Annotated in this window: 220 protein-coding genes, 1 tRNA gene, 2 pseudogenes and 1 riboswitch (1 of these 224 cut by a window edge); of the genes and pseudogenes, 95 read left to right on the top strand and 128 right to left on the bottom strand. The window is 63.0% G+C overall.

The features are described 5' to 3' along the window. The first annotated feature begins 65 nt into the window (after window positions 1-65). The 8 genes from T8S45_RS11020 to T8S45_RS10985 all read left to right on the top strand — a co-directional run bounded on the left by T8S45_RS11020 (window position 66) and on the right by T8S45_RS10985 (window position 7,317). Window positions 66-695, top strand: a complete 630-nt coding sequence (locus T8S45_RS11020; protein WP_322293774.1) for an outer membrane protein — start codon at window positions 66-68, stop codon at window positions 693-695. Window positions 696-785: 90 nt separating this feature from the next. After that, on the top strand, window positions 786-1,550 hold the full coding sequence (locus T8S45_RS11015; RefSeq protein WP_322293773.1) for an SDR family NAD(P)-dependent oxidoreductase: 765 nt from the start codon (window positions 786-788) through the stop codon (window positions 1,548-1,550). 1 nt (window position 1,551) lies between these two features. Beyond that, on the top strand, window positions 1,552-2,292 hold the full coding sequence (locus T8S45_RS11010; RefSeq protein WP_322293772.1) for an SDR family oxidoreductase: 741 nt from the start codon (window positions 1,552-1,554) through the stop codon (window positions 2,290-2,292). Window positions 2,293-2,411: 119 nt separating this feature from the next. Beyond that, the gene (gene rpmI / locus T8S45_RS11005; RefSeq protein WP_188642771.1) at window positions 2,412-2,615 is read left to right on the top strand and encodes a 50S ribosomal protein L35; all 204 of its coding nucleotides are present in this window, start codon (window positions 2,412-2,414) and stop codon (window positions 2,613-2,615) included. A 26-nt stretch (window positions 2,616-2,641) separates the two neighbouring features. After that, complete coding sequence (gene rplT, locus T8S45_RS11000) at window positions 2,642-3,001, top strand: 50S ribosomal protein L20 (RefSeq protein WP_322293771.1); 360 nt, start codon at window positions 2,642-2,644, stop codon at window positions 2,999-3,001. A gap of 82 nt (window positions 3,002-3,083) precedes the next feature. Further along, window positions 3,084-4,181 (top strand): phenylalanine--tRNA ligase subunit alpha, encoded by a 1,098-nt coding sequence (pheS, locus tag T8S45_RS10995; protein ID WP_322293770.1) that lies wholly within the window; start codon window positions 3,084-3,086, stop codon window positions 4,179-4,181. Further along, window positions 4,178-6,568 carry a phenylalanine--tRNA ligase subunit beta gene (gene pheT, locus T8S45_RS10990; protein WP_322293769.1) on the top strand — a complete coding sequence of 797 codons (2,391 nt, stop codon included), beginning with the start codon at window positions 4,178-4,180 and terminating at the stop codon, window positions 6,566-6,568. Before pheS ends, pheT begins: the two co-directional genes overlap by 4 nt. Continuing rightward, on the top strand, window positions 6,565-7,317 hold the full coding sequence (locus tag T8S45_RS10985; protein WP_322293768.1) for an SDR family NAD(P)-dependent oxidoreductase: 753 nt from the start codon (window positions 6,565-6,567) through the stop codon (window positions 7,315-7,317). The genes pheT and T8S45_RS10985 overlap by 4 nt, the downstream gene beginning before the upstream one ends. Before the next feature lie 70 nt (window positions 7,318-7,387). Here the strand turns inward: T8S45_RS10985 and T8S45_RS10980 are convergent, their stop codons facing one another. Continuing rightward, window positions 7,388-9,769 carry a TonB-dependent receptor gene (locus tag T8S45_RS10980; protein ID WP_322293767.1) on the bottom strand — a complete coding sequence of 794 codons (2,382 nt, stop codon included), beginning with the start codon at window positions 9,767-9,769 and terminating at the stop codon, window positions 7,388-7,390. A gap of 112 nt (window positions 9,770-9,881) precedes the next feature. On the opposite strand from T8S45_RS10980, the gene T8S45_RS10975 reads away from it, so the two are divergent. From T8S45_RS10975 to T8S45_RS10965, 3 genes are all read left to right on the top strand, one after another. After that, window positions 9,882-10,493 carry a TetR/AcrR family transcriptional regulator gene (locus tag T8S45_RS10975; protein ID WP_188642765.1) on the top strand — a complete coding sequence of 204 codons (612 nt, stop codon included), beginning with the start codon at window positions 9,882-9,884 and terminating at the stop codon, window positions 10,491-10,493. Window positions 10,494-10,561: 68 nt separating this feature from the next. After that, window positions 10,562-12,094 (top strand): peptide chain release factor 3, encoded by a 1,533-nt coding sequence (locus T8S45_RS10970; protein WP_322293766.1) that lies wholly within the window; start codon window positions 10,562-10,564, stop codon window positions 12,092-12,094. Window positions 12,095-12,129: 35 nt separating this feature from the next. Further along, complete coding sequence (locus tag T8S45_RS10965) at window positions 12,130-12,825, top strand: endonuclease/exonuclease/phosphatase family protein (protein ID WP_322293765.1); 696 nt, start codon at window positions 12,130-12,132, stop codon at window positions 12,823-12,825. A gap of 63 nt (window positions 12,826-12,888) precedes the next feature. On the opposite strand, the gene T8S45_RS10960 is transcribed toward T8S45_RS10965, so the two are convergent. The 3 genes from T8S45_RS10960 to T8S45_RS10950 are packed head-to-tail and all read right to left on the bottom strand — an operon-like array spanning window position 12,889 to window position 15,842. Further along, on the bottom strand, window positions 12,889-14,475 hold the full coding sequence (locus T8S45_RS10960; RefSeq protein ID WP_322293764.1) for a GMC family oxidoreductase: 1,587 nt from the start codon (window positions 14,473-14,475) through the stop codon (window positions 12,889-12,891). 35 nt (window positions 14,476-14,510) lie between these two features. Further along, the gene (locus T8S45_RS10955) at window positions 14,511-15,428 is read right to left on the bottom strand and encodes a sterol desaturase family protein (protein ID WP_188642761.1); all 918 of its coding nucleotides are present in this window, start codon (window positions 15,426-15,428) and stop codon (window positions 14,511-14,513) included. 12 nt (window positions 15,429-15,440) lie between these two features. Next, the gene (locus T8S45_RS10950; protein ID WP_188642760.1) at window positions 15,441-15,842 is read right to left on the bottom strand and encodes a hypothetical protein; all 402 of its coding nucleotides are present in this window, start codon (window positions 15,840-15,842) and stop codon (window positions 15,441-15,443) included. An 81-nt stretch (window positions 15,843-15,923) separates the two neighbouring features. On the opposite strand from T8S45_RS10950, the gene T8S45_RS10945 reads away from it, so the two are divergent. After that, window positions 15,924-17,363, top strand: a complete 1,440-nt coding sequence (locus T8S45_RS10945) for an amidohydrolase (protein ID WP_322293763.1) — start codon at window positions 15,924-15,926, stop codon at window positions 17,361-17,363. 10 nt (window positions 17,364-17,373) lie between these two features. Here T8S45_RS10945 and T8S45_RS10940 read toward each other — a convergent pair whose 3' ends face one another. Next, window positions 17,374-17,793, bottom strand: a complete 420-nt coding sequence (locus T8S45_RS10940; protein WP_322293762.1) for a protein tyrosine phosphatase family protein — start codon at window positions 17,791-17,793, stop codon at window positions 17,374-17,376. A gap of 266 nt (window positions 17,794-18,059) precedes the next feature. Between T8S45_RS10940 and T8S45_RS10935 the strand changes: the two genes are divergently transcribed. The 6 genes from T8S45_RS10935 (at window position 18,060) to T8S45_RS10910 (ending at window position 24,402) form a co-directional block, all read left to right on the top strand. Beyond that, window positions 18,060-18,860 carry a cold-shock protein gene (locus T8S45_RS10935; RefSeq protein WP_322293761.1) on the top strand — a complete coding sequence of 267 codons (801 nt, stop codon included), beginning with the start codon at window positions 18,060-18,062 and terminating at the stop codon, window positions 18,858-18,860. A 119-nt stretch (window positions 18,861-18,979) separates the two neighbouring features. Continuing rightward, window positions 18,980-20,167, top strand: coding sequence for an aspartate aminotransferase family protein (locus tag T8S45_RS10930; RefSeq protein WP_322293760.1), 1,188 nt, complete (start codon window positions 18,980-18,982; stop codon window positions 20,165-20,167). Further along, window positions 20,167-21,096: an ornithine carbamoyltransferase gene (argF, locus tag T8S45_RS10925; protein WP_322293759.1), complete on the top strand. Its 930-nt coding sequence runs from the start codon at window positions 20,167-20,169 to the stop codon at window positions 21,094-21,096. The genes T8S45_RS10930 and argF overlap by 1 nt, the downstream gene beginning before the upstream one ends. A gap of 17 nt (window positions 21,097-21,113) precedes the next feature. Then, entirely contained in the window at window positions 21,114-22,022 is a 909-nt protein-coding gene (gene hslO / locus T8S45_RS10920) for an Hsp33 family molecular chaperone HslO (RefSeq protein ID WP_322293758.1), read from the top strand. 35 nt (window positions 22,023-22,057) lie between these two features. Continuing rightward, on the top strand, window positions 22,058-22,741 hold the full coding sequence (queC, locus tag T8S45_RS10915) for a 7-cyano-7-deazaguanine synthase QueC (RefSeq protein WP_322293757.1): 684 nt from the start codon (window positions 22,058-22,060) through the stop codon (window positions 22,739-22,741). A gap of 14 nt (window positions 22,742-22,755) precedes the next feature. Further along, complete coding sequence (locus T8S45_RS10910) at window positions 22,756-24,402, top strand: MFS transporter (RefSeq protein WP_188642753.1); 1,647 nt, start codon at window positions 22,756-22,758, stop codon at window positions 24,400-24,402. Between the two features lie 18 nt (window positions 24,403-24,420). Here T8S45_RS10910 and T8S45_RS10905 read toward each other — a convergent pair whose 3' ends face one another. The 22 genes from T8S45_RS10905 to T8S45_RS10800 form a co-directional block, all read right to left on the bottom strand. After that, window positions 24,421-24,948 carry a superoxide dismutase family protein gene (locus T8S45_RS10905; RefSeq protein ID WP_322293756.1) on the bottom strand — a complete coding sequence of 176 codons (528 nt, stop codon included), beginning with the start codon at window positions 24,946-24,948 and terminating at the stop codon, window positions 24,421-24,423. A gap of 130 nt (window positions 24,949-25,078) precedes the next feature. Beyond that, window positions 25,079-26,188, bottom strand: a complete 1,110-nt coding sequence (locus tag T8S45_RS10900) for an OmpA family protein (RefSeq protein ID WP_322293755.1) — start codon at window positions 26,186-26,188, stop codon at window positions 25,079-25,081. Window positions 26,189-26,375: 187 nt separating this feature from the next. Beyond that, entirely contained in the window at window positions 26,376-26,834 is a 459-nt protein-coding gene (locus T8S45_RS10895; protein ID WP_322293754.1) for a DUF2793 domain-containing protein, read from the bottom strand. A gap of 27 nt (window positions 26,835-26,861) precedes the next feature. After that, window positions 26,862-29,027 carry a GTA baseplate fiber-binding domain-containing protein gene (locus T8S45_RS10890; RefSeq protein WP_322293753.1) on the bottom strand — a complete coding sequence of 722 codons (2,166 nt, stop codon included), beginning with the start codon at window positions 29,025-29,027 and terminating at the stop codon, window positions 26,862-26,864. Between the two features lie 13 nt (window positions 29,028-29,040). Then, window positions 29,041-29,457, bottom strand: coding sequence for an NlpC/P60 family protein (locus T8S45_RS10885; RefSeq protein WP_322293752.1), 417 nt, complete (start codon window positions 29,455-29,457; stop codon window positions 29,041-29,043). Then, window positions 29,454-30,272 carry a phage/gene transfer agent baseplate hub protein gene (locus T8S45_RS10880; RefSeq protein ID WP_322293751.1) on the bottom strand — a complete coding sequence of 273 codons (819 nt, stop codon included), beginning with the start codon at window positions 30,270-30,272 and terminating at the stop codon, window positions 29,454-29,456. The genes T8S45_RS10885 and T8S45_RS10880 overlap by 4 nt, the downstream gene beginning before the upstream one ends. Next, on the bottom strand, window positions 30,269-32,599 hold the full coding sequence (locus T8S45_RS10875) for a DUF2460 domain-containing protein (protein ID WP_322293750.1): 2,331 nt from the start codon (window positions 32,597-32,599) through the stop codon (window positions 30,269-30,271). The genes T8S45_RS10880 and T8S45_RS10875 overlap by 4 nt, the downstream gene beginning before the upstream one ends. Further along, window positions 32,599-33,177 carry a tail tape measure protein gene (locus T8S45_RS10870; RefSeq protein ID WP_322293749.1) on the bottom strand — a complete coding sequence of 193 codons (579 nt, stop codon included), beginning with the start codon at window positions 33,175-33,177 and terminating at the stop codon, window positions 32,599-32,601. The genes T8S45_RS10875 and T8S45_RS10870 overlap by 1 nt, the downstream gene beginning before the upstream one ends. After that, the gene (locus T8S45_RS10865; RefSeq protein WP_229658180.1) at window positions 33,167-33,361 is read right to left on the bottom strand and encodes a phage tail assembly chaperone; all 195 of its coding nucleotides are present in this window, start codon (window positions 33,359-33,361) and stop codon (window positions 33,167-33,169) included. Before T8S45_RS10865 ends, T8S45_RS10870 begins: the two co-directional genes overlap by 11 nt. Beyond that, on the bottom strand, window positions 33,358-33,663 hold the full coding sequence (locus T8S45_RS10860; protein ID WP_188642744.1) for a gene transfer agent family protein: 306 nt from the start codon (window positions 33,661-33,663) through the stop codon (window positions 33,358-33,360). Before T8S45_RS10860 ends, T8S45_RS10865 begins: the two co-directional genes overlap by 4 nt. Further along, entirely contained in the window at window positions 33,663-34,070 is a 408-nt protein-coding gene (locus tag T8S45_RS10855; RefSeq protein ID WP_322293748.1) for a phage major tail protein, TP901-1 family, read from the bottom strand. Before T8S45_RS10855 ends, T8S45_RS10860 begins: the two co-directional genes overlap by 1 nt. Further along, window positions 34,067-34,474, bottom strand: coding sequence for a tail completion protein gp17 (gp17, locus tag T8S45_RS10850; RefSeq protein WP_188642742.1), 408 nt, complete (start codon window positions 34,472-34,474; stop codon window positions 34,067-34,069). Before gp17 ends, T8S45_RS10855 begins: the two co-directional genes overlap by 4 nt. Window positions 34,475-34,610: 136 nt before the next feature. Beyond that, window positions 34,611-35,168, bottom strand: coding sequence for a head-tail connector protein (locus T8S45_RS10845; protein ID WP_322293747.1), 558 nt, complete (start codon window positions 35,166-35,168; stop codon window positions 34,611-34,613). Between the two features lie 184 nt (window positions 35,169-35,352). After that, the gene (locus tag T8S45_RS10840) at window positions 35,353-36,501 is read right to left on the bottom strand and encodes a phage major capsid protein (RefSeq protein ID WP_322293746.1); all 1,149 of its coding nucleotides are present in this window, start codon (window positions 36,499-36,501) and stop codon (window positions 35,353-35,355) included. A 73-nt stretch (window positions 36,502-36,574) separates the two neighbouring features. After that, the gene (locus T8S45_RS10835) at window positions 36,575-36,967 is read right to left on the bottom strand and encodes an HK97 family phage prohead protease (RefSeq protein WP_322293745.1); all 393 of its coding nucleotides are present in this window, start codon (window positions 36,965-36,967) and stop codon (window positions 36,575-36,577) included. After that, entirely contained in the window at window positions 36,964-37,272 is a 309-nt protein-coding gene (locus T8S45_RS10830) for a DUF6127 family protein (RefSeq protein ID WP_322293744.1), read from the bottom strand. Before T8S45_RS10830 ends, T8S45_RS10835 begins: the two co-directional genes overlap by 4 nt. Continuing rightward, entirely contained in the window at window positions 37,262-38,413 is a 1,152-nt protein-coding gene (locus tag T8S45_RS10825) for a phage portal protein (protein ID WP_322293743.1), read from the bottom strand. The genes T8S45_RS10830 and T8S45_RS10825 overlap by 11 nt, the downstream gene beginning before the upstream one ends. Window positions 38,414-38,478: 65 nt before the next feature. Further along, window positions 38,479-38,622, bottom strand: coding sequence for a hypothetical protein (locus tag T8S45_RS10820; RefSeq protein ID WP_322293742.1), 144 nt, complete (start codon window positions 38,620-38,622; stop codon window positions 38,479-38,481). 7 nt (window positions 38,623-38,629) lie between these two features. Further along, window positions 38,630-39,160, bottom strand: coding sequence for a hypothetical protein (locus tag T8S45_RS10815; protein WP_322293741.1), 531 nt, complete (start codon window positions 39,158-39,160; stop codon window positions 38,630-38,632). 39 nt (window positions 39,161-39,199) lie between these two features. Continuing rightward, the gene (locus T8S45_RS10810; protein WP_407654900.1) at window positions 39,200-40,543 is read right to left on the bottom strand and encodes a DNA-packaging protein; all 1,344 of its coding nucleotides are present in this window, start codon (window positions 40,541-40,543) and stop codon (window positions 39,200-39,202) included. Beyond that, a complete protein-coding gene (locus tag T8S45_RS10805; protein WP_322293740.1) occupies window positions 40,540-41,157 on the bottom strand; it encodes a hypothetical protein in 618 nt (205 codons plus the stop codon). Before T8S45_RS10805 ends, T8S45_RS10810 begins: the two co-directional genes overlap by 4 nt. A gap of 153 nt (window positions 41,158-41,310) precedes the next feature. Further along, window positions 41,311-41,910: an SOS response-associated peptidase gene (locus T8S45_RS10800; RefSeq protein ID WP_322293739.1), complete on the bottom strand. Its 600-nt coding sequence runs from the start codon at window positions 41,908-41,910 to the stop codon at window positions 41,311-41,313. A gap of 99 nt (window positions 41,911-42,009) precedes the next feature. Here T8S45_RS10800 and T8S45_RS10795 point away from each other — a divergent pair, with 99 nt between their 5' ends. Genes T8S45_RS10795 through T8S45_RS10780 form a run of 4 tightly spaced genes read left to right on the top strand, consistent with a single transcriptional unit; the run spans window position 42,010 to window position 44,175 of the window. Beyond that, complete coding sequence (locus T8S45_RS10795; protein WP_229658178.1) at window positions 42,010-42,654, top strand: YqaA family protein; 645 nt, start codon at window positions 42,010-42,012, stop codon at window positions 42,652-42,654. A 49-nt stretch (window positions 42,655-42,703) separates the two neighbouring features. Further along, on the top strand, window positions 42,704-43,045 hold the full coding sequence (locus tag T8S45_RS10790) for an ArsR/SmtB family transcription factor (protein WP_407654899.1): 342 nt from the start codon (window positions 42,704-42,706) through the stop codon (window positions 43,043-43,045). Continuing rightward, on the top strand, window positions 43,042-43,467 hold the full coding sequence (locus tag T8S45_RS10785) for an ArsI/CadI family heavy metal resistance metalloenzyme (protein WP_322293738.1): 426 nt from the start codon (window positions 43,042-43,044) through the stop codon (window positions 43,465-43,467). The genes T8S45_RS10790 and T8S45_RS10785 overlap by 4 nt, the downstream gene beginning before the upstream one ends. 30 nt (window positions 43,468-43,497) lie before the next feature. Then, window positions 43,498-44,175 (top strand): aquaporin, encoded by a 678-nt coding sequence (locus tag T8S45_RS10780; protein ID WP_322293737.1) that lies wholly within the window; start codon window positions 43,498-43,500, stop codon window positions 44,173-44,175. A gap of 62 nt (window positions 44,176-44,237) precedes the next feature. Here T8S45_RS10780 and T8S45_RS10775 read toward each other — a convergent pair whose 3' ends face one another. The 5 genes from T8S45_RS10775 to T8S45_RS10755 form a co-directional block, all read right to left on the bottom strand. Further along, the gene (locus T8S45_RS10775; RefSeq protein WP_322293736.1) at window positions 44,238-44,669 is read right to left on the bottom strand and encodes an OsmC family protein; all 432 of its coding nucleotides are present in this window, start codon (window positions 44,667-44,669) and stop codon (window positions 44,238-44,240) included. A 70-nt stretch (window positions 44,670-44,739) separates the two neighbouring features. Further along, window positions 44,740-45,993, bottom strand: a complete 1,254-nt coding sequence (spt, locus tag T8S45_RS10770) for a serine palmitoyltransferase (RefSeq protein ID WP_322293735.1) — start codon at window positions 45,991-45,993, stop codon at window positions 44,740-44,742. A 16-nt stretch (window positions 45,994-46,009) separates the two neighbouring features. Beyond that, a complete protein-coding gene (locus T8S45_RS10765; RefSeq protein ID WP_188642726.1) occupies window positions 46,010-46,252 on the bottom strand; it encodes an acyl carrier protein in 243 nt (80 codons plus the stop codon). A gap of 84 nt (window positions 46,253-46,336) precedes the next feature. Next, window positions 46,337-46,705, bottom strand: coding sequence for a hypothetical protein (locus T8S45_RS10760; protein WP_322293734.1), 369 nt, complete (start codon window positions 46,703-46,705; stop codon window positions 46,337-46,339). A gap of 33 nt (window positions 46,706-46,738) precedes the next feature. Further along, window positions 46,739-47,104: a response regulator gene (locus T8S45_RS10755; RefSeq protein ID WP_188642724.1), complete on the bottom strand. Its 366-nt coding sequence runs from the start codon at window positions 47,102-47,104 to the stop codon at window positions 46,739-46,741. Window positions 47,105-47,177: 73 nt separating this feature from the next. On the opposite strand from T8S45_RS10755, the gene T8S45_RS10750 reads away from it, so the two are divergent. From T8S45_RS10750 to T8S45_RS10730, 5 genes are read left to right on the top strand one after another with little or no spacing between them, the layout of a single operon-like run. After that, window positions 47,178-47,462 (top strand): DUF3572 family protein, encoded by a 285-nt coding sequence (locus T8S45_RS10750; protein ID WP_188642723.1) that lies wholly within the window; start codon window positions 47,178-47,180, stop codon window positions 47,460-47,462. Next, window positions 47,459-48,094, top strand: a complete 636-nt coding sequence (locus T8S45_RS10745) for an HAD family hydrolase (RefSeq protein WP_322293733.1) — start codon at window positions 47,459-47,461, stop codon at window positions 48,092-48,094. The genes T8S45_RS10750 and T8S45_RS10745 overlap by 4 nt, the downstream gene beginning before the upstream one ends. A 10-nt stretch (window positions 48,095-48,104) precedes the next feature. Beyond that, on the top strand, window positions 48,105-48,566 hold the full coding sequence (locus T8S45_RS10740) for a RidA family protein (protein WP_188642721.1): 462 nt from the start codon (window positions 48,105-48,107) through the stop codon (window positions 48,564-48,566). 4 nt (window positions 48,567-48,570) lie between these two features. Next, complete coding sequence (locus T8S45_RS10735) at window positions 48,571-49,314, top strand: glycerophosphodiester phosphodiesterase family protein (RefSeq protein ID WP_322295228.1); 744 nt, start codon at window positions 48,571-48,573, stop codon at window positions 49,312-49,314. Beyond that, window positions 49,301-50,437, top strand: coding sequence for a GNAT family N-acetyltransferase (locus tag T8S45_RS10730; protein WP_322293732.1), 1,137 nt, complete (start codon window positions 49,301-49,303; stop codon window positions 50,435-50,437). Before T8S45_RS10735 ends, T8S45_RS10730 begins: the two co-directional genes overlap by 14 nt. A 3-nt stretch (window positions 50,438-50,440) precedes the next feature. On the opposite strand, the gene T8S45_RS10725 is transcribed toward T8S45_RS10730, so the two are convergent. After that, window positions 50,441-50,779, bottom strand: coding sequence for an SEL1-like repeat protein (locus T8S45_RS10725; protein ID WP_229658176.1), 339 nt, complete (start codon window positions 50,777-50,779; stop codon window positions 50,441-50,443). Between the two features lie 300 nt (window positions 50,780-51,079). Here T8S45_RS10725 and dksA point away from each other — a divergent pair, with 300 nt between their 5' ends. The 5 genes from dksA to T8S45_RS10700 all read left to right on the top strand — a co-directional run bounded on the left by dksA (window position 51,080) and on the right by T8S45_RS10700 (window position 54,821). Then, the gene (dksA, locus tag T8S45_RS10720; RefSeq protein ID WP_188642719.1) at window positions 51,080-51,538 is read left to right on the top strand and encodes an RNA polymerase-binding protein DksA; all 459 of its coding nucleotides are present in this window, start codon (window positions 51,080-51,082) and stop codon (window positions 51,536-51,538) included. A gap of 139 nt (window positions 51,539-51,677) precedes the next feature. Further along, the gene (locus T8S45_RS10715; protein ID WP_322295227.1) at window positions 51,678-52,070 is read left to right on the top strand and encodes a PilZ domain-containing protein; all 393 of its coding nucleotides are present in this window, start codon (window positions 51,678-51,680) and stop codon (window positions 52,068-52,070) included. Window positions 52,071-52,117: 47 nt separating this feature from the next. Next, window positions 52,118-53,581 (top strand): ABC transporter substrate-binding protein, encoded by a 1,464-nt coding sequence (locus tag T8S45_RS10710; protein WP_322293731.1) that lies wholly within the window; start codon window positions 52,118-52,120, stop codon window positions 53,579-53,581. A gap of 5 nt (window positions 53,582-53,586) precedes the next feature. After that, window positions 53,587-54,000 (top strand): DUF4112 domain-containing protein, encoded by a 414-nt coding sequence (locus T8S45_RS10705; protein ID WP_229658175.1) that lies wholly within the window; start codon window positions 53,587-53,589, stop codon window positions 53,998-54,000. Window positions 54,001-54,032: 32 nt separating this feature from the next. Next, window positions 54,033-54,821: a tryptophan 2,3-dioxygenase gene (locus T8S45_RS10700; RefSeq protein WP_322293730.1), complete on the top strand. Its 789-nt coding sequence runs from the start codon at window positions 54,033-54,035 to the stop codon at window positions 54,819-54,821. On the opposite strand, the gene T8S45_RS10695 is transcribed toward T8S45_RS10700, so the two are convergent. Together T8S45_RS10695 and T8S45_RS10690 are read right to left on the bottom strand one after the other, a co-directional pair. After that, window positions 54,818-55,363: a prephenate dehydratase domain-containing protein gene (locus T8S45_RS10695; RefSeq protein ID WP_322293729.1), complete on the bottom strand. Its 546-nt coding sequence runs from the start codon at window positions 55,361-55,363 to the stop codon at window positions 54,818-54,820. The two genes, T8S45_RS10700 and T8S45_RS10695, sit on opposite strands and share 4 nt — an antisense overlap. A 4-nt stretch (window positions 55,364-55,367) precedes the next feature. Continuing rightward, window positions 55,368-56,075 (bottom strand): chorismate mutase, encoded by a 708-nt coding sequence (locus T8S45_RS10690; RefSeq protein WP_322293728.1) that lies wholly within the window; start codon window positions 56,073-56,075, stop codon window positions 55,368-55,370. A 505-nt stretch (window positions 56,076-56,580) separates the two neighbouring features. On the opposite strand from T8S45_RS10690, the gene ctrA reads away from it, so the two are divergent. From ctrA to T8S45_RS10675, 3 genes are all read left to right on the top strand, one after another. Continuing rightward, entirely contained in the window at window positions 56,581-57,276 is a 696-nt protein-coding gene (ctrA, locus tag T8S45_RS10685) for a response regulator transcription factor CtrA (RefSeq protein ID WP_188642713.1), read from the top strand. Between the two features lie 144 nt (window positions 57,277-57,420). Next, window positions 57,421-58,128: a tRNA (guanine(46)-N(7))-methyltransferase TrmB gene (gene trmB / locus T8S45_RS10680; RefSeq protein WP_322293727.1), complete on the top strand. Its 708-nt coding sequence runs from the start codon at window positions 57,421-57,423 to the stop codon at window positions 58,126-58,128. Between the two features lie 127 nt (window positions 58,129-58,255). Continuing rightward, on the top strand, window positions 58,256-59,500 hold the full coding sequence (locus tag T8S45_RS10675; RefSeq protein ID WP_322293726.1) for a tyrosine-type recombinase/integrase: 1,245 nt from the start codon (window positions 58,256-58,258) through the stop codon (window positions 59,498-59,500). Here the strand turns inward: T8S45_RS10675 and T8S45_RS10670 are convergent. The 6 genes from T8S45_RS10670 to T8S45_RS10645 all read right to left on the bottom strand — a co-directional run bounded on the left by T8S45_RS10670 (window position 59,487) and on the right by T8S45_RS10645 (window position 65,503). Then, window positions 59,487-60,074: a GntR family transcriptional regulator gene (locus T8S45_RS10670; protein ID WP_322293725.1), complete on the bottom strand. Its 588-nt coding sequence runs from the start codon at window positions 60,072-60,074 to the stop codon at window positions 59,487-59,489. The genes T8S45_RS10675 and T8S45_RS10670 overlap by 14 nt on opposite strands. Further along, entirely contained in the window at window positions 60,071-60,937 is an 867-nt protein-coding gene (locus tag T8S45_RS10665; protein WP_322293724.1) for a phytanoyl-CoA dioxygenase family protein, read from the bottom strand. Before T8S45_RS10665 ends, T8S45_RS10670 begins: the two co-directional genes overlap by 4 nt. Then, window positions 60,934-61,560 (bottom strand): acyl-homoserine-lactone synthase, encoded by a 627-nt coding sequence (locus T8S45_RS10660; RefSeq protein WP_322293723.1) that lies wholly within the window; start codon window positions 61,558-61,560, stop codon window positions 60,934-60,936. The genes T8S45_RS10665 and T8S45_RS10660 overlap by 4 nt, the downstream gene beginning before the upstream one ends. Window positions 61,561-61,705: 145 nt before the next feature. After that, complete coding sequence (locus T8S45_RS10655; protein ID WP_322293722.1) at window positions 61,706-62,770, bottom strand: PepSY-associated TM helix domain-containing protein; 1,065 nt, start codon at window positions 62,768-62,770, stop codon at window positions 61,706-61,708. Then, the gene (locus T8S45_RS10650) at window positions 62,770-64,899 is read right to left on the bottom strand and encodes a TonB-dependent receptor (protein ID WP_322293721.1); all 2,130 of its coding nucleotides are present in this window, start codon (window positions 64,897-64,899) and stop codon (window positions 62,770-62,772) included. Before T8S45_RS10650 ends, T8S45_RS10655 begins: the two co-directional genes overlap by 1 nt. A gap of 193 nt (window positions 64,900-65,092) precedes the next feature. Next, on the bottom strand, window positions 65,093-65,503 hold the full coding sequence (locus tag T8S45_RS10645) for a MerR family transcriptional regulator (protein ID WP_322293720.1): 411 nt from the start codon (window positions 65,501-65,503) through the stop codon (window positions 65,093-65,095). A 74-nt stretch (window positions 65,504-65,577) separates the two neighbouring features. Between T8S45_RS10645 and T8S45_RS10640 the strand changes: the two genes are divergently transcribed. Genes T8S45_RS10640 through T8S45_RS10625 form a run of 4 tightly spaced genes read left to right on the top strand, consistent with a single transcriptional unit; the run spans window position 65,578 to window position 67,880 of the window. Next, window positions 65,578-65,940, top strand: a complete 363-nt coding sequence (locus T8S45_RS10640; protein ID WP_322293719.1) for a mercuric transporter MerT family protein — start codon at window positions 65,578-65,580, stop codon at window positions 65,938-65,940. A gap of 11 nt (window positions 65,941-65,951) precedes the next feature. Then, window positions 65,952-66,293: a heavy-metal-associated domain-containing protein gene (locus tag T8S45_RS10635; RefSeq protein WP_322293718.1), complete on the top strand. Its 342-nt coding sequence runs from the start codon at window positions 65,952-65,954 to the stop codon at window positions 66,291-66,293. Beyond that, window positions 66,290-66,520 (top strand): GDCCVxC domain-containing (seleno)protein, encoded by a 231-nt coding sequence (locus T8S45_RS10630; protein WP_322293717.1) that lies wholly within the window; start codon window positions 66,290-66,292, stop codon window positions 66,518-66,520. The genes T8S45_RS10635 and T8S45_RS10630 overlap by 4 nt, the downstream gene beginning before the upstream one ends. 1 nt (window position 66,521) lies before the next feature. Beyond that, on the top strand, window positions 66,522-67,880 hold the full coding sequence (locus T8S45_RS10625; protein ID WP_322293716.1) for a dihydrolipoyl dehydrogenase family protein: 1,359 nt from the start codon (window positions 66,522-66,524) through the stop codon (window positions 67,878-67,880). A 104-nt stretch (window positions 67,881-67,984) separates the two neighbouring features. Here the strand turns inward: T8S45_RS10625 and T8S45_RS10620 are convergent, their stop codons facing one another. The 3 genes from T8S45_RS10620 to T8S45_RS10610 form a co-directional block, all read right to left on the bottom strand. Further along, on the bottom strand, window positions 67,985-68,737 hold the full coding sequence (locus tag T8S45_RS10620; RefSeq protein ID WP_322293715.1) for a LuxR family transcriptional regulator: 753 nt from the start codon (window positions 68,735-68,737) through the stop codon (window positions 67,985-67,987). Window positions 68,738-68,921: 184 nt separating this feature from the next. Beyond that, window positions 68,922-69,326, bottom strand: coding sequence for a DUF2285 domain-containing protein (locus T8S45_RS10615; RefSeq protein WP_322295226.1), 405 nt, complete (start codon window positions 69,324-69,326; stop codon window positions 68,922-68,924). 187 nt (window positions 69,327-69,513) lie between these two features. Further along, the gene (locus T8S45_RS10610) at window positions 69,514-69,705 is read right to left on the bottom strand and encodes a transcriptional regulator domain-containing protein (RefSeq protein ID WP_322293714.1); all 192 of its coding nucleotides are present in this window, start codon (window positions 69,703-69,705) and stop codon (window positions 69,514-69,516) included. Window positions 69,706-70,113: 408 nt separating this feature from the next. On the opposite strand from T8S45_RS10610, the gene T8S45_RS10605 reads away from it, so the two are divergent. From T8S45_RS10605 to T8S45_RS10595, 3 genes are all read left to right on the top strand, one after another. Then, entirely contained in the window at window positions 70,114-70,734 is a 621-nt protein-coding gene (locus T8S45_RS10605) for an RNA polymerase sigma factor (RefSeq protein WP_322293713.1), read from the top strand. A gap of 81 nt (window positions 70,735-70,815) precedes the next feature. After that, window positions 70,816-73,170 (top strand): TonB-dependent receptor plug domain-containing protein, encoded by a 2,355-nt coding sequence (locus T8S45_RS10600; RefSeq protein WP_322293712.1) that lies wholly within the window; start codon window positions 70,816-70,818, stop codon window positions 73,168-73,170. Then, window positions 73,170-75,317, top strand: coding sequence for an Atxe2 family lasso peptide isopeptidase (locus tag T8S45_RS10595; RefSeq protein ID WP_322293711.1), 2,148 nt, complete (start codon window positions 73,170-73,172; stop codon window positions 75,315-75,317). The genes T8S45_RS10600 and T8S45_RS10595 overlap by 1 nt, the downstream gene beginning before the upstream one ends. Here T8S45_RS10595 and T8S45_RS10590 read toward each other — a convergent pair. From T8S45_RS10590 to trbB, 14 genes are all read right to left on the bottom strand, one after another. Continuing rightward, window positions 75,303-77,030 carry an asparagine synthase-related protein gene (locus T8S45_RS10590; RefSeq protein WP_322293710.1) on the bottom strand — a complete coding sequence of 576 codons (1,728 nt, stop codon included), beginning with the start codon at window positions 77,028-77,030 and terminating at the stop codon, window positions 75,303-75,305. The two genes, T8S45_RS10595 and T8S45_RS10590, sit on opposite strands and share 15 nt — an antisense overlap. Then, the gene (locus tag T8S45_RS14200; protein ID WP_407654897.1) at window positions 77,027-77,641 is read right to left on the bottom strand and encodes a lasso peptide biosynthesis B2 protein; all 615 of its coding nucleotides are present in this window, start codon (window positions 77,639-77,641) and stop codon (window positions 77,027-77,029) included. The genes T8S45_RS10590 and T8S45_RS14200 overlap by 4 nt, the downstream gene beginning before the upstream one ends. Before the next feature lie 62 nt (window positions 77,642-77,703). Then, entirely contained in the window at window positions 77,704-77,841 is a 138-nt protein-coding gene (locus T8S45_RS10580) for a benenodin family lasso peptide (protein WP_010240188.1), read from the bottom strand. Between the two features lie 329 nt (window positions 77,842-78,170). Then, a complete protein-coding gene (locus tag T8S45_RS10575) occupies window positions 78,171-78,407 on the bottom strand; it encodes a DUF2274 domain-containing protein (RefSeq protein ID WP_322293708.1) in 237 nt (78 codons plus the stop codon). Then, window positions 78,404-79,582, bottom strand: a complete 1,179-nt coding sequence (locus tag T8S45_RS10570; RefSeq protein ID WP_322293707.1) for a TraB/TrbI/VirB10 family type IV secretion system protein — start codon at window positions 79,580-79,582, stop codon at window positions 78,404-78,406. The genes T8S45_RS10575 and T8S45_RS10570 overlap by 4 nt, the downstream gene beginning before the upstream one ends. Next, a complete protein-coding gene (gene trbG, locus T8S45_RS10565; protein WP_322293706.1) occupies window positions 79,579-80,580 on the bottom strand; it encodes a P-type conjugative transfer protein TrbG in 1,002 nt (333 codons plus the stop codon). Before trbG ends, T8S45_RS10570 begins: the two co-directional genes overlap by 4 nt. Beyond that, the gene (trbF, locus tag T8S45_RS10560; protein WP_322293705.1) at window positions 80,580-81,260 is read right to left on the bottom strand and encodes a conjugal transfer protein TrbF; all 681 of its coding nucleotides are present in this window, start codon (window positions 81,258-81,260) and stop codon (window positions 80,580-80,582) included. The genes trbG and trbF overlap by 1 nt, the downstream gene beginning before the upstream one ends. Before the next feature lie 7 nt (window positions 81,261-81,267). Further along, on the bottom strand, window positions 81,268-82,581 hold the full coding sequence (trbL, locus tag T8S45_RS10555; RefSeq protein ID WP_322293704.1) for a P-type conjugative transfer protein TrbL: 1,314 nt from the start codon (window positions 82,579-82,581) through the stop codon (window positions 81,268-81,270). Between the two features lies 1 nt (window position 82,582). Beyond that, window positions 82,583-82,909, bottom strand: a complete 327-nt coding sequence (trbK-alt, locus tag T8S45_RS10550) for a putative entry exclusion protein TrbK-alt (protein ID WP_322293703.1) — start codon at window positions 82,907-82,909, stop codon at window positions 82,583-82,585. 6 nt (window positions 82,910-82,915) lie between these two features. Beyond that, complete coding sequence (gene trbJ, locus T8S45_RS10545) at window positions 82,916-83,662, bottom strand: P-type conjugative transfer protein TrbJ (RefSeq protein ID WP_407654896.1); 747 nt, start codon at window positions 83,660-83,662, stop codon at window positions 82,916-82,918. Next, complete coding sequence (gene trbE / locus T8S45_RS10540; RefSeq protein WP_322293702.1) at window positions 83,659-86,121, bottom strand: conjugal transfer protein TrbE; 2,463 nt, start codon at window positions 86,119-86,121, stop codon at window positions 83,659-83,661. Before trbE ends, trbJ begins: the two co-directional genes overlap by 4 nt. Window positions 86,122-86,124: 3 nt before the next feature. Continuing rightward, window positions 86,125-86,400 carry a VirB3 family type IV secretion system protein gene (locus T8S45_RS10535; protein ID WP_322293701.1) on the bottom strand — a complete coding sequence of 92 codons (276 nt, stop codon included), beginning with the start codon at window positions 86,398-86,400 and terminating at the stop codon, window positions 86,125-86,127. After that, window positions 86,400-86,717, bottom strand: coding sequence for a TrbC/VirB2 family type IV secretion system protein (locus T8S45_RS10530; protein WP_322295224.1), 318 nt, complete (start codon window positions 86,715-86,717; stop codon window positions 86,400-86,402). The genes T8S45_RS10535 and T8S45_RS10530 overlap by 1 nt, the downstream gene beginning before the upstream one ends. Before the next feature lie 11 nt (window positions 86,718-86,728). Then, window positions 86,729-87,709, bottom strand: a complete 981-nt coding sequence (trbB, locus tag T8S45_RS10525) for a P-type conjugative transfer ATPase TrbB (protein WP_322295223.1) — start codon at window positions 87,707-87,709, stop codon at window positions 86,729-86,731. A gap of 92 nt (window positions 87,710-87,801) precedes the next feature. On the opposite strand from trbB, the gene T8S45_RS10520 reads away from it, so the two are divergent. The 8 genes from T8S45_RS10520 to T8S45_RS10485 all read left to right on the top strand — a co-directional run bounded on the left by T8S45_RS10520 (window position 87,802) and on the right by T8S45_RS10485 (window position 104,351). Continuing rightward, window positions 87,802-89,109, top strand: coding sequence for a cysteine desulfurase family protein (locus T8S45_RS10520; protein ID WP_322293700.1), 1,308 nt, complete (start codon window positions 87,802-87,804; stop codon window positions 89,107-89,109). A gap of 69 nt (window positions 89,110-89,178) precedes the next feature. Next, the gene (locus tag T8S45_RS10515) at window positions 89,179-90,135 is read left to right on the top strand and encodes a DUF4007 family protein (protein ID WP_322293699.1); all 957 of its coding nucleotides are present in this window, start codon (window positions 89,179-89,181) and stop codon (window positions 90,133-90,135) included. Beyond that, entirely contained in the window at window positions 90,132-93,500 is a 3,369-nt protein-coding gene (locus T8S45_RS10510; protein WP_322293698.1) for a hypothetical protein, read from the top strand. Before T8S45_RS10515 ends, T8S45_RS10510 begins: the two co-directional genes overlap by 4 nt. Continuing rightward, a complete protein-coding gene (locus T8S45_RS10505) occupies window positions 93,497-94,336 on the top strand; it encodes a phosphoadenosine phosphosulfate reductase domain-containing protein (RefSeq protein ID WP_322293697.1) in 840 nt (279 codons plus the stop codon). Before T8S45_RS10510 ends, T8S45_RS10505 begins: the two co-directional genes overlap by 4 nt. Before the next feature lie 186 nt (window positions 94,337-94,522). Continuing rightward, window positions 94,523-96,850, top strand: a complete 2,328-nt coding sequence (locus T8S45_RS10500) for a GmrSD restriction endonuclease domain-containing protein (RefSeq protein ID WP_322293696.1) — start codon at window positions 94,523-94,525, stop codon at window positions 96,848-96,850. Window positions 96,851-96,906: 56 nt separating this feature from the next. Next, window positions 96,907-99,267 (top strand): sensor histidine kinase, encoded by a 2,361-nt coding sequence (locus tag T8S45_RS10495; RefSeq protein WP_322293695.1) that lies wholly within the window; start codon window positions 96,907-96,909, stop codon window positions 99,265-99,267. Then, the gene (locus tag T8S45_RS10490; RefSeq protein WP_322293694.1) at window positions 99,264-101,264 is read left to right on the top strand and encodes a hypothetical protein; all 2,001 of its coding nucleotides are present in this window, start codon (window positions 99,264-99,266) and stop codon (window positions 101,262-101,264) included. Before T8S45_RS10495 ends, T8S45_RS10490 begins: the two co-directional genes overlap by 4 nt. Before the next feature lie 132 nt (window positions 101,265-101,396). Next, window positions 101,397-104,351: a tetratricopeptide repeat protein gene (locus T8S45_RS10485; RefSeq protein WP_322293693.1), complete on the top strand. Its 2,955-nt coding sequence runs from the start codon at window positions 101,397-101,399 to the stop codon at window positions 104,349-104,351. Between the two features lie 23 nt (window positions 104,352-104,374). On the opposite strand, the gene T8S45_RS10480 is transcribed toward T8S45_RS10485, so the two are convergent. The 6 genes from T8S45_RS10480 to T8S45_RS10455 all read right to left on the bottom strand — a co-directional run bounded on the left by T8S45_RS10480 (window position 104,375) and on the right by T8S45_RS10455 (window position 113,923). Beyond that, on the bottom strand, window positions 104,375-105,298 hold the full coding sequence (locus T8S45_RS10480) for a HEPN domain-containing protein (RefSeq protein WP_322293692.1): 924 nt from the start codon (window positions 105,296-105,298) through the stop codon (window positions 104,375-104,377). A gap of 134 nt (window positions 105,299-105,432) precedes the next feature. Then, entirely contained in the window at window positions 105,433-105,903 is a 471-nt protein-coding gene (locus tag T8S45_RS10475) for a CopG family transcriptional regulator (protein WP_322293691.1), read from the bottom strand. Next, window positions 105,900-107,894 carry a conjugal transfer protein TraG gene (locus tag T8S45_RS10470; RefSeq protein ID WP_322295222.1) on the bottom strand — a complete coding sequence of 665 codons (1,995 nt, stop codon included), beginning with the start codon at window positions 107,892-107,894 and terminating at the stop codon, window positions 105,900-105,902. Before T8S45_RS10470 ends, T8S45_RS10475 begins: the two co-directional genes overlap by 4 nt. A 512-nt stretch (window positions 107,895-108,406) precedes the next feature. Further along, window positions 108,407-111,472, bottom strand: a complete 3,066-nt coding sequence (locus T8S45_RS10465) for an efflux RND transporter permease subunit (protein ID WP_322293690.1) — start codon at window positions 111,470-111,472, stop codon at window positions 108,407-108,409. A 4-nt stretch (window positions 111,473-111,476) separates the two neighbouring features. After that, window positions 111,477-112,550: an efflux RND transporter periplasmic adaptor subunit gene (locus T8S45_RS10460; RefSeq protein ID WP_322293689.1), complete on the bottom strand. Its 1,074-nt coding sequence runs from the start codon at window positions 112,548-112,550 to the stop codon at window positions 111,477-111,479. Next, window positions 112,547-113,923, bottom strand: coding sequence for a TolC family protein (locus T8S45_RS10455; protein ID WP_322293688.1), 1,377 nt, complete (start codon window positions 113,921-113,923; stop codon window positions 112,547-112,549). Before T8S45_RS10455 ends, T8S45_RS10460 begins: the two co-directional genes overlap by 4 nt. Window positions 113,924-114,131: 208 nt before the next feature. Between T8S45_RS10455 and T8S45_RS10450 the strand changes: the two genes are divergently transcribed. From T8S45_RS10450 to T8S45_RS10440, 3 genes are read left to right on the top strand one after another with little or no spacing between them, the layout of a single operon-like run. Further along, on the top strand, window positions 114,132-114,530 hold the full coding sequence (locus T8S45_RS10450) for a PepSY domain-containing protein (protein WP_322293687.1): 399 nt from the start codon (window positions 114,132-114,134) through the stop codon (window positions 114,528-114,530). 60 nt (window positions 114,531-114,590) lie between these two features. Beyond that, on the top strand, window positions 114,591-115,265 hold the full coding sequence (locus T8S45_RS10445) for a response regulator transcription factor (protein WP_322293686.1): 675 nt from the start codon (window positions 114,591-114,593) through the stop codon (window positions 115,263-115,265). Then, window positions 115,258-116,610 carry a sensor histidine kinase gene (locus T8S45_RS10440; protein WP_322293685.1) on the top strand — a complete coding sequence of 451 codons (1,353 nt, stop codon included), beginning with the start codon at window positions 115,258-115,260 and terminating at the stop codon, window positions 116,608-116,610. Before T8S45_RS10445 ends, T8S45_RS10440 begins: the two co-directional genes overlap by 8 nt. A gap of 272 nt (window positions 116,611-116,882) precedes the next feature. On the opposite strand, the gene T8S45_RS10435 is transcribed toward T8S45_RS10440, so the two are convergent. The 22 genes from T8S45_RS10435 to T8S45_RS10330 form a co-directional block, all read right to left on the bottom strand. Continuing rightward, entirely contained in the window at window positions 116,883-117,584 is a 702-nt protein-coding gene (locus T8S45_RS10435; RefSeq protein ID WP_322293684.1) for an RES family NAD+ phosphorylase, read from the bottom strand. Continuing rightward, complete coding sequence (locus T8S45_RS10430) at window positions 117,571-118,131, bottom strand: antitoxin Xre-like helix-turn-helix domain-containing protein (protein ID WP_322293683.1); 561 nt, start codon at window positions 118,129-118,131, stop codon at window positions 117,571-117,573. The genes T8S45_RS10435 and T8S45_RS10430 overlap by 14 nt, the downstream gene beginning before the upstream one ends. Further along, the gene (locus tag T8S45_RS10425) at window positions 118,076-119,824 is read right to left on the bottom strand and encodes a relaxase/mobilization nuclease domain-containing protein (protein ID WP_322295221.1); all 1,749 of its coding nucleotides are present in this window, start codon (window positions 119,822-119,824) and stop codon (window positions 118,076-118,078) included. Before T8S45_RS10425 ends, T8S45_RS10430 begins: the two co-directional genes overlap by 56 nt. A 234-nt stretch (window positions 119,825-120,058) precedes the next feature. Further along, window positions 120,059-120,709 (bottom strand): lytic transglycosylase domain-containing protein, encoded by a 651-nt coding sequence (locus T8S45_RS10420; protein WP_322293682.1) that lies wholly within the window; start codon window positions 120,707-120,709, stop codon window positions 120,059-120,061. Window positions 120,710-120,743: 34 nt separating this feature from the next. Next, on the bottom strand, window positions 120,744-121,076 hold the full coding sequence (locus tag T8S45_RS10415) for a DUF736 domain-containing protein (protein ID WP_322293681.1): 333 nt from the start codon (window positions 121,074-121,076) through the stop codon (window positions 120,744-120,746). Beyond that, entirely contained in the window at window positions 121,073-121,654 is a 582-nt protein-coding gene (locus tag T8S45_RS10410; RefSeq protein WP_322293680.1) for a S26 family signal peptidase, read from the bottom strand. Before T8S45_RS10410 ends, T8S45_RS10415 begins: the two co-directional genes overlap by 4 nt. After that, window positions 121,651-122,178, bottom strand: coding sequence for a DUF2840 domain-containing protein (locus tag T8S45_RS10405; protein WP_407654936.1), 528 nt, complete (start codon window positions 122,176-122,178; stop codon window positions 121,651-121,653). The genes T8S45_RS10410 and T8S45_RS10405 overlap by 4 nt, the downstream gene beginning before the upstream one ends. A 161-nt stretch (window positions 122,179-122,339) precedes the next feature. Further along, window positions 122,340-123,224, bottom strand: coding sequence for a replication initiator protein A (locus tag T8S45_RS10400; protein WP_407654895.1), 885 nt, complete (start codon window positions 123,222-123,224; stop codon window positions 122,340-122,342). A 6-nt stretch (window positions 123,225-123,230) separates the two neighbouring features. Beyond that, window positions 123,231-123,503, bottom strand: a complete 273-nt coding sequence (locus T8S45_RS10395) for a helix-turn-helix transcriptional regulator (protein ID WP_322293678.1) — start codon at window positions 123,501-123,503, stop codon at window positions 123,231-123,233. Window positions 123,504-124,075: 572 nt separating this feature from the next. After that, window positions 124,076-124,297, bottom strand: a complete 222-nt coding sequence (locus T8S45_RS10390; protein WP_322295219.1) for a hypothetical protein — start codon at window positions 124,295-124,297, stop codon at window positions 124,076-124,078. A 402-nt stretch (window positions 124,298-124,699) separates the two neighbouring features. Next, window positions 124,700-125,104 carry a single-stranded DNA-binding protein gene (locus T8S45_RS10385; protein ID WP_322293677.1) on the bottom strand — a complete coding sequence of 135 codons (405 nt, stop codon included), beginning with the start codon at window positions 125,102-125,104 and terminating at the stop codon, window positions 124,700-124,702. A 268-nt stretch (window positions 125,105-125,372) separates the two neighbouring features. Beyond that, window positions 125,373-125,642, bottom strand: coding sequence for a hypothetical protein (locus tag T8S45_RS10380; RefSeq protein WP_322293676.1), 270 nt, complete (start codon window positions 125,640-125,642; stop codon window positions 125,373-125,375). Window positions 125,643-125,713: 71 nt separating this feature from the next. Then, window positions 125,714-126,067, bottom strand: a complete 354-nt coding sequence (locus tag T8S45_RS10375) for a hypothetical protein (protein WP_322293675.1) — start codon at window positions 126,065-126,067, stop codon at window positions 125,714-125,716. Window positions 126,068-126,352: 285 nt separating this feature from the next. After that, complete coding sequence (locus T8S45_RS10370) at window positions 126,353-126,709, bottom strand: hypothetical protein (RefSeq protein ID WP_322293674.1); 357 nt, start codon at window positions 126,707-126,709, stop codon at window positions 126,353-126,355. Window positions 126,710-126,774: 65 nt separating this feature from the next. Beyond that, a complete protein-coding gene (locus T8S45_RS10365; protein WP_322293673.1) occupies window positions 126,775-127,446 on the bottom strand; it encodes a DUF2231 domain-containing protein in 672 nt (223 codons plus the stop codon). Window positions 127,447-127,677: 231 nt separating this feature from the next. After that, the gene (locus tag T8S45_RS10360; RefSeq protein WP_322293672.1) at window positions 127,678-128,409 is read right to left on the bottom strand and encodes a PepSY domain-containing protein; all 732 of its coding nucleotides are present in this window, start codon (window positions 128,407-128,409) and stop codon (window positions 127,678-127,680) included. Between the two features lie 27 nt (window positions 128,410-128,436). Next, entirely contained in the window at window positions 128,437-128,955 is a 519-nt protein-coding gene (locus tag T8S45_RS10355; protein WP_322293671.1) for a YybH family protein, read from the bottom strand. Between the two features lie 24 nt (window positions 128,956-128,979). Then, window positions 128,980-130,293 (bottom strand): copper resistance protein B, encoded by a 1,314-nt coding sequence (locus T8S45_RS10350; RefSeq protein WP_322293670.1) that lies wholly within the window; start codon window positions 130,291-130,293, stop codon window positions 128,980-128,982. Beyond that, entirely contained in the window at window positions 130,290-132,098 is a 1,809-nt protein-coding gene (locus T8S45_RS10345; protein WP_322293669.1) for a copper resistance system multicopper oxidase, read from the bottom strand. Before T8S45_RS10345 ends, T8S45_RS10350 begins: the two co-directional genes overlap by 4 nt. A gap of 55 nt (window positions 132,099-132,153) precedes the next feature. Continuing rightward, window positions 132,154-132,714, bottom strand: a complete 561-nt coding sequence (locus T8S45_RS10340) for an RNA polymerase sigma factor (RefSeq protein WP_322293668.1) — start codon at window positions 132,712-132,714, stop codon at window positions 132,154-132,156. Between the two features lie 6 nt (window positions 132,715-132,720). After that, the gene (locus T8S45_RS10335) at window positions 132,721-133,155 is read right to left on the bottom strand and encodes a Spy/CpxP family protein refolding chaperone (RefSeq protein WP_322293667.1); all 435 of its coding nucleotides are present in this window, start codon (window positions 133,153-133,155) and stop codon (window positions 132,721-132,723) included. Window positions 133,156-133,158: 3 nt separating this feature from the next. Next, entirely contained in the window at window positions 133,159-133,455 is a 297-nt protein-coding gene (locus tag T8S45_RS10330) for a hypothetical protein (RefSeq protein WP_230782958.1), read from the bottom strand. 133 nt (window positions 133,456-133,588) lie between these two features. Here T8S45_RS10330 and T8S45_RS10325 point away from each other — a divergent pair, with 133 nt between their 5' ends. The 17 genes from T8S45_RS10325 (at window position 133,589) to T8S45_RS10245 (ending at window position 151,721) form a co-directional block, all read left to right on the top strand. Continuing rightward, window positions 133,589-134,293 carry a class I SAM-dependent methyltransferase gene (locus T8S45_RS10325; protein WP_322293666.1) on the top strand — a complete coding sequence of 235 codons (705 nt, stop codon included), beginning with the start codon at window positions 133,589-133,591 and terminating at the stop codon, window positions 134,291-134,293. Continuing rightward, window positions 134,290-134,754 carry a DUF411 domain-containing protein gene (locus tag T8S45_RS10320; RefSeq protein ID WP_322293665.1) on the top strand — a complete coding sequence of 155 codons (465 nt, stop codon included), beginning with the start codon at window positions 134,290-134,292 and terminating at the stop codon, window positions 134,752-134,754. Before T8S45_RS10325 ends, T8S45_RS10320 begins: the two co-directional genes overlap by 4 nt. A 204-nt stretch (window positions 134,755-134,958) precedes the next feature. After that, window positions 134,959-135,231, top strand: a complete 273-nt coding sequence (locus T8S45_RS10315) for a DUF5676 family membrane protein (protein ID WP_322293664.1) — start codon at window positions 134,959-134,961, stop codon at window positions 135,229-135,231. Window positions 135,232-135,513: 282 nt separating this feature from the next. Next, window positions 135,514-136,818: an APC family permease gene (locus tag T8S45_RS10310; protein WP_322295218.1), complete on the top strand. Its 1,305-nt coding sequence runs from the start codon at window positions 135,514-135,516 to the stop codon at window positions 136,816-136,818. Further along, a complete protein-coding gene (locus tag T8S45_RS10305) occupies window positions 136,815-137,228 on the top strand; it encodes an ion channel (RefSeq protein WP_322293663.1) in 414 nt (137 codons plus the stop codon). The genes T8S45_RS10310 and T8S45_RS10305 overlap by 4 nt, the downstream gene beginning before the upstream one ends. After that, window positions 137,225-137,752, top strand: a complete 528-nt coding sequence (locus T8S45_RS10300; RefSeq protein ID WP_322293662.1) for a DUF305 domain-containing protein — start codon at window positions 137,225-137,227, stop codon at window positions 137,750-137,752. Before T8S45_RS10305 ends, T8S45_RS10300 begins: the two co-directional genes overlap by 4 nt. Then, window positions 137,749-138,237: a DUF6692 family protein gene (locus tag T8S45_RS10295; RefSeq protein ID WP_221543382.1), complete on the top strand. Its 489-nt coding sequence runs from the start codon at window positions 137,749-137,751 to the stop codon at window positions 138,235-138,237. Before T8S45_RS10300 ends, T8S45_RS10295 begins: the two co-directional genes overlap by 4 nt. 108 nt (window positions 138,238-138,345) lie before the next feature. Further along, window positions 138,346-139,050: an NAD(P)-dependent oxidoreductase gene (locus T8S45_RS10290; RefSeq protein WP_322293661.1), complete on the top strand. Its 705-nt coding sequence runs from the start codon at window positions 138,346-138,348 to the stop codon at window positions 139,048-139,050. Between the two features lie 43 nt (window positions 139,051-139,093). Further along, window positions 139,094-140,443: an MBL fold metallo-hydrolase gene (locus tag T8S45_RS10285; RefSeq protein ID WP_322293660.1), complete on the top strand. Its 1,350-nt coding sequence runs from the start codon at window positions 139,094-139,096 to the stop codon at window positions 140,441-140,443. Continuing rightward, a complete protein-coding gene (locus tag T8S45_RS10280; RefSeq protein ID WP_322293659.1) occupies window positions 140,443-140,862 on the top strand; it encodes a hypothetical protein in 420 nt (139 codons plus the stop codon). The genes T8S45_RS10285 and T8S45_RS10280 overlap by 1 nt, the downstream gene beginning before the upstream one ends. Before the next feature lie 109 nt (window positions 140,863-140,971). Continuing rightward, complete coding sequence (locus T8S45_RS10275; protein WP_322293658.1) at window positions 140,972-142,213, top strand: TolC family protein; 1,242 nt, start codon at window positions 140,972-140,974, stop codon at window positions 142,211-142,213. An 8-nt stretch (window positions 142,214-142,221) separates the two neighbouring features. Beyond that, the gene (locus tag T8S45_RS10270) at window positions 142,222-143,718 is read left to right on the top strand and encodes an efflux RND transporter periplasmic adaptor subunit (RefSeq protein ID WP_322295217.1); all 1,497 of its coding nucleotides are present in this window, start codon (window positions 142,222-142,224) and stop codon (window positions 143,716-143,718) included. After that, window positions 143,715-146,882 carry an efflux RND transporter permease subunit gene (locus T8S45_RS10265; RefSeq protein WP_322295216.1) on the top strand — a complete coding sequence of 1,056 codons (3,168 nt, stop codon included), beginning with the start codon at window positions 143,715-143,717 and terminating at the stop codon, window positions 146,880-146,882. Before T8S45_RS10270 ends, T8S45_RS10265 begins: the two co-directional genes overlap by 4 nt. Then, window positions 146,861-147,247 carry a copper-binding protein gene (locus tag T8S45_RS10260; RefSeq protein ID WP_322293657.1) on the top strand — a complete coding sequence of 129 codons (387 nt, stop codon included), beginning with the start codon at window positions 146,861-146,863 and terminating at the stop codon, window positions 147,245-147,247. The genes T8S45_RS10265 and T8S45_RS10260 overlap by 22 nt, the downstream gene beginning before the upstream one ends. Window positions 147,248-147,305: 58 nt before the next feature. Next, on the top strand, window positions 147,306-148,847 hold the full coding sequence (locus T8S45_RS10255; protein ID WP_322293656.1) for a multicopper oxidase family protein: 1,542 nt from the start codon (window positions 147,306-147,308) through the stop codon (window positions 148,845-148,847). Window positions 148,848-148,860: 13 nt separating this feature from the next. Continuing rightward, a complete protein-coding gene (locus T8S45_RS10250) occupies window positions 148,861-151,200 on the top strand; it encodes a heavy metal translocating P-type ATPase (protein ID WP_322293655.1) in 2,340 nt (779 codons plus the stop codon). A 29-nt stretch (window positions 151,201-151,229) separates the two neighbouring features. Next, a complete protein-coding gene (locus T8S45_RS10245) occupies window positions 151,230-151,721 on the top strand; it encodes a hypothetical protein (protein WP_322293654.1) in 492 nt (163 codons plus the stop codon). 17 nt (window positions 151,722-151,738) lie between these two features. Here T8S45_RS10245 and T8S45_RS10240 read toward each other — a convergent pair whose 3' ends face one another. Beyond that, window positions 151,739-153,691 carry an FTR1 family protein gene (locus tag T8S45_RS10240; protein ID WP_322293653.1) on the bottom strand — a complete coding sequence of 651 codons (1,953 nt, stop codon included), beginning with the start codon at window positions 153,689-153,691 and terminating at the stop codon, window positions 151,739-151,741. 96 nt (window positions 153,692-153,787) lie between these two features. Continuing rightward, window positions 153,788-154,405 (bottom strand): cation efflux transmembrane domain-containing protein, encoded by a 618-nt coding sequence (locus T8S45_RS10235; protein ID WP_054523302.1) that lies wholly within the window; start codon window positions 154,403-154,405, stop codon window positions 153,788-153,790. A 75-nt stretch (window positions 154,406-154,480) separates the two neighbouring features. Between T8S45_RS10235 and T8S45_RS10230 the strand changes: the two genes are divergently transcribed. Beyond that, entirely contained in the window at window positions 154,481-154,879 is a 399-nt protein-coding gene (locus tag T8S45_RS10230; RefSeq protein ID WP_322293652.1) for a MerR family transcriptional regulator, read from the top strand. 137 nt (window positions 154,880-155,016) lie between these two features. Here the strand turns inward: T8S45_RS10230 and T8S45_RS10225 are convergent, their stop codons facing one another. From T8S45_RS10225 to T8S45_RS10165, 13 genes are all read right to left on the bottom strand, one after another. Further along, a complete protein-coding gene (locus T8S45_RS10225; protein ID WP_322293651.1) occupies window positions 155,017-156,411 on the bottom strand; it encodes an aldehyde dehydrogenase family protein in 1,395 nt (464 codons plus the stop codon). Further along, window positions 156,408-158,048: an acetolactate synthase large subunit gene (locus tag T8S45_RS10220; RefSeq protein ID WP_322293650.1), complete on the bottom strand. Its 1,641-nt coding sequence runs from the start codon at window positions 158,046-158,048 to the stop codon at window positions 156,408-156,410. Before T8S45_RS10220 ends, T8S45_RS10225 begins: the two co-directional genes overlap by 4 nt. 92 nt (window positions 158,049-158,140) lie before the next feature. Continuing rightward, window positions 158,141-159,100 carry a cation diffusion facilitator family transporter gene (locus T8S45_RS10215; RefSeq protein ID WP_322293649.1) on the bottom strand — a complete coding sequence of 320 codons (960 nt, stop codon included), beginning with the start codon at window positions 159,098-159,100 and terminating at the stop codon, window positions 158,141-158,143. Then, the gene (locus T8S45_RS10210) at window positions 159,100-159,969 is read right to left on the bottom strand and encodes a hypothetical protein (RefSeq protein WP_322293648.1); all 870 of its coding nucleotides are present in this window, start codon (window positions 159,967-159,969) and stop codon (window positions 159,100-159,102) included. Before T8S45_RS10210 ends, T8S45_RS10215 begins: the two co-directional genes overlap by 1 nt. Further along, window positions 159,966-160,595, bottom strand: coding sequence for a cation diffusion facilitator family transporter (locus tag T8S45_RS10205; protein ID WP_202086656.1), 630 nt, complete (start codon window positions 160,593-160,595; stop codon window positions 159,966-159,968). The genes T8S45_RS10210 and T8S45_RS10205 overlap by 4 nt, the downstream gene beginning before the upstream one ends. Further along, a complete protein-coding gene (locus T8S45_RS10200; RefSeq protein ID WP_054522855.1) occupies window positions 160,592-160,963 on the bottom strand; it encodes a SpoIIAA family protein in 372 nt (123 codons plus the stop codon). The genes T8S45_RS10205 and T8S45_RS10200 overlap by 4 nt, the downstream gene beginning before the upstream one ends. A 22-nt stretch (window positions 160,964-160,985) precedes the next feature. Beyond that, window positions 160,986-164,249 carry an efflux RND transporter permease subunit gene (locus T8S45_RS10195; protein ID WP_322295215.1) on the bottom strand — a complete coding sequence of 1,088 codons (3,264 nt, stop codon included), beginning with the start codon at window positions 164,247-164,249 and terminating at the stop codon, window positions 160,986-160,988. A 43-nt stretch (window positions 164,250-164,292) separates the two neighbouring features. After that, window positions 164,293-165,441, bottom strand: coding sequence for an efflux RND transporter periplasmic adaptor subunit (locus T8S45_RS10190; RefSeq protein WP_322293647.1), 1,149 nt, complete (start codon window positions 165,439-165,441; stop codon window positions 164,293-164,295). Between the two features lie 11 nt (window positions 165,442-165,452). Next, window positions 165,453-166,706, bottom strand: a complete 1,254-nt coding sequence (locus T8S45_RS10185) for a TolC family protein (protein ID WP_322293646.1) — start codon at window positions 166,704-166,706, stop codon at window positions 165,453-165,455. 64 nt (window positions 166,707-166,770) lie between these two features. After that, the gene (locus tag T8S45_RS10180) at window positions 166,771-167,142 is read right to left on the bottom strand and encodes a hypothetical protein (RefSeq protein WP_322293645.1); all 372 of its coding nucleotides are present in this window, start codon (window positions 167,140-167,142) and stop codon (window positions 166,771-166,773) included. A gap of 248 nt (window positions 167,143-167,390) precedes the next feature. Next, window positions 167,391-168,332, bottom strand: a complete 942-nt coding sequence (locus T8S45_RS10175; RefSeq protein WP_322293644.1) for a DUF2493 domain-containing protein — start codon at window positions 168,330-168,332, stop codon at window positions 167,391-167,393. 218 nt (window positions 168,333-168,550) lie between these two features. Continuing rightward, window positions 168,551-168,991 (bottom strand): hypothetical protein, encoded by a 441-nt coding sequence (locus T8S45_RS10170; RefSeq protein WP_322293643.1) that lies wholly within the window; start codon window positions 168,989-168,991, stop codon window positions 168,551-168,553. Window positions 168,992-169,002: 11 nt separating this feature from the next. After that, window positions 169,003-169,932, bottom strand: a complete 930-nt coding sequence (locus T8S45_RS10165; protein WP_322293642.1) for an ArdC family protein — start codon at window positions 169,930-169,932, stop codon at window positions 169,003-169,005. A gap of 195 nt (window positions 169,933-170,127) precedes the next feature. Between T8S45_RS10165 and T8S45_RS10160 the strand changes: the two genes are divergently transcribed. The 7 genes from T8S45_RS10160 to T8S45_RS10130 all read left to right on the top strand — a co-directional run bounded on the left by T8S45_RS10160 (window position 170,128) and on the right by T8S45_RS10130 (window position 178,956). After that, window positions 170,128-170,481 carry a hypothetical protein gene (locus T8S45_RS10160; RefSeq protein ID WP_322293641.1) on the top strand — a complete coding sequence of 118 codons (354 nt, stop codon included), beginning with the start codon at window positions 170,128-170,130 and terminating at the stop codon, window positions 170,479-170,481. Window positions 170,482-170,543: 62 nt separating this feature from the next. Beyond that, a complete protein-coding gene (locus tag T8S45_RS10155; protein ID WP_322293640.1) occupies window positions 170,544-171,767 on the top strand; it encodes a TolC family protein in 1,224 nt (407 codons plus the stop codon). A gap of 2 nt (window positions 171,768-171,769) precedes the next feature. Then, a complete protein-coding gene (locus T8S45_RS10150) occupies window positions 171,770-173,011 on the top strand; it encodes an efflux RND transporter periplasmic adaptor subunit (protein WP_322293639.1) in 1,242 nt (413 codons plus the stop codon). Window positions 173,012-173,022: 11 nt separating this feature from the next. Further along, window positions 173,023-176,184, top strand: coding sequence for an efflux RND transporter permease subunit (locus T8S45_RS10145; protein ID WP_322293638.1), 3,162 nt, complete (start codon window positions 173,023-173,025; stop codon window positions 176,182-176,184). 104 nt (window positions 176,185-176,288) lie between these two features. Further along, window positions 176,289-176,972, top strand: coding sequence for a HupE/UreJ family protein (locus T8S45_RS10140; RefSeq protein WP_456107288.1), 684 nt, complete (start codon window positions 176,289-176,291; stop codon window positions 176,970-176,972). A 25-nt stretch (window positions 176,973-176,997) separates the two neighbouring features. Then, window positions 176,998-177,591 carry a transmembrane anchor protein gene (locus T8S45_RS10135; protein WP_322293637.1) on the top strand — a complete coding sequence of 198 codons (594 nt, stop codon included), beginning with the start codon at window positions 176,998-177,000 and terminating at the stop codon, window positions 177,589-177,591. 30 nt (window positions 177,592-177,621) lie between these two features. Beyond that, window positions 177,622-178,956, top strand: a complete 1,335-nt coding sequence (locus T8S45_RS10130) for an MFS transporter (RefSeq protein ID WP_322293636.1) — start codon at window positions 177,622-177,624, stop codon at window positions 178,954-178,956. A gap of 69 nt (window positions 178,957-179,025) precedes the next feature. On the opposite strand, the gene T8S45_RS10125 is transcribed toward T8S45_RS10130, so the two are convergent. The 4 genes from T8S45_RS10125 to T8S45_RS10110 form a co-directional block, all read right to left on the bottom strand. Continuing rightward, on the bottom strand, window positions 179,026-181,017 hold the full coding sequence (locus T8S45_RS10125) for a ParB/RepB/Spo0J family partition protein (protein WP_322293635.1): 1,992 nt from the start codon (window positions 181,015-181,017) through the stop codon (window positions 179,026-179,028). Window positions 181,018-181,121: 104 nt separating this feature from the next. After that, window positions 181,122-185,357: a strawberry notch-like NTP hydrolase domain-containing protein gene (locus T8S45_RS10120; protein ID WP_322293634.1), complete on the bottom strand. Its 4,236-nt coding sequence runs from the start codon at window positions 185,355-185,357 to the stop codon at window positions 181,122-181,124. A 78-nt stretch (window positions 185,358-185,435) separates the two neighbouring features. Beyond that, the gene (locus T8S45_RS10115; RefSeq protein ID WP_322293633.1) at window positions 185,436-186,314 is read right to left on the bottom strand and encodes a DUF7146 domain-containing protein; all 879 of its coding nucleotides are present in this window, start codon (window positions 186,312-186,314) and stop codon (window positions 185,436-185,438) included. A gap of 314 nt (window positions 186,315-186,628) precedes the next feature. Continuing rightward, the gene (locus tag T8S45_RS10110; protein WP_322293632.1) at window positions 186,629-186,832 is read right to left on the bottom strand and encodes a hypothetical protein; all 204 of its coding nucleotides are present in this window, start codon (window positions 186,830-186,832) and stop codon (window positions 186,629-186,631) included. Between the two features lie 203 nt (window positions 186,833-187,035). Between T8S45_RS10110 and T8S45_RS10105 the strand changes: the two genes are divergently transcribed. Continuing rightward, entirely contained in the window at window positions 187,036-187,662 is a 627-nt protein-coding gene (locus T8S45_RS10105; protein ID WP_322293631.1) for a hypothetical protein, read from the top strand. Between the two features lie 125 nt (window positions 187,663-187,787). Here the strand turns inward: T8S45_RS10105 and T8S45_RS10100 are convergent, their stop codons facing one another. Further along, window positions 187,788-188,591 carry a hypothetical protein gene (locus tag T8S45_RS10100; RefSeq protein ID WP_322293630.1) on the bottom strand — a complete coding sequence of 268 codons (804 nt, stop codon included), beginning with the start codon at window positions 188,589-188,591 and terminating at the stop codon, window positions 187,788-187,790. A gap of 472 nt (window positions 188,592-189,063) precedes the next feature. Here T8S45_RS10100 and T8S45_RS10095 point away from each other — a divergent pair, with 472 nt between their 5' ends. Continuing rightward, complete coding sequence (locus T8S45_RS10095; RefSeq protein ID WP_156493942.1) at window positions 189,064-189,405, top strand: helix-turn-helix domain-containing protein; 342 nt, start codon at window positions 189,064-189,066, stop codon at window positions 189,403-189,405. A 6-nt stretch (window positions 189,406-189,411) separates the two neighbouring features. Continuing rightward, entirely contained in the window at window positions 189,412-190,662 is a 1,251-nt protein-coding gene (locus T8S45_RS10090; RefSeq protein ID WP_322293629.1) for a type II toxin-antitoxin system HipA family toxin, read from the top strand. 51 nt (window positions 190,663-190,713) lie between these two features. Here T8S45_RS10090 and T8S45_RS10085 read toward each other — a convergent pair. From T8S45_RS10085 to T8S45_RS10045, 9 genes and pseudogenes are all read right to left on the bottom strand, one after another. Then, window positions 190,714-190,953, bottom strand: a pseudogene (locus T8S45_RS10085) (TMEM165/GDT1 family protein); the annotation flags it as partial. A gap of 15 nt (window positions 190,954-190,968) precedes the next feature. Further along, window positions 190,969-192,492 (bottom strand): IS66 family transposase, encoded by a 1,524-nt coding sequence (gene tnpC, locus T8S45_RS10080; protein ID WP_322293628.1) that lies wholly within the window; start codon window positions 192,490-192,492, stop codon window positions 190,969-190,971. Between the two features lie 31 nt (window positions 192,493-192,523). Continuing rightward, window positions 192,524-192,880: an IS66 family insertion sequence element accessory protein TnpB gene (tnpB, locus tag T8S45_RS10075; protein ID WP_066850628.1), complete on the bottom strand. Its 357-nt coding sequence runs from the start codon at window positions 192,878-192,880 to the stop codon at window positions 192,524-192,526. Then, entirely contained in the window at window positions 192,877-193,332 is a 456-nt protein-coding gene (gene tnpA, locus T8S45_RS10070; protein WP_066850627.1) for an IS66-like element accessory protein TnpA, read from the bottom strand. Before tnpA ends, tnpB begins: the two co-directional genes overlap by 4 nt. Window positions 193,333-193,415: 83 nt before the next feature. Beyond that, window positions 193,416-193,754 (bottom strand): annotated as a pseudogene (locus T8S45_RS10065) (TMEM165/GDT1 family protein); the annotation flags it as partial. A gap of 13 nt (window positions 193,755-193,767) precedes the next feature. Continuing rightward, window positions 193,768-193,945, bottom strand: a riboswitch (yybP-ykoY riboswitch). Between the two features lie 65 nt (window positions 193,946-194,010). Next, window positions 194,011-194,988: a CDF family Co(II)/Ni(II) efflux transporter DmeF gene (gene dmeF / locus T8S45_RS10060; RefSeq protein ID WP_322293627.1), complete on the bottom strand. Its 978-nt coding sequence runs from the start codon at window positions 194,986-194,988 to the stop codon at window positions 194,011-194,013. Beyond that, entirely contained in the window at window positions 194,985-195,260 is a 276-nt protein-coding gene (locus T8S45_RS10055) for a metal/formaldehyde-sensitive transcriptional repressor (RefSeq protein WP_322293626.1), read from the bottom strand. Before T8S45_RS10055 ends, dmeF begins: the two co-directional genes overlap by 4 nt. Window positions 195,261-195,782: 522 nt before the next feature. Next, complete coding sequence (locus T8S45_RS10050; RefSeq protein ID WP_188642711.1) at window positions 195,783-196,061, bottom strand: hypothetical protein; 279 nt, start codon at window positions 196,059-196,061, stop codon at window positions 195,783-195,785. 100 nt (window positions 196,062-196,161) lie between these two features. Further along, a complete protein-coding gene (locus tag T8S45_RS10045; protein ID WP_322293625.1) occupies window positions 196,162-196,761 on the bottom strand; it encodes an outer membrane protein in 600 nt (199 codons plus the stop codon). Between the two features lie 133 nt (window positions 196,762-196,894). On the opposite strand from T8S45_RS10045, the gene T8S45_RS10040 reads away from it, so the two are divergent. Together T8S45_RS10040 and T8S45_RS10035 are read left to right on the top strand one after the other, a co-directional pair. Beyond that, window positions 196,895-198,292, top strand: coding sequence for an NAD-dependent succinate-semialdehyde dehydrogenase (locus tag T8S45_RS10040; protein ID WP_322293624.1), 1,398 nt, complete (start codon window positions 196,895-196,897; stop codon window positions 198,290-198,292). A 2-nt stretch (window positions 198,293-198,294) separates the two neighbouring features. Further along, the gene (locus T8S45_RS10035) at window positions 198,295-198,978 is read left to right on the top strand and encodes an SDR family NAD(P)-dependent oxidoreductase (RefSeq protein WP_322293623.1); all 684 of its coding nucleotides are present in this window, start codon (window positions 198,295-198,297) and stop codon (window positions 198,976-198,978) included. Between the two features lie 12 nt (window positions 198,979-198,990). Here T8S45_RS10035 and T8S45_RS10030 read toward each other — a convergent pair whose 3' ends face one another. Further along, window positions 198,991-200,133, bottom strand: a complete 1,143-nt coding sequence (locus T8S45_RS10030) for an aminotransferase class V-fold PLP-dependent enzyme (protein WP_322293622.1) — start codon at window positions 200,131-200,133, stop codon at window positions 198,991-198,993. 11 nt (window positions 200,134-200,144) lie between these two features. Continuing rightward, window positions 200,145-202,406, bottom strand: a complete 2,262-nt coding sequence (locus T8S45_RS10025; protein ID WP_322293621.1) for an NADP-dependent malic enzyme — start codon at window positions 202,404-202,406, stop codon at window positions 200,145-200,147. Between the two features lie 126 nt (window positions 202,407-202,532). On the opposite strand from T8S45_RS10025, the gene T8S45_RS10020 reads away from it, so the two are divergent. The 3 genes from T8S45_RS10020 (at window position 202,533) to T8S45_RS10010 (ending at window position 206,371) form a co-directional block, all read left to right on the top strand. After that, the gene (locus T8S45_RS10020; RefSeq protein ID WP_322293620.1) at window positions 202,533-203,240 is read left to right on the top strand and encodes a hypothetical protein; all 708 of its coding nucleotides are present in this window, start codon (window positions 202,533-202,535) and stop codon (window positions 203,238-203,240) included. An 88-nt stretch (window positions 203,241-203,328) separates the two neighbouring features. Continuing rightward, window positions 203,329-205,947: a DNA mismatch repair protein MutS gene (gene mutS / locus T8S45_RS10015; RefSeq protein WP_322293619.1), complete on the top strand. Its 2,619-nt coding sequence runs from the start codon at window positions 203,329-203,331 to the stop codon at window positions 205,945-205,947. A gap of 37 nt (window positions 205,948-205,984) precedes the next feature. Next, on the top strand, window positions 205,985-206,371 hold the full coding sequence (locus T8S45_RS10010) for a YidH family protein (protein ID WP_322293618.1): 387 nt from the start codon (window positions 205,985-205,987) through the stop codon (window positions 206,369-206,371). 30 nt (window positions 206,372-206,401) lie between these two features. On the opposite strand, the gene T8S45_RS10005 is transcribed toward T8S45_RS10010, so the two are convergent. Beyond that, complete coding sequence (locus T8S45_RS10005) at window positions 206,402-206,743, bottom strand: hypothetical protein (protein WP_322293617.1); 342 nt, start codon at window positions 206,741-206,743, stop codon at window positions 206,402-206,404. Window positions 206,744-206,792: 49 nt separating this feature from the next. Next, the gene (locus T8S45_RS10000) at window positions 206,793-207,680 is read right to left on the bottom strand and encodes a DMT family transporter (protein WP_322293616.1); all 888 of its coding nucleotides are present in this window, start codon (window positions 207,678-207,680) and stop codon (window positions 206,793-206,795) included. A gap of 122 nt (window positions 207,681-207,802) precedes the next feature. Between T8S45_RS10000 and T8S45_RS09995 the strand changes: the two genes are divergently transcribed. Next, window positions 207,803-209,155, top strand: a complete 1,353-nt coding sequence (locus tag T8S45_RS09995; protein WP_322293615.1) for a L,D-transpeptidase family protein — start codon at window positions 207,803-207,805, stop codon at window positions 209,153-209,155. Here the strand turns inward: T8S45_RS09995 and T8S45_RS09990 are convergent. The 4 genes from T8S45_RS09990 to T8S45_RS09975 all read right to left on the bottom strand — a co-directional run bounded on the left by T8S45_RS09990 (window position 209,152) and on the right by T8S45_RS09975 (window position 213,024). Continuing rightward, window positions 209,152-209,859 carry a murein L,D-transpeptidase catalytic domain-containing protein gene (locus T8S45_RS09990; protein WP_322293614.1) on the bottom strand — a complete coding sequence of 236 codons (708 nt, stop codon included), beginning with the start codon at window positions 209,857-209,859 and terminating at the stop codon, window positions 209,152-209,154. The genes T8S45_RS09995 and T8S45_RS09990 overlap by 4 nt on opposite strands. A 116-nt stretch (window positions 209,860-209,975) precedes the next feature. Beyond that, window positions 209,976-210,326 (bottom strand): hypothetical protein, encoded by a 351-nt coding sequence (locus tag T8S45_RS09985; protein WP_188642698.1) that lies wholly within the window; start codon window positions 210,324-210,326, stop codon window positions 209,976-209,978. A gap of 87 nt (window positions 210,327-210,413) precedes the next feature. After that, window positions 210,414-211,559 (bottom strand): flavodoxin-dependent (E)-4-hydroxy-3-methylbut-2-enyl-diphosphate synthase, encoded by a 1,146-nt coding sequence (ispG, locus tag T8S45_RS09980; RefSeq protein ID WP_322293613.1) that lies wholly within the window; start codon window positions 211,557-211,559, stop codon window positions 210,414-210,416. 166 nt (window positions 211,560-211,725) lie between these two features. Beyond that, window positions 211,726-213,024: an OmpP1/FadL family transporter gene (locus T8S45_RS09975; RefSeq protein WP_322293612.1), complete on the bottom strand. Its 1,299-nt coding sequence runs from the start codon at window positions 213,022-213,024 to the stop codon at window positions 211,726-211,728. Between the two features lie 129 nt (window positions 213,025-213,153). On the opposite strand from T8S45_RS09975, the gene T8S45_RS09970 reads away from it, so the two are divergent. Then, window positions 213,154-214,161 carry a zinc transporter ZntB gene (locus tag T8S45_RS09970; RefSeq protein WP_322293611.1) on the top strand — a complete coding sequence of 336 codons (1,008 nt, stop codon included), beginning with the start codon at window positions 213,154-213,156 and terminating at the stop codon, window positions 214,159-214,161. 30 nt (window positions 214,162-214,191) lie between these two features. Here T8S45_RS09970 and T8S45_RS09965 read toward each other — a convergent pair whose 3' ends face one another. Together T8S45_RS09965 and T8S45_RS09960 are read right to left on the bottom strand one after the other, a co-directional pair. Next, window positions 214,192-214,407 (bottom strand): hypothetical protein, encoded by a 216-nt coding sequence (locus T8S45_RS09965; protein ID WP_322293610.1) that lies wholly within the window; start codon window positions 214,405-214,407, stop codon window positions 214,192-214,194. Window positions 214,408-214,528: 121 nt separating this feature from the next. Further along, window positions 214,529-215,773 (bottom strand): mechanosensitive ion channel, encoded by a 1,245-nt coding sequence (locus T8S45_RS09960; protein ID WP_322293609.1) that lies wholly within the window; start codon window positions 215,771-215,773, stop codon window positions 214,529-214,531. A gap of 122 nt (window positions 215,774-215,895) precedes the next feature. On the opposite strand from T8S45_RS09960, the gene T8S45_RS09955 reads away from it, so the two are divergent. Together T8S45_RS09955 and T8S45_RS09950 are read left to right on the top strand one after the other, a co-directional pair. Beyond that, on the top strand, window positions 215,896-216,936 hold the full coding sequence (locus T8S45_RS09955) for an isoaspartyl peptidase/L-asparaginase family protein (protein ID WP_322293608.1): 1,041 nt from the start codon (window positions 215,896-215,898) through the stop codon (window positions 216,934-216,936). Between the two features lie 88 nt (window positions 216,937-217,024). After that, window positions 217,025-217,705: a c-type cytochrome gene (locus T8S45_RS09950; protein ID WP_322293607.1), complete on the top strand. Its 681-nt coding sequence runs from the start codon at window positions 217,025-217,027 to the stop codon at window positions 217,703-217,705. Between the two features lie 118 nt (window positions 217,706-217,823). Here T8S45_RS09950 and T8S45_RS09945 read toward each other — a convergent pair whose 3' ends face one another. Together T8S45_RS09945 and T8S45_RS09940 are read right to left on the bottom strand one after the other, a co-directional pair. Then, complete coding sequence (locus T8S45_RS09945) at window positions 217,824-218,489, bottom strand: RlmE family RNA methyltransferase (RefSeq protein ID WP_322293606.1); 666 nt, start codon at window positions 218,487-218,489, stop codon at window positions 217,824-217,826. Beyond that, window positions 218,486-219,766, bottom strand: a complete 1,281-nt coding sequence (locus tag T8S45_RS09940; protein ID WP_188642688.1) for a Ppx/GppA phosphatase family protein — start codon at window positions 219,764-219,766, stop codon at window positions 218,486-218,488. The genes T8S45_RS09945 and T8S45_RS09940 overlap by 4 nt, the downstream gene beginning before the upstream one ends. 184 nt (window positions 219,767-219,950) lie before the next feature. Between T8S45_RS09940 and T8S45_RS09935 the strand changes: the two genes are divergently transcribed. Beyond that, window positions 219,951-220,024 (top strand) — tRNA-Gln (locus T8S45_RS09935). Window positions 220,025-220,127: 103 nt separating this feature from the next. Here T8S45_RS09935 and T8S45_RS09930 read toward each other — a convergent pair. Further along, the gene (locus T8S45_RS09930; protein WP_322293605.1) at window positions 220,128-221,252 is read right to left on the bottom strand and encodes a glycosyltransferase family 2 protein; all 1,125 of its coding nucleotides are present in this window, start codon (window positions 221,250-221,252) and stop codon (window positions 220,128-220,130) included. On the opposite strand from T8S45_RS09930, the gene T8S45_RS09925 reads away from it, so the two are divergent. The 4 genes from T8S45_RS09925 to T8S45_RS09910 form a co-directional block, all read left to right on the top strand. Then, window positions 221,200-222,543, top strand: coding sequence for a TonB-dependent receptor (locus T8S45_RS09925; RefSeq protein WP_322293604.1), 1,344 nt, complete (start codon window positions 221,200-221,202; stop codon window positions 222,541-222,543). The genes T8S45_RS09930 and T8S45_RS09925 overlap by 53 nt on opposite strands. Window positions 222,544-222,557: 14 nt before the next feature. After that, entirely contained in the window at window positions 222,558-223,748 is a 1,191-nt protein-coding gene (locus tag T8S45_RS09920) for a M14 family metallopeptidase (protein ID WP_322293603.1), read from the top strand. A gap of 83 nt (window positions 223,749-223,831) precedes the next feature. Then, window positions 223,832-226,183 (top strand): bifunctional salicylyl-CoA 5-hydroxylase/oxidoreductase, encoded by a 2,352-nt coding sequence (locus T8S45_RS09915; protein ID WP_322293602.1) that lies wholly within the window; start codon window positions 223,832-223,834, stop codon window positions 226,181-226,183. Next, window positions 226,180-226,277: the beginning of an SDR family NAD(P)-dependent oxidoreductase gene (locus T8S45_RS09910; protein ID WP_322293601.1), read on the top strand. Its footprint extends 643 nt past the window's final position; only the first 98 of its 741 coding nucleotides appear in the window; the start codon lies at window positions 226,180-226,182; the stop codon falls past the right edge of the window. The genes T8S45_RS09915 and T8S45_RS09910 overlap by 4 nt, the downstream gene beginning before the upstream one ends.

The raw sequence follows: 226,277 nt of genomic DNA, 5'->3' as shown, positions 1-226,277 counted from the left end.
TCAGGATCAGCCCGCTATCCGAATCCCCGCCCGCCAATCGGGGGGCTTGAAGAGGGTTTCATTCGATGAAGAAATTGCTTGTTGCGGCGGCCTGCGTCGCCCTGCTGCCCGTGCCTGCCTTCGCGCAGGAAACGGGTGAATATTACGATGACGAGCCGGTTCCGTTTGCACGTGACGGTCTGCGGCTCGAAGGCCGCATCCTGTGGGAGCGGATCAACGATCCCGACGAAGCGGCCGGCATCAATTACGAGCTCGGCTCGGGCGTCGCCTTCGGCGGCGAGATCGGCTACGACATCGCGGTCAGCGACACCGTCGCGATCGGTCCCTTCGTGAGCTACGAGGCCTCGAGCGTCGAGGAATGCGACGGCGGGTTGTGCGTGTCGAGCGACGGCTATTTCGTCGCCGGCCTGCATGCCGGCTTCGCCTCGGGCACCAACAGCCAGTTCTACGCCAAGGCGGGTTACTCGCAGCAGACCATCGCGGTCGAAGGCACGTTCAACGATCCGGTGCTCGGCCAAGTCACGCTCGACGAGAGCGAAACCGGCGGTGGCTACCAGTTCGCCTTCGGTTACGAGCAGGGCTTCGGCAGCAACGCCTATGGCCGCGTCGAGCTCGGCATCGGCGAGAACTACGATCTCTACAGCTTCGATTTCCAGCGCGTGAGCGGCGGGGTCGCCTTCGGCGTCCGCTTCTAAGCCGACCGATCGACACTTACCCGAGGGGCGCCGGTTTCGGCGCCCCTTTCTTTTGCGAAACCTTGTTTCGGCCCGGGGCGTTGCAGGCCCATGGCAGACAAACAGACGATACTCGTGACCGGCGCGGGCAACGGCATCGGCCGGGCCGTGCTGACTCACTTCCACGGCCTCGGCTGGCGCGTGATCGGGCTCGATACCGACGAGGAGGCGCTGGCCGAACTGCGCGCCGCCCTCCCGCAGGACAGCGCATTGCTGATCGCGTGCGACGTGGGTGTCGAGGATGCGGTCGCGAAAGCGTTTGCGCAGATCGGCGACTGGCTCGGCGACGACCCGCTCGCCTGCCTCGTCAACAATGCCGCGATCGCCGATCCCTATTGCGGCCCGCTCGAAGACCTTGCGCTGGCCGATTGGCAGGGCTGGATCGATGCCAGCCTTACCGCTGCTTTCCTCGTCAGTCGTTCGGCGGTTCCGCTGCTGCGGCGGGGTGAGGGTGCGAGCATCGCCAACATCTCCTCCACCCGCGCGGTGATGAGCGAACCCGACACCTTCGCCTATGCCGCATCGAAGGGTGGAATCGATGCGCTGACGCATTCCATGGCGGTGTCGCTCGGGCCGGATATTCGGGTGAACGCGATTCGCCCTGGCTGGATCGAGACCGGCCCTTGGCAGAAGGAATCGCAACGCAGCGATCCCGATCATCGCAAGAAGGATCGCGACCAGCATCCCGTGGGGCGCGTCGGCAGGCCTGAAGACATCGCCGAGGCGGTCGCCTATTTCCACGCCGCGGAATTCGTCACCGGGCAGCATCTCAACGTCGATGGTGGCATGACGGCCAAGATGATCTACGAAGACTGACATGACAGGCGAACTGGACGGCAGGATCGCGCTCGTGACGGGCGCCGCACGCGGGCTCGGCTTCGAGATCGCGGCGCGGTTGCACGAATGTGGGGCGACGGTCTGGCTCAACGGGCGCGACGATGCCGCCCTGGGCGCCGCGGCAGATCGGATCGGCCCGCGCGCCCGCCCGCTTGCCTTCGACATCGCCGACGATGCCGCGACTGCGGCGAGTTTCGCCGGCCTTGCTGCCGATGGTCTCGACATCCTCGTCAACAATGTCGGCCACCGCGACCGCCGCCCGCTCGACCGGTTGGCGCGACGCGACATGGCGGCAATGCTCGACGTCAATCTGGTCGCGCCGTTCGACCTTGCGCGGCGCGCGGTGCCGCTGATGCGCGCGCGGGGCTATGGGCGGATCGTCAATATCACCTCGATCGCCGCCGATATCGCGCGCGGAGACGTGCTCTACACCGCAAGCAAGGGCGGGCTGGCCGCGCTCACAAGGGCGCTAGCCGCGGAATTGGGTGAGCACGCAATCACGGTCAACGCGGTTGCTCCGGGCTATTTCGCGACCGAGGCCAATGCCGAAATGGTCGAGGATGCGGAGATCGCCGCGCATCTCTCGCGCCGCACTTCGCTCGGCCGCTGGGGCGAGCCGGACGAAATCGCCGGCGCGGTCGCCTTCCTCGCCTCGCCGCAGGCTAGCTACATCACCGGGCAGACGCTGGCGGTCGATGGCGGGTACCTGACCCACTTCTGACTTGCATTTGCCGCGCAAAACGCTATCTGCGCGGCCTTCACCGACACATGAATCGGAGATCGGCCTGGCCGTAAGGGCTGCCAGGGCTGGTCGAATGTGTCTCTGACTAGGAGATGAAAATGCCCAAGCTGAAGACCAAGAGCGGCGTCAAGAAGCGCTTCAAGCTCACTGCCACCGGCAAGGTCAAGCATGGTGTCGCCGGCAAGCGCCACCGCCTGATCAGCCACAACGCCAAGTACATCCGCCAGCAGCGCGGGACCAAGGTTCTCGCCAAGGCCGACCAGGCCGCGGTGAAGAAATGGGCCCCCTACGGCCTGTCTTGAGCCGGTAACAGCAGGAGTAAGAACACATGCCCCGCATCAAACGCGGCGTCACCACGCGCCAGAAGCACAAGCGGCTGCTCGACCAGGCCAAGGGCTATCGCGGTCGTCGCAAGAACACCATTCGCGTCGCGCGCCAGGCCGTCGAAAAGGCCGGCCAGTACGCCTATCGCGACCGCAAGGTCAAAAAGCGGAACTTCCGCGCGCTCTGGATCCAGCGCATCAACGCTGCGGTCCGCGCCGAAGGAATCACCTATTCGCAGTTCATGCATGGCGTTAAGCTCGCCGGCATCGAACTCGACCGCAAGGTGATGGCCGATCTCGCCATGAACGAGAGCGCCGCCTTTACGCACATCATCAAGCAGGCGAAGGAAGCGCTTCCCGCCTGACGCGCGATGATGTCTTGAATTCGAAGGAAGCGCCGCCCCTATCGGGGTGGCGCTTTTTTCTTGTCCCGCTAAGAGGCCCGCCATGGCTGACGACACGCAATTGAACGAAACACTGGCGGCGATCAATGCCGCCACCGATGCCGATGCGCTGGAAGCGATCCGTGTATCGGCGCTGGGGAAGAAAGGCTGGGTCTCGGCCCTGCTCAAGACGCTCGGCGGAATGAGTCCCGAGGAACGCCAGGTCGAGGGCCCTAAGATCCAGGGCACGCGCGCGGCGGTCGCCGATGCGATCGCGGCGAAGAAGCAGGCGCTCGACGATGCCGCGCTGGAAGCCCGGCTCGCCTCCGAACGGCTCGACCTGACGCTGCCCGCGCCCGCGACGCCCAAGGGCTCGATCCACCCGGTCAGCCGGGTGATGGAAGAGCTTGCGGAAATCTTCGCCGATCTCGGTTTCACCGTCGCTACGGGTCCCGAGATCGAGGATGACTGGCACAATTTCACCGCGCTCAACATGGCCGAGACGCATCCGGCGCGCGCGATGCACGACACGTTCTATTTCCCCGATCGCGATGCCGAGGATCGCGCGATGCTGCTGCGCACCCATACCTCGCCGGTTCAGATCCGTTCGATGGTCGAGGGCGGTGCCCCCGTCCGCCTGATCGCGCCGGGCCGCGTCTACCGCTCGGACAGCGACGCGACGCACACGCCGATGTTCCACCAGGTCGAAGGGCTGGTGATCGATCGCGACATCCATCTCGGCCACCTCAAATGGACGCTCGAGACCTTCCTCAAGGCGTTCTTCGAGACCGAGGACATCGTCCTGCGCCTGCGTCCGTCCTACTTTCCCTTCACCGAACCCTCGGTCGAGGTCGATGTCGGCTATCGCAACGAGAAGGGGCGCCGGGTCGTCGGCGGGAACGGCGATGACGAAGGACACGACTGGATGGAGCTGCTCGGCAGCGGCATGGTCAATGCCCGCGTGCTCGAATTCGCCGGGCTCGAGCCCGGCGAATGGCAGGGCTTCGCCTTCGGCGTGGGCGTCGATCGCCTCGCCATGCTCAAATACGGGATGGACGATCTGCGCGCCTTCTTCGACGGCGACGTGCGCTGGCTCGACCATTACGGCTTCGATCCGCTGGCCGTACCGACCCTTTCCTCCGGCGTGGGAGAACGCGCATGAAGTTCTCGCTCGAATGGCTGAAGCACTTCCTCGACACCGAGGCCGATGCCGCGCAGATCGCCGAGACGCTCAATGCGATCGGGCTCGAGGTCGAAGGCGTCGAAGACCCGGCCGAACGGCTCGCCGGTTTCCGGGTCGCCGAGGTCCTCACCGCCGAGAAGCACCCCGATGCCGACAAGCTCCAGGTGCTTACGGTCGATACCGGTGAAGGCGACCCGCTGCAGGTTGTCTGCGGCGCGCCCAATGCGCGCGCAGGGATGAAGGGCGTGCTCGGCCTGCCCGGCGCGGTGGTGCCGACCAACGGTATGGAATTGCGCAAGAGCGCGATCCGCGGGGTCGAATCGAACGGCATGATGTGTTCGGTGCGCGAGCTCGAATTGGGCGACGAGCACGACGGGATCATCGAACTGCCCGGGGATGCCCCGGTCGGGCAAGCCTTTGCCGATTACGCCGCTTCCTCGCCGATCTTCGATGTCGCAATCACCCCCAACCGCCCCGATTGCATGGGCGTGATGGGGATCGCGCGCGATCTCGCGGCGGCGGGGCTCGGCACGTTCAAGCCGGTCGAGGTGCCCGCGATCGACGGCGCGGGCGCGTGCCCGGTCGAGGTGCGGACCGACGATGCGCAAGGCTGCCCGGCCTTCCACGCGCGCGTCATTCGCGGCGTCAAGAACGGCGCTTCGCCCGAGTGGTTGCAGAAGCGGCTGATCGATGCGGGCCAGCGACCGATTTCGGCATTGGTCGATTGCACCAATTACCTGATGCTCGCCTGCGGCCGCCCGGCCCATGTCTACGACCTCGCCAAGCTGTCGGGCGCGGTGGTCGCGCGGCGCGCGAAAGATGGCGAAACAGTCGAGGCATTGAACGGCAAGACCTACACGCTCGACGACAGAATGACCGTGATCGCCGACGACGAAGGCGTGCACGATATCGGCGGGATCATGGGCGGCGAGCACAGTTCGGTGACCGGCGAGACCACCGACGTCCTGCTCGAGATCGCCTATTTCGAGCCCGAGGCGATCGGGGTGACCGGGCGCAAGCTCGGCCTTGCCACCGACGCGCGCACGCGGTTCGAGCGCGGAGTCGATCCCGCCTTCCTCGATGACGGGCTGGCGCTGCTCACCGACCTGATCGTGCAGACCTGCGGCGGCGAGCCGACCGAGGTCACGGTGGCGGGCAAGGCTCCGGCTGATGCCAGGACCCTCCAGTTCGATCCGGCGCTCACCGCCAATCTCGGCGGCGTCGAGATCGCCGAGGACGAACAGCGGTGCATCCTCGAATCGCTCGATTTCTCGGTCGATGCCGACTGGCAGGTCACCTGCCCGCCGCGCCGCCATGATATCGAAGGCGCCGCCGACTTGGTCGAGGAAATCGTGCGTATTCACGGCCTCGACAAGGTCGAGAGCGTCGCGTTGCCGCGGGCAGAAGGCGTTGCACGACCCACTGCGACCGCCGAGCAGAAGCTCGAGCGCCGGGTGCGCCGTGCGGCTGCGGCCCGCGGGCTGCACGAGGCGGTGACCTGGTCGTTCCTGCCGACCGACGTGGCCGAGCGCTTCGCCGAAGAGGGCGCGCAGCTCTGGTCGCTGGCAAATCCGATCAGTGAAGACCTCAAGACGATGCGGCCCTCGCTGCTGCCCGGGCTCCTCATGGCGGTGCAGCGGAACCTCGATCGCGGCGCTACGTCGTTGCGGCTGTTCGAGGTCGGGCGCCGCTACGGTCGCGGCAAGAATGGCGCGAGCGACGAACAGCTGACGCTCGGCGCGGTGTTCGCGGGGGACAAGACCCCGCGCGGCTGGGCGACCGGCAAGGCGCAGGGATTCGACGCCTACGATGCCAAGGGCGAGGCGCTGGCCTTGCTCGCGGCGGCGGGCGCCCCGGTCGACAACCTGATGGTATTCGGCGAGGCAGGGCCGCAATTCCACCCCGGCCAGTCGGGCACGCTTCGCTTGGGGCCGAAGAATGTGCTCGCGCGCTTCGGCATGCTTCATCCGCGCACCATCGAGAGCTTCGATGTGGATGCACCGGTCGCGGCGGTCGAAATCTACCTCGACGCACTGCCCAAGGGCCGCAAGTCGGACTTTGCCCGCCCGGCCTATGCGCCCCCGGCGCTGCAGGCAGTCACGCGCGACTTCGCCTTCCTGTTCGATGCCGAAAAGCCCGCCAGCGACCTGCTTCGCGCGGTCAAGGGCGCGGACAAGACGCATATCGTCGATGCGCGTATCTTCGACGATTTCCGAGGGTCAGGCGTGCGCGAAGGCAAGCGTTCGCTGGCGATCGAGGTCACGCTCCAGCCGGGTGAGAAGAGCTTCACCGAGCAGGAGCTCAAGGCGATCTCCGACGCCATTACCGCCGCGGCGTCCAAGCAGGGTGGGGAGTTGAGAGGATGACCAAGACCGCATTCGTTTCGGGCGCGACCGCAGGCATTGGGAAGGCCACCGTCGAAGCACTGGTCAAGGCCGGCTGGCGCTGCGTCGCCACCGGGCGGCGCAAGGAGCGGCTCGATGCTCTGGTCGCCGAACTCGGTGCCGACAAGGTGCATCCCTGCGTGTTCGACGTGCGCGACGGTGAAGCTATGGATGCCGCGATCGCCGCGCTTCCGGCGGAGTTCGCCGGGATCGACCTGCTGGTGAACAATGCCGGTCTCGCGCAGGGGCTCGCGCCCGCGCAGGAGGCCGATCTCGACGATTGGCAGACCATGATCGACACCAATGTCTCGGCGATGGTGCGGTTGACGCGCAAGCTGCTGCCGGGGCTAATCGAGCGCAAGGGAGCCATCGTCACCATCGGCTCGGTCGCGGGCAGCTACATCTACCCCGGCGGCAACGTCTATGCCGGGTCGAAGGCCTTCGCCAATCATTTCACGTTAGCCCTCAGGGCCGATCTCCACGGCACCGGGGTGCGCGTGACCTGCATCGAGCCGGGGATGGTCGAGACCGAGTTCACCATGGTGCGTACCGGGAGCCAGCAGGCCTCGGACGATCTCTACCGCGGGGCCGATCCGATGACGGCGGAGGATATTGGGGATACCGTGCTGTGGATCGCCGAGCTGCCGCCGCATCTCAACATCAACCGGATCGAGCTGATGCCCGTCACGCAGGACTTCGCGGGCTTCCGCGTCGCGCGCGACAAGGACTGACTCGACGAGATATCAAAAGAAAGGGGCGGCGCCTCGCGGCACCGCCCCTCCCTGCGATCCTAGATCGAGATCAGTAGTCGAAGGTCAGCGTCACGAAGACCTGTCGCGGCGCGCCGTAGAACGCAGTCAGCGTGCCTTCGGGGCCGAGCGTCGGGATCGGAAAACCGTTGGTACCCAGCGGGATTGCGCCGGTCACCGGGTCGGTCCGCACGAAGGTGTAGCCGGAGGTCTTGTAGCGCTCGTCGGTCAAATTCTTGCCGTAGAGCCCGATCGACCAGCGATTGCCTTCGCTGCGATAGACGATGCTCGCATCCATCAGCGTGTAGCCGTCCTGGTCGAGATATTCGTTCGGGATCTCGAACTGGTAGGTCTTGCTGCGATAGCTCAGCGTGAAACCGGCATAGAGCTCGCCCGAGCCGAGCGGGGCCTCGGCGGCGAGCGTGCCGCTGGCGGTCCATTCGGGGGTGTTCTGCACTTCGCGGAATTCGGCCAGGTCGGTCGGCGTGCCGCCGATATCGGTGATGTATTCGAGATATTCGGCGTCGATATAGCCGACCGAGCCGGACGCGATCATGCGGCTGCCGTCATTGTACCAGTCCTGCCCGAAACTCGCGTTGAATTCACCTTCGAAGCCTTGGAAGCGGGCCTTGCCGGCGTTCGACACGATCCCGCAGAAGCTGGGCAGGCCGCCGACGGTGCAGGCCACCGAACCGGGGATCTGGACATCGGTATAATCGGCTCGGAATGCGGCGACGGCAAGGTTGAGATTGCCGTCCATCAGCGCGGCCTTGTAGCCGAGTTCGTAGCTGTCGACGCTTTCGGGCGCGAAGCTGAGGAAGGCGGCGATCTCGTCGTCCGAACGCACGCCGTCATTGTCGAGGTCGGGGGCGTTGGAGCCCGCGCCGCGCGGGTCGAAGCCGCCGCCCTTGAAGCCCTGCGAATAGGACGCGTAGAGCGTCATGTCAGGGGTCGGCTGGTAGGCGAGGTTGGCACGCGGGGTGAACTTCTCGAAGCTCGCCGAGCCGATGAAGTCGGTGCCCGGTGCGCCGAACGGGATGCCCGCGCCGCCGAAGGTGGGCGAGCCGCCTCCGAGATAGTTCTGGCGCAGGATCGTCGCCTTGCGCTCGTCCCAAGTGTAGCGCCCGCCGACCGACAGGCTTAGCTGGTCGGTGAGGTCGTAAGTCAGGTCCCCGAACACCGCGAAGGTCTCGGTCTCGACATTGGCCGAAGTGAAGGCGGTGAGGCCCGGGAAGGTCGTGAAGATGCGGACGTCGAACTCGGTCAGCGCATTGGCATCGAGGAAGTAGAACCCGCCCAGCACGTTGAGCCGGTCGGTTTCGTAGAGAACCTGGAATTCCTGGCTGATCTGGTCGTTGACGTAGATGGCCGGCACGTCGAGATCTACCGCCGGCAGGGCGTCGAAATCGATCGGCGAATTGCTGTCGTCGTCGCGATAGGCGCTGATCGATCGCAGGGTCACGGAATCGCCGAGATAGGCTTCCATCGACAGCGCGACGCCGAAGGAATTCACTTCCTGCGTCGGGTCGTCCAGCCCGCCGCGGGTGTCGTAGACATTGTCGAGGATTGGCGCGCCGCTGAGCAGGCCGGGGATCAGCCGGGTACCGCCGCGGGCGTTCGAATCGTCGTCGGTCGTATCGACCGCGAGGCGTGCGAAGAACCCGTCGGTGTGAACTTCGCCCGAGACGCGCAGCGCCCAGATGTCCTTGTCGTAATTGTCCTCACCGGTGGTGAGGTTGGTTCCGAACCCGTCGCGCGTAAGGCGTGCGGCGGCGGCACCGAGGCGCAGCGTACCGTCTCCGCTCACCGGACCGCTGATCGAAACGACGCCGTCGAGCTGGTTGTACTCGCCATAGGTCGCGCGGCCGCGGATCGAGAGCTCGTCGTCGATCTTGCGGCTCACATACTTGACCGCGCCGCCGACGGTGTTGCGACCGTAGAGCGTGCCCTGCGGGCCGCGCAGCACCTCGATCCGCTCGATATCGTAGATGTCGAGCACCGCGGCCTGTGGACGGTTGAGGTAAACGTCGTCGAGATAGATGCCGACGCCCTGTTCGAAGCCCGACACCGGATCCTGCTGCCCCACGCCGCGGATGAAGGCCGACAGCGTCGAATTGGTCCCGCGCGACGGCTCGAGCGTGACGTTGGGGGTGGTCTGGCCGATTTCGGTGATGTCCTGCGCGCCCGAGAGCTGGAGCTGGTCGGCCGAATAGGCGGTGATCGCAATCGGCACGTCGACGAGTTGTTCCTCGCGGCGGCGTGCGGTTACGATCACGCGATTGCCTTCGGGCACCACTTCGCCCTGGGCCTCAGTGGCGCTGTCGTCCTCGCCTTGCGCATCCTGCGCGACGGTGGGGCTTGCGAAAGCCATGAAAGGCGCGGCGGCGATCCCGGTCAGCAGCGCGCGGCGCAGCGATTTGCTCGCGAAATTCATTGATCCTCTCCCTCAATCGTGGCGGCTTGACCGCCGCTCGTTCGTCCTTATGCTGAAAGTTGAACCGGGTTTCAACTTGTAATTGCAGGGGCCGGTTTCCTGGAGAGTGACGATGGCCGACGCGGCAGCCGAGAAGAGCGCAGACAAGACCCCGCGGACCGCGCGCGGGCGCAAGACCCAGCGCGCCCTGCTCGATGCGGCGGAGGCCGAATTCGGCGAGCGGGGCTTTCACGAAAGCTCGATCGTCTCGATCACCAAGCGCGCGGGCGTGGCGTTGGGCACGTTCTACACCTATTTCGACAGCAAGGACGCGCTGTTCCGCGCGTTGGTGCGCGACATGTCGGGCCGGGTGAAGGACGCGGTCGCGCCCGCGATCGCCGGGATCGAGGATCCGGTCGGGCGCGAAGGCGCCGCGCTCGAGGCCTTCCTCGGCTTCGCCCGCGACCATAAGGAAATCTATCGCATCATCGACGAGGCCGAATTCGTCGCGCCCGACAGCTGGCGCGAGCATTACGAGCGCACCGCCGCGCGTATCCTCGAACGGTTGCAGGAAGCCGCAGCCGAGGGCGCGATCTCCGGCCCCATCGACGAAGTCCACGCCTGGGCGCTGATGGGGATGAACGTGTTCCTCGGCCTCAAATTCGGGGTGATGGACGAGGACCGCCCGGTGGGCGAGGTGGCGCGGATCGCCAATGCGCTGATTGCAAAGGGGCTGGCCCGCTAGGCGTTTCGCGCTGGCCCTTTTCACGCTGGCCTTGCGGCGCTGCGCCCGCTAGGCGGCGCGGCGCAATCATGACCGACGCCATTTCAAACCGCCGCACCTTCGCGATCATCTCGCATCCCGACGCGGGCAAGACGACGCTGACCGAGAAACTCCTGCTGCAGGGCGGCGCGATCCATCTCGCCGGCGAAGTCAAGGCGCGCGGCCAGGCGCGACGCGCGCGTTCGGACTGGATGAAGATCGAGCAGCAGCGCGGGATCTCGGTGACGAGCTCGGTGATGACCTTCGAGCGTGATGGAATCACCTTCAACCTGCTCGACACGCCGGGGCACGAAGACTTCTCCGAAGATACCTATCGCACGCTGACCGCGGTCGATTCCGCCGTGATGGTGATCGACGCCGCGAAGGGCATCGAGCCGCAGACGCGCAAGCTGTTCGAGGTTTGTCGCCTGCGCAGCGTGCCGATCATCACCTTCGTCAACAAGGTCGACCGCGAAGGCCGGCCGGTGTTCGAACTGCTCGACGAGATCGCCGACATGCTCGCGCTCGACGTCAGTCCGCAGGCCTACCCGGTCGGCATGGGCGGCGAGTTCGAAGGCGTGCTCGATTTTGCCACCGGTTGCGTCGCGCGGCCCGAAGGCCCGTCGAAGGAATTCGCAGGCAAGCGCGATTGCGAACCCGAAATCCCCGATCGCTTTGCCGAGGAGATCGAGCTCGCCAAGATCGGCTATCCCGAATTCGACATCGACGCCTATCGCAGCGGCGACCTGACGCCGGTCTATTTCGGTTCGGCGCTGAAGAGCTTCGGCGTGACCGAGCTGATCGAGGCGCTGGCGCAATACGCGCCGCCGCCGCGCCCGCAACCTTCGGACGAGGGTTTCGTCGAACCGACCCGCGACGAGGTCACCGGGTTCATCTTCAAGGTCCAGGCCAACATGGACCCCAACCACCGCGACCGGATCGCGTTCATGCGGATGGCGAGCGGGACCTTCAGGCGCGGCATGAAGCTCACGCCTTCGGGGCTGGGCAAGCCAATCGCGGTGCACTCGCCAATCATGTTCTTCGCGCAGGATCGCGAGATTGCCGACACCGCCCTTCCGGGCGACATCATCGGTATTCCCAATCACGGTACCTTGCGTGTCGGCGACACGCTGAGCGAGAAGGACACGGTGCGCTTCACCGGCCTACCCAACTTCGCGCCCGAGATCCTGCGCCGCGTCCAGCTCAAGGACCCGACCAAGACCAAGCAATTGCGCAAGGCGCTCGACGACCTTTCCGAGGAAGGCGTGATCCAGGTCTTCTACCCCGAGCTCGGCGCACAGCACATCGTCGGCGTGGTCGGCCAGCTGCAATTGGAAGTGCTCGTCTCGCGGCTGGCGGCCGAATACAAGGTCGACGCCGCGCTCGAGGCCGCGCCGTTCGATACGGCGCGCTGGGTAACCGGCCCTGACGACGGCGTCCGCCAGTTCGAGGATTTCAACCGCGCCAACCTGGCGCGCGACCGCGACGGCGACCTCGTGTTCATGGCGAAGAGCGCCTGGGACGTGAATTACCAGCAGGAAAAGCACCCCGACCTGACCTTCAGCGCCACCAAGGAACGTTGAGGAACCGCGCACCGGTGGTTACCGTTCGACCGGATATGCAGATCCGCGTCGCGAGCTGGAATATTCACAAGGGAGTGGGGCTCGACCGGCGCCGCGATCCCGAGCGCATCCTGGCGGTGCTCAAGGAAATCGACGCCGATATCGTCGCACTGCAGGAAGCCGACAAGCGCTTCGGCACGCGCGACGCGATCCTCTCCGAGATGGCGCTGTTCGAAGCCGGCTGGCAGGCGGTCGATTGCAACCCGGCGACGCCGAGCCTCGGCTGGCACGGCAACGCGATCATCGCGCGTCCGGAATACGGCGTGCCGGCGGTCAAGAACGTCGAGTTACCCACGCTCGAGCCGCGCGGCGCGGTGCGCGCCGATTTCCACGTCGGCGAGGCCACCGTGCGCGTGATCGGCATGCATCTCGACCTATCGGGCCTGCGCCGTCGCCAGCAGATCCGTACCGTGCTCAACCATCTTGCCGACAGCGACGGCGATCCGCCCGCGGTGCTGATGGGCGATTTCAACCAGTGGGGCGACCGCAGCGGGGCGATGCAGGAATTCGAGGGGCCCTGGCACGTCTGCCAGACCGGCCCGACCTTCCCCACCCGCCGTCCGATCGCCTGCCTCGACCGGATAGTAATTTCGCCCGAATGGCACTGCCGCTCGACCCATGTGCACCTGAGCGAATTGTCGCTTCAGGCCTCGGACCACCTGCCGATCGTCGCGGAGATCGAGCTGGTTTGAGTGTGATGGGGAACCGGGGCGGCATGGAGACGCCACCGCGCCGGCGTCACCCGGTCGAGAAATTCAACCCAAGGCTTCCCGCACGAAATCCGCGCACCTCTCGCCGATCATGATGCTCGGCGCATTGGTGTTGCCCGAGATCAGCCGCGGCATGATCGAGGCATCGGCGATCCACAGCCCGTCGACCCCGCGCGCCTTGAGCTTCGGATCGACCACGCTGTCCTCGTCGCTTCCCATCCGGCAGGTGCCGACCGGGTGGTAGACGGTGTCGGCGCGGTTGCGGATCATTTCGTCGAGCGCCTCGTCGTCTCCGAGATCGACCGGATGGCGATCGCGTGGCTTGTAGCGTTGCAGCGCCGCACCCTCGACGATCCGATGCGACAGGCGCACGCCTGCGCGCAAGGTTGCGATGTCGCGCTCGTCGTCGAGGAAATTGGGATCGATCGCGGGGGCGTCCTTCGCCCGGTCGCTCGCCAGCCGCACCATGCCGCGGCTTTCGGGGCGCAGCACGCAGGCGTGAAGCGAGAAACCATGCCCCTTCACCTTTTCGCGTCCGTGATCCTCGAGCATGGCGGGGACGAAATGCCACTGGATATCGGGGGCCGGCGCGCCGTCGGTGACGGTCCAGAACCCGCCGCTTTCGGCATAGGGCGTGGTCATCATGCCGGTCTTGTGGCGGCGGTGTTCGAGCATCGCCTTCAGCGTGCGCACCGTGCCTTCGCGCGAATCGCCGATCGGTACGTGGCTGTCGGTCTCCCAGCTCGAGACGTAATCGATATGGTCCTGCAGGTCCGAACCGACGGCGGGCCTGTCGTCGACCACCGCGATCCCGTGTTCGCGCAGGTGATCGGCGGGGCCGATCCCTGATAGCATCAGGATCTGCGGAGAGTTGAACGCGCCGGCCGACAGCACTACGCCGCCGCGCGCCCTCACCACTTCGCGCCGGAAGCCGCGCTTGATCGCGACCCCGGTGACCCGACCGTCCTCGATCACCAGTTTCTCGACCAGCACGCCGGTGCGGATATCGAGATTGTCCTGCTCGCGGCGAGGCTCGATATAGGCCCGCGCAGCCGAGCAGCGCTCGCCGTTTTTCTGCGTGACCTGGTAGAGCCCGAAGCCTTCCTGTCGCTCGCCGTTGAAATCGCGCGTCTCGGGCATCTGGAGCGCGGCGGCGGCCTCGACGAAATGGCGGCTCGCCGGGTTGGGCCAGAGCTGGTCCGACACGTAGAGCGGCCCGCTGCCGCCGTGATATTCGCTTTCTCCGCGGACATTGTGCTCGCTGCGCCTGAAATAGGGCAGCACATCTTCATAGGCCCAGCCGTCGCACCCGAGCTGCGCCCAATTGTCGTAATCCCACTTGTTGCCGCGGATGTAGATCATCGCATTGATCGCCGACGACCCGCCGAGCCCGCGTCCGCGCGGCTGGTAGCCGACGCGACCGTTCAACCCTTTCTGCGGGACCGTGTCGTAACGGTAGTTCTGCGATCCGCGCAGGAACGGCATCATGCCCGGCGTGCGCACGCGCCAGTCGTTGTTGCGCGGGCCCGCCTCGAGCAGGCACACGCTGCGGTCGCGATCCTCGGCCAGCCGCGCGGCAACCGCGCTTCCCGCGCTGCCGCCACCCACGACGATGATATCGAATGTGTCCAAAACCCTCTCCTCTAGAAGAAGGTTTAAGCGCGCGATTAAGTCTCGGCAACGCCCGACTTGTCATGTCCTTCGGGATGCCGGGCCTGCCAGCGCGCGCGAATCTGGTCAGAGGTCTCGCGACTGCCGTCATGCGTCCAGCCGGGCGGGCGCAGCAGGTAGGACAGTTTGTGCTTCCACGGCGCGCGCCACATATCCTGCACGATCCCGATCCATTCGTGGAACACCGCCCATAGCAGGTTGAAGCTGCCGAGCTGTTTGACGATGCCGTAACGGATGTCCTCCTCTTCGGGGCGTTCCTCCTCGAAGGTGCCGAACATCCTGTCCCAGACGATGAAGACGCCCGCGTAATTGCGGTCGAGATAGCGCGGATTGGTCGCGTGGTGGACGCGATGATGGCTCGGCGTGTTCATCACCGCCTCGAACCAGCGCGGCATCTTGCCTATCGCCTCGGTATGGATCCAGAACTGGTAGATCAGGTTGAAGCCGCCGCAGATCACGATCATCACCGGGTGGAAGCCGAGCAGGACGAGCGGCAGCTTGAAGGCAAATCCGAGCGTCAGAAACCCGGTCCAGGTCTGTCGCAGCGCGGTGCTGAGATTGTAGTGCTGGGAGGAATGGTGGTTCACATGGCTGGCCCAGAACCAGCGCACGCGGTGGCCGAAGCGATGAATCCAGTAATAGGCGAGGTCGTCGAGCACGAAACAGGCGATCCACGCCCACCACACCCAGCCGATGTCGAACAGGCGATATTCCCACGCGGCGAGGAACAGCGCGAGGAAGAACCCGCCCGTCAACAGCCCCGCCACCGTGCTACCGAGCCCGAAGGACAGGCTGGTGAGCGTATCGCGCGGTTCGTAGCTGGTCGGGCGCTTCTTCCACGCCCAGACCATCTCGATCAGTACGAGCAGGACGAAGCCGGGTACGGCGAGTTCGGTCGGATTGAGATCGGGCATGCTCGGCGACCCTTATAACCGGCGAAGGCTCGCCGCCCAATGGCCGGCGCGGTCGCCGAGATCGAGCGTGACCGTGCCGAAGCGCTTGTCGTCGGTCCCGATCGTCAACTGGCGCTGGTCGAGCCGGCAGGTCGCGTGGCCGGTCAGGAGGCGACCGGCAAAATGCGCGCCATGGCGCCGCAGCACCATCACCCGGCCCGTGGCATCGCGCATGATCGCGCCATAGCCCGACCGGTCGATCGCGATTTCCGTGGGTTCGTAGCCGTGCAACTGCTCATCGGCGAGGCGGCGGGCGTGCTCCTCGTCGCGGATGCGCTCATCGCCGCCCAGGTCGAGCTTCCACACCAGCCAGCTGAGCGCGAGAATCGCGGCGAGCGAACCGGCGAACTGCAGCAGGGTGGGCGGGATATCCATCTGCCTTCTCTGCCCAATCTCCGGGGGCTTTCCAAGTGGCGCGTGGTGGGGCAGGTAATGGGCCAAAGGGAGAAGCAGCCGATGAAACCATTCACCGTCGCCGCGGCGATATTACTCGCCACGCCCGCGATCGCGCCTATCGCAGATGCCCAGGCGCAGGAGGCCGCCCCCGATCCGGCCGCGCTGGTCGAGGCTGAATTCGCGCGCACGCAGGAAACCGCGTTGCAGATCTGGCAATGGGCCGAACTGGGTTACCAGGAAGAGCGCTCCGCCGATCTGCTCAAATCGCAATTGCGCGAGGCGGGCTTCCGGATCGAGGAAGGGGTGGCCGACATCCCGACCGCGTTCACCGCCGAATTCGGATCGGGCGGGCCGGTGATCGCGATCCTCGCCGAATACGACGCGCTGCCGGGGATCAGCCAGACGGCCTCGCCGACGCGTGAGCCATCTGAACTCGGCGCTGGCCATGCCTGCGGGCACAACCTCTTCGCCGCCGGCTCGCTCACCGCGGCCATCGCCACCGCGCAATGGCTCGAGGCGACCGGCACGCCGGGCCGCGTCCGGCTCTACGGGACCCCGGCCGAGGAGGGCGGTTCGGGCAAGGTCTACATGACCCGCGCGGGCCTGTTCGACGATGTCGACATCGCCTTGCACTGGCATGCCGGCGACGAGAACAGCGCGGCGGCGCGCACCAGCCTCGCCAACCGTTCGGCCAAGTTCCGCTTTCGCGGTGTGTCGGCCCACGCCGCCGGCGCGCCCGAGCGCGGGCGCAGCGCGCTCGACGGGGTCGAGGCGATGAACATGATGGTCAACATGATGCGCGAGCACACCAGCATGGACACGCGCATCCATTACGTGATCACCGAGGGCGGCGCGGCCCCCAACGTGATCCCCGATTTCGCCGAAGTGTTCTATTATGTGCGACATTCAGACGCCGACGAGGTCCGCGCGCTGTGGGCCCGGCTCGAGGATACGGCGAAGGGCGCCGCGATGGGCACCGGGACCACGGTCGACTGGGAGATCATCCACGGCAACAACCCGCTGCTGGTCAACGAAACGTTGGCTAAGGTGATGGATGCCAAGCTGCGCGAGGTCGGCGGAGTCGACTACACCGAACAAGAGCGCGCCTACGCCGCGCAGCTCCGCGAGACGCTGGGCGCGGGTGCACCGCCGCTCGCCGAAGCAGGCGAGATCCAGCCCTACGACGTCACGCTCGGCTACGGCTCGACCGATGTCGGCGACGTGTCCTGGGCCACCCCGACCGTCGGCGTGCGCACCGCGACCTGGGTTCCGGGCACTTCGGCACATAGCTGGCAGGCGGTTGCCGCGAGCGGTTCCTCGATCGGGATCAAGGGCACGCAGGTCGCGGCCAAGGCGCTGGCGCTGATGGCGGCCGAATTGTTCACCGACCCTGCGCTGCGCGCCGCGGCGCGGGCCGAATTCGATGCCGCGCGGGGCGAGGATTACGAATACGTCTCGCTGCTCGGCGATCGCGATCCGCCGCTCGACTACCGCAAATAGGGCCTCGCGATCAGAGCTGCGCGAGGAGGGCGTCGAGGCGGGAGAGATCGTATCCGGCGTCCGCGCCGGCTTGCTTGATTGCGTCGAGCGGGGAGCCATCGCGGGCCTCGGCGAGGCCCCACAGATGCGCCGAGCGCGTGCCCGTACGGCAGAAGGCGAGCGTCTTGCCGTCGTTCTTGGCTAGCGCGTCGCGCATCGCGTCGACCTTCGCGGCCTCGAAAGTGCCCGAAATGGGTATCGCGACGTAATCGAGCCCCAGCGTCCTGGCCGCAGCCTCGATCTCGGCACCTGCCGGCTGCCCGGCCTCTTCGTCGTCCGGACGGTTGTTTACCACGAGCGTGATGCCCTGCGCCTTAGCTTCGGCGAGGTCGGACGGATCGATCTGGGGGCTGGTGAAGACCGTATCGGACAAGGGCTTGAACGTGCTCATGGAATTTCCTCGCTAGCGATTCCCCGCATAGATGGTGTGTGACCGGATCTCGATCAAGCGTGTGGACGCGCGGCACAAATGCCACGATTGACGTTGTCCAAAGGCAAAATTCGAATATCAGTGGGATTCTGTGCAAGGTTAAGTTATGCACAGGGTTTGTTGGGGGGAAGGTTACGCCTGATTGTGACTTTACCCAATGCGATTCGTGCCCAGCCCGGGGCCGGATTTGCGCGAGTTTATGGGCAGGACGAAGGCGTTGAGATTTAATGGGTTACGATAAAGGCCGTCGGGGACGAGGTCGCGACAAACGAGACAATATCGGCGAAGAAGGTTTCGATCCCTTCGGCGGCGGTGGTGATTTTGGCGGCGGCGGTGGCGGCGGCTACGGCAACCGTGGTGGCGGCGATCGCGGCGGATACGGCGGCGGTGGCGGCTGGCAGGACCGTGGTGGCGGCGGCGGTTTCAACGACCGCGGCGGCGATCGTGGCGGCTTCGGCGGCGGAGGCGGTGGCTTCCGTGGCGGCGGTGGCAGTGGCGGTGGCCCGCGCGGCGGCGGCATGCCCGCCCAGGTCGTCGGCACCGGCAAGGGCACGGTCAAGTTCTTCAATTCGCAGAAGGGCTTCGGCTTCATCCAGCAGGAAACCGGCGGCGACGACGTGTTCGTGCACATCAGCGCGGTCGAACGCGCGGGTCTCGAAGGGCTGGCCGAGGGCCAGGAACTCGAATTCAACCTCGTCGATCGCGGTGGCAAGGTTTCGGCGGCCGATCTCCAGGTCGTCGGCGACGTGATTCCGGTCGAGTCGCGCCCGGCGCGCGACCGCGACGAGGCTCCGCGGCGCCAGCTGACCGGCGAGAAGGCGACCGGCACGGTCAAGTTCTTCAATTCGATGAAGGGCTTCGGCTTCCTGACGCGCGACGACGGGAAGGACGATGCCTTCGTTCACATCAGCGCGATTGAACGCTCCGGCCTGTCGGGGATCGACGAGGGCGAACGCTACGAATTCGATATCGAAGTCGATCGCCGCGGCAAGTTCTCGGCCGTCAACCTGGTGCCCGTCAACGACTGATCGCATCGCGCTGCACGGCGGGTTTGACCCCGTAGCGGCGCAGGCCTAGAGGCATGAATGGCGGTCCCACAGGGGGCCGCCATTTGCTTTTGCGCAATCGTGAGAGGAGCCTGCCACCCATGTCGATCACCCCGCTGATGCCCGTCTATCCTCGCTGCGACGTGCGGCCGGTGAGCGGCGACCACTGCCATTTGATCGACGAAGACGGTACGCGCTATCTCGATTTTGCCAGCGGGATCGCGGTCAACCTGCTCGGCCACAGCCACGAAGGCCTGATCGGCGCGATCCAGCGCCAAGCCGCGACGCTGATGCACGTCTCCAACCTCTATGGCAGCCCGCAGGGCGAGGCGCTGGCGCAGAAGCTGGTCGATCACACTTTTGCCCACACCGCCTTCTTTACCAATTCCGGAGCGGAGGCGGTCGAGACCGCGATCAAGACCGCGCGCGCCTATCACCAGCACGCCGGGAACGAGGAACGCTACGAGCTGATCACCTTCAAGAACGCCTTCCACGGTCGCACGATGGCGACGATCAGCGCCTCGAACCAGGAGAAGATGCACAAGGGGTTCTACCCGATGCTCGCCGGGTTCAAATATGCCGAGTTTGACGACCTCGAGAGCGCCAAGGCGCAGATGGGGCCGCACACCGCTGGCTTCCTCGTCGAACCGATCCAGGGCGAGGGCGGCATCCGCCCCGCGTCCGAAGAATTCCTGCAGGGCCTGCGGGCGCTGTGCGACGAACACGATCTCATGCTCGTGCTCGACGAAGTCCAGTGCGGCGTCGCGCGCACCGGCACGCTCTACGCTTACGAGCAATACGGCATCGAGCCCGACATCCTCGCCACCGCCAAGGGGATTGGCGGCGGCTTCCCGCTCGGCGCCTGCCTCGCGACCGAAAAGGCCGCGCGGGGCATGACCTTCGGAACCCACGGCTCGACCTATGGCGGCAACCCGCTCGCGATGGCGGCGGGCATGGCGGTGATGGAAGCGGTCGCGAACGACGAATTCCTCGCCGAAGTGCGCGAGAAGGGCGAGCGGATCCGCAGCCGGCTCGAACAGTTCATCGGAAATTATCCCGAATTGTTCGACTTCGTCCGCGGGCGCGGGCTGATGCTCGGCATCCGCATGAAGGTCGAGAGCCGGCCGTTCTTCCAGCACCTGCGAGACAACCACCAGCTGCTGACCGTGGCCGCGGGCGACCAGACGCTGCGGGTGCTGCCCCCGCTGGTTATCGGCGACGCCGAGATCGACGAATTCTTCGACAAGCTCTCCGCCGGCGCGGCGAGTTACGAGATCCCGGAAGACTGATGGGGGCTCGCCATTTCCTCGATCTCGGGGACGCGGGCGGAGACGCGATCGCGGCGATGATCGGCGACGCGATCGATCGCAAGGAAGCACGGGCGGGCTGGCCCAGGGGGCGCGTCGACAGCGACGCGCCGCTCGACGGGCATGTGCTCGCCATGGTGTTCGAGAAGAACTCGACCCGCACCCGCGTGAGTTTCGACATCGGCATGCGCCAACTCGGCGGCAGCGCCTTCGTGCTCGACAGCGCCTCGAGCCAGCTCGGTCGCGGCGAAAGCATCGCCGATACTGCGCGGGTGCTGAGCCGGATGGCGGACGCGATCATGCTTCGCACCGACGATCACGCCAAGGTGGAGGAGATGGCCCGTTTCGCGAGCGTCCCCGTGATCAACGGCCTGACCGATCGCTCGCACCCCTGCCAGATCGTCGCCGACCTGCTGACGCTGGTCGAGCACGGGAAGCAACTGCCGGGACTCGAGGTCGCATGGTTCGGCGACGGTAACAATGTTCTCAACTCGATCATCGAGGCGGCGGGGCTGATGAAGTTCAACCTGCGAATCGCCACGCCGGAGGGCTATGAGGCTGACGAAGGCTTCGTCGCCGCCGCCCGCGAGAAGGGCGTGACGATCACGCTTACCGGCGATGCCGGAGCTGCCGCTGATGGCGCTGACGTCCTCGTCACCGATACCTGGGTGTCGATGGGGCAGGAGCATGCGGAGGCCAAGCTCGCGGCGATGGAGCCCTACCGGGTGGACGCGGCGCTGATGGCGCGTGCGAACGACAACGCGGTGTTCCTGCATTGCCTGCCCGCGCATGTCGGCGACGAGGTCAGCGAAGATGTGTTCGAGGGCCCGCAATCGATCGTCTTCGACGAAGCGGAAAACCGTATCCACGCGCAGAAATCGATCCTCCGCTGGTGCTTCGACCAGCTATGAGCGAGAGCCCTGAAAACATGTTGATCGAAAACGGCGAGACGGGGTTCGATCGCGTCCTGACCTTCACCATTCCCGAACGCCACGCGCGCGGCCGTATGGTGCGGCTCGGCCCGGTGCTCGACACGGTGCTTTCCGCACATGCATATCCTGCCCCGATCACCCACCTGCTTGCCGAAGCGCTGACGCTCGTCGCGCTGATAGGCTCGCTGCTCAAGGGCGAAAGCGATCAGCTGACGATGCAGGCGCAGACCAAGGATGGCGCGGTCGCGTTGCTGGTGTGCGACTACCGGGGCGGCGAGGTGCGCGGCTATGTCGATCACGACCCGGCAGCGGTCGCCGCGCTGGGCAGCAACCCCTCGCTAGCGGCATTGTTCGGCGAGGGCTTCCTGGCGATAACCTTCGAGGTCGGAAAGCAACGCCAGCGCTACCAAGGGATCGTCCCGCTCGAAGGGGATTCCCTCGCCGAGGCCTGTGAATCCTATTTCCGACAGTCCGAACAGCTGCCGACCCTGATCCGGGTCGCGACGCGTTCGGGTGACCAGGGCTGCGTTGCCGGCGGGTTCCTCGTCCAGCATCTGCCCGAAGGCGAGGAAGGGCGCGAGCGGTTGCATGTCCGGCTCGACCATCCCGAATGGGAGCATGTCGCCGTGATGGCGGGCAGCCTGACCCACGCCGAACTGCTCGATCCGCAGATCTCGCAGGAAGCCCTGCTGTGGCGGTTGTTCCACGAGGAGGACGAGGTGCGGGTCGAGAAGGGACCGGCGCTCGCGCGCGGCTGCCGCTGCACGATCGAGCATTACCGTACCGTGCTGTCGCGCTTCCCGGCAGACGAGCGCGCGGAAATGGTCGGCGATGACGGCGCAATCGGTGTAGATTGCGCGTTCTGCTCGAAGCGCTTCGCGATCGACCCGGCCGAACTCGGCTGATTGCCAAGCGACGCTCGCCCCATTAGCCGGGTGTCATGACCGGTCCTGCCAAACACGCTGTCGTCCTGCTTTCGGGAGGACTCGATTCGATGGTCTGCGCCGCGATCGCGCAGGAAGCGGGGTACGTAGTGCACGCGTTGACGGTCGATTACGGGCAGCGGCACCGGGTCGAGATCGAGGCATCGAAGGCGATTGCGCGGCACCTCGACATCAACGACCATCAAGTCGTCCCTCTCGACATGCGACTGTTCGGCGGGTCGGCGCTGACCGCCGATATCGAGGTGCCGAAGGAAGGCGTCGGCGAGGAGATTCCCGTCACCTACGTGCCCGCGCGCAACCTGCTGTTCTTATCGCTCGCGCTGAGCTGGGCCGAGGCGCTCGGCGGGCGCGACATCTATATCGGCGTCAACGCGCTCGATTATTCGGGCTACCCCGATTGCCGTCCCGAATTCATCGACGGATTCGAACGGCTCGCGCAGATCGCAACCAAGGCGGGCGACCAGGGCGAGCACTTCACGCTCCATGCACCATTGCAGCATCTTACCAAGGCGCAGATCGCCGCCGAAGCCGCGCGGCTCGGGCTCGACCCGGCGATAAGCTGGTCGTGCTACGATCCGCAGCCCGACGGCGCGGCTTGCGGCGAATGCGATTCCTGCCGATTGCGCAAGGCGGGGATGGACGAAGCCGGGATTGAGGATACAACGCATTACGCGGTTTGATCGGGAGGGAAATAATGGCCGAAGACACACGTGATCCGGCGATGGCGCCGGCAACCGCGCCTGCGCCGAAGGGTGCCCAGGACAAGGTGCCGGCCTATAGCTGGTACGCGCTCGGCGTCCTCGTGCTGGTCTACGTCCTCAATTTCGTCGACCGGCAGATCCTCTCGATCCTCGCCAACGACATCAAGGCCGACCTCAATGTCGAAGACGATTACCTAGGCTTTCTCTACGGCACCGCCTTCGCGGTGTTTTACGCCCTGTTCGGCATCCCGCTCGGGCGCCTCGCCGACAGCTGGAAACGCACGAGGCTGATGGCGCTGGGCCTCGCGCTATGGTCGACGATGACGGCACTGTCGGGCTTCGCCAAGAACGCCGCCACGCTCACCGTAGCGCGGATCGGCGTGGGCGTGGGCGAGGCGACCGCGAGCCCCTCGGCCTATTCACTGATCTCGGATTGGTTTCCGGCGCGGCTGCGCGCCACGGCGCTGTCGATCTATTCCTCGGGCCTTTACATCGGCGGCGGCATCTCGCTGCTGATCGGCGGGCTTATCGTCGAGAACTGGAACGCCGCCTATCCCGATGGCGGGCCGCTGGGCCTCGCGGGTTGGCAAGCGGCCTTCGTTGCGGTCGGCCTGCCGGGCCTGCTGCTGGCAATCTGGGTGCTGACGCTGAAAGAACCGGTACGCGGGGCCATCGACGGCCTGCCGACGCCCGAGGATCCGCAGCCGTTCCGCGGTTTCTTCCGCGAACTGTTTCAGGTCATCCCGCCCTTCACCATCTTCGGCGCCGCCTCGCGCGGAACTTCGGCACTGGTCATAAACCTCGCCGGGCTTGTCGGCTTCGGCGTGCTCGCGTGGGCGCTTTCGCAAGCCGTGCCATCGGGCTCGGCGCTCATGTCGGCCTTCGGCATGCCCGGCTTCATTTCGGACCAGTGGCTGTTCCTCGGGGTCGGCTACTACGCCGTATTCAGCTGGGCGATGGGTTTGAAGGCGCGCGACCTGCCTACCTTCCGCCTGACCTGGGGATCGCCGGCCTTCCTGTGCGTCGTACTCGGCTACGGCACGGTCGCCTTCATGGCCTATTCGGCGAGCTATTGGGGCGCACCCTATGCCGAACGTGCACTGGGTGCGGACAAGTCCGATCTCGGCTGGTTCCTCGGCGCGCCGTCGGCGGTCGCCGGTTTCCTCGGCGTGATCCTCGGCGGGCGGATCGCGGACTTCCTGCTCGAGCGGCGCGAGAACGGGCGTGTCTGGGTGATCCTGTTCGGCCTCGTCGTGCCCATCCCGGCGATCTGGATCGCCTACACCACAGCGAGCCTGCCGGTGTTCTACGTCGCGAGCTTCTTCGCGCAGATGCTCAGCGCCTCGGCGCTGGGTGCGGCGGCCGCTTCGAGCCAGGCGCTGGTGCTGCCGCGCATGCGGGGGCTAGCGACCGCGACCTTCTTTCTCTCGACCACGCTGATCGGCCTCGGGCTCGGCCCGTTCATGGCCGGCTACGTTTCGGCCACCAACGGAGACGATCTCTCGCTGGGCGTGCTGTCGACGCTGATCGCAGTACCGTTCGGGCTGGTGCTGCTGTTCGCGGCGCTCAAGCTCGTTCCCGCCGCGGGCGCGACCCTGATCGAGCGCGCGCGCGAGGCGGGCGAGCAGGTCGGGAACTAGACGCCGCACCCCGGCCGATCAGGTCGGGGAGACGACCCCGCAGGCGATCCGCGAGCCAGCGTCGCCGCTCGGGTCGGTCTTGTAATCGTCGGCCCCGGCGTGGAGCACCACGGCGGTGCCATCGGCATCGAAGATCGCAGCGATCGCGTCGGCGCGGTCACCGCTCAGCATTGCGTCGATCGTCCCGGTTCCATCCGCGGCCACTATCAAGTTGGGTAGGTCGCCGAGATGCGCGCCGTCGGGATCGAGCGTGCCGTGGTTCTTGCCTTCGGGATTGAGATGTCCGCCTGCGCTCGTGAAATCGGGGCGGGTGCAAGTTCCGGTCTGGTGCAGGTGGAAGCCGTGCACGCCCTCCGGCGCGCCCACGACTGCCGCAGTGACGCGCAGTCGATTGCCGCTTTCCAGCAATTGGACCGTGCCGGCGGGCGCCCCATTGGCGTAGCTCAGCGTGGCCTGCCCGACCCGGGCGGTAGGAACGTCGCCGAAGCTCATGCAGCCCGTGAGTGCGGTGGCGGCTGCGACGGTGGCGAGAATGCGTGCGGTCATGATTGGTCCTCTCTCGTGATGGGCTCTGAGATAGCAGGCAGCGCGCCGATTGTGCGCGGGTTTCGAGAGGACAACGAAAAAGGGGCCGGATTGCTCCGGCCCCTCGATCTTTGGATCAAATCCGTGCCGCTTACGGCGCGTACTTGATTTCCACGCGGCGGTTCTGAAGCTCGCGGACACCGTCCGCGGTCGGAACGCGCAGCTGCGTTTCGCCGAAGGCTTCGCTGGTGATCCGGCCACCCGGGATGCCATTGGCACTGAGGTAAGCACGAACCGAGTCGTTACGACGCTCGGCGAGACCCATGTTGTAGGCCTGCGTACCCGAGGTGTCGGTGTGACCCGCCAGCATGACAGTCGCGGTACCGCAGTTGCGATAGGCGCTGACAGCCTGGTTGAGCACGCCCTGTGCATCGGCGGTAAGATCGGACTGATCCCACTCGAAGAACACGATGTACGGACCCGTGTTGCACACTGCCGGCGGCGGAGGCGGCGGCGGAGGCGGGGGCGGCGGCGGCGGAGGCGGAGGCGGCGGGGGCGGCGGGGGCGGCGGGGGCGGAGGCGGAGCTTCCGCGCCACCGAAGTTGAAGATGAAGCTGCCCATCAAGCTGTGCGTGCGCAGCTCGGTCGCCAGGGCGTCGCCGTTGGTCGCCACGAGGTCAACGTTGTCGTGGTTGAAGAAGCGATAGCGCAGGCCGACGTCGATGCTGTCGGTCAGCGGAGCGCGGACGCCGGCAAGGATCTGCCAGGCGAAGCCCGAATCGCTGTCATCGACGAGCTGGCCGGTGAGGACCGTAGCGACGTCGACACTGGTACGGGCGATACCGACACCACCACCGACATAGCCCTGGAGGCCGTCATCGGGGCCGAAGTCGAGCAGGCCGTTGAGCATGAAGCTGAGCGATTCGGTGTCGCCAGCCGGTTCCGTGCCAACAACGGTACCGTCGTAGGTCACGCCGGCGACGCGGATCGTGTCCGGATCGGCGCCACGATAGCTGGCTTCCGCTTCGAGACGGAACGCACCGAAATCGTAGCCGACACGGCCGCCGAAATCGTAGCCATATTCATGGTCGGCATCGGCAGTGTAGCCGGCACCAGCTGCTGCGGGCGTTGCGGCGATGTCGAGATCTTCGAACAGCGAAACGCCGCCGTCGATGCCGACATACCACGCACCGTCGCGCGCCATCGAAGGCGTCGCGAGGGCAGTGGAAGCCATCGCCATCCCTATTACAAGTTTACGCATTTAATATTCCCCTTTAGCGATTATTGCCACCGAGCAGCCGTCTTACTATCGACATAAAATTGCCGACGCAAGCAGACAAACGGACCGGGTGTTGCACAAACAACGCGGTTTCCCGCCGATTCCGTCCATCGTGTCTCCGGTTGCCCGGGCGGACTGGGGAATAACCGCACGAAGGGGATCGCGTTCCTCAACTTTCCGAGATCAATCCATAGTGTGACAATGCTGCAACAATGGCCCCGATCGCCGCGCGGGCTTCGGTGTCGATTGTCGTGCCGCCGGTGGCCGCCGGAACAGTGGGTGCGGCGCTCCAGCCTCCGCTAAAAAGGCGGCGTTGTCCGGCCCCGCGATCGAAGGCGAGCATCCCTTCGGTTGGCGCGAGGAACAGCCATTGTCCGCTCTGGCGGCAGGCGAGCGTGCCATCCTGCCCTAGCCATGCTCCCGAGGCGCCCGACCCGACGATCCAGGCCTCGCCTTCCACCGGCGAAGCGGGCGGGGTGGCGGCCTCACCCTCGACCACCGCATGAAGCAGCGCGTCGAGTCGGGCGAGCGCTTCGTTGACGAAGATCTCTTTCTGGGCCTGCCCGGCGAACAGCAGCGGGAGCGACCAGCGCGGACTGGAATCGGCAAAGGTGAGTGGATCGGTCATCGGGGGCCTCCAGAGGTCGGTTTCGGATCAGGGACGGGGCAGGAGCAGCGGCAGTGACATTGCATGGTCGCCACTCTGCCGGACGAAGAAGCGCCCCGCGGGCGCGACCTCGTCCAGCACGACCAGCTCCGAGGCAGAGAGGGTGAAGACCGGCGCGGCGACATCCCACCGCGCCACCGGCATGTCGGGATCGCCAAAGCCAACCTGGTAGGCCTCGACCTGTTCGTTGAGCGGTACGTCGACCTCGTCGCGCCACGCCCGCGCGCCGCGCGCGCGCCGAGTCCAGCGCCATTCGAGTGATCCGTCGGCGGCAATCCGAATGCGAGGGTGGACCGGGCAAAGCGGACGGGTCGAAATTCCCGCATTGGCGATCGATCCCGTTACCGGGTCCGGATCGGCGAGCCCGATCGCGGCGAGTTCGCCTTCGCCGCCGAGCCGCACGGGATCGATTGCAAGCCCGGCACCGTCGAGCAGGACGAAGCGTTCGCCGGCGGCGTGATCGAGCGTCAGGTGCTCGGTTCCTCCGCGGCCGCGCAGCAGGACCGAGAGTTCGACGACGCCCCCGCCGAGCGGTTCGGCGCAGGCGAACTGCACGATTTCCCTGCCGATCAGGGCACGATTGTCCCCAAAGGCCAGCAGCTCGGGGGTCGCCGAGGCGAGAGCGAAATCGGGATCGAGCAATTGCACCCGCACACGCGCTGCCCGGTCGAACAGTATGGAGGATCCGGGGGGCAGGGGATCGAGCGTCGTTCCCGCGATCGCGCGGCGTCGCCCGCTTGCTCCGAGCGAACGCAATGCGCCGCCGGGTTCGACCGCGAAGAGTGCGGCTCCCGACCACAGGGCATGGTCGGCCGAGAGCGCCGCATGAACGCGCGGGGCCGCACCATCGCCGTAACCGTCCCACGGAAGCTCGAACGCCGACATCCAGGTCGGTGGCATCGGGTGGTCGGGCAGCGTCGGACCTTGGCCGGGGCTGGCGGCGATCGCCGCGACATCACCGGGCACCATGCGCACCAGCTCGAATTCGACACCCTCGGCGCGCCATTCCCAGCCCGCGACCCGCCACAGGCCGGGCTCGTCGGGCAGCGTCACGACGCTCCCGGGTCCGAGGCCCGGATCGAGCGTCGCGTCGCGCCATAAGCGCATTTCGCGCCCGTTGGTCTGACGGCGTGCGGCGGCGGCGATCAGCGCGCGAGCATCGGCGGCATGGAGCGCCGCGGGCACTTCGAGGACCTGCGGCTCGCCATCGGGCACCGGCCCGGGCGCGCGTTGCTGGCCCGGCTGGTAGTCGCGCGCGGGATCGTAATAGCGCAAGGCACCGAGCGAACGCGGGTCCGGCGGCAGGCGTCGCCGTGACTGCCCGGTCGCGGGAGCGAAGCGGTCCTCGCCCCGGGCGAGGGCCGGGGGCGAGAGCGAGACCGGGATGGCGGTTCCCGACGCCCGAACGGCCAGCCGGTCCCCCGCGCCGTCGCAATCCATCGGCACAAGTTGCGCTAGGGTTTCGAGCGCGGCGACGGGCGCTCCCTCGAGCGCGAAACCGCCGAACGCGTCGAGCGCGACCGCATTCCCGTCGACCGCGCCGCCCGCGAGTCCGGCCAGCGAGATCGCGCCGTCGTCTGCGACAATCTCGAACGAAAGCGCGGGAATCCGGTTGCCGTAATCGGCCAGCTGGAGGTCCTCGAACACGGCATAGGCGATCCCCCGAAAGGCGGGGCAGCTCGCGCCCTTGTCAGCCGCGATCAACGGATCGGGTACCTGGTCGGCCCCACCGGAGTGAACCCTGATCGTTCCGCCGACCTTGAGGTCGCCGGCCGCGCCGCGCAGTAGGTTGCCGTCCGCCCAGACCCGCCCGAGCCGAACGATCGGTCGGCTCGACAGCGCCACCGCGAAACTCGCCGAATAGGAATAGGTGGTGGTGCTCGGTCGCCCCTTGCCGCCTCCCGCGACCGTGCTGTCCTCGCGCAGGTCGGTCGCCCAGATGATCGACCCGCCGGCGCGCATCGTGCCGTGCACCTGCGCGATCGGCTGGCCGTAGCTCGAGGTGGACAGCGCCAGTTCGGCGAGACGCGGGCCTTCGCGCGATGTCGAGCCGATGATCGCGCCGTCGATCGCGCGCCCGGCCAGCGCGCCGATGGCAGCGCCGAGCGGGCCGCCGACGAGCGTGCCGACGGCGGTAAGGGCGAGTGTCGCCATGTTCGGGTACCTTTCAATCGGTGCCCCGACGGGTGTCGAGACGCGCGTGGGAGAGCAGGGGATACGGGGGCATGCCGGGAGTTTCGACGACCCGACGCAGGCCGGCATGGGCATGGACGAAGCCGGCCAGGGTAAGGATTGCGCAATGCGGCTGGGCGGGACCGCAGCGCAGCAGCATCACATCGCCTGCGATCGCAGGCGCCTGCGCGATGACGAGACGATTGGCGACAAGCCACGGGTCGAGATCGGGCAAGGCAAGCTTGCGCTGCCGGTGGGTCGCGGGCAGCGACGGCTGGATGCCGATCGCGACCAGTGCGGCATGGAGCAATCCGAAGCAGTCGAGTCCAGTCGCAGGGTCCCGTCCACCCGGGCGGAACGGCGTTCCGACGAGCGCGCGGGCGGCTGCGGCCAGCGCGTCGGGCGGGGTCATGCCGCGCGCGGGCCGCGGGCGAGGAGGTCGTTGCCCGGGAGGTAGGGTTCGCCGCGGAAATTGACCGCGTTGGCGAACCGCGTCGCGCACGTCTGCAGCAACCGGTCGCAGCCCTCGCGCAGCATCACGCGTGCACCGCTCGCGAGGTCGCTCGGCAGGAGGTCGCCGAGCACGACCGCATCGCCGTCGGTGGCGACGATCTCGCTCCGCAGCCCGGCTGCGCTGCCGTCGCGCCAGCGCAGCCATCCGCCGACCAGCATTGACGGGGCGGGGCCGCCCGCGACGGTGACGCTGTTGGCGTCGCGATCGACCGCGTTCAGCACCGCCCGGTGCGTGTAATGCGCCGAGCCGAGCCCGCATTCCGCACCGCAGAACTCGGCTCGGCACGAAGGGCCGGTGCGCGGCACCGGATCGCGCGACAGCTCGGCCTTGCGCGAACGCAACTCGGCCGCGAACCGTCCGCCTTCGGCGCTGACGGTGCCGATCGTGCCGGTATGGAGCCGGTGCCGTTCGAGGCTTTCCCAGTCCACCAGGCCGATCGCGATCCGGGCATTGTCGTAGCGCCCCGCGGACAGGTCCTCGGCTGCGATAGCATCGTGCGACAGGATTCCCTCGATCTCGGCGCTGTCGGCCGCGAACCCGGGATTGAGGCGGATCGCGGCGGGGGTCATGCCCGGCGCGGCGCGATGGACCAGCCCGTCGAAGGCGAGGTCGCGATCGTGGGTGGTGAAGCCGAGCGTCACCCCGTCGCGCCGGGCGACCCGCCAGTAGGTCGCCACCGTCTCGAGCGGTTGCGCGAACCACAGCCTGCTCATGCCGCCTCGCGGATTTCGACCACGCCGACGCTCGGGGCCTCGCCCGCCGCAAACGCCGCCCCCGCAATGTCGAGGCGATCGTCGGCGAAGCGAACGGGAACATCGAACACGAAGCCAGCGCGGATTTCGGCCCCATCGGCAGGGACTTCGTCGAATACCACCGTGCCGCCATCGAGCGTCCAGCCATCGCTCGTCTCGACCCCGTCCACGCTCACGCGCAGGCTGGCGGGATCGGGGCGGGTGATGCGGCGCAACTGCGGTTCGTTCGCAGGATCGCCGTACTGCTTGATCAGCGCGAACCCGGTCACGCTGCCATCGCCGGTGCCGAGCAACTGGTCGACCGCGGTGGGCGTGTCGGTCATGCCGTTCGAGCTGAAATCGAGCGGATCGCGCAGGCGGAAACCGCGGGCCGGGCCGTGCCTTGCGCGAAAGAACGCGAGCAACGTCCCCAGCTCGTCCTCCGAGCGGATACCCGGCCCGACATCGAAATGCAGCAAGGCATCGGACCACAGCGCATTGCGCCGCTCGTGGCCCGATGCGGTGATTGCAATGGTAGTCGAGAATTCGGGGCTCACCGTCGCGTCGCGACCGAGCGCCAGCGGATAGGAAACGTTGTCGAAATCGCGCATTTCGGGCTCCATCGGTTGTGGCAGGCGGACGTAACCGTCGCGGACGATCTGCGGCAGCGCCCAGACGAAGCGACTGGGCACGCCGCGTTTCAGCGCCTCGTCGAGCGCGGCGTCGATCCGGGGCCAGAAGGCATCGGCATCGTCTGGATCGAGCACGAAGCCCGCGAGGTAATCCTGCCGTGCGAGCGGATAGCCGAGACGTGCATCGACCTCGGCATAGGCCGCGCGGCGTGACCCGTCGGCGCCCGCGGTCAGCCAGTCGTAATCCTCGACCTGCAGCCGGTCGAAGGCCGGGTGTGCCCAGCCAGTCGGCAGGTTGAGCCGCTTCTGCTCGGGCATCGAGGCGTCGAGCACGCTCGGCGTGAACACCAGCAGGAGCAGCTCCGCCGGCCCGTTCGCAACATGGCGCACGGCTTGCCCGAGCGCGGCGGTGCTTTGCGCGAGCAACTCGCCCGCGCGGTCGAGCAGGGCGAGATGGGGGGCATAGAGCGTCGCCTGGAGCGAAGGCAGCGACACCATGATTCCTTCGGCGGAATAGAGATCGAGCGCGGCTTGGTCGTAGACGCAGGCATGCCCGTCGGCACGTACCCACCACCATGGTTCGCCGATCTGGAACGCGACGGGGAGGGCGGCCTCCTCGACGAGAGTCACGAAGCGCGCCGCGACGGCTTGCAGCCAGCCCATCGCCTGCTGGTTGGCAGGCGAAATCAGCGCCGACGGCGGCACCCAGCCGGTACGGGCAGGCGTGCCGTCCAGCGCAAATTGCTGCCATCCGGCCGGGCAGTAATCGGCCAGCAATTCGTAGGACAACGAGACGATCGGGGGCAGCCCCGCCTCACCGAGCGCGGCGAAATATTCGCGGTGCCAGCTTTCTGCCGGACCCGCGATCGGCGCCGTCAAATCGCCCGCGACGTATGCGCCGCCGCTTTCCGCAAGTCGCGGATAATGGCTCATCCCGACATAGTGGATCACCTTGCCGCGATAGCCGAGCGCCTCGATTTGGCGCACCACCCGCGCGGGCGCCTGTCCGGCCGCATCGTCGTAGCCGGTCGCGCAACCGGTATCGTGCGGCGGCAAGTGGACGTCTCCGATGGGCAGGCAGGCATGCGCCCCGTCGGCGGCAATGCCGCTCATCTCGGCCCAGCCCTCGATCGGCGCGGCGAGCGGCGCCTCGCTGTCCTCGACATAGCCGGGCGGCACCAGCGAGACGAACATCCGGTCGATCTCGGCCGGGTGGACCGGATCGTCGCCCGCCCAGCCGCCGGCGAGCGCAGAGAAGGGCAGCGTCACCACCGCATCTTCGGGCGAGCCGGCGGCGTAGTTCCACAACCGTACGAACCAGTTGCGCGGGTTGCCGGTCGCGTCGCGACCCTCGATCGTGAGCGTCGGGCCGTCGACCGCGTCTAGCGCGACAATCCCGCCGGAACGCCAGCGGAAGCTGAGTGTCGAACGCGCATAGTCGCGCACCGTGTCGTAGGCGAGCAGCGGGTGATCGAGCGTGTCCTCGCTCGCCCAGATAATGCCCGCCAGGTCGCCCTCGCGGCGGAAGGTCGCCTCGACCCGCAGCGTGCCGGGCGCGGGGGTGGTGATGCAGGCGAGCATCGGGCGCGGGAAATTGACCGTCCAGAAACGCGGATCGAAGCGCGCGATCGAGTCGGTCTCCTGCCCGTCGCGTGCGCGGGCGAGCCAATATGCCATCAGTGGTTCTCCAGTGCCTTGCGCACGGCCGCCGCAACCTGGCGGCCCGATCGCTGCAGGGCCTGAGGGCGCTCGACACCGCGCGGAACATCGAGCCGGATCGCGACATTGACCTGGCGCGGCGCGGCGATCGCGGAGCCGGATTCGACCCGTCCCGCGGCGGTCGGCACGAACAGTTCGGGGCCGCGCTCGCCGACGAGATAACCGCGCCCCGGCGAGACATTGCCGCCGGTCGCACGGCCCGGCAGGCCGAAGATCGCGCCGAGCATTCCGGCAAGGTCGAACGGGATTCCGGCCTTGCTCCCGCCGAACAAGCCGCCAAACGCGCTGCCCAGCGCATCGAGCGCCTGTGCGGCGATGTCGTCGAGCACCCGGGTGGCGATGCGCCGCAGATCCTCGAAGCCGAGCGAACCCTTCTTCAGCGCATCGAGCAATCCGCGCTCGAGCGTGTCGCCGGCTCTTGCAAATCCGTTGACCAGTGTCGCGTCGAGCGACTGCTTCATTGCCGCGATATCCTGCGCGAAGCCCTGCGTGTTGGCGCGCACGTCCACCGCCAGCGTTTCCACCTCATCGTCCATCGTCGGCCTCCATCAATGCGGTCATCTCGTTGCGATCCAGCGGCGCGCCTTGCGCTCCCGGATCGGCCAGCGCGCCGAGCAGTTCGGCGGGCGTTGCGCCCCAGAATTGCGCAGGCGCCCAGTGCAGCACGCGCGCCGCAACGGGCCAGGCGATCCGGGTCACCTCGGCCCAGCTTTCGTTCACCCTCCGCCTTTCAGGATCTGCCCGAGCAGCACGCGCAGCGGCTTCGTGGCTTCGGCCAGCCCCATCGCGGCGATCGCCTCGCCAAGCCGCTCGCGCGGGATGTCGTCTCGCTTGGCGAGGCAGTGCCAGAACAGCGCGTTCATCTCGGCCAGTTTCAGGCCACCCTGGGAGGCGCGTTCGACCAGCGCGAATAGCGGCCCGAGCTCGTCCTCCGCCGCGAGCAGGGCGGCGTAGCTCGGGCGCAGCAGGCAATCGCGCGCGCCGATGCGGATCGACGCTTCGCCGCGTTCGCTGTTCGCCATCAGGCCGCGACCACGGCGCCGGAGCTTTCGAGCTGCATCGTGTAATTGCGCTCGCCGTTGAAATCGCCCGCGTAATCGAGCCGCTGGATCAGGAACCTGCCCCGCAGCTTCTCGCCGTCCTCGAACGAGAGCTCGTAATCGTCCAGCGTTCCGGCAAAGGCATTGGCGCGCACCTGCGCCTCGGCCGCGCTGCCAAGGAAGATTCCCGCCGCGCTCACCGAGACCTGCCGAACCCCGGCACCCGAAAGGAGCTCGCGCCACCCGCCGCTGGCCTTGTTGGTGACCACCACCGTATCGCCGGTGATGGACATCTGCGTGGTCCGCAGCCCCGCGACGGTCTGGTAGGCGGGTGTCGCCGCGCCGTCGGAAATCTTGAGCAGGAAGGCGCTGCCTTTCTGGGCGGTCATGCGGGTTCTCCTTGAGGTGTGGTGAGCAGCAGGAAGCGAAATTCGAGCAAGCTGCTTCGAAGGTTGTGGCTGCGCTTCTCGTTGCGGGCGCGCAGGAACTGGCTCGCGACGAGCGTGAACCCGGTCTGGTCGCGTGGCAGGGCGAGCACGCGCGCCTCGATCGTCGAAAGCATCTCGATCGCGGTGTCGGCCGCGTCGCCACGCGAGCGGTGCTCGATCACGATACGGACCTCGCGCCCGGACTCGGTCTTGGTCGACCAGTCGCGACTGGCGCTGGCGGCGATCGAAAGCATCGGCGTGGTGATCGGCCCCGTCGCTTCCTCGCGAATGGCACCGAGATCGGTGAGGGTGGGATCGGCGCGCAGCCAGTCGATCAACGCGGCGCGCAAGAGCGCTTCGAGCATCACAAATCTCCGGTGAAGAGCGGCCACAACATGCGCGGCGCGTGCGAGCCACGCGCTTCGGCAAGGGCGCGCGCCTTGGCAGTGAGGCGTCGGACTAGCGAATTGTCGGGCAATCGCGTGGCTATCATCGGCCCGCTCACTGGAGGCGCATCCGGCGATAGGGCCGCCACAGCGCGGCGACGGCCGCGGGCGGGATCGTCCAGGCGTCTTCCTCATCGTCCACCCGCGTGCGCCATGAATGCGACGCCAGCCGTTCGATCCCGTGACGGATCGAGGCGGGGAGTCCTGCCCAGTCCGGCGCCAGCCCGGCGGTGAACTGAACCGCGATGCGACCGGCATTGCCGGGCCGGATCGTGCGCAGCCGCGCCGATCCGTCGGCGTCGAGCTCGAAAGCGTAATCCTCGCTTGCGAGCGGGGTGCGGGTGCCGTCGGCGGCGATCCCCTCGACGCCGAGCAGCGTGTTCACCGGCCGGGTCGCGAGTGCGCGGAAACTGCCCGCAACGGGCAGCACTTCCTCGCAGGCATGGATGAGCGGCATCTGCCCGGTGAAGGCCTCGCACGCCTCGATCGCACTGGTGAGCAGCCTTTCGAGCTGGTCGTCCTCGGCCTGGGTGGCGATGCCGAGCCACGCCTTGAGTTCGGTCACGGCCAAGGCCCCCGGCGCGGCGGGGGTGAGGATTTTGCGGTTGGTCATGAGAAACATCTCCACACCGAACGGCGGAAAAGCCCCCTCTCCTTAAGGGGAGGGGGAGGGGGAGGGGGGGGGGGCCGGACAGGCGATGCTGTGCCGCCCGCGCCCCACCCCACTGCGACTAGGCTCACCTTCGGCTCGCCAAGTCTCGCTGCCCCTCCCCTGAAGGCGGAGGGGCCCGTCGCACCTACACCTCCACCTTCAGCAGCTTGATCGCTTCGCTATCCAGCACCTGCCCGCCGACGCGCTTGGTGGCGTAGAAGTGGACGAAGGGCTTGTTGGTGAACGGATCGCGCAGGATCCGCGTCGCGCTGCGCTCGGCGATCAAATAGCCGTTGCGGAAATTGCCGAAGGCGATCGGGGTCGCGTCGGCGGCGATGTCTGGCATGTCCCCGGCCTCGACCACCGGGTAGCCGAGCAGGCGATCGGGCTGGCCCTCGACCAGGCCCGGCTGCCACAGGAACGCGCCGTCGGCGGTCTTCAGCTTGCGGATCACCGCCAGCGTGGCCGAGTTCATCACGAAGCTCGCGCCCTGGCGATGGCCGGCCTTGAGCGAGTGGACGAGGTCGAGCAGCAGGTCTTCGGGGTTGGCGCCGAGCGTCGCCGCATCGCCCGTGCCGAGATACTGCAGCGTGCCGAAGGCGCGCACGCCGTCGGCTGCGGTGCTGGTCGCGGCGGCGAGAAAGCCCTCGGGCTGGTCGCTGCCAGAGCCGTTGACGAAGGCCACCCCCTCGGCGCGAGCGAATTCCATCGCGATCTCGCTCGCGAGCCAGCTTTCGAGGTCGAACCCGGCATCGTCGAGCATCGCCTGGCTGGCGGCGGGATTGGCGTAGAGTTCGCCGGTCGGGGGCGCGATCTCGGCGAAATCGGGGGTGTCGGTCTCGGGCCGGACGGCGGTCTCGGAGACCCAGCCCGAGGCGGTGCCGCCGGTGGTGACGAGCTTGCGGTAGCCCGCGCTGCCGGTCTGGACGACCTGCGCGATGGCGCGGATCGGCGAGAGCTCGGTGAGGGTGCGGGCGATCGCTGCGTCGATCTGCTGCGGTACGGCGTAGCCACCGTCCGCAGCGACTGCGCCGGAGATCGATTTGAGCTCGGCCTCGCTGCCGCGGCGCAAATAGTGGTCGACGAAGCCCTTCACTTCGGGCGCTGCGGGGTCGCTACCGATTGCGGGGCGCTGCGCGGCCTTTCCGATCTTGTCGACGCGCGCCTTCACCTCGTCGACGTCGGTACGCAGCATGGCGATGTCGCTCTCCGCCTTGTCGGCGCGGGCGACGAGATCGAAGCTCTGCTCGAGCTCGGTATCGGGGGCGGTCTGGTTGGTGGTGGGGGAATCCATGGGCAGTCACCTTTCTTGCGGGCATGAAAAAGGCCGCTCGAAACGGCGGCCGTGGGGTGAAGGAGGGATGGGACTAGGGTTGGACCAGGTGCACCCGCGCGCCGTGTTGCATGGGGCGGGTCACGAGGCTGACCTCGAAGATGTCGACCGCGCGCAAGGCCCGCCCGGCGGTCGAATGTTCGGCAATGCGGGTGCGGAAGCCGAAGCTGAGGCCGGTCGCCGTTCGGTTGGCGAGCGCAAGGCCGGCACCGCCTGCGGGGTTGTCGATCGATCCGATCACACGCAGGCCGCGGGCATCCTCGCCGACCTGTTCGATCCAGCCGACGCGCTGCTCAGGGCGATGTTGCCAGTAGAGCGGCAGCGGGTCGCGGCGCGAAGCCAGCGAGGCGGCGAACGCGCCGTGCCGGATCGTATCGCGCCCGGCATCGCGCCGATCGAACAGCGCGGCGTAGCCGGCGAATCTCACTTGAGCATCTCCCACGCCCCGAACCTCACGGCCAATCCGATCAGCAGCAGCGCCAGCGCAGCGCGGACGATCCAGTCGACCGCCGCCTTCCACGCCGAGCGCTTGGCATCGCGCCAGGCGCCGAGCAGTTCGCGCAGTTCGGAAAGGTCCTCGCGCGCCCCGGGATCGTCGAGACCCATCCGCACCAGCACGCGGTTGGCGCCGAGCTCGCTCGCTTCCTCGACCACGGCGCGCAGCGTGACGAGGTCCGAGCCCTCGGTGGCGGCCTGCGACAGCAGGCGGGCGAGCATGTCTTCACGCATCATGGTTGACCTCCAGGCCGAGCAGGCGGCGCTTTTCATCGTCGGAGAGGAAATCGGCGGCGGTGACGCGCGCCCACAGTTTCTCGCGGTCCTCGGCCAGCTCGGGCACGCGGTCGATATCGATCGCGAGCCTTTCGCGCGGCCACCACAACGCCAGCCCTTCGGCCAGCGCACCGAGGATCTTCGCGCCGAGCGGCAGCAGTGTGAGCCGCCACAGCGCGCGATTGGCCTCGCGGTAATTGGCGTAGGTGTTGTCGCCCGGCAGGCCGAGCAGCATCGGCGGCACCCCGAAGGCGAGCGCGATGTCGCGCGCGGCCCCGGCCTTCAGCTCGGCGAAATCCATCTCGGCGGGCGAGAGCGCCAGCCCCTGCCAGCGCAACCCGCCTTCGAGCAGCATCGGCCGCCCGGCATTGCCCATGCCCTGGTAGGCCTGCGCGAGTTCGGCCTTCAGCCGCTCGAACTGTTCGGCGGTGAGGGTATCGCCGTCCTTGGCGTCGTAGACCAGCGCGCCGCTGGGCCGCGCCGCGTTGTCGAGCAGCGCGCGGTTCCAGCGGGTCGCCGCATCGTGCAGTGCCACCGCCGGATCGGCGGCGGAGAGGCAGCCGGTGCCGTGATGGTCGTCGACCGGCGAGAAGCCGCGGATATGGACGATATTGGGCGCAGCCGACTCGTCCTCGAGCGGGATGTGCACCGCCTTTTCGCCCACGCGATAGGTATAGCCGGTCGGCCAGCCATCCTCGCCCGCGACCGGGGTGACCCGCTCGGGTCGCAGCGCGAACAGCTCGCAGGGGCGACCGTCGGCACCTTTCAGCACCTGCGCATAGGCATTGCCGTGGAGCAGCAATTGCGCGGCCAGCGTTTCGAGCAGCGATTGCCCCGCACTGGTCGCGGTGACGAGACCGGAAAGCTCGTCCGCACATGGCGCAAGCGGCGCTCCGCCGATCCCTTCCGAGACCAGCCGCACCGCGCGCTGCGCTACCGGATTGTCGCACCAGGCGCGGCGCACCGAGCGGTTGTATTCGTAGGCGGGCGGTGCATCGCCCCCATCGGCGAAGAACCACGGCGAGGTGAAATGGCGCGCAATCGGCAAGCGCGAGCCGCCCCCGCCCTTGAAGGCGGCGGCGACGCTGGAAAGGAAGGACATTTGGTTTCCCCAAACAAAAAAACCCCGCCAACTTGGCGGGGTCTCAGATCATTGAAGGGCGTAGATTAAGCGGCTTTTTTCAGCCCAGCTTTATCCGCCGAAGGGAAGCAAGAAAGCGTGCGCACGAAAGCCACGCCAAAGTGCGCGACGGTTTCCTCCATCGCTTCTCTAATCGCAATTTGGGCTTTCGCTTCGTCAAATTTGATCATGTTAAATTCACTTCGCTAATTGAAGCGGAGCGACTTTGCTGATTGTCAGCCAAGCGCCATGCGCCTCGGTTGCTGCAAAAACCCCCTTGCTGTCAAGTGTGTTCCCGAAAGCTCGGAAAAACACGGCGTCTGCAGGGCTACGTAAATGCAGCTTGATATGGTCTGCCTTAAGATGGCTTTCAGAAAGCTTAAGAGCGCCGTTTAAAATTGCTATCAGGGTGTCAACATAGGAGTTTTCGTCGAGATTTCCATAGTCGAGCAATGGGCAAACTGTAACTTCTCGAACTCGCAGCACCCATCCAGCAAAACCTTTTTGCATGGTGCGGATCGCACACGCTACGGCCATAAACTGGTCGCCGTCTGCGACACCAATGGCCCATTCCTTTTCGGTGGCCTTCTTGGCGAACGTGCGAATCGGTTCCATCGCGGATGGTGCGAAGCCTTCAAAATCCTCTCCTACCGCTTCGCATTGCGACGCCCAATTGTCTTCGAGCTGCTGAAGCGTGCCATCAGCCTCTAGGAGATGAATTGTTTGCATTTTTTGCCCCTCAGATTTGAGCGTTAGCTAGGGCGGAGTTCATAGGATTGCAATCCGCGCTGTAGCTCGTTTTCGCAGCATCAGTTCGGTCAGCGCCCAGACCAGCGCATCGGCGCGGTCCGGCGACCTTCCCGGGCCTTCGTAGCCGCCGCCCGCCATCAACCCGCAGAGCTGGTCCTCGAGCCTTGCGAACAGGCCCGCATGGCTCACGCGGCCCGCCTCGTAGAGCGCGGCGACAGGTTCCGCTCGCGCCGACTTGCCGCGGGTCGCGTGGACCAGCTTGAGCGGCAACGATAGCTCCGCTGCGCGCAGCACGCTGGCGACCATCGCGCCGCCCTGGTTGGCTTCGGCGACCACGCGCTCTGCCTCCCATTCGCGTGCCGCTGTCGCCACCGCGCGCGCCCAGCTCTCGGGCGATGCCCTTTCGACCGAGCAATCGGCGAGCACGCGCGCGGTGCCGTCCGCCAACAGCCCGGCGACCACGATCCCGCAGGCGTCGCCGGTGGCGGAGGCGGGCGGATCGACCGCGACCACGATGCGTAGTGGCGCGGCATCGTCCGCCGCGACGCGACACCGCTCCAGCAGCGCGCGGCTCCACAGCGCGCCTTCGACCTCGTCGAGCAATTCGCCCTCGAGCTCCTGCCGCCCCAGCGCGGTATCGCCGTATTCGCGGTCCATCGCCGCCATGAAGGCGAGCGGGAGGTTGCGCCAATTGTCGGCGGTCGCGCCGCGCGTCACCACCGTGCCCTCGCTCGCCAGCAGGCGTTGCAGCAGCGGGACGGGACGCGGCGTGGTGGTGGCGAGCACCTGCTGTTTCTCGCCCAGCCTCAGCCCGAGCTGGAGGTTGTCCCATGTCCGCTCGGCGCGCCGGTGGCTGTTGTTCCATTTTGCCAGCTCGTCACACCACGCATGGCTATGTTGCGGACCCCGGAGACTCTCGGGCTCGGCGGCCGAATAGAGCGTCGCCTCGGCGCCGTTGCGGAAGCTTATCCGCCGCAGCGAGGCTTCGTAGACCGGCGTGCTTTCGGGCGGAAAGACCGACATGATGCCGCTCTCGCCCTCGACCATCACCGAACGCGCTTCGCCGAGGCTCGCCGCGATCAGCGCGATCTTTGCGTTCTGGTTCGTGTCGGCGATCAAGCGAACCCATTCGGCACCCGCACGGGTCTTGCCAAACCCTCGCCCGGCCATGATCACCCAGTTGCGCCAGTCGCCTCCGGGCGCCTCCTGCCCCGGATGGGCGTCATTCTTGAAGTCGACGTCGAAGCCATTCCTGGCGTCCTGCTTCAAATCCTCGGCGAATTCGGCCCGCATCTTCGGGGTCGCTTCGTCGAAGATCTCGGTCCGGGTCATGTCCGTCACCGGCTTGCGATCATCGGTCATCCGGCCTCGCGCTCCCGTCGCGCGGCGATCTGCTCGCGCAATTTCTGCACCCGGCGCTCGATCGAGGCACGCACTTCGGCGGCGCTGACATTGGCGCGCTGCGCGCCTTCCTTCGCGATCGATTCCTTGTGCGCGGCGAGCAGGCGGAGCGCGTTGGCGACATTCATCTTCCGCTTCGGCGCCGGATCGCGCAGATAGCCGAGCACCTCCATCTCGAGGTTGCAGTAGCCTTCGTAGAGCGCCGCGCGCCACTTGGCGGCGAAGGCGCTGTTCCTGCGGCGCTCGTCGTAGACTTCGCGGGTCGATACCATGGCGCGCGCTGCGGCGGCGGAGACGTTGGAGGTTTCGGCCAGCGCCTGCATGAAATCGCGTTCCCAGTGATAGGCCATCGGCAGGACTTCGCCCTGTTTCGCGGCACGGCATTTCGCCGCTCCCGCGTCCCGCAGCGCGGCGTCCCAGCGCCGCGCGAATTCGGGATCGCGCTTGCGGATGCGATAGGCGGGGCTCTTGGTGATCCCGGCAGCCTTGGCCGCGCGGCCGATATTGCCCCAGCGTGCGAGCGCGGCCAGGAACGGTTCTTCCCATAGGAGGATGTTTCGCTGTTTTTCGGTCATCGTCCCCACCCGCCGTCCGATCGATCAGCGCGATACGAAAAAGGCCGCAGCGGCAGGATGCCGGCGGCCCGAATCGGTTTATCGCGATGTTCTTTATATGTACCTAAACAGCGTGACGATGTCAATTAGAAAAACCAAATAGGTTTGCGCCGGTCAGCTGCGCGTCCATTTCTGCTCGGTCCGTTCGATCGCGAGGTCGCCCGCCCACGGCACGCACAGGGCCCGCGCGTCGTCGGCCGGCGCGGACAGCCAGGTGGCCCAGTTCTCGCGGGCCACGATCACCGGCATCCGATCGTGCACTTCGGCCGACGCCTCGCTGGCATCGGTCATCACCATGCTGAACGCCCGGCCCCATTCGGCGGTGTCGCGCCAGATCCCGGCGCAGGCGAACAGCTCGGTGTCGGGCAGCGACAGCCAGGTGCGGGTCTTGGCGCCCTTTGCACCCTCGGCCTCGGCCCAGGCGGAGACCGGGATCAGGCAGCGCCGTTCGCGGAAGCTCGCGCTCCAGAACGGGCTCGACAGCTTGTCGGTGCGGGTATTGTTGACCGGCCGCGGCTTCAGCGGTTCGCCCGTGCGCTTGCTCTTCTGCACCAGCGGGAAGCCCCAGTGCATCCCCTCGACCGCGTCGGTCACCACCATCGCCGGGTAGCCGGGATAGACCTCGCCCCCCGCATTGCCGACCTGGCCGATCTCGCTGTCGAACAGGCGCGCGACCTCGCTGGCGGCCTTGGTCATGCGATAGAGATTGCACATCTTCGAAGGACCCTCCCTTGGCTTTCGCCCGACAAAGCCCTTTCGCGCCGGATGCGCAACGCATAAAGCCGCGCCGACCTAACCGACGGGATCGACAATATGAAATGGCTGCGCGCCCTCTACGAATGGACGATGGACAAGGCCGCGCACCCGGCTGCGGTGTGGTGGCTCGCGTTCTTCTGCTTCATCGAGGCGAGCTTCTTCCCGATCCCGCCGCACCCGCTGCTCGGGCTGATGTGCCTCGCCGAGCCGAAGAAGGCGATCCGCTTCGCGCTGGTCGCCACGCTCGCCTCGGTCGCCGGCGCGCTGCTCGGCTACGCGATCGGGTGGGGGCTCTACGACAGCGTCGGGGCGTGGCTGATCGGCGTACTCGGGCTGACCGAGAGCTTCCCCGTCGCGGCCTGCTACCTGCGTGAATACGACTGGCAGGCGATCGTGATCGCGGGGGCGACCCCGGTGCCGTTCAAGCTGCTGACGATCACCGCGGGCTTCGTCGGCATGAACCTCGTCACCTTCGTGCTCTCCAGCCTCGCCGCGCGGGCGCTGATCTTCATGACCGTGGGCGTGCTGTTCCGCGTCTTCGGCGCGCCGATCAAGCGCGTGATCGACAAGTATCTCGGCACGATGACCACGTTGTTCGTCGTGCTCGTGGTGGGCGGCTTCATCGCGCTGACCCAGTTCAGCAGCAGCGACGAGGATGTCGCCGACAAGTGCGAGGCCGCGACCGAGGTGCGCGTGGCATAAATTTCGACAATACTCGAAATAATGCTTGCATCGCGCGAGCGATAGTTCGATGAATGTCGAAATGAAGTCCGATGACGCCATTGCAGCCCTGTCCGCGCTTGCCCACGATCACCGCCTCGCGGTGTTCCGCCTGCTGGTGCGCTGCGGGCAGGACGGCATGGCGGCCGGGGCGATCGCGCGGACGCTCGACCTGCCCAATTCCTCGCTCTCCTTCCATCTCGCCCAGTTGCAACAGGCCGGTCTGGTCAGCCAGCGGCGCGACGGCCGCTCGCTGATCTACGCCGCCGACTACGCGGCGATGGACGGCTTGATGGGCTTCCTCACCGAGAATTGCTGCGAGGGCGCTCCATGCGACCCGGCCCAGCGCAACGACCAGGAGCACTGCCGATGACACGTATGCATATCCATGTCGGGGTCGCCGATCTCGACGCGTCGATCGCATTCTACAACGCTCTGTTCGCTGCCGAGCCGACCGTCCGCAAGCCCGATTACGCCAAGTGGATGCTCGACGATCCGCGGGTCAATTTCGCGATCTCGCACGAGCATGCCGCACTCGGGATCGAACATCTCGGGATCGAGGCGGAAAGTCCCGAAGAACTGCAAGAGGTCTATGCCCGGCTCGAACGGGCCCAGCGCCCGGTGCTCGAGGAAGGGTGCACGACCTGCTGCTATGCCCGCAGCGAAAAGAGCTGGATTGCCGATCCCGACGGGATCCAGTGGGAAGCCTTCCACACCAGCGGCGCGGAGACCACCTACGGCAATCCGGCCATGGCAGCGCCCCTCAACCCGGAACCGATCCGGGCGGCGCCGTAACCGATCGCCATCCCGAGCGAACCTACCGACATGCCTGGACACGATCTCGCGCGTCGCCTGACGGCAGAAGCGATCGGCAGCTTCTTCCTCTTCGCAGGGGTGATCGGCTCGGGCATCATGGCCGAGCAGCTGGCGGGCGGGAACGTCGCGCTGGCGCTGCTCGCCAACACGATCGCCACCGGCGCGATCCTCTACGTCATCATCGCGATGCTGGGGCCGGTCTCGGGCGCGCATTTCAACCCGGCGGTGACGCTCGCCTTCGCGCTGCGCCGCGCACTCCCGTGGCGCGAGGTCGCGTCTTACATCCTCGCCCAGCTTGCCGCGGGCGCGATCGCCGTCGCCGCGGTCCACCTGATGTTCGACCAGCCGGTCCTGCAATTCTCGACCAAGGCGCGCGCCGGCATCGGGCAATGGACGGGCGAAGGGATAGCCACCTTCGGCCTGGTGCTGACGATCCTGCTGTGCCTTCGTTACCGACCGGAATCGATCCCCGCATCGGTGGCGCTCTACATAACGGCCGCGTATTGGTTCACGTCCTCGACCAGCTTCGCCAACCCCGCGATCACGGTGATCCGCTCGCTCAGCGACAGCTTCGCCGGCATCGCGCCGGCGAACGTTCCTCTATTCGTCGCCGCCCAGTTGCTCGGTACGCTGGTGGCAGTCGCGCTGGCGGGATGGATGCTGGCGCGCGATCCAGCCGAGGCCTGATCGACGCGGAAAAGCTCGCAATCTCGGTCGAGGACGAGGAGCGTACCGTCCCAGCCGACCGCTCAGCCCTCGAACTTGGTCTCGAGGGTGATCTCCGCGTCGAGCAGTTTGGAGATCGGGCAATTGGCCTTGGCGTCGGCGGCCAGCTCCTCGAACTTCGCGCGTTGGAGGCCCGGGACCTTGCCCTTGGTCGAGAGTGCCGACTTGGTGACGGTGAAGCCCCCATCCTGCTTTTCGAGCGTCACTTCGGCGCTGGTCGTCACCGTGCCGTCCGCGTGTCCGGCCTCTGCGAGCTTGAACGACAGCGCCATGGTGAAGCAGCTGGCATGCGCGGCGGCAATCAGCTCTTCGGGATTGGTCCCGGGGGCGTCCTCGAACCGGGTCTGGAAGCCGTAGGGCTGCGCGGCGAGCGCGCCCGACGCGGTCGACACGTGGCCCTTTCCTTCCTTGCCGAGACCTTCGTATTTGGCGGTGGCGGAATTGGTGGTCTGCATGGATTCGTTCTCCGGTTGGTTGTACCGGAGAGACGCGCGGACCGTGCGGCGCGTTCCGCCCAGCTTCGCTTCAGCCGATGATCCCGGTCGCCTTGCCGGCGCGTTCGAACATGTCGAGGATCGTCTCGACCTGTTCGCTCGAATGCTCGGCACAGAGCGAGCAGCGCAGCAGCGTCATGTTCGCTGGCGTCGCCGGCGGGCGGGCGAGATTGACATAGAGTCCTTCCTTCAGCAGCGCTTCCCACATCGCCGCACCGCGCTCCAGATCGGGCATGATCACCGCGATGATCGCGCTTTCGGGCGTATCGGTGCCCAGCTGGAAACCCAGTTCCTTGAGGCCGGCATGGAGCGTGCGCGAGTTCTCCCACAGGTGCGCGCGCTTGTTCGAGCCGTGCATCAGCTTGCGGATCGAGGTCGCGGCGGTGGCGACCACGCTCGGCGGCAGGCTGGCGGTGAAGACGTAAGGGCGGCAGACCAGCCGCATGATCTCGAACTTCGGGTGGTTCGAGACGCAGAATCCGCCGACCGTGCCGACGCTCTTCGAGAACGTACCGATGATGAAGTCGACGTCGTCGATCACGCCTGCAGTCTCGACCACGCCGCGTCCGTTCTCGCCGATGAAGCCCATCGAATGCGCCTCGTCGACCAGCACCATCGCGCCGTATTTCTTCGCCACCGCGACCATTTCCTTCAACGGTGCGATATCGCCGAGCATCGAGTAGACGCCTTCGAGCACGACCAGTTTGCCGGCCTCTTCGGGAATGCGACGGAGGCGCTTTTCCATCGCCTCGATATCGTTGTGCTTGAACGGCACGATCTCGGCATTGCCCAGCGCGCAGCCATCCCAGATCGAAGCGTGGCTATCGATGTCGAGCACGACGTAATCGCCCTTGCCGGCGATCGTCGAGATTATCCCGAGATTGGCTTGGTAGCCGGTCGAGAAGACCATCGCGTGGTCCATGCCGTAGAATTCGCGCAGCGCGTCCTCGCACTCGCGATGGCCCTGATAGGTGCCGTTGAGCACGCGGCTGCCCGTGGTACCCGAACCGAAATCGGCGAGCGCCTTCTGCCCCGCCGCGACAACTTCCGGATCGAAGGTCATGCCCATGTAATTGTACGTGCCGAGCAGGATCGTCTCGCGTCCGTTGCAGATCGCCCGGGTCGGCGAGAGCACCTTTTCCATCACCAGGTTGAACGGATCCTCGAGCCCCGAATCGAGCAGCGCCTGACGCTGGCCGATCAGGCTGTCGAACTTAGAGAACAGGTCCTTGCCTTCACCCGGATGCGGCTCGGGCTGGTCCGGCTGGCTGATGCCTTCGCTCATGATATCGTCCTGGGGCTCAATCGTCGGCGAGCTTGCACACGGCGTCGACCAACTGGCCGTATTTCTCGATCTCGGCCTGCTGGTTCATCGAGATGATGATGTCGAATTCGTCCTCGATCGCGGCGACAAAATCCATCACCGTCAGGCTGTCGAATTCGAGATCGCCGGCGAAGGTGGTGTCGTCGGTGATCGTCACGCCCTTCTTGTTGAACGGCTCGATCAGCGAGCGGATTCGGCTATCGACTTCGGCGCGGTCCATGCGTGGCCCTCGTTGTGGAATGACAAGCGCCCGCAAGACGGGTTTCGCGTCGCGCTGTCAAGTTTGTGGAGGTGCCGGTCGGGCTCAATCGACCGCGCTTGCTTCGTCGCAAGGCGCGGGCTTGAGGTACAGTTTCATCCCGACCTTCTCGGCGCGAATACGATCCCCGACTTCGCAGCCCTCCACTCTTTTCGGTAGAACAATGGTCGAACCGCGGATTCCGTCCGCGGTTCTTGCCGAAACGCGATAGCCCGGCGTCCGGCCCTGAAATCGATTGCTTCCTACGCCCATGGACGTGATTGTGGCATCCAAGGGTTCGCCAGGTTCGTAGTAGGTCAGGAACGGGTCCCGCGAAAAAAATACGAGCACCGGAAATATGAGCAAAGCCGGAAGGAAATAATGAACCTTCCAATCATGCCGCAAAAGCCAATAGAGATCGCGTATGGTTCTCATCGATCAGCGATCGCGCGAAAATTCCCGTTTCGATCAATCGACCAGCTTGCTGACCGCTTCCATGAAGGGCCGGATCGAGACCGGCTTGGCGAGGTAGCCCTTGGCGCCGGCCTGGCGGATGCGGTCCTCGTCTCCCGAACCGGCATAGGCGGTAACGGCGAGGACCGGGATATCGCGCAGGCCTTCTTCGTGCGAGGCTTCCTCGATCAGGTCGAGGCCCGAGACGTTGGGGAGCTGGATATCCATGATAATGAGGTCGGGCCGGAACTCGCGGGCCCGCATGAGCGCTTGTTCACCGTCCGCGCAGGGCTCGACCTCGTAGGAACGCGATTTGAGCACGTCGCAGAACAGTCGGCGGTTGAGATCGTTGTCCTCGACAACGAGGATGCGCTTTGACACGGATAGGCCCCTTCGCCCGGTTTGGGCTGGGATTCCGTAGACCGAAATTTAACCCAATTTGCAATGAGGACCGATGAGCCTGTCCAGACGAGAGACACTATTCGAGCCCGGTGAAGCGAGCGACCTGGCACTGCGCGCGCTGGTCTGGATCCTGTCCGAAGATCGCCGCGCCGAGCGCCTGCTCTCGCTGACCGGGCTGACCCCCGATGCGCTTCGTTCGGGGCTCGACGATGCCGCTACCCAGCTCGCGGTGCTCGATTTCCTCGCCGCGCACGAGGCCGATTTGATCGGCGCAGCCGACGCGGCGGGGGTAAGTCCCGAACGGCTCGCCGCGGCGCGCGCGGAGCTGGCACGATGACCGCCAGCGTAAATGGGGGCGAAGCGCGTCCGCTCGTGATCTGCGATTGCGACGAGGTGCTGCTGCACATGATCGCGCCGTTCCGGCAATGGCTCGATGCGGAGCACGATATCGATTTCGTGATGCAGAACGATTTCACCGATGCGCTGCGCCACCAGGCGAGTGGCGAGGTCGTCGATCGGGAGGATATCTGGCGGCTGCTGGGCGCGTTCTTCGACACCGAGATGGAGCGCCAGGAGCCGATTTCGGGTGCGATCGAGGCGATGCACGCGCTGGCCGAGCGAGCCGACGTAGTGATCCTCACCAATTTGCTCGATCACCGCGCCGAGGCGCGCAGGGCGCAGCTCGCAGGCCATGGCCTCCATGTCGAGGTCTATACCAACCAAGGCCCTAAGGGCGCGGCGATCCGGCGGATCGTGGAGGAGCATGCACCCGGTCGCGTCGCTTTCATCGACGACCTGCCGCAGCACCATGCCTCGGCGGCGGAGGAATATCCCGACAGCATCCGCCTGCACCTGTGCGGCGAACCCGAGCTCGCGCCGCATATCGATTGCGCGTTCGAGGCCGGCCACGCCCATGCGCGGATCGATCGCTGGGACGAGGCCCTTCCATGGCTGCTCGAGCGGTTGTAGGACGCGGCCCATGAGCATTTCCGAACGATTGAAAGCCCGGGGGATCGAACTCCCCCGTCCTGCGGCCCCGGTCGCATCCTACCAGCCGGTCGTGATCCATGGCGGCATGGCCTATGTTTCGGGCCAGCTGCCGTTTCTCAATGGCGAGTTGGTGACAGGGAGATTGGGCGACGATGTCGGCCTCGATCGCGGGGTCGAGGCGGCACGCGCCTGCGGGCTGATGATCCTCGCCCAGCTCGAAGCCGCGCTCGGCTCGCTCGACCGGGTGGAACGGGTGATCAAGCTAGGCGGTTTCGTCAATTCGACCGCCGATTTCACCGACCAGCCCAAGGTCGTGAACGGCGCCTCGGACCTGATGTTCGACGTGTTCGACGAGATCGGCCGGCATTCGCGCAGCGCGGTCGGCGTTCCGGTGCTGCCATTGGGGGCGGCGGTCGAGGTCGACGCGATCGTCGCCGTTTCGGAAGGCTGAGCCGCTGTTCGGATCGCGCGACATCCCGCAACGGGTCGCGTGGATCGCGAACACGCGTTTCGCGCATCGCGGGCTGCATGGGCGCGGGGTGCCGGAGAACTCGCTGGCCGCTTTCTCTGCCGCGATCGAAGCCGGCCACGGGATCGAATGCGACGTGCAGCGTGCGCGCGACGGCACGCCGATGGTGTTCCACGACTGGGAGCTCGACCGGCTGACCGATGAAGAAGGGCCGGTGGCAAAGCGCGATGCGCGCAGCCTGGCGGGGATCGCGCTGAAGGGTGGCGAGCAGCAGCGTATCCCGACACTCGCCGACTTGCTCGAGCTTGTCGCGGGCCGGGTGCCGCTGCTGATCGAAGTCAAGTCGCGCAAGGAGGCGCGAGTATCGGCGCATTGCCTTGCGATCCGCCGCGCACTCGAAGGCTATCGCGGTGCGCACGGGGTGATGAGCTTCGACCCGCGCGTTGCACATTGGTTTGCCGCGCATTCTCCCACCACACTGCGTGGGCTGGTCGTCAGCGAACAGGACGACAAGGCACTGCCGGGCCGGATCCGGCGTTCGCTCGCGATCCGCCACGCGCAGCCCGATTTCCTCGCCTGGGACGTACGCGACCTGCCGAGCCGGCTCGCTGCCGCCCAGCGCCGCAAGGGCCGACCGGTTGCGACCTGGACCGTCCGGACCGAAGAGCAACGGGCCCGCGCGGAACGATATGCCGATGCGCCGATTGCCGAAGGGCATGGATTCGGCTGACCAGATAACTTTCCGCACCGCGCCCGGCGTCGCCGAATTCGTGGCCCCCGAATGGGATTCGCTCGCCGGCGACAATCCGTTCGTCGGCTACGACTTCCTCGCCGCGCTCGAGCAATCGGGCAGCGTGGGAAAGGGGACCGGCTGGGATCCGTTGCCGATCGCTGCCCAGTCCGCCGACGGGACGCTGCTGGGCGCCTTGCCGTCCTATCTGAAGAGCCACAGCCAGGGCGAATACGTGTTCGATCATCATTGGGCCGACGCCTATGGGCGCGCCGGCGGGCGCTACTATCCCAAGCTTCAGATCGCCGCGCCCTTCACTCCGGTGAACGGGCCGCGCGTGTTGGCGGGTGATCCGGCAATCGGCCGCGCGCTGTTGCAGGCGGCGGAGACTTTGTGTCGGCAGAACGGGATCTCGTCGGCGCATGCGACCTTCGTCGCGCCCGAGCAACGCGACCTGTTCCGTGAGGCGGGATGGATGCTGCGGCACGACATCCAGTATCACTGGTTCGACCGCGACTACGGCGATTTCGAAGGATTTCTCGCCGCACTGTCCTCGCGCAAGCGCAAGAACATTCGCAAGGAACGGCGTCAGGCGGCGCAGAGCGTCACGATCCGGCGATTGAGCGGAGGCGAGATCACCGAGGCGCACTGGGATGCGTTCTGGATGTTCTACCAGGATACCGGTGCGCGCAAATGGGGCACGCCCTATTTGACCCGCGAGGCCTTCTCGCTGATCGGGGAGACGTTGGCGGATCGGATCGTACTTGTGCTGGCGGAAGAAGACGGCAAGGCCGTCGCCGGGGCGCTCAACCTGATGGACGGCGAGGCGCTCTACGGTCGTTACTGGGGAACGCTGGTCGACCGCCCGTTCCTCCATTTCGAGGTTTGCTACTACCAGGCGATGGAGGAGGCGCTCGCACGCGGGTTGAAGCGGGTCGAGGCGGGGGCGCAGGGCCAGCATAAATTGCTGCGCGGTTATGAACCGGTGGAAACGGTCTCGGCACACTGGATCGCCGATCCGGGATTTCGCGCGGCGGTCGAGCAATTCCTCGAAGCCGAGCGAGAGGCGGTGAGCGCGGACCGGGTGGCCCTCGCGCGGCACACGCCGTTCAGGAAGAGCTAGCCTTCAGGCGACTCGGCGCGCGGTGACCGACAGCCAGTCGCGCGCGTCGCGCTGGGCATCGGCAATTTCGCGTGCGGTCATCTCGTCGGAGATATCGGCGCGGCAGGCCTTCGCCTCGTCGTTTCCGCCGAGTGCGGCGAGATTGAACCACTTGTGGGCTTCGACGAGATCGACACGCACCCCGTTCGAGCCGGTCGAGTAGATCACGCCGAGTTCGAACAAGGCGTCGCAATCGCCGTCCGAGGCGCGTTCGATGAAGCGGGCAACCGCGAGGTCGAGCGGCTGGTCGGGTGTTTCTTCGATCTTGTCGGGTTCGATCACCCGTAATGCGGCAACAGCCATTGAACTTCCCCCTTGCAGAATTCCCCAATTCCAATCGTGGCGGGACGAATTTCGCGCCATGAACGTTTACGGTCGCCGAACATGGTTCTTAAATGGTTAACGCCACGCAATTGGTGTTTTGGGCATCAGGCGGTGTGGCCGAAACCCCACGTTCGGGAAGCCAGAGGACAATCGCCTTGTGTGGTCCAGATGCGCTCTTTATAGGCCCGCCCAAGACCGGCTCCGTCCGGAAGAGTCGATCCGAAGAGCGGGATCGCTGGGGGGACGGGGACCGGGCGCGACGACGATTTGGAGAATGGGATGTCGACGGCCCTTGGAGACGATCTTGACGTTCTGGCGCGAGCCAAGCGTGCGCTCCCCGCCGATTATACGCCGTCTGAAAACGAAGATTACATGTCGGCGCGCCAGCAGGATTACTTCCGCGTGCTGCTGATCGAATGGAAGCGTTCGATCCTCGAAGCCGCCGAAGGGACGCTCCAGCAATTGCAGGATGGTCCGATCCGCGAAGCCGATCTCAACGATCGCGCCTCGTCGGAAACCGATTGGGGAATCGAACTCCGGACCCGCGATCGCCAACGCAAGCTGATCGGCAAAATCAATGCCGCGCTGCGCCGGATCGACGACGGCGAATATGGCTGGTGCGAGGTGACGGGCGAACCGATCGGCCTCGGACGCCTGACCGCGCGTCCGATCGCGACCATGTCGCTTGAAGCGCAGGAGGCGCACGAGCGGCGCGAAAAGGTCTCGCGCGACAAGTGACGAAATTTGTGAGCCTGTCCCGTTCCGGAACGGTTTCGAGGGGTTCGCTTAAAGCCTCGTTTACGGTGCGTGCGCTAGGTATACCGGCAAGGTTCCGGGAGCTTCGCAGCGGATCGGAACACCGACTTGGCCATCCTTGATGCGCTGGATCGGCGAAACGGAGACTGGGCAGATGCAGGACATCGATAACCGAGACCGGGAAAGGGACAGCCTGTTCCTGATGGCCGATCTTCGTCTGCGCGGTGAGAGCGATGTCCAGCGGGTGAAGGTCCGCAACCTGTCGAAGGGCGGAATGATGGCCGAGGGTGCCCCAGTTCCCGAGCGCGGGCAATCGATCTCGGTCAACTTGCGCAATATCGGCTGGGTGGACGGCAGCGTCGCCTGGGTCCAGGACAATCGTTTCGGCATTGCCTTCGCCAACGAGATCGAACCGAAGGCCGCGCGCGCCCCGATCGTGGTGGGCGAGGGAGCGCCCCGTTACACGCGCCCGGTGGGCGAAGCGAAAGACCGGGGATCGGTGCGCAAGATTTAGTCGCACGCGGCATTTCGCCACACCGGTTTTCACGATAGACGCGTGCCATGCACGCGCGACTGCTCCTGTTTTTTCTTCCGTTGGCAGCTTTGCTGTCCGGCTGCGGCGCGCGCGACGACGGCAGCATCCCGATCGCAATCATCGACAATGCGGACGAACCCTTTGCCCGCAGTGGTTCGGGGCGCGCGGCTGCCGCCTGGGACGATGCGACGGATGAAGGGCTGGTTGCCTTCGATGCCTATGGGAGGGTGATCCCCGCCCTGGCGGACCGTTGGATCGTGACCGATGACGGAACCAGCTACATCTTCCGCCTGCGTGACGGGAACTGGCCCGATGGAACCGCGATCGACGCCGAAAGTGCACGGCGCGCGCTGAGCGACGCGATTCGCCGCCAGCGAGGGTCGCCGCTCGGTGCAGATCTCGGCCGGATTTCGGAGGTGCGGGCGATGGCCGGGCGCGTGCTCGAGGTGCGGCTCAACCAGCCCGTGCCCGACCTGCTGGTGACCCTCGCGCGCCCCGAACTCGGCTTGTTGCACCAAGGGCGAGGAGCCGGGCCCATGCGCGGCTCGATCGCCGGGCGTACCGGTACTCTCAGCCCGCTCAACCCCGAGGCGCGGGGGCTGCCCGCCGAGATCGGCTGGGAGGCACGCGCGCGGGATATCGAATTGACCGCGATGTCGGCGACCGAGGCGGTGCAGGCATTTGCCGATGGCGAGGTCCGCGTCGTGCTCGGTGGAACGATCGCCGATTTCCTCCTGACCGACCGGACCGGCCTGTCGCGCGGCGCCTTGCGGGTCGACGATGTCGACGGGCTCTTCGGCCTCGCTTTCGTTCATCGCGGCGGATTTCTCGCTTCGGCGGAAAATCGGGCTGCGCTGGCGATGGCGGTCGACCGCCAGGCGCTGATGGAACCTTTCGGTATCGGTAACTGGGAGGCGCGGCTGGGCATGCTGCCGCGCGAAGGGCCGACCGGCCGGTTGCTGCCGCTGGCACAATGGCGCGACATGTCGTTGGTACAACGCCGCAGCACGGCTAGCGCGCGCGTTGCGCAGTGGCGCAGCGCCCATGGCGATATCGCACCGATCCGCATTGCCTTGCCGAGTGGCCCGGGCGGCGCGCGCCTGTTCGAATCGCTGGCGCGCGATTTTGCCGCTATCGGGCTCCAAACCGAACGGGTCGGCTTTGGCGCCCCCGCCGACCTCGTCCTGCTCGACCAGGTCGCTCCGTCCTCGGATGTCGAATGGTATCTCAATCGTTTCCGCTGCGGTCTCGCCCGGCGCATCTGCATCGAGGAGGTCGACGGGTTGCTGCGCGAGGCGCGACGCGAGAATCCGCGTGCCGCGCGAGCCGTGCTGATCGACGAGGCTGCCGCGCTGGTCGAGGCGCAGCAGATCTTCATCAGCTTCGGCCAGCCGGTGCGTTGGTCGCTGGTCGGTGGCGGAATCGACGGCTTCCAGACCAATGCGCTGGGCGTCCATCCCTTGATGGAAATCGCAATGCAGCCCAGATAGGCGTGATGGAAAGCGAACGCCCCACCCGCATGATGCCGGCCGTGCCGCTCGGCCGCGAGCCCCATCACATCCGCCAGCGGATCGAGGCGCTGGAGTTCATCCTCGAACGCAGCTTCACCGTTCCTGGCTGGGGCCGCAAGTTCGGGATCGACGCCCTGGCCGGGCTGATCCCCGTTGCCGGCGACCTGATCACCGCCGCGATGAGCGCCTATCTCGTGTGGGAGGCCCGCAATCTTGGCCTGCCCAAGTGGAAACTGGCGCGCATGGCATTGAATGTCGGCATCGATACGACGCTCGGCGCGGTCCCGCTGGTCGGCGATGCGTTCGACTTCTTCTATCGCTCGAACAGCCGCAACCTGGCGATCGTCAAGAAGCACCTCGACAAGCATCATCCGGAAAGCCGCATCATCGAGGGCTGATTTGTGCCGCGGACCGCGCTAGTGCCATCGCCATGAGCGACGTTACCTATTCGTCCTATTTGGACCTCGAGAAGATTCTCAATGCGCAGCACCCGGCATCGGACGCGCATGACGAGCTTCTGTTCATCGTCATCCACCAGGCGAGCGAGCTGTGGCTCAAGCTATGCCTGCACGAGCTCGATGCCGCGCGCGACCTGATCGCCGAGGATCACCTACGCCCCGCCTTCAAGATGCTCAGCCGGGTGGCAATGGCGCAGCGCCAGCTGATTTCGAGCTGGGACGTGCTGGCGACGATGACCCCCTCGGACTATTCGCAGATCCGTCCCCATCTGGGTAATTCGAGCGGTTTCCAGTCGGCCCAGTACCGGCTGATGGAATTCATCATGGGCGGGCGCGACCCCGACATGGTGACGATGCACGAGGCTACGCCGGACGTGGCCGCGATGCTGCGCGCCGAACTCGACAAGCCGTCGCTCTACGATGTCGCGCTCGCCCTGCTGAAGGCACGCGGGTTCGAAATTCCGTCCGCGGTGATCGAGCGTGATCGCCACGCGCCGCACGAGAATTCCAAGGCGGTCGAGAGCGCGTGGGCGGCGATCTATGCCGAGCCAGAGAAATACTGGGAGCTATACGAGCTGGCCGAGAAGCTCGTCGATCTCGAGTATCACTTTCAGCGCTGGCGCTTCGGCCACTTGAAAACGGTGGAACGGATCATCGGCTTCAAGCGCGGGACCGGCGGCACCGCCGGTGTCGCCTATCTGGAGAGCGTGCTGCAGAAGGGGTTCTTCCCCGAGCTGCTGTCGGTGCGCACCGTGCTCTAGGCGCGGACGACGAAGGCGAAGCTGGTGCGGTTTTCGCGCCTGTCCTGAACGTCGCGTACGAGGATTTCGAGGCCGTAGAGCTGCGCCGTGCGCTCGGAGGCGAGGACCGCGCAATGGCGTTCGTCGCAATTGTGCACCGTCATTGCAGCGACGGCGGTGTTGACGTCCTCGATTTCGCGCCAGTCGTGCCTGGCGAGGAATTCGCCGCATTGACGCAGGGCGACGGGGTGGCTGCGGACCGTGTCGATCGCGTCGAGCGAGACACCGGTCAGTCCGAGGCAATGCACGGCAATGTCGAGATCGTTCTCGCCGACCACTTGCAGGGCCGGGTTGTCCAGCAAGTCGGCGACGCCCGGGACCGGGCCTGCGACGGTATTGCGGGTCGGGATTGCGGCCATCTCCACCTGCCCGGCCTCGACGGCCGCGATGGCCTCCGCGAAACCTGGTCGTCCGACCGGATCGTGATCGGGGCGGAAGGTATGGCAGGCGATCTCGGCATAGGCACCCGGGACACCCGCATATGCGATTCGTGGCCGTACCATGGCGTTACGCCGCTCCTTTCAGCTGCACCGCGACATCTTCGACGATACACAGCACCTTTGCGTGCGAACATGCCAGTGGGAAGAGCGTTTCGCCATACCGAAGCCGCGTTTCGAACTCGCTATCGGCCAGCACTTCCCAGCGCCGGGCGCGGGCCAAGGATGCGTCGGAGACCCGTGCCAGCGCGAGCGCCGAGGGCTTGTCGCCCGGGCCCCTGAGCTGCTCGATAACGGCAAGTCCGTCGTCGCGGTCGAGTGCCAGCCACCACGGATCGGACCGCGAGAGTTCGATCACCGCGACGGCCGACCCGGTGCGGGCGCGGGCCAGCGCGGCTTCGACGCTATCGACCGCGACGATCGGTGCCGCCGCCCCGAATCGCGCGGCGCTGCGGGCGGTGGTGCCGGACGGATCGGTCGGGGCATGGATGACGATGTCGGTGCGGCGCTGCGCCTGCAGGCTCAACGCCATCAATTCGCGCCACACGGTCGCGAGGCTGCCTCTCGGCATCGTGCTCAAAGCCGAGAGGCGGTCGATCACCTGTTCCTCGCGGTCCGGCCGGACCAGGGCAACCGACTGTGCGGGATCTTTGGCGTGCGCAACCTTGCGTGCGACCGCGACGCGGCGTTCGATCAGCGCGAGGATCTGGTCGTCGAGCGCGTCGATCTCGCTGCGCAAGGCCTCGAGCGCGGGCGGATTCTGGGTATGACGGGACATGGGATTGGTCTTTCGGATGCGGCGCGAGCGATCGTCGCGCGGGATTTACCTGCAATGTCGAAAATTACGGGCGCCCTTGGGCTGCTCCGTCGATCACCGGCACGCCCGGTCGGCGTACCGGCAGGTAAACGATCCGAAATAATAGAAGCCCCGCACGTCCGAAGCGGTCAGGTGAAAATCCCGATCATTCGTCATGGCGTTGCTCCTTCGCGCTCCTCGTGGCGCAGGCAGGAACTTCGCAGCGAAGCCCCGGTCGGTCAATCTGGTCGATGCGAAGGCGAAGGAACGTGGCGTATGCGCAACACAGGCAATTAAGGTCACCAGAAATTTACCGTTAAACCCTTGAGCTCGCGGAGCGAAATTAAGCCGCGTTAAGAATTTAGGACATATTAACCTTTTCTGTTCAGAACTGGCCATGTTAACTTCTACGCGAAATGCGAGGGCGGGGGTGCCGTCGCGATCGCGGCCCGGAGGGTTGGAATACCGGGGAGCTAGGGGATACGAGATGCGCGTACTGCTTATCGAAGACGAGCCGACAACCGCCAAGGCGATCGAGCTGATGCTCAGCACCGAAGGCTTCAACGTCTATTCGACCGACCTCGGCGAAGAGGGCTTGGACCTCGGCAAGCTGTACGATTACGACATCATCCTGCTCGACCTGAACCTGCCCGACATGCACGGCTACGACGTGCTCAAGAAACTGCGCGTCGCCAAGGTGCAGACGCCGGTCCTGATCCTGTCGGGCATCGCCGAAATGGATTCGAAGGTCCGCAGCTTCGGCTTCGGCGCTGACGATTACGTCACCAAGCCGTTCCACAAGGACGAGCTGGTCGCCCGCATCCATGCCGTGGTGCGCCGTTCGAAGGGCCACAGCCAGTCGATCATCCGCACGGGCAAGCTCGCGGTGAACCTCGATGCCAAGACGGTCGAAGTCGACGGCGCGCGGGTCCATCTGACGGGCAAGGAATACGCGATGCTCGAGCTGCTTTCGCTGCGCAAGGGCACCACTCTGACCAAGGAAATGTTCCTCAACCATCTCTATGGCGGGATGGACGAGCCCGAACTCAAGATCATCGACGTCTTCATCTGCAAGCTGCGCAAGAAGCTCTCGAGCGCCTGCGGCGGTGAGAACTACATCGAAACCGTCTGGGGCCGTGGCTACGTGCTGCGCGATCCGCAGGACGAAGTCGAAGCCGCCTGATCCGATCTCTCCCCTCGTCACTGGTGTGGCGACTCCTTTCACGCCCTTCCGGCTCCGCGCCTGAAGGGCGTTTTCTTTTGCGGGAATGGCGGTCACGGTCCGTCGCAGTTGAGCACTGGCGCCAAGCTATCTAAAGCGCCCGCCATGACAGCGAACAAGCCCGGCGATCCGACCACGCTCAACCGACTCTACGGACGTTCGGTCGGCAAGCCTCTGCGCGCGGGCAAGCAGGAATTGGTGGACAACCTCCTGCCGCAAATCGCGGTGCCCGAAGAGGGCGAGGTCACCGCCGAGGGCTTGTTCGGCTTCGATCGCCCGCTGCATTTCGAGATCGGCTTCGGCGGCGGCGAACATCTCGCCCACCGCGCCGACCTTCTGCCCGACCACGGCTTTATCGGTGCCGAGCCGTTCCTCAACGGGGTCGCCAGCGCGCTGACGCATATCAAGGAGGGCGGGCTGGCGAATGTCCGTCTCCACCACGGCAATGCGCTCGACGTGCTCGCGCGCGTGCCCGCCGGCGCGCTAACGATGGTCTACCTGCTGCACCCAGACCCCTGGCCCAAGGCGCGCCATGCCAAGCGGCGGATGATGAATCCCGGCCCCCTCGACATGATCGCGGCCAAGCTGAAGCCCGGCGGCGAATTCCGCTTCGGGACCGACCACCCGGTCTATCTGCGCCACGCGCTGATGGTGATGCGCGGCTATTGCGGCGAGGGCGGTCCGTTCGACTGGCTGTGCGACGGCCCGGCCGACTTCCTCACCCGCCCCGGCGGCTGGCCCGAAACCCGCTACGAGGCGAAGGCTCGCAAGAAGGGTCACGAGGTCTGGTACTTTCGATTCAGACGACGCTAAAGTACGAAATCGTTGTAAAACAATGTACTTAGCAGATTCACCCTACGCCAGAATTGCCTCCATTTCGCCCCTTTTTCCGCTTGCGTGATTGCCCGGTGATTGCCAGAAAAGGGACACGAGGTTTCGGATGGCAACAGGAAAAATCACGAAAAAATCGATAGATGCGCTTGAGCCGAGCAGCGCGAGCCAGCTCCTTTGGGATACAGACCTCAAAGGATTCGGTGCGAAAATCACTCCAGCTGGCTCGATATCCTATGTGCTGCAGTTCCGAATGGGCGGCCGTGAAGCTCGAACAAGACGCTACACAATCGGGCCGCACGGATCGCCTTGGACACCGACGACAGCGAGAGCGGAAGCAGAGCGCCTTCAGTTGCTAATTGCGCAAGGTATCGATCCTGTAGACGACGACAAGCGGAGGCGCCGCGAATCCATCGATCTCGCATTCGACAACTATGCGTCGCATTTCGCTCGGTCCTGCAAGGGCGTTGGCTGGGCGAGGCTCGTTGAACGCGTGATCCGGCTTTACCTTGAACCGGTTATCGGAAAAAAGCCGCTTCCCCGAATTTCGAGGTCGGACATCGTAGCCGTTCTGGACAACATGCCCGAAGAACAGGTGGCCAATCGCCGGAATGTCTTCGCTGTCATGCGGCGGCTCTTTCGCTGGGCGGTCAGTCGCGGCGATATCGAGCGCAGCCCGATGGAGGGGATGGAAACGCCGCCCCCGGTCAAGCCGCGAGATCGTTGGCTTAAGGATAATGAGCTGCGGCTCGTCTGGAATGCGGCTCCTCAATGCCATCCCTGCTTCGGGCCGATCGTTCACTTGCTCATTGCCACCGGACAGCGCCGCGAAGAGGTCTCGGGAATGCATTGGCAGGAACTTGATCGGAGCGAGCGGTTATGGACGCTTCCAGGCTCGCGAACCAAAAACGGTGAACCCAACTCGATCCCGTTAAACGATCTTGCAATCGCAGAACTGGACCGGCAAGCGCGCGGCGACATCTGGCCGCGCAAAGGTAGGATATTTGCAACATCGACCGGAGCGGGTTTCACGGGCTACGCCAAGGGCAAGAAGACGCTTGATAGCGCAATCGAGGCGGAACAGGGGGATCCGTTACCTGCTTGGCGGTTGCACGATCTGAGACGAACGCTTGCCACCAACTTCCAGCGTCTGGGTGTGCGGTTTGAGGTCACCGAGGCTGTGCTCAACCACGTCGGTGGCTCGCGTGCAGGTGTCGCTGGAGTCTATCAGCGGCATGACTGGAAGGACGAGAAGCGCGAAGCCTTGGATGACTGGAACAGACATTTAGAGCAAATCCTCTCCGCACCAGACTCATTGGAGAGCGAGAGCGGTTCGAACTCTACAGGAGGCTGATGATTTGCGACACCGCCGAGCGGCACTGCTCGTGGTAATTGCGTATCGCTTCGATTTGCTCACCTCGAGTTGCTGTTACGCTGGCCTCGATCCGATTGAGCATATCAATCGCTTTCGGCAAAACCTGCGGTTCGAGCTTCCTGACAGGATGAAGGCGCTCGTTTATCCTCTCGACCAGATGGACGAAATACCCGTTGTCTGATCCGCGCGCGAGACCCAGAAAAGCTGCGGCGAGGCGGTCGGGATAGGTATCAGAGGAGGGTTGATCGTCACTTTGGCCCGCCTTCGGCGTATTTTCCGACAATGAAGTTTCGAGGAGCAGCGCATTCACATCGAGGATATCCCGCAAAGTTTGCTCGGTCAGTACGGGAACCCGGAACCCTTCTCCAGGAGTCAGGTCGACTAGGCCTTCCCCGACGAGCTGGTTCAGGCTGTCCCTTACCGGTGTCATGCTCACTCCGAAGTCGTCGGCAAGCCGCATTGCCTCCAGCTTCGTTCCGCCTCGCCATTCTCCCTCCATCAGCGCCCGCTTGAGGCGGCGATAGGTGGGTTCGAGAACGTGCGCGGGGCTCACGGCCGATAACGCTGCGCTTCGGCAAATTCGCGAACAGCTTCCTCCTGGTCCGGACGCAGGCCATCGGTAGCCTGCGGATAATCGGGCACATCGCGGCGAAGAAGGATCGAAGGACATTGCCCCTCATAGTTTCCGAGATTGGGGCGATGCTGGATGTATCCTGCCAGCTCAGCAAGTTCAGGCGAGAAGGTTTTGGCAATCTGTGGCGGATAAGCGAGCCAGAGGTTTTCATATGGCTTAAGCCAACCGAGGCTGTACCCAATCACCACGCCGCGTCGGACTCTGTTGGTATGATTTGGCCCGGCACCGTGCACGGTCGATCCAAGGAAGCAGATCGCATCACCCGGCCGGCATTCGGCCACTATCGGATCATCGAGCTGATCGAGGCTCTCAACCGCTTGCATGTGCGTACGGGGATATATCCGCGTTGCGCCGTTTTCGGCGGTGAACTCGGTGAGCGGCCAGATGACGTTGAGGAGATATTCGTGATCGCCTTTGCGGCCCGCCCACATGTCGTGATCGCAATGCGGGAATTGTTCGATCTCTCCGGGATGGATGGCGATGGCCTGTGCGACATTAAGCTGGATCTTGTCGCAAGCGTCGCCGAGTATCTCCCGAGCGATTGCCAGGACCAGAGGCTGGAGCACGAGATCACCCGCCAGTCGTGAACGGCGTAGCAGTCCGCCGAAACGCTGGGTCCGGTGACCATAGAAGTTGCCTTTGCCCATTGGCGTTTTCTCGAACGCCTCTTCAAGGTCCGCATTGAGCTCGGCGATAGTGGCATCGGGCATCAGGCGAGGGATGATGCAGTAGCCATCGGACCGTAGTTGCTCCAGCCATGGGGTGTGCGCTTTGTCGGTCATGCGGCCAGCTCCATGCTGGCATTGGCGATCCGGTATGCCTCGCCGCAGTAGATGTCGGTCCTTTCGAGATCCTCGCGCGTATTTCGATCGATATCAATCTGCAGTGCGACCAATTCCTGACCATCGATCATTTCGCCCGGTCCGAGCGGATGGCATTGCCAGCCGAAGTCTGCGATCTGGCGGAACCAGGGCATCGGAGCCACAGCCGTGTAGCCTGCAATCCCGTTCGCCAAGGCATGGTCGGCCAGCGCAGAGACAAGTTCATTGCGGGCCTTGCGCCGATCGCCGCGCGGTAGCGTTGGCTCGATGCAGAAGCGGGTGATCTCGCGGAAATTGCCATGTAATGGCACAGGTCCGGCACACAGATTCGGGAACAGATCTTTGAGAATATGAGGGCCGTCAGACCTCAGCAACCGCGCCGAAGCCCGGTGTCCGAAATCGCTTTCGGTAAGAACCAGATAGCTGGCCGAAGGCGTGTCGAACTGATCGATTTCGTAGGCGTCCTCCAGAACGGGCACATCCCATTTGAGGAGGTCAACGAAGACCCGCTTGCGCGCCTCGAACATTACGCGAAGTGCCGGATCGGCGAGACTGGCGCGAATTGCGCCCATTGATTGCTGCATTGGGTCCACCTGCAAGATTGATGACAGGCGGCACCTCAACAAATTCGCTCAATTGCAGACATACCAAGAACTGGGGATGGTGACCTTTTCGTCCTACTCCCCCGACAATTGATGGCGTGGTTGCCCAGATTTTCTGTAGCGTTAGTCAGGGGCCCCGTTTTCGCATTTTGTTGGGCGTAACCATTGGCTTCATCCAAAAGCTCCAGGTGGCCAAAATGCCCAGCATCGCCAGCGAAATCCCTGCGAACGTCATGGCGAGGCGCCAGAGGATTCCGCCCACTTTGGCAGCATGGACAGGATAGTATTTCTCGGTCACTGCGGAAGCCGCATCTCCCGAGGCCGGATCTTCGACGCTCACGATGGTTGCGGTGGCAGGATCGACCCAGACATAGCTTCGCCCGTTCGGGGTCCATTCGAAGTGCTGCCGGTAGCGTATAGCGATGGGCTCCCCTGAATCGACAGGGAGCATTATGCGCCGCGGTGCCGCCTGAGGAAAGGCCGCTTGCGCACGTGTCATGACCAAGGACCAGTCTGTTTGAAGATCAGGTGCAGAGAGATCCACGGGCAAGACCCGCGCTTCGGTTTCGGCAGCCCACGGAGATAACACCCAAGCCGATAGTGCGGGAAAGACCATGAGTGCACCGGTAGAAGCTGCAAAGATCAGAAGCGGCGAGGCAACCGCGCCCAGGTCCCGGTGATGTCGGACGATGGCACTGGTCGTGAAACGCGCGGGCCAGAGCCGCAGCCGGAAGGTCTTGCGGGTACGCCACCACAATATCAGCCCGCTGATGCTGAAACCCAGCAACAAAATGCCGAGGATGCCGGTGACCGTCTTTCCAGCTTCTCCGATGAAAAGGTAGTGATGGAGATCGAACAGCCAGAGTTCGGGCCTTTCCCACATGCTGTCCCAGCGATCGATCAGGGTGCCATCCTGAGCAAGGTAGGCACCGCTGCCATCGCCATAGATCGCCTGATGCAATCCGATTTCCTCACCCGCGAAAGTGATGCGCGAGAGCCCCGGGTCTAGTTCCAAGGCTGCCGCAATCGAGCGCCCGAGCGCTGCAGGATCGTTTGTCGCCTGATCGTCCGCACCAGGCAGCATGATCCAGCTTCCCTCCCACAACAGCACGGTGCCGGACAGCCCGATTACCGCGAGCAGGATGCCCACGATGCCACCTGTCCAGCGATGCAGCCATGAGAGAAGCTTCATCAGAAGGCGCCGCGCCAGCTTAGCGTGAAGTTGCGTCCGCGACCGGCAAAGAATCGGCTGTTGTCCGTTACACGCACAGTGTCGCTGTCGTAGGTCACGTAGAATTCATCGGTAAGGTTCGATGCGGCGAGCGCAAACTCGCCGATATCGGTACGATAGGCGATGAAGGCATCGAGCAATGTGTAGCCTTCAAAATCCGTAGCACTGGCAACGTCATTGAATTCTCTCGGAAGATAGAAGCGGGCCTGAGCGCGCAGGCTAAGCGGACCGGCGGAATAATCCGCAGCGAGATTGACCCGGTCCGGGGAGATGTTCGCTCCATCGAGATCCTCATCCACGATCCCGTCGCTATCACTGTCGGTTCTACCCGAAAGATTGGCATAGCCGCCGCTGAGAGAGAGGCCCGGAAGAGGTGTTCGCCACGCGAGGCTCGCTTCGAACCCTTCGATCTCTATGGGTTGACGTTCGACCTCGAAGACGTCGTTGCGAAGCACGAGCAGCGATCCGAAGTCGCTCGACGACCAGAAATAGCTCGCTGAAGCTTGGAGCGCTCCGCGATCCCATTCGAGGCCAAGCTCGCGATTGTTCGAGACCACGGGTTCCAGTGAAAGGAAGTCGTCGACATCGACTCCGGTTTGGGTGATGCCGCGCAAGATGCGGCCGACATCGGCAATAGTGAAGCCCTCGCCATAGCTACCGTAAGCGCGGAGCCCATCGACAGGTTCGACTATTACCCCAGCGTTCCACAAAAGGTCTTTGAACGACGGAGATCCGCCCTCCACCTGCACCGAACCATAGCTGGCGAGCGTCTGGAAATCATCAACGGATAGCTGGACATTCTCATAGCGCAGACCACCCGCTACGCGAACAACTCCATCGGCGAGCGCCAGATTGCTCTGCAGAAACGGCGCGAGGCTGCGGAAATCGCTTGGTGGCACCCACACCCTGCCGGTCTGAACCAGCGATTGTTCCGTCCGATCAAAGAGCGCATCGAAGCCTGCCGTCAGAACGAGATCTTCCAGGCCGGGAATAGCGCGTTCGTAGCTAACCTTGCCGCCTAGTTTACGCGACTGGTTGGCAGACTGATCGAAGAGAGTCCTCGACGGATCGATTGCCGGATCCTGGAATGTCCCAAAAACTCCGCCGCCGAACACATCGTTCGTGCGGCTGTAGAAGCCCTGCAGGATGAGTGTGCCTCCACCCAAATCGGGGTCCACGAACGAAGCCGATAGGAGTTCTGCGGTATTGGAGGGAGGGTCGCCCGGTGTGACGCCGCGCACGCTGGTGGACGGGACACCTGTAGCGCGATCGCCGGGAACGATGACGTAATTGGCATTTCCCTCGAGTTCAAAACGGTTGGCCACCACTTCAAACCGTGCACCGCTCGCAAGGTCATACCCCAGGCGCGCAAAGACAGACCAGCTGTCGCTGTCCTGGATTTCCCCTTGTGTTCCATCGACCCCGATCCTGTTGCCAGCACCATCGAAGAAGGCTCCACGCCGTTCGAGCGTTGCGCCGAAGCTCGCATCGAGCGGGCCGTCCCGATAACCCAGCAGGGCACCTGATTTTGCTCCGATGCCTTCGCCGTCGAAACCGTCAGGCAGTGTGAGCTGGGCGAGTGCACGCACTGCAATGCCGTCCTCGCTCGGCGCACCGACCGTGACCTGGTTCACAACACCGCCAGTAGCGCCAATGCCCTGCAAGGCGTTCGAACCATAAATCACTTCCACCCGGTCGATGAAAAACGGGTCAATCGTATATCCATCACGCGAACCGTCTCGCACCGGTGTCGATTGGGGGATGCCGTTGATGGCGTAAAGCGGCGAACGGCCACGCAGGCTTTCGCCCGCCCCACTCAGTTTTTCGCGGGTAGGCGAGAAGGAGGGCAAGAGCGCGGAGACTGCATCCACGGTCGAGCCGGAAATCTGCACCTGGCGCTGGAGAGATTCACTGTCGATCACGTCCACAGTAAGCGGAAGGGCGCTTGACGGTAGCTGGGTACGCGCCGCGGTAACGACGATTACCTCGCTGGACCCTTCCATTTCGTCGGCCTCTGTTTGAGCAACGGTCTGGGCCATGGCGGGCGAAACGAAAATGACTGCAAACGCGCTAGCGAGATATCGATACATGGACGGCTCCTTCAGAATCTGAAGGCGCCAATATTGAAATTGCGATTAATTCGCAATAGCAACATTGCGTTTTGCGGTGGTTGAACTGACTAGCGGCTCCTTGTCACAGCGTCGCACTTCGCTGAGCCAAAGGTTGGTCTCATGAAAGAATCAAAATAGATTCAAGCCGCGTACCCCCTCCGATGGCATTGCTTCACGGTCGAGCGGCAGGACCACGACCAAAGAGCGTATCGATGATGGGGCATTCTGGAACATTTCCGCCCTCGCAGCGGGCCGATACTTCGGCAAGGGTCTGCTCCAACCCTCTCAAGTCGGCAATCTTGGATCGCACGCTGGCCAGATGGTTACTGGTCAAATCCTGAACCTCGCCGCAGCTGTAGTCGTGCGAATCGACAAGGCTAAGCAGGCTTTTTAGCTCCTCGATCGAAAAACCCAGATCGCGGCCTCGCAGGATAAAGCCGAGCCGCGCCTGGTCGCCGGGTGAGTAGAGCCTGTGCCCGCTTGCCGTGCGCTCGGGCGTCTTAAGCAGACCGATCTTCTCGTAGTAGCGGATCGTCTCAAGGTTGCAGCCCGACTGTTTGGCCAGTTCGCCGCGCTTGATCATTTGTGATGCTGTCATGAGCCAAATGCCAATTAGTGCTTGAACCTGTAGTTACTACAGAGACTATATCGGTTTCCATGACCGATCAAACGCAAAAGAATGCGCAGCAAATATGGGCAAGTGGAGGCGCGCTCGGCGCGATACTCGCCTCGTCCTGCTGTATTGCTCCGCTGTTGTTGCTGAGCCTGGGCATCGGCGGCGCATGGATCGGCAATCTTACCGCGCTCGAACCTTATAAATGGGTGTTTATCGCCATCGCGCTCCTCTTTCTGGGCCTTGGATTCCGGCACACCTATTTTCGGCAAGCCGAACCTTGCGAAGACGGAACCTATTGCGCCCGGCCCGAAGCAAACCTGATCGTCAAGAGCGCCCTATGGCTGGCAACCGCTTCGATCGGTGCATCGGCCACCGTCGATTGGTGGGCGCCGCTATTCTATTAGGAGTTCGAAAGATGAAGAAGACGATGATCGCCGCAGTTGCGGTATTGGGGCTGGCCGGAGCGGGAATCGGGGCAGCGACCCTGTTGCCGCAAAACTCCGACGAACGGGTTCAACAAAATCCGGCAATTCTGCAAACGGCGAGCTTTGCGGTCGAGAACATGACCTGTGCTACCTGCCCGATCACGGTGCGGCGCGCGATGGAGGGCGTTGCGGGTGTCCATGACGTGACGATCAATTACGAGGCGAAAACCGCCATCGCTAGGTTCGATCCTGCACAAACGACCACCACTGCCATCGCAGCGGCGTCGACCGACGCCGGTTATCCGGCGACCCTTGCCGCGAGCGCGCTATGATCGCACTGAAGTCCGAGATCACATGCCCTACTTGCGGGCATAAAAGGATCGAAACGATGCCGACGGATGCCTGCTGGTTTTTCTACGATTGCAAAGGTTGCGAGGTGAAACTCCGCCCCAATGCGGGCGATTGCTGCGTCTTCTGCTCATTCGGCACCATCCCCTGCCCGCCAATCCAGGAAGCGCGTGCCGATGGCACGGGCGCCACATGTTGCGGAGGACGATGAGATGAATACGCGAAACTTCGATCTTATAGTGCTGGGTGTTGGCATGGCAGCCGTAAATGCCGCCAACAAATGCGCCTCTGCGGGCTGGTCGGTCGCTGTCGTCGACGAACTGCCTTATGGCGGCACCTGCGCCCTGCGCGGCTGCGATCCGAAGAAAATGCTTCGCCGCGGGGCGGAAATCATCAACGCAGCGCGGCTCATGCAAGGCAAGGGCATCGAGCCGAACGACATCGCGATCAACTGGCCCGATCTGGTCGACTTCACACAGACCTTTACCGACAAGATGCCCGGCCGGATCGAAAACGGTCTGGAGAGCAACGGCGTGACTACGCTTCACGGCAAGGCGCGCTTCGTCGGAGAAGATACTGTCGAAATCGACGACAAGGGGCAGTTTCAGGCAAACCACTTTCTGATCGCAACGGGCGCCAAGCCACGGTCGATAGAGGTGCCCGGTGCCGAACATCTCACCGACAGCACCGAGTTCATGCGGCTCGATACGCTGCCCAAACGCATTCTGTTCATCGGCGGCGGTTTCATCTCGTTCGAGTTTGGCCATATCGCAGCACTCGCCGGCAGCGAGGTGTGCATGATCGATCGCGGCAAGAGACCGCTTAAAGGTTTCGATGCCGATCTTGTTGAAAGACTCGTCGCGCGAGGCGAGGAAGTCGGCGTCCAACTGCGACGGCGCACGTCACTCAAATCCATCAAGAAGGACGGGACGGACTTTCTTGTCACGGTAGAAACGGACAGCGAAACGAAAGATTTGCGCGCCGATCTCGTCATCCACGGCGCGGGCCGCGTCGCGGCAATTGATCAGCTCGATCTGGCCGCAGCCAATGTCGAGGCAGGTGACAAGGGCGTTGCGGTCAACGCCTACCTGCAAAGCACGTCCAACCCGAAAATCTACGCTGCCGGGGATGCCGCCGATACGCAGGGTGCCCCGCTTACGCCTGTCGCGGTTTTCGAGGGCAAGGTAGCTGCGTCCAATATGCTCAAGGGCAACCGGACCAAGCCGGATTATTCGGGAGTTCCGAGCGCTGTATTTACCGTACCAGAGCTAGCCCGTGTTGGCATGCTCGAAGAGGAAGCACGAGAGGCCGGGCACGATATCCGCGTCGTCGAGAATGACACCGGCGACTGGTATTCCAACCTTCGCGTTGGCGAAAGCTGCGCTGCAACCAAGGTCATAATCGATAACGACAGCGACACTATCATGGGCGCTCATTTGCTCGGCCCCGAATATGGCGAAATTATCAACTTCTTCGGTCTCGCGATCCGCCTTGGGCTGACGACTAGCGATCTCAAGAAAATGGTTTCAGTCTACCCTAGCGTGGGATCGGACCTTGGCTCAATGGTGTGATTGTGTTGAAGAAGCGGTTGAATAAGGGCTTCGGCATTTTCTGATTTGCCGACACAGAGAGATGCCTGCATTGTGAACGAAACTCTTGAGCTCGTGTGACACGTCTATCCGACATCGCGCCAACGGATGATGTCGGCAAACCCGATCAACCCGTCGAACAGCGCCGCGACGACGAGGGACTGTTTACAATGGACCTGGTAGCGTTCGCGGGCCATCTTGAGATGCTGAATGACGGTTTCGGTACTGATTTCGAGTATCATGGCCGTTTCAGCTGCAGTCTTCCCTCTTGCAACCCAAAGCAAACACTCGCGCTGCCGATCGGTCAGGGAAGGGACCTTCTCATCGAACTTTTCTGAGCTCAGTCCCAGTGCACAGCTCAAAGCCAGCGTCCCGACCATTTCCGCGACAGCGAAGCACCGTCGGGGCAGTTCTCGCTCGGGCCGAACAGCAAAGGTGCAGGTACCGCGCCCTATGCCGGGCAAATGCCGCGGAACAGTATAGCCGTTGCCGATACCGCATTCCCGGCCGACATTGAGCATTTGACGGTCGCCGCGCGTGAGAGGGACGAGTTCGTCAATCCAGTCCCAGGCGAAACCGATGATGGTCTTGTCACAGGCTCTTCGCACCGGATCCTGCCCTGCGAGGTCGAAGGCAATATAGACTTTCGCCCATTCGTCGGGATAGTCGTGCAATAGCAGGCCCGGTGCCTCGCACGATGTCGAACGCATCTCCAGGCTAAGCGCCAAGTGGTCGAAGCCAAGGCGCCGGGAAACCTGTTTAAGGGCACCGTCGAGTTCAGTGTCCGAACGGACATTGACAAGTTCAGTTGCGAATTCCTCCGCGAGATATGCGTACATAGACCTGCCGTTCGATCGGCAGCACGCAATCCAACACGCCGCCACCTGACCGCCTGCTCGGTGCCTGATCAGACGGTTCCATTCCACCTGTTCCAGCAGTTGCAGTTGCGACCCTCAAGGTCCGGTTCCAATCCGGGCGCGCCGCAAAATTCAGCAGCATGCCCCACGAAAGACCATAGTGTATTCAGTGCGTTTGAAAAGGTCGGAGCCGACTTTGGCGAAGCAGGCCGAGATAGCCGTGCGACGCCATTCGCCGTGCCTCAGCCACGAGACGCTGGGTCTGGCGGCGCTGCGATGATGATTTCCAGTCAATGGCGCGCTGCGCGGACAATCCCCGATAAACGATGGTTCCAGCGATATCTTTTAGCATAATACCCTCAGGCGCCCGGCTCAAAGCATCAAGTATGGCGAGCAGCAAGTGGAGGCGGTGGGACTGATAGGCGGTGGGCTGCAACTGGTTTCGCACGGTAGGAGCAGAGGAACCATCGACACAGCAGTGAAATGCATCGAGCGCCGCCAGCCTGATCGGAAACGATTGGTCTCGAGGGATCAGATAAGTGTCTACCTCCGGTCGGGCGGAGGCCGTCATGAGCAGGCGGTGCCGAGCGCCCCTGCTGGCGAGGACCAGATGATCTCCCGCATTGCTCGCTCGCTTGACGATCACGTCACATAACGCGAGTGCCGCTTTGACTGCGTCGCCACCGCTAAGAATTACCACATGAGCGTTTTCCTCGGCTTGCCAGATTGCCGGATGGGTGCGAGCCGAAAGGTCGGGATCAATCGGGAAATTCAAGGCCCCATGAACGCGCCATTTGGCGGCAAGCTGGGGATTGCGGGTCGAAACCGCTTTCGCTGGCGATCCGTGAGTATTGTTGCCGGTACGCGGCATTGCGGCGCAGGAATTCCTGCGCGAAATCCGAATAGTCCAATGCGCCTGTCCGGTCGTTGCTGTCAAATGGTCGAGCCATGAAGCACCTCCTTTCTCGCCGATTTCGCTAGAGGCGCCAGCACCGCGCCGACATTCCATGACCTAGGGGGCCGCCTCCCCAATATTGGGCATATTTGATCAGGCGCTCGCCGAGACCGTTGCTTTCTTAGGGAAGGCGACGACCGCCGCCACAAGCGGGTCCAAAACGGCTCTACTTACCTCTTGCAAGCCATTCCTATGTTGGGCAGATTGACAGCGCGCGGATTGATATTCTGGCACCGTCCGCGTGGATCTTTCCGCCGGACATCATGCACGCCGGTCCATCGCAGGCCCGGCGGCCGGACCGATCAAGGGGCACAAACCAGGCCCCGGACGGCGGCACAGACCTGGAACCCGCACGCAGTTCGCCACGGCGAACTCAGGTTGCGGTCGCCTCCAAGTTCGAAGCATGACTCAAATTGCCGCCGAAATTCGGCACCAATCTCCCCAGTGCGTGGGTCCCGCATATTGCGCTGCAAAGGTAAGCCGAACGGTCGGTCGCCGCCGCACACTCGATGCCCTCTACCGCGAGGAACGGGCTGGACTGATCGCCTATCTTGCGCGCCGCGTGGGCTCCGAACGCGCCCGCGACCTGGCACAGGACGTGTTCCTGCGTGCGGCGACCAGCAAGCAGCTGACGGAACTCGTCAATCCGGCGGGCTTTCTGAGGCGGATTGCATTCAACTTGCTGGTGGACGAGGCGCGGCGGCAAAAGTGCCGGGTCAGGACCCAGCCACTTCTGGAGAACGCAGACGCGCCAAGCCGTGCTGCGCAAGAAGATGCCGTGCATGTCCGTGAAACCCGGCACGTGCTGGAAATCGCGCTCGCAGAGCTCCCGCAAAAGACCGCACGTATCTTCGCTATGAATCGCATCGAGAAGAAATCCTACCGTCAGATACATCTCGAGCTGGGCATCGCGCTGCCGACCGTCGACTATCACATGATGAAAGCTCTTGCGCATTTGCGTCAAACGCTGGGTCACAGCTGGTGTCTGCAGACAACCGGCCAAAAGGGACCAATCAAAATTTAATTTCAATTGAAACTAAGGTGCTCGCAAAAGTGAGCGTCATCTTCTGTAGCGGCCGGTCCGCGCCAAAACAGGGAGATATCAATGTCGTCGACAATTCGCACACTTTCCGTCCTTCTAACCGGGGCAGCATTTGCAGGTGCCGCTCCTCCTCTTTTCGCCCAAGACAGTCCAGGCGACCAGGCACAAGATGACGCTGCCGAGGTTGGCGATACGGCTTTGGACGAAGAGAGTTCTGCGATCGTTGTCACGGGAACGCGAATCCGAGGTGCACGGGTCGTAGGTGAAGTCATCGAGCTTGATCGCGAGACGATCGTCGAGACGGGCCAGGTGGACCTCGGCGAAGCGATCCGCAGCCTACCCCAGAATTTCTCTGGCGGTCAGAACCCTGGGGTTGGTTCGGGCGGCGGCATCGGCAACGAAAATGTAAATTCAGCATCGACTCCCAATCTGCGCGGGCTCGGGCCCGATGCGACGCTGACATTGCTCAACGGTCATCGCCTTCCATACAACTCGGCGTCCCAGGGCGTCGACATCTCCGCCATTCCGCTCGCCATTGTCGACCGGCTCGAGGTCGTCCCAGATGGAGCTTCGGCGCTCTATGGCTCGGACGCGGTTGGCGGCGTTGTGAACGTCATCCTGCGCCGCGACTTTGAGGGCGTGACAACCTCGGCCCAGATTGGAGCGAGCACCGATGGAGGCAACTTTCGCCAACAGGCCGACATAGTCGCAGGGACAATCTGGAACAGTGGCGGCTTCGTCTTCGCCTACGACTTCGCGAACAATTCCGGGATTGAGGCGAGGGAGCGCGCCTATGCAGGATCACTGCTACCGGAAACCCTGCTTTATCCCTCAAACCGGCGCCACGCCGTAACATTTTCGGCGCACCAGAGCTTGTTAGAAGGCGTGGAGGCCAATCTCGACGCGCTGTATTCGTATCGCGAATCAACCACCATTGATGGCACGCCGGCCCAGCGCATTCGGCGTGAGCCCGACCTCGAGACCTTTTCCGTAGCGCCGTCGCTGCAGTTCGACCTTGGGCCGAGTTGGAAGGCCAATCTCGTGGGTGTCTTCGGGCGCGATCGAACCCGCTTCCAGACCAGTTTCATTCCAGAGACAGGTCCGGCGCGCGTCTCTACGGGAAGCTACCTGCATCAGATCACCTCGCTGGAAATGGGTGCGGAAGGCCCGGTCGTCACTCTTCCCGGCGGCGAGACGCGCTTAGCTGTCGGCATCGGATTTCGTAACAATCGACTCGAGTACTCTCTGGAAAGCGCGATCCTCAATGCGCAATTCGATGCAACGCAACGGGCACGCTTCGCCTATGCGGAACTGTATGTTCCATTCGTGTCGGGTCGGAACGCCGTCGATGGAATCGAGCAGCTAACGCTATCCGCTGCAGTTCGCTACGAAGACTATCCCGGACTCGACCAGCTCGCCACCCCGCGCCTTGGGATTACCTATTCGCCAGGTGGTGATCTGATGTTCAGAGCGAGTTGGGCACGCTCGTTCAAGGCTCCCACGCTTTACCAGCAAAACATCTTTTCTCAGGCCATTCTGGTGCCTGCTGCGGCGTTCGGAGCGGGCACCGGCTCCGACACTGTGTTTCTGAGCGGGGGCGGCAATCCCAACCTCCGTCCCGAGCGCGCCCGAAGCTGGACGGCGGGAGTCGAGTTCCAGCCTGCAGCGGTCCGAGGATTGACCGCCTCCGCGACTTGGTATGATATCCGCTATGACAACCGCGTCGTTGCGCCGATCGCTGGATCGATCGCAGCTGCTATCAACAATCCGGGATATGCCAGCCTCATCGATTTTTCACCTGATCCGGCCGATTTGGCCGAACTCATCACGGGTGCCCAGTTCGGATTGGAGAACTTCACAGGCCGCCCGTTCGATCCTGCAGACGTTGTCGTTCTGTTCGACAACAGGAACATTAATGTCGCGGCGTGGAGCGTCGAAGGGCTGGATGCCAGGATTGCTTGGAACCGCGATCTCGGGAATGACCGCTCGATAGGATTGGATCTCAACGGCAGCTGGTTGCGCAGCAGGCAAACCATCACATCCGAACTACCTGAAGTCCAGCTTGCCGGTACGACTTTCAACCCGCCCCGCTACCGCGCGCGTGGAGCAGCAAGATATCGGGCAGGCCGCCTTACCGCCAATGCGGCAGTCAGTTATATCGGTGCGCTCGTCGACAGACGGCTTGCAACCGTGCAGCGGCTGTCACCAAGCGCAACTGTCGATCTTGGCATGCACTATGCGGTCATTCGGGGAGACGGCCGTGATCCCGGTCTCGAGTTCTCGTTGACCATTCAAAACCTGTTTAACGATAAGCCGGACGTGATCGGCCAAACCGGTCCCAACACAACACCCTACGATTCAACCAACTATTCTCCCATCGGGCGCTTCATCGCGTTTGGCGTGAGGAGGCATTGGTAATGACTGCGCTCTTTGCCCTAGCGCTCAGCCTGACGATCGTGCCTACAGCTGACGATCCGCCATCGGCCGAAGATCCGTGTGATGCACTGCACGTCGCCCCGGAAGCGGCAAATGCGGAGTTAGGTGAGTGGACAGTGGACGGACAAGTCCGGATTGCGGATATTGGCGCACCGGTCGGAACTCCCAATCGAAGTGTATTTGGTATCTCGCCTGACGACAGCCAAATCGCCTTCACCGTCCGTCGCGCAATTCCCGAGACGAATACCTATTGCCAAAGACTGCTGGTCGCGCCGTTGAGCGGCGAAGGTTCTCCAATCGAGGTGGCGCGCGGCGGGGAATTCATTCGCGACGATTTCCGGCTTCGCGACTTCACCGCGATACTGGCCGGTTGGCCTAGGACGAGCGCGCCGCGATGGTCGCCGGATGGCATGCGGATTGCGTATCTGAGGAGAGAAGCCGGTTCGACACAGGTTTGGTTGGCCAGCCCAACCGGGCAAACGGGTGCGGTCCGAGCAACCAATCTGGCCGACGATGTCGACGATTTCGCCTGGGCTCAGGACGGAATGGGTCTCATTGTCAGCACAAGACCTGCAATTCGCCTCGCCGCCGCGGCAATCGCCAGCGAAGGCACACGCGGATTTCTCTTCGACGCGCGGTTTGCGCCGCAGGCAGCCGACCGACCGATACCGACCGGTCATGCCGATCCGGTCTATACATGGGTTTCGCTTCGGGACGGGTCATCGCGACCTGCAACCGAAATGGAGCAGGTGCTTATTGCCCCGCCGCGACCGGCAGCGATACCGGACAACGCACGAAATGTTCGATCAGGAGAGGGCGGGTTTTCGGCCTGGCTCGAAGCAGAGTTCCCCGAGCGTCTCCTCAGCCCGACGCGGCTGGTTCTGGCCGCTCCGGACGGCAGCCGAAAAGTCTGCCCTGTCACGCAATGCGACGGCATGCGAAAACTGTTCTGGTCGGCCTCGGAGCGCGCCCTTTTCCTCGTCCAGCGTACTGGATGGGCGGACAGCCAGACGGCGTTGTTGCGCTGGGATCCCCGCGATGCTGCGCCTCGCCAAGTCCTGATTTCCGATGATGTGTTCATGGGGTGCGCCCCTCATGCCAACGAACTTATTTGCGGGCGTGAGGGCAGCACACAGCCCCGCCGATTAGTGGCGCTCGACATGCGAACGGGATCGGAACGACTGATCCACGATCCAAACCCGCAGCTCGAGAACATGGAGTATGGCTCCGTCCAGCGTTTCCGCTTCCGCCTGGCAAGCGGTGTCGAGAGTTTCGCCGACCTTGTCCTGCCGCCCACTCATCAACCTGGCGAACTACATCCCCTGATCGTGGTGCAGTACCGGAGCCGGGGTTTCCTTCGCGGAGGAACCGGGGACGAAGTTCCAATCCAGCCTCTCGCCGCACGCGGATTCGCCGTCCTCAGTTTCGACCGGCCCGATTTCCCGCCAGAGGCGTATCTGGCGACAACCGAAGCAGAAATACGGACATTGAGCGAAGATGACTGGGCGGACCGGCGCCAGGTGCAGGAAGCACTAGAGCTCGCTGTACGACGCGCCATCGAGACTGGTGCGGTCGATCCATCGCGCATGGGGATCAGCGGATTCAGTGATGGCGGATCGACCGTCCAGTGGGCGCTGATCAATTCGGACCTTTTCCAGGTCGCTTCGATGGGATCGTGCTGCGAGGATCTCTACTCCTTCGCCCTCGCTGCAGGGCCACGGTTTACCGAGTATTTGCGGGACATGGGTTATCGCTATTTCGAGCCCGGCGCCGAAACATTCTGGGAGCCCATGTCGCTCATACTCAATGTGGACCGGATCGATGTCCCGATTTTAATCCAGGCAGGAGACAGTGAGTACGAAGGCAGCCTCGATGTCGTTGAAACCTTCTCGCATAACAATAAGCCGATCGAACTCTACGTGTTCCCCGATGAGTCTCATGTCAAATGGCAATCGTCGCATCGTCTGGCGATGTACGAGCGCGTCGCCGAATGGTTCGAGTTCTGGCTAATGGGCAGGCTGAACTGCGATCCTTCAAGAGAAGCGCAGTACGCCCGCTGGAGCGCCATGGAGGGTGCGCCGCCCACACGCGACCTTCGCTGCCATGCTGAACCATTAGCGGGTCCATGAGCGAGCCCAATTCTCGGCTTCGAGCAGGTCAAGTATGCGACCGAACATGCTGTTGTCGTCTCGTTCATCAGTGCGCAGCGCGGCTTCCACGGCATGGCGGTCGATTACCCCGTTCGCGGCGAGCAACCCATCCAGCAAGCGCTCCGCGATCGAATTTCGGTTCAGGGCGAATATTTGCCTTACGAAGCTGTCGGGTCCGGCCTTCGATGTTCTGGCCAGCACGGCAGGCGGCAATTCCTGTGCGAATGCCGCCCGGGCCAAAGCGCGGTTCCTGCCGCCGTGTGCCCATATCCAGGTCGGAACACCGAGACAAAATTCCATGAGCGGCTGACTCATTAGTGGCGAAAATCGAGGCAGGCCGGCGGCCAGTCCATGAATGTGGTTCTGTGCCCGCATGATCAGGACCATATGGTCACGTTTTCCCGAACCTGAGATCCCTAGAGGACTCAGCCAGGGCACGAGTGGCTCGCTGTACGCAGCGTCAGTTCCCCAGGTAAGCAGACTCGCATCGACCGGCCAGCTTTCCCTCGTTCCCTTACCAAGCCGCCTGCGAAGAACTGCGGCGATCATGGTGGGGACCGAGCATCCGGTGATATGGCACATGTCAATCAGGGAGCGCAGCACGCCTGTCCCCAGACCCTCCGCTGCCAGCCGGTCGGCTACCGGCGCAGAGGAATGGAGGAAACAGAACAGATTGTCGCCTCCGTTGCCATCGTAGATGACCGAGGCGCCGAGGTCCGCCATCGCATCGACAAGCAAGGTGTCAAGAATGTGCTGGAATGAGCGTCGGGCCGGTCGCGGCAACCCCCGGGAGGAAGATCTCGAAGGATCGTCAAACGCCGGGTCGTATATCCGCTCGACACACCGAACCCCGAACCATTCCGCCACGCGATTGGCGTATATCCGCTCGTCGCCGGACGGATCCGAAGTGGCGAGAGTAACGCAATCGAAGCGTTCGCCCGAATAGGCCAGAGCAGCGCAAATGAATGACGAATCGACGCCGCCCGATGCCGCTACGCTTGCTCTTCCAAACATGCCGCTCCAGCTTTGCAGCACTGCAGCGCCGAGCTCCTTCAGTTGCGCGGCGTAATCCATGAATGCCGGGATCGGCATTCGTGGGAGAAAGTCGGTTGCATGCCATATCCTACGGATCTGCAAACCCTGGCGCGCGAGTAAATGCAGCGATCCAGGCGCGAGTTCGTCAATTCCCTCAAGACACGTTTTCCGGTGGCGTTGTTCAGGCCGTAGCAGGTGCGCGTGCAGCGCCGGGTACGAAACCGGCGTCTCCAATCCTGCCGCTTCCGCAATCAGGAGCGGATCACTGGTCAGTATGACGTGCTCCGATGTGGAGAGAAGGTAAACGGGCAAGAGTCCGGAAGGATCGACCAGCACACCGATTGGTCCATTGCTCCAATCGCCTAGGATGGCGACATATCCACCCCAGACGTTGGCGGCGAGATGCTTGGCGGCCTCCTCGGCTATGGCCGGAGCCAACCCGAGTTGCTCGGCGGCGCGCACGCGGCGATATGTCGTTCGGGAAAAAGCGATCCCGATCAGGCAGCACTGTCGGTTCAGGAAATGGCAGGGCGTTTCGCTGTCACACCACAAGGCCGCGACATCGGAACAAACCTGACCCGGGGTTGCAACGATTGACGGCAAGATTTGGCCGTTCGCGCCATGAGGAACCGCAAGAACAAAACGTAGCGGTCTCATACGACAAGAATTGGTTCATAGCGGAGCACTTCTTCGACACTGTCGTTAAGGACCGTGTCTCGGTGCTGCGTCCAGCAGTGTGCTGCAAAAGGGGGTGAATGGACGCCGATGACGATCCGCGCCCGGTCGCCATATGCGGCAAGACAAGTCGCGAGAGCGATGGAGCGCGAAAGACACCGGTCCGCAGCGGTGCGCAACAATCGTGCATCCTCAAAAGCCCCGATACACCTGCGTCCCTTCTCACTGATCTCGAATTGGCTTTCCGACCTGGATTCGACAACGCTCCGCAATTGGGAAAGGACCAGCGCCAAAGAGTGTTTCGCGAGTCGCGCTTCAACGCGGCGTTGCAACCAAAGCGCTCTCGCGACTGCGGGCAGACTAAAGGTATGCTCGGCGATTGCCGGGCTCGATTGTTCTGGGACGGTCCAGTCCGCAGGCCGGGCGAAGCTGCTCGGTTGGTGCCATTGCTTCTCGGGATACCGGCCAAGTTTTTCGAGACATCTGCGATTTTCGTCATCCGACAACCGAAAGTAACGATCGTTGGAAACATCGAGAAATAGGAGCTGGCCATCCAAAATGCGCCACGCCAGTCCTTCGCGGTGGAGATCCATCGATTAGGAGCCCGAATCGGCGGGTCGCGCGGCAGGATTGCGCCGCACGGCCCGCCGAGGACCTATTCGTCGAGCAGGCCCGGGCTGTTGGCCAATTGCCCGCCGCTGGCGTCGATGTAGAAACCGACGGCGCCCTTGGTCTCAACCGAGGCCTTGCCGAGGTCAATAACCTCATTCTGGTTATGGTCGAACTCCTTCATGATTCACTCCTGTGGTTGGTATCGCGACTCGGACGTCGCAAGTGGAGAGTGAGCGCGGAGCGGAATTCAGACCAACTTATAATGGAATTATAAATACAGTGTGGTCGAAGATGCGACCGGGTGATGGAAACACCCGTTGGCGAGTGTATCGACACTTTTAGCTTTTCGCCTGGACATGCGTGTCGCCACCCGGTCGCTGGGAACATGCGTTCCCTACTTCACGATAAGGCCAATCATGCACGCGGAAACAGCGCAATTCTACCTATTGGCGCATTTCTTATCTAATCGTGGCCAAGAGGAACCAGAAAAAGTCCGGACATTGTCAGAACTTATCGACTTGAGGATGCATGCGTTCTTCTGCGTGCCTTGGCAAAATCCCGGTCACTTGCAACGAAGCGCTCGATCATTGGCGGGATGAGAACTTCGGGCACTGGCGCATCCTCGTGGACCCCGCCATTGAGCACGGTCCCATATTCAATCAGCCGGCGATGGAGCCGGGCAGGGATTTCGATCGTCAGCTTTACGGGCTTGCCATCGGTGATGTCGGAGAGTTTGAGCCGGGTCATGCTCCAGCCTCCAGCACAATATCGCGCGTCACCAGCACCCGCACGGGAAAGCCGGGGCGGATCGTCAGCGTGGGGCGGATATCGAGCTCGCGTGCAACCACCTGCTCGCCCGCGCGATTGATGCTGTCCTGGCTGCCGCGGCGAACGGCGCGGATCAGATCATCATCTCCGCCTGCGCCGAGTTCGCCGCCAATCCCGAGCAATGTGGAAACGAGCGCCGCCTTGACGACACCGCCCCAATGGTAATCGACGCCGTCTTCCAGTCCGGCATAGCCCGACGGATCGGCGACTGGCTGACGATCCAGCACAATCGAGCGACCATCGGGCAGGACGAGCCTGTTCCACGCCAGCAGCACCCGGCGTTGCCCGAACCCGACATCGGATTCGTACTCACCGATCAGGCGCGCACCCTGCGGGATCAGAAGGTGCCGCCCGGTCAGGCTGTCATAGACATTCTCGGTCACCTGCGCGGTCACGAGGCCGGGCTGGTCTGAGCGGATGCCGGTGATCAGCGCTGCCGGAATGATCGACCCGGCCTGAAGCAGCGCGCCAGATGGCACCGCCTCAAGCCGCTGCACGGACGCTGTCCGCGTGTCGGCAGGCCGCTGGAGAAAACTTGCCCGCGCGGTCGAGACGGAAGGCTGAACTGGTGCTGGGGGTTGCGGCCCAGCACCCGAAGCTGCCGGACCGGAACTGGCAGCTGGTGTCCCGCCGCCGAAAAACAGGCGACTGCCGCGCGCCGCCTCGCGTTCCTGTTCCAGGCGTTCGCGCTCTATCTCTTCAGGGCTCGGCGCCGCCCGCTGTGGCGGAACTGGAGGCGGCGCGCCGACAGGGGGCAGCGCGGCAATAGCACCGCGATCCTGCGCTTCGAGGATCGGTTGACCCAGATCGCCCGGCAGCGGTGGCCCTAACCTCGGAACTTGGGAATAGTCCGCCGGAGCTGCGGCAAGTCCGTCTGCCACAGCGATCCCGTCAGTGTTGACCAGCTCTTCGACGCCGTCCTGCGAAGGCGGCTGCAGGGCATAGAGCAATATACCCCCAAGCACGGTCAGACCCGCGGCGCTGGCAATGCCAATAGCCTTGCGCGACAGCCTGACGACGCGCGGTCCTTCCCCGCGCAATCGAACGATACTTTCGGCATCGGGTGGCGGCTCGGTCTTGCTTTCCTCGTTCACGACCGGCCCCGCTTGCGGTTTTCAATCTTCACCCGGACCTGTCTGCGACCGGCACCGAGGCGCAGTTCGGCTTTGTGGAAGAGGCGGTCGACGATGAGATAGCGCCCTGATACCCGGTAATTGACCAGCTCGGCTGCGCCACCGGCGCCCACCACGAAGAATGGCGGCATTTCGCCTTGGGCGATGTCGGGAGGAAACTCGACCAGGGTCCGCTGTCCGTCGTCGAAGACGCGCACGGGCCGCCAATCGGGCTCATCACCCGAGATGCGGTAATCGAAATTGAGCGCCTCCAGAGTGAACCCCTCGGTGACCGGTGCGGCTCGTGCCGCTCGCTCTTCTTCGCGGCGCAGCGCGATCAGTTCGTCTGCCGGATAGGACCAGCTGACCGAGGCCATATAGATGTTCGGGTTGGCGCGCAGTTCGATGTGGTAGGTGCGGCGGTCGGTATTGATGACCAGATTGGTGGCGATATCGGGCCGCGTCGGTTTGATGAGGATATGGACCCGCTGCGTCGCTCCCGAGCCGCTCAGCGTGTCGCCAATCATCCAGCGCACTGTATCACCCGCAGCGACCGGTCCGGGGCCAACCAGCGTTTCGCCTTCCTGCAAGGCGATGTCGGTTACCTGCCCGGGTTTGGCGTAGACCTGGAACAATGCACCTTCGCGATAGGCATAGCGCTGGATGGCATTATCGAACCCTGCATTGTCCGGTTCGATCCTGGCGGCCTCATTCGCCGCCCCCACATGGCTCTGAGGACTAGGGGCGGGGTCAGAGGCAGGGGAGCGGCGCGCGGCAGTTGGGGAGGCCTGCCGCGATGGGGGAGTGTCTTGGGCGGATGCCTGAAAAAATCGGGATGCATCGGCGAAGTCGAAAGCGGCGATCGCCCGCGATGCGGCCTGTGCCTGCGGCGCAGGCGTCGCGACTGCCGGCGACCCGGCAAAAAGCAGAACGCCCGCTGCGAGCAGCGCCGGACGGGAAAATGCAAGTAGGTGGGTCATCAGCCAAGCTCCTTTGACCAGTTGATCGATGTGACGAAGATCCCGAGCGGATTGCTGGTGAGCGCGTCGGGTGTCCTGGGAGGCTGGACGGCAATGCCGAGAATGGCGGTCCAGCGAGTGGTTTCGGCGAGCGCGCCGTCGCGATAGCGCCGCTCGACCCAGGCCACGCGGAAGCTGCGCGGCGAAGCGCGGATCACGCTGGTGACATCGACCGCCACCTGTTCGCGGCCGATTGCCGCGAACGGGTCGTTGGCCCGCGCATAATCGTTGAGCGCCAAGGCACCCTTGTCGCTGGCGAACTGGTAGGCTCTGAGCCAGTTCTCGCGCACCACAATTGGATCGTCGGGGATAGCGCGGACATGCTCGATAAACCGCGCGAGGTGAAAGGCGATCTGCGGATCTGTAGGTGCGAACTCCGCATTGGCGGGCGCGACGCTACGCGCTTCGCCAAGCTTGTCGACCTCGACCACCCAGGGCACGATGGTGCCGCGCGCATTCTGCCACACAAGCCCGCCTGTCAGCACGGCGGATAGGCCTAGCGCACCGAAAAAGGCGTAGCGCCAGCTCTTTGCCTGGACGCGCGCGGAACCGATGCGCTCGTCCCAGACCTGCGCCGCGCGCTGGTAGGGCGTCTCTGCTTGAGGCGTCTTTGCGTACCGGATCGAAGGCCGTTTGAACATTGTAAAGCTAATCCTTCTCTTTGGTGTCGATGGAAGCGCCTGCGCCGGAGCCGTCGCCGGCACGCACGGTGTGCGCGGCAAGCGAGGCCGAATGGCCCAGGCTCTGCCTGTGCTGCATGGACCGCGCCCAGGCCGGCGGGCCGTTTGTCTGTTCCGGATCCGGTGACGAAGCACCGTGAGCGGGCACGATGCGCCCACCCATATTCCCGACCGACGCTCGTGCGCCGTCGCGGAAATTGCTCCTGGCGCTGTCTGCCGCCTTGCGCAGCGGCGACATTGCAGCTCCCCCTGCTGCGCGGCCAACACCCGCCATTCCGCCTGCAACTGCGGCGCCGCCGCTCTTGCCCGCCGAACCGGTCGCATAGGCCATGGTCGCACCTCCGGCGGCGCGCGAGGTGCCTCGCGCGACGGAAGAGGCAGCACTGGCGACCGCGCCGCCAGCGAGCTTGGCACCGGCCACGCCGCCAACCGCAGCGCCGCCTGCAAGAAGCGCGGTGCCCGCGGCAGCGCCTGCGCCGAGCTGCGGACCGCCCGCGACTATGCCATTGGCGATCCCCGGCCCGAAAATGCCGAGACCGAGCAGGGTGAGGCTGGCGAGCACGATGGCCAGCGCATCCTCGATGGTGGGCTCGCCGGGGATGGCGCCGGTGAACTCGGCGAAGAGCGTCGAACCGATGCCGATGATGACGGCAAGAACGAGAACCTTGATCCCCGACGAGACCACATTGCCGAGCACGCGTTCGGCGAGGAAAGCGGTCTTGCCGAACAGCCCAAAGGGAATGAGCACGAAACCCGCCAAGGTCGTCAGCTTGAACTCGATAAGGGTGACGAACAGCTGGATGGAGAGAATGAAGAAGGCGATGATGACAATCGCCCAGGCGACTAGCAGGATGATGATCTGCAGAAAATTCTCGAAGAAGCCGACATAGCCCATCAAATCGGCAATCGATTCGAGGAGCGGCCAGGCGGCATCGATGCCGACCTGCGCCACCCTTCCCGGCTGCAAAAGATCGCCCGCGCCGAGCCCCGAACCGCTCGCCTTGAGGCCAAGCCCGGCGAAACTGTTGAACACGATATTGGCGAGCGCGCTCCAGTTGCCGATGATGTAGGCAAAGATCCCGACAAAGAGCGTCTTCTTGATCAGCCGGGCGATGATGTCGTCGTTCGCGCCCCAGCTCCAGAAGAGAGCGGCGAGCGTGACATCGATCACGATCAGCGTGGTCGCGATGAACGCCACTTCGCCCGAAAGCAGCCCGAAGCCGCTGTCGATATATTGAGAAAAGATCGCGAGGAAGCGATCGACGACGCCGGTGCCGCCCATGTCAATCCTCCCCTCGCGCTTCGCTGGGCGAGGAGCCAGGCAGCGTCCGATCGCCGATCCCGGAATAAGCCTCGGGGTGATCGACGCCGAAGAAGCGGCGGCGCTTCTCGGCCCAGGCGGCGCGGCAATCGGGCGAGGACAGCGCCAGTTCGCCCATTTGAGCGCAAACCCTCAGCTGAGCCGGCAGCGGATCGCCGTCGGGCACCCATATGTGCCGGTCGACTTGCCGCACCGGCGCGGGCTCCTCGCGCAGCTGTACGATCGTCATCGCGATGGCGAGACCGACGAATACAGCGGCGCCGATGCGCGCGAGGAGCTTGGTGTCCATCGCTGATCAGTCCGATCCGCCGGGCAGATAGCGCGGACGAATAGCGAGAAACCGCCTCAGCTGTTCGCGCGCCTGCGCCTTGGCCGCCGCGCGTTCGGCCGCATCGAGCGCCTGCGCCCTGCCAGTAGCGGCGAGCGTTGCGGTCAGGTCGGCCAGCTGGCGGGCCTGCAATGCCAGCAGCTGGTTGCCAGCCTGTGCTGCCTGCAAGGCACCCGTGGCGGACTGGCTCGCCGAAACGAGGCTGCCGAGCGCTTCGCGCGACCCTTCGATATTGGCAACTGTGCCCGCCTGGACCTTGAGGGCATCTTCGAAGGCCGCCACGCTGTTTTGCCAGCGCGCCTCGGCGCCGTCGACCATCGCCCGCTGCGAGGCACCGAGGGGAACGTTCTTGTAATGCTGTTCGAAAGCGCCCTCGATGGTGCGGACATCGTAGGCGATGCGCTGGGCTTCGTTCAGCAGTTGTTGGGTCTGCCGGATCTGGTCCTGCAGGGGCTGCACGATCGTCAGCGGCAGGCTCTGAAGGTTCTTCGCCTCGTTGATGAGCGACGTCGCCTGGTTCTGCAGCATGCGGATCTGGTTGTTGATCTGCTCAAGCGTGCGAGCGGCAGTCAGCACGTTCTGCGCGTAATTGGACGGATCGTAAACGATCCCGCCGAACTGGGCGTGTGCAGGCGTTGATACCAAGGCGCTCGTACTCGCCATGGCGAGCGCGGTGCCCATGGCGATGCTGCGGACGATTTTTCGAGAGGTCATTTCAGGTCTCCTTCTGGTGGGTTTGGGGGATCGGAAGAGTGCGCATTGTTGCCGAGTAATTCGGCGGCCCAGTGGAGGCCGCGATGTCTCAGCCAGTGGGCGGCAAAACCGCTACGGCCATGCTCTTCGACGGTGCGGGACATGGCGAGCTGGTCGCTCTTGGAAGAGGCGGCGGTAAAAGCGAGCGCCACCTCGCCAAGGCCCAGTTCGAACAGACGATTACCGCGAGAGGACTGACAGTAATAATCGCGCTTGGCCGTCGCCCGGCTGAGGATTTCAATCTGGCGGTCGTTCAGTCCGAAGCGGCGATAGATGCCCAAAATCTGGGGCTCGACCGCCCGGTCATTGGGCAGGAAGATGCGCGTCGGGCAGCTTTCGATAATCGCGGGCGCGATCGCCGAGGTCTCGATATCGGCAAGGCTCTGGGTAGCGAAAACGACGCTCGCATTCTTCTTGCGCAGGGTCTTGAGCCATTCGCGCAATTGCGCGGCGAAGGCCGGACTGTCGAGCACCAGCCAGCCTTCATCGATAATGATGAGTGTGGGCGAGCCATCGAGGCGGCCTTCGATTCTGTGAAACAGATAGGACAGCACGGCAGGCGCAGCCGCCGATCCGGTCAGCCCTTCGGTCTCGAAGGCCTGGAAACTCGCTTCGCCCAGCCGTTCGCTTTCGGCATCGAGCAGCCGTCCGAACGGCCCACCGACGCAGTAGGGGGCAAGCGCCTGCTTCAATGCCTGTGCTTGCAAAAGAACAGCGAGCCCGGTGAGCGTGCGTTCGGCGACCGGCGCGCTCGCCAGCGAGCTCAGCGCCGACCACAGATGGTCCTTGGTCTCCGGATCGACTGTGACGCCCTCCGCAGCGAGGATCGCCTGGAGCCATTCTGAGGCCCAGTTGCGCTCCGCCGGCTCATCGATCCGCGCCAGCGGTTGCAGCAGGACCGCCTCGTCGCTGTCCTCGGAAAGACTCGATCCCAGATCCTGCCAATCGCCGCCGCAGGCGAGCGCGGCCGCACGGATCGAGCCGCCGAAATCGAAAGCGAAGATCTGCGACCCGGCATAGCGGCGGAATTGCATCGCCATCATGGCCAGCAACACCGACTTGCCCGCCCCGGTAGGGCCGACGACGAGGCTGTGCCCGACGTCGCCAACATGAAGCGCAAAGCGAAACGGGGTGGAGCCTTCGGTCTTCGCATAAAACAGCGGCGGCGCATCGAAATGCGCGTCGCGTTCGGGTCCGGCCCAAACCGCCGAAAGCGGCATCATATGCGCGAGGTTCAGGGTTGAGACCGGAGGCTGGCGGACATTGGCATAGACATGGCCGGGCAGCGATCCGAGCCAGGCCTCGATCGCGTTCATGCCTTCGGTCACGCAGGTAAAATCGCGCCCCTGGATGACCTTCTCGACGAGCCGCAGTTTCTCGGCGGCAAGCGCCGGATCCTCGTCCCACACCGTAACGGTCGCGGTGACCAGCGCGAGCCCGACATGGTCGGCGCCCAGCTCCTGTAGCGCGGCATCGGCATCCTCGGCCTTGTTGGCGGCATCGCTGTCGACCAGCACCGAGGCCTCGTTGGTCATCACTTCCTTGAGGATCGCGGCGACCGATTTGCGCTTGGCGAACCACTGGCGGCGGATTTTCGAGAGCAGCTTCGTCGCGTCGGATTTGTCGAGCATGATTGCCCGCGTCGACCAGCGATAAGCGAAGCCCTGCGCATTGAGTTCGTCGAGCAGGCCGGGAAAGGTCGCGCTCGGAAAGCCGATCACGGTCAGTGTGCGCAGATGGGCCGCACCCAGGCGCGGTTCGAGACCACCGGTGAGCGGCTCGTCGGCAAGCAGCGCGTCGAGATGCATCGGGGTTTCGGGAACGCGTACATCTTGCATCCGCGTCGAGATGCAGCTGTGAAGATAACTCAGCGTCTCGCCATCATCGAGCCATTGGACCTCCGGAAAGAACCCTTCGAACAGGCGCAGCAGCCGGTCGGTCCGATCGGCGAAGCCCTCGAGAAGCTCGCGCGGATCGATGCCCTTCTCGGCCTTGCCTTCGTAGAGCCAGCTCTCAGCCCGTGCGGCATCCTCGGCAGGCGGCATCCACAGCAGGGTCAGATAATAGCTGCTCTCGAAATGCGCGCCCTCTTCTGCGAACTGCGCAGCGCGCTCACGCTCGACCAGCGCCGAAGCCGGATCGGGAAAGGCGCAGGCCGGATAATCCAGTGCCGGGCGGCGTACCGCCTCGACGAAGATCGACCAGCCCGAGCCAAGCCTGCGTAGCGCGCTGTTCAGGCGCGCGGTCGTTGCAACCAGTTCGGAAGGGGTCGCGCTGTCGAGATCAGGCCCGCGAAAGCGAGCCGTCCGCTGGAAACTGCCGTCCTTGTTGAGCACGACGCCGGGTGCGACGAGCGCCGCCCAAGGGAGGAAGTCTGCAAGCCGGTCGGCCTTGCTTCGATATTCGCGCAAGCTCAGCATGGCTCAGACCTGCAGATACGCGGGGAACCGCAGATGCCGCCGCGCGACATCCACGAATTGCGGGTCGCGCCGGGCGGCCCAGACCGCGACCATGTGGCCGAGCGCAAAAAAGGCGATGCCTGCGATCCACAGCTGCAGACCTAGGCCGATCGCGCCCGCCAGTGTGGCATTGGCGATGGCAAGCCCGCGCGGCGCACCGCCGAGCAGGATGTGCTCGGTCAGCGCCCGGTGGACAGGCACCGCAAAGCCGTTCGGAAGGGAAGATTGACCGCTGTCCATCAGACCAGCGCTCCGCCGCCGAAGGAGAAGAACGAAAGGAAGAAGGAGGATGCGGCAAAGGCGATCGAAAGCCCGAAGACGATCTGGATCAGGCGCCGGAAACCGCCCGACGTATCTCCGAAGGCAAGCGCCAGCCCGGTGGCGATGATGATGATTACCGCGACGATCTTGGCGACCGGGCCCTGGATGGATTCGAGGATAGCCTGGAGCGGCGCTTCCCAGGGCATCGACGAACCGGCGGCATGGGCGGGCGTGGCGACAGCCAGTGCCGCGAAGCTGCCCAGCACAAGGGCCGACAGGCGCGAGCGCGCCCGCATGAATTTATGGGTCACGAAGGGTCTCCTGCTGAGGATGGAAGGGGAGCGAGAACGTATTCGCCTGTGGCATCGAGTCCGCGAACTTCGGCGAGTTCGGCAAGGCGCCGCCCGGTGCCGTCGCGCACGAGCACGGCGATGATATCGATGGTCTCGGCGATAAGAGCGCGCGGCACGGTGACCACGCTTTCCTGGATCAGCTGTTCGAGCCGCCGCAGCGTACCGAGCGCCGAGCCGGCGTGAATCGTGCCGATCCCGCCCGGATGACCTGTGCCCCAGGCTTTCAGCAGATCGAGCGCTTCGGCACCGCGCACCTCACCGATCGGAATGCGATCGGGCCGCAAGCGCAGCGCGGATCGGACGAGATCGGACAAGGTCGCAACGCCGTCCTTGGTTCGCAGCGACACCAGATTGGGCGCTGCACATTGCAGCTCCAGCGTATCCTCGATCAGAACGACACGGTCGGACGTGGATGCGACTTCGGCGAGCAACGCATTGGTGAGCGTCGTCTTGCCGGTCGAGGTGCCGCCAACCACCAGAATGTTCTTCTTTGCAGCGACTGCACCGGCAAGCGCTTCGGCCTGCCATTTGCTCATGATCCCTGCCGTCACATAATCGGCCAGTGAGAACACCGCGATAGCTGGCTTGCGGATGGCAAAGCTGGGAGCGGCAACCACCGGGGGCAGCAGACCTTCGAAGCGCTCGCCGCTTTCCGGCAGTTCGGCGGACACACGCGGTGCGCCTGCATGAACCTCGGCGCCGACATGATGGGCGACCAGCCGGATAATCCGCTCACCATCGGCTGCGCTCATCAGACATTCGCTCGCCGCGAGACCCTCGCCCAACCGGTCCACCCAGAGACGCCCGTCGGGGTTGAGCATGACTTCGATGACATCGGGCTCGTCGAGCCAGCGGGCGATGTCGCCGCCAAGCGCAGTGCGCAGCATGCGCGCGCCGCGCGATGAGACTTCGGATCGAAGGGGGATGACGCTCATGGACTGCCTCGGATGCGGCAACCGACCATCGGCTGCGTTCGCGAGGCAGATCAAAAAGACATTACTTTGCCCTCAGGCAATAGCGATCTGCAATGAGGGTAGAAGAGCGAAGAATAAGAAAGAAAGGAAAAGGCCAAATCGGAAGGTCGCCGCCGTCCAAGCTCGAACGCCGCGCGATCGCGGTTGCTTTGCCTGGCCAGGTTTGGTCTTATCGGCGCACCGATTTCAACGAAGGTTGTTCCTTGCGCAGACCCGGCCCCGCCTATCTCGATTTCATGGCCTCAACTCCGGTCGATCCCTCGGTCATCGATGCGATGACGGACGCGATGAGCCATGATTGGGGCAATCCGCATTCGGATCATGCGCATGGCCTGCAAGCCTCGAAAATTGTCGAACGATCGCGCGAAGCGCTTGCGGCGCTGCTCGGTGCCGGGGAGGACGAAATCCTCTTCACGAGCGGAGCAACCGAGGCGAACAACCTCGCCATCAAAGGTGTTATGAGCTCAGCCGAACGACGCGGAAACCATCTGGTGGTGTCGTCGATCGAGCACAAATGCGTGCTGGAAGCCGCCCGTTCGCTCGTCAAACGCGGGATCGAGGTCACCGAGGTCAGACCAGGGTCAAATGGCCGCGTTCGCGCAGAAGCCATCGCGCAGGCCCTGAGGCCCGACACGGCGCTCGTATCGGTCATGCACGCCAACAACGAAACCGGCGTTATTCAACCCGTGCACGAGATTGCCGAAATCTGCCATCGCCAGGGCGTCCTGTTTCACACAGACGCGGCGCAGACCGTCGGAAAGATCGATGTCGATTTCACTTATATCAGTGCCGATCTGCTGAGTTTCTCCGGTCACAAGTTCTACGGTCCAAAAGGAATCGGCGGCCTTGTCGTGTCGCGCGCCGCACGGGTACGGCTCGTTCCGCAGCTTGATGGCGGTGGACAGCAACCTCTCGGACGCAGCGGCACAGTGCCCGTTCCGCTTTGCGCCGGGCTTGCGGCGGCGGCGCGGCTTTACGAGCGCCATGGTCAGTCAGCCCGTACACATATTCAATTATTACAAAGACTTTTCGAAGATCGGATCGCCAAGAAAGGATGCCCTTTCACTATCAATCCGCATGCCGAGCGCATCCCGGGTTGCACGAGCCTCAGGGCCGAGGGAGTTAATGCGGAAGACATCCTCTTGCATGCCCGCGGCGATCTATCAGCATCGACAGGTTCAGCCTGCAACTCAGGCAGCATCGAGCCGTCTTACGTCCTGTTGGCGCAAGGGCTTTCCTTCGACGAAGTTTCGTCGTCCATGCGCATCGGGATTGGCCGGACCACTTCCGAGGCCGACATCGACCGGGCCGTCAGTGCGCTCTTGGCCGCGCACGAGAAGGCCTACCGGACCGCTGCCTGAGGCCTAAATGTTCGCACAAGAGCCGCGACAGGGTTGCCAACTGGGGGAAATCCCCAGTAGGAACAAATCATGCTCAGAGGACCCCTTGGACAGCCCGGCGTCAAGACGCGCTTCGCGGGACATGAAACCTTCCCGCTGAGGCGGCTGTGGCTGCGCAAGGCTTACGATGCCGTCTGCGAGGATGCGGAGGCTCCGACCCCCAATACCTTCGACAAGGACGAAGGGATCATCCGGTTCGGGGTCGGCAAGAATATGGTTGCGGCAATCAAGCATTGGGCGCTCGCGTGCCGTATCATTGAAGAAGACCCGGAGCGGGGTGTCGGCGCCTTGAAGGCAACGCCCTTCGGAGATCTCATCTTCGACCGCGATTCAGGTCTCGATCCGTTCATGGAAAGCCTCGCGACCACATGGCTGCTCCATTGGCAGATCGCCAGCAATTTCGAGCGCGCCACGACGTGGTATTATGCGTTCAACCATCTGAATGCACATGGGTTCGACCGCGACGGCATTGCCGAGCCGATCCGGCTGCTGTGTGCCCAACTCGACCGGTCGCGGGCCTCCTCCACAACGATCAAGCGGGACGTGGAATGCTTCGTCAGATCCTATGTCGCCAAGGTCGGCGCGGGCGCGGTCGACGATCAGGTGGAAACCGTACTTGGCGAACTCGGTCTCATGCGCGAAGTGTCATCGCGATCTTTCGCTTTCCGCCACGGACCCAAGCCCGGTCTGCCCGACGGCATCTTCCTTTTTGCCCTTGCCGATTTCTGGGCAAGGCGTGCGCCCGAGCAGGCAACGCTCGCCATCGATACGCTGGTGTACGAGCCGGGATCGCCGGGGCGGATCTTCAAGCTAGATGAGGACGCGCTGATCGACCGGCTTGTCGATATCGAAGGGGCCGCCAAGGGCGCCTTTCTGTGGACCGATAGCGCAGGCGTGCGCGCGATTGCCAGGCGGGGAGAAGGCCTGCCTGATCCGGCCTCCTTCATCGCCAGCGCCTATCCGCACACCAAGGCGCTCGCGGCATGACGCAGACTTATCTCTCAGACCATGTTTCGGTCGCGCCGCGCTACCAACGATCGATCAGGATCGATGCCGATTTTGGCCAGGCCGATCCCCTCTCCGGTTATGTCCTTCAAGGATCGGCGCGCGATGCGTTGACCACCACGCTCCGCCTCGCGACAAACGGCCAGGGCGCGTTCACCTGGACGGGCCCTTACGGCGGCGGCAAGTCGAGCCTCGCGCTTGCGCTTGCCTCCTACTCGCTCGGGCGCGGGCCCGCCTACAAGGAAGCGAAGCAATTGCTTGGCGATGTGCCCGAAGTGGCCGACGTTTTTGGGCGTGCGCCCAAGGACTGGCTCTGCGTGCCGGTGAGCGGTCGGCGGGGCAACCCGGTGGCGGACCTGCGCGAAGCGCTCGCATCAGCAATCGCTGGCGAGCCGGGCCACGCTCGGACCAAGCGGTCCAGGATGGAAGCCGCTGACGGGCGCGATATCGTCGAGCGGCTGCAACGCGAGGTTGAAGCGCGTCCCAGGGGCGGGGTTCTCGTCATTGTCGACGAACTGGGCAAATATTTGGAAGGTGCTGCCGATCACGCCGTCGACATCCATTTCTTCCAGGATCTCGCAGAGGCGGCCAATCGCAGCGAGGGAAGACTTATCGTTGTAGGCGTGCTGCACCAGGCTTTCGAGCGCTATGCCGATCGCCTCGGACAAAGCGTCCAGGACGAATGGCGCAAGGTTCAGGGCCGCTTTGCGGATGTCCCGATCATTACGGCGGTCGACGAGGTCATCGAATTGGTCGGTCGTGCCGTCACGACAGAGCGTTCGCACCCTCAGTCGCATGCGATTGCCGCCATTGTTGCAAGCGAAATTGCCGAACGGCGACCAGGTGTGCCCAAGGATCTTGCGGAAAGGCTCGACGATTGCTGGCCTCTCAACCCAGCCGCGGCAGCGCTGCTTGGTCCGATCACCCGGCGGCGCTTCAGCCAGAACGAACGCAGCCTGTTCGGTTTTCTCGCCTCGGCGGAACCCAATGGCTTCACCGAATTCCTTCAGCGCACGACACTCGCCTCGGAAAGAACCTTCGGACCGGCAGAACTGTGGGACTATTTGCAGGTCAATCTGGAGCCGGCGATCATGGCTTCGCCCGACGGCCATCGCTGGGCACAGGCCGCAGAGGCGATAGCGAGGGCGGGCCGCGACGGCACCCACCTGCGCTTGCAGATCGCGAAGACCGTGGCGGTCATCGATCTGTTCAGCAATGGATCGGGGCTGGCAGCCTCGTCCCGGACGATTGCGGCAAGCCTCGGTCAATCCGATGCGGACGTCGAGGAGCAGCTTGCCGATCTCGTCAAGATTTCGGCGCTGGTCTACCGTCGCCATCTCGGTGCCTATGCAATCTATGCCGGCAGCGATTTCGACATCGAGGGCGAAATCGAGGCGCGCATCGCCGAACGCGGGCGGCTCGAGATAGCGTCGCTGAACGATCTCGCCTCGCTGCAGCCGATTCTGGCCAAGCGGCATTACGCCGAATATGGCACGCCGCGCTGGTTCGACGCACAGATCGGCGAACTGGCGCCGCAAGGGCTTGGTCCGAAAGACGTTCGGGTTAGCGCCGGGGCTGCTGGCAAGTTCCTGCTGCTTCTGCCTGGGATCGACGTCGATCCCGACCAAGCGGAGGCGAGCCTGATCGAAGTCTCGCGCACGGAGCATCGGCACGGTCTGCCCGTAATTGTCGGTCTTGCATCGAACAGTGCGGACATTCGCAAAACAGCGATCGAGCTCGAAGCTGCGCGAGACGTGCGCAACGAAAGCCCCGAACTGGCTGGCGATGCTGCCGCCCGCCGCGAGATCGATGCCCGCATTGCCCATTTGTCCGCGCAGCTGGAAGGTCTCCTGAGAGAGGGTTTCGAGCGCGCGCACTGGTTCGACACGGGTAAACCGCTCGATTTGCAGTCGCTTTCCTATGGCCTGTCGCAAGCAGCAAGCGATATCGCCCGGCGGACTTTCCGGCAGGCTCCGATCGTGCATTCCGAACTCATCAATCGTCGGCGGCCTTCGAGCAATTCCAATGCGGCGTTGCGAGCCCTGTTGCATGCTATTGTAGTGGGCCGCGGCGAGCAGCACTTCGGGATCAAGGGCTATCCGGCCGAGAAGGGCCTAGCGGTTACCGTTCTGGAACGCGCGGGTCTCTATGTCCGGCAAGGCGAGCGGTGGGACTTCGTTCCGCCCGGCGAAACCAGCACGTTCGGCCCTCTCTGGTCGCTAACCGATGGCCTGCTCGAAGCCGGCGAGCAGGTTGGTGTTGCCGACATTTACCGGGCGTGGGGCGAGCCGCCTTACGGCGTGCAGCAAGGCGTGATGCCCCTATTACTCGTGACCTATCTTTTCTCGCGCCGTCATAGCACTGCGATCTATGCGAAAGAGGCCTTCCAGCCGGCCATATCCGATTTGGTCATGGATCTTCTGCTGCAGGACCCCGAACATATTGCGCTGAGATCGGTTCCGACCGATGCCGCGAATGCGGTCGCGCTGAAGGAGTTTGCCGCCGTCGCGAGCGAATTCGTCGAAGAGGCGCCATCGGAGGAGCCGCTCGATATAGCACAGGCGCTCGTGCAGTTTGCGTACAGCCTTCCCAACTGGTCCCGCAAGGCGCAAGCCACACTCTCCAAGCAAGCGATCGATGTGCGCCGCTTGTTGCTCGATGCGGACGATCCCTACCAGCTCCTCTTCGTCGACATACCCGAAGCGCTCGAGGCTTCAGGCGAAGGCACCGCACGTGCGCTGCGCACGGTCCTCAGCGAACTTGATCGCGCTTACCCAGACATGATCGAGGATCTGAAAACCCGGATGCTGGAGGGCCTGAAACATCGCGATGCAGAAAATCTCGCCGAGTTGGTGGAGCGAGCCAAGCGAATAGCGGGGCATGGGGGAGACGACCTCAAGCTTCGAGGCTTCATCACGAGGCTGGCCGAGTTCGATGGGTCGACGGAAAGCATGGCGGAAATTTGCGGCCTTGTGATGGGCAAGCCGGTGACGACGTGGCACGATCTCGAGCCAAGCCGCGCGGCGATGCAGCTGTCGGAATACGCCTACCGGTTCCGCCGCGTGGAGCTGTTCGGCGACAGCGACCAGCAACCGACCCAGACCGCCGTGATGGTGATGGCGGGTGTCGGGTCGACCGAGCGAAGCGTCGTCCGCAGAGCACAGATTGCAACCGAGGCGCAGAAGCGTCTAGGGCCACTCCTCGACGAGATCGGCAAGACGCTCGACGCCGCACAGCTCGAGCCCGATATGGTGCTCGCCGTGATCGCGGAGCTCGCACAGCGTCATATCGAGGATGACGGCGAGCGCGATGTAACTGTGCCCATCAGCGCGGAGAAGGAAGCGTGACCGGCAAGGCGATGCATGTTCTGGGTCTGTCCGGCGGACGAGACAGCGCTGCCCTCGCGGTCTGGATGCGCGATCACCGTCCGGACATCGATGTGCGGTATTTCTTCACTGACACCGGCAAGGAGCTACCCGAGGTCTACGATTATCTCGGCCGCCTTGAGGGCTTCCTTGGCAAAACCATTGAAATGCTCAACCCTGGTCGGGATTTCGATTTCTGGCTAGCCGAATACGGCCACTTCCTGCCTTCCCCGCGGACCCGCTGGTGCACCCGACAGCTAAAGATTCAGCCGTTCCAGAAGTGGCTCAAACCGCATCTCGACGCAGGCGTGGAGGTGCATTCCTATGTCGCGATCCGGGCCGACGAACCGAGTCGTTCGGGGATGATCGCTACGCATCCCAACATGCACGTCCATTTCCCCTTGAGGGAGGCCGGCCTCGACAAGGCTTCGGTCATCGGTCTGCTGGAAAACTCCGGGCTCGGCCTGCCGGACTATTACCGTTGGCGCTCTCGCAGCGGTTGCACATTCTGCTTTTACCAGCAGAAAATCGAATGGGTGCGGCTGATGCGCGAGCACCCGGACGCCTTCGAGGAAGCCAAGCGCTACGAGAAATCAGCCATCGAGCACGGTTCACCGTTCACCTGGACCCAGAACGAAAGTCTCGAAGAACTGGCGCTGCCGGAGCGGGTTGCCGAGATCGAGCGTAATCATGCAGAGCGCAAGGCACAGGCGCTCGCTCGCAGAATGCCAAATCCGCTGCGAGCACGGATCACCGATGAGACGGTGGAACAGATGCTGGCCGACGAGGACAGCGGCTGCCTCGTCTGCCACAAATAGCCAGCCGCCAGCTTTCTGCTCAACGAAGGGACGAGCCCGCACCCAGTATATGCCTCGGAGTGTGCCGGGTCCGAGAATTCTTATATCACAATTCTGTTGCCTCTTGCCCGAGCATGCTTTTCTTACCAGCCGAAATATCGCTAGGTAATCAAAGCACATGGACACAACCGCTGGGGGTAGGGTCTCTTGACCATCGATGTAGAAAAGGCCTTTCGGGCAAATCCAAGAAGCGTCTTACAATTCCTGCAAGTCCCGGGGCAGGGTTGCTACATTCCCGCCTATCAACGGGAATACCGGTGGGACAAAGAAAACGTCAATCGACTGTTCGAGGATGCGCTTCACGGCCTGAGTCTGCTTCCTGAGCGAGAGGAAACGATCAGCTTCCTCGGTACGATCATCGCGATCCACGACACGCAGTATGTGACCGTGAAGCCGCATTTCCGGAACGAGATGCCACGGCCGGTGATGACGATCATCGACGGCCAGCAGCGCATCTCGACGTTCATTCTGCTCTTTGTTTCAATTCACAATCTTCTGGCGACCTGCCTGCCCTCGGTCGAGAAAGATGACGAAGAAGGCAGCGCCTGGCTGCTTGAAGAAATTCAGAAGATGATGGCGGAACTTCGCGACTGTTTCATCCTCGACAAACGCAGCGGAAAGGCGCTCAACAGGTACTATCCACGTCTCATCAGATCGTTCGACGATGTGTGGTCTTCAAAACCGGAAGCCCGGTATTCGAGCGCGATCGCCCGCCTGATTTGGGACTACCTCAAGCATATCGAGAACGAGGAGACCGAGGCCAAGCAATTTCGTCCGAGCGAGCCCGATGGCGAAAAAGCTTCGACGCACATGAATGTGGCCGCCGTCTTCCGGCATATGAACAAACGCCTTCGCGACCTTGTGCAACCGCAGGAGGAGATGCCGAGCCTGATCGAGCAGGCGCTCAAAGCCGGATTCGGCGAAGCGCTCTTTGGTTTCGAAGTCCCATCCGAGGTCGCCGAAAGGCTCCGCAAGGATGACGAGACGACCACGGGCAAGCGTTTCCGGCTTGCCTTTGCCGCGATTATTTTCGCCCACTACTTGCAAAGGCGGATGGCCTTCACAGTTGTCGAAAGCGAAGGCGAAGATGACGCTTTCGATATGTTCGAGGCTCTCAATACGACCGGCGAACCGCTAACCGCATTCGAAACCTTTCGGCCCCGGGTGATCGACGCGGAAGGCCTAGAGGATTATCAATCCACCCCTTCGCACGCGGACATGCTGCGGACCGAGAAATACGTCGATCGCTACGCCAAGGACGCGAGCAAGCTGCAGCGCACGACCTCCGAACTTCTTGTCGCTTTCGCGCTCGCAGAAACGGGCCAGAAGCTGGGTAAGAAGCTCAACGAGCAACGACGTTACTTGCGCGCACAATACGGCGATCCGGACGACAAGACCCGTACGGAATTTCGGCGGGGCTTCGTAAAACGTTTGGGCGATGTGTCCGATCTCATGTCGACTTCGTGGGATCCTGCAGAAACCCTTAATCCCAGCTTCGGCGGCCTCTCGAACATCGACGAGCCGGCGAAGGTCGCGTTCGAGTTTCTGCGTGGACTTAAGCATACGGTCACGATTCCACCGCTCAGCAGATTTTTCGGGGCCGCATTATCCGCCGATCCGGAAGAGCGCCTTCAGAAATCGGTGGCCTTTGCCGATGCAATCAAGGCGAGCGCTGCCTTCACTGCGATCTGGCGCGGAGCATTCGGCACGACGTCGGGCATCGATGCGGTGTATCGCGATGTCATGCTTTCCGGCGACGGGCAGGCTGCCCTTGCGGCACGGCCCTTCTCAGGAAACCCATCCACCAAACGCAAGAGCGCGCTCGACATCGCACTTTACAAACGCGTCCTGTGCGATGCGCTGGAAAAGGCCGGCATTTCGGAGAAAGGGAGCTGGTCCGGTAAAGTCGAAACGAGCCTGTTAGCCAAGCACGGGACCGAGGTTGCGAAATTCCTTCTGATAGCTTCGGCGCACGACGTAGAACCCGACCTCAAGAATCCGGGTTTGGTCGTATCCGGCCGGAAAGGTGTTCATCCAACCCTGACGCTGGATGCCTGGAACCTGCTTTCGCCCATGCAGGTCGAGCACATCGCTCCACAGCAAGGGGCGAGCACTGACTGGCCCGCTGACCTCTACGACGAACGAGAGCTGTTCCAGACTCTGGGTAACCTCACGCTGCTGCATCGCGACCACAACATCGTGGTGTCAAATCACCCCCAACCGAAAAAGATGGCAAGCTACCGCGCCTTGGCATCGCGAACGTCCGAAGCCTTCGAAACCGCGCGCGACGAAGCCAGAAAGTTAGGGTATGACTTGCCCGAAAGATCGGATGCGATCCTCGCCGAAGCAACCCACGCCAGACTGTTGATTCCGCTCGTGGAATGTCCGTCCGACTGGGACGGGGAATTCGTGCGCCAACGCTCGCGAAGGTTGGCGGAAATTGCATGGGATCGCTTACGGCCATGGTTGGACTGACGGCCTTGTCGCGCAGTTGCAAACCAATGCCTTGGCGTCACGAGAGGACTTAAAGCTTGTTCCGAATTACTGCCCGAACTGTTCTCGAACTTGGCTCTGAACTAATCAGTTCGGATATTATCGCGTTTTATGAGCTCATCAAGAACGGTTTCGACGCTAGAACAAAAGCTGGGGTCGACGTAAAGTTCGACATTGTCCTGACACGCCGAGCATTTCTACGCCTCAAGGGTACAATACACGGAGAAGCGAGCCTCCTGGATCTGAAGAAGCTCATCAAAAATGAGCTTCTTCCTACGGCGTCAGAGGCTGCGTACACCGGCTTCCTCGCATTGATGGATGAAGCGACTACAAAACAAGAGCTTACCGAAAAGCTCGATCAAGCCCAGCGACGCTTCAACACAATCACCGTGACAGATACGGGAAGCGGAATGTCGCTAGAGGATTTGGATCGAAGCTTCCTCGTGATCGGAACGCCATCAAGGAAAAAAGAAGTCGAAGCAGCGCTTGCGCGTGGAGACAAGAGCACCCCGTATCTCGGCGAAAAAGGTATCGGGCGCCTGTCGGCAATGCGTCTTGGCGAGCGGTTGCTGGTTGAGACGGCCCGTTCAACCGACAAGAAACTCAATCGTCTCGAAATCGATTGGACTGAGTTCAGCAATGTCGATGCAATGCTCGATCAAATTGCGGTGGCCCCGACGAAAGGAGGAAAAAAACCCAGTGCGGAGTGGTCCGGCACAGCTTTGACGATCAGCGACCTTGTCGAGAATTGGACCGAAGCGAGGGTCCGCGACATGGCGGACTATGAATTTGCCCGCCTGACCGACCCTTTCGCCAATGCGACAACGCGACCTCGGATCGCCATCTTCTGGAACGGAGAAAGGATCGGCATTCCCATAATGTCCGGTGCCCTGCTCGATGCTGCCCATGCACGCGTGTCAGGCACATATGAGCTCATCGATGGCGCACCCGTTCTGACCTGCACTTTCGAGGCGTTGGATCTCGGGTTCGAGCATCCGCGAGAGAGGCAAACCGTAAAGCTCACGGAAGAAGATCTTCAAGCCACGATCATCGGGAAAGACGGACCTGTCGAGGATAGTGCGCTGCGTACAATCGGGCCATTCTCATTCGAGGCACATTGGTACAACCGCCGCAGACTCGGCGCAATCGACACTATTGGCGAGCAAAAAGCTGTTCGTGAGTTGCAACAGAAATGGTCGGGGATCTTGCTGTTCCGCGATCGCTTCCGTGTTTTTCCCTACGGCGAGGATGAGGACGACTGGCTTGAACTTGACCGCCGGGCTCTGCGTCGATCTGGCTACACTCTCAACAAAACCCAATTTATTGGGCGGGTAAACATTTCGCGGATCGCGAACCCGCAGCTGCTGGATCAAACGAACCGTGAAGGGCTGCGCGAGACTTCGGAGCAATATGTGCTTTTGGAAGTCCTGCGGTACGCCGTGCAGGATATGCTCGGCAAATTCATGAAGGATGTCGAACGGCAGTACAAACATCAAAAAGTGGATCTGTCCGACGCGCAGGCACAGGTTACCAAGCTTGAGGACCGAGCCAAAAACGCCATCCGTCAACTCAAGAGACTTACACCGTCCGAGGGCGACGACGCGATAGAGGAGCTCCAGCAAACTCTTTTCGAGTTCTCCGAGTTCGCGGCGCGCGCGCGCCAGCGCATCGCGGAAGTCGAACAGGAAAGCCGACAGATGATCGAGATGGCAGGTGTTGGCCTCATGGTCGAAGTGGTCGCACACGAACTAGCCCGCTCATCCGAAAATGCACTGAAGGCTCTTGCCCATATGAAGGGTCGCGATGTCCCAGACCGCCTGCGCAGCTACTTCAATACGTTGCAGGCGGAAATGAAGAGTGTCAGCAAGCGCGTGCGCGTTCTCGACCCGATGAGCGTCTCTGGTCGACAACGATCGGAAGTCTTTGCACTCGACGAAGTCATTCGGGACGCCATTGAAGCCCATCATGCCCAATTCAAGCGTCATAAGATCGACGTGATCACCGACCTGACTACGCGACCTCTGCGGATCAGGGCAGTCAAGGGAATGATCGTTCAAATCATTGAAAATTTGATTTCGAATTCAGTCTATTGGCTAGATATGCGTGCGGAGCGAGAACCGTCCTTCAAGCCGAAAATTTCAATCTCGCTTGAAAGTGACCCACCCGTGATGATGTTCGAAGACAATGGGCGCGGCATTGCTCCGGAAAACCGAGACCAGGTTTTCAAGATGTTCTTTTCGCTCAAGGATACGCGCAGGAGGCGCGGACTTGGCCTTTACATCGCCCGCGAGGCGGCCATGCATAACGGCGGCACACTTGAATTGGACGAGGAGCGCGATCCGGAGACAGGCAGACTCCACAAATTCGTTCTCGAATTGCCAGCAGGAGCGCAGGTGTGACGCTTGGAGACCTTCTGGCGGAAAAGAGAATAACAACTGCTCTCGTGGTGGATGACGTCTGTGACGCCGTGCCGACAGCGGTGGATATTGGACCCGAGAACGAGGCTTGGGCGATCTTCAATGACGACCTTACCGCCGAACAACGCCAGCTTATCGAAGCTGCATATGAGGTTGCGAAAGACAGAAGTTTCGATGAGCTGGTGTCCGATGATGCCTATGTGGCAGCCGTATGGGGCTTGCGCGATACCCTTACGGAAGTCGCCACTCCTTTGTTCGAGCAGTATCTTGCCGATCAGGCATCTGACCAAACTTATGTCGATGTGGTGGTCCAGAAGCTTCAAGAGCTCGGGCTCGAGTGTCGGACTTCCGGGCGCGACTTCATCGAAGCTGCGCAGGAGGTCGATCTCATTGTTATCGACCTGTTCTTCAACAAAGCGCAGGACGAGGCGGCCCTTCACGCATCCAAAAGGATGCTGCGCGACGCCATAGAGAAGCGTCGAGCCACGCCGCCCCTGGTTATCCTTATGTCACGCAGTCCTCGGCTCGAAGACAAGCGAGAAGAGTTTCGAGACGAAGTGGGCCTCTTGGACTCGGGTTTCAGGATCATAAGGAAATCGGAACTAGAAGAGGCAGGCAAACTCGATCGCCAGCTTGAGCGCCTTGCCCACAATGCGGATGACTCCCGCATGCTCGCGCGATTCTTTGAATCCCTCGAACAGGGAATGGCTGAAGCCACTTCGCGAACGCTCAAACTTTTGCGAAATCTCCGCCTCTCGGACATCGGTCAGATCCAGCAACTGCTACTTAACGCCGAGGGCGAACCGGCGGGAAGCTATCTGGTCGATGTCTTCGATCGTGTTCTGCAACACGAGATCGAACGTGAGCGGCAAATCATCGATGCGGCAATTCCCTTAAACGCCTTTTCCGCCGTTAGTCATCCTTCGCCCTACGTTGCCGGATCCCCCGCACTTCAGGAACTGGTGGAACGTCTCCTGACCCAAAACAGCGAACGATTGCGACTTCCCGGTTCGCTGGAAGCTCAAGTGACTTTTGGAGATGTGTTGCAGGTCACAGAAGGATCAGACCTCGACCAACTTCGCACCACGATAGCCGTCGATCTCGATGCCAATACGGTCCTTCTTGTCCTCACGCCGGTGTGCGATCTGCAGCGCAACGGAGCTCCGCGCATTCTGCTCCTAGTCGGCAAAACGCAATCACTCGGAGTAACGAGCTGGAAGTACGGCGACGATGCCCGGACTGCAGCGATCCGCCTCGACGACGAGGTTTCTTGGATAAAATGGAACCTCAAGCATATCGATACGGTGTCGCATGAACAGCTGAGCAAGGCATTTGACGATAACGATCTGAAGGTAGTGGCACGTCTGCGCGAGGCGCATGCCTTGGAACTCCAGCAACGCGTATTGTCAGGCCTCGGACGCGTAGGTCTCGTGGCAGCCATGCCAGCGACATTCGCTGTCGACGTCGAGATCTATCATCCGGACAGCGAAGGAGTGCCGGTAAGACTAGATGTTCCAGCTCTCAATGACGGGGCGGTCTGCTTCGTTGGACGAGAAGATAATGGGAAGCCGGCGCTGAGGTTGGTCATGACCGATGTAAGCTGCGATGGCGTCTTGGATGCTCTCAATAAGCTGGACCCCGATCTTGTAGCGCCCGGTGCGCGGGCTGTTCTTTCTCATGTCCAGAGCTCCGAGGATCTGCGCAAACTCCTCGAAACCGGACTAGACCTCAATTCAGCGAAATCAGATAGTTGGACCCATATACCCTCGATCAGCGGAGAACAGGCGCTAGCGAAGATGGGACTGTTAGCGTGGAACTACGATTTCGCTCCTGAGGCCTTGGGAAAGAAAGACTTGCCCAAGGCAGGGGTTATCATCTTGGTGAAAGACAGAGAGCAGGCCGATGCCGTCGGTCGCGACGAGGCGATACGTAGCGGTCTGTTGCCCACTGAACCCGATAGCGAACCTTCATCGGACTGATGGGGAGACATTCGTTGTTTCCAATGTCGCTCCCCATACATACCAAAGCGAGAAAAATTGGATATCAAAACTGGGCTCTTCTTGAATTGAGTCGTCTTGGCAGTTTCTTTGCCAGCCTGGAAACAGCGGCGGATGTCTGATCGTATCCTTTCAGCGCTTCAAGCTGCGCATCATCTCGGGATCACGCCGGAACTCCTGACCGCTTATGCTCGGCCGAACTTTGCACCGGGGCGAGCAACATCGCGACCACTCAGGTCCCTGGAGAGCACCGGCCCGATCCACTTTGCTGAAAGCGAACTCGATGCATTCGACGGCATCTTGCAGCAGCCCTGGAGCAAAAGCGCGAAGGATCGTCCATCAATACCAGCTGCTATTGTTGCCCACCTCAAAGCGGAAAGCCGCAATCAATGCGCGTGGTGTGGAAGCGGCAGTCGGATAGAAACTGCACATATCGGGTCGTGGGCTGCGACCCTCTCGCACTACCATCATAATCTCATCCGATTGTGCTCAGTTTGTCACGGAAGGCACGATACGGAAGGCACGATCACCACCGCACAGCTCAAAGCGCGTAAATCGGAGATGGTAGAAGCGACCCGGGCAAATCTCCGCGCACGGATGGACGGAACCTTAACGCACACGCGTATTCCCCGCCCCACGGCTCGGTTCTATGGTCGTGAGAACGACGTCGATAAACTCGTCCAAAGCCTAGTAGCAGGAAGCTCAATTCTAATTTCGGGGCCAGGTGGCATCGGCAAGACCGAATTGGTTCTCCAGGCGCTTCACAAGCTTGGATCGGATCGTAAAGCAATCTGGGTGGATGTGGAGCGCTACGCGTCTTCCAGCGCAGTGCTGGACGCTCTTCGGATTGCGCTTTCCGCCGACGGCGAGCCTTGTGGGTTTGAAGATATCGCGCATCGCCTTGACCAGTGCGAGGCGATTTTGATCCTCGATGGCATCGATCGAGGCAACCTGGACGATCTAGAAGATTTCGAGGACAGGTTCAGCAAGCTGCATGCGGAAACTCGAAAAGCCCAGTTTGTAATCACCTCACAAGTGAACCTGGTGCGAGCCCCTGTCGACGTTCGACACGTGGCAGGAGCGCTCGGACGCGCGGACAGTCACAAGTTGCTCGCGAGCGGATTTGATGAAGGCATCTTCGATGAAGGACCTGAACTCGAGGAACTACTCGAACTTTGCGAGGGGCATGCGCTCACATTGCAGCTCGCGGGAGCGATCACGTCGCACTACGGATCCGTGCGCCATTGTATCGACCTCGTGAACGAGCGCGGTTCCCAGGCCATTGCTCTTCCGGCTCGTCAACGACACGATCGCACAAGCTCTCTGGATATCTGTCTCGATGTCGCCTTCCATGCATTATCGCCCGAGGCGCAGGCCATGCTCTGGGTGATCGCTCAGGCTCCAGCCGGTCTTTTCCGAGCTCAACTCGAACGCGGAAACTTCGAAATTATGGAGCCGGTCGAGGCCCTCGCCCAATTGCGTCGCTGGAATCTCATCTACACCACTGATCCTGGCATTCGCGAGCGGATCCACTGCCTGTCACCTATACGCCTCTTTGTGGCGGACCGGTGGCCTAAGGCAAATCGCGAATGGGCAGATAAACTCAAACGGTCCCTCCTGCTCGATATTGCGATGATAGTGTCGGTGATCGAGGACAGGTCGCTCGAGGCGGAAGAGGTCGGATACATGGTCGCCCGGTATTCGGAAGAGATGCCGAATATCAATTACCTCATAAACGAAGCCTTCAAGAAGGAGGCAAATGATGAAGTGGCCTTGCTAGCAGAAGCGGTATGCTCGTCGCTGGTCAGATATTTCTTTGTGCAACGTATGGCCGAGGAGGGTGGGCACGCGATGCTGAAGGCGGCCAGGATTGCGCTCGCTAATAATCGGCCTGACAGAGCCGCCTCATTCGCAGGTATGCTCATTGGCCTCGCTAGACAGTCAGGGGCCGATATTGCCGGAGTCGCCGAAGAAGTTATTGTCAAGGTCGAAGCCTGTCGCCCTTTGAGCGATGGCGCCGAAGGAGACCTGCTGATAGCCAAGACTATGCTGGCGCTCGATGCAGGCGAACCCGAACGCGCGAGCAATTTGTCACGTGAGGCCTTTGAAAGGTTCAAGGCCGCTAGCAGGAAGCTGGATAAGCCTTTGCCGGGTGATCGAGATGAACTCGACGAACAAGCGGAGAAAGAACGCCGCGAAGGGATCCACAACGATCTCGCTTCCGCCCTGCAGTTGCATGGCGATGCCCAACTCGCCATGCGGAAATATAAGGAGGCCGCCGATGCCTATCGGCACGCGCTTCGGCATCAGCGAGGCGCCTCGGTAGCGGTCAACCTCGGACAGACATTGCATCAGATCGGCAATTGCGAAGGCAATCTGGGCAATCACGCCCAGGCCACCGAATACTACGCGAAAGCGCTGACCGTTTTCCTCGCGGTCGAGATGAAAGAGTTCACCAGCAATGCCAGCGGCGAACTGGGGTTCGCTCTCATCGACGCAGATCTACCCAGCGTACGAACCGGGAAACCTGAAGGCCTCCAGGCCTGTTTCGAGGATCTCGAATGGGAAATTCGCAGGTGCCTGCAGGATAGTTCTGTGGACCTGAACCGAGCCTTCGTAGTCGCTCGCAAGGCTTTCGGTACCGTCGCACTCGGGATCTTCGCGCGCCAGGCGCGCCTGACGGGTGACTGGGCTTTGCAGACCGCAACAGACCTTCTCGTGCCGTTCGCCGATGCCGCCGCTTCGTTCGACGAGCGGTTCGCCTACACCGTATTGAACATTCCGTTGCAGCTCGCATTCCTTGTTGGGGAGCTTGAAGCCAGTCGGGACAGCACAGGCGATCCGGAGATCGGGTTAGTGCACGAATTGCTGAGGTTTTGCTGCTCCCCCGATCCACGCTCCCGCGATATGTTCCGGTTAGCAGACTGGCTCGCCACCTACCTTACACGCGAGATGGGAGTGGAGGGCCTGACGGGAGCCAGAGTCCGCGAGTTCATGGTGAATGCGGACGACGGGGTCCATGACGAGCTGGAGCTATTTCGACCGCGACCAGAAAAAAGCACCGAGTGATGTACTTCGGCTTCAAGCCCTGATCATTTTTCGGACTTTATCTGGAGCTCAGCCAGCCTTTCGGAACATACCTCGTGGACGACCCGGCCGAGTTCCTCGACCTGTGCGCCGAGCCAATCGAGCTCTTCCTTGGTAATACGGTAATGCTTCGAGTATCGTGCCTTGACGTACGCTTCCTTCAGCTTCTCGAAGCGCGCACGATCGCGGCGCGTGTCGCGCGGCCAGACATAGATCAGGCGTGGGTCGATCCGCTCGGCCTGGGTGCGAAGGAAACCAAGATTATGCACATGCGGTGTATAGAACGTGCAGACCAACAGCACGCAATGGTATAGAAATTCGGCCGATTGATGCATGTCGAAGGATGCGGGTTTTACGAATCCTCGCTCCCGACCCACCTTTGATAGCTCATATCGCTGCATCGCTGTCGGAAACCACTCGTCGAAATACTCTTGCGCCATCGCCAGCGCTTCGCCGGCCGTCTTGGGCTTCGGCGTGTGGAGCTCGGTGTCATCGGATTGGTAAAGCGCGACCCCGTCCTTCGCGACGTCCATAAAGAAATAGCGTCCGTGCGCGAGACCGTCGTTCACCTCCTGCAGGGTGTGAACGATGAAATTGACCGGCGTCTTGAGCGATTTGGTCACGCCGTACTCGCGCATCAGCCGGTCATCGAGCTTCGACCAGTACTTGACCCGGTCGACCAGCCGCTTGTCGTTGACGATGATGAGCAGATCGTAGTCCGACTGGTAGCCCTTGGCCGTATGCGGCTCGTCGACCCAGGTGCCGCGCGCATAGCTGCCGTAGAGAATGATCTTGAGAATGCGGCCGGCCTTCTTCCACTCGTGCTTCGCCAGGGCAAAGGCATCATCGAATTCTTCGAAAATCAGCTGCACCACGCGCTCAAGTTCGCGTTGCTTTTGCGGAGGCAGGTGATCGAGTTCGGTGCGCATTACTGGACCTTTAGCAAGCACTTGGAATGGTTGCACCCTCGCATTCCTGCAGGTGCGTCGGCATACCTAAGAAAGCGTCCCTCTCCTCCATTGGTTGGATTTCTCCGCCGGACTATCGAAGGCTTCTGTCAGGGCTACGCCGGAGGCTCTGGGCCGCTTCCGTTTGTCTTCTCGACCTCACCAAGCTCTGGTTCCGGGACCGCGCGAATGAGATCGTCAGCGAGATGCCTGCCCGTTTCCATGCGCCGCGCGAGCGCTTCGACGAAGAAGTCGAACCGCTTTTCTACATCGGCACGCGCGGCAGCGTTGGCCTCGACCGGAGTTGCCGGCGTCACCGCCAGCCATCGCCTCAGATAGAGCGCGAAAGCCTCGTTCCCGACCTCGATATGATAGTCGAGCTTGCCGATCTGTCGGCTTATGCGATCAAGGCGTCGGCTGAAGGCCGCTTCCATGCGTTCCGATCCATCGGGAGAGAGAAAAGAGCCGATGGCGGCCTCCACCACCGAAGCCTGCGAAACACGCTTGCGACCCGCATAGTCTGCAAGCTGCCTGGAAAGGGCTGGCGGCAGGCGGAAGGTATGCTTGATACGGTTGCTCTTGCTCATAGCTCGATACCGTCGCCGGGATCGAGCGCAGCGCGCCGCGCATTGGCCTGCATCCGCTCGGCCATTCTGCGATTGCGGTTTGCCTGATCGTCGTCCGTTCGGTCGTCAAACTCAAATTCGTTGGGGATCTCGACTGGCGGCGGCGCCACATCTACGTAGTCCGGCAATTCAGGCGATTGGCGGATCCCGCCATCGGACTGGCGATCATCGACCTCGTACTCTTCAGACCCGGTCAGCGATTTCTTCAATTGCACAGGCGCGGTCACATGTCTCCCGTGCCATTCGCTCTCGTCCGCCGCAAACTCCGACTTTTGGACCGTCGGTGGACGCTCTACCCGTTTGCTGAACCGGGGGTCGCGGTAGTAGCGCGCTTTTCTGGCACGGATCGGATGCACGCCTGCGAGCAACACGATTTCGTCGGTGTCGGGCAGCTGCATGATTTCGCCTTGGGTCAGTAGAGCGCGCGCCGTCTCCGAGCGCGAGACCATCAGGTGACCAAGCCACGGAGAGAGGCGGTGTCCGGCATAATTGCGCATCGCCCGGGTTTCGGTCGCGGTCCCGAGCGATTCCGAAACGCGCTTGGCAGTGCGCTCATCATTGGTCGCGAAGCACACCCGCACATGGCAATTGTCGAGAACGGCATTGTTCTGCCCGTAGGCTTTCTCGATCTGATTCAATGACTGGGCGATCAGAAAGGCCTTGATGCCGTAGCCCGCCATGAAGGCGAGCGCGCTTTCGAAAAAGTCGAGCCTACCCAAGGCAGGGAACTCGTCGAGCATAAGGAGAAGCCGCTCGCGAACGGCACCTTCCTGCAGGTCCTCGGTCAGACGTCTTCCGAGCTGGTTGAGAATGAGCCGGATGAGCGGCTTGGTGCGGCTGATGTCTGACGGCGGGACGACGAGATAGAGCGTGACCGGCCGGCCCTGTGCTACGAGGTCCGCGATGCGCCATTCGCAATGCCGCGTGACCTTGGCGATAACCGGATCGCGGTACAGCCCGAGGAACGACATGGCGGTCGAGAGCACGCCCGAGCGTTCGTTCTCCGACTTGTTGAGCAATTCTCTCGCCGCGCTTGCAACCACCGGATGGACGCCGTCTTCCCCCAGATGCGGCGTGCGCATCATTGCGGTCAGTGTCGCCTCGATTGATCGGCGCGGATCGGACAGGAAGTTCGCCACCCCGGCAAGCGTCTTGTCAGGCTCGGCATAAAGCACATGCAGAATGGCCCCTACAAGCAGCGCATGGCTGGTCTTCTCCCAGTGGTTGCGCCGTTCAAGCGAGCCTTCGGGATCGACCAGCACATCGGCGATGTTCTGCACGTCGCGCACCTCGTTGATGCCGCGTCGCACTTCCATCAGCGGGTTGTAGGCTGCCGACGCCTCATTGGTCGGATCGAACAGAAGCGTGCGACTGAACCGGGAGCGGAAGCCTGCGGTCAGCTCCCAGTTCTCACCTTTGATGTCATGGACGATCGCCGAGTGCGGCCAGGTCAGCAGCGTCGGGACGACAAGACCAACACCTTTGCCGCTGCGGGTCGGTGCGAAGCAGAGCACATGTTCGGGGCCGTCGTGACGAAGATAGAGATTGGCATGCTGGCCGATAATGACGCCCTTGCCTGCCAGAAGGCCCGCGCGTGAAATTTCGGAACGGGTCGCCCAGCGCGCCGAGCCATAGGTCGCGCTGTTCCTGATCTCTCGGGCGCGCCAGACCGACATGCCGATCGCAACCATGACCGACACGAGACCGCCCGATGCGGCGATCATTCCGCCGGTTTCGAAGATGCGAGGCGCATAGGCTTCGTAGCTGAACCACCACCAGAAGATGGCATAAGGCGGATAGACAGGCACTCCGGAGAAGCTGAACCACGGCGCGCCCAATTGCGCCTGATAGCCGAGCGCGTGTGCCGTCCATTGCGTGCCCGCCCAGACGCCTGCAAGCGTCAAGGCAAAGACAGCTACGATCTGGCCCCACAAAATTCTCGTCGCAGACACGCCGTCCTCCTTTTGCCAAAGCAGGTCGACGTAGGGATCACCGATATGCAAGGTGCGAATTCGTGGATCGCAAGGCGGCGTAGCAACAGAAGGTTTGGGGTACGACTCATTCCCGTTTCCGGCCACGGTGGAAGCCCCCTTCTATCGAGAAGCTTCGATAGTCTGACTACACGTTTGAGACAAAACCCGTCCTCATTCTGCCCACGCCGGCCTCGCCTCGACACGATCCAGAACGATCGACCGCTTGTTCCTATCACGACCGCCAATCTCAGCGCCCAATTAGAAAAGCCGGAATTGCCAAACTGAGAGGAGCAAATTGCATTGCCCTTTCGATCTCCGATCACAGGTGTGTGGGGTTTAACAGATTCGATTTACGATTGACGTTCTTAATCACTCTGCGATCTTCGAAAATCGAAGGCTTGATACGATATTCTCAGAAAACCAAGATCTAGCAATCATCTGCCAGCCGTACGGTAGATCTGGGTCTGCGAGTACCCAGTAAAAGTGGGACCCTAGGCAAAACCCTTAGCCAAGGCCTTATCCTTCTCGCTTCTCATTGCCAACATCGCAGGCAGGAAGAGCAGAACCAGCGGCACTGCGGCCAGCAAGCCAAAAATGATCGAGGTGGCCAAAGGTTGTTGCAAACCCGCGCCGCGGCTGAAGCCGATGGCCAGCGGGAGCAGCGTAAGGATGGCAATCAGTGCCGACATCAGGATGGGGCGCAGGCGCTTTGCCCCTGCCTCGCGCAGTTCGGCAGGGCCGATCTTCCGATCACAAGGTAGTTCGGCGAGGTAGAAGATAATCAGCTCGCTCACCATGCCGACCACCATCGTCAGACCCATCAGCGCCGAAATATTGAGTTCTATGCCTGTGATCCACAGGCCAAGCAGACTGGACGATGCCACCAGCAGGATCGTGGTGACCGCAGCAAGGCCCCAATAGAACCGGCCATAAAGAATCGTGACCAGTAGCAGGGTCAACAGGATCGCTGCTGAGAACACCATGGCGAGGTCAGAGAAGCTCTGCTTCTGCTGGCTATAGAGGCCACCATATTCCACACGGATACCAGCTGGCAGGTTGAGCGCCTGAACCTTGTTCTGCACCTCGCTCATTGCCGCACCCAGGCTTCGCCCTTCGAGTCGCGCGGTCACTCCGATGAACGGTGCGAGCTGTTCGCGCGTCAGCTGTTTTGCACCACCGACAACCTCGACCGTGGCGACCTGCGCCAGCCTGACCGAATGCCCGTCAGGCGCGCGCAGCACCATATCCTGCACCTGCGCGATATGCTGGCGCAGGTCTTCCGGGCCGCGTACGCGCACGCCCACCAGTTGCTCGCCATCGCGGATCTGCGTGGCGACAGTTCCGTCAATCAGGGCAGAAAGCTGATCAGATATGGCCTGTGGGTCCAGCCCCGCCTGCACAGCCGCGCCGCGATCCACCCGCACGGTGATGTCGCTGCCGGCAACGCGCAGCCCATCGACCACCTCGACCACGCCCTGAATGCCTGACAATGTACTGCCGACTTGCTTCGCCGCCGCTTCCAGCTGGGTTTCATCGTTGGAAAACAGCTTGACCTCGATCGGCTGCGGCACATCCGTGAGATCGCCGATCAAGTCTTCCATCAACTGCGCCGTTTCGACCTCCAGCGCCGGAACCTGCTGTGCGACCTTGTCGCGGATTTCGCTCATCACCGCGTGGATATTGCGGCGGCTGCCGCCGTTCAGGCGCACGAAGTAATCGCCTTCCGACGCCTCGGTCAGCCCGCCGCCCAGCTGGATGCCGGTGCGCCGCGAATAGCTGGCCACTTCGGGTGTGGAGGAGATTATCGTTTCGACCTGACGCAGCATCTGGTCGGTATCGTCGAGCGCGGTTCCCGGCGGTGCGCGATAGTCGAGGATGAAGCCGCCCTCGTCCATTGCGGGCATGAAGCCGGAGGGGACGTGCGACCATGAGAGATAACCGAGCACCCCCAGCACGCCGCCCACCAGCAGCACGGTGAGGCCGGGGCGCGCCAGTGCCTTGCCGCCGGACCGATCGTAGGCGCGGATGAGCGGGTTCATGACCTTCTCGCCCTTCTCGACCTGCTCGGCGTCCTTCTCGGTCAGCCAGCGCGCAGCCAGCAGCGGGATGGCAAAACGAGCATAGAGCAGTGAAACCACAAGGCAGGCAACCATCGTGATCGCCAGCGACTTGAAGAAACCTCCGGTTACGCCGCTGATGAAGGCGAGCGGGATGAAGACAACGATTGTCGCGAAGGTCGAGCCGAGCAGCGGGCGGCCCATTTCCGCCGCCGCCCCCAGCAGATGCTGCTCATCGGTCGAGTTCTTCTCCTGCATCCGGCGCATCATGTGTTCGAGCACGACCACGGCATCGTCGATCACCAGACCCACAGCCGCTGCCATGCCGCCCAGCGTCATCATGTTGAAGCCAAGGCCCAGCAATTCCAGCGCAACGCAGGCGGCCGCCAGCACGGCAGGGAGCAACAGGCCGGTCAGAACCATCAACCGCCATGATCGAAGAAACACAAACAAGACCAGACCCGCCAGCAGCGCCCCGATCAGAATGGCATCGCGCACCGCATTGGCCGCGCCTGACACGAGTTCGGACTGGTCGTAAAACGGGGTGACCTTTACCGAAGGGGGAAGGCCCGACTGGTCCAGCCTCTGCTGCACATCCTTCACGATCTTGACGGTATCGCCCTGCAAGGCCTGCCGCACATTCAGCAGCACCGCGCTCTGCCCGCCGCTGTTGACCAGAGTGTAGCTCGGTTCGAGCGAACTGGAGATATCGGCAATATCGCCCAGCCGCACCACGCCCGGCCCCGTCTGACCGCCCACTGTGACGGGCGTGTCCTCCAGATCGGCGATGGAGGTCAACCGGTCATCCACCAGCACCAGGAACAGCTGGTGCTGGTCGGTCAGGCGACCCACGCCATTGACGGCGTTCTGCGCGGCGAGCGATTTGCTGACATCGTCCAGCGTCAGGCCCAGCGCGCCAAGCCGGGCCGGATCGAGGTTGACCGCAAATTCTCGCGGGGAAGAACCAAGGATATCGACCCCAGCAACCCCGTCGACCGAGATCAGCGATGGCAGCAGCTTGAGTTCCGCAAGTTGCCGCAAATCGGCAGGCGAGAGACTGTCCGATGTCAGCGCGATGCCATAGACCGGGAAGATAGTTGGATCAGAACGGCGCACGTCGAACCGTGCGCCTTGTGGCAGGTCGGGCAGAATGGAGGCCAGCGCCGCTTCCGTTTCCAGCGTGGCGGCGACCATGTCCTGCCCCCAGGCGAAATCGACCGCCACTTCGGCCGATCCGCGACTGGTGGTCGAGCGCACGCTCTTTGCTCCGGGTACGGCGCGCAGAGCGATTTCAACCGGGCGCGTGATCGAAGCGGCCATTGTAGCCGCATCGCGTTCGCCCGCGTCAACCGATACGACGACGCGAGGGTAATCGATGAACGGAAACAGGCTGACCGGCAGCCGCCATCCCGACATGACACCGGCGATGGTAAGAAGCGCCACTGCCAGCAGGATCGCCGAGCCATGCTTGCTGATCGGGGAACGCGCAGACTTCGCCATCCGATCAGTTACCCGATGCGGTAGCGGAAGGCGTCGGAGCGGGAGACGGCTTGGCTGTTGTAACCTTAGAACCGTCGCTCACTGCAGCAGCGCCTTTCACGACGACAACATCGCCCACAGCAAGTCCGCTGGCGATACCGACATTGTCGCCATCACGTGCAGCAACCGTCACATCCACGCGTTTGGCCACGCCCTTGGTGACGGTGAAGACATAGGGCTGGCCAGCATCATCGAGCAGTGCAGCATATGGGATCAGGATGGCGTTGGGGTCGCTCGAAACCACGATTTCGCCCCGTAACGGCTCGCCCGGAGCGATCTCGGTCTGTGCGGGTATCGTGGCGAAAACAGAGGCCAATCGTGTGGTCGGGTCGACAACGGGATCGACGGCATTCACGCGCACGGAGAAATCTGCGCTGCCTTCGGAGCCAAGGATGCGGATGGTGTCACCCACGCGCACGTGACGGGCCAGTACCGGATCGATCCCAAACTGCCCGCGCACATCGGAATCGGCGGTAAGGCGGGCCACGGCCGTTCCGGCAGGGACAAGATCGCCTGTAGAATAATCGAGTTGAGTCACCGAACCGCCAATTGGTGCGCGCAGCGTAGTGCTCTGGCCGCGCAGGCTTCGCACCGTCGCATTGGCAGAAGTGGCGCTGGCCTGCGCCTGTTCCACGTCTGCATCGCTCATCAGCCCGTCTGCACGAAGCCGCTTGGCACGGGCCAGAGCCTCGTTGGCTTGATTGGCGGTGGCGGTTGCCTGCGCGATACTGGCCATGGTTTGTGGGCTGGGGCGTAGGCTCACAACCGGCGCGCCTCTCCGAACATAGGAACCGAACGGGGCGTAGATGCGATCGACAATGGCATCGACCGGCGCGACCAATGCACGTTGCCCGGCAGCATCGGCAGAGACGGTGCCGTATACGGTTACGGTCTTCGCCAGATTGCCCAGTTGCGCCGTTGCTGTTTCTACCGACACCACCGGATCGGCTTGCTGCGTGGGCTGGGATTGAGAACATCCCGCAACAGCCAGCGCCATGGCCGCAAGCATCGTTCGGGTTGAAGTTCTTATGACGGTCATGGGCGGTTCCAGTTCTGCCAGGGAATCCCGCTGGCGAGTTCCAGGGCGATATATTGTTCGGCAAGGCTCTGCTGCACGCTGGCGAGCAGCAACTGCTTATCTCGCAGCGATTGGCGGGCTGTCATGGCGGTGGCGAGTGGCAGATCGCCTCGACCTGCCGCTCTGGCCGTGGCGTCCGAGAATTGCCGGAGCGGAGCGATTTCGGCTGAGAGCCGCGCTTTCTCTCGCTGCAAGTCGCCAATCAGCGCCAGCGATTGCGCCAGATCGGCACGCACGGCAAACAAACGCGCATCATACTCGGCGCGCAATGCTTCCCGCGTGGCCCGCTCGATGGCGATTTGCCCGCGATTGCGGTTCCACAATGGCAGGGTGAAATCGAGCAGCGCGCCGATGATGCCATTGTCGCTGGAATCGCGCGTGACGCTGAAACCCAGATTGAGCGATGGAAACTGGTTGATGATCGCCTGCCGCACATTCGCCTCTTGCGAGGCATAGCCTGCGCGGAGTGCGGCAAGATCAAGTCGTTCTGCTATCGCGGCATCGGTTATTTCGATCAGGTGAGGAGCGGCGGGAGCAGCTTCTGGCATCGCCAGTTCGACCGTAAAATCTGGCGGCACACCCAATTGACGCCGCAAATCCTGCTGCGCCCCGGTCAGATCGATTTGTGCGGTGTAGGCTCTGTCTGCCGCATCCAGTGCGGCGATCCGCGCTGCCTGCAACTGGTCTGGCGGAATGTCTCCGCGCCCGGCGGCACGCAGGGTCCGCCCAAGCAAGTCCTCCGCTTCCGCACGATTGGACTCCGCCAATTCCGCAATCCGTTGCAGATAGGAAACCCGCACCCCCAGCAGACGCACCTGCTCGACCACCTGCCATTCTGCCCATGCCAGATCGAGCCGAACCTGATTGAGCCCCTCCTGCGCCGCATCCATCCGCGCGCCACGGCTGCGCAGGCTGTTGATGTCCTGCGCGATCTGCGCTGCAATCGTGCCGGGCATTGCCGTCGCAGGACCGGAAATCACCCGATCTGCCGAAAGACCGACTGAGGGATCGGGTATCAGCCGCGCATCGAGCAATTGCGCTTCGGCCACGCCCGTCTGCTTGCGCAAGGCGATCAGATCGGGATTATAGAGCAATGCGATGAGGCCCAGCGCATCGCGATCCAGCGGCTGCAAAACATCGACCGGCTTGCCTGCCAGAAACGGGCGCTCGATCAGTGCCGCATCCTGCACCAGCCCTTTCGGCGCTGTGGCGAGAATAGCGGCAGACGTATCAAGCGGTTGCGGCTGATAAGTCGCGCATGCCGACAACGAGCCAAGGGCAATCAGGGAGACAAGCGCGCTGCATCGATTTCGTATTGCATTGCGCTGCTTCAAAATTGCCCTCCATCAGCTCGTTCAAGGTTTTAAGGGCAGATTTCCTATCGGGTCCAGTCCGCTTCCCAACCTTACCGAATTGTATGTTTAGCTCAGTGTCCCCAATCTATTCTTACGAAATTGTATTCGGACCGAATGCCCGCAGCAATCTGGGCACTGCGATAAGAAGCTCACGGTCCATTCACGGATCGAGTGAAGGAGCTGAAAAATGAAGACTATGACCACGAAGAACAAACTAATCGCTGCCATACTGAGTGTCGCGGCACTCGGCGGTCTCGGCGCAGCAGGCGTTGCCAACGCTGAAAGCCTTGGCATGAATGGCGCCGAGACCGAACAGTCCGAAGCGCAGGAAAATGCCGCTGAGGCGCGGATGCTTGCCAGCGCGACAATCACGGCCAGCGATGCTGCACGGATCGCAGCGGAACACACCGGCCTGAAGGTCGCCGAAGTCGAGCTTGACGATGAAGCGGCGAATCCCGCCTGGGAGGTCAGCGCCGGCTCGGGTGCGGATGAGCAGGAAGTGAAAATCGACGGCACATCCGGCAAGGTCCTCTCCGTCCAGGCGGACGATGAGGGCATTGAAAATGGCGAACAGGACGACGACTGATCGCACAAGGAAGCGGCGGGTTGCGGCCCGCCGCTTCTTACCTGCTAAAGCCAAACCGACATGAAGATACTTGTAGCCGAAGACGATATCGAAACCGCCCAGTTCGTGGCCAATGGCCTGCGCGAACTGGGCCATGTCGTGGATGCCACGGGCGACGGCCGTGAAGCCTTCATGATGGCGGGCAGCGAGCCTTATGATGTGCTGGTGCTCGACCGGATGCTGCCCGGGATGGACGGCCTCAGCATCATTCGCGGGCTTCGCTCGATGGAAACTATGACGCCAGCGCTTTTCCTGACTGCCCTAAATGGCGTGTCGGACCGAGTGGATGGTTTGGAGGCGGGCGGCGATGATTACCTCGTCAAACCCTTCGCCTTTTCAGAGCTCGCGGCAAGGGTGATGGCGCTTGGCCGCAGGCCGCGTCAGACCGCCAATACACAGACGGAGTTGTCAGCGGGTGATCTAAAAATGGATCTGCTTTCCCGGACGGTCACCCGCAACGGCAAGCCGATCACTCTGCAACCGCAGGAATTTCGGCTGCTGGAGTTTCTGCTGAACAACGCCGGGCAGATCGTCACCCGCACCATGCTGCTGGAAGGCGTGTGGGGTTTCCACTTCGATCCGGCGACCAGCATCGTCGAAACCCATATCAGCCGCCTGCGGTCGAAGCTGGACGATGGATTCGACAAGTCCGCCATTCGCACTGTGCGCGGCGCGGGATACATTATCGATGGGTAACGCCAGCTTTTGGCGCTCTGGCGCGTTTCGCACCGCCATGCTGTCCGGCGTGCTGTTCGTAGGGCTGACAATGCTCTTGCTGGCGCTTGTATATGAAGTCGCAACATCAACAATAGAACATCAGATTTCTGCTTCGGTCGAAGCACGCGCACGCACGCTGGAGCAAGCGCTGGAGGAAGATGACGATGCAGAAGAGCTATCGCATATTGTCCCCGCGCAGGAAGAGCTCTTTCGCTATGTCGAAAATGCCGAAGGCAAGGCGCTGATCGCCGATCTTGTACCGCGGCAACATATCATCGGAGCCGATGTCCTTTCAGCGGATCAGGTCCATAGCGGCTTTGTCGATGGAGAGCGGCTCGACGATTCCGGAATCATCGGCTTTGGTATGAAGGGTCGCGGCGGCGGTTATGTCTTCGTCGGGCAGGAAGACGAACAGGTCAGCGAATTGCGCGAGGCATTGCTGCAGGCAGGGCTAGTAGCAACCGGCCTCGCCATCCTCCTTTCATTCCTGCTGGGCTGGTGGATCGCCCTGCGCAATTTCCGCCGGATTGATGGCCTGAACAATGTGGCGGCAAAAGTGATGGGCGGAGATATGGCCCAGCGTATGCCGGTCAGCGCGAGACGGGACGAGATCGACCTGCTGTCCGCGCAGCTGAACCGTATGCTGGCACAACTGGAAAGCGTTATGGGGGCGATCCGCCAGGTCACAAATGACATCGCGCATGACATGCGCACGCCTTTAGGGCGCCTTCAACGCAAGCTGGAAGAGGCTCAGGTTGAAGATGATCCCGCTTCTGCCAACGCCCTTGTGGACAGTGCTCTCGATGAATCGCGGACTATGCTCGACATGTTCGGTTCGATGCTGAGGATCGCACAGATCGAGGGTGGCGGGCTGCAGAAGCATTTTCTGCGTTTCGATCTTTCAGCCATGCTGACAGACCTTGCCGACACATATCGTCCTGCCATGGCCGATGGTGGTCGAGAGCTTGAAGCGCATATTCAGCCAGGCATAGAAGCGTTCGGCGATCGCGCGCTTGTGCAGCAGATGTTCTCCAACCTCATCGACAATGCGGTGGTCCACACGCCTCGCGGAACAATTGTTCGCGTAACCCTAGAGGGACGCGGCCATGATTGGATGGCCAAGGTCACTGACAGTGGCCCGGGAATCGATCCGGAGCATCGACCCCACATTTTCGACCGCTTCTATCGTGCCGACGCATCCCGAACCACACGTGGCAGCGGTCTTGGTCTTGCATTGGTGAAAGCAGTAGCTGATGCACATGAGTGGGAGATCACGATTGCGAAGGAAGCTGGGTTGGCACTGGAGATACGACCAGCGAAATAGGTATATGACCTGCTTGCCGAGCTCGGGTCGATCGATAGGCGGTCGTTCTCAACATCTTGCCGAAAGGGGACAAACTCCTTGCGACACCACTCTCATCATCGGCCAAATGCTCGTTCTTACGTGCGAGTATCTAAACGCCACCGGTCAGCATCCCACCTTGCTGAGGAAGCTTTGGGTTCGATAAATCATATCAACTAGACAATCCGCCCAGATCGCTTGACTTGCATGTCCGAGTCATAGGCAACCTTTTTCGTAACGGTTATGCACGTGGTTTAGGTCGCTTCCCAAACGTAGGCCGGATTGCCGGACCAGGTCAGGCGGTACATCGCCCCTTGCGCGACCGATTGCACGACGTTGGGCCACAGGGCCGCGATGCAAGTCCCATCCGCATGGCGCACAGAGGGATAGATAATGCCGTTATGACCGGCTGCGCGTGCCTGCGCCGCTAGAGCATTGCCGACAGGATAGCCTTTCGTCTTGTCCGGATCGAGGGCCGGGTGACCAGGTAGGTCGCGCAAATCGATGAAGACGCCCGCCATGCTGGCAATCATCTCGCCATATTCGACAACGGCATCGAAATCGCCGGCATCGGCGAGCGCCTGTGTCAGGTGATGGCCGACCTCGGCAATACAGGTCTCGACATCGAGCGCGGCATACCATGCGCCGCGGTTCGCGGGGTTGAAGCGATTGGGCTCGCGCGGTTTGGCGTAAGCAAAGCTCGCATTGATGAACCTGGCATGCGGCACGCCATGAACGAGTTCGTCGGCTGTCAGCCCGCCGAACCCGCGCTCTTCGGCGATCAAGCGCGAACTCGTCGCCCCCTCGATTTCGGCGAGCAGCGCAAGCTCTTCATCATTGTCGGCGAGCGGAGCCATGACTGCTTCGCGCAAACGCGCGCTGGAAACGAGCCGGACCGTCCGCTCGAATGCTTCGCGGATCTGCGGGGGCTCGCCTGCCTCCTCAGAGCCCGCCACGAAGCGCGTCGATATATTGTCTGGTCTCCAGCATGCGCGGAATGCCGCCTTCGATCATTGCCCGGATCGGCGAGCGGCGATCGAACACCGGCGCCCTGTTTTCGAGCTTTGGCCAGCGATCGGCCATGTCGTTGGCGAAGAGCAGGTGCAATCCCTTGAACAGACCGATCAGCGCCGACGCGCGGGTCAACTGGTCCTGACCAAGCGAGCCCTCCCAGGTTCCGGCTTTCATCCGGTCCCAGGTACTTTCGGACACGCCGAGCAGCGCGGCGCCTTCGGCGTTGCTCGCACCCCAGGCCTCGATGAGACGCAGCACGGCTTTGACCGCAGCGCTAGTGAGGCGGCTGCGATCACCGTCGCTCGTAAAGGTCTGAAGCCCGCTGGGAGCTTCGGCATGCTGAATTGCTGCACTAACCATATCGCATCTCCTGATGCGCTTATAAGCATCATGTGATGCGTTGTCAAGATTTCCGGTTTGATGCAGGTGCTCATCAAACCGCGGGCCCGCGCGCGCGCGCAAAGTTCCAATCGACACCACCGCGCGCATTGACCTTGCCTGCGATCTCTTTCCCCAAATGCCGCTCAAGGTCGCGCCTCCAGGGCACGAGCTGGAAGCCCACTCCGTCATCGATCATGGCAAAACGGCCCGAGGCGAGCGTGATGCGCTCGCGGTAGACGCCGGAAACATGTTCGCCCTCCGCAATTGGTCTTGCCAAACGGCCGTGACGCGCGGCCAGCGCTTCGCCCGCTGCGTCCAGTTCCTGCTTGCGAAGCGTTCCCAGCAGATTGCGGGCCAGGGTCACGCTCTTCCCATGCCGCTTCGCCAGCCCTTGATCGACAAGCCGGTCACGGCGCTCATCCAGAGCCTGGCGGACTTCGTTGCCGAAGCCGTCTGTCAACGTCTCGGCTCGAGGCGACAGCAGCTGCCGGTCGAGCCAGGTCGCCCCGCGCGCGTCAATCTGCCGCTCGAGTGGCAGGTCCGAACGCACCAGCAGACTACTGCGCCGTCGCCCCTTGCGGTCGGTCCATTCGCTTGTCTCGACGATGGCGCCCGGGGCCGCGTCGCTCGTCTGGTCCAGATCGGGAAAACGCAGATAATGCGCTCGCCCGTCCACTCCTTCGACAATCGCATAGGCCTCGCCCGTCAGCTCATCATGAAGACCGCGCTCGACAAACCTTCCGATGACCAGGCGGTTCTCGTCTTCTCCATGCAGCGCGAAGGATGCAAGGGCGCCTTGTGCGCCGCGCCCACTCATCGCCTTGTGCAAGGTCTTGATGATGTCGCCGCGCTCGCCAAGCGCGCGCAATGTCGGTTCGAGGTCTGCGGCCAAGGTCCAGCGCGCCGACCCGACCCGATCAGCCAATCCCATGCGTTCGAGCATTTGTGCGCGGCCGATAAGGAATGCGCGGTTGCTGCGGCGTATCGCACCAACCTCTGGGCGCAAATCGACCACGCCAAGATCGTCGCGCTGCTTTTGCAAGCGGCGGTCGAGCGAGGTCCAGCGCTCGGCATCGACTTCGCGGCGGAGCACTTGCTGAATATCGCGCTCACTGCGCGGGCCGAGTTCGACAGTGACGCGCTCCTGGGCACGGGCACGCATACCTTCACTGATATAATAGCGATCGATCACCAGATCTCTGCCGTCCGAGGCAACGCCGCGGACCAGAACATGGACATGCGGGTTGTCGGTATTCCAGTGATCGACCGCCACCCAGTCGAGCCTGGTATCGAGGTCGCTCGCCATATCTTCGAGCAGTTCGCGCGTGAAAGCGCGCAGGTCGGCCATCTCGCTTGCGTCTTCCGGCGACACGATGAAGCGGAAGTGATGCCGGTCGTCTTCGCAGCGCGCGGCGAAGGCATCGCCGTCGACCTCATCCGACAAGGCATCGAACATCTGGGCATCCGATCCGTCACGGGTGACGCCGTCCCGTTCGAGATAGGCGGTGTGGCGGGCGAGCGGTGCCGAGCGGAAATGACTGCCCCTGTGACGAACGACGCGCGCCTTGATGATGACCCGCCGCTGGAAAGCATGGGGGCGGCCTCGGAACGCAGCACGCTTGCCGCGCCCCCGGTGCCCGGTCCCGCCGCCCGCCCGGCCTCGCCCGAGCGGTGTATAGCCTGAACGGCGTGAAACCTGCAGCACGCGCCCGACCAGCGTACCGGCCTTGCGATAGGCGCGCGAATCGCTGTCTCTCGACCGACCCGGCCTAATATCGAGTTCATCGTCAGCCACAGACAGGAAAACCGGTAGACGGCGCTTTCAGCATTGAAAAGCCTAAGGATTTCGACGCAAGCGCCTGCTGGTCCATCGCAGAGACGGCGTAGATTGCCGAATAAAACCAACCACCTGCAGCCCGGCCGACGGCGCTGCTTTTATCTCGCCATCCCTCTCTTCTTTTGTTGTCTAGAACGCCACTCCTACGCTCAGTTTCGCCAGTCAACGCATGCCTGCGCGAAAGTGCGAGGCTCGCTTTCATTGGGAGGAAGCCGTCGAGATGGGCGCGAAAAGATCATGCTCTGGCTGTTCCAGGCGCGCAAAGGGATTCGCTACGGGGCCGGGCGTAGCGACCTCGTCCAACTCTTGTCGCGCCGCCCCGGGAGGCTGAAAGACGCCGGGCGGAACATTCCCGGCTTGTAGAGGCGCCGCTGCTAAAATGCGCTCGGACTGCAACAGCGGCGCAATCCGGGCGACATAGCGGCGTGTTTCGAGTGGCAGCAAACGCCGTCCGGCAAGCCAGTCTTCGTAGCGTCCCGGACCCGCATTGTATGCAGCGAGGAAGCCTTGCGCGCCGTAGCGATCGTACATTTCGCGCAGGTAAGACGTGCCGGCCAGAATGTTGTCGCGTGGGTCGAACGGGTCTTGCCCGAGGGAAAACCGGGCGCGCTGCCGCGCCCAGGTTCCGGGCATGAGCTGCATGAGGCCCATGGCCCCTGCCGTGGAAACGGCCCGCACCCGGCCAGCACTTTCGACCCGGATCACCGCGTAGATCCAGCGCTCGGGAATGCCGAATTGCTGCGATGCTTCGCTGACATGAGCCGCCATCTCGACGTGCGGCGAAGGTCGGACAAACTGCTCCGATTGCGCAAAAGCCTGCCCGGGACTCGCCGCCAGCACGGCGGCCATGAGTCCCGGCAGAAGATACGGGCGGGGCACGGATTCAGTCCTTTGCCGGGCGGCGCGCGCTGCGCGACCATATCAGGACATGGCTCTGGTCGTCAGAACTGAACAGATTGGCGCGCAGGGGCCCCGCCAAGGCAGGATCGTCGATGAGGAGCGTAACAAAGCTGCCCGCCTTGTCACCAACATGCTTCCAGCCTGCGCCCACTTCGTAGGTTTCCTCGCCCTCGCCTGCCATAATGCGATAATCCGGGGTGTTCTCGGTGTCGCCGGGGTCGGCGGCCACGAGGGTCAGCGGTCTATCGATAGTCAGGGTTTTCAGCCGCCCCTCGAAGCCGTCGGGCGTAGCTGTAAAAGTGCCGATACAGGTCATTGTGCGTCTCCTTCAGTGACGTTGGGGATGGGAAAGTCGGCGAGCGAGGCAAGCAGGACATAGTCTCCGTCGCCCGCTTCATCGGTCCAGACGGGCCGCGCCCGCCCGATGACATCGGCGCGTGCGACAGGCCCGAAATAACGCCCGTCAAAGCTGCCGGGGGCGCACCTGTTCATCACGAACAGTTCATCCGCCGCGATAGTCCGGCAGCCTTCCCAGACGGGCAGTCCGCGTCCAAGGCTGTCGAGCTGGCGCGCCGACCCCGCAGGCTTGCCATTGATTGTAATCAGAAGGTCGTGCCGGCAGACCGTATCCCCGCCAAGCGCCGCAACCTCCTTGATGAGCGGAACGCCCGCAGGAAGATAACCACGCGAGGCGAGGTATCGCTGCAGCCTGAAAGCAGGTTCGATCGCGACGCGGTCGCCTCTTTGAAGACCGGTCTTTCCGCCGATAGAATACAGGCCAACCGGCACGCTGGCAGTCGCGTTCCAGATGAAAAGTCGCGAGAGCGGGAAGGCAGTGCTGGCCAGTGTCGCTGCCGCGACCATGCCTGCCAGAAAGGCGGTGCGCCGCTTCATGATTGCAGCTTTCGCCGCCGCATCCAGTCGCGATGGCGCGCAGGGGAATAGGAACGTGCCTGCATGCCCGCTGCCAGCCTGTTGTGGACATGACGCCAATGGTCCGGAGCCACATCGCAGGGATCGATGCCGTGCTCCTCGATCGCATCGATCAGCGCAAAGGCCTGGCGGACTTTGGGCCAGCCTTTCACCGACAACAGGATTTGCGCGCCGGGATCGACCTGCGGCAATGTGGTCAACGGGTCGCCGATGCCGACGGCGCGGGCGATTGCGAACGCCGAGCGGATAGTCCCGTAATCGTTCGAAGCCCACCGAACCAAGGCAAAAACCTGTCCCGGAGCATAGCTTTCGATACGCGTCCGGCGATCAAGAATGCGCTCTTCAACGGGCTTGCCGAACCGAAGCCAGTCTTCCTGCACACCGCCGCGCCACACCAGTGTGACATGCGTGAGTGGCGGATCACCGGCACCTGCGTCGACCCTTTCCGTGGGCGGAAGCGAAGCGCGCGCTGCGCTTTTGCACAGGCGTGGCTGTGTTAGCAGGAATCTGGAAGATTCCTTGTTAGCATTGTTAAGGGCTCCGCGAGCGCTGCGTTTCCGGCGAGTCGCGCAGACATTCGGTTCCTGATAGTCCGGGCATCGGGTTCCCGATCGTCCGAACGTCATGGTTCCCGATAGTCCGAACATCACACGCCCTTTTCCACAGGGGGCAGACCGATGCGGCGCCGCGCGGCTGTAAAGGGATCGACAGGCGTCGCGACGAACAGGAGGCGCTCGCGGCCGAACTGGTGCTCAAGAGCGAGGCTGTAGCCCGGGAGGGACTGGCGGCGGACGATGGCCCGCACTTCGAAAGCGAAGCGCTTCAATGGCGACAGGGCACCAGACTTCACATGCAAGTGCGAAATGTCGAAACTCCACCCACCCTTCTGTTTGCCGCCGTGTTTGCGCACGATGCGATAGAGCCAGCGCTCAAGACCGCCGGTGAGCGCGAAATAAGCCGGGTCGATAGTCAGGACGAGCGCACGGTCCAGCACACCCTCGTAGAGCCAGTCTGGCACGATCATTTCGATGCCGAGTGCGCGCCCCTTGTCATCGAGCCGTTCGCGCCATTCGTTGATCCAGGAAAATCGTCGGCGTCGCCGCGTCCCGGCCTGCCGGATGGAGGTGGCAATGCTGGTCGACTGCAAGCGGTCGAGCGCTGCCTTCAGGCGCTCGTAGCCAGCTTTTCCGGTTCCGCGCCGGGTGAAGGTCAGGATTTCATGGGGCGTCGCCGCGATAAGGCGCGAGGTGGCTTTGCCGGCATCGCGCGCCTCGACGATCTGGCTCGCTACCCAGATCAGCACATCGGCATCCCAGATCGTGGCCATGCCATGCTCGGCGGTCGCTTCGACCAGAATGGCGACCTCGCCCATGCGAAAGTCGATCGGCTTCACCCGCTTCGACTTGGCGAGGCTGAAGAAAGGCCAGGCCATCAGGTCCTGGGCATCGCGCGCAGCGATGTCGCTGCCCGCGCCAAAGAACAGGTCGAGCTGTCCGGCCTCGCCGTCCGATGTCCTCAAGGAGCGCATCATACCGCCTCAGCGCCGGACCGGACCGGTGTAGCCGTCGATCCGCTTGGCAGGATGGACAACGCCCTTGCCCGGATCGCTGGTCGAACGCCGGAGGCCCTGCTCGGCCCAGGCGTCGAGATCTTCGGGCCGGTAAACGATGCGGCCGCCGAGCTTGTGGTAGATCGGCCCTGTTCCATAGCATCTGTGCTTTTCGAGCGTGCGCGGCGAAAGCCCCAGATGCACTGCGGCATCGGGGGTGCGCAGATAGCGGGGACGGACCGGATCGGGAACGGCGGGCATATTATGAGCTCCACGAGGCTTGGGTGGCTGCGGCTAACTGCCGCTGATTGCGGAGGGTGATGGCGCATGCCTTGGCGATGGGGGGAGCGACACAATGCTGCGTTCGGATTTGTCGCCCCTACCGGTCGTGGGCTCGGCAAGATCGAGGAGGGGCGGCATCCGTGTAGAGCCCGGCCACATCGCGCAGCCCGGCAGGCTTTCGGCTGCAATGCCGAAAGGTCCGAGAAAGATGCCGCACCTGCGAGAATGGCAGCGGCCAAGGGCATGTGGGAAGCAAGGCAAGCGGGGCGTGTCGCGGCCGTAGCTTCCCGCTCGCCCGACCCGCTGCCGGGTCGCAAGTGCGTGCGGGGCCCCGGAACACATAACGTCGCACCCTCAGGAGCGCATCGCCAGATGCGCGGGACAGAGTGCGTCCCCAGCCCCGCTCGACATACCCCGACGGCCAGTGGGCCAGGCTGATACTCGGAGAAGCGCCGGTTTCTTCGGGATCGACATCTTGACCCTAAAGCCCAGCTGCTGAGACAAAAGGAAAAGGGCAGGAACCGCTGCTGGCCCCTGCCCTGCCGAATGCCTCAGAATTCGTCGAGCATTCCACCATGGACGGTATGAACGACCCGAACCGCAAGATGCGGGGGCAGCGCGTTGTAGTCGCCTTCGTCGACCGCGCGATATCCGAGTTCGTCATCCTCGATAACATGCTGGTCGAAGAAGCTGTGCAAGGCCCGTTGCTCGGCTGTTTCCAGAGCCTCGAAATAATTGCGCGAGGGCAGTGTGCATTGCGTGAAATAGGTCATGATAATCCTCCTGAAATCTGTCGCGAGACGACAGGAGGTCGGCGGATGGGCCTGGGCAGGCCGGGTCACAGGATCGCCCACACGGGCGACCGCGAAGCGGCGCAGGGGGTGACGATTTTGTCCGGCGCCGGATGCAATCCGGTGGCGGGCAAAATGGTGGGGCCCCTGACGTCCTTGATGCGGACAGTGCAGGACCATCATGCTGGAAGTGCGGCAAAGCCAGGCCAATCCAGTCCACCACAAACGACGGCTTCGAATGAGCGCTGCCAGCATGGATTTGGCCATCCGGGCAAAGCTTGTCTGACCCAGGGAGAACAGATCGAGCGAAAGGACAGGTGAACAGCAAAAAGGCCCTGCCGTTTCCGGCAGAGCCTCTTCGTAAGGGGACGACCGGGATCGATGTCAGTCGATCTCGGGAGCGTCGGTGTTGTCGTTGTCGTCGTTCTCGCCGGAGCCGTTGCCGCGGGAGAGGAAGTCGACCTTGTCGGCGAGGATCTCGGTGCCGTAGCGGGTGACCCCGTCCTTGTCCTCCCACTGGGTGTAGTGGATGCGGCCCTGGACACTGACCAGCTGGCCCTTAGAGCAGTACTGGCCGACGGTCTTGGCGAGGCCGTTGAAGCAGGTCACCCGGTGGAACTCGTTTTCCTTGGCAGTGTAGCCGTTCTCGTCCTTGTAGGTCTTGCCGTCCTTGTCCCGCGCTGGACGATCGGTGACAACGGTGATGCCGGTGACATTGGTGCCGCCCTTGGTCTCGCGGGTGTCGGGATCGCGGGCGATGCGGCCGGTGAGGATTGCGATATTGGTCATGATGTAAGTTCCTTCAGTTCCTCAAACCGGAGACCATCTCCGGCTTGCGAACATCCAGAAGAAGCAGGGCACGGGAGGACTGCACCGCAGGAGCAAAGCTCCAAGGGGAACCTGTTCATGACGGGTGGTGCGGGCAGGCGGCGCAGCTGCCAACACGGCCGTCAAAGGAACGGGTTGCTGTCCTCAGCTGACCTGGTTCAGGACTGTTCGCGACAAAAGCCGGATGGGTATCGGGTGCGGGCCTGAAGGTGCCAGGACCCTGCTGCAATCAGCTTACCCCATCGCCTTCCGATGCCGCCAGGAGATCCATGAAATTGCGGGCTGAATCCCGATCATCTGCCTTGTCGAACACGGCCTCGAGGTCGGGGGCAGACCCGAGCAGGTAGAGCATGGCCCACAGGGCAAAGCGCTTGCCCCGGTCCTGCTCGAGACCGAGATCGACCTGGCACCGCTCGATCCCCGATGCCAATGTCTCTGCGCCAACCATTCCGAGATCGGCAGTGCGGAAATAGCGGGCGAGGAGCGTATCGAGGTCCATCGCAGTCTCTTCAGGTGAGCGATCCAGCCGCAGGCAGGAGAGCCAGGGTTCGAGGGCCGGTCATACGTCGGTCAATCGGCTGAAGGTTCCTCGCGAAACCGTCGAGCGCGCTCCACAAAGTTCTCCATTTGTGTGGCAGCGTGCAAGGTTAGCGGATGCTGCGTCGCGTCGGCGCGTGGGGAGATGAACTCGGCCAGTTGTTCGATCGCAGTGAGCTGATGATCGCTTGCCGTGGACAATAATCCTAGCACCATGTTTTCGAGCGCGATCACCCTTATGCGTAGCTGGATTATTTCGGCATCCGTGAGCGGAGGGATGTCCCATTTCTCGCAATCGGCCGCGAGGGCTTCTTGCGGCCCGCAAGGGAGCGCACCGCCTTCGTCTTCCCAGCGCGACAGCGCACCGGCCTTTCTTTTTTCGGTCATTGGCAGTTCCTTTCCATGTCCCACCACGCGATTGGCAGCGCAATGCTTGTATAGCACGAAGCCATGCCGGGAAGCGCCTGGCACGACGACAACGAAGACGAAGAGATGGAACCCCGCGCGTTGGGTTGGTCTTCACGCGGGGTTCCAGAACGGCCCCATGGGCACCTGCGACCCGCAGGGCTTCGGGGGGAGGCGGGGCCGTCCTTTTCTGATGTCCGGATTTTCGTCGCGATTGCTTGCAGACGATTTCTCCTGACTATCCTGACTGATGGGCCATGCGCCGGATTACATGCCTTCCATGTCGTGATCGGCCATCGAGGACATGTCATGGCCGGCATGGGGATCGGCGGGCGGGGTCGCCTCGCTCTCGGGTTGCGCGCGCGGTGCCGGCGCGGCGGATGTGGCAGTTGCACGTGGTACCGGAGAGGCGGCTCGCCGAGACGCGGGCGCGGCAGCATCGCCTGTCGAAAGAGCGTCCTGCCGCGCAGCCACTGACTCACTTTCGGAGGTAGAGGTTGTCGGGTCTGCAAGACCACCCTCGGGTGCCATGCCGGGCGTCACCGCTGCTTCGCCCATCGGCGACACCTCTGAGGTCGGTGTGCTCTCCTGCGCTTCGTCGCAAGCGGCGAGAGCGGACATCATCGGCGCAATCGCGAAAAATGCGATCGCTGTTTTTGACCTGGAAGTACGCATGCTGTTCAACTCCTTCAGAGCCAGGAAATTCCGAGATGGTTTGGCCCATGCGCGAGCTCGCCACCAAGGAAGCCCTGCACCAGAATAAGTGCTGCCATCGAGAAGATAGCCGTACGCAACCAGGCGCGGCTCTGGCTCGGCCTGCTCGCGAGGTATGCCATTGCCACACCGAGGACCGCGATCAGCATCCCGTTCCATCGATGGACCTGCATGACGGCATCGCCGCCGAACCAAAGGCCGGTGTGAATCCATCCGAACAGAACTGCGACGACTGCGCCGATCGCGCCGCCGTAGACGAGTACGCGCACCGCACTTTCCAGGCCCGCTCCTTTCCGGCGCATCACGAACAATTCGGTGGCCGCAGCCATGAAAAACAAGGCGATCGGGAAGTGGATCGTTGCCGGATGAAGCTTTTTCAGTACGGCCATGACGCCGGTTTCGCTCTCATCCGCATGGCCACCGGCCTCGTCATGGGCTGCGCCCGCTTCATCGTGCGCGCCGGAGGACTCGCCAGCATCCGCAGTCTCGCCCATCTGCGCCATGGCCGCCTGGTCGTGCACATCGCCATTGGTGGCAGCAGGCGCGGCGCTCGCCTCTTCGCCGTGCTTTTCGTCGCCATGAGCCTGAACGGGTCCGACGAAGAGCAGGCTTGCGGCGAGCAGCGCCAAAAATGAGGGGGCTTTCATGTCTCGTATGTCTCCCGACCCTGCAGTTAAAGTGCGACCTATGTGCCTGATACGCACGGCAGCCGACTGCCCCTCACATTAATTTGATGGTATTGGCGCGACAGATGTGCGTCCGCCGTATCACGTCTGATGGCGGCACCATCGCGATCGTCGAACGCATTCGGCTCCTGGCCGCGTTCGGCCTGGCGAACGAGGGTAAGGCGTTCGCCCACGCACATTAGCCCCATGGGCTCAGGCGAGCTTGCTCTTCTTTGCGCGGCGGCGCAGCCTCGGCATCCGGTTCGCCAGCAGGACGAAACCCGACAGGGCTATGATCGTCCCGCCAATGCCGAACAGCAGAAGCCACCAACTGTTGATGCGATCGCGCTCGGTCCAGTCCATGATGTGCAGGCCCCAGATGAAATCGAACAGGCGCCATGTATCGCTGCGCGCCGCCCCGAGCGTGCCGCTGGCGGCATCGATGTAGATGCGCGTCGAAGCCTCGTCGGCATAGGTGACCTGCCAGGCCGGAAATGGCCCGCGAAACTCTGTTCCGACGGGGTCATCGACGATCCGTGCGGCCTCGATGGTCGTGCGCGGCCCGGTCCATGCGCGCAAGGCGATGGATTTTGCCGTTGCCGCCGAGATGGGGGAGAGTTTACGCCCAGTCACCGGATCGTGGAGGCTCACGCTACCGTCGACCTTGCGGACCTCGGTCACGGCATCGCCGTCGAGCGAACGTGTCGTTACCGCTGCAAGAGTACCGTCGTTTGCGACCCAGGCCGGGAGCGGGGCATCGGCGGGCAGCGCCTCTTGTTCACGCGAAACGACATGTTCGGAGCGAACTTCTTCCAGGTCGAGAAACGACATGAGGGCGCCGGTTCCCATCCACAAGAGAACCTGGACACCGACGAAAATCGCCAGCCATTTGTGGATCTTGCTGCCGAGCACATGCAGGCGCAGCTTCAGCGACGGCGTTGCCAACCGGTGCTACCTCTTCGAAAGCCGTAATCAGTTGCGCGGCGCGCGCGACGAGGAATGGTACTGGACGATTCTCCACCCGTCCGCATCGTGAGCAAGCACCGATGTCGCCACGCCGTCGCGCTCGATCACCCGGCCATCGCTAAGTTCGATGCGATAGCCATACGTCTCATAGGCATGGGCCATGTGCCCCATCCGGGTGACGGTCAGCGTGGGGTCGGTAAAGGTGAAGCTCACAATCGCGTCGAGCTCGGGGCCCAAATGGTGCTCCATGTAATTGGCAAAGCTTCCTTCGGCCTTGCCATTCTCGAAGATCGCCGAGTCCTCGGCGAAGAGCGCGCGCATTGCCTGCGCGTCGCGCGCTTCAAGAGCGGTGCGATAGGCCTTGAGGGTTTCTTCAGCGCCCGCGACATCGTCCGCCGAAGCGTCCATCGCGTGCATCTGATGGTTCGCATGGGAAGAGTGGTCCATCTGCTGCGCGAAGGCTGGCAGCGGTAACAGCGTGGCAACAAGCGCAGTCGCCGCGATGCGTGTCAAAGTCTTGGTCATAGAATTTCTATCCTTTTTGAGATTTCAGAACCAGAATCGCACACCGACGACATAATTGGTGACGCTCGGATCCTCTCCGGCGGCCCGCGCAAAATCCGCGCTGTCGCCGATGCGCCATTCCTGGGAAACGCCGACATAGGGCGCGAATTCGCGTGCGAACTCGTAGCGAAGACGCAAACCTGCCTCGATCCGATCGAGCCCGGCACCGATGCCCAGCTCGGGAATGTCCTGCGCAGAAAGCGCGAGTTCGGCTCTGGGCTGGAGGATCAACCGCTGCGTGATGCGCTGATCGAGTTCGCCCTCGATACGCGCGGTCACATCGCCCTTGGTGGAGACGAAGGCCGCGGCATCGACCTCGAAGCGGTACGGCATGAGACCCTGGATACCGATAACCGCGTGCGTGCGCTCCGGACCGGTGAGGTCCTGGCGAACACCCGCCTGGAAATCGAAGAAGGGCGCAATGGCGCGACTCCAGAGCGCCTGGACCTCGGCGCCTTCTACGGGTTCGCCGAAGCTGCCCTCACCCTCGGACTTGAACCAGAATTTGTCGATGTCGCCGCCATAATATCCCTGGATGTCCCACAGATATCCATCCTTCCCCTCGCGGGCGCGGTATTCGAGCCGGTCGCCCTGAAACCAGAAGCGCATTCCTCCGTCGGTCTCGCGGACAAGCTCGCGGCGCGCTTCGTTCATGGCTTCCTCGCCCCAGATGGCGACCGCCGCGCGCGCTGGGCCGCTCCCTGCTTCTGGAGGAGGCGGCAGCAGCGGGATATCATCGTCCGAGCCCATCTGCATCGCCGAATGGTCCATGCCCTGCCTGTCCTGCGAAGGCGTCTGCCCATGGTTCATCTGGCTGTGATCCATCTGCCCATGGTCCATCGACGAACTGGCCTCCGCCTGTCCCATCTCGCCGTGATTCATCTGCGAATGATCCATCGCGCCTTCGGCGGGCTTGCCCTGCGGCATCGAGCCGTGATCCATTCCTTCATGACTTTCGGGCGATGCCTGTGGACGGGCAGCGTCCATTGGCATTGTCATGCCAGAATGGCCATCCTGAGCGGTCATCGAACCATGATCCATGGTTGAGTGATCCATCTGCGAGCGGTCCATGGCGGCTTCAGGCTGTGCAGCCGGTTCGCATGCTCCATCTGCTACCGAATGCCCCATCGCGCGATGGCGCTCGGCTTCTTCCTCGCACTTTGTATCGGGGTCAGCCTGCGCCTCGGCGCTTTGCTGCGCTTCCGCCGACGAATGACCGGCATGCTGCGCCGCCGCGGGGGAGGCGAGAATTGAGCTGGCTGCGGCCGATGCGAGCAGGCTGGCAATACGAATTTTCATGCTTCGCTCCCGTCGGGATTGGCGACCGTGACGATCTGAAACATCCCGGCATGCATGTGGTAGAGAAGGTGGCAGTGAAAAGCCCAGTCGCCCGGTTCGTCCGCCGTCAGGTCGAACTGCGCGCTGCCACCCGGCTGCAGGATGACCGTGTGCTTGAGCGGTTGACGATCGGCCGGCGCGCCATTGACCAGCTCGAAGAAATGACCGTGAAGGTGAATGGGGTGCGCCATCATCGTGTCGTTGACGAGCTTCACGCGCACGCGCTCGTTATAGGCGAAACGGATCGGCTCGTCCGAGACGGCGGAGAACTTCTTGCCGTCGAACGACCACATGTAGCGCTCCATATTTCCGGTCAGATGAATTTCCATTCGCCGGGACGGCGTGCGGCCCTCGCGGTGCGGCGTCAGAGCGCGCAGCTTGCGATAGTCGAGCGTACGATGCGGCACATCGGCGAGGCCGATGCCGGGATCGCCCATGCGGTCGACCGGGTTCATCGACACCATGTCGAGACCGGGCCCGACCTTCACATCGGGCGGCAGAAGCGAAGTGTCGCGCATCTGCATGCCAGACATGCCGGCCATGCCTGGCATCTCGGATTGGCCGGAGGAACCATGATCCATCCCTGCCATGTCGCCGCCACTTCCGTGGTCCATACCCGACATGCCGGCATCGCCAGACGAGCCGTGGTCCATGCCGCTCATGCCCATGTCCGCCATGGTCAGAAGCGGCGGATCGCGCAGCGGCGGAATGGCGGCGCGAGCGCCGGGTGCGCTCGCCAGCGTGGCAATACCCATGCCCGAGCGGTCCATCGACTCCGCGACCAGCGTGTAGGCTTGTTGCGCGCCCGGCGTCACGACGACGTCATAGGTCTCGGCCACACCGATCTGGAACTCGTCGACCTCAACCGGCTCGACGTTCTGCCCGTCCGCCTGAACGATGGTCATCGGCAGGCCGGGAATGCGAATATTGAAGAAGGTCATGGCGCCGGCATTGATGAAGCGCAGCCGCACGCGTTCGCCCGGGCGGAAGAGGTATTCCAGATTGTCGAGCGGGCCATGGCCGTTCAGAAGATAGGTATAAGCCGCGCTCGACACGTCGAGGATGTCCGTCGGCATCATGCGCATTTTCGCCCACATCCGGCGATCCTCGCCCGAAAGCGGGTAATCGTCGGTCCAGGTGTTCTGGTTGTAGTTGAAGTAGCCTTCGCCCTTCTTGAGCTTGTCGAAAATCGTGTGGGGCGACATTTCGCTGAATTCGCTCAGCACCACGATATATTCGCGGTCGGCCTGAACCGGATCGGGTCCGGCGGGATCGACCACGATCGCGCCGTAATGCCCGGCCTGCTCCTGCAGGCCGCTATGCGAGTGCCACCAGTAGGTACCTGACTGGCGAACCGGAAATTCGGCGGTGAAGGTCTCTCCCGGTTTGACACCGGGGAAGCTCACGCCGGGCACTCCATCGAGCTGAAACGGCACGAGCAGACCGTGCCAGTGGATCGAGGTATCTTCCTCGAGCTGGTTATGGACATTGAGCCGGACGGTCGTGCCTTCCTGCAATCGCAACAGCGGACCAGGGATAGTGCCATTGACGGCGATCGCTCCGCCGCGCCTGTTACCGGTCGCGAAAGCCGATCGGGCAACGGTGAGGTCGATATTGGGGCCGGATACCTCGTCCAGCCCCTTGCGGGCGTTACCTGCGAGGATGTCCGCGCCGCGTGCCCAGGCAGGCATCGCCCCGGCAAGGCCGAGCAGGCCCATGCCTCCTGCTCCGGCTCCGAGAAACTTGCGTCGATTGACGGCGATCATAAAGGGCTCCTGACTTGGCGTTTACCGTTACTTACGCGCCCGCCCATCCAACCCCTCAAAGTTTTTCGAAGCGCTCCTTCAGCCTGTTGCGCGCGCGGTATACGCGGGTTTCGATCGCCTTTTCGGTCGTTCCGAGAAGATCGGCCGCCTCGGCCTGGCTACGCCCCTCGATGGTCACGAGCACGAGGGCTTCGCGCAGCCTTACGGGCATTCGTGCGATCTCGGCCTGAACGAGATTGAGCTCTTCCCTGGAAACGGCCAGCGCTTCAGGACCCGGGACATCGTCGGCGACGGAATGGAGTTCGGCATCGCCCGACAATCCGAAAAAGCCCGCGACCTTGCGCCTGCGCAAACGGTCCCGGCACCGGTTGAGGACGACGGTTGTCAGATAGGGTCCGATCGGCTTGTCCGGATCGAGCCGATGACGCGTCAGCCACACCGAAGCCAGGCTGTCCTGAACAACGTCCTCGGCCTGGGAAGGAGAGGAAAGCATGCGTGTCGCGAGCGCGAGAAGCCGGCCGGTTTCATGCTCGACGAGTTGGCTGAAAGCCCGCTTGTTTCCAGCCCTCGCCTGCGAGACAAGGGCCTCATCCGGATTGTAGCCCGCCCCCGACATGGCGCTTCAGTCGCGCGGGTCGCGGGTCAGGGCGTCGGAGACCTTGCGGTCGAACTGGCGTTGCTGTTCTGGATCGAGGATTTCGCGCATATCGAAGACGTGGCGCACCGTTGCCTTCTGCAGATCGCCCATGCGCGCATGCACCTCGTCGATCGCGGCCGAGACCTCGGGGCCGTACTCGTGCTCGTTTTCCATCGCCTGGGCGAGCCGGGCATTGGCTGCGCGCGCCGATCCTTCGAGCCGTGCCCTTTCGACGGCGAAACGGGCCTCGAGCGCGTCGAGACGCTGCTCCTGGTCGGCCGTCAGGGTGAGCTCGTCGTGCACGAAATCGTGAAGGCCGGAGCCTGCCTCGTGATTGGCCCAGCGGTCCGCGGCAATCGCGCCGAGGCATCCTGCGAGCGCTGCGAGAAGCACCGCGAGAACGATATGCGTCGTCTTCAAACCTTATTGCTCCACATGGAGGAGTGCCGATGGGGACAGCTGTTCGCCGAGGATAAGACTCTCGCCCAGTGGCGCGGACGACGTGCCATAGCTGCCAGGCCAACCGCTTGTTCCGGCGCCAGCTCCAAGCCCGACGACGAACAGACCGACGAACAGAGCCGTCCGGCGGCGTCGGTCGGCGATTTCGCCAAGCTGTCCGGCGCGCTGCCAAACGCCATCCATGAAGTCCGCGGGGACCTCGTTGGTGGCGGTGGCGGAAAGGGTTCCGAGCACCGCATCAAGAGAGTGATTGTCACGCATCCGAAAAACTCCTGTGGGTTGCACGTGTCCTATACGCGCTCGCCTGCACAATCCCTTAAAGTTCCTTTTTTGAGGGAATGTCCACCGCCATACGTAATCGAGACGGGTCTGTCAGAATCGGGTCGAACCCGGGATGAATGGGAGCCAACTCGTGAGCAATATCACCGCACCTGAAGATCAGGGCGAATTTACGCCTCTTCTTGGCAAGAGCTTTCTGACGCCGCTTTACGACCGGGCGATCGGTCTGTTCACCCGCGAACATCTCTGGCGCCAAAAGATTGTCGAAGAGCTGCACCTTGTCCCCGGCGACCGGGTGATCGATGTTGGCAGCGGAACCGGCACTCTTCTCAAGGCCTTGATGACGGATTGCCCGGAAGCGGGTCTGATCGGTGTCGAACCCGACCCGGAGGCGCTCGCGCTTGCGCGGCACAAGTTTGGAGCGGGAGCCGATCTCGTGAAATGGCACAATGGCTTTCTCGAAAGCCTCGAGCTGCCCGCAGGGTGGCGGCCGAACAAGATCGTCAGCAGCCTCGTCCTTCACCAGGTTCCCTTGCGCAAGAAGCAGGCAATCCTGGAAATTATCGAAAGCTTGCTCGTGCCAGGCGGAACCGTTTTGATCGCCGATTATATGAAGCAGGATAGCCCACTCATGCGGAGCCTGTTCCGGGCGACCGTCCAGTCGCTTGACGGCGTAAGCGACACGCAGCCCAGCGCCGACGGCGAAGTCGAAAAACTGTTCGCCGAAATCTTCACCGAGCCATGCCTGCTCCACCGGTTCCCGACGGTGACCGGGACGATCTCGCTATGGCGCGGATATAAGAAAGGAATTGCACAATGATCTGGAAAAAGCCTTCGCTGTCCCGGCGATCAATTAGCGGCGCGGCCTTGCTCGTGCTGGCAGCCTGTTCGAACGTGGCTCAGGCAGCGAACTATACTATGTTCAGGGATCCCGGATGTGGATGCTGCCTCAACTGGGCAGGCCATCTCGAAGATGGGATGAACACGAAGGTGGCATCGGTCGACAGCAACGACATGGCGGCGATCAAGACCGCGCGGGGCGTACCGGAAGAATTGTGGTCATGCCACACGATGGAGGTCGATGGTTACATCATCGAAGGTCACGTGCCTGCCGAGGCAGTCGCCAAGCTCTTGCGCGAGCGGCCCGCCGGCGTTGCCGGCCTAGCGGTTCCGGGAATGCCTCTGGGATCTCCCGGTATGGAGGCAGGAGACCGGGTGCAGCCCTACGAGGTCATCGCCTTTGGTTCAGCCGGACAGAGCGTCTTCGCATCCTTTCCGTGAGGGTGTGGGACCACACCATGCGTCACCGTGAAAGGGATGCAGGTGATGAAGATTAATTGCGGGAAGCGACAAAGAACCCGGTAAAACAGGGACAGGCGGTAAGAAGCCTATCGAACTTCTCGCAGGGTCCGGGGCCAGCTGCCCCCACGGTCCCGGACCCGTCCAATTGTATGATTTCAGCACGCACGAAGTGGGAGAAATGCGATGGTAAAAGGATCAATCAAGAGCTCGATATTCGCATGGGGCTGGACGCTCAGCGTGTTTCTGCTTGTCAGCTATCTCCTGTGCATTGCTTTCGGGGCGCTTGCACCCGAGCGGTTTCACATGCACGAAGCCTGGGCTCCGTTACTGCCATGGTTTGAATGGCTGACCCTGTCAGGATTTCTTGCAGGAGCGGTGGGCAGTTTTCTCTACGGCTGGTACATCGCACTTGTAGCAGTCCCGCTGTACCGGTTTTTCCAAGCCCGGTTTTCCTGATTTGAGGCGCTGAATATTAGGCGCACTCAGCGTGGACTGCCGTGCGTTGACGCGCCGCCATCGGCATCGCTGCAGGAAGAAAAAGCGCGCCGCCGGAAATCGATAGCTCAACGCTATTCCCGGGCCAGCCCAAGGATGGCATGCCCCGTCAGAAAATTTTTTGAGGGGTGAGCCGCTTCGCAACGTACTGCTTATCGTGATGTTTCTCGGACGGGAGGACATCGACAGGGGAAAGACTTGCAGACAAATGGCGACGATCAACATAGCGAGAGTGCGGGCTCGATAACGCTGCTTGGCGGTGTCGCAATGGGAACCGGCGTCATGATCGGCGCTGGCATCTTCGCACTGACCGGCCAGATTGCCGAACTGGCTGGACCGCTTTTCCCGCTTTCGTTCATTGCCGGCGCTGCGGTCACTTCATTGGCCGCCTACAGCTACATCAAGATGTCGAACCGCTGGCCTTCCTCGGGCGGCATCGCGATGATCCTGCAAAAAGCCTATGGACCAGGCGTCGTGGCAGCCTCGGCATCGCTCCTGATGGCGCTGTCGATGGTCATCAACGAAAGCCTGGTCGCCCGAACCTTCGCGACCTATGCCCTGCGGCCCTTTGGGCTTGAGAGCAGCGGCGTTCTGGTTTCCGTCGCGGCACTGGCGCTCATCGTTTTCGCCTATTTCGTGAATGCGGCCGGCAACAAATCGGTCAGCGGATTTTCGCTCATTATGTCGGCGATCAAGATCGGCGGCATCGCCCTGTTCGCGATTGCGGCGATCTGGGCCAGCGGATTTTCGGACGGTGCCTTCTCAGAGCCGGTCGCGCTTTCGGGCCTCGACGCGCTGCTCGCGTCGGTCGCCTTCTCGATCCTTGCTTTCAAAGGTTTCACCACCATCACCAACAGTGGCGGTGAAATCATCAATCCGCACCGGAATGTCGGTCGAACCATAATCATCTCGATCGCAATATGCGTGGTCGTCTACCTCCTTGTCGCGGTGGCGGTCGGTGCCAGCCTCAGCACGTCAGAAATAGCTGAGGCGCGCGATTATTCGCTTGCGGCGGCTGCGCGCCCCGCGCTCGGAGAGCTTGGCTTCTATTTCACAGTGGCAATCGCGATCGCAGCCACGACCTCGGGTGTCATCGCCAGCGTTTTCGCCGTTTCGCGAATGCTGACGATGCTGACCGAGATGAAGATGATCCCGCATAGCCATTTTGGCATGAGCGGACCGATCCGCAGTCACATGTTGGTCTATACCGTTGTTGTCGCAGGCACGCTCGCGGTCCTGTTCGATCTTTCGCGGATCGCCTCGCTCGGAGCGTTCTTCTATCTCGTAATGGACATGCTTGTACATTGGGGCGTGCTGCGCGGTTTGCGGGAAGAGATAGGCGCGCGCGCCTGGATCCTTTGGTCGGCCCTGGTGGCAGACGGCGTAGTCCTGACAGCTTTTGCCCTCGCCAAGCTCGAAACCGACCCTGCGGTCGTCGCCTATGCGGTCGCAGGTATCGTCGCAGTGTTCGGAGCCGAATGGTTCTATCTCCGTCGAAATCCCGCGCTTCGTGAAATGCCTGCCACTCACGATGGAGATTATAGATGATCGCCGCACTTGTGCTCGCCATTGCACTTTTTCTGGCTTCGGTCGGCGCGCATCTTTCGATTCTCGGTGTCGGACATCGCATGCTCGACGCACGCCGAAATTTCTCTGCCAGGCTTGGGGTCGCGCTTCTCGCCCTGGCATCGCACCTGCTTGTCGCGACGCTCTTCGCTGGCGGTTTCTGGCTGGGCGCGGAGCTGGGCCTCGGCGGGTTCGACAAGACGCCGGCGATGAGTGCGATGGACTATTTCTATTTCTCGCTGATCAACGTGACCACACTGGGGCTCGGCGACATCTACCCGACCGAGCACCTGCGCGTCATTGCCGGCGTCGAAGCCTTGACCGGCTTCGCACTCATCAGCTGCTCGGCACAACTGTTCTGGACCATGATGAAGGAAGGAGAAAACGCATGACTGAAAGTACATCCCACTCGGACAAGGGAGGGGGCGGCAACTACTGGCGGTTTATGGCCATGGTATCCACCTCGACCGTGATCATGTTCTTCCTGATGTATGCCAACAGCTTCGACATGGACGACGTGTTCTGGAGCGAAACGCGCTTCTGGATGATGTTCGTCATGGGCGCGATGATGATGGTGGTCATGCTGCTCTTCATGTGGGGCATGTACAAGGACCGGACCAAGAATTTCATCATCCTGGGTGTCGGAGCCGTCGTCTTCGCACTCGCGCTATGGCTCGTACGCAGCCAGACCACGGTCGACGACACCGAATACATGGCCGCAATGATTCCGCACCACTCGATCGCGATCATGACCAGCGAAAGGGCGAGCCTGAAGGATCCGCGTGTCCGGGAACTTGCTCAGGCCATCATCGTGGCGCAGCGGCGTGAGATCGCCGAGATGAAATACCTCATCCAGGACATCGAGGAGAACGGCCCGCGCACCGAAGAACGCCTGTCCGAGGAGATGCAGCAATGAACAAGATCGCACTTCTGACTCTTGCAGCCCTTCCGCTGGCGGCCTGCAATACCAACACCGCGATCGGTAATGACCGCGAAGCACAGCTCGATCCTCCGGCAACGGCAGCGCCGATAGAGAGCGCTGCGAGCGCTCTTGCCAATCTCAGCCCCGGCCTCATGCTGCCCGAGACCATGAGCGACGCGGACCTCGCCGCGCTGGGAGCCGAGAACACGTGCCAGTTCCGCCTGACCGAGGTCGCGTTCCCGTCGTTCGTCTACGACAACAGCGGTCGCGGGGCGATCAAGATCAATGGCAAACTGATCCCCGTCACGGCAAGCGCCTCGGGTGAGTATGCGAATGGTGAGCTTCGTATCCGTACGCGCCTTCTCGATGACGAAGGAGACGCGGGCCTGCAAATGCAGGAGCTCATCGTCGCCGGCCCCCGGATGAAGGACGAGTTCGGGTTCTGGGGGTACACGACCTGCGGCAACAGCGAAGCGTGAACACGAGCGAGCGGGCGCCGGCTTCCGTCGGTGCCCGCTCCATGATCATGATCGGCCCGGCACGCGCGGCCGAATTTATAATGAGGTGCTACAGTGGAAGCTGAGCCTGTGAGCGATGCAGCCCCCCTTGCGGTCTTCGGTGCCGGAGGAAAGACCGGCACGGAAATACTGCGCCATGCGGTTCGCAAGGGCATCGAGGTTCGAGCGTTCGAGCACACCTTGCCCGAACCATCGGACCGGGTCGATAATGTCGAGTACTTCCAGTGCGATGTACTCAACGACGACTTCAGCAGCGAGCTCGAAGGTTGCCGTGCGGTCATTTCCGCACTCGGTATAGGATTTAGCCCATCCACGGCGATCGATCCGCCTCCGCTTTACACGGAGGGAACCCGCAGGCTGGTGGAAGCGATGTCGGCGACCGGCATTTCCCGGATCGTCGTGATATCGGCGGCGTTCGTAGAGCCGCAGCCCAGCGTTCCTGCATGGTTCGAGCTCACAGCAAGACCAGCCTTGCACAATATTCTCGAACAGATGCGTGTCATGGAAGATCTTCTGGAGCGCGCGAAAGGCCTGGAATGGACGGCGGCGCGACCGGGCTGGCTCCTCGACGAACCCTATACGGGCGAAGCCGTCATTTCCGACGAGCGTCTTGCCGAGGGTTGCTTTCGTTGCCGGCATGCCGACCTCGCGGCAGCGATGCTCGAATTCGTCTGCGAGAACACCTGGGTCAACGCCAAGCCCGCTATCGCCCGTCCAGAAGCAGACCCCTTCGAGAATGTCTCGGCACTCAAAGCCGAACTCGGGATCGACTAGATCGACGCGGTCTCACGGAAACACTCCAACAACGAGGCAAAACATGCTGCTCGAGAAGATAAAGACCCCCGGTCTCTCCCACCTTTCCTATCTGATTGGTTCGCAGGGCAAGGCAGCGGTCATCGATCCGCGCCGGGACTGCGAGATTTATGTCGAGCGTGCCCGCGCCGAAGGGCTGGAGATCACGCATATCTTCGAAACGCACAGGAATGAGGATCTCATCACGGGATCGCCGGTATTGGCCAAAATGACCGGTGCCCGCGTTCTGCACGGTCCAAACCCTGCGGACGAGATTGTTTTCGCCGACACCGCGCGAGAGGGCGACGTTTTCGAGATCGGGAAGTTGCGGACCTCGGTGCTCGAAACTCCCGGTCACACCGACGATCATCTCGCCTTCGTCTTTCACGACGACGATTATCCCGAAGGACCGGTCGGCGTCTTCACCGGCGATGCGCTCTTCGTGGGCGACGTCGGCCGAACCGATTTCTATCCCGAGCGCGCGCGGGAGGTCGCGGGCCTCCTGTACGATTCATTGCAAAAGATTTGCGCTCTGGGTGACCAGACGATCATTTACCCCGCGCATGGTGCAGGCTCCGTCTGCGGTTCGGGAATGGCGGACCGCGAATTCTCGACCATAGGCCACGAACGTCGCAATAATCCGCGGCTGCAGATCGCCGATCGCGAGGAGTTCATCGAGGCGAAGCTCGCCGAGCATCATTACCAACCGCCCTATTTCAGGCTGGTGGAACGCCTGAATGTCGAGGGAACATCTCCCGCGCCACGGATCCTGCGACCAAAACGCCTCATGCTCTCGGACATTCGCGAAATCGACGCCGATCATGTCGTCGACGTGCGGGATCCGCTTGCATACGCAAGCGGGCATCTGCCCGGTTCGATATGCCTTCCGGTCGGCATGATTTCGGCGTTTGCGGGCTGGTTCATCGGAGAAGGCGACACAATCGCACTCGTCGGATCGGCGGAAGACCAGCTGGCATCGGTCATGACGCACCTCGTGAGGATCGGGCTCGATTCGATCGTCGGCGGCTATGTCGGTATCGTCCCGGCTGCTGCGCAAGGAATGGAGATAGCGAGCCTGCCGATGATCGGGACGAGCGAGGTTCAGGATCGTCTCGAGCGCATGCGCGACAACTGGACCTTGCTCGACGTGCGTGAACTCGATGAGCGGCGCAGCGGCGCGATCGAGGGATCGAAACACATCTACGTGGGCGAGCTCAATTCCCGCTTCGCCGAGCTCGATCGCGAACGCGCCTATACCGTCATGTGCGCCAGTGGCATGCGTGCCAGTGTGGCTGCGGGCTGGCTGCAAAGCAAAGGATTCGAAAAGCTCGACGTATATCTGGGCTCGATGGGTGCCTGGCAGCACGCGTCGTGATGAACCAGCGCACCGGACTGGAGGTCCTTGTCTTGCGCTCCTCAAAGCTTTACGCCCTTTTTATGCGAGTCTTGCGCTCCCTTGGACTGTTACTGATCGCTTGCGGGCTGTTCGTTCAATCGGCAGCGCATGCGTCTGCCCTGCCTCAGGCGCTCGATGCAGGCAAACCGACCTGCGCCGAGATGGAGATGATGGCGGGAGCAGCTTCCATGGACGATCATGACGGCGTGCCTTGCAAGAACCTTCGGCTGGATTGTCTCGTGGCATTCGGCTGCATCCCGCCCCTCGTTCCAGGGGGTGATGCGACCCTGGTCGGAGAAAGACCGGCGCAGGCTGCGCAATTCAGCGGTTTGATCTCCAATTCGCTCGCAGCCACAGGACTGGGGCCAGAGCCGCCACCTCCGCAATTTCCGGCATGACCCGCGTGCAGGCTTAAGCCTGCGCGCTCCTGCCTCTGGATGAACGGCCTGCGCTTGACGCGAGCCGGTGATCCGGAACGCGTGCCTGACGCGCTCCTTTTGCGGATGAATGATCATGAAACGAATAAGCTGGACCGCGCTTCCGGTCCTGCTGGCCCTCGCGCCGGCGAGTAATGCCCAGTCGGTGGGCTATGAAGAAGCTTTGCGAGCAGCAACGAGCGACCAGCCCCAGGTTCGAACAAGTGAACTGCGACTGGACGCCCGGCGCGAGATCGCCGACGCTGCCGATGAACTGCCAGACCCGCGCCTTCGCGCGGGCATCCAGAACCTGCCGGTAAGCGGGCCGGCTGCGTTCGAGCTGGGTCGCCAGCTCCCAACGCAGATCCAAGTCGGCATCGAACAGGAGATCCCCAATCTCGCGAAACGTCGGGCCCGGTTCGGAATGGCGGACGCCGACATCGACCTTGCCGCAGCACAATTGCGTCAAACCCGTTACAGGGTACGCGTCGGAGCAGGAATGGCATGGATTTCGTTGGCTTATGCCCAGCGGGCTCTGACGGTCGCCGACGATGCACTTGCTGAAATCGAGGGGCTCGTACCACTCGCGCGCAGTTCTGTCGCCGCCGGTTCGGCCAGACCCGCCGAAAGTCTGGAAGTACGCCGAGCCGTGCTCGAAGTCGAAGACATGCGGACCAGAATCGAAGCCGACCGAGAGGCCGCTCAGGCCATGCTGTCGCGCTATACGGCTCTGCCGAACGCTACCGCGACCGGAACCATTCCTTCGGCCGATCTCGATCCCGAAGGTTTGCGGGCCATGCTCCAAAGTAATCCGGAGCTTGTCGTAGCGCTTGCTCAGGTCCGCCAAGCGGAAGCGAGAAGCGATCTTGCCCGATCGGAAAGGCGTCCGGATTTCGGCGTCAACGTGAGTTATGGGCGGCGCGATCCCGATTTTGGCGATGCGATCTCGGTGATGGGTTCGATCACTCTCCCGATTTTCGCGGACCGGCGCCAAAACCCGCGTATAGCCGCCGCCGAAGCCGAGGCGGCTGCGGCGCAATCGGCCAGGGCCGACCGGCTGCGTGAACTCGAAGCCCAGTTCGAGACCGATCTCGCCGCCTGGCGCAGCGCTTATCGACAATGGCAGCGCGCGACGGACGAATTGCTTCCCCTTGCCGAAAGCCGCGTGGACCTCGAGCGCGCGAGCTTTGCCGCAGGCCGCGCGGAACTGCTCGACGTCATCGACACCATCAAAACGCTTGCCGTGCTGCGGGTGGACATTCTGCAACGCGAGGAGGCGACCGTCGAAGCCGCCGCGAACCTGCGACTGACCTATGGGGAGTATGGCCGATGAGAGCCGCAATGGGAGCCGCGTGGGACAGGCTATCGCCGCGCCAGAAGTCCTGGACCATGGCAGGCACGGTCGCGCTAATCAGTCTTGCCGCCGGCTATGGTCTCTCGCAGCTCGGTGAAGGCCAGGGTGGTGCGAGCAATGCGGGCGGCAGTGCGACCGAATGCGAGGAGGTCCTTTACTGGTACGACCCGATGGTGCCGGGGCAGCACTTCGGCGAGCCGGGCAAGTCACCCTTCATGGATATGCAACTGGTGCCCAAGTGCGCGGGCGAGGAGGCCACCGCAGGCGTCAGGATCGATCCCGGCCTGGTCCAGAATTTCGGCATCCGCACCACTGAAGTCGAGTACGGCGTCCTTGAGCCAGAAGTAACCGTCACAGGCGTTCTGGCCTACAACGAACGCGACGTTGCGATCGTCCAGCCACGTGCCGGAGGCTATGTACAAAGAACCTACGGCCGCGCACCCGACGATGTCGTTGGACGGGGCGCTCCGCTCGCGGATATCCTGGTTCCTGAATGGGGCGGAGCGCAGCAGGAGTATCTGGCCGTCCTGAACAGCGGTGATGAAGAACTTGCGCAGGCCATGCGCGAACGCATGCGCCTTTTGGGCATGCCTCCAGGCCTGATCTCATCGGTAGGGCGCAGTGGACGTCCGCAGTCCACGATCACCGTTACCGCGCCGATTGGAGGTGCCATCACATCGCTCGGCGTGCGACCGGGGATGACGGTCATGGCCGGACAGACGCTCGCCGAGATAACCGGTTTCTCACCGATCTGGCTCGAAGCCGCGGTGCCTGAAACGCAGGCGGCGAATATGCGCGTCGGGCAACCTGTCAGCGCGACGCTGACCGCATTCCCCGAGGAACGCTTCTCCGGACCCATCATCGCCATCCTGCCGAGTGCACAGGATGCAAGCCGTACGATCACCGTTCGTGCGCACCTGCCCAATGCATCCGGGCGCCTCAAACCGGGTATGTTCGCGCAGGTCTCGCTGACCCCGGACACACGCCGCGCGCTGCTGGTACCGTCCGAAGCGGTTATCAGGACCGGACGTCGAACCATCGTGATGGTGAAGCAGGACGAGGGCGGTTTCATGCCCGCCGAGGTTCGGATCGGCCGCGAAGCGCGTGGAAGGACCGAAGTGCTGGCCGGACTTTCCGCCGGCGAGCAGGTCGTGACATCGGGTCAGTTCCTGCTCGATTCCGAAGCAAGCCTCACAGGACTCGACGTCCGTCCGATAGATCAGGCAGATGACGCTTCCACCGGCGGCGAGGACGAACCAGCGACCTTTGGGGCCACCGGCACGATCCAGTCGATCGCCAATGGTTCGGTGACGCTGCGGCATGGTCGCGTGCCCCGGCTCGATTGGCCCGCGATGACCATGACCTTCCGCACGAGGAGCGCGGCGCAACTGCGCGGGCTCGAGAGGGGAGACAGAGTGCGCTTCACCTTCACCCAGCAGGATGCCGGCCCCCGGATCGAGTCTATCACGAGGGCCGGACAATGATTGCTCGGATAATCGACGCCTCGATCGCGAACCGCCTGTTTATCGTTCTCGCCGCCGTCGCGGTGACGCTGGCCGGTTTCTGGGCGGTACGCACGACGCCGGTCGACGCGTTGCCCGATCTGTCCGATGTGCAGGTCGTGGTCCGGTCCAACTATCCGGGGCAGGCCCCCCGGATCGTCGAGGACCAGGTCACCTACCCCCTGGCAACGACCATGCTTTCGGTGCCGGGGGCGAAAACCGTCCGCGGCTACTCGATGTTCGGCGACAGCTATGTCTATATCATCTTCGAGGACGGTACCGACCTCTACTGGGCACGCTCGCGAGTGCTCGAATATCTCAACCAGGTGCAGAACCGCCTGCCCGATGGCGTCACGAGCACGCTCGGGCCCGATGCAACCGGTGTGGGGTGGATCTACGAGTATGCGCTGGTCGACCGGACCGGCGGGCACGACCTTGCCGGTCTTCGCAGCCTGCAGGACTGGTTCCTGCGCTATGAGCTCAAAACGATCCCCGGCATTGCCGAGGTCGCCAGCGTTGGCGGCATGGTCAAGCAATACCAGGTCGTTCTCGAGCCTTACCGGATGGCGTCGCTCGGCGTGACCCACGCCGAGATCGTGAGCGCAATCCGGTCCGCCAATCAGGAAGCGGGCGGCTCGATTGTCGAGATGGGCGAAGCCGAATATATGGTCCGCGCTTCTGGCTATCTCGGCGACCTCGATGATTTTCGGCAAATTCCGCTACGCACCGCGAGTGGCGGTGTCCCGGTCACGCTGGGCGACGTAGCGATGATCCAGGTCGGCCCCGAACTGCGCCGAGGCATCGCCGAGCTCAATGGCGAAGGCGAGGTTGCCGGCGGCATCATCGTTCTGCGTCAGGGTGCGGATGCAAGAAGCGCAATACAGGCCGTCGAACAGAAACTCGACGACTTGCAGGCAAGCCTTCCCGAAGGCGTCGAGATCGTCACGACCTATGATCGCTCTCAGCTCATCGATGCGTCGATAGAGAACCTCACCACGAAGCTCATCGAAGAGTTTATCGTCGTGGCGCTCGTATGCGCTCTATTCCTCTGGCACGCGCGTTCGGCACTTGTCGCCATCATCACCCTGCCTTTGGGCGTGCTCGCGGCCTTCATCGTGATGCGCTTCCAGGGCGTCAATGCCAACATCATGTCGCTGGGTGGCATAGCCATCGCGGTCGGTGCGATGGTCGATGCCGCCGTCGTCATGATCGAGAACGCGCACAAGCATCTCGAGCGATGGGAACACGAGAATCCCGATACCGTGCTCGCGGTGAAGGAACGTTGGCGGATCATCGCCGATGCATCGAAGGAAGTGGGACCGGCGTTGTTCTTCAGCCTGCTGATCATTACGCTGTCGTTCCTACCGGTCTTCACCCTGCAGGCGCAGGAAGGGCGGTTGTTTGCACCGCTCGCTTTCACCAAGACCTATGCGATGGCTGCCGCAGCCATTCTCTCGGTAACGCTGGTGCCGGTCATGATGGGATGGCTGATCCGTGGGAAGATCCCTTCGGAGGATTCCAATTTTCTCAACCGCTGGCTGACGAAAATCTATCGTCCGGGGCTCGACTGGGTGATGCGGCGCCCCAAAGCGACACTGGCTTTCGCGGCGGTGATCTTTCTGACCACCGCGATCCCCTTCACCCGGCTTGGCGGCGAGTTCCTCCCGCCGCTCGATGAAGGCGATTTGCTTTATATGCCGAGCGCGCTGCCCGGCCTTTCCCCCGGCGAGGCTTCGGCGCTGCTGCAGCGCACCGATCGCCTGATCAAGTCCGTCCCGGAAGTGGAAACGGTGTTCGGCAAAGCGGGGCGCGCCGATACAGCAACCGATCCGGCTCCCCTGACCATGTTCGAGACGACGATCCGCTTCAAGCCGCGTGAAGAATGGCGCGAGGGAATGACGCCCGATCTGCTGGTCGAAGAGCTTGACCGGGTCGTCCAGGTGCCGGGCCTCGCCAATGTCTGGGTGCCGCCGATCCGCAACCGGATCGACATGCTCGCGACCGGGATCAAGAGCCCGATCGGGGTCAAGGTTTCAGGCGACGATCTCGATCAACTCGAACGCGTTGCACTCGATGTGGAGCGTATCGCCAAGACCGTGCCTGGCGTGAGTTCCGCCCTGGCCGAACGCCTGTCGGGCGGTCGCTATGTCGATGTCGATATCGACCGGATGGCGGCTGCGCGATACGGGCTCAACATTGCCGACATCCAGCAGATCGTCTCTGGTGCAATAGGCGGTGCCAATGTCGCACGGACCGTAGAGGGGCTGGCGCGCTATCCGATCAATGTGCGCTATCCCCGCGAAATCAGGGACAGCGTCGATGAACTCAGCGCCCTGCCGGTTCTGACGCCGTCCGGCCAACAGATCACGCTTGGCACTGTCGCACGTATCAGCGTCAGCGACGGCCCGCCCATGCTCAAGAGCGAGCAGGGTCGTCTGACCAGCTACATCTACGTCGACGTCCGGGGCCGCGATCTTACTTCGGTGGTCGCCGATCTTCAGGAGGCCGTCGCAGCGGACGTCGACCTGCCTGCCGGCGTCAGTCTGTCCTATGCGGGCCAGTTCGAATATCTGACGCGCGCCTATGAGCGACTGAAGATCGTGGTTCCCGCGACGCTCGCGATCATCTTCCTGCTGCTCTATCTCATTTTCCGGCGCTGGGACGAAGCCTTGCTGATCATGGGCACGCTGCCCTTCGCGCTGACGGGCGGATACTGGTTGCTCTATCTGTTGGGCTACAACCAGTCGGTGGCGACTGCGGTCGGATTCATCGCGCTTGCCGGCGTCTCCGCCGAATTCGGCGTGGTGATGCTGATCTACCTGAAAGCCGCACTGGAGCGACGGCAAGCTGACCTGAGCGCCGAAGAAGTGGACGAGGCCATCCGGGAAGGTGCGCTCCTGCGCGTGCGGCCCAAGGCAATGACTGTCGCAGTCATCCTTGCGGGTCTCTTTCCGATCCTGATCGGCACCGGCGCGGGCTCGGAAGTCATGAGCCGCATCGCCGCGCCGATGGTCGGCGGCATGATCACCGCCCCGCTCCTGTCCATGTTCCTGCTTCCCGCCGCCTATCTGTTGTTGCGGCGCCCCCGTCCGGAGAAACCGGCGAACCCTCAAGGAGAAGAAGAATGCGTACCCCAACCTACATGATCCTGCTCGCGGCACCGCTGGCGCTTGCAGCCTGCGACGCTGCAGACGACAGCACCGGGACCTCGATGTCTGACGAAATGGCGAACTCGGACAGTATGCCAATGTCAGGCGAAATGCCGATGGCGGAGGAGACCGGCGGCGAGCAGAGCGCCGGCGCGGAGGGAACGGTAACAGCCATCGATCCCGAGGCGGGCACGGTGACCATCGAGCATGGTCCGGTCGAAAGTATCGGATGGCCGGCGATGACCATGGCCTTCGAAGCCGACGAACAAATCCTCGAACAGGTCAGTGTCGGTGAGGGAATAGCCTTTGAATTTCGTACTGGAACCGAAGGCAGCGTCGTTACCTCGGTAACGCCGCGATAGCATGATGGGTGGGAGGCGCTCGGTTGCGCCGGTGCCTCCCACGCAAAAACAGGTGAATATGCCCGGTATCGACAGCCCCAACTTTCAGGATCGCCGCGACTTCATGAAGAGTGCCGGCCTCGCGGCGACGGGTTTCGCGGCGCTGCCGCTGGTGGGTTGCGACACGCAAAGCAGGGTGTCGCTCGATCGCTCAGGCGCAAGCAATCCTCTTGCCATACCTCGGCTACAGGCAGGAACGATCGAACGGGGCGAGCGTGTCTTTCGCCTGTCCCTGACACCGGGCGAGAAGGAATTCGTGCCCGGCACCCCGTCTCCGACGATCGGTATTGACGCATCCTATCTCGGGCCGACCCTCGAAATGCGTCGCGGCGAACAGGTTCGCTTTCACATCGACAACAAGCTTGCCGAAGATGCGACCGTCCATTGGCATGGTTTCGAACTTCCCGCTGCCGCGGATGGCGGACCGCACCAGCTCGTGCGGCCCGGCGAGCGCTGGAGCCCATCCTTCGAAATACGCCAGCGCGCTTCACTATACTGGTATCATTCGCATCTGCATCGCCGGGCCGGACCACAGGTCTATGCCGGTCTCGCAGCCCCGATCTACGTGCGCGATGAGGAAGAGGATCGCCTCGATCTGCCGAGCCGGTACGGTGTGGATGACATACCGCTCGTCGTGCAGGATCGCGTGATCGACGGCTCAGGCCGCCTCGTCTACCCGCTCGACATGCACTCGCGGATGATGGGGGTGATAGGTGAGCGCATCTATGTGAACGGAACGTCCAATGCCGCCTTCGACGCCGCCGCCGGTCCGCTGCGCCTGCGGCTTCTCAATGGATCCAATGCGCGGTTCTACACCTTCTCGCTCGAAGGTGATCGTCCGATGCAACTCATCGCAAGCGATGGCGGCCTGCTCGCCGCACCCCGCGGGATTCGCAGTCTTACCCTTGCCCCAGGCGAACGCGCACAAGTGATCGTCGACCTTTCCGAAGGGCGCCCGCTCCGCATGATTGCCAGCAGCCCTGCTAACGCCATGGGCATGATGGCCGGGGAAGGCGGGGGTATGATGGACGGCGGAATGATGGGAAACCGGACCGCTAGCGGAAGGCAGGGCCGCACTTTTTCGATCCTCGATATGCGCCCCCCAAGCGCGTCGACTCCAGTAATGCTCCCGCCCACCCTGGCCGCGCTTGCTGCGCCAGACCCCTCGCTCGCCGTTCGCAGCCGCCGTTTCGTGCTCGATATGGGCATGATGGGCCGGGGCATGTCGATCAACGGCGAAACCATGGACATGGACGTCATCAATCAGCGCGTACCGGTGGGTCAGTGGGAAATATGGGAAATCGCCAACGCATCGATGATGGCCCATCCCTTTCATATTCATAACGTGCAGTTCCGCTTGCTCGACCGGGACGGTCGGCCTCCGCGGGCGGAAGAGGCGGGCTTCAAGGACACCGTAATCGTCAACCCGCGTGAACAGGTCAGGCTGCTGTTGCGGTTCGAAGAAAATACCGATCCCGACACTCCCTACATGTATCACTGCCATATCCTCGAGCACGAGGACGCAGGCATGATGGGCCAGTTCGTGGTGACGGCCAATTAGGGGAGAACGACAGATGAGCGATGGGTACAATGCAATCGAGGGTATGGCGACCGACCCCGTTTGCGGAATGAGCGTGAAGATGGACGGCGCCCGCTTCGTCGATCGACACGAGGGTGGCGACCATTACTTCTGCTCCTCGCGCTGCCTCGACAAGTTCCGCGCGGATCCGGAGATGTATCTTTCGAAGGCGCACCTCGATGCTGTCGAGGATGTCCCGGAAGGTACCATATACACCTGTCCGATGCATCCGGAGATCCGGCAGCCGGGGCCGGGCTCTTGCCCGATATGCGGGATGGCCCTCGAACCCGAAACGGTCACTCTGAACGAGGGCCCCGATCCCGAACTCGTCGACATGCGGCGAAGGTTCTGGTGGAGCGCGCTCTTCACGCTGCCGCTCTTCGCCTATGCGATGGGCGACATGATCCCGTCGCGACCGTTCGATCAGGTCATCGAACCCGCTATCGCGCAGTGGCTGCAGCTCCTGCTGGCAACTCCGGTGGTGCTTTGGGGCGGCTGGCCCTTCTTCACCCGCGCGCTGCAATCGGTCCGGACCATGAACCTCAACATGTTCACCCTGATCGGCTTCGGCGTCGCCATCGCCTATCTGTTCAGCCTTGTGGCAACCCTCGCCCCGGACATCTTTCCCGAGGCATTCCGCGATCATGCGGGCCGGGTCGGCGTCTATTACGAGGCCGCAGCGGTTATCACGACCCTCGTGCTGCTCGGGCAGGTGCTCGAGCTCAAGGCGCGCGGATCGACATCGAGCGCCTTGCGAGCGCTTCTCGAACTCGCACCCCCGACCGCGATGAAGATCTTCGGTCGCGGGGACGAGCGCGAAGTACCGCTCGATGAATTGACGTCGGGGGACCTGCTGCGCGTGCGTCCGGGCGACAAGGTCCCCGTCGATGGCACGCTCGAGGATGGAAGCAGTGCCATCGACGAATCCATGATCAGTGGCGAACCCATTCCCGTCAAGAAAAGCGCGGGCGATCCCGTGATCGGGGGCACCGTAAACCAGACCGGCAGCTTCACCATGCGCGCGACGCAGGTCGGCGCGGACACCATGCTCTCGAAGATCGTGCAGATGGTCGCGGAGGCCCAGCGCAGCCGGGCACCGATCCAGCGGCTCGCCGACCAGGTCACCGGATGGTTCGTACCCATCGTCGTCCTTGTCGCTATCGTGAGTTTTGTCGTCTGGGCCATCTGGGGACCGGCACCGGCCCTTGCCTACGCGCTCGTCAACGCGGTCGCCGTTCTGATCATCGCGTGTCCCTGCGCGCTCGGACTGGCGACGCCGATGTCGATCATGACCGGTACCGGCAAGGGCGCGCAGCACGGGATCCTGATCAAGAACGCCGAAGCGCTCGAAACGCTGGAAAAGATCGATACGCTGGTCGTCGACAAGACCGGAACGCTGACCCGGGGCAAGCCTGATCTTGTCGACGTAAAACCGCAGCCAAATTTCGACGAGCAGGAATTGCTGAGCCTTGTCGCTGCCGTTGAGAGAGGAAGCGAGCATCCACTCGCCCACGCGATCGTGGAAGGGGCTCAAAACAGGGGCGCTGCCATTCTCGACGCTTCCGATATCGAATCCGTGACCGGCGAAGGTATCCAGGCAAATGTCGACAAGCGCCTGGTCGCGATCGGGAATGAAAAGATGATGGAGCGTATAGGGGCGCTCGAAGAAGGCTGGCGGTCAACGGCGGACGAAGGCCGAAGCCTCGGACAGACGGTGATGTTCGTGGCCGTGGACGGGGCACCGGCAGGCCTTATCGCGGTCGCCGATCCGATCAAGGCAACCAGCCGCACCGCTATTGCCGCGTTGCATGAGCGCGGCATCAAGATCGTGATGCTTACCGGCGACAGCGAAGCCACCGCGCGTGCGGTAGCAAGCCAGGTCGGTATCGACGAAGTCGAAGCGAACGTCTCGCCCGAGGACAAACATCGCAAGATCGAGCAGTTGAAGAGCGAGGGTCGCCGGGTCGCTATGGCCGGCGACGGCATAAACGACGCACCCGCGCTTGCCGCTTCGCATGTCGGCATCGCGATGGGAACGGGTACCGATGTCGCGATCGAAAGCGCGGGCGTGACATTGGTGCGCGGCGACCTCGTCGGCGTTGTTCAGGCGCTCGTCCTGTCTCGGGCCACTATGCGCAACATCAGGCAGAACCTGTTCTTTGCCTTTGCGTATAATGCGCTCGGCATACCGGTCGCAGCAGGTGTCCTCTATCCATGGACCGGGTTGCTTTTGAACCCGATGATCGCGGCCGCAGCGATGAGCCTGTCTTCGGTATCGGTGATCGGCAACGCCCTGCGCCTGCGCGGCCTCGCTCTTCCCAAATTCGATACCTGAGCGATGGGGACGGGACGGAGATCGCAGGAGTGACGAATCAGACGATGCAGGATCAGGACCAAATCTCTGAGGAATCGTGCGAATGGCGCGGTGCTCATCCAGCCCTCTGGATCGCGATATTCGGAATTCTCATCGCTTTCGCCTGGGAGATGCTCCAGCTTCCTTTCTACCAGTCGGGAGGTCTGTCGCCTGCCGAGGCAGCACGTCGCTGCGGCCTGGCCTCGTTCGGCGATGCCGGGATCATGGTGGCCGCTTATCTCGGCGCCTCTGTCGGCAGTGGTAAAACGCCGTGGCTCGTAGACTGGCCGATCTCGCGTTTTGTCGTGTTCCTGGGAATCGGCCTGGCCATTACTGCCATGGTCGAAGTGCTGGCTGTCGGTGCCGACTGGGGGTGGTCCTATAGTGCAATCATGCCGCTTGTGCCCGGGACCAAAATCGGCCTGGTACCGATCGTGATGTGGGTCGCGGTTCCCACGGCCACCTTGTGGCTCGCGCGCCGTCTCGGCACCGGACCCCGCTGATCGCAAACCGGGATCTCCTATCCCTCGACAGCTGCCGGCTGCGGTCCCGATGGTGATCGACTTACCCGAAATCCGGCAATCAGGGCCAGCAGCGTGAGCAATTGCGCGCCGATCGTCTCGACAGTCGGGAAGAAGCCGAGTTCGGCGAGGCGCGGCAAGCCGGCAATGAAAGTGGCGGAAAGAACTCCGGCCTCCTGGAAAGCGCCCACGCCCTTGCCCGCGAGAATGACCGCAAGGATCGCAATCAGGATAGCACTGTAGCGGAAGAACTGGGTGATCGGCAGTTTGCGGCTGTAGCGCAGCATGGCCCATGCAATGAGCGCCAGCAGCGCTACTGCGGACAAGGCACCTGCCAGTATGATGCCGCTGCTCTGCGGGTTCCACAGGGCAGCGTAGAACAGGATAGTCTCGAACGCTTCCCGGTAGACGACCACGAATGCAAGACCAAAGAGAAACCATGCCGATCCGCGCGAAAGCGCCTTGCCCATTTTTTCCTGGATATAGCGCCGCCACTCCTCGGCCTGGGATTTGCCGTGCATCCAGATCCCGACCGATACGAGAATGACAGCCGCAAGCAGCGCGCCGATCCCTTCGGTCATCTCGCGGCTCGCCCCGCTGATGCTTACGAAGTAGGTTGCTACGACCCAGGTGGCGACACCTGCAAAAAGAGCAGCGATCCACCCACCATGGATATAGGGCAATACCTCGGAGCGCTGCGACTTTTTCACAAAGGCGATCATGGCGATCACAACCAGAAGTGCTTCGATCCCCTCGCGCAGCAGGATGGTGAACGCCCCGAGAAAGGTCGAGATTTCGCTGGCCGCCTCAGGAGCCAACGCTCTCTCGGCTCTGGCCAGCATACTATCGATGCGAGCCCGCTCTTGCTGTAGTTCGGATGGGTCCACACCGGACTCTATTCCGGCCCGAAATTGCCCGAGCGCCTGTTCTACCTCGCGCATCAAACCGCCATCGCGCGTTGCCAGGAGGGCCTCCAGGGGTTCAAACCCGTCGAGATAGGCAGACAGGGCAAGCTCCCGCGCTTCTTCACGGTCGCCAGCCTGATAGGCTGACAGGCTGCGATCGAGCGTATCGCGAACGAAGGCGAGCGAACCTGCGTCATTTGCCTGTCCCACCGCATCGGGATTGGCGCGAAGATAGGCCATGACGGCGAGCGCACGGTCCTCGCCGATCTGCTCGGCCAGACTTTCCGGTGTGAGCGCGGCGAGCGTCTCGAGATCGGGGACAAGCTGGCGTATGCCATCATCTTCCCGCCAGATACGCTCGCCTTTGGCCACATCTTCAAAAGCAATGCTGCCGGCATAGAATGCAAGCGCCCAGCGATCCTCGTCGGACAGCGATGCGAAGCTGGCCATGGACGTTCCTTCAAGCCCCTGCGTGATGACCTGGTAAAGCCCGAACGCACTGCGCTGCCGTGCCCGGTCGATATCGGTAAAGTCTATCGGCGGGGGATCGAGCGCCTGCACTGCGGCTGGTGGCGCACTTCCGGCTGCGCCGTGACACGAGGCGCAGTTCTGCGCGAAGAGGGTGCGGGCGCGGACAATGTCGGGCGCCTGCGAAGGGGCGAGCGGAACCGGGTAGGCTGTCAGCAACGAGGCTGCCAGCGCGCGCGCTAAGTGCCCAACTCGCTCGGCGGGTTCCTTATTGGCGATCAGAGTTCGCAGCTGGTCCGATCGGCGGATGAGTGCTTGATTGTCTTTAGTATCCGGAAATGCAGCAACCTGCCGCGCTACGACATCGGAAAACTCCACCATTTCGCGATATTCGAATTCATCGGCAACACGTCCCTCGGAAACCGCGGAGGCGTAGTCGACCGCGATATAATCGAGCAGACGCCAGGTGGTTCGCACGTCGGGTTCTTCCGCGTTCGCGGTGACGGACAGACACAGCGCAAGCGCCAGCAGAATGAGCCGCAGTGCCGGATGGACGGTGGCGGAGACAATGCGATGCATGAGGGGTCTCTATATCTGTTGCAATTAATTCGCAATAGCAGGGTCTAGACGGAAACGTATTTCCCCCAATCCGCAATCGCGGGCATATTCTGGAGTTTAGGTAGAGCGCAGTTCGCCACGTGCCTGTTTGAAGACTTCGGCACTTCCCCACACCGCCAGTCCTGCCATGATGCTCGCCACAACCAGATCGGGCCACGCACGGCCGGTGCCGAAAACGCCAATCGCTGCCGCCAGCACGGCGATATTACCGATCGCGTCGTTGCGCGAACAGATCCACACCGAGCGCATGTTCGCATCGCCCGAGCGATACCGGAACAGCATCGCGGCGACGGCGAGATTTACCGCCAGAGCAAGAGAACCGATGGCGCCCATCGTTCCCGGATCGGGCGACGCCCCGACAAAGAAACCCCAGATGGCCGAGCCGAGCACCCACAGGCCGAAAGCCAGCATGGTCGCCGCCTTTACGAGAGCCGCACGCGCGCGCCAGACGAGCGCCATCCCCGCTACACCGAGACTGATAGCATAGTTTGCCGCATCACCGAGAAAGTCGAGCGCGTCGGCCTGCAAGGCGCGCGAATCCGCAGCAATGCCTGCCACGATCTCCACGCCGAACATGATTGCATTAAGGCCCAGTGCGATCCACAGAATGCGCCGCCATGTCGGATCGTTGTTGTTTGCACCGGCCTCATCGGGGCCGCAGCAGGTCTTTCCCATTTACTCGACTCCTTGCGTCGATCCGCCCTATGCACCTTGTAGTAACTACAAGGTCAAGCGGCAGGAGCCTTTGTCATGAGAATTGGTCAACTTGCCCGGAAAACCGGTGTCAAATCCGAAACAATCCGCTTCTACGAGCGTGAGGGTATCCTCGCTGCCCCTCCACGCACGCGGGCCAATTATCGCGACTATGGACCTGCAGAGGAAGCGCGCCTCAACTTCATACGGCGCGCGCGTGATCTCGGCTTCTCCATGGCACGCATCAGGGAATTGCTCGATCTTTCCGATGATGCCGACCGGTCCTGCGCGGGCATCGACGCTCTGGCCAGAAGCCATCTCGGCGAGGTCGAGCGCAAGATCGCGAGCCTGGAGGCGTTGCGGACGGAACTTGGGCGTATGATCGCTGCCTGCGAGCAAGACACTGTAGGCGATTGCCGCATCATCGATGCACTTGCGGGTACCACCGAGCCTTGATGTCCGCGCCTCGTGCGCCAGTTCGGTCAGGCTCGCCGATGCACGGCTTTTGTCGGCCGCCCATAAGAGACTTAACTTCGGGAAAGGCCGACGAGTGCGAAGCTGCCCGTGTCGCCATCCCGGGTCTGTCGAACGGGTTATGATGCCGCCGCAGGCCAGTTCCAGACGGCCATTTTTTCAATGCTCATATCCGCCATAGTGTAGGCGATCCCGCCGACGCCAAGCCCGGAGCGGCGCAGCCCTGCAAAAGGCATCCAGTCCACGCGGAATGCCGTATGGTCGTTCACCATCACAGCCGATCCCGCCAGAGACTGTATGCAATGATTGGCGATTGACAGCCGATCGCTGAATACAGCGGCCTGAAAGGCGTAAGGCAGGGCATTGGCCTGCTCGATAGCCAGGTCGATATCGTCATAGCCATACACGCAGATCACGGGGCCGAAGATTTCTTCCTGGGATACCTTGGCACTATCCGGAGGATCGACAATGACGGTCGGGGAGAAAAGAGTGTCACTCAGACGGCTTCCCCCGCACACCAGGGTGCCTCCTGCTGCGATGGCTTCATCGACCCAGCGTTCGACGCGGTCAACTTCCTCCGTTCGGATCAGGGGTCCGCATTGGGTCTCAGCATCGGCGGGATCGCCCACTACCAGCTTTTCGGCAGCTCGCCCTAGGTCATTGGCGAAGTCTTTCAATTCTGCAGCAGGGACGAATACGCGCTGCACGGAAACGCAGACCTGACCCGAATGATAGAACCCGCCCTTGAGCAACGAGGCGATCACCGCTGCGCGCTCCACGCCGCTGTCCACGATTACCGGCGCCGCGCCGCCGTGCTCGAGAGCAATGCGTGTTCCCGGCGCCAGCTTCGAGCGAAGCATCCAGCCGATTTTCGCAGAACCGATGAATGAGAAGAACGCCGTGCGCGGATCGGTTACCATTCTTTCGGCGATATCGTTGCCGCAAGGCGCGAACCGGCACCGGGCCTCGGGCAGGCCGGCTTCATGGAGAATATCCACGAAGCTCTGACATGACAGAGGCGTTTCCAGCGCAGGCTTGATGAGAACGGGGCACCCGGCTGCTACCGCCGGTCCAACCTGATGGACGATCAGGTTGAGGGGGTGATTGAATGCCGAGATCGCCACGACAGGACCGATCGGCTCGCGGAAGGTATATGCCGTCCTTCCCGCACCCGCTTCTGTCAGATCCATGGGGATCTCGTGGCCGCCGCCATCGCTGAGCGCCTGAACGCACAAGTCGACGCTGTTGATCGCGCGACCGACTTCCACGCGCGCATCGACCAGGGGTTTGCCGCCCTCCCTGACGATCTGGAGCGCCAGATCCTCGGCTCGTTCGCGCATGATATCCGCAGCCCGCCGGAGAGTGGCGACACGCTCGTGCACGGCAAGCCAGCCATGGCGGTCGCGGTGGAGCAACTGCGCTTCATTCAGCCATTCATCGATTTGAGGCCAGTCGACAAGCGGTACTTCTGCAACCGGCTCGCGGTCGAAGGGATTGTGAACGATCGTTTTCATAGCTCGCACACCTTCGCGCCGAGTTCGTCGATCAGCACCTTCTTGTTTTCGGAATAGTCGACGGGCAGATCGACAAGGTGCACGCCGCCAGCCTCGAATGCGGCGTTCAGGACCGCCACAAGATCTGCGCTCCGCTCGACCCGGTGACCGGTCGCTCCATAGCTTTGTGCGTAGGTGACGAAGTCGGGATTGGAAAAGGTCAGGCCGTAGTCCGGAAAGCCGAGCTGGTCCTGCTTCCAGCGGATCATGCCGTATGCTGCATCGTTCAGGACGAGTACGACGAGGTTCAGGCCCAGCCTGACGGCCGTTTCCAGCTCCTGCGAGTTCATCATGAACCCGCCATCACCGCACACCGCGAGAACTCTGCGCCCGGGCGACAGCATCGCCGCCATCATGGCGGATGGAAGGCCTGCGCCCATCGTCGCCAATGCATTGTCGAGAAGGATGGTGCCCGGTTCATTCGCAATGTAGTTTCTGGCGAACCAGATCTTGTAGATACCGTTGTCGAGCGCAACGATATCATCGCGCGCCATTACGCTGCGTACGTCGGCAACCACGCGCTGGGGGACCATCGGAAAACGTTCGTCGTCGCTGGTCTCGGAAATGTGCGAAGCAATCTCGTGATGCAGCGCAGTGTAATAGCTGCGATCGCACTGCAGCTTGCCATCCAGACGGTTTCCCAGCCGCTCGACCGATCCGGCGATGTCGCCGATGACCTCGAGCTGCGGGAAGTAGACCTGATCGACTTCAGCCGCCTTGTAATTGATATGGATGACGGTCTGCCCGCCCGGCTCCATGAAGAAGGGCGGCTTCTCCACCACGTCGTGACCGATATTGACGATCAGATCGGCCTTCTCGATCGCGCAGTGAACATAATCGCCCGACGATAGCGCCGCAGTGCCCAGATAGAGTTCGCTATCTTCATCGACCACGCCCTTGCCCATCTGGGTGTCGAAGAAGGGAAAGCCGGTATCAGACACGAATTTGCGCAACGCCTTTGAAGCGCGGCGGCGGTTCGCACCGGCACCGATCAGGAGCAATGGCAGCTCAGCCGCGATGATCCGCTCGGCCGCTTCGTCGAGCGCAGCATCACCCGCTACGGCATAGCGCCTGTCATGCGGCGGTATGACAGGTTCGACCGTTTGCTCTTCCGCAACGTCTTCGGGCAGCTCGAGCAGCACAGCGCCCGGCCTTTCTTCCTGCGCCAGACGGAACCCTTCGCGAACGAGCGAGGGAATGCGATTGCCGTTCACGATCTGGGTCGAAGCCTTGCAGAGCGGCGTAAACAGGGAAACAACGTCGACAATCTGGAACTGGGCCTGCTTCGATGTCTTTATCGGTTTCTGCCCGGTAATGATGACAAGCGGAAAGGCCCCGAGCGCGGCATAGGCCGCCGGAGTTGTCAGGTTCGTCGCACCAGGCCCGAGAGTTGCGAGGCAAACCCCCGCCTTGCCGGTCAGGCGGCCATAAGTCGCCGCCATGAAGCCAGCGCCCTGTTCGTGCCGGGCCAGAACCAGCGTGATGGTGGAAGTTCGCAGCGATTCCAGAAGGTCCAGGTTCTCTTCGCCTGGAACGGCGAAAACATACTCGACCCCCTCGGCCTCGAGCGCGGCAACCATAAGATCGGAAGCTTTCATTCGTTGGTCCTCATTTTACGAGTTGCAGGGCGGTTCATGTCGTGCGCTGCCAAGCTGCTTGCCCACAGCGACCGACCCGATCGCCGCGCCTGTCAATGGTCGTGGTCATGGTCGTGATGATGGTTCTTCTCGACCTGATGGTCCGGGATCATGTCGGGATCACAGTCTGCAGCGAGACAGGCTTCGAACGTTGCATGGGCGATGGCGTGCTGCGTCTCGAGCATACCGCGAGCCCGCGCCTTCACATCCTCGAAAGCCTGCAACGAAAATTCGGCAGGAACGATATGCGCCTCAAGCGCGCGATAATGCTCGCTGATGCTCCAGACATGGACGTGATGGACGTCGACCACGCCTTCTGTGTCACGCAGGTCGCTCACAATGCGATCGAACTCGCTTTCGTCCGGCACCGCGCCCATCAAGAGCCGCACCGTGCGAGGCAACAAAGTGACGCCCTGCCAGATCACATAGGCAGCAATGACCACAGTGATGATCAGATCGGCGATATAAAGTTCGTATCGCAGAATGAGTACGCCAGCCACGATCACACCGACCGAAGCCAGCGCATCGGACACATTGTGCAGAAAGGCGGCTTTCATGTTGAGGGAGTTCTTCGAGCTGGCGTAGACCATCACTGCCGTAACCACGTCGATCACCAGCGCTATCCCGGCGACCCAGATTACGGTCCACCCCTCAACGGGTTGAGGGTCTGCGAAACGGTTGATCGCCTCGACCAGCAGATAGAAGCCGATGATAAGCAACGTCGTCAGATTGATAAGCGCCGCCACGACTTCCGCACGAGCATAGCCGAAGGTCATAAGCTTGTCGGCTGGCCGGCGCCCGATCCGCCTCGCAAACAGAGCCAGTCCAAGCGATGCCGCGTCGCTGAAGTTGTGCAGCGCATCGGCGATCAGTGCGAGCGAACCCGACAATATCCCCCCGATGATCTGGGCGACAGTCAGCAGGACGTTGAGGGCGACGGCCAATACAAGGCGGCCGTCGCTCATGCTTTCTTCGCCGTGACTGTGCCCGGCATGACCGCCCGATTGTGCCACTACCTGCCTCCTTTTTCCGTTCTCTTGGTCGTCGTAACGGACTGCGCGGGGGAATGCTGGAACGTGCTGTTCGAGACATCGAGTTCGCGCGACAGTTCTCCAAGCGCCGAGATCGCGAGGCCGAGCAGGGCGAACCCTCCGACGAATGCCAGGAGCGTAATATGATTGGCGGCGACCGATCCGGTTCCCATGCGAAGCAGCGCGCGCGCCGATGCAACTATAAGAAAGCCCGGGATAATGGCCGCTAGCCAACCTCGCCCGCTGTCGGTGAATCCGTGCAGCGCCCAAAAGGTCAAGAGAGCGATGCCAATGAAAAGCAGAGAAAAGAGGACCAGTAGCGCAAACTGGTCCATCCTGCTCACTTGGGCGGATCGGTAATTATCGATCGCTTGTCGTCCTGTTTCCAGGTTCGCAAAAACAAGCGCTGCAGACACCGCCATTGCTGTCGTCGCGGATGCCGCAGCGGCAGCACCCAAGAGAAGGCTGTAAGGCAGGATGTCGGACGCAATCGACACCGAGATGCGACGTACCAGGGTTGGCCTATCGGAGCATCGCTCGGGTCCGTCATCATCCGGTCTGAGTTTTGCGTATCGGCCAAGCTCGTTGAAAATCAGAAGTAGCAGCCCGCCCGCCAGCATCAAACCAGTGAGTGCCCAGCGGGAGAGAGGGGATTGTCCCAGCGGAAGAGTTAGCAAGACGGCAAGGGCGGCAAAGGCACCCGAAACGCCGCCCGGCAGGAGCGGGTGCAGGAAGCTCCAACTGCCTTCTGCCAATCTGCCGCCAATCATGACCCCGATGCCTGATAGCATCGCCAGGACAAGGACCCGCGAAAGGTCCTGCGCGGCAAACAAGGTATCGAATAGCGTCAATTCCTCTTCTCGCCGTGGACGGTTCCCGCCTCTTCGTGCACATCCATATGCGTATCGCGCAGGATCTGCACTCCGCCGTAAAGCGCTATGCAGGCGACCGCTATTCCGACCACCAGATCGGGCCAGTTGGCACCGGTAATCAGCACAACGATGCCGGCGATGATGATCCCGCCATTGGAGATGAAGTCGTTGAAGCTGAAGGTTGTCGCCGCCCGCATATTGACGTCCTTGTTCTCCATCTTCTGCAACAGGCGCAGGCAATAGAGATTCACCAGTCCCGCGACGAACGCCATCGCCATCATCAGCATGCCGCCCGGATCGGAACCTTCCACGAACCGTCGGTAAGCATCGAAAATGACCCCAGCGGAGAAGACCAGCAGCATGATGCCGGAGAAACGCGCGGCCCCGCGTTTCCAGGTCCGCGAGCGGGTTAGCGCAAGCAGGCTGAGCGCATAGACGATTGCATCCGATGAGTTATCGAGGCCGTTTGCCAGCAGCGCGTTGGAATCGGCAAAATATCCGACCGCGAAGAAGCCGACTGCAATGGCCACGTTGAGCCATAGCACCACCCACAGGGTCTTGCGCTTTTCAGGCGACCCGACATCGACCTCATGACCGCCACTCATGCTGTGTCCTCCCCGGTTCGTACCCAGCTTTCCGCATGACTACGCTGTGATGGCCGGAAGAACTTCATTTCGGCGCGGAAGAGCGACGATGACATTTTCGTGCCCCACTCTTCCCATTTGCTGTCGCCGATTATGGCGATCCGGCCGAAGCAGTCCTTATGCCGGACGTCGAACTTGAGATCGCGCCAGAGACCTCCGAGGTCCCAGCCGGAAAAGTCAGGCGCGAGCTCGATCACCATCGGGACGGTGCCGGCCTCGCGCTCTGCGATACGTTCGAATTGGGGAACAAAGCGGTCATAGTCTTCATCCCCAAGCCTGCCTCCGGCGCGTATCCAGAGCAGTCCGTTCTCTTCCTTCAGTGCCAGCACCGTATTCTCCTTTCCCGATCGGTCATGCGATGTCCTTCAGCTCGGCCTCTTCATCGCTCGTCACATTGCGACGCAGACGGTCCCACCACTTCTCGCGCCAGCTCCGCTCGTCGTCGGAACGGTGCAGTACAAGCCGCGCGATCGCGGGTAGGACGAACAGCGTGAGCGCGGTCGCCGTGATCAGACCGCCAATGACGACCGTAGCCAAAGGACGCTGCACTTCGGCCCCTGTTCCGGTTGCAAGAGCCATGGGTACAAAGCCGAGCGAGGCCACCAGCGCGGTCATCAACACCGGCCTCAGGCGCGCGAGCGCACCATCGGCGATTGCCTCATCAAGCGGCATACCACTTTCAAGGCGCTGCCGGATCGCAGTCATCATGACGAGACCGTTGAGCACAGCCACACCCGACAGGGCAATGAAGCCAACCGCCGCCGATACCGAGAAGGGCATGCCTCTCAACACGAGAGCAAACACACCGCCCGCCAAGGCCATCGGGATGGCGCTGAACACCGCCAGGGCCGGAACCCATCCACCAAGCGCCATGTACAGCAGGAGCAGGACAACGGCGAAGCAGATGGGCACCACGATCGCGAGCCGAGCCTGCGCTTCCTGCAGGTTCTGATACTGCCCGCCCCACTCGATGAAGGAGGCAGGGGGCAGATCGACCTGGGCCGAAACGCCTTCCTGCGCTTCTTCGACGAAGGAACCGAGATCGCGTTCGCGGACGTTGGCGGAAACGATGACGAGCCGGCGACCCTGTTCGCGCCGGACTTCGGCGAGACCATCAACGACCTCAAAATCGGCCAGCGTTCGCAGCGGAACCGTGACGCCGTTTTCAAGGACGATCGGCAGGGCTCCTAGCTGGTCGAAATCGTCGCGCGTTGCGTCTGCCAAGCGCACGACGACATCGAAGCGGCGGTCGCCTTCGAACACCAGGCCCGCCGGTCGGCCGCCAAGCGCGATGGCAACGGATTGCGCCACGTCCTCGACCGTTAGACCGTACCGCGCGATGGTGGGACGATCGAAAGCGATGTCGAGCGTTGGAAAGCCCGTCACCTGCTGCACCTTCACATCGGCCGCACCCTCGACACCGCGAAGTACGCCTGCAACGTCGCCCGCCGCTTCGGTCAGTGCGGTGAGATCGTCGCCGTACAGCTTGACCGCCACATCGCCGCGTACGCCTGCGATCAGTTCGTTGAAACGCAGTTCGATAGGCTGACTGAACTCGTACAGGTTCCCGACAAGACCGCCAAGTGCACTCTCCATCTCGCCAACGAGTTTATCCTTTGGCAAATCCGGGTCTGGCCACTCCTCACGCGGTTTCAGAATGACATAGGCATCCGATGCGTTGGGCGGCATGGGATCGCTGGCGACCTCTGCCGTACCGGTTCGCGAGAAGACCAGCTCGACCTGCGGAAACTCCTCGAGCCTGTCTTCGACCCGCCGCTGCATCGCCAACGAGCGTTCAAGCGAGGTCGAAGGAATCCGAAGCGATTGCACCGCTATGTCGCGCTCGTCGAGCTGGGGAGTGAACTCACTGCCAAGAAAGCCGAACATTATTGCCGCGACAGCAAACAGGCCAGCACCAGCACCGATAACCGGCCAAGGGCGCGCAATGGTCTTGCGAATAGCGGGACCGTAGCGACCCTTTGCCATACGGATCGGTTTCACCTCCTTCTCGGTCAGCTTCTTGTTAAGCAGGACCGCGATCATGGCGGGCACGAAGGTGAGTGACAGCACAAAGGCCGAAGCCAGCGCGAGCATGACCGTAATCGCCATTGGCGAAAACGTCTTGCCCTCGACCCCGGTGAAGGTGAGCAGCGGCGCATAGACCAGCAAAATGATTGCCTGTCCGTAGACCGTCGGCTTGATCATCTCCTGCGCGGCAAGCCGCGTCTCGGTAAGGCGTTCGCCCAGGCTGAGCAGCCGGCCTTCGCGATGCTGGCGCGCGGCAAGCCGCGCGACACTGTTCTCGACGATGATCACCGCGCCATCGACGATCAGGCCGAAGTCGAGCGCGCCGAGGCTCATCAGATTCCCCGAGACGCCCAGCCTGTTCATGCCGATGGCCGCCATCAGCATCGAGATCGGGATGACCAGGGCCGCGATGATGGCGGCCCGGATATTGCCGAGCAGGAGGAACAGCACCGCGATAACCAGCAAGGCGCCCTCGACCAGGTTTTTTTCGACCGTGGCGATCGTCGCATCGACAAGCGAAGAGCGGTTATAGACAATTTCTGCCACCACGCCGTCGGGTAGCGATGCGCGCACCTCTTCCAGTCGGTCTGCCGCCTGAGCCGATACGGTGCGGCTGTTCTCTCCGCTGCGCATCAACACAGTGCCGACGACCGCCTCCTCGCCATTCAGCGAAGCAGCCCCCGTGCGCAGATCGCCCCCGATTTCGACATTCGCTACATCGCCGATGCGGATGGGTACACCCTCGCGCGTCGCGACGACAGCCTCCTCGATATCGGCGATTCCGCCCAGTCGGGCATCGACGCGAACGAGCAGGGCTTCATCGGCCCGGTCCACGAAATTGGCGCCCGCCGCGAGATTGGCGGCCTCGAGCGCATTGATCAGGGAGTCGAAAGACAGGCCGTAGCCTGTAAGCCGTGCCGGGTCGGGCTGAACGAGGAATTGCTTCTCGAATCCACCGATGGAATCGACCCCGGCCACGCCGTCGATCGAGCGCATGAGGGGTGCCACGACCCAGTCCTGCACAGTGCGCAGATAGGCAGCCTTGGCGACCTCGCTTTCCAGCCGGTCGCCGCGTTCGGTTATGAAGCTGCCATCTCTCTGCCAGCCCGTCCGGCCGCCTCTGGTCGCTCCCTTGCCGCCGGGATGCTCGTATTCGATCGTATACATGAGCACTTCGCCAAGCCCGGTGGAGATTGGCCCCATGGTCGGTTCCGCCCCTTCCGGCAGCGAGGCGCCGATCGGCGCGAGACGTTCGTTCACCTGTTGGCGAGCGAAGTAGATGTCGGTGCCTTCCTCGAAAATCGCGGTAACCTGGCTGAAGCCATTGCGCGAAATCGAACGGGTCATTTCCAATCCTTCGATTCCGGCCAAACCGGTTTCGATGGGAAAGGTCACCTGCGTCTCCACCTGAGAAGGCGAAAGCGCAGCCGCGCTGGTATTGATCTGCACCTGTGTGTTGGTGATATCCGGCACCGCGTCGATCGGCAGGCGCAACAGATTGAATGCGCCATAGATTGCCGCGAAAATGGTGAGGACGATAATCGCCCAGCGGAATCGCACGGCAACATCGAGAATCATCCCGATCAGGCCATGGTGGTGGCTACCCTCGTCCGAATGGGACGACGCTTGATCAATGGCCATGTTCTGCGCCCTCCTTTTCGAGTTCGGCTTTCAGCAGGAAGGCGTTGGCAGTTGCGATCTGCTGGCCCGGTTCAAGCCCGGACAGGATCGTCACCATTCCAGCGGAACGGCTGCCAGTTTCTACCGCGCGCGCCTGGAAGCCGCGACGCGTTCGCACAAACACGACGTCGCGTCCCTCGAACGCCTGCACTGCATCTTCAGGAACCGCGATAAGGGTCTGATCCACTTCTCCCGAAGGGCGGATACGAGCCTGAAGGAACGAGCCAGGCTGAAGACCTGGAACAGCGCGCGAGATGCTGAGAACAGCTGTCGCGCTTCGGCTTTCGGGATCGAGCGAAGGGGTGACAGAGCGTACGCGCGCGCCGATCTCGCGACCATCGCCAACAATCAATGCTGCCTCATCGCCGGGCTGGATGCGCGAGGCATCTTCCGACGGTAGCGCGACTTCGACCTGGAGACCGTTCGGATTGACGATCTGATACAGTTCCTCGCCGGCATCGACGAAGGAGCCGAGTACGATCGGCGCAGCCGTGACGCGTCCGGATAGGGGACTGGTGACGGCGAGCGAGCGACCGTCACCGCTTACCCCGGCAGCGCTGACCGCGGCCTGGGCCCGGTTAAGCTCGGAACGGGCGACATCGAGGTTAGCACGGGCAGCTTCGAGATCCTGCCGGGCAGTTACATTCGCCTCGAAAAGGCGGCGTTCACGATCGAATGCCGACGACAGTTCGGTCACGCGAGCACGAGCTGCACTGAGCTGCGAGGCGAGCGCAGCAGCATCGGCGCTTTCAATCCGTGCAACAGTCTCGCCCTGGCGGACATAATCACCGAGCGTCTTGCCCACAGTGCGTACCACACCCGATGCGCGCGCATCGATACGCGCACTTGCGGTCGGACTAGCGGCTATCGTGGCCGGAAATACCAGGTCGACGGATGCACCATAACGTACTGTACCGATTACAATTTCGGCAGCCCGAATCTGTTCTTCGCCGATCAGAACGAGGCCCTCCGGCATTTCTGTTTCGGCTGCTTCTTCGACGCCACCGGTTTCGACTTCACTGTCAGGCCAGAGCATCAACAGCAAAGCTGCAGCGAGAATGACGATTCCGGCGATGATCGCCAGTTTCTTGCGGTTCATTTGATTATTCCTCATTGTGCGGCCAGCCGGATCAATTCGGCAGCAGCCTGCCCCCGCTCCTGCTGGGCAGCGATCAGGGCTTCGCGAATTGCATCGCGCGCTTCGGCAGCGCTCAACACTTCGATCAACGGAAAGCGGCCGTTGCGGTAGCCAATGCGGACGAGCCGCAGCGCCTCTTCGGCCTGGGGCAGCGATGTCCGGGAAAGCGTTTCGACGCGCGCCTCAGCAGCGAGATACTGCGCCCGCGCCCGGGTTACCGATTGTTCAAAATCCGCCAGTGCCACGGCCTCGCGTGCATTTGCGGCGCGAAGCCTCGCTTCTGCAGCCGCGATATTGCCCTGATTGCGATTGCTGAACGGAAGCGGGATCGAGACGCCTACAAGGAATGCGCTGTCGTTGCTTTCTTCGAAACGGCGCACACCCGCCGAGACGACCGGATCGGGAACGCGCAAGCTGCGCTCACGATCAATATCTGCCGCAGCAGCCCTGCTTTCGGCGCGCGCCACCCGCAACTGGAGCCCGCTCGCCGCAGCCAGTGCAACTCCAGGTGGCCGGATGACCGGAAAGTCCGCCGGGACTACAGGGGGCACGTCCTGAACGCCCCAGAGAGAAGCGAGCGCAGTGCGCGCCGCGAGACTGGCCGCTTGAGACGCTTGCAATTCGGCGCGCGCCTCTGCCAGGGCCGCCTCTGCACGCAAGGCGCGCAAAGGTGGCTCACGGCCTACTTCGACCAGCAGTCCTGCAATGCGGGCGAGCTCTTCGTTCCGTTCGACCACATCGCGGGCCAGTTCCACGCGCGATGCAGCGGCCGCCGCTGCGACATATCGCTCGCGGACGAGGTAGCCGAGTTCGACATCGGACAGGTCGGCGCGAAGGTTTGCAAGCTGTGCTTGCGCCCGGGCAGCTTCGACCCGGGCCCCCCGCTTGTTGCCAAGTTCAAGGCGCTGCCCCACCGCAAGCGTGTATTCGGTAGCCCGCAGTCCGGAAAAAGCGCCGCTTCCGGCGATATTCTCGACCTCGAGCGAAACTTCGGGGTTCGGTCGGAGACGCGCCTGCCCGACGAGCGAGCGAGCGGCATCCGCTTCGGCGCGCGGTCCCACCATACGCGGGTTCGCGGAGATTGCATCGACTTCGCCCGTTACACCTGAGCGGCTCAGCGCGTCTTCAAGCGTCAGAAGCTCCTGCTCCTGCGCGGCCACGGACGTGGCTGTTGCGACGAGAAACAACCCTGCAATCAGGGTGTCTCGCCAATAAATGGCTGACATTTTGGAAGAATTCCTCTGCTAACAATCGAACGGGCGCTGCACCGGGGCAGCGCAACGACGATTGTCAGTCGCGAGGAGGACGTTTCAGTCGGGTACTGACATCCGAGACGGATGCCGCAACAGGAGGCGCTGCAAGAATGACCGACGCAAGTGGAACCTGTTCTTTGTGGATTCCGCCAGCAAAGCTCGCGCCGTGATGACAATGACCATGACCGCAAACGCCGTGTTGATCGGCTGGCACTTCGGAATCGCCCTGATCGCCATCGACATCTGAGGTTGCCGATCCCTCGTCAGCTGCAATCCATGCCGCCGCATCGCCCGGAGCCACTTCCGAGCCGCAGGCAGCTGCATCCGCCGCAGTCGCAAAGATCATCGCGACCAGCATGAGCAGGACGACGAGCGGGTTGAGGACAAGGCGGCGATAGCTGTAAGTCATGAATTTGGGCCGCCATTAGCAAAGACAAACCGAGCTGCCTAGTGTAATATTCTGTCAGCGTAGATCCATTATTGTGATACTATAACGCAACACCAGTGCTCTTATATTGTCGAAGGAGGACCCGGCGGGGGCGTAAAGCCAGGCGAATTTGCATCGGACTGCAAGAGGCAGCTGGCCTACCGCACGAAACAAAAACCAATTAGCGCGCCAGCGACATAATCGTCGCCGGCGCGTAGCAAGTTCGACGTTCAATCATATCGTTTTGGGATGCTTGCACCCAAGCTGCGCCGGTCAACGACGGTGATACGCCGGGCCTTGGCGTCAATCACTAGACGCTCAAGAACGCCATTGCCGGGAAGCGCGACCACATAGCGCGGATTCATCTGAAGCATCTGCTCATTGCGCTTGAACCCGGCTCGTGCCCCCAGCCGTCTGTCGAGTGAAAATACCAATTGCTGTATATCGTGCCGTTCGGCCCAGCTGGCCGCAAGCCGATCAACGCCTTTGGTGTCGCCGCCGTGCACCAGAAACATGTCGGGCACATGATCACGTACCTTGTCGAGCGTTGACCAGACCTTGGAGGCGAAAGCCTTGGCGTCTTCCGCGGTGGCAAACGAAGACCGGCCACCGGAAAAAACGATTGGCGTGCCTTGCGGTGTATTGGCATCCCGGCGGCGCTCTGCACGAGCCCGCAGGAAGTCACGTGCATTGACGACAGCGGACGTCATATGGGCAGCGTGGTTCGAACGCGAACCGGTCATGGGACGCCAGGACGATCCGATCTCTTCAAGATAGAGGACAGCGGCGGTTTCGCGCATTTGCTCGAACGCAATCATGCTGGCATCGGCGGCCTGGGCACGTTCGACCTGCTCTTCCAGATTGCTTGTGTGAACTTCGGAGCCGTCGGCCGAGGCTAACAATGCTCGAATTTCGTCGCTGGCGCGGTCGAGCCGCGATGACTTCCGACTTGCTGCACGGTGGAAGAGATTGACGAAACCCCAGGCGATATCCTCGGCATCCGCCTCGAGCGCCGTATCGGAAAACATCGCGAAGAGGTCGGACCATACGGCGCCAAGCGTCTGTTCGATCGCATCCTCGCAGGGGAAGTCGGTCTCGTTGAATGGGGCGGGCCTGATGCTGAGGCCTGACAGGTCGAGGCCGCTCAACTGGTCGATGAAGCTGTCGTACATGGTGTGTCTCCTGATCGCGGGGACAGGAGAGGAGGCACCATTGCCTCATCCCTGTCCGCCGAAGCCCGATCAGGGCCGGGACAAGGGGCGAAACGCACCGCGCAGCGGGAAACCTGCGGCCCTAGGCTGGCGCGGGCAACACGGGCCGACGGGCCGCAGGTTGCGGCTCGCCCCGACCGGCCCAAGGGCCTCTCCCGGCGGTCAGGGACGAGGCAGGATCAGGACCCGGTGTCACAGGTGGATCGGGAGCGCTCGAAGATCGCTTCGCCATTCGAGAACCGACCGACCATGCGCAGCTCGCCGAACAATTCGATGAACCGTCCCGACACCTGGGCAAGCCAGTGCCGTGCCCTTCCCGTTCTCGGCTGGCTGAAGTCAGCTTCCCAGTACCGGGGATCGTCGCGTTCGGCGAGCCAGATCGCCGCGAGCCCGCAATATGTCGATATGCCGCAATCGGCGAAGGCGTTTCGCAGGAGAATGCGGTCCTCGCGGCCGCGCCATCCATCGAAGCGCTCGAAAGAAGGAAAGGTCGCCTTCGCAGGATCGATGACCTCTTCGACGAGGCATTCATAAGCCCAGTCGGTGTCGTTCTCCTCGCCGTCATCGAGCAGGCGAAAGGCCACTACGGAGCGGGGCGGATAGCTGACGGAACGTCCCATCTCACTGCTCCTCAGGCTGCATCAGCGAGATCGATGTCGGCCTCGCTTTCGCTGGATTGGCGACCCCCAAGGTCAAGCAACAGGCTGGCCGCTTCCTCAGCCTTGGCCGCAGCGGTGAGGATCGCGCGCTCGTCCGATTTGAGGATCTTGAGCCAGGATGCGATATAGCTGGCGTGATGGTCGAGGTGGGTGACCGGAAGACCCAGTTCTGCCCCGAGAATGGCGGAGGACAGTTCTGCGATCAGTTCCTCGGCAGCATAGGCGTCGCTGCCGAAGCGGTTCTTGAGATCGCGGTCGAGCCGCGAAGAATGACCCGTCCAGTGCGACAGCTCGTGTGCAAGCGTCGCATAGTAGTGGTCGTAGGCTTCGAAAAGTTCGGCTGGCGGCATGGTGACCCGGTCGAGCAGCGGTTCGTAATAGGCCTGCGCGCCATGGTGGCGCAGGTCTGCGCCAATATGGGCAAAGAAAGCATCGAGCCGCTCTTCACGTCCTTCGGGCTCAAGCGCGGCAACCACCGGTTTGGGATGATAGAACTCGGGGAGGCCGTCGCACTGGTCGGCGTTGAATACGGCATAGGCTTTGAGCACGCGCCGGTTTTCGGTGTCAGTTTCGCCATCGGCGTTCTCCACCTCCTTGGTGTAGCTCTTGTAGAAGATCGCGATGGTCGATTTCTCGCCCTTGCGGACCTGTCCGCCCAACGCCTGGCACTGGCGATAGGTCATCCAGTAGGGCGAAGCGTAGCCACAGCCATCGGCAACCATCCACAGCCAAAAGGTGTTCATTCCGCGATAGGGCGTCCCGCAGGAACGTAACGGCCGCGAAACTGGCACACCGCGCCACGGCTTGACCCAAGGCTTGGTGCCTTGCTCGAGCTTTGCAATGATAGCGGCAGTGATGCGCTGAGCTGGCGAAGTCGATGCAGCGCGGCGATACTTGGTCATAGGAGGTCTCCTGATCGCCGGGACGGAATTGCCCCGGCTCAGGAAGAGCAAAGCTGCCTCTCCTCTCGCCTTTCTGCGCGTCACCTTTATTGGTGCCGGGTCTTCCATCGGACACGGGGTCGCACGGCAAGCAATCGCACAAAAACCAATCCTCGCGGCTTGCCCATTCGCTTGCGATCGGCTAACCGCCCGCCGATGCGCCAGCTCCATTTCCTTTTTCTGTTGGCATTGCTTCTGGTCTCGCATGGCGGGCTTCCGGGAGCAGTTCCGCATCTGGAAGCGGCGCACGCGCATGAGGCGGCAAGTGCGCAACATGCGCATGAACACAAATCGATCGAGGTGATCGAAATTCAGGCAGATACCGCTTCGCATGCATCGGAAGAACTGGTTCCGCACGCTGCATCGCACTCGCATAGTTCGATTGCCATGCCTGATCAGGCCGCCTTCGCTGCCAATGGACCTTCGACCCCAGCACTTCTGCGCCCGGGCGAAGCACCTCCGCTTGTCGGCTTTTTAGCGGCTCCGCTAACCCAGCCACCGTCAGCCTGATTTTCTGAATCCGGCCCGATCTACGGGCCGATATCCATTCGGAAGATCAGGAGTAATTTATCATGCACGTGTCCACGCGTGCCGCCATTCTGGCGGCCACGTTGGTGTGGGCGACCTCGGCATCAGCCCAGACGTACACACTCGAAGAGGCCGTTCGAATTGCGGTCGCCAACTCACCGCAAGGCGAGGCGACCGCCGCTCGCCTTGATGGTTTCAACGCAGCCCGAAACGCTGCCGATACCAGCCCCGCGCCCACAATCGAGGGGACAGTTGAGAACATCGGAACCCCTGGCTTTTCGCAATGGCAAATCGACGGGACCTACAACCAGCGACTGGAGCGCGGCGGCAAGCGCGCGGCGCGTGTAGGCCTCGCGCAAGGTGATATCGCCGTTGCCGAAGCCGAGGCACTCGTTCGGCGTCTCGATCTCGCGAGCGAAGTCCAGGCGTTGTATGTGGAAGCGCAAGCCGCGGCCCTGTCGCTCGAACTTGCCAGGAGCAGGGTCGAGATCGCCGAAACCCTCGCCAATGAGGTGCAGCGCAGGGTCGACGAGGCGCGTGACCCGCTCTTCGCCGGAACGCGCGCTCGCACGCAGTTGGCCGAAGCGCGAGTGGATCTTGGACTGGCGGAGCATGCCTATACGGCAGCTCTTGCCCGACTCGCGCTTCTCACCGGTGGGGATCGGGCCAGCATCGGGATCGTGACCTCGGGTTTCCTGAATGCTCCAGAAGTTGCCGCCGACCCCGCAGACCTCACTCCGGTCGATCTTGCCGTCTTCCGGGCCCGGCGCAACAGGGCGGATGCAAACTACCGCCTGCAGGAGGCCAATTCGCGAACCGATCCCACTGTCTTCGCAGGCCCGCGGCTGTTCGGCAACGGCGACGTCGCCGTCATCGCGGGCTTTTCGCTCCCCTTGCCCAATCGCGCGCTCAACCGGGCCAACATTGATCGCGCCGCGGCCGAGCAGCGGCAGGTAGAGGCGGATCTCGCGGTCGAACGGTTCCAGCGTCGCCGGCAGATCGCTCTGGCCGCCGAGCGGGTAGAAGAGGCCCGCCATGAGGCCGAAGCGATTCAGGAGCAGGTGGTTCCCGGTGCCGAACAAACGCTCCGGGAAGTTCGTGCCGGCTACAATCGCGGAGGATTCACCTTCCTGGATGTCTCCGTTGCCCAGACCGCATTGCACGAGGCCAGAGTACGCTTCGTCGATGCTCTCGCCGAATATCATCAGGCCAAGGTCGACTACGACCGACTGACCGGCCGCTTCATCGAACTTGTTGGGGGATACTGATCATGCGCAAGACGCATTTCTTCCTTGCTGCGTTTTTTGCAGCTATACTCACCGCCTGCGGCCAGTCGGCAGAGACGCCGGAAACTAACGAGGAGCAGGCCGCGGCCGAAGGCGATTACGAGCGCGGACCGCACAACGGACGCATGCTTCGTGATGGTGACTTCGCCATCGAAGTCACCGTCTTCGAGGACGGCGTTCCGCCCGAATATCGCCTCTACGCCTACCGCGACAACGAGCCCGTCGATCCCGAAACGGTCCGTGCCCGGGTCATGATCACGCGTCTTGGCGGCGAAAAGACCACGTTCGAGTTCGAACCGGAACAGGATTACCTGCGAGGCCAGGGCGTTCTCGTCGAACCGCACAGTTTCGACGTGGTGGTAGTGGCAAACGAAGGCGACGACACCCATCGGTGGGCGTTCGAATCGTACGAAGGCCGGGTTACGATCTCGGACGAGGCGGCTCGTGCGGCCGGTATCCGGACCGATACGGTCGGACCGCAGCAGGTCGGTGAAACCGTGGAAATCATCGGACGGGTGGAGCTCGATCCCTCTGGCAGCGCCGAGGTGGGAGCCAAATTCCCGGGCACCGTCATGTCACTGCATGCCAATCTCGGCGATCGTGTAGCCCGAGGGGCGTTGCTCGCGCGGGTGGAAAGCAGCTCATCGTTGCAGACCTATCCGATCTACGCGCCGATTTCCGGAGTGGTCACGCAGCGCAGCACCAATATCGGCGATATCGCGGACAGTGACCCTATGTTCGTCATATCCGATCCGTCGCGCACGGTCGCGACCTTCCCGATCTTCCCGCGCGACATCGAACGGGTCCGCCCGGGACAATCGGTGCTCATCCGGGGTCTTGAAGGCCAGCGCGCGCAGGGTTCCCGCATCCGGGACTTCCTGCCGCTGGCGGAAGTCAGCAGCCAGGCTGTTACCGCACGTGCACCGCTCCCCAATCGCGATGGCTTCTGGCGACCGGGAATGGCGGTCCGAGGGCTGGTGTCTGTCGATCAGCGGCGGGTTCCGCTCGCCGTGCGAACGGACGCCATCCAGCAATTCCGCGATTTTCGTGTCGTCTTCGCCAAGATCGGCGAGACCTACGAAGTGCGGATGCTCGAGCTCGGCCAGGAAGGTCCCGAGTGGACCGAAGTGCTGAGCGGGATCGATGCAGGCACCGTTTACGCATCCGAGAACAGCTACGTGATCAAGGCCGACATCGAGAAGTCGGGCGCGAGCCACGATCACTGAGGGGCGATATTATGTTGGAAAAGATAGTCGAGCTGTCGATCAGGCAGCGTTTCGCAGTGCTGGCAGCGGTGTTCATTTTCGCCGCTGTGGGCATTTACAGTTTCGGTAAGCTCAAAATCGATGCCGTGCCGGACATCACCAATGTGCAGGTGCAGATCAATACGTCCGCGCCGGGCTTTTCTCCGCTGGAGGCGGAGCAACGCATCACCTATCCGGTCGAAACCGCCATCGCGGGATTGCCGGGGCTTTCCTATACGCGTTCGGTTTCGCGCTACGGCCTCAGCCAAGTCACCGTCGTGTTCGAGGATGGCACCGACATCTTTTTCGCCCGGCAGCTGGTCAACGAGCGGTTGCAGGCGGTGCGTTCGAACCTGCCCGAGACGGTGGAGCCGGAGCTCGGACCTATCGCCACGGGCCTGGGCGAGATTTTCATGTACACTGTCGAGGCCAAGCAGGGAGCGGTCAAGCCGGATGGCTCAAGCTATACCGCTCAAGACTTGCGGACGTTGCACGACTGGGTGGTTCGCCCGCAGCTTCGCACGGTTCCGGGGGTCACCGAGGTCAACTCAATCGGCGGCTACCGCAAGGAATACGTCGTAGCCCCGCTACCCGAACGCCTTGCCGGTTTCGGTCTGACGGTCGAGGATGTGATCGAGGCGCTCGAGAACAACAACGCCAATGTCGGCGCTGGCTATGTAGAGAGGTCGGGTTCGCAATACCTGATCCGCGTACCCGGACAGGCCGAGGACGAACGCGATCTGTCCGGGATCATCGTCGATTACCGCGAGGGTGTCCCGATCCGTATCGCCGATGTCGCCGATGTCGAAATCGGCTCGGAAATCCGCAACGGTGCGGCGACCAAGGATGGCCGGGAGGTAGTTCTCGGAACGATCTACATGCTCGTCGGCGAGAACGCCCGCGATGTCAGTATCGCGGTGGCTGAACGGCTCGAGGAAGTGAACCGGTCGCTTCCGGGCGGCGTTGTCGCCAACACTGTTTACGACCGATCCGAACTGGTCGAAGCAACCGTCTCCACGGTCGAGAAGAACCTCGCCGAAGGCGCACTGCTGGTGATCGTGGTTCTCTTTGTGCTGCTTGGCAACTTCAGGGCCGCGCTCATCACCGCAGCCGTGATTCCTCTTTCCTTCCTGCTGATGATCACGGGCATGGTCGAAAACGACATATCGGGGAATCTGATGAGCCTTGGCGCTCTGGATTTCGGTCTGATCGTCGATGGCGCGGTGATCATTGTCGAGAACTGCTTGCGCCGCTTCGGCGAGGCCCAGCATTCGCTTGGAAGGCTGCTCAACCGCGAGGAACGTTTCAAGCTGGCGGCCCGCGCCTCGGCGGAGGTGATCAAGCCGAGCCTGTTCGGCATCCTGATCATCACCATCGTCTACGTACCGATCTTTGCTCTTGAGGGCGTCGAGGGCAAGACGTTCCACCCGATGGCGATCACGGTCGTCATGGCGCTTACCGCTGCCATGGTGCTTTCCCTGACCTTCGTTCCCGCAGCGGTTGCGACGTTGGTTACGGGGAAAGTCGAGGAGAAGGAAACGCGCGTCATGCGCGCGTCCAAATCGGGATATCGACCGATGCTCGACTTCGCATTGCGGTCGCGCAAGGTGGTGCTTGCCGGAGCCGTCGCACTGGTGGTTCTCAGCGGCTTCGGGGCGAGCCGTATGGGATCGGAATTCATCCCCAATCTTGACGAAGGAGATATCGCACTACACGCGCTTCGCATTCCGGGCACCAGCCTAAGCCAGGCAGTCGCCATGCAGACCGCTCTGGAAGACCGGATCCGGACCTTCGCCGAGGTTGACCAGGTATTCGCGAAGATCGGTACGGCCGACGTGGCCACTGACCCTGTGCCGCCATCGGTCGCCGACACCTTCGTCATCATGAAACCGAGGGAGGATTGGCCGGACCCCCGCAAACCGAAGGAGCAACTCGTCGCCGAAATGAACGAGGCGGTCCAGCAAGTGCCGGGCTCGCGCTATGAGTTCCTCCAGCCGATCCAGATGCGCTTCAACGAGCTCATCGCGGGAGTGCGATCCGATGTCGCCATCAAGATATTCGGGGACGATCTCGACCAGCTTGCCGCTGTCGCAGCCGAGGTCGAAGGCGTCGTCTCTTCGATCGAAGGATCGCAGGATGCGCAGACCGAGCAGGTTACCGGCCTGCCCTTCATCCAGGTCATTCCCGAACGGGACCGCTTGACCCAGCTCGGACTGAATGTGGACGACGTCCAGACGGTGGTTTCGACGGCAATCGGCGGGGCCGAAGCCGGACAGATCTTCGAGGGGGACCGGCGCTTCGACATTGTTGTTCGCTTGCCCGAGGACCTGCGCGAAGACCGGCAGGTGCTCGAACGGCTCCCGATTCCGTTGCCGGGAGGCGGCTCCGTTCCCTTATCGGAAGTCGCGACCATCGAGAACGTTCAGGGACCGAACCAGATCAGCCGCGAGGATGGCAAGCGGCGGGCCGTGGTCACCAGCAATGTGCGGGGACGGGACCTCGGTTCCTTTATTTCCGAGGCGCAGGAACGGATCGCCACGGAGGTCGATCTTCCGGAAGGCTACTGGGTAGACTATGGCGGCACCTTCGAGCAGCTGGAGTCAGCATCCGCACGCCTTCAGATCGTGGTGCCGCTCGCCCTGCTGTTGATCTTCGGTCTGCTGGTCGCGCTGTTCCGCTCGGTGAAGGATGCGCTGGTCGTGTTTTCCGGTGTGCCTCTGGCGCTTACCGGAGGCGTGGCAGCGCTCATGCTGCGCGGCATCCCCTTCTCAATTTCCGCGGGGGTTGGCTTCATCGCCCTGTCGGGCATTGCCGTGCTGAACGGCGTCGTCATGCTGACGTTTATCCGGCAGCTGATGGATGAAGGCAAACCGCTCGAAGATGCCATCAAGGAAGGGGCCATGGCCCGCCTGCGACCGGTGCTCATGACCGCGCTTGTCGCGAGCCTGGGCTTCGTGCCGATGGCTCTCAATGTCGGGCTCGGTTCGGAGGTACAGCGTCCTCTTGCAACCGTTGTCATCGGCGGGATCGTGTCGGCTACCGCCCTGACCCTGCTGGTTCTTCCGGCTCTCTACCGGGTAGTTCGCGGCGATCGCGGGGATGTCCGGGAGACAAGGACATCCGACGAAGATCATAACCCTCAACTCGCAAGCTGAAGCCGGAGCGACCGTCCGTAGGGCGCAATCCTGCGGACGGCAGACATCCGAGACCGGAGACTGAAATGATATCCATAACGAAACCTCAATCCAATACAGCTTGCGTGCGCATCCTCGCGTTCATTGCAGTTTTGCTGATCTTCCTCGCCTCGGGTGCCGAAGCCTGGGCGCACAACGTCGCCGAGGGGGACAAGGGGTACATCCAGGAGAGCAGCGGAATGCTGATCCTGCCGTTTATCTATCTCGGCGCGAAACACATGGTGACCGGATACGATCACCTGCTCTTCCTCTTTGGCGTTATTTTCTTCCTCTACCGGTTGAAGGACGTCGGTATCTACGTGACGCTGTTCGCGATCGGTCATTCGACCACCCTGCTTTTCGGTGTCCTGACCGGCATCACGGCCAATGCCTATCTGATCGATGCGATCATCGGCCTGTCGGTGGTCTACAAGGCTTTGGACAATCTCGGCGCCTTCCAACGATGGTTCGGGTTTCAGCCCAGCACCAAGGCAGCGACGCTGATCTTCGGATTCTTCCATGGTTTCGGCCTGGCCACGAAGATCATTGAATTCGACATCGCAGACGACGGCCTCGTTCCGAACCTGCTCGCCTTCAATGTCGGGGTGGAGATCGGACAGTTGCTGGCGCTTGGCGCAATCCTGATCGTGATGGGCTTCTGGCGCAGAACCCAGAGCTTCATGCGTCACGCCTTCGCCGCCAACACTCTTCTCATGACCGCGGGCTTCATGCTCGTTGGCTACCAGCTCGTCGGCTTCGCCGCAGCCTGACCACATTTTTCCAGGAGCAAAAGATATGTTCAATTCACAGCGTCCCTCCACCAGCGACCTTCCCACCAACCGCCAGCTCGTCAAGGCGACCGCGTTCGCCGTGGTGACCTCGACTGTCCTTCTGGTCACCGTGGTTCTACCCGCAGAATATGCGATCGATCCGACCGGAGCGGGCCGTATTCTAGGGTATTCCGAGATGGGCGAGATCAAGCAGCAGCTAGCCGCGGAAGCGGCCGCTGACGAACAGAACACAGCCGTCGAGGAAGTTCCCACACTCGCCGATACAAGCGGGAGCGGCTCCGAGCGCACCGATGTGACCGAATTAACGCTCGCGCCCGGTGAGGGTGCCGAAGTAAAGGCGATCATGGCCGAAGGCGCCAGCCTCCAATACGAATGGTCGGTGCAAGACGGCCATGTCAACTTCGATACGCATGCCGATGCGCCGGGCATCTCTTATCACGGATATGACAAGGGCCGCGAATCTACTGGAGAGGCGGGCACGCTGGTCGCCGCCTTCGATGGCAGCCACGGGTGGTTCTGGCGCAATCGTTCAGGTGCAACCGTCACCGTGACCCTCAAGACCGACGGCAGCTACTCCGAAATCAAGCGCGTGGTTTAGGTCAAGCTTTGCCTCAAGGAAGACATCGCCATGCTCTCCGTTCTGACCAATTGCACGTATCGTCACCTGTTTCTTGCGCAGGTCATCGCGCTTGTCGGAACGGGGCTGGCGACGGTTGCTCTTGGCTTGCTGGCCTATGATCTCGCCGGTGCCGACGCCGGCGCGGTCCTGGGTACGGCACTTGCCATCAAAATGGTCGCTTATGTCGGCATCGCTCCCCTGGCGGGCGCTTATGCCGACAGATTGCCCCGCAAACGCCTGCTTGTGGGAATGGACATCATCCGTGCCAGCGTGGTGCTTCTGCTCCCTTTCGTCGATGCGGTTTGGCAAATCTATCTGCTCATTTTCCTGCTGCAGTCGGCATCGGCCGTGTTCACGCCTACCTTCCAAGCAACCATACCCGACATCCTGCCGGACGAAGAAGAGTACACGAATGCTCTTTCCCTGTCCCGACTGGCCTATGATCTCGAAAGCCTCATCAGTCCGGTCCTGGCCGCCGCGCTACTGGTTATCATAAATTTCCATTGGCTATTCGCAGGAACAGCTATCGGTTTCGTGGTTTCTGCGCTTCTCGTAGTGAGCGCGGCTTTGCCGTACAGAAAATCGGCCGCAAAGCGCGTCGAGAGCGTATGGCGCAAGACCACGCGGGGCATGCGGGTTTATCTAAAGACACCCAGACTTGTCGGCTTGCTGGCAGTAACCCTGGCAGCGGCAGCCGGTAGCGCCATGGTCATCGTCAATACGGTAGTTATCGTGAAGAACATGGGACGGACGGAGGGCGACGTTGCGCTGGCTCTGGCGGCTTACGGAGCGGGCTCGATGTTGGCTGCGCTCGCCCTCCCGCGCATCCTGACGCGAATTAACGATCGCACGATCATGATCGCTGGCGGCGGCCTCTTGCTGGTCACGCTGGCAACTTTAGGACTGGTGTTCGGAGAGGCGGGGATACAAACCCTCTGGGTGGCTTTGCTCGTCGGTTGGCTTGCGATGGGTATCGGGTATTCGCTTTGCGTCACGCCGAACGGGAGATTGCTCAAACGATCGTCGGCGGATGAGGACCGCTCGGCATTGTTCGCTGCCCAATTCGCGCTCAGCCATGTTTGCTGGCTCGTCGCATATCCCATGGCCGGACAAATCGGCGCACAGCTTGGCATGATGCCAGCCTTCTTGGTTCTCGCTGGCCTGGCCGCCATGGGTGTTGGACTTGCCCTGTGGCTTTGGCCCCGCAACGACCCCTCGATGTTGTTCCATTCGCATCCCGACCTGCCATCCGATCATCCGCATTTGGAAGAGCACGGAGGAAGCAGTCACCAGCATCATTTTGTCATTGACGATCTGCACACCGGGTGGCCGGGCAAGGTGTGAAGCAAGATAGGCGGCCCGTCCTTGCAGGGACGGACCGCCCGCCGAGAGACCTGGACCTGTCAGGAGGAGTCAGGCAGCCTGCTCGGCATTCTCGTTGGTCACATCGCCGCTGAGCGTTTCGCCGGTTTCCCCATCGACAGAAGCAGCTTCCTCCAGATCGGCAGGGACGTCAGCATCAGTGAACCGCATGATCAAAGGCACCCAAACCTGTGCCCGTTCCTTGACTTCGGGCTCGCCAATGAAGTTGCCCGAGAAGATGCGTTCGGCAGCGCTCGCCAGTTCGGCTTTCTTCGAGGCAGCATAGCGACTGACCAGTTCGGGACCGCCCGTAGCATCGAGCGCTTCGAGCGTGCGGGCCTTGGCCACGCGGTCGAAGTAGTTGGACGCCGTGGGACGCCACCAATGCGCGGTCTCAATTTCGAGGAGCGAGCCGAGTGCCTCGTGCATCGGCACCGATCGTTCGCCTTCGCAGGCAAGGCTGGCAACTAGCGTGCGCGAGACAACATGGCCAAGCCAGGCCGAGCACGCCCCGTCGGAAAGCGCTCGGAATTTCGCGAACCGCTCGACATCGCTTTCACCCGCACGCCAGCTTTCATCGAGCGACCCGGCGAACTCGGCAAGCGCGGCACTCGCCGGCGCATCCTTCGCCTCGAACCCGGTGACAGGCCCGGACGCGACCGAGCCAACGAGGGTCGACGCTTTCTTGGCGCGCCAGTCGTGCCCATCGGCATCGGCGAGCGTGAAGACCATGAAGTCGAGCGCTAGTGCCGGGTCGTTGGCGAGATGGATTGCCAGGATGTCGCGGCGCTGCATTGCGAGTTCGTCGAGCAGGCGCTGGGACAGCGAGCTCCCCTTGGGCTTAGCCGCACCGCTCTCTTCAATGGCCTCGACCATGCCTTCGTCAGCAATAACTTCGGTCTCGGTGTAGTACTGCGGGACCAATGTCGGCTCGCCATTGCGCGAGAGGACGAGGAAGGCGCCGGCCTCCGGTTTCAGTTGGTCGGCAAGCACGGGGGGACGATCATTGAGCGCGCGCATGGCGCGGTCGATCACCACGAGTTCCTGTTCGGCCTTGGCGACCTCATCTTCGTCGCTGTCTTCATCTTCGAGCACGGCGGCGACGCGGTCGTAATCGGCCTCAAGCTCGCCGAGCTCCTGCGTTTCCTGCTCGGTCATCGGTGCAGGTTCGCAAGGCAAGCGGCTCATACCTTCGACAAGGTCATGGCTGACATAGTTGCCAAGGGTCGGCCGAACCCAGGCGAGGCCATATTCGATCGCGACCTTTTCTGCGGCTTCTTCCATGGCCTTGTGTGCGAGGTCTTCGAGCAGCGCGACATCGATCCAGCTTTCGCTGGCATCATCGTCGAACAGTTCGCGCTCGATCCGGCCGCCTGCGGCGAGATAGGCATCGCGTCCGACGAGAACCGCTCGCGGATCGGAGCCACGAACAGTTGCGTCGAGCACCATGCGGCGGATCGTGTCGGGAGTGATCTGGTACCAGGCGTCCTGCAGCTCGGCATAGACATGCGCCTGGCGCTCGACATCGGAAATCGCGCCGTAGGCCTTGGCCATGTCGAGCGTGATCGTGCCTTCGGCGAGCGCTTCGAAAACGCAGGGCGCGAGGCTTGCCAAACGCAGGCGCCCTTCGACGAACCGGACGGTGAGGCCGAACCGACGCGCCACATCTTCGGTGGTTGCCCCTGCCTCGATGATGGAAGCGAAGGCCTGCGCCTCGTCGGCCGGGTTCATCGCGAGACGCTGGAAGTTCTCGGCAAGACTGGCCTCTCGAACTTCGCTTTCCTCGCCTTCGATGACGAGGCAGGTGACCTCGTGGCTTTCGGGCAAGGTGCCCTCTTCGGCCAGCGCCTGCAGCGCGGCGAGACGGCGACCGCCAGCCTCGACTTCGAACTTGCCGCGCTTTCCTTTGCGCACGACGAGGTTCTGCAGCAGGCCGCGCGCAGCAATGTCTGCCCGCAGCTGGAGGTCGGCGAGGACATCGCTCGACTTGCGAACATTGCGCGGGCTCGGGACGAGCTTCTTCAAGGGAATCGACTGGATCATGGGTGTTCTCCTGATGGAATGAAGGCGCAGGTGAGTGTCACGAGGCCCACAAGCCCAAAGGGCTCCCTCCACTCTCATTCTGAGATTGGGGTCTGCCCGAGGGATCAGGCGGCAAGCGCGGGGAGGACCGACGAGGCTTTCGACGCCGGGACGAACAGGCGCGTGCGGTAGCGGATGATCTCGGTGAAGCAGCCCTTGTTCTTGTACCAGTCGAGCCGATCGGGGGAGAAGCCGATCAGTTCGAGGCGCTGTTCGCCGCCGACCAGCGAGCGTTTCACGGTGAGTGGATCATGGCTAGCAAGGCCCAGCGGTTTGCCGCTGGCGAGGACGAGGTCGCCGATCTGGTCCGGCGCCGGACCGGTAACGCCGGAAAGACCAAAGGTATCGGCAATCGCAGCGAGATCGATATCGAGCACCTCGCGGCCGATGATCGACTGACCATCTTCGGCAACGAGCCGGGTGACCCGAACATGATCGCCTGGGAGGCGCTTCCAGACCGGAAGCAGAAGTCCGGTGGCGAGATGGACGCGCTCAGTTACCGGTGAGTTGGCCGCCTCTTCTTCCTCGGTCCGCCATGCGCTGGTGAACGAGGTGACGCCAATTTCCTCCCAATGGCTCTCAGCGAGTGCGTCAATCGCCCAGTTCGCGGACTTGAGCGGTCGCAGCAGGCGCCGACGTTCGATCACGGCCCCGTCATCAGCGATGAGCCGCCGGGCTGGAACCGACAGCGCAACCTTGCCCGAGCGCGCATTGCGCATCGGGATTGCGTGCGGGCTGCCAATCTCGTGCATCCGCACGAGGCGCTGCAAACGCAGAGGCCGAAGGTGCCTCGTCACTTCGAGCGAGACGAGGCGGGTTTCGGCCCCTGAAACAGGATCGGTGCGGAGCAATTGATCAGAGAACACCTCGAATCTGTCGACGCGGACAGTTTCCAGACCCAGATCGAGCGTTCCTGCTTCTCGTGCGGCCTCGATCCGCGCTTCGACAAGCCCGAGATACTCTTCGAAGATGGCGTTCTGCAGTGCGATCGGGAGCGCGAGTATGCGATTGAGCCAGCGCTGGATGGTGGGAAGGTTATCGCTCAGCCCGCCATCGGGATTCCCGAGCTTGAGGCCTGTCCTCTCGACGAAGTCCCCGAAACCGACCGCCTCGAGTTTGCCATCGTAAAGCAGGTGGAACCAGCGCGAGAGCGCGTCCTTCGCATAATCGCTTTCGAGATTGTCGGCAGGGTCGAACAGGTTCTGACCGCCGGTCTGGCGCTGGCCGCGTGTGAGAGCGCCCAATGCGTCGAGCCTTCGCGCGATGGTCGAGATGAAGCGGCGTTCGCCCTTCACATCGGTAGTGACCGGGCGGAACAGCGGCGCAGAGGCCTGGTTGGTGCGGTTTGTCCGGCCGAGACCCTGGATCGCATTGTCCGCACGCCAGCCCGGCTCGAGGAGGAAATGGACCCGGCGTTGCCGGTTCCGGGCACCGAGGTCCGCGTGGTAGGAACGTCCCGTTCCTCCGGCGTCCGAGAAGACCAGGATCCTCTTGGTCCCCTCCATGAAGCTTTGCGCTTCAGCGACATTGGCGCTTGCGCTTCGGCGCTCAAGCCGCTGCTGACCGTCACGCCCCATGACAAGCCGGCGCGAGCGGCCGGTGACCTCGGCGACCGCGTCGGTTCCGAAATGCTCGATAATCGCATCGAGCGCGGTAGCGATGGGCGGCAAGGCGCAAAGCTGCTCGATCAGCGCGTCGCGCGCGGCAATGGCACGCGAGCAAAGAACGGGATTGCCGTATTCATCGCTCATCGCTTCGGAGCGCGGATTGCCGTCCTTGTCGGTGAAAACCTGCATCAGGCGCACGGGAAAACTTTTGGCGAGGTAGTCGATCACGTATTCGCGCGGGCTAAGATCGATGTCCAGCGCTTCGAGTTCCTCGTCGGAGAGGTCGGCCAGGCGACGGTCGAGCATCGCCTCGGCGGTCGAGACCAGTTGGACGACCACCGAATGGTCATCACTGAGCGCCTCTTCCATCGCCGGGATCAGGCTCGGCAGTTTCATAAAGAGCAGGAGCTGCGCAAAGAACCGCTGCTTGGTGCCTTCGAAGATCGAGAGCGCCGCAGCCTTGGCGTTGCGATTGAGCGTATCACCGCTGTCTTCGTCGACCACGCGGGTCGCTTCGAGCGCTTCGTCGAGATTGCGGTGGATGATCGCCCAAGCCTCGGCGTAGGCATCATAGATTCGCACCTGCGCTTGGGTGAGTTGGTGCTCGAGGATTTCGTATTCGACCCCCGCAAACGACAGCGCGCGGGCAAGGTAGAGCCCCTGTGCCTTGAGATCGCGGGCGACGAGTTCCATCGCCGCGACGCCGCCGGCGCGGATATCGGTCATGAATGCCTCATGCGTCGGGAAGGCAGTTTCGGGGCCCCACAGTCCAAGCCGGGCTGTGTAGCCGAGATTGGCGATGTCGGATGCGCCCGTGGCCGACGCGTAGAGCACGCGGGCGCGCGGCAGATGGTTTTGCAGCCTGAGACCTGCCATGCCCTGCTCCGAGCCTTTGACCTTGCCGCGGGTGGACGAAGAGCCGAGCGCATTGGCCATGGCATGCGCTTCGTCGAAGGCAATGACACCCTCGAAATCTTCGGCAGCCCAAGCGAGGATCTGATCGAGCCTCGTGTCCTCGGCGCGTCCCGAACGCAGCGTCGGATAGGTGACGAAGAGAATGCCCTCGGGCATCGTTACTGGAGTTCCGAGCTTCCAACGGGAGAGCGGCTGAATATCGAGCGGGAGCCCCCCGAGCGCTTCCCAATCGCGGCGCGCATCTTCGAGCAATGCCTCGTTCTTGGTGATCCAGACGTGACGGCGTTCGCCCGAGAGCCAGCGATCCATCATGACGCCCACAATTTGGCGCCCCTTGCCTGCGCCCGTACCATCACCGAGGAAAAAGCCCTGCCGGTAGGAGTGGCCATCCTCAGCAAGTTCGACCGTCGTTCCTTGTTGGCTCGGTCGAAACTGCCCGGGAAGGTCGCGGGCGAATGCCTCGCAAGCGTAGATCAGTGTTTCGCACTGTGCCGCCGATAGCAGTTTGTCGCTCTGCCAGTTCGCAGGAAGCAAGGGACGCGCCTCAGGCACGGGCGCTGCAACCGAGCCCATCGCAACCGATTCTACGAGCGGCGTCGGGTGGACCGGTGCATCCTGCATGATGACGCGGCTTGGCCGGTAAGGCAGGTAAATACCCGCCTGTTCGGGAACGGGTGCGGGCTCTGCCAGGGCGTGATAGTTGAGCGCGACTGCCGCGCTTTTTTGGGCGACTCCAGTCACGAAAGGAGCGACCGGCTTGCGCGAGGCAGTGCCGCTTACCGAGGTCGCAACCGAGCGTACCGGAAGGCGTTGGATGTTCGGTTGCCTCGGCGCGCGATCGGGCAGCTTCGCCAGGCAGGAATGGAGTGCGGAGAGATCGGCGAGCTCCTCCGTGATTGTGGAGGCGTCCTGAAGAGCCGCCTTCTCGATCACGACCATTCTTACCGCGATCCCGGTTCCGCTTCGTGAGAATGCGCCCGACAACCTGATATTGAGCAGCAGCGAAGCGTTTTCCTGATCTTCGACAAATGCCGTGGCATCAAAGCCGTCCGGGAGAATGGCCACGAGGCGACCTCTTGACGCGCAAATCCGAAGCGCACTGCGCAAGTGGCGCATTGCCGTGCGGCCATCGACGCCCCGCTCCCGGCTTCGGGCGAAGGGAGGGTTCATCAAGATGACGCTGGGGCTTGGACCATTGGCGAATTCGGCGATCAACTCGCCATCATGTGCGGATAGACGGGCATGAGGGAAGGTATGTGCCAGCGTATCGCGCCTTGCGATATCGATCTCGTTGAGACTGAGCGAGCACCCTCGAACGTCACTCCACAACGCAAGCGCGCCATTACCGGCTGACGGTTCGAGAATCTGATCACGCGAGATGAGCGACGCGGCCTTGGCCATGAGCCAGGCAAGGATCGGCGGCGTTGAGAACTGCTGAAATTCGACCTGTCCCTCGCTGCGCACGTGGCGAGGCGGCAAGGCTGCCTCGAGCCAATCGAACCGCGCTGCAGCCTCGTGGAAACCGGTATCGAGGTCGATCCGTGAGAATTCTCGAAGCCAGAGCAAGGCTCCGATTTCAACCGCGTTGTTATAGTCGTCGATGGTCCAGGTACTGCCCCAGTCCTGCGCGTCGGTTTGAGCGGCGAAGAATTCGGCGATGTCGGGTCGGGTGAGGTGGCATCCATCCGCAAGTCGCCGGGCAATTTGTTCACCGATTGCGAAAGCGAGCGGAACCGTGCGTGATTTTTCACGGTCGGAGAAAAGGTCTGACTGAAACATGGCTTGTCGTCCTCCTGATTGAGGCATCGGGACATGCGCCCTCTGCCGGGTCAGGAATTCGAGAAGCTCTCTCCACTCTTATCGACACGCCTTTCGGCGCAGCCATGACTGAAGTGCGTCGTTCCAATCGGTGCCGCGCGATTTGGGCCGTCGGACTTGGATGTGTCGCCCTTCACGGAGATAGGCATCGCGCCCTCGCTCTGCCGCAAGCTCGCCGCCCGCATCGTGATCGACGAAGAGATGGAGGTCGGCAACGCTCTCCGGGATGGCAACCAGGCCGAAGCGTTCATTGCCCAGCGTTGCCCACGTTGGAATCCCGGTGAGCGCATAGGCCGACATGGCGCTTTCAATGCCTTCGGCGAGACCGAGCTTTCCTTCTACTGGTGCAAAAAGACGTACCGCCGCTTCGCCGAGCGAACCCAGCGCACGTTTCGGCTTGGCAAACGATGCCTGCGTATCGCCGGAATGCGACAGGAAGGTCCGGTGAACGGCAATCGGTCCCTCGTCGAGGCTGACCGCAGCTATCATCGCCGGCAGAAAGCGCGCGCGCCCCTTCGGTCCGAGCGGTGTGCGCGGATGAAACCTCAGCGCATGGGACGTCGCGAGGATGCCGCGCTCTTCGAGATATGCCTTGGCAGGACTTCGTTGCAGCGGCCGGGCATCGCGCCAGATGCGGAGTGCTGCAGCCGATGGCTTGCTGGAATATCCCGGCTGGATCGGAAATTCGTCAGAGGAGCCAGAGAATAGCGCTGAGATCTCGAGCCCCTCTCGAGCGAGGGCGGAAAGCACGCTCGCCTGATCGCAGCCGGCGAAACAATGGAATAGGATGGCCTTCCGGCCAAGGGTGACACCAAGCGAAGGCGTGCGATCGTCATGCGCAGGACAACGGGCTATGCCCTTGGTGCCAGACCACTTGCCGCCGTGGCTCTCGCAGAGCCTGCGAGCGGTGATCTCCATTGAAGTGAATCTTGTCGTTTCATGAGTGGACATGGGCTCTGCGATCCTTCCTGGCTCACCATCCGATGCCCCCTCTGCTCTGGCTGACCGATGCACGAGATAGCAGCTGCCGGAGGCTCGGGCGCTGGATCACAAGACCGGCAAGACGGAGCCTTGAATAGCCCAACGCCAGATGCTCGTAACAGAGCGCCGCACATTCCACTTGGCGTCTTCTACCAAACCATTGCGGAGTATTCCCGCAGGAAGGCGAGCCGGAGACGGCAGGCCGCCTCCGGCCAAGGGGCAGGCGTCTGCCTAATCCCTTGTCTGTCAGATCACTTGGTTTGTTCGCCTCTCAATTCGCGCCGTGCCTGCGGCAGACGGTCTCGCCAGGTCCGCTCATGAGACACGCGAAAGACCTTTCCGGGCCTGCTCAACCCGACCAGCGCGGCAACGGGCATATGTCTGGTTGCGCCTTCGCGCTTCGCGCGCGCAAAGATCACTTTTGCCCGTTCGATTTCTTCGGCTGTGTAATTCATATCGTGCTCCTTTGGTTAGCCTGCAGGAGCGGTCGCATGAAAAAAGCGAACCCCTCTTACAGGGTCCGCCGGTTAACCTCCCGATGGAGGACGGGACCTTGGATCATCGATCCAGGGCTGCCGACCAATGCCGGCATGCGAGACGGTTTTGATATAGGCAGCGATAGCGATCATACAACTTCCAGAAATGCTACTCCCTCTCCATGACCGAGCCTCTCCCCGCAATCGACATCAAGATCTCTGCAGAACCCTCGCTCTTTCTGGAGAGAATGTTCGCGCTAGGCGAGCAATCAGGCCGTTTTACCATCGAGCATGTCGACGACCGTGCCGGTGGAACGCGCCTGGAAGTCGTCAACTTCCGTCTCCTGAACGAAAGCCCGCATGAAGAACACGGTTTCCAGCTGATAGCGCGCCGGGAGAAGCCCGACCGTATCCAGGTCGAGATACGCGCGCAGCGCTGGTCGCCCGATCCGCCCACGCGGGCTGTCTATGAACAGTCCGCCCGCGATCTCGTCCGACCGCTTCTGAAAAGCTACAACCGGTCCTTCCAAACGAAGCATCGCTTGCGCATTGGTGCCCGTGAAGGATCATCGTTCAGAATTTCGGAGCGAACGCAGACCCTGCTCCGTCGTTTCACGACCCTCGCCAATACACGGTCGCTCCATCCCTTCGACTGGCGCCGGTTCTACCTACTCGTACGCGAGGGCCGACAGGAAATTCCCGATCATATCCTGCGCGCGAAACTCGAACAGGCAGGTTTCGCGCCCGCCAAGGCTCAGGAACTTGCGAGACTCTACGCGCATCTATGGGAATTCAAGCAATTGCGCTGAAGGGATGCGATTGGGACCATGAGGCGGCAGCGAAAGAGTGTCGGTCGAGCGGCCGCGCCGTTCGCGAAGGTGCAGACCGCATTCGAACCGACGCCCCGGACTCACAATACCAAGAGATAGGCCTTTCAAGCGACCTGGGAGCGAAGCTCTGATACGGACGGATAGCGGGTTATGACCACGTCGCTGTCGTTAACGGCGGGCTGCGATGCCTCGAGCTGGGCAACTATTCGCCTCAGGGTTTCCGTATAAGCCTGAGGACAGCACAGGATCAGTTCGGTGCCGTTTCCATAGATGCCGCCCCAATTGACGAAGAAGGTGGCCCAGCCATGTCGGCTTTCCCACTTGGCTTGCGCTTTGGCGTTTTGTTCGGATCTACCGGGATAGGGCTCGGTCGAGAGCAGGTGCATGCGCGTATCGGGATCATACCAGCTATGGTCGTGATCTGCGACCGGCGGGCGGCAATCCCAATCGCCCCCCGGATAGCGTCGACGCGCATCCGAAGGTTTTAAGCCTGTCGCATCCATGAACTGAAGCGCTCGCGCGACCCGTCCGATGTACCATTGGGTTTCATCGGCATGGCGTTGTTGACCCGATCTTTCGATGATTTCGGGCGAGCGCAGTCTGCAGGCACCGAAATAGCCGGTCAGATGATGGGGTCTGATGAGTTTCAGGAGTGGGGTGTGAAGATCAAGGCCAATTTCGGCAGTGCCCCCGTCTTTAGATTCATAACCCCACCAGTCCTGGCGGATCGTGATCCTGGAAGGAGGTCGCCGTTTCTCCGGCAGCTTGCGCTTCGCTTCGATATAGCCGCCAAACCCACCATGCCGGGCAGCAAGGTCCAGTGCGCGGTGGCGGGGCAAATCTTGCTCGGCCTCAATCTTCTTGGCGAGCGATTTCAGTCCGGCGAGGGTTTTGTATGCAAATGACATCGTTGGTCTCCGTCAGCCTCGGACCGGCGTCGCCTGCTACCGCCCCCGAAGCCGCGAAAACGCGATGGGTGCATGTTGGATTTGCAGTGCCGTTATGGCTTCGCGGTTGCAGGCGGCAGGCCTCTGCTGAAGGCCATGGAGAATGTGCATTGCGGGCTGGGCCGTGTCAACGTTCGGTGAGTATGTCCGAAATTGTGATACAGTTTTCGGACAAAGACGCTGCGCCTTCGTCGCGCGATACGCAGATTTTCGATGGAAAGGTCTGAAACCGAAGAGCGCGCGCTAGGCGTGGGAAAGTGGTGATTTGGAAGGAAACCCCAACCAGAGCCACGCGCCCTGCCGAGACAATCGCATACTGCGACCAGATTGGCATAGTTTGCACAGCCACAGCAGAGCCGTCGTTTTTTCCTAGCGTAAACATGACATATCATTCACTATTGCTTAAATTCACATGATATGTCATGTACTGCCTATGCCACGCGCCTCCAGAGCCGCCAGCGGACTGCCGCCACAAAGCCAGCGAGCTATAACGCAGCTCGGCAAGGACATCGCGCTTGCTCGTCGCCGCCGCAAGATGCCGCAGCGGTTGATGGCGGAACGCATGCTGGTGTCGGTTCAGACCCTCCAGCGGCTCGAAGCTGGTGATCCGACAGTCGGTCTCGCAGTACTTGTCAGCGCACTGCATGTGCTGGGGATGACACAGCGCCTTGCCAGCCTGGTTGCGCCAGAGAGCGATCGAGCGGGCATAAGCGAGGACCTCTCGCGGTTGCCCGAGAGAACGCATGCGGCCAGCGATGACGAACTGGATTTCTGATCGGCCATGACGACCATCCGCACTTATGTATTCGTCCATCTTCCCGAGGGCCCGGTCCCTGCGGGTCTGCTGACCATGACCGACGAACCGCGCAACCAGTCCGCGACCTTCGCTTATGGCCGCCGGTATCTCGAGCGCCCTGACCGGATCCCCGTCGACCCGGTCGCTCTCCCACTGCACGACACCGGGACCAGCCGCACCTTCCGCACCGAGGAAGGGTTTGCCGTCTTTGGCGGCATCCGCGACGCGGCTCCCGACGGTTGGGGCCAGTATCTTATGTACAAGGCTATGGGCGATCGACTTCCGAGCGAAATCGATCTTATCCTGGCTTCCGGAGAGCATCGCGTAGGCGCGCTCGCATTCGGGCCCACTCCGGAGCGACCGGAGCGCATTACTCCATGGGGCGACGGTCCCGCTCCGGGTGAAGAGTTCACCCTCGCCGAGCTCGCCGAGGCAGCCGAACGAGCGCAACATGTCGATGAACTGGATGAGAACTTGCGCGCGCTCCTGGCCGCAGGTTCTTCGCTCGGCGGGGCGCGCCCGAAGGCAGTGACGCAGATCGGCGAGCAGCCCTGGATCGCCAAATTTCAGAAGCGCGGCGACAGCTTCCCCGAGTGCCGTGTAGAACTCGCAACGATGCGGCTCGCCGCCGAATGCGGCCTCGACGTACCCGCACTCGATTTTCGCTGCGTGCTCGAACGAGAAGTCTATCTCATCGAACGGTTTGACCGGGTGCCGCACGGCAACTGGCTTGAACGATGTCCGTTCGCCTCAGGGCTGACCATGTTGGGTGCCCATGAAAGCGAGGTAAGCCGCTACAGCTATGCTGATCTCGCGGGGGCTATACGCCAATATGGAACGAAGGTGCGTGAGGACCTCCACGAGCTGTTCCGCCGGATGGTATTCAACATACTCGTCACCAATGATGACGATCACCTGCGCAATCACGGCTTTCTGTTCGACGGGAATGGCTGGCGCCTGTCTCCGCTCTACGATGTCGTGCCCAAGCCGCAGGTAGGGCTGGAGCGACGCCTTGTACTGGGCGTTGGCCCGGAAGGCCGCAATGCCACGCTCGACAATGCGCTGGCTGGAGCAGCAGTGTTCGATCTCGGCCCCGATGAGGCTTCGGCCGTGACCCAGGAGTTGCGCATGATTGTTTCTGCGCGCTGGCGGCCGCTGTTCAAGGACGCAGGGTTGAGCGCTGCTGATCAGGGCCGCTTCGCAACCTGCTTCCGCTTAGCCAGCGAAGATGACTGAAGCGATCTGTGTCGCAAAGCGGTCACCCAGTGCGGGTTTGGAACTCGCCTTTCAAACCGAGAGGGCATCAAATACGACCCAAATACCTATCGCAAGAAACAGCACCGCGGCAATCATCCGAACCGTCTTTAGTGGAACCCGTTCAATAATCCGATTGCCGAAGTAGACTGCGGGTACGTTCGCCAGCATCATCCCAAATGTGGTACCAATGGTGACGAGAAGGACGTTCTGGAACTGGGCACTCAATGCGATAGTGGCAACTTGCGTCTTATCGCCGATTTCGACGAAGAAGAGTAAGCGCTGTTTTCAGCCCACGTCGCCCCAGGGCATGAGTTCGCCGACGCGGTTGGCCGGGTGACCGTTGGCGAGGCTCGAGAGAGTGGCGGTCAACCAGGCGTTCGGATCGATACCGTTCAGTTTGCAGTTTTCGATGAGCGTGGCGATCACCGCCCAGTTGTCGCCGCCTTCGTCGGAACCGGCGAACAGGGCGTTTTTGCGATTGAGGGCGAGCGGGCGGATGGAGCGCTCGACGGTGTTGTTGTCGAGATCGATGCGGCCATCATCAAGGAACCGGAGGAGGCCATCCCACCGGGTGAGCGCATAGCGGATCGCTTCACCGAGCCTGCTCTTGGTGCTGACCTGCCGGCCACGGGTGTCGAGATACTGGTGGAGATCGTCCACGATGGGCCTGCTCCGTGCATTGCGGACGGTCTGGCGTTGCCGCGCCGACGATCCCCGCACTTCGTCTTCGATGGCATAGAGTTCGGCGATGCGGCGCAGCACATCTGATGCGACCGGCGAGCTGTCTGCCAGTTCGTAGAATTTGCGTCGCACATGCGCCCAGCAGAACGCGAGGGTCACGTCGCCGCGACGGCGGGCAAGAGCAGCGTAGCCGCCATAGCCATCGACCTGCAGAATGCCTGCAAAACCCTCGAGATGCGCTTCAGGCCGTTCGGCCTTGCGATCGGCGGCATAGACGTAGGCGACCATCGGGGGATCGCTGCCGCCCCAGGGTCGATCATCGCGGGCATAGGCCCATAGCTGACCGGTCTTGGTTCTGCCTCGTCCTGGATCGAGCACCGGTGCCGTGGTCTCGTCGGCGAACAAGCGCCCAGATCGTCGCATTTCTTCGAGGACATGATCGCGCAAGGGTCGCAGATACCAGGCCGCCCGGCCAACCCAGTCGGCAAGCGTCGAACGGTCAAGCTGAACGCCCTGCCGGGCATAGATCTGTGCCTGCCGGTAAAGCGGCAGGTGATCGGCGTACTTGGAGACCAGCACCTGCGCGATCAGCGTTTCGGTCGGGATGCCGCCCTCGACGATGCGGGCCGGTGCTGGAGCCTGGACGATGGCGCTCTCGCACGATCGGCAACCGTAGCGGGGACGACGCGTGACCAGCACGCGGAAGGTTGCCGGAACCACGTCGAGGCGTTCGGAGACATCTTCGCCAATCTGGTGGAGAGCACCGCCGCAGCAGGGGCAGTCATGGCTCTCAACATCGACAACCTGCTCGATCCGTTCCAGATGCGTCGGAAGCGAACCACGGTTGGTCTTGCGCGGGCGCTCGGCCTTCTGCTTGCTCGCCTGCTCCTGCGCGTGTTCGGCTGCGGCCAGGGCTGCTTCGACTTCCTCAAGGGCAAGCTCGAACTGGTCGGGATCGAGTTGCTCGGAACGGCGACCGAACCGGGGACGCTGCATCGCTTCGATGATCGCGCGCAGGCGCTCGACCTCATCGCGAAATGTCTTGAGCGTATCGAGCTCACGAGCCTGTTCGAGCACGAGCGCTCGCAGCGCTTCGACGTCTTCGGGCAGGTCCGCTTCTATCAGCATGGAGACACTGAATCAGTGGTGCGGTATCCCGTCAAGCGGCAATCTGCGGCGCCTTCGGGCGACGTCCGCCGTGGACACGCCGCCAGTCCAGTCCCTCCAGCAAAGCGCCCAGTTGTGCCGCTGTAAGACGCATTACACCATCGCGGATGCCGGGCCACTTGAAGCCGCCCGTCTCCATCTTCTTGGCCATCAAACACAGGCCCGTGCCATCCCACCAGATCATCTTGATCCGGTCGGCGCGCTTGGCCCGGAACACATAGATCACGCCGGAATAGGGCTTGCCGCCATACTCGGCGGCCACCAGTGCCGCGAGCGAGTCCGGTCCCTTGCGAAAATCCACCGGGCGCGTTGCGACCATCACCTTTGCGCCAGTACCGGGCCCGATCATCGCGTCTCTCGCAGCGCAGTGATCACTGCCGAAATCGTGCCCGCATCCGCTCCGCACCCGATCTTCACCGTGATCCCGTCCACTTCCAGTTCCACCGTACTGGCCTTGCCGCGGCGTCGCCGTCGTGTCGGCTTGTGCCTTGGTGCCGGATCGGGATCGGGCATCGCATCGATCACCGCCGGAACGAAGGTCTGCTCCGGCTTTGCAGTCTCAGGAACTATGAGACCGTGTTCTTCCATCTGCGCACGCAACTGGCGACGCCAGGTGAAGAGTTGCGAAGGAACCAGGCCATGACGGCGCGCGACCGCGCTCACCGACTGCATCCCCGAATAGCTCTCGGCGACAATCGAGGCCTTCACCTCCGGCGGCCAGTCCCGACGCTTGCCCGCGCCGGTGAACACCTCAAACCGCTGAACACCGTTAGTGCCAGTATCGTCACATGACATCGTCATAGCACCAACGCCCCTCCCGCAGATCAGGGCGCGGAAACTCGACGCTTCAGATTATCTGCGCAAGGTGGAGACGCGACAGCGCTTACGAAGAAGAAGGCAATCGTCGTGGTGAGAAACGCGCCAAAGCGCTTAGGGTTTTCTTCGTCGTCATCTTCGAACTTGTCAGGTACTAGTGTCCACACGGCCATCGCCATAAAGCTAGCTCCCACGGCCAGTCTAAACCACTCACCGTCGAGTATCGCAGCGACCGATTGTCCAATGAAGGCGGCGATCCCGTGATTGGCGAGCGTGGCGATAAGTATACCGAGAATGATCGGGAGAGGTTTGCGGAAACGGGTCGCGAGTACGATCGCGAGCAACATGGTCTTGTCGCCGATTTCGGCGAGCGCAACGACCGCTGCTGATGTAAGAACTGGGTCCATGAAATTAATCTCCGGGCCGGGCTGCAAGACTGCAACGACACCACGCCTTCCGCCGGCCGGACGAAAGCGAGGTGTCATTGGTCTTGCCCGGACGGAAACCCGTCCTGCTGCGCCATGATCTCTCGACCAAGTATGTTGACGCAGAAAATCGCTCCTGGAAGCGGTTGGGCTACTCCCCAGATGACGCGTTGCCGCTAGCATGCGCCAGCCCAAGATACAACCAGACCGACCGAAAGCATCATGCGTCTGGCCTTTGTCAGGCTGTCGTGAGCGAGTTCACCTCAACCGTGACATGAGAGAGCCCTGCTGCTTCGATCAGCCGGTCGCGATACACCGCGGGCTCGCGTCTGTCCTCGGTGACGAGAGCCACGATTGCGGCATGATGGCCTGGTCCGAGCTGCCAGACATGTAGATCGGTAATCCGATCGCCCTCTGCGGCGATGACCTCCCGGATCTTCATTTCCAGCGGGTCGCTATGGCCACGGTAGTCTAGCATCGTCGCTCCAGTATCGCGCATAAGCCCCCATGACCATTTTGCGATGACCAGCGCACCCACGATCCCCATCAGCGGGTCGAGCCATATCCAGCCGTAGAGGCTTCCAGCGATGAGCGCGACAATAGCCAGAACCGAAGTCAGAGCATCTGCCAGTACATGCAGATAAGCTGCACGCAGGTTCTGGTCCTTCCCGCTTTGGTGATGCGAATGGCTGTGATCGTGGTGATGATCGTGGCCACCATGGCCATGACTATGACTATGACCGTGGTCATGGTTGTCATGCAAAAGCCACGCACTTGCCAAGTTTACGACAAGCCCGATGACTGCGACAATAATTGCCTGTTGGAAGCTGATGGCTACGGGATTTGCCAGCCGGACAACGCTTTCCCAACCAATAAGAAGTGCGACCAGTGCGAGTATGATGGCGCTGCCGAATGCCGCAAGATCCCCGACCTTGCCCGTGCCAAAGGCGAACCGCGGATTGCGAGCATTCTTCCGCGCAAACAAATAGGCTAGGGCCGCGATAAGCATGGCGGCAGCATGGGTAGACATATGCCAGCCGTCTGCCACCAGAGCCATCGAACCGTAGAGTGTACCGGCGGTAATTTCGACGATCATCATAACCGTCGTCAGCGCGATCACCAGCCAGGTCCGGCGCTCATTTCGCTCATGATTGTGGCCGAGGAAAACGTGCTCATGTTCGTGCTCGCTCGTCCGGCTGTCGTGCCCACCGGTCATTTCAAATAGGTCCGCACGACCTGAATCAGGTCCGCTGTACCTTCAGCTCTGGCCGGATCGGTCTCGGTATCAGGGTTGGAGACATGTTCGCGGATGTGATCTTCAATCAACTCGACGGTGAGACCATTCATTGCTCCTCGGACAGATGCGACCTGGTTGAGAATGTCACTACAAGGGGCCTGAGCCTCCAAAGCGCGCTCAATTGCCTCGATCTGACCTTTAAGCCTCTTTACCCGCGCCAACAGCTTCGGATTATTGTTTGTATGAGCCATATAGAATAGGGGGGTACCCTATACCTACGGTCGGATCAACAGTTTAGTACGAGGCAGTTTGCATCAGCTGACCGACAACCTTTCGATCATCCGCTTCCGCAATGACAGAGCCGAAATGCCGACCGCCCGATCTACTCGACCAAGTCCGTTCTCAAACCAAAGATTGACTACCCGTTCTCGGGAAACCGATTTCACCAGTGCCACTAGGGCTTTTCCAGTGGTTGCTCCTAAAATTACAGGTTCGCCCTGACGTCAGCTTTGTCGCGCCCGATGCTCCAAACCAGACAAGAAGCAAAGGGCCCGAAGCTACGGGTTATAGAAATCAGCAATAGCTCCGCGCCAGGGATAAGGACTGCCTCCCAAATCAGTCCTCTGACTCGGTGATTGCCCGGTGATTGCCCGGTGATTGCTAGGCACAAAAAAGGATCCGAAAAAACCTATTTTAGAGTTTATGTTCAATATGTTACTGTTTTTCTATGCTAAAATCTGGTACTTCCGCTACCGCCGTCGCTAGGGCGAACTTTACTCCGGCTCGGCCCCGTCACGCTCCTGTGAGGCGGCCATCAGGTCCATGAAATTGCGCGCGGCTTCGCGATCTTCTTCGTCTTCGAAGGCGACATCGAGAGCGGGGGCCGCATCGAGCATATAGAGCATTGCCCACAAGCTGAAGCGCTTGCCCGGATCGCGTTCCAGCCCGAGATCGACGCGGCAATGCTCGATTCCCGCGGCGAGGGTATCGGGCGAGATCTCCGATAACTCGGTGGTGGCGAAATAGCGCTGGAGCAGGTCGTCGAATTGCATCGCGCATCCCTAGCAGCGGCGATGCGCGGGTGCCACGCCGGGCGAAAACAAAAGGGCCGCCCCAATGGAGCGGCCCTCGAATCATGGATTGGCTTGCCGCTTAAAAGCGGACGCCGAGGCCGACCACGACCTGGTCGGTGGTCGTCTTGCCGAAATCGGCCGAGGCGAGGTCATCATATTCCGAGCGGCGATATTCGACCCGCGCTTCGAGCGGGCCGGGCAGGCCGATCTGCACGCCGCCGCCATAGCGGATGCCGCCGGCATTTTCCTCGAGCTCGGCGAGCGAGCCCGCCTGGGTAAAGGCGCGGGTGTCGAGTGAGGTGTAGCCGACCTTGCCGTAGGCGGTGACGCCCGGAGTCAGCGCGAAACCGGCGCGCGCACCGATATAGTACTGCGCATCGGTCTCGAGCCCGTCGCGGGCCCCGGCGAAAGTGCTCGGGAATTCGGTCGTGCCGCTGCTGGTCGAGATTTCGCCCTCGACGCCGACGAAGGCGCCGCCGAGCGCGATATCGTAGCCGGCATTGATGCCGTAAACGGCCGAATCGGCATTGGCGGTGGCCGAACCGTCTTCGGCCTCGACATCGATCCCTTCGTAACCGGCGAGCGCGCCGACATGGAGGCCGCCCGGGGCCGACTGCGCCAGCGCTGGCGTTGCGGCGATCGACGTGGCCATCGCGGCCAGCAGGATAGTCTTTTTCATCGTGTGTCCTTTCTCGGGATCTGTTGCACGGCGTGCCATTTGCCTCCTGCTGTTTGCGCGCGGATGAACCGGCGGACGAATTGGCGCTGACTTGCGATGAGCGGCGGAGGGGAACGAGCGCCTCCCAGGCCCATTGGTCTGGAAAGACCCGGAGCGCAGCATGATCACGACCACAAATCCCGCCACTGGCGAAACGATCGCCGAATACGAAGAGCTCGACCAAGCGGCGATCGATCGCAAACTATCTCGGGCCGATGGCGCCTATCGCGACTGGCGTACGAGCCCGATCGCGCGCCGCAGCGACGTGCTCGCGAAGATGGGCGATCTCTACGACAGCCGGAAGGACGAGCTCGCGCGGCTCGCCGTGACCGAGATGGGCAAGCCGATCGCGCAGGCCCGGGCCGAGGTCGAGAAATGTGCGCGGCTGCTGCACCATTTCGCCGAGGCCGGCCCGGCGATGCTCGAACCCGAGACATGGCAGCTGTCCGACGGCGGGCGGGCCGAAGGGCGCTGGCTGCCGCAGGGCCCGGTGCTCGCGGTGATGCCTTGGAACTTTCCCTATTGGCAGGTGATCCGGTTCCTCGCGCCGACCATCCTCGCGGGCAATGCTGGGCTCCTGAAGCACGCCAGCATCGTCCAGGGTGTCGCGGCCAAGCTCGAGGAACTCGCGCTCGAGGCGGGCGCGCCCGAAGGCGTGTTCCAGAACCTCGCGATTTCCTCCGACCCGGTGGCCGACATCATCGCAGATGATCGCGTGATCGCCGCCACGCTGACCGGCAGCGAAGGCGCCGGCTCGGCGGTGGCCGAACAAGCGGGCAAGAACATCAAGAAGGTCGTGCTCGAGCTCGGCGGATCGGACCCGTTCATCGTGATGCCCTCGGCCGATCTCGACCGCGCGGTCGAGGATGCGGTCGACGCGCGGATTCAGAACAACGGCCAGTCCTGCATCTGCGGCAAGCGCACCATCGTCCATGCCGATATCTACGACGATTTTTCCGAGCGCTTCATCGCCGCGCTGAAGGACATCGAACCCGGCGATCCGATGAGCGAGGATACCCGGCTCGGCCCGCTTTCGAGCGAAGGCCAGCGCGACACCGTGCTCGACCAGGTCGCGAAGGCGCAGGAAGAAGGCGCGACGCTGCTGTTCGGGGGAAAGAAGATAGATCGCCCGGGCGCCTGGATGAGCGCGGGGCTGCTGACCGATGTCGAAATCGGCAGCGAGACCGGCACCGACGAGATCTTCGGACCCGTCGGCCAGCTTTATCGTGCGGAGGATATCGACCACGCTATCCGCATCGCCAATGCGATCCCCTACGGACTCGGCTCGGCCGCCTGGACCAATGACGCAGATGAGCGCGAACGCTTCGCCAACGAGATCGAGGCGGGGATGACCACCTTCAACGCGGTCAACGGATCGAAGATCGAGGCGCCGTTCGGCGGGATCAAGCGCTCGGGCCATGGCCGCGAACTGTCGCGCTTCGGCCTCCACGAATTCATGAACCTGAAAACCATCGTCTACCCGGAAGGATAATCATGTCGGACAAGACAATTGCCATCATCGGTGCCTCGCGCGGGCTGGGCCTCGGCCTCGCAAAAGAATTCGCCTCGCGCGGCTGGAAGGTCCTCGCGACCGAGCGCAGCGAAGGCGAGGACCTCCACCAGCTCGCCGACGAACACGAGCGGATCGAGCTCGCGACCCTCGACGTCACCGATCCCGCGAGTTTCGACAATGTCTGCGGCAAGCTCGCGGACGGCAGTCTCGACGCGGTGATCGTCAATGCCGGGATCACCGGCGCGAAGCACCAGTCGAGCGTCGAGGCGACGCCCGACGAGGTCGCGCATGTGATGATGACCAACGCCTACGGGCCGATCCATCTCGGCAAGAAGCTGCTGCCCAAGTTGAGGGACGGTGGCACGATCGCCTTCATGTCCTCGCTGATGGGTTCGATCGCCGACAGTTCGGGAGGCTACGAACTCTATCGCACGAGCAAGGCGGCGCAGAACATGCTCGCCAAGGGCGTCGCCGAGCAGGATGCGGGTCCGCGCGACATCGAGGTGCTTTCGCTCCATCCCGGCTGGGTGCAGACCGATATGGGCGGCCCCAATGCCAAGCTGACGGTCGAGGAGAGCGTCACCGGCATGGCCGACGTGGTCGAAGCCGCCGGCAATGGCGGATACCGCTTCGTCGACTACAGCGGAAAGGAACTACCCTTCTAGGCCAGCCCAGGCTCACAACGAAGCCAGCGCCGCGATCAGCGCTTCGGCATCGGCCTCGTCATTGTAGAGATGTGGCGTGATCCGCACCGATTTGCCACGCGCCGAGACGAACACCTTTCGCCGGGCGAGGTCGCCGAGCAGGTCAGGTGGCACGCCGTCGGGGAAACCGAGCGAAAGGTAGTGCGGCGCCCCGACGCCCGCCGGGGCCGAGGCGAATCCAAGCCGTTCTGCCTCTTTGGCGAGCGCGGCGGTTTTTCGTCCTAGCGTCGCGGCGACCGCTTCAGTCCCGAATTCGAGCAGGAAATCCATTGCTGCCACTGCCCCTTCGAGCAATGGCGGGTTGGATTTCTCGCCCATATCGAACCGGCGCGCGCCGGGTTGGTAGTCGTCGCGATAATCGACGAGGCCGGAGAAATCCTCCGACCCGGCGCGGTTGATCCAATTGTGCTCGATCGGGGCCCCGTCATGATGCCGCAGGTCGCAATAGAGCAATCCCACGCCATAGGGGCCCATCAGCCATTTGTAGCTCGCCGCCACCGCGAAATCGGGCCTGACGCGAGTGAGGTCGATCGGCATCGCGCCGAGCGACTGCGTGAGGTCGAGCACCAGCGCGGCGCCAATTTCGCGGCACTTGTCCGCAATCCGCTCGAGGTCGAGCATCCGCCCGTCTGCCCAATGGCAATGCGGCAAGGCGGCGAGCCCGGTGTCGGGGCCGATCGCGTCGAGCACCGCTTCGGTCCAGTCGCTATCCGCATCCCGCCGCGCCACGACGATCCGCGCGCCGCTATCGCGGGCGCGCTCGCGCCAGACATAGATGTTCGAGGGAAACTGGTCGGCAAGCGTGACGATTTCCTGCCCTTCGGCGAGCGACACATTGCGCGCTGCCACGGCGAGGCCGTAGCTCGCGGCGGGCACGATCGCGATGGTCGAGGGATCGACCCCTGCCAGCATCCCGGCGCGTTCGCGAAATCGCTCCGCCAGAGCGAAGAAATGGAGCGGCTGGAACTCCCAAGGAGATGCCTTGCGCCTTGTCCCCGCGTCCATCGCCTCGACCACCGCGTGGCACAGCGGTGACATGTAGGCGCAATTGAAATAGTGGACGTCGTCCGGAATCGCGAAGCGGGAGCGCTGCGGAGCGATCGGAGCGTCCTCCATTAGGCCGGTCGCTAGCTCACCACGCCCGCGCTCGCGAGCACCGCCAGCGTCAACACGTCGGGTGCGCTCGCGGTCATCGGGGCGATCTGGACAGGCTTTTCCATGCCGACCAGCATCGGCCCGATCGTGGCATTGCCCGCCAGCTCGCGCAGCATCTTGGCAGACAGGTTGGCCGATTGCAGCCCCGGCATGATCAGCACGTTGGCGGGACCCGACAGGCGGCTGAACGGATAGAGCGCCATGACCGTCTCGTTGAGTGCGGCGTCGGGCGCCATTTCACCTTCGTATTCGAAGTCCACGCCCTCGTCGTCGAGGATGTGCACCGCGTCGCGGATGTTCTCGAGCCACTTGCCCTCGGGATTGCCGAAGGTCGAATAGGACAGGAATGCGACCCGTGGCTCGTGGCCGAGGCGGCGCGCGACGCGCGCGGTTTCCTTGGCGATATGCGCGAGATCCTTCGACGAGGGCCGCTCGTTGATCGTGGTGTCGGCGAGGAAAGTCGTGTGGTTCTTGCCGATCATCATGTGGATGCCGAACGGGATTTCGCCGGGCTTCGGATCGAGCACGCGATTGATTTCCCGCGCGGTCTGCGAGAACGTCCGCGTGATGCCCGAGATCATCGCATCCCCTTCGCCCAGCGCGACGAGCAGCGCGGCGAACACGTTGCGTTCCTGGTTCACCATCCGGCGGACGTCGCGCTCGGTGTAGCCGCGCCGCTGGAGGCGCGTGTAGAGGAAATCGACCATCGCCGGGATGTGGGGGCTGTCGGCCGAATTCTCGATCTGGAAGCTGTCGACATCGTCGACCCCGAGATTCCCGAGCGCGGCGCGGACCTTCTCGGTGCGCCCGACGAGGATCGGCTTGCCGTAGCCGAAATCGCGCAGCTGGATCGCGGCGCGCAGGATGACTTCTTCCTCGGCTTCGGCGAAGACCACCCGTTGCGGGTTTTTCTTGGCGTCCTCGTAGGTCCGGGTGAGGACCGCGGTGGTGGGGTTGAGCCGGCTCCTGAGGCTGAGGCGGTATTCGTCGAAATCCTCGATCGGCCTGGTCGCGACGCCGCTGTCCATCGCGGCCTTGGCGACCGCGGCGGAGACTACTTCCATCAGCCGCGGATCGAACGGAGCGGGAATGATGTATTCGGGCCCGAACTGCTGGTGCTTGCCATACGCCGCGGCAACTTCCTCGGGCACGCGCTCGCGCGCCAGCTCGGCGATCGCGTGCGCGGCGGCGATCTTCATCTCTTCGTTGATCGCGGTCGCCCGCACGTCGAGCGCACCGCGGAAGATGAAGGGGAAGCCGAGCACGTTGTTGACCTGGTTGGGGAAGTCCGACCGACCGGTGGCGATAATCGCGTCGGGACGCACCTCCTTGGCGAGATCGGGCATGATTTCGGGCACCGGGTTCGCCATCGCGAAGATGATCGGCTGGTCGGCCATTTCCTTGACCCATTCGGGTTTGAGCGCGCCGGCTGCCGACAGGCCGAGGAAGATATCCGCGCCCTGCAGCGCCTCCTCGAGCGAACGGGCATCGGTCTCGACCGCATGCGCGCTCTTCCACTGGTCGACGTCGCTGCGCCCCGGATAGATCGGTCCCGAACGGTCGCACATGGTGACGTTTTCGTGCGGGACGCCCATCGCCTTGATCAGTGCGGTGCAGGCGATCGCCGAGGCACCGGCGCCGTTGACCACCATCTTGACGTCCTTGAGATCGCGCCCGGTAAGGTGGCAGGCATTGATCAGCCCGGCAGCCGCGATGATCGCGGTGCCGTGCTGGTCGTCATGCATGATCGGGATGTTCATCCTCTCGCGCAGGGCCTGCTCGATGATGAAGCATTCGGGTGCGGCGATGTCTTCGAGGTTGATCCCGCCGAAGCTCGGCTCGAGCAGGGCGACCGCCTCGATGAACTTGTCGGGATCCTCGGTGTCGAGCTCAAGATCGATCGCGTCGACATCGGCGAAGCGCTTGAACAGCACCGCCTTGCCTTCCATCACGGGTTTGGAGGCGAGGGCGCCGAGATTTCCGAGGCCGAGGATCGCAGTGCCGTTGGAGATGACGGCGACGAGATTGGCGCGCGCGGTGAAGTCGCTGGCGCAGCCGGGATCCTTGGCGATCGCCTCGACCGGGGCGGCGACGCCGGGGGAGTAGGCCAGCGCGAGATCGCGCTGGGTCGTCATCGGCTTGGTCGCGACGACCTCGATCTTACCGGGACGCCCGGTCGAATGGTAGAACAGCGCCTCGCGGCGGGTGAAATCGTCGGCTTCGTTCTCGGACAAGTCGGGTCTCTCCACTGGTTGCCACCGCCCCTAAACGATGCCTACGCTCAGCGATAGGGGATAGCTCGGCGGCGGGTGGTCTCTAACCCGTCTTGCCAATTTCCCCTTCCATCCTATTCCTCCCGCATGAACGAATCGAACGCGGGTTCGCACGAGGCGGAAAAGGCGCGATTGGCTGCGCTGGAAGCCCGTATGGCCCGAATGGAAGCGTCTGGCCCACGTTCGGCAAGGTTCAATCGCCTGCTCAAATATCTGCCCTTCGTGGCTCTTGGCAACGTAGCCCTGGCCTTTCCGGCGGTGCTGATTTCGCTCGCGGTCGCCTATTTCGCCTTCCAGCAAGCCGAGGCGACGGAAAAGATGCAGATCGCGGCAGTCTGGCCAATAGTTGCTTACGACACGGGCAATTTGTCGGAGGAAGGCGATCCGGTTCTGACGCTGAATGCCAGCAATAATGGCGTCGGCCCCGCTCGCATTCGCGGAATGGAAGTGAGTTATGAGGGCCGTACCTATCGCGACATAAGGATGTTGCTGCGCGATTGCTGTGCCGAGCCTGGCGAAACCATCGCGGTTGTCATGTCTGCCATCAATGGAGAGGTCCTCAAGTCTGGCGAAGAACTGTCATTCGTGCAGGTCACGCGGGATCAGACCAGTCCTCGGGTTTACGAGCGGTTCGAGGATGCACGGCTCTCGATCCGGGTCCGGATGTGCTATTGCTCGGTGTTCGACGATTGCTGGATCGAAGACTCGGCGGCTACGACGCAAGTGGTAGTAAAATCCTGCCCGGCGGACTGGACCCAGTTCGGTTTTCCTCAAGGCACCACTCCCCCATCATGATGGTCTGCTGCGGTGCACGCCGCGACAGGGGATAGTGCAGACTGGCGTTTGGCGAATCGCTCCCGTCATCGCTAGCGTCGCGCGCCTGATGGCCGGACAAATTACACCCATGATGGCGCAGTATCTCGCGCTCAAGGAGCAGGCGGGCGATTGCCTTCTGTTCTATCGCATGGGCGATTTCTTCGAATTGTTCTTCGACGATGCGAAGGTGGCCGCCGGGGTGCTCGACATCGCGCTGACCACGCGCGGCGAGCACGGCGGCGAACCGGTGCCGATGTGCGGCGTGCCGGTGCATTCGGCGGAGGGCTATCTCGCGCGCCTGATCAAGGGCGGCTGCCGGGTCGCGATCGCCGAACAGGTCGAGACGCCCGAGGAGGCCAAGGCGCGCGCCAAGCGCGAGGGCACTCCGGTGTCGAAGGCGCTCGTGGCGCGCGACATCGTGCGCTTCGTTACCGCCGGGACGCTGACCGAGGAAGCACTGCTCGAACCGCGCCGCGCCAATGTGCTGGCGGCAATCGCGCCGGTGCGCGGGAGCGTGGGCGTCGCCTCGGTCGATATCTCGACCGGGCGGATGGAACTGGAGGAATGCGGCGAGGGTGCGCTCGGCGCGCTACTCGCCCGGCTCGGCGCGAGCGAGGTGATCGCGCCCGAGGGCCGCGACGATACCCCCGACGGCGCGATCGAGCGCGATGCGCGCGAATTCTCCAGCGAGAGCGGCGACAAGCGCCTCCGGGCGATCCATGAGGTCGCGACACTCGATGCATTCGGCACCTTCTCGCGCCCCATGCTGGCGGCGGCGGGCGGGTTGCTCGCCTATCTCGACCATGTCGGGCGCGGGACGATGCCGCTGTTGCTGCCGCCGGTGGCGCGCGACGGTGCGGGCACGCTGGCAATGGATGCGGCGACGCGTTCCAGCCTCGAAATCCTCGAGGCGCAGGGCGGCGGACGCAGGGGAAGCCTGGTCGCAGCGGTGGACCGCTGCGTGACCGGCGCTGGGGCGCGGCAGCTGGCCGAGGACCTGTCGGCCCCGCTGACCGACCGCGCAGCGATCGGCGAGCGGCTCGCGCTGGTCGGCTGGCTCCACGAAGACCAATTGCTTCGCGACGAGGTGCGGACCGCGCTCAAGTCGCTGCCCGACATCGGTCGCGCGCTGGGACGCGTGGTGGCCGGACGCGGTTCTCCGCGCGATCTCGGGCAGCTGCGCGACGGCCTGGGCATGGCGCGCCAATTGCGCGACCGGCTGAGGCAGGCCGAGGACCGGCCGCCATTGCTCGATGCCTTGCTGCCCGAGTTGGCCGGCCATGGTGCACTGGTCGATCACTACGGCCGTGCGCTGGTGACGACCCCGCCGACCGAGCGCGCCAAAGGCGGCTTCATCGCTGAAGGCTACGACCACGCGCTCGACGACTTGCGCCAGACTTCGGGCAATGCCCGGCGCGCGATCGCCGCGCTCGAGGCGAAATACCGCGACGAGACCGGCGTGGGATCGCTTAAGATCAAGCACAATGGCGTGCTCGGCTACTTCATCGAGGTGCCCGCCAGGCACGGCGATGCTCTGATGGCGGCCGACAGTGGCTTCACCCACCGCCAGACGCTCGCCAATGCGGTGCGGTTCAATTCGCTGCATCTGCACGAGGAAGCGAGCCGGATTGCCGAGGCGGGTGCGCATGCGCTGGCGGCCGAAGAGGCGCATTTCGAGGAACTGGTCGAGGAAGCGGTCGCCGCGCGCGAAGCGATCGCCCGTACCGCCGCCGCACTGGCAAGGATCGACGTCGCCGCCGGCAATGCAGAGCGCGCTGCAGAGGACGGCTGGACGATGCCGGAGGTGGTCGACGCGCCGTGTCTCGAGATCGAGGGCGGTCGCCACCCTGTGGTCGAAGCCGCGCTCGCGGGCTCGGGCGAACGCTTCGTCGCCAATGACTGCACGCTGGGCGAGACCGACCGGCTATGGCTCGTCGGCGGCCCCAATATGGGCGGCAAGTCGACCTTCCTGCGCCAGAATGCGCTGATCGTCCTGCTCGCGCAGGCTGGCTGCTTCGTGCCTGCAAGCGCGGCCAGGATCGGTCTGGTCGACCGCTTGTTCAGCCGCGTCGGCGCTTCGGACAACCTCGCGCGCGGACGTTCGACCTTCATGGTCGAGATGGTCGAGACCGCGGCGATCCTGAGCCAGGCGACCGAGCGCAGTTTCGTGATCCTCGACGAGGTCGGACGCGGGACCTCCACCTATGACGGGCTCGCGCTGGCCTGGGCGGTGGTCGAGGCGGTGCACGACACGATCGCATGTCGCTGCCTGTTCGCGACGCATTATCATGAGCTCGCGCTGCTGGCCGATCGCTGTGAAGCGCTCTCGCTGCATCACGTGCGTGCGCGCGAGTGGAAGGGGGATCTCGTGCTGCTCCACGAGGTGGCCGAAGGCTCGGCCGACCGCTCATACGGCCTCGCCGTAGCCAAGCTTGCGGGCGTTCCCGCAGCGGTGGTGAAGCGCGCGCGATCGGTGCTCGACAAGCTCGAAAAGGGACGTGCCGAAACCGGCGGGATCGCGGCGGGACTGGGTGACCTGCCGCTATTCGCGGCGGCGGTCGAGGCCGAGGAAGAGCAGTGCGATACGCTGCGCGACGAACTCCGGGCGCTTGATATCGATGCGCTTAGCCCCCGCGACGCACTCGAAAAACTCTACGAGCTGAAGCGCGAGGCGGGCGAGCGCTGAGATTTGCCTTTCGCCAAGGGCGGGCTAGAGTTTGCCGATGGCACAGGACGATCCGCCCGCAGACGAGGACAAGAGCACGCATTGGGCGGAGGTGCGCACCGACCTTGCCGAAGACCGTAACATCATGGCGATGGAGCGAACCTTCGCCGGGTGGATGCGCACCGCTTTCGCTGCGATCGGGATCGGGCTCGGCTTTCGCGCGCTATTCGGCGCGTGGGATCCGAGCTGGGTCCCCAAGCTGATCGCCAGCGCCTTCATCCTCGGCGGGGCCTGGCTGGCGATCAGCGCCCAGCGCCGCGCCTGCCATACGCTCGCGCGGCTCGACACGCACGAATTCGAGCCGATCTCGACGCCCAACTTTCGCGGCATGGCTTACGGCGTGGCGTTCGGCGCAGCGGTGCTCACGGTCGGTTTGTGGTGGTAGGCTGAAGCCCCGGAAAGGATGCGGCGCGGATCAGGTCCCGTCGCCGCGCAGCCCGTCGGGCTTCTTGTCCTTTCCGAACTTGTCGACATTGTCGTCGTGGTTCGGTTCGCCCCGATAGGCGTCCATGTCGACCCGACCCGAACTTTCCATGTCGCGCATGTGGTCGATCGTGTCCTGGGTCGAATCGCCCATGAGGCCCGATTTGTTCGGCCCCTTCTCGCTTTCGGTCGGCGAGCGCGTTTCCTCGGTCAACGTCTCGGCCTGTTCGGTCACTTCCTGCGCCTGGCTGCGATGATCGTCCTGCTCGTCATTATGCGTTTCGGGGGCTAGGCCGGCCTGGCGCTGTTCCTGGCTCTTCGGTCCGTCGGTCATGGATATCTCCTTTGCCCCATCAACCGACCGCAGCCCGTTCGAGTTCCGCCTAGATCGCGCCTATCTCGGGCCGCTTGCGCCGGGTGGCGATCCAGCAGCCCGCCACGATCAGCAGCACGCCGGATATCGTCGTCAGCGGGACGGCCTCGCGAAAGAAGAGCCATCCGAACAGGCTCGCCCACAGGAACCCCGAATATTCCATCGGAACCAGGACTTGCGCCTCTTCGCGGGCATATCCCCATGCGAGCGCCGCGGCGCCGACCACGGTCAGCAGCGCGGCAGCGGCGAGATCGCCGGTTACCGCCGCGTCCGGCAGGACGAGGAACCACGGCGCACCGAAGGCGAGCACCAGCCCCCCGATTCCGCTATGGAAGGTGGCAATTTCGAGCGGCTTGGCGACCAGCGCCTGCTGCCGCCCGAGCACGAGGTTGTAGGCGTAGAGCAGGGCGGAGAAAGTGATCGCGGCGAGGCCCAGCGCGGCATCCTCGGTCATTCGCTCGCGGCCGATCCGCCCGCCCACGATCACCAGCGTGCCGGCGAGGCCGAGCAATGCCGCCCAGATCGCCTCCCGCCGGATTTGCTCCTTGAGCAGCAGCGCGGCGAGATAGAGCGAGAGGATCGGCGCGAAGAAGCTGATCGCGATCGTCTCGGCGATCGGTAGCTTGGTCAGCGCGTAGAAGAAGGTCAGCGCCATGAAGGCGGAGATCACGCCGCGGATCAGGTGGAAGCGCAGCGGCTCGCGCGCGGGCCAGCGCCCACCTGCGGCAAGCCACACCGGCGCGGCGACGGCAAAGCCGATCCCGTAACGCAGCACCGCCGCGCTATAGGCCCCGATCGCCAGCGCCGCGCCCTTCATGAAGGCGTCCATCAACGACAGGCACGCGACCCCGGCGAGCGCGGCGAGAACGGGCATGAGGTGAAGGTGACGGTCCGGCATGGCGTGCCTCATGCGCGGCGAATGACTGCGCGACAAGCGCCGCGATTCAGTTACGCGACAGCTACCCACATGCTATAAGCGCACGACGTTGGCGGGAGATTCCGCCGAAGACAGGGATCAAGATGAATACCAGGACCATTCTTTCGCTCGGCGCTGCGACGCTGTTGGTGACTCCGCTGGCCGCAGGCGCGCAGGAAGCCGGCGCGGAAACCGAGATCTCGACCGATTCGATGGCGGTCGACCGCGTGACGGTCGAACAGGAAGTCTCGCAGGCGGTGGTCCAGGACATCCCGCCCGAGGCCGATCCCGACCCGGTCGGTGAATGGTCGGTCAAGCACGCCGAGGCGCTCCTCGCCGCGGTCGAGAACATCGGGACCGAGGGCCTGATACCCGCCGACTACGAGCCCGAAGCGCTGCGTGCCGCGATCGACGCGGGCGAAGGCGAAGCGCTCGATACGCTCGCCAGCCGAATCTTCGTCTACCTGGTCGAGGATCTGCGCGACGGGCGCACCCCGATGGACGCGCGCCGCCAGTGGTTCGTGGTCGATCCCGACGCCGATCGCCTGCCGACCTTCACCGTGATGGAGCAGGCGCTTGCAAGCGGCGATATTGCCGGGGCGCTGGTGGGGCTGGCGCCCGAGCATCGCGACTACGCTGCGCTCAAGGCCGAACTGGCGAAGACCACCGAGACGAAGAAGCGCAAGCTGATCATGGCGAACATGGATCGCTGGCGCTGGCTCCCGCGAGAGCTGGGCCGGTTCTACCTCCTCACCAATGTCCCCGAATACAAGCTGCGCGTGACCGTGGGCGACAAGGTATTGTTCAATTACCGCACCATCGTGGGCAAGCCGGGCCGCACCGCGACCCCGCAGCTCGCCGAAACGGTCGAGGGCGTGGTCTTCAACCCGACCTGGACGGTGCCGCAATCGATCGTGAAAGGCGAAGGGCTTGGCGCGAAGGTGCTGAACAATCCTGCCTGGGCGCGTGCCAACGGCTATGTCGCGACCAGAGGGGAGAATGGCTGGGTGACTGTCGTGCAGCAGCCCGGTCCGGGCAATTCGCTCGGCCGGATGAAGCTCGACATGCCCAACCCGCATGCAATCTTCATCCACGATACGCCGGCGAAATCGCTGTTCGCCCAGGACTACCGCGCACTCAGCCATGGTTGCATCCGCACCGAACACGCCGACGAACTCGCGATCACGATGGCGATCGTGGGCAAGGGCGCGACGCGCGACGAGGCGGTCGAGATCGCCGCGTCGGGCAAGTACACCAAGGTCCCGCTGGAGCGGAAATGGCCGGTCTACATCACCTATTTCACTATGGGGACCGACGTCGACGGCAAGATGAAGACCTTCGGCGACATCTACGACCGCGACGCGCCGGTGCTCGCGAGCTTCGACGCCGAGCGCGTGGGCAACCGTGCGCGCGTCACCAGCGAGAAGGCGGTCGCGATCGAAGCTCCCGGAGCCTAGTAGATCCCCGGATTGGTGCGCTGTTCGTCGCGCGGGGGATCGGGCTGGAGGATTTCGGCCTGCTGGAAGGGCGGAATGATCTCGCCGCCGTCGGGCCCGATGCCATAGCTGTCGGCCAACAGCAGCTTGCCGCCGGCGAGATGCAGCTTGGCCTCGTCGAAATCCTTCGGGTCCATTGCGAAACAGCCGTTCGAACGGCCGAGCCGACCCCACCGCTCGACATGTTCGGCGCGGGCATAGGTTGCCTGGTGCATCACGATCGCTCGGTCGAGCGCGTTGGAATTGGTCGCATCGAGCCCGTCTAGCCGGATCGAGACGCCGTAGCGCCCGGTGTACCAGCCGCGGGTGAAATAGGCCCCGCGGCTCGTCGCATTCGAGCCCTCGACATTCGAAAAGTTTTTGAGCCAGCCATCGTGCTGCGGGTCCGACCCCGTGCCGTGCGAGCACAGGTAGGAATGCACGCGCTCGTTCGCGAGATCGACGAAATGCAGCCGTTCATTGGCCGAATGCAGGCCGAAATCGGCGATCCCGACGACATCCTTGTGCCACAGCAGTGCGCCGTGTTCCTCGATGCCCCGGCGGGCGATCTCGAACAGGCGCCGATCGCGCGGCGAATGGGTCGCAACCTGGGCGGACAGGCGCGCGGGAAGCGCCGCAACGGCACCGAAGGCGAGCCCTGACTTGATCAGTGTGCGTCGATCCATAACCCCTTCATAGCACATTTACGGTTTAGCAAAGCCTGAATGCGATGCGATTATCCGCGGCTGCGATGGATCGTGGCGAAGGAGGCCGGGCGCGAACACGGCCATCCGATGCGACTTCAGGCGCCGACGCATTGGCGGGCGGCGCCGATCGCCCCGTCGCGGACCTTGCCCATATAGGCGCGCGACAGGCGGTTGAACTCGCTGCGTTCCATCCCGAGTCGCTCGGCGGCCTCGGCGTCGGGCACGCCGCGCTCGAGCGAGTAGAGCTTGTCGATGAAGGCGCGTTCCTCGCTGTTGAGCGTTTCGAACGCCTTGTCGGCCATGCAGGCGCATTCGCTTTCGGTCAGCCGACCGTTGCCGCTAGAAAAACAGCTTTCGGCCATTTCCTGTTTCGCTTGCCCGATACCCGAGCCGCAACCGGCGAGCGTGGCGCCGAACACGACCAGCGCAATCATGGATTTCTTCATCTGGGTCCTCCTGTTTACCGCCGCGAGCATGGCGGACCGGGTAAACATTCGACACAGACGCTTTCTGTCAAGCGAGCCGGGGCTCGGTCACTCCGCCGCCACCGCGTCGGCATTGCCGGCATCGCTCATCTGGTCCTCGATCATCGCCGCGCGCTGTTCGACGAGGTCGACGATGTGATCGAGCATGTCGCCCGATTTCACGTGGTGGTCGGTCACGCCCGAGAGGTAGACCATGTGCTTGCCGTTGCCGCCGCCGGTGATGCCGATATCGGTTTCGCGCGCTTCGCCCGGGCCGTTGACGACGCAGCCGAGCACCGAGAGGCTCATCGGGGTCTTGATGTGCTGGAGCCGCTCCTCGAGCGCCTGCACGGTGCGGATCACGTCGAACCCCTGCCGTGCGCAGGAGGGGCAGGAAATGACGCGCACGCCGCGGGTGCGCAGGCCAAGTGCCTTGAGGATCTCGAAGCCGACCCGGACCTCTTCCTCGGGTTCGGCGGAGAGCGAGACGCGGATCGTGTCGCCGATCCCGGCCCACAGCAGCGAGCCGATCCCGATCGAGCTCTTCACCGTCCCGCCGATCAGCCCGCCCGCCTCGGTAATTCCGAGATGCAAGGGGCAGTCGACCGCTTCGGCGAGGCCGTGGTAGGCGGCCACCGCGAGGAATACGTCGCTGGCCTTCACCGCCACCTTGTAGTCGTGAAAATCGTGGTCCTGCAGCAGCTTGATGTGGTCGAGCGCGCTTTCGATCAGCGCCTCGGGGCAGGGCTCGCCGTATTTCTCGAGCAGGTCCTTTTCGAGGCTGCCCGCGTTCACGCCGATGCGGATCGCGCAACCGTTCGCCTTGGCCGCGCGAACGACCTCGGCGACGCGTTCGCTGCTGCCGATATTGCCCGGGTTGATGCGCAGGCAGGCCGCGCCCTTGTCGGCGGCCTCGAGCGCGCGCTTGTAGTGGAAATGGATGTCGGCAACGATCGGGATCGCTGCGGCCCTGGTGATCTCGTCGAAGCGCTCGGTCGCCTCGGCGGTGGGGCACGACACGCGGATGATGTCCGCACCCGCCTCCTCGCAGCGGCGGATCTGGTCGATCGTCGCGGAGACATCCTCGGTCGGGGTGTTGGTCATGGTCTGCACGGTGATCGGTGCATCGCCGCCGACCGGCACGCTGCCGACCATGATCTGGCGGGACTGGCGGCGCTCGATCGTGCGCCAGGGACGGATGGAATCTAGGCTCAAGGCTCAAATCCTAACGGGCATGGACCGGGTGTTACACTGTCCAGGGCAAAGAAAAGACGACCGCGCGCAGCGGTGTGCGCCGCCCATATGGGCGCTATGTTGCACGATTGCGATACGCGGGAACATGGGCCCTGCATAACAGGCCCGGCGCGCTTAGGAAAACGCCTTAGAAGCGCGTCGATAGCGAGAAGGCGAGCACGTCTGCATCGCCGGTGCTGTTCGAGCGGGTGACCACGCTCGTCTGCGCCGGCGTACCGGGATAGAACACCGTCTGACGCGCGATCGGCTCGCTCGAGACGAAGACGTGGCTGTAGGCGAGGTTCACCGCCATGTGATCGGTCAGGCGATAGGTCGCACCGGCGCTGGCCCAGAGCCGGTCGCCATCGGGCACGCGGGTCGAGCGGAACGTGTCGCCGACCGGGCTTTCGTCCCACATCGTGCCCGCTCGCAGCGTGAGCTTGTCGGAGAAGTCATATTCGCCGCCCGCCGCGATCGACATCGTGTCCTCGTAGTTCTGCGGGCTGCTGGTCGGCGGGAATCCGGGGGCGATGAAGTCGATCCGGTCGAAATCGCTCCAGTCGTAATGGCGCGCGGTAGCATAGCCTCGCCACTTGCCGCCGGGGTCGATCGCGACCGAGAGCGTGGCGATATCGGGCATGGTGATCGGCGTGGTCGCGTCGAACGTGCCGTTCTGCGGCGCGAGCGGTCCGGCGAGGCCCGAGATCTCGAGCGGCCCTTCGAGCGTGTGTTCGACCTGCGAACGGTAATGCGCGCCGAAGCGCAGCGGGCCGGCCTTGAACAGCGCGCCGACATTGAAGCCGAACGAGATATCGTCGCCTTCGATCGCGAAGCGCCCGTCGGGCGCGGTCGGCGAGAGGTTGGGCAGCGCGTTGACCAGCGTGGTGTCGATATACTGGATGTCGATCCCGCCACCGAGCGAGAGGTTCTCGGTCAGCTTGACCGCGACGCTCGGCTGGACGTTGAAGGTCAGCAGGTCTGCCTGCACCGCATCGAAGCGGCCGAAGAAATCGTCCTCGTAGCCCGACGCGACGCCGAACGGGCTGTTGACGCCGACACCGACCCACACGCGGTCGCTGACCTGTGCACTGGCATAGAAGCTCGGGATCGGGATCGGCTGGGCGAACGGATTGCCGCCGTCGCTGCCGGCAACGGGAACGGTCCCCGCCAGGCCCGGCACGGTGCGCGTCGATCCGGCGTTGTCCTGCTGCGCGGTGACGAACAGCAATTGCCCGCCGCCCTCGATATTGATGCCTTCGAGTTCGGTCATCCCCGCCGGGTTGAAGAAGATCGTCGCGCCGCTATCGGCGGCGGCAGCTTCGCCGGAATAGGCGCGACCGGCCTCGATTCCGGACTGCTCCTGGACGTAGAATCCACCTGCAACGACAGGTGTGGCAACGAGCGCGCTCGATAGGCCGAGCGCAGCGATGAAAGGCTTGTTCTGCATCTGGATATCTTCCTACAGGCCAGCCGTGGCGGCAAGCCGTTCCTTTGCGATCCACTTAACGGTTGAATTTTCGTGGCGCTTAGGCCGCACCGCGTTGCCAACGCCGCAGCTTTGGGCGAGACGGGATCGGTGACCGACAACGAAGCTGCCCGCGAAGACGATGCCGATGGCCCGCTGCTGTTCGGGCGCGTCCTCGACGGCGAGGGCGGGGCGCGAGTGATCGGCTGGGACGAAGCGCGGGACTGGAAGCCCGCCGCCCCGGGCGAAATCATGTGGGTCCATCTGTGCCGCAATCGCGCGGGCGTGACCGAGTGGTTGCGCGACGGTCTCGGCCTGCCCGAACCGACCTGGGAACTGCTGGTCTCCGACCGTACCCGGCCGCGTGCATTCCGCGAAGCCGGTACGCTGGTCGCGACGCTGCGCGGGATCAACTTCAACCCGGGGGCCCAACCGGAGGACATGATCTCGATGCAATTGTGGTGCGACGGGGCGCGGCTGGTCACGCTGCGGCGCCACCCGATGCAGTCCCCGCGCCGCGTGCTGAAGGCGATCGACGACGGCATCGGCCCGCGCGATTGCGGGGCGATCGTGACTGAGTTGGCCGAAAACCTCGTCACAAGGATGAACGCCGCGATCGTCGACATGAACGACCATATCGACGAACTCGAACAGGCCGATCTCGAGGGCGATACCGACAGCATGCTCGACAGGATCACAAGCATCCGGCGCAACTGCCTAGCCCTTAAGCGTCACATGGGTCCGCAGCACGTCGCGCTCGAAGCGATCAGCCGCGAAGCGCCGCCATGGTTCGAGGATCACGACCGCCGCGAAATCGCAGAGACGATCGACCGGCTGCGCCGCTACCTCGACGACATCGATATCTCTAAGGAAAGCGCGATGGTGATGCAGGACGAGCTGCGCGCCCGCGCGCTCGCGGCGAACGAACGCGCGACCTACATGCTCACCATCGTGGCGGGAATCTTCCTGCCGCTCGGATTTCTCACCGGCCTGTTCGGGATCAATGTCGGCGGGATGCCCGGATTGGAAGATCCCGAAGCGTTCTGGTGGGTCGTCGGCCTGTGCATCGCGATCATGTTCGCGCTTTATTTCCTGTTCCGGAAACTGCGCTGGCTGTGATCGCGAGGGACGGCGCTGGTCCGGGCCAGCTCAGTCGTCGTGCTCGATTACCTTGATCGCTTCTGGCAGCGCCTGCTTCAACTGGCCGAGCAGGGCTTCGCATTCCTCGTGACGCCCATCTTCGAGGCATCGCAATGCCTCGGCGAGCTTGCGATCGACCGCGCCCAGCATCTGGCGGCAGTTCTTGTTTGCATGGTTGAGCCGGTGGATGCGTTCTTCCGGGGTCATGATCTGTTCGGGCGCCACACCGCGCCCGCCTCCGTTAAGGGTTCCTTCCCGATCGTGTTCGCGGGGAACGCGGTGCCGGTCAAGCAGACGGGGCGCGGGATCGAAATCCCGCGCCCCGCCGCATTGCCATCGCCGTCGATCACGCGCCGGGGGGCAGCGGATCTTCCGAGCCCTTGGTCGAACGCCGGCGCGGCGGCTTGGGTGCCGGTGGCACGCCATCGCCCGCCGCGTCGTCCATCTGTTCGAGCTTGCGCGCGGCCCACTCGCGGCCGCCGAGGCCGAAGGCCAGCGCACCCGCCACCGAGACACCGATCACGATCGCGGTGAATGCGGTTTCGGTGATGATGTCGCCGACGCCGGTGAAGCTCAGGCCCATGAAGGTGAAGAGGATGATGGTCGCCCACTTCACGATCGAGCCCGCGGACGACCCGCTCTCCGCCCCGTCGATGATCCGCTGGAGCATGTTGGCGAGCAAGAAGCCCACCCCGATCACGACCGCGCCGAACACGACCTTGCCGCCCAGTTCGAGGACTTCGTTGAGCAGCGCCGTCAGTTCCGGGAAGCCGAGCAGCCTGGTCGCCGCAATGGCGAAGAACAGGATGATCGCGACCTGCACGACGCGTGCGATCACGCTTGATGCGCGCGTGTCGTGGGGCAGGATCTCGGCGGCCTGCAGCGAACGGTCGACGCCGAGCCCGGCGAGGATTTCCTTGAGGAATTCCACCACGAAGCGGCTGATGACGTAGCCGATGCCGAGCAGGATCGCCGCCCCGATGATCCGCGGGATCGCGTCGAAGATCAGCTGAAGCATGTTGCTCGCTGGAGCCATCACGCTGTCGAGGTTGAGCGCATCGAGCGCGAGGATCGAGACGAACACCACGATGATCGCGTAGATCACGGTGCCGATGGTCTTGCTGATCGTGCTGTTGCCGGTGACGGTGTCTACCCCGCCGCGATTGGCCCATTTGTCGAAATCGACCGTCTGCAGCGTCGTCGTGACGAGGTCGCGCACGATCTTCGCGACCATCAGGCCGATGAAGAAGATGAGCCCCGCACCGACCAGGTTCGGGATGAAGTCGACCACGTTGGCGAGCAGCGCGTTGATCGGATCGGCCACCGAAGCGAGGCCGAGCACGGTCAGCAGGACGAGCAGCCCGAACAGCCAGATCAGCAGGCTGACGATCTCGCCCAGCGATTCACCGAGCGATCGCCCGCTGCCGGTCCCGCGTTGGAAGAAGGAAATCTTGTCGACAAGCTTGGCGAATGCCCATTTCGCCGCCCGTGCAGCCACCCAAGTGGCCAGGAGGATGACGACGGCGAGCCCGATCTTCTCGAGAACCTCCATCGCGACATCCTGGTCCCAACGATAATTCCCTAGTTGCATATCGTTTCCTTCCCCGTGTTTATGATGAGGCCCAAATTAACAGGTTGCGGGGCTTTAACCAAATGGCGTGTGCATAATCTGGCCTCTTGCCAATCGCCGGGCGCGGTTACACAACCGCCGGCATGCGTATTCTCAGCCAGTTCTTCGCCGCCCCCGTTCTCGCTTTCGCCGGGCTTCTCCTTCTTCTCGCCGCCCCGGCGTCCGCACACGATCCCGAATGGTCGATCGCGATCCATGGCGGCGCGGGCACGATGTCGCCCGAGCGGATGGATGCGGAGACCCGCGCCGAATACGAGGCTGCCCTGCAGGCCGCGCTCGATGCCGGGTCGAAAGTGCTCGCAGAAGGTGGAACCGCGATGGACGCGGTGGTCGCCGCGATCACGCTGATGGAGGACGATCCCAAGTTCAACGCCGGGCGCGGCGCGGTCTTCACCTGGGACGGGGTCAACGAACACGACGCCTCGATCATGGACGGCCGCACCCGCGATGCGGGCGCCAGCACCGGCACGCGCAACGTCCGCCACCCGATCCTGCTCGCGCGTGCGGTGATGGAGGACAGTCCCCATGTATTCTTGAGCCGCGAGGGGGCGGAGCAGTTCGCGGCGGAACAGGGGCTCGAGCTGGTCGACCCGGCGTGGTTCGGCACCGACAGCCGCCGCGAGGCTCTCGAGCGCTACAAGGCGGCGCAGATGGAAGAGCAGGGCATGAGCCAGCTCGCAATCGATACCAAGTTCGGCACGGTCGGCGCGGTCGCGCGCGACAGCAACGGCAACCTGGCCGCCGGCACCTCGACCGGCGGGATGACCGGCAAGCGCTGGGGACGGATCGGCGATTCGCCGATCATCGGATCGGGCACCTATGCCGACAATCGCGCCTGCGCCGTCTCCGCGACCGGCTGGGGCGAATATTTCATCCGCACCAACGTTGCCGCCGAGATTTGCGCGCGGATGCGGATGAAGGGCGAGAGCGCGAAGGTCGCGGGCGAAGCGGTGATCGCCGAAATGGGCGCGCTCGGCGGTAATGGCGGTGTGATCGTCGCGGGCGCGAACGGCGATCTCGCCTTCGCCTTCGACACCACCGGCATGTATCGCGGGCGCGCCGATTCCGAGGGATTGAACGAAGTGGCGATCTTCGCCGGCGAAGATGGCGGTGAGGACGACTGATCCTGCGCCTTCGCACCCTTGCCTTGATCGGCTCCCGCTCCTAAGGCGGCGCGCAAACTTCCATCACTAGCAAAGACGCGAAAACGCCATGGACGATCGGACCAACACAACCTTCGGCTGGATCCTCTTTTCCGGGATCGTGCTGCTCGGCGGCGCGAGCCTCTCCTCTCATTATTTCCAGGCTGACAAGCCGCACGCCCCCGAAGAAGGTGGCTACTTCATCGAAGGTGCGGCGGAAGAAGGTGGCGAGGACGATGGTCCCGCGCTGGCGACGCTGCTCGCCAATGCCGATCTCGCCGCGGGCGAGCAGGTCTTTGCAAAGTGCTCCGCCTGCCACACGGTCACCCCGGGCGGCGCCGACGGCATCGGCCCCAACATCCATGCCATCATGGGCGCGCCGATCGCCTCGGGTTCGTTTGCCTATTCGGCCGATCTCAAGGGCGTCGGCGGCACCTGGACCTGGGAACAGATGGACGCCTGGCTCGCCAGCCCGCGCAAGTTCGCCGCGGGGACCAAGATGAGCTTCGCCGGTCTCGGCAAGCCCGAGGACCGCGCCAACCTGATGGCATGGCTCAACACGCAGGGTTCGAACATCGCGCTGCCGCCACCCCCGGTCGAAGAGCCCGAGGAAGGTGACGCCCCGGCCCAGGACAATGGCGAGATGGGCGAACAGGTCGGCACCGACTTCGACGATGCCACCGCGGTCAATCAGCCAGATCCGGAACTCCAGGATACACCCATCCTTTCCGACCAGATCCCCGAAGAATAAGGTCAGCGGCCACTTGTAATTCGTCATTGCGCGGCGGCGCGGTCGCGGCGGCCCTCCTGCGCGGGCGCGCCTTGCGCCTTGGTTCGCGTCGCCATGCTAGCGGCGCCAAGAAGGTGGCTTAGCCGCGCCCCTTGAAGCCCTTCGCCACGACGTACCATTCGGGCGAGCCCTTGCGGCTCGCCTCGGGCTTGGCGTGCTTGACGCTCTTGAAGTGCTGCTTGAGCACCGAGAGCAGTTCCGCGTCGGTGCCACCGGCGAACACCTTGGCGACGAAATTGCCGCCCGGCACGAGCGTCTCGATCGCGAAATGCGCGGCGGTCTCGACCAGTCCCGCCGTGCGCAGCTGGTCGGTCGTCTTGTGGCCGGTGGTATTGGCGGCCATGTCCGACAGGACGAGGTCGGGCGGCCCGCCCAGCGCGTCGCTCAGCGCATCGGGCGCCGCATCGTCCATGAAATCCATCTGCAGCAGCGTCACGCCCTCGATCGGCTCGGTCTCGAGCAGGTCGATCCCGACCAGCTCGGCCTTCGGCGCGACCTCGCGTACCAGTTGCGCCCAGCTGCCCGGCGCGACGCCGAGGTCGACCACGCGTCGCGCTCCGCGCAGCAGGTCGAACTTCTCGTCGATCTGCTTCAGCTTGTAGGCGGCACGGCTGCGATAGCCATCCTGCTTGGCCTGCTTGACCCACGGATCGTTGAGCTGGCGTTCGAGCCAGCGGCGCGAGCTTTCGCTGCGTCCGCGGGCTTTCTTCACCCGCCGGACCGGGTCCTTGCCCGAACGGCTCATGCTGTATCTCCCCGACCGGCGACGATTTCGCGGCGCGCCTGCTCGCCCTGCAGCCCCGATGCCATCATCGAGCGCAGGATTCCCTCGCGGATGCCGCGATCGGCCACGCCGAGCCGCTCGGCCGGCCACAGGTCGAGGATCGTCTCTAGGATCGCGCAGCCTGCTACCACCAGCTCGGCGCGGTCATGGCCGATGCACGGCACCTCGCCGCGTTCCTCGGGCGAGAGCGAGGACAGCCGCTCGGCGATGTCGCGCATGCCTTGGCTCGGCATGATCAGACCATCGACCGCGCCGCGATCATATTGCGGCAGTTCGAGGTGGAGGCTGGCGAGCGTGGTCACAGTGCCGCTGGTGCCGAGCAGCCGGAGCCCGCCTTCGCCGAAGCGGCTCTCGCGCCGCGACGGTGCGATCCGCTCGGCGAATTCGGCAAAGGAATCGGCCACCGTCTCGCGCATCCTGGCATAGCGCGCCAGCCGCGCCGCCCGGCTGCCTTCGGTCTCGGGGCCCTCGGGCTCGGGCCCGATCTCCTCGGTCAGCGAAACCACCCCCCACGGCACGCTCTGCCAGTCGATGATGGTGGGAATGGTGCCCCCGGTCTCGACCAGCACCAGCTCGGTCGAACCGCCGCCGATATCGAAGATCATCGCCGGTCCTTCGCCGTGTTCGAGCAGGACGTGGCAACCGAGCACCGCGAGCCGAGCCTCCTCGCGCGCGGAGATGATGTCGAGCACGATCCCTGTTTCCTTGCGCACCCGCTCGATGAATTCGGCGCCATTGGCCGCGCGGCGGCAGGCCTCGGTCGCGACCGAACGCGCGAGGTGCACCCGGCGGCGGCGCAGCTTGCCCGCGCAGACATGCAGCGCAGCGAGCGTGCGTTCCATCGCCTCGTCGGACAGCCTTCCATTGAGCGCCAATCCTTCGCCCAGCCGCACGACCCGGCTGAAGGCGTCGATCACGGTGAAGTTCTCGCCCTCGGGCCGCGCGATCAACAGGCGGCAATTATTGGTACCGAGATCGAGCGCGGCATAGGCCTGCCGGTGGTGTGGGGTGCGAATGAAAGGGTTGCGGGCGGGCGTGGCCCGGCCGTTCTTGCTGCCGCTGCCGGAAACCGACGAGGCCGGTTTGCCGTTGTCCCGGTGCTGGCCGGGCGGGCGCGAGGCGTGTGGGGAAGCCTTTCCGTTATGCGAGTGGCCCTGCGACCTGCCGTTCCCGCCGGACCTGTGCTCCCGGTCCCGATTATGTGCCCCGCGCACTGCCGACGGATCGTCTTCCGCCATGATACGCGTGTCTCTTGTTCTTTCGCCCGCGAGCAGGGGCTCGCGGGAACCTGTCACCGAACCTAGGGCAAGCGATTCGAATCGGCAAGTTCGGTTCGGATTTGGGACCGATCGGGGGGTGCGAAAGCTTGCGATCGCTATGCTTGACGAATCCCCGGCACCGACCTAGATGCGCGCCTCCGATTGCCCCGTCGTCTAATGGTAAGACTGCGGACTCTGACTCCGTCAATTGAGGTTCGAATCCTCACGGGGCATCCAATTCCTCGCCAGAACAACCCCCGCGAGCCGGTCCCGCCGGATCGCATGCGCGCGCGCGGCGGCCTTGGGCGAATTACAGTTTCATTTTGCTCCGGGCTGGGTGCTAGCCCTTGCCGAATCCCACGCGGGGAACCGCGGCCCAGGTGGAATCCTTCTTCATGAAACGTCGGATGCCCTGAAGGCGATACCAGAGATTGATCTGGCGATAGCCGAAGTTCTCGATCACCGCGGCGATGCCGATGCGGACGAGATCGGTGGCGGTGGGGGTGCGGCGCAATTGCTGTTCCTCGAGCGCCAAGGTGCCGAGGCTTAGCACGCAGCCGAAAACCACCGAAACGAAGAAGAAGGCGAGCGCCATCATCGGGTCGAGCAGACCGAGCAAGGCCGCCGCGGGCAGCACCAGGTAGCCGAGCAGTTCAGCCGGTGGGCCGATGATATCCTCGAGCACGATCTGCGGCATGGCGAGCATCCCGATCCGACCGTAGCGCGGGTTGAAGATCATGCCGCGATGGCACTGTAGCGTTTCAAGCGCACCCTGCTGCCAGCGCTTGCGCTGGTTATCGAGTCCGTCGAGCGCGGCCGGCGCCTCGGTCCAGCAGACGATGTCGGGAACGAAGGCCATCCGGTATTCGCGCTCGCGATCGCGCATGTGGCGGTGCATGCGCACCACCAGTTCGAGGTCCTCGCCGACGGTATCGTGGCGGTACCCGCCCATCTCGACGAGGGTCGAGCGGCGGAACAGGCCGAAGGCGCCGGAGATCAGCATCAGCGTGTTGGTATGGGCGTTGGCCACCCGGTTCATCAGGAAGGCGCGGAGATATTCGACCGTCTGGAAACGCGGCACGAGGCTCTTGGAGATGCCGATCTTCTGCAGCGAGCCGCCCTTGATCGTGCAGCCGTTGGCGATGCGGATCGCGCCGCCCACGGCGATCAGCCTGCCATCGTCATACATGAACGGTTCGGCCGCGCGCAGAAGGCCGTCGGGTTCGATGATCGAATCGGCGTCGATCACGCAGACCAGCGGGGTCCGCGCGAATCCGATCCCGGCATTGGCGGCGTCGGCCTTGCGTCCGTTCTCCTTGTCGACGACGAGCAGGTTGGGATAGCGGCGCGACCTGTAGGTGGCGCGAATGCGGGTCTGCTGCAGTTCGGCGCTGCCGGGCGGCGATATCGGCGTGGCGGCCGACGGGACGATCACCTTCACCGACAGCGTGACCGGCGAATTCAACGGCAGCGACGTCGCGGGCACCAGCCCGTCGCCCGACACCAAGGGCGAGCGCAATGTCTACTCGGCCTTCGCCGAGATCTTCGTGCCGCTGGTCAGCGAGGGGATGGACGTGCCGCTGGTCGAGGAACTCAACCTCCAGCTCGCGGGCCGGCTCGAGCATTTCGACGATATCGACGAAACCGCGATTGTTCCGCGCGTTGCCGCCTCCTGGACCACCGTGCCGGGCGTGACGCTGCGCGGCGCCTGGTCGCAAGGGTTCCGCGCGCCGAACCTCGTCCAGGTCAACGACGAGGGCACCACCCGTTCCAACACGCGCGACGATTTCGTGCAGTGCCAGGCGCAGGTGATCAAGGGCGTGATCCCGAGCCTCGGTTCGTGCGCGGGCGCGGGTGTGATCTCGTTCCGGTCGGGGACCGACGAGCTCGTTCCCGAGGACAGCACCAGCATCAATCTGGGCGTGGTGCTCGAGCCCGAGTTCATTCCCGGCCTGACGCTGACGGCGGACTACTGGCGTGTACGGCAGACCGGGCTGGTCGGCACGTTCGGCGACGACAACGCGATCGCGCTCGACCTGCTCCGCCGCCTCAACGGCAGCACCAACCCGAACGTTGTCCGCCTCGCGCCGACCGCCGACCAGATCGCGCTGTTCGCCGGGACCGGCCTCGACGCGGCAGGCAGCATCGACTTCGTCAACGATCCCTATCTCAACCTCGACAGCCGGACCTCGAAGGGGATGGATTTCGGGCTGTTCTACAACGTTCCCGATTTCGGCCTCGGCAGGTTCCGGGTGCGGTTGAATGTCGCGCGGCTGATCAGCTTCGTTCAGGATGCAGGCCCCGACGGGCAGGAGATCCTCGACGCGGTGGCGGCGGGCACACTGCCGCTCGACGTGACGGTCGGCGGGCTAGGCGAACTGCTCGAGGTCGAAGGCCGTCCGAAATGGCGTGCCAGCGGTTCGATCAACTGGGAGCAGGGCCCGGTCGAAATCGGTCTTTACGGCCAGTATGTCGGGATGGTCTACGACACCAGCGTCGTGCGCGACAATCTGATCGTGTCGGAAGACCCGAACGCGAACTTCTTCCCGGTCGACGAGTGGTTCACCATGAACTTCTCGATCGCCTACACGATCGAGGATACCGACACGCCGCTCGACGACACGCGCTTGCGCTTCGCGATCAACAATTTGTTCGATGAAGATCCGCCGCTGGCCGACGAAACCTATGGTTTCTTCAGCGAGCTCCACAGCGCGCGGGGACGGGTGTTCCATATCGAGCTGCGGAAGAAGTTCTGATAATGCGGGCAACCATGCAGCGGTTGCCCGCCATCATCCTGGCCAGCATGCTGGCGGGGGCATGTGTCGCCACGCCCCCGCCGGTTGTGCAACCAGCCGAGGCCCGAACCAATGCGCTCGCCTGCCGCAGTGCGAGCGTCACCATTGCTTTCGATTTCGAGGGTGCATCGCAATCGCGTTGCACGATCGAGGGCGAACGGGCCTTTTCGATCCTCGTCTCGCCCGAACACGCCCCGCCGATCAACCCGAGCGCCTGGTACGCCTTCCGCTACGAGGCGGCGCCCGGACCGGACGTCGCGATCACCCTGCGCTATCTCGAATCCGAGCACCGCTATCGGCCGAAGCGCGAGGTCGGCGGAGAATGGCAATTGCTCGAGACCGAAGTGGCGGAGGATGACCGGTCCGCGCGCTTCACCTTGCCGCCCGGAGCGGGCGTGGTCGCCGGGCAGGAAATCTATGCCGGTGTCCGTTACGCCGCCCTGATCGAGCGGCTCGATCGGTGGAACCAGACCAGAAGGGTAGTCCTCGGCCGCAGCCACGAGGGTCGCCCGATCGATGCGCTCGAGATCGGCGATGCATCGGCGCCGAACGTCGTCGTCCTGCTCGGCCGCGCGCATCCGCCCGAAGTGACCGGTGCGCTGGCGATGGAAGCCTTCCTGGTCCGGCTGGTCGAACTGGTCGAGGCGGGATCGCTCGAAGGTCGGGGCATTCGCTTCCTCGCGGTCCCGTCGCTCAATCCCGATGGGGTCGCGCGCGGGCACTGGCGGGCCAATCTCGGCGCCACCGACCTCAATCGCGACTGGGGCCGGTTCGCGCAGCCCGAGACCCGCAGCGTGAAGCGCTGGCTCGATTCGCTGCCGACCGGCCATCGGCCGATCGGCCTTGTCGACTTCCATTCGACCCAGCGCGACGTCTTCTACACGATCCCGCCCGAACTCCCGACCGTGCCCGCCCAATTCACCGAACGCTGGCTCGACGCGATCGGCGCGCGGGTGCCCGAATTCGAGGTCCGGCGCAGCCCCGGCCACACCAGCGGCAGCGGCGTCGCGAAGAACTGGTTCTACGAGACCTACGGCATCCCTGCCGTCACCTTCGAGATCGGCGACGAAACCGATCGCGAGCTGATCGCCAAGGTCGCCCGTGCGGCCGCCGAGGCGATGATCGAGCGGTTGGTCGAGGCGGACCTGACCGTGCCGGGCGAATAGGCCAAGCCCCGGACCCGCTTGCCGACGCCCCCGACGCGATTGCGATTGTTCCCGCCTAATGTCGGTGACAGCCCCGATTGACCTTGAATTCGATTGCGCCTGCGCGCACTCATGGCGGCGTGGAGAGTGGTGGGAAGAGACCGAGACGCGTCGCGATTTGCGGCGGCGGGCCGGCGGGGCTGTATGCCGCGATCAGCCTCAAGCTGCGCGATCCCGATTGCGCGATCACCGTGTTCGAACGCAACCGTCCCGACGATACCTTCGGCTGGGGCGTGGTGTTGTCCGAGGAAACCCTTGAAAACCTCGCGGCCAACGACCCGGTCAGTGCCGCCGCAATTCGCGACCACTTCGCCTATTGGGACGATATCGCGGTGGTGCGCGGCGACAACCGGATCGTGTCGACCGGGCACGGTTTCTGCGGGATCGGGCGCCAGCGGCTGCTGACGATCCTGCAACAGCGCGCCTTGGAACTCGGCGTGGAAATGGATTTCGAGAGCGAGGTCGAGGACGTCGCCTCCATGATGCGCGAATATGATCTCGTCATCGCCGCCGACGGGGTCAATTCGCGGGTTCGCGAACACTTTACCGAGGTCTTCCGCCCCGAGATCGAAATGCGCGCCAACAAGTTCGTCTGGCTCGGGACGCACCAGAAGTTCGACGACGCCTTCACCTTCATTTTCGAAGAAACCGAGCATGGCTGGGTGTGGGCGCACGCCTACCAGTTCGACGACGACACCGCGACCTTCATCGTCGAGTGTAGCGAGGCGACGTGGGACGCATTCGGCTTCGGCGCGATGGATCGCGAACAGTCGGTCGCGACCTGCGAGGCGATCTTCGCCGATCATCTCGGCGGGCATGAGCTGATTTCCAACGCGAAACATCTGCGCGGCGGAGGCTGGCTCAACTTCCCGCGCGTGCTGTGCCAGCGCTGGCACCATGAGAACCTCGTCCTGCTCGGCGATGCCGCGGCGACCGCGCATTTCTCGATCGGCTCGGGGACCAAGCTGGCGATGGAAAGCGCGATCGCGCTCGCCGATCTGCTGCAGGACGAGCCAGACCTCGAAGGCGCCTTCGCAACCTATGAGGAGGAACGGCGGGTCGAGGTGCTCAAGCTGCAATCGGCGGCGCGCAATTCGTGCGAGTGGTTCGAGGAGGTCGAGCGTTACCTCAAGCTCGAGCCGATGCAGTTCGCCTATTCGCTGCTGACCCGTTCGCAGCGGATCAGCCACGAAAATTTGCGGCTGCGCGATGCGCGCTGGCTCGGCGAGGCCGAAGGCTGGTTCCACCGACAAGCGGGCAGCAATACCACGCGCGCGCCGATGCTTGCGCCGTTCCAGCTGCGCGGCATGCATCTCGCCAATCGCGTCGTCGTCTCGCCGATGGCGCAGTACAAGGCGGTCGACGGCTGCCCGACCGACTGGCACTTCGCGCATTATGCCGAGCGCGCCAAGGGCGGGGCGGGCCTCGTCTATACCGAGATGACCTGCGTCAGCCCCGAGGGGCGGATCACCCCCGGTTGCCCGGGGCTCTACGCGCCCGAACACGAGGCGGCGTGGAAGCGGCTCACGGATTTCGTCCATGCCGAGACCGGGGCGAAGATCTGCGCCCAGCTCGGCCATTCGGGGCCCAAGGGTTCGACCCAGCTCGGCTGGGAGGAAATGGACGCGCCGCTGGCCGAGGGAAACTGGCCGCTGCTTTCCGCTTCGGCGGTACCCTGGTCGGATCGCAACCAGGTGCCCAAACCCATGGACCGGGGCGACATGGACATGGTGCGCGATCAGTTCGTCGCCGCTGCGCAAATGGCAGAGCGCGCGGGATTCGACATGATCGAGCTGCACATGGCACATGGCTATTTGCTGTCGAGCTTCATCACCCCGCTGACCAACCGCCGCGACGACGAATATGGCGGGAGCCTCGAAAACCGCATGCGCTTCCCGCTCGAGGTGTTCGCAGCGGTGCGCGCCGAGTGGCCCGAGAGCAAGCCGATCTCGGTGCGCATCTCGGCCAATGACTGGGTTGGCGAGGAAGGGGTGACGCCGGAAGAGGCGGTCGCCATCGCGGCGATGCTGCAGGAGGCGGGCGTCGATATCTGCGACGTGTCCGCGGGCCAGACCTCGACCCGCGCCGAACCGGTGTATGGCCGGATGTTCCAGACGCCGTTTTCGGACCGCATCCGCAACGAGACCGGCATGGCGACGATGGCGGTCGGCAATATCTACGAGCCCGACCACGTGAACTCGATCCTGCTGGCGGGGCGTGCCGATCTCGTCTGCCTCGCCCGCCCGCATCTTAGCGATCCCTACTGGACGCTGCACGCGGCGGCCGAGCTCGACGACCGGTCGGTGGCCTGGCCCGACCCCTATCTCGCCGGGCGCGACCAGCTCTACCGGCTGGCGGAGAAGGAGCGGCTTGCAGCGGAGGAATTCAAGGCATGATGATCGACGGTGCCCATGCACTGGTAACGGGGGGCGGCACCGGGATCGGCGCGGCAATTGCGCAGGCGCTGGCCGACCAAGGCGCGAAGATCAC

Origin of the sequence: Pseudoblastomonas marina (assembly GCF_034374265.1) — a bacterium.
Classification (GTDB): domain Bacteria; phylum Pseudomonadota; class Alphaproteobacteria; order Sphingomonadales; family Sphingomonadaceae; genus Alteriqipengyuania_A; species Alteriqipengyuania_A marina.
The sequence above is the reverse complement of the archived record's forward strand: the minus strand, read 5'-3'. Positions and strand labels throughout refer to the sequence as shown.

Bases quoted from the DNA above. Each gene is read 5' to 3' on its own strand.
- dmeF (WP_322293627.1), bottom strand. From the start codon at position 194,988: ATGACCGGTGGGCACGACAGCCGGACGAGCGAGCACGAACATGAGCAC.
- T8S45_RS10890 (WP_322293753.1), bottom strand. From the start codon at position 29,027: ATGGCGACACTCGCCCTTACCGCCGTCGGCACGCTCGTCGGCGGCCCG.
- T8S45_RS10110 (WP_322293632.1), bottom strand. From the start codon at position 186,832: ATGAATTACACAGCCGAAGAAATCGAACGGGCAAAAGTGATCTTTGCG.
- T8S45_RS10225 (WP_322293651.1), bottom strand. From the start codon at position 156,411: ATGAAAACGATCGTTCACAATCCCTTCGACCGCGAGCCGGTTGCAGAA.
- T8S45_RS10255 (WP_322293656.1), top strand. From the start codon at position 147,306: ATGCCCGGTATCGACAGCCCCAACTTTCAGGATCGCCGCGACTTCATG.
- T8S45_RS09975 (WP_322293612.1), bottom strand. From the start codon at position 213,024: ATGCAGAACAAGCCTTTCATCGCTGCGCTCGGCCTATCGAGCGCGCTC.
- T8S45_RS10095 (WP_156493942.1), top strand. From the start codon at position 189,064: ATGCCACGCGCCTCCAGAGCCGCCAGCGGACTGCCGCCACAAAGCCAG.
- T8S45_RS10660 (WP_322293723.1), bottom strand. From the start codon at position 61,560: ATGCAGCAATCAATGGGCGCAATTCGCGCCAGTCTCGCCGATCCGGCA.
- T8S45_RS10370 (WP_322293674.1), bottom strand. From the start codon at position 126,709: ATGATGTCCGCTCTCGCCGCTTGCGACGAAGCGCAGGAGAGCACACCG.
- T8S45_RS10315 (WP_322293664.1), top strand. From the start codon at position 134,959: ATGGTAAAAGGATCAATCAAGAGCTCGATATTCGCATGGGGCTGGACG.
- T8S45_RS10350 (WP_322293670.1), bottom strand. From the start codon at position 130,293: ATGAAAATTCGTATTGCCAGCCTGCTCGCATCGGCCGCAGCCAGCTCA.
- T8S45_RS10175 (WP_322293644.1), bottom strand. From the start codon at position 168,332: ATGTACGACAGCTTCATCGACCAGTTGAGCGGCCTCGACCTGTCAGGC.
- T8S45_RS10805 (WP_322293740.1), bottom strand. From the start codon at position 41,157: ATGACCGAAAAACAGCGAAACATCCTCCTATGGGAAGAACCGTTCCTG.
- T8S45_RS10135 (WP_322293637.1), top strand. From the start codon at position 176,998: ATGTTCAATTCACAGCGTCCCTCCACCAGCGACCTTCCCACCAACCGC.
- T8S45_RS11010 (WP_322293772.1), top strand. From the start codon at position 1,552: ATGACAGGCGAACTGGACGGCAGGATCGCGCTCGTGACGGGCGCCGCA.
- T8S45_RS10745 (WP_322293733.1), top strand. From the start codon at position 47,459: ATGACCGCCAGCGTAAATGGGGGCGAAGCGCGTCCGCTCGTGATCTGC.
- T8S45_RS10935 (WP_322293761.1), top strand. From the start codon at position 18,060: ATGGGTTACGATAAAGGCCGTCGGGGACGAGGTCGCGACAAACGAGAC.
- T8S45_RS10970 (WP_322293766.1), top strand. From the start codon at position 10,562: ATGACCGACGCCATTTCAAACCGCCGCACCTTCGCGATCATCTCGCAT.
- T8S45_RS10205 (WP_202086656.1), bottom strand. From the start codon at position 160,595: ATGAGTGGCGGTCATGAGGTCGATGTCGGGTCGCCTGAAAAGCGCAAG.
- T8S45_RS10530 (WP_322295224.1), bottom strand. From the start codon at position 86,717: ATGCGGGCGCGCTCGCGCCTGTCGGCCCTTGTGCTGGGCAGCTTCGCG.
- hslO (WP_322293758.1), top strand. From the start codon at position 21,114: ATGTTGATCGAAAACGGCGAGACGGGGTTCGATCGCGTCCTGACCTTC.
- T8S45_RS10510 (WP_322293698.1), top strand. From the start codon at position 90,132: ATGACGCAGACTTATCTCTCAGACCATGTTTCGGTCGCGCCGCGCTAC.
- T8S45_RS10575 (WP_322293708.1), bottom strand. From the start codon at position 78,407: ATGACCCGGCTCAAACTCTCCGACATCACCGATGGCAAGCCCGTAAAG.
- T8S45_RS10180 (WP_322293645.1), bottom strand. From the start codon at position 167,142: ATGACTTACAGCTATCGCCGCCTTGTCCTCAACCCGCTCGTCGTCCTG.
- T8S45_RS10485 (WP_322293693.1), top strand. From the start codon at position 101,397: ATGTCTGATCGTATCCTTTCAGCGCTTCAAGCTGCGCATCATCTCGGG.
- T8S45_RS10590 (WP_322293710.1), bottom strand. From the start codon at position 77,030: ATGAGACCGCTACGTTTTGTTCTTGCGGTTCCTCATGGCGCGAACGGC.
- T8S45_RS10445 (WP_322293686.1), top strand. From the start codon at position 114,591: ATGAAGATACTTGTAGCCGAAGACGATATCGAAACCGCCCAGTTCGTG.
- T8S45_RS10840 (WP_322293746.1), bottom strand. From the start codon at position 36,501: ATGGATTCCCCCACCACCAACCAGACCGCCCCCGATACCGAGCTCGAG.
- T8S45_RS10145 (WP_322293638.1), top strand. From the start codon at position 173,023: ATGTTGGAAAAGATAGTCGAGCTGTCGATCAGGCAGCGTTTCGCAGTG.
- T8S45_RS10440 (WP_322293685.1), top strand. From the start codon at position 115,258: ATGGGTAACGCCAGCTTTTGGCGCTCTGGCGCGTTTCGCACCGCCATG.
- T8S45_RS10105 (WP_322293631.1), top strand. From the start codon at position 187,036: ATGACCGAGCCTCTCCCCGCAATCGACATCAAGATCTCTGCAGAACCC.
- T8S45_RS10020 (WP_322293620.1), top strand. From the start codon at position 202,533: ATGAACGAATCGAACGCGGGTTCGCACGAGGCGGAAAAGGCGCGATTG.
- T8S45_RS10885 (WP_322293752.1), bottom strand. From the start codon at position 29,457: ATGACCCCGCCCGACGCGCTGGCCGCAGCCGCCCGCGCGCTCGTCGGA.
- T8S45_RS10780 (WP_322293737.1), top strand. From the start codon at position 43,498: ATGCCTGGACACGATCTCGCGCGTCGCCTGACGGCAGAAGCGATCGGC.
- T8S45_RS10600 (WP_322293712.1), top strand. From the start codon at position 70,816: ATGTCGTCGACAATTCGCACACTTTCCGTCCTTCTAACCGGGGCAGCA.
- pheS (WP_322293770.1), top strand. From the start codon at position 3,084: ATGGCTGACGACACGCAATTGAACGAAACACTGGCGGCGATCAATGCC.
- trbK-alt (WP_322293703.1), bottom strand. From the start codon at position 82,909: ATGGACACCAAGCTCCTCGCGCGCATCGGCGCCGCTGTATTCGTCGGT.
- T8S45_RS10860 (WP_188642744.1), bottom strand. From the start codon at position 33,663: ATGGCGAACAGCGAACGCGGCGAAGCGTCGATCCGCATCGGCGCGCGC.
- T8S45_RS10815 (WP_322293741.1), bottom strand. From the start codon at position 39,160: ATGCAAACAATTCATCTCCTAGAGGCTGATGGCACGCTTCAGCAGCTC.
- T8S45_RS10705 (WP_229658175.1), top strand. From the start codon at position 53,587: ATGGAAAGCGAACGCCCCACCCGCATGATGCCGGCCGTGCCGCTCGGC.
- T8S45_RS10160 (WP_322293641.1), top strand. From the start codon at position 170,128: ATGCGCCAGCTCCATTTCCTTTTTCTGTTGGCATTGCTTCTGGTCTCG.
- T8S45_RS10185 (WP_322293646.1), bottom strand. From the start codon at position 166,706: ATGTCAGCCATTTATTGGCGAGACACCCTGATTGCAGGGTTGTTTCTC.
- gp17 (WP_188642742.1), bottom strand. From the start codon at position 34,474: ATGCTCGAAGCGCTCTTGCGCGCCGCGTTGATCGACTGGCTGCGCGCC.
- T8S45_RS10125 (WP_322293635.1), bottom strand. From the start codon at position 181,017: ATGATCCAGTCGATTCCCTTGAAGAAGCTCGTCCCGAGCCCGCGCAAT.
- T8S45_RS10930 (WP_322293760.1), top strand. From the start codon at position 18,980: ATGTCGATCACCCCGCTGATGCCCGTCTATCCTCGCTGCGACGTGCGG.
- dksA (WP_188642719.1), top strand. From the start codon at position 51,080: ATGTCGACGGCCCTTGGAGACGATCTTGACGTTCTGGCGCGAGCCAAG.
- T8S45_RS10250 (WP_322293655.1), top strand. From the start codon at position 148,861: ATGAGCGATGGGTACAATGCAATCGAGGGTATGGCGACCGACCCCGTT.
- T8S45_RS10630 (WP_322293717.1), top strand. From the start codon at position 66,290: ATGATCGCACTGAAGTCCGAGATCACATGCCCTACTTGCGGGCATAAA.
- trmB (WP_322293727.1), top strand. From the start codon at position 57,421: ATGACAGCGAACAAGCCCGGCGATCCGACCACGCTCAACCGACTCTAC.
- T8S45_RS10275 (WP_322293658.1), top strand. From the start codon at position 140,972: ATGATCATGAAACGAATAAGCTGGACCGCGCTTCCGGTCCTGCTGGCC.
- T8S45_RS10035 (WP_322293623.1), top strand. From the start codon at position 198,295: ATGTCGGACAAGACAATTGCCATCATCGGTGCCTCGCGCGGGCTGGGC.
- T8S45_RS10985 (WP_322293768.1), top strand. From the start codon at position 6,565: ATGACCAAGACCGCATTCGTTTCGGGCGCGACCGCAGGCATTGGGAAG.
- T8S45_RS10675 (WP_322293726.1), top strand. From the start codon at position 58,256: ATGGCAACAGGAAAAATCACGAAAAAATCGATAGATGCGCTTGAGCCG.
- T8S45_RS10050 (WP_188642711.1), bottom strand. From the start codon at position 196,061: ATGCAATTCGACGACCTGCTCCAGCGCTATTTCGCCACCACCGAGTTA.
- T8S45_RS10415 (WP_322293681.1), bottom strand. From the start codon at position 121,076: ATGACCTGTATCGGCACTTTTACAGCTACGCCCGACGGCTTCGAGGGG.
- T8S45_RS10845 (WP_322293747.1), bottom strand. From the start codon at position 35,168: ATGACCAACCGCAAAATCCTCACCCCCGCCGCGCCGGGGGCCTTGGCC.
- T8S45_RS10365 (WP_322293673.1), bottom strand. From the start codon at position 127,446: ATGAAAGCCCCCTCATTTTTGGCGCTGCTCGCCGCAAGCCTGCTCTTC.
- argF (WP_322293759.1), top strand. From the start codon at position 20,167: ATGGGGGCTCGCCATTTCCTCGATCTCGGGGACGCGGGCGGAGACGCG.
- T8S45_RS10270 (WP_322295217.1), top strand. From the start codon at position 142,222: ATGGGAGCCGCGTGGGACAGGCTATCGCCGCGCCAGAAGTCCTGGACC.
- T8S45_RS10820 (WP_322293742.1), bottom strand. From the start codon at position 38,622: ATGATCAAATTTGACGAAGCGAAAGCCCAAATTGCGATTAGAGAAGCG.
- T8S45_RS10965 (WP_322293765.1), top strand. From the start codon at position 12,130: ATGCAGATCCGCGTCGCGAGCTGGAATATTCACAAGGGAGTGGGGCTC.
- T8S45_RS10830 (WP_322293744.1), bottom strand. From the start codon at position 37,272: ATGATGCGTGAAGACATGCTCGCCCGCCTGCTGTCGCAGGCCGCCACC.
- T8S45_RS10870 (WP_322293749.1), bottom strand. From the start codon at position 33,177: ATGGACGATGAGGTGGAAACGCTGGCGGTGGACGTGCGCGCCAACACG.
- tnpA (WP_066850627.1), bottom strand. From the start codon at position 193,332: ATGACGATGTCATGTGACGATACTGGCACTAACGGTGTTCAGCGGTTT.
- trbG (WP_322293706.1), bottom strand. From the start codon at position 80,580: ATGACCCACCTACTTGCATTTTCCCGTCCGGCGCTGCTCGCAGCGGGC.
- T8S45_RS10430 (WP_322293683.1), bottom strand. From the start codon at position 118,131: ATGCGCGCGGTGGTGTCGATTGGAACTTTGCGCGCGCGCGCGGGCCCG.
- T8S45_RS10620 (WP_322293715.1), bottom strand. From the start codon at position 68,737: ATGTACGCATATCTCGCGGAGGAATTCGCAACTGAACTTGTCAATGTC.
- T8S45_RS11020 (WP_322293774.1), top strand. From the start codon at position 66: ATGAAGAAATTGCTTGTTGCGGCGGCCTGCGTCGCCCTGCTGCCCGTG.
- T8S45_RS10690 (WP_322293728.1), bottom strand. From the start codon at position 56,075: ATGTCCCGTCATACCCAGAATCCGCCCGCGCTCGAGGCCTTGCGCAGC.
- T8S45_RS09950 (WP_322293607.1), top strand. From the start codon at position 217,025: ATGGACGATCGGACCAACACAACCTTCGGCTGGATCCTCTTTTCCGGG.
- T8S45_RS10795 (WP_229658178.1), top strand. From the start codon at position 42,010: ATGAAATGGCTGCGCGCCCTCTACGAATGGACGATGGACAAGGCCGCG.
- T8S45_RS10090 (WP_322293629.1), top strand. From the start codon at position 189,412: ATGACGACCATCCGCACTTATGTATTCGTCCATCTTCCCGAGGGCCCG.
- T8S45_RS09955 (WP_322293608.1), top strand. From the start codon at position 215,896: ATGCGTATTCTCAGCCAGTTCTTCGCCGCCCCCGTTCTCGCTTTCGCC.
- T8S45_RS10790 (WP_407654899.1), top strand. From the start codon at position 42,704: ATGAATGTCGAAATGAAGTCCGATGACGCCATTGCAGCCCTGTCCGCG.
- T8S45_RS10355 (WP_322293671.1), bottom strand. From the start codon at position 128,955: ATGACCAAGACTTTGACACGCATCGCGGCGACTGCGCTTGTTGCCACG.
- T8S45_RS10980 (WP_322293767.1), bottom strand. From the start codon at position 9,769: ATGAATTTCGCGAGCAAATCGCTGCGCCGCGCGCTGCTGACCGGGATC.
- T8S45_RS10150 (WP_322293639.1), top strand. From the start codon at position 171,770: ATGCGCAAGACGCATTTCTTCCTTGCTGCGTTTTTTGCAGCTATACTC.
- trbF (WP_322293705.1), bottom strand. From the start codon at position 81,260: ATGTTCAAACGGCCTTCGATCCGGTACGCAAAGACGCCTCAAGCAGAG.
- trbJ (WP_407654896.1), bottom strand. From the start codon at position 83,662: ATGACCTCTCGAAAAATCGTCCGCAGCATCGCCATGGGCACCGCGCTC.
- T8S45_RS09960 (WP_322293609.1), bottom strand. From the start codon at position 215,773: ATGCAACTAGGGAATTATCGTTGGGACCAGGATGTCGCGATGGAGGTT.
- T8S45_RS10400 (WP_407654895.1), bottom strand. From the start codon at position 123,224: ATGATGCGCTCCTTGAGGACATCGGACGGCGAGGCCGGACAGCTCGAC.
- tnpC (WP_322293628.1), bottom strand. From the start codon at position 192,492: ATGCTGATAGAAGCGGACCTGCCCGAAGACGTCGAAGCGCTGCGAGCG.
- T8S45_RS10330 (WP_230782958.1), bottom strand. From the start codon at position 133,455: ATGCGTGACAATCACTCTCTTGATGCGGTGCTCGGAACCCTTTCCGCC.
- T8S45_RS10305 (WP_322293663.1), top strand. From the start codon at position 136,815: ATGATCGCCGCACTTGTGCTCGCCATTGCACTTTTTCTGGCTTCGGTC.
- T8S45_RS10610 (WP_322293714.1), bottom strand. From the start codon at position 69,705: ATGGCTCGACCATTTGACAGCAACGACCGGACAGGCGCATTGGACTAT.
- T8S45_RS10340 (WP_322293668.1), bottom strand. From the start codon at position 132,714: ATGTCGGGGGCGGGCTACAATCCGGATGAGGCCCTTGTCTCGCAGGCG.
- T8S45_RS10625 (WP_322293716.1), top strand. From the start codon at position 66,522: ATGAATACGCGAAACTTCGATCTTATAGTGCTGGGTGTTGGCATGGCA.
- T8S45_RS10380 (WP_322293676.1), bottom strand. From the start codon at position 125,642: ATGGACCTCGATACGCTCCTCGCCCGCTATTTCCGCACTGCCGATCTC.
- T8S45_RS10420 (WP_322293682.1), bottom strand. From the start codon at position 120,709: ATGGCCGCCGTGCTGGCGGCGAGTCCCGGGCAGGCTTTTGCGCAATCG.
- ctrA (WP_188642713.1), top strand. From the start codon at position 56,581: ATGCGCGTACTGCTTATCGAAGACGAGCCGACAACCGCCAAGGCGATC.
- T8S45_RS10115 (WP_322293633.1), bottom strand. From the start codon at position 186,314: ATGGAGATCACCGCTCGCAGGCTCTGCGAGAGCCACGGCGGCAAGTGG.
- T8S45_RS09995 (WP_322293615.1), top strand. From the start codon at position 207,803: ATGAATACCAGGACCATTCTTTCGCTCGGCGCTGCGACGCTGTTGGTG.
- T8S45_RS10645 (WP_322293720.1), bottom strand. From the start codon at position 65,503: ATGATCAAGCGCGGCGAACTGGCCAAACAGTCGGGCTGCAACCTTGAG.
- T8S45_RS10130 (WP_322293636.1), top strand. From the start codon at position 177,622: ATGCTCTCCGTTCTGACCAATTGCACGTATCGTCACCTGTTTCTTGCG.
- T8S45_RS10190 (WP_322293647.1), bottom strand. From the start codon at position 165,441: ATGAACCGCAAGAAACTGGCGATCATCGCCGGAATCGTCATTCTCGCT.
- T8S45_RS10655 (WP_322293722.1), bottom strand. From the start codon at position 62,770: ATGAAGCTTCTCTCATGGCTGCATCGCTGGACAGGTGGCATCGTGGGC.
- trbB (WP_322295223.1), bottom strand. From the start codon at position 87,709: ATGAGCGTCATCCCCCTTCGATCCGAAGTCTCATCGCGCGGCGCGCGC.
- T8S45_RS10740 (WP_188642721.1), top strand. From the start codon at position 48,105: ATGAGCATTTCCGAACGATTGAAAGCCCGGGGGATCGAACTCCCCCGT.
- T8S45_RS10535 (WP_322293701.1), bottom strand. From the start codon at position 86,400: ATGGACAGCGGTCAATCTTCCCTTCCGAACGGCTTTGCGGTGCCTGTC.
- T8S45_RS10955 (WP_188642761.1), bottom strand. From the start codon at position 15,428: ATGCCCGATCTCAATCCGACCGAACTCGCCGTACCCGGCTTCGTCCTG.
- T8S45_RS10695 (WP_322293729.1), bottom strand. From the start codon at position 55,363: ATGGTACGGCCACGAATCGCATATGCGGGTGTCCCGGGTGCCTATGCC.
- T8S45_RS10975 (WP_188642765.1), top strand. From the start codon at position 9,882: ATGGCCGACGCGGCAGCCGAGAAGAGCGCAGACAAGACCCCGCGGACC.
- T8S45_RS10345 (WP_322293669.1), bottom strand. From the start codon at position 132,098: ATGATCGCCGTCAATCGACGCAAGTTTCTCGGAGCCGGAGCAGGAGGC.
- T8S45_RS10325 (WP_322293666.1), top strand. From the start codon at position 133,589: ATGAATGGGAGCCAACTCGTGAGCAATATCACCGCACCTGAAGATCAG.
- T8S45_RS10750 (WP_188642723.1), top strand. From the start codon at position 47,178: ATGAGCCTGTCCAGACGAGAGACACTATTCGAGCCCGGTGAAGCGAGC.
- T8S45_RS10810 (WP_407654900.1), bottom strand. From the start codon at position 40,543: ATGACCGATGATCGCAAGCCGGTGACGGACATGACCCGGACCGAGATC.
- T8S45_RS10640 (WP_322293719.1), top strand. From the start codon at position 65,578: ATGACCGATCAAACGCAAAAGAATGCGCAGCAAATATGGGCAAGTGGA.
- T8S45_RS09990 (WP_322293614.1), bottom strand. From the start codon at position 209,859: ATGGATCGACGCACACTGATCAAGTCAGGGCTCGCCTTCGGTGCCGTT.
- T8S45_RS10725 (WP_229658176.1), bottom strand. From the start codon at position 50,779: ATGGCTGTTGCCGCATTACGGGTGATCGAACCCGACAAGATCGAAGAA.
- T8S45_RS10855 (WP_322293748.1), bottom strand. From the start codon at position 34,070: ATGACCGCCCAGAAAGGCAGCGCCTTCCTGCTCAAGATTTCCGACGGC.
- T8S45_RS10100 (WP_322293630.1), bottom strand. From the start codon at position 188,591: ATGTCATTTGCATACAAAACCCTCGCCGGACTGAAATCGCTCGCCAAG.
- T8S45_RS10285 (WP_322293660.1), top strand. From the start codon at position 139,094: ATGCTGCTCGAGAAGATAAAGACCCCCGGTCTCTCCCACCTTTCCTAT.
- T8S45_RS10515 (WP_322293699.1), top strand. From the start codon at position 89,179: ATGCTCAGAGGACCCCTTGGACAGCCCGGCGTCAAGACGCGCTTCGCG.
- T8S45_RS10760 (WP_322293734.1), bottom strand. From the start codon at position 46,705: ATGAGAACCATACGCGATCTCTATTGGCTTTTGCGGCATGATTGGAAG.
- rplT (WP_322293771.1), top strand. From the start codon at position 2,642: ATGCCCCGCATCAAACGCGGCGTCACCACGCGCCAGAAGCACAAGCGG.
- T8S45_RS10880 (WP_322293751.1), bottom strand. From the start codon at position 30,272: ATGAGCAGGCTGTGGTTCGCGCAACCGCTCGAGACGGTGGCGACCTAC.
- T8S45_RS10045 (WP_322293625.1), bottom strand. From the start codon at position 196,761: ATGAAAAAGACTATCCTGCTGGCCGCGATGGCCACGTCGATCGCCGCA.
- T8S45_RS10230 (WP_322293652.1), top strand. From the start codon at position 154,481: ATGAGAATTGGTCAACTTGCCCGGAAAACCGGTGTCAAATCCGAAACA.
- T8S45_RS09920 (WP_322293603.1), top strand. From the start codon at position 222,558: ATGCAGCGGTTGCCCGCCATCATCCTGGCCAGCATGCTGGCGGGGGCA.
- T8S45_RS10460 (WP_322293689.1), bottom strand. From the start codon at position 112,550: ATGACCGTCATAAGAACTTCAACCCGAACGATGCTTGCGGCCATGGCG.
- T8S45_RS10940 (WP_322293762.1), bottom strand. From the start codon at position 17,793: ATGAGCACGTTCAAGCCCTTGTCCGATACGGTCTTCACCAGCCCCCAG.
- T8S45_RS10900 (WP_322293755.1), bottom strand. From the start codon at position 26,188: ATGCGTAAACTTGTAATAGGGATGGCGATGGCTTCCACTGCCCTCGCG.
- T8S45_RS10165 (WP_322293642.1), bottom strand. From the start codon at position 169,932: ATGACCAAGTATCGCCGCGCTGCATCGACTTCGCCAGCTCAGCGCATC.
- T8S45_RS09985 (WP_188642698.1), bottom strand. From the start codon at position 210,326: ATGAAGAAATCCATGATTGCGCTGGTCGTGTTCGGCGCCACGCTCGCC.
- queC (WP_322293757.1), top strand. From the start codon at position 22,058: ATGACCGGTCCTGCCAAACACGCTGTCGTCCTGCTTTCGGGAGGACTC.
- T8S45_RS09940 (WP_188642688.1), bottom strand. From the start codon at position 219,766: ATGGCGGAAGACGATCCGTCGGCAGTGCGCGGGGCACATAATCGGGAC.
- spt (WP_322293735.1), bottom strand. From the start codon at position 45,993: ATGAGCGAAGGCATCAGCCAGCCGGACCAGCCCGAGCCGCATCCGGGT.
- T8S45_RS14200 (WP_407654897.1), bottom strand. From the start codon at position 77,641: ATGGATCTCCACCGCGAAGGACTGGCGTGGCGCATTTTGGATGGCCAG.
- T8S45_RS10260 (WP_322293657.1), top strand. From the start codon at position 146,861: ATGCGTACCCCAACCTACATGATCCTGCTCGCGGCACCGCTGGCGCTT.
- T8S45_RS10395 (WP_322293678.1), bottom strand. From the start codon at position 123,503: ATGCCCGCCGTTCCCGATCCGGTCCGTCCCCGCTATCTGCGCACCCCC.
- T8S45_RS10385 (WP_322293677.1), bottom strand. From the start codon at position 125,104: ATGACCAATATCGCAATCCTCACCGGCCGCATCGCCCGCGATCCCGAC.
- trbL (WP_322293704.1), bottom strand. From the start codon at position 82,581: ATGGGCGGCACCGGCGTCGTCGATCGCTTCCTCGCGATCTTTTCTCAA.
- T8S45_RS10595 (WP_322293711.1), top strand. From the start codon at position 73,170: ATGACTGCGCTCTTTGCCCTAGCGCTCAGCCTGACGATCGTGCCTACA.
- T8S45_RS10240 (WP_322293653.1), bottom strand. From the start codon at position 153,691: ATGCATCGCATTGTCTCCGCCACCGTCCATCCGGCACTGCGGCTCATT.
- T8S45_RS10030 (WP_322293622.1), bottom strand. From the start codon at position 200,133: ATGGAGGACGCTCCGATCGCTCCGCAGCGCTCCCGCTTCGCGATTCCG.
- T8S45_RS10905 (WP_322293756.1), bottom strand. From the start codon at position 24,948: ATGACCGCACGCATTCTCGCCACCGTCGCAGCCGCCACCGCACTCACG.
- T8S45_RS10605 (WP_322293713.1), top strand. From the start codon at position 70,114: ATGACTCAAATTGCCGCCGAAATTCGGCACCAATCTCCCCAGTGCGTG.
- T8S45_RS10775 (WP_322293736.1), bottom strand. From the start codon at position 44,669: ATGCAGACCACCAATTCCGCCACCGCCAAATACGAAGGTCTCGGCAAG.
- mutS (WP_322293619.1), top strand. From the start codon at position 203,329: ATGGCCGGACAAATTACACCCATGATGGCGCAGTATCTCGCGCTCAAG.
- T8S45_RS10895 (WP_322293754.1), bottom strand. From the start codon at position 26,834: ATGACCGATCCACTCACCTTTGCCGATTCCAGTCCGCGCTGGTCGCTC.
- T8S45_RS10910 (WP_188642753.1), top strand. From the start codon at position 22,756: ATGGCCGAAGACACACGTGATCCGGCGATGGCGCCGGCAACCGCGCCT.
- T8S45_RS10665 (WP_322293724.1), bottom strand. From the start codon at position 60,937: ATGACCGACAAAGCGCACACCCCATGGCTGGAGCAACTACGGTCCGAT.
- T8S45_RS10875 (WP_322293750.1), bottom strand. From the start codon at position 32,599: ATGGCATATTGGCTCGCCCGCGCACGCGACGGGCAGGAGACCGACTCG.
- T8S45_RS10520 (WP_322293700.1), top strand. From the start codon at position 87,802: ATGAGGGTAGAAGAGCGAAGAATAAGAAAGAAAGGAAAAGGCCAAATC.
- T8S45_RS10155 (WP_322293640.1), top strand. From the start codon at position 170,544: ATGCACGTGTCCACGCGTGCCGCCATTCTGGCGGCCACGTTGGTGTGG.
- T8S45_RS10700 (WP_322293730.1), top strand. From the start codon at position 54,033: ATGAGCGACGTTACCTATTCGTCCTATTTGGACCTCGAGAAGATTCTC.
- T8S45_RS09945 (WP_322293606.1), bottom strand. From the start codon at position 218,489: ATGAGCCGTTCGGGCAAGGACCCGGTCCGGCGGGTGAAGAAAGCCCGC.
- T8S45_RS10480 (WP_322293692.1), bottom strand. From the start codon at position 105,298: ATGCGCACCGAACTCGATCACCTGCCTCCGCAAAAGCAACGCGAACTT.
- T8S45_RS10475 (WP_322293691.1), bottom strand. From the start codon at position 105,903: ATGAGCAAGAGCAACCGTATCAAGCATACCTTCCGCCTGCCGCCAGCC.
- T8S45_RS10800 (WP_322293739.1), bottom strand. From the start codon at position 41,910: ATGTGCAATCTCTATCGCATGACCAAGGCCGCCAGCGAGGTCGCGCGC.
- T8S45_RS10465 (WP_322293690.1), bottom strand. From the start codon at position 111,472: ATGGCGAAGTCTGCGCGTTCCCCGATCAGCAAGCATGGCTCGGCGATC.
- T8S45_RS10785 (WP_322293738.1), top strand. From the start codon at position 43,042: ATGACACGTATGCATATCCATGTCGGGGTCGCCGATCTCGACGCGTCG.
- T8S45_RS10635 (WP_322293718.1), top strand. From the start codon at position 65,952: ATGAAGAAGACGATGATCGCCGCAGTTGCGGTATTGGGGCTGGCCGGA.
- T8S45_RS10235 (WP_054523302.1), bottom strand. From the start codon at position 154,405: ATGGGAAAGACCTGCTGCGGCCCCGATGAGGCCGGTGCAAACAACAAC.
- T8S45_RS10825 (WP_322293743.1), bottom strand. From the start codon at position 38,413: ATGTCCTTCCTTTCCAGCGTCGCCGCCGCCTTCAAGGGCGGGGGCGGC.
- T8S45_RS10950 (WP_188642760.1), bottom strand. From the start codon at position 15,842: ATGGATATCCCGCCCACCCTGCTGCAGTTCGCCGGTTCGCTCGCCGCG.
- T8S45_RS10765 (WP_188642726.1), bottom strand. From the start codon at position 46,252: ATGGACCGCGCCGAAGTCGATAGCCGAATCCGCTCGCTGATCGAGCCG.
- T8S45_RS10300 (WP_322293662.1), top strand. From the start codon at position 137,225: ATGACTGAAAGTACATCCCACTCGGACAAGGGAGGGGGCGGCAACTAC.
- T8S45_RS10280 (WP_322293659.1), top strand. From the start codon at position 140,443: ATGAACCAGCGCACCGGACTGGAGGTCCTTGTCTTGCGCTCCTCAAAG.
- T8S45_RS10390 (WP_322295219.1), bottom strand. From the start codon at position 124,297: ATGACCTATTTCACGCAATGCACACTGCCCTCGCGCAATTATTTCGAG.
- tnpB (WP_066850628.1), bottom strand. From the start codon at position 192,880: ATGATCGGGCCCGGTACTGGCGCAAAGGTGATGGTCGCAACGCGCCCG.
- T8S45_RS10005 (WP_322293617.1), bottom strand. From the start codon at position 206,743: ATGACCGACGGACCGAAGAGCCAGGAACAGCGCCAGGCCGGCCTAGCC.
- pheT (WP_322293769.1), top strand. From the start codon at position 4,178: ATGAAGTTCTCGCTCGAATGGCTGAAGCACTTCCTCGACACCGAGGCC.
- T8S45_RS10580 (WP_010240188.1), bottom strand. From the start codon at position 77,841: ATGAAGGAGTTCGACCATAACCAGAATGAGGTTATTGACCTCGGCAAG.
- rpmI (WP_188642771.1), top strand. From the start codon at position 2,412: ATGCCCAAGCTGAAGACCAAGAGCGGCGTCAAGAAGCGCTTCAAGCTC.
- T8S45_RS10220 (WP_322293650.1), bottom strand. From the start codon at position 158,048: ATGAAAGCTTCCGATCTTATGGTTGCCGCGCTCGAGGCCGAGGGGGTC.
- T8S45_RS10450 (WP_322293687.1), top strand. From the start codon at position 114,132: ATGAAGACTATGACCACGAAGAACAAACTAATCGCTGCCATACTGAGT.
- T8S45_RS10295 (WP_221543382.1), top strand. From the start codon at position 137,749: ATGAACAAGATCGCACTTCTGACTCTTGCAGCCCTTCCGCTGGCGGCC.
- trbE (WP_322293702.1), bottom strand. From the start codon at position 86,121: ATGCTGAGCTTGCGCGAATATCGAAGCAAGGCCGACCGGCTTGCAGAC.
- T8S45_RS10710 (WP_322293731.1), top strand. From the start codon at position 52,118: ATGCACGCGCGACTGCTCCTGTTTTTTCTTCCGTTGGCAGCTTTGCTG.
- T8S45_RS10730 (WP_322293732.1), top strand. From the start codon at position 49,301: ATGGATTCGGCTGACCAGATAACTTTCCGCACCGCGCCCGGCGTCGCC.
- T8S45_RS10945 (WP_322293763.1), top strand. From the start codon at position 15,924: ATGAAACCATTCACCGTCGCCGCGGCGATATTACTCGCCACGCCCGCG.
- T8S45_RS11015 (WP_322293773.1), top strand. From the start codon at position 786: ATGGCAGACAAACAGACGATACTCGTGACCGGCGCGGGCAACGGCATC.
- T8S45_RS10650 (WP_322293721.1), bottom strand. From the start codon at position 64,899: ATGTATCGATATCTCGCTAGCGCGTTTGCAGTCATTTTCGTTTCGCCC.
- T8S45_RS10375 (WP_322293675.1), bottom strand. From the start codon at position 126,067: ATGACCGAAAAAAGAAAGGCCGGTGCGCTGTCGCGCTGGGAAGACGAA.
- T8S45_RS10320 (WP_322293665.1), top strand. From the start codon at position 134,290: ATGATCTGGAAAAAGCCTTCGCTGTCCCGGCGATCAATTAGCGGCGCG.
- T8S45_RS10715 (WP_322295227.1), top strand. From the start codon at position 51,678: ATGCGCTGGATCGGCGAAACGGAGACTGGGCAGATGCAGGACATCGAT.
- T8S45_RS10120 (WP_322293634.1), bottom strand. From the start codon at position 185,357: ATGTTTCAGTCAGACCTTTTCTCCGACCGTGAAAAATCACGCACGGTT.
- T8S45_RS10010 (WP_322293618.1), top strand. From the start codon at position 205,985: ATGGCACAGGACGATCCGCCCGCAGACGAGGACAAGAGCACGCATTGG.
- T8S45_RS10170 (WP_322293643.1), bottom strand. From the start codon at position 168,991: ATGGGACGTTCCGTCAGCTATCCGCCCCGCTCCGTAGTGGCCTTTCGC.
- T8S45_RS10265 (WP_322295216.1), top strand. From the start codon at position 143,715: ATGATTGCTCGGATAATCGACGCCTCGATCGCGAACCGCCTGTTTATC.
- T8S45_RS10055 (WP_322293626.1), bottom strand. From the start codon at position 195,260: ATGGCTCATACAAACAATAATCCGAAGCTGTTGGCGCGGGTAAAGAGG.
- T8S45_RS10410 (WP_322293680.1), bottom strand. From the start codon at position 121,654: ATGAAGCGGCGCACCGCCTTTCTGGCAGGCATGGTCGCGGCAGCGACA.
- T8S45_RS10000 (WP_322293616.1), bottom strand. From the start codon at position 207,680: ATGCCGGACCGTCACCTTCACCTCATGCCCGTTCTCGCCGCGCTCGCC.
- T8S45_RS10615 (WP_322295226.1), bottom strand. From the start codon at position 69,326: ATGACGGCCTCCGCCCGACCGGAGGTAGACACTTATCTGATCCCTCGA.